This is a genomic window from Pontibacter roseus DSM 17521, from assembly GCF_000373265.1.
Lineage (GTDB): Bacteria > Bacteroidota > Bacteroidia > Cytophagales > Hymenobacteraceae > Pontibacter > Pontibacter roseus.
This window is the reverse complement of record NZ_KB890766.1, coordinates 1-230,686: the sequence shown is the minus strand read 5'-3', so window position 1 is coordinate 230,686 and position 230,686 is coordinate 1. Positions and strand designations below refer to the sequence as shown.

General features: G+C 53.6%; 188 protein-coding genes, 4 tRNA genes and 1 riboswitch (1 of these 193 cut by a window edge). Of the genes, 112 read left to right on the top strand and 80 right to left on the bottom strand.

Features of this window, described 5'->3' with window-relative positions; all coding sequences use genetic code 11:
• The 4 genes from B051_RS0115325 to lysA all read left to right on the top strand — a co-directional run.
• Positions 1-102: the final stretch of a beta-ketoacyl synthase N-terminal-like domain-containing protein gene (locus tag B051_RS0115325; protein WP_018479098.1), read on the top strand. It extends 1,110 nt beyond the left edge of the window; 102 of the gene's 1,212 nt are visible here — the last part of the coding sequence; its start codon lies off the left edge, out of view; the stop codon is at positions 100-102.
• Positions 103-610: 508 nt separating this feature from the next.
• On the top strand, positions 611-5,101 hold the full coding sequence (locus tag B051_RS22855) for a T9SS type A sorting domain-containing protein (protein WP_245539641.1): 4,491 nt from the start codon (positions 611-613) through the stop codon (positions 5,099-5,101).
• Between the two features lie 155 nt (positions 5,102-5,256).
• On the top strand, positions 5,257-6,588 hold the full coding sequence (locus tag B051_RS0115300) for an aspartate kinase (RefSeq protein ID WP_018479093.1): 1,332 nt from the start codon (positions 5,257-5,259) through the stop codon (positions 6,586-6,588).
• Complete coding sequence (lysA, locus tag B051_RS0115295; protein WP_033316941.1) at positions 6,581-7,726, top strand: diaminopimelate decarboxylase; 1,146 nt, start codon at positions 6,581-6,583, stop codon at positions 7,724-7,726. Before B051_RS0115300 ends, lysA begins: the two co-directional genes overlap by 8 nt.
• A 96-nt stretch (positions 7,727-7,822) precedes the next feature.
• On the opposite strand, the gene B051_RS0115290 is transcribed toward lysA, so the two are convergent.
• The 4 genes from B051_RS0115290 to B051_RS0115275 all read right to left on the bottom strand — a co-directional run bounded on the left by B051_RS0115290 (position 7,823) and on the right by B051_RS0115275 (position 12,374).
• Positions 7,823-8,515 carry a hypothetical protein gene (locus tag B051_RS0115290; protein ID WP_157578938.1) on the bottom strand — a complete coding sequence of 231 codons (693 nt, stop codon included), beginning with the start codon at positions 8,513-8,515 and terminating at the stop codon, positions 7,823-7,825.
• A gap of 235 nt (positions 8,516-8,750) precedes the next feature.
• Positions 8,751-10,007: a homoserine dehydrogenase gene (locus tag B051_RS21400; protein ID WP_018479090.1), complete on the bottom strand. Its 1,257-nt coding sequence runs from the start codon at positions 10,005-10,007 to the stop codon at positions 8,751-8,753.
• Positions 9,988-11,046, bottom strand: a complete 1,059-nt coding sequence (gene metX / locus B051_RS0115280) for a homoserine O-acetyltransferase MetX (RefSeq protein WP_018479089.1) — start codon at positions 11,044-11,046, stop codon at positions 9,988-9,990. Before metX ends, B051_RS21400 begins: the two co-directional genes overlap by 20 nt.
• Positions 11,047-11,048: 2 nt before the next feature.
• Entirely contained in the window at positions 11,049-12,374 is a 1,326-nt protein-coding gene (locus tag B051_RS0115275) for an O-acetylhomoserine aminocarboxypropyltransferase/cysteine synthase family protein (protein WP_018479088.1), read from the bottom strand.
• 294 nt (positions 12,375-12,668) lie between these two features.
• A riboswitch (SAM riboswitch) is annotated at positions 12,669-12,771 on the bottom strand.
• 255 nt (positions 12,772-13,026) lie between these two features.
• Between B051_RS0115275 and B051_RS0115270 the strand changes: the two genes are divergently transcribed.
• The 4 genes from B051_RS0115270 (at position 13,027) to B051_RS0115255 (ending at position 16,998) form a co-directional block, all read left to right on the top strand.
• Positions 13,027-14,493 (top strand): SDR family oxidoreductase, encoded by a 1,467-nt coding sequence (locus B051_RS0115270; protein WP_018479087.1) that lies wholly within the window; start codon positions 13,027-13,029, stop codon positions 14,491-14,493.
• 192 nt (positions 14,494-14,685) lie between these two features.
• Positions 14,686-15,633 (top strand): phosphoribosylaminoimidazolesuccinocarboxamide synthase, encoded by a 948-nt coding sequence (locus B051_RS0115265; protein WP_018479086.1) that lies wholly within the window; start codon positions 14,686-14,688, stop codon positions 15,631-15,633.
• A 54-nt stretch (positions 15,634-15,687) separates the two neighbouring features.
• Positions 15,688-16,065 (top strand): STAS domain-containing protein, encoded by a 378-nt coding sequence (locus B051_RS0115260; RefSeq protein WP_007657896.1) that lies wholly within the window; start codon positions 15,688-15,690, stop codon positions 16,063-16,065.
• Between the two features lie 15 nt (positions 16,066-16,080).
• Positions 16,081-16,998 (top strand): ribonuclease Z, encoded by a 918-nt coding sequence (locus B051_RS0115255; RefSeq protein WP_026236439.1) that lies wholly within the window; start codon positions 16,081-16,083, stop codon positions 16,996-16,998.
• A gap of 65 nt (positions 16,999-17,063) precedes the next feature.
• Here B051_RS0115255 and B051_RS0115250 read toward each other — a convergent pair whose 3' ends face one another.
• Together B051_RS0115250 and B051_RS0115245 are read right to left on the bottom strand one after the other, a co-directional pair.
• The gene (locus B051_RS0115250) at positions 17,064-17,663 is read right to left on the bottom strand and encodes a hypothetical protein (RefSeq protein WP_157578936.1); all 600 of its coding nucleotides are present in this window, start codon (positions 17,661-17,663) and stop codon (positions 17,064-17,066) included.
• A gap of 31 nt (positions 17,664-17,694) precedes the next feature.
• Complete coding sequence (locus B051_RS0115245) at positions 17,695-18,408, bottom strand: hypothetical protein (protein ID WP_157578934.1); 714 nt, start codon at positions 18,406-18,408, stop codon at positions 17,695-17,697.
• Positions 18,409-18,788: 380 nt separating this feature from the next.
• On the opposite strand from B051_RS0115245, the gene B051_RS0115240 reads away from it, so the two are divergent.
• The 5 genes from B051_RS0115240 to B051_RS0115220 all read left to right on the top strand — a co-directional run bounded on the left by B051_RS0115240 (position 18,789) and on the right by B051_RS0115220 (position 24,537).
• Entirely contained in the window at positions 18,789-19,577 is a 789-nt protein-coding gene (locus tag B051_RS0115240) for a queuosine precursor transporter (RefSeq protein ID WP_018479082.1), read from the top strand.
• 193 nt (positions 19,578-19,770) lie between these two features.
• Positions 19,771-20,688, top strand: a complete 918-nt coding sequence (locus B051_RS0115235) for an EamA family transporter (protein WP_018479081.1) — start codon at positions 19,771-19,773, stop codon at positions 20,686-20,688.
• 434 nt (positions 20,689-21,122) lie between these two features.
• The gene (locus B051_RS0115230) at positions 21,123-21,704 is read left to right on the top strand and encodes a copper resistance protein NlpE (RefSeq protein WP_033316963.1); all 582 of its coding nucleotides are present in this window, start codon (positions 21,123-21,125) and stop codon (positions 21,702-21,704) included.
• Positions 21,705-21,792: 88 nt separating this feature from the next.
• Positions 21,793-22,767: a tryptophan--tRNA ligase gene (gene trpS / locus B051_RS0115225; RefSeq protein ID WP_026236438.1), complete on the top strand. Its 975-nt coding sequence runs from the start codon at positions 21,793-21,795 to the stop codon at positions 22,765-22,767.
• Between the two features lie 348 nt (positions 22,768-23,115).
• The gene (locus B051_RS0115220; RefSeq protein ID WP_245539640.1) at positions 23,116-24,537 is read left to right on the top strand and encodes a S8 family peptidase; all 1,422 of its coding nucleotides are present in this window, start codon (positions 23,116-23,118) and stop codon (positions 24,535-24,537) included.
• 190 nt (positions 24,538-24,727) lie between these two features.
• On the opposite strand, the gene B051_RS0115215 is transcribed toward B051_RS0115220, so the two are convergent.
• A complete protein-coding gene (locus B051_RS0115215) occupies positions 24,728-25,126 on the bottom strand; it encodes a hypothetical protein (protein WP_026236437.1) in 399 nt (132 codons plus the stop codon).
• Positions 25,127-25,276: 150 nt separating this feature from the next.
• Between B051_RS0115215 and hppD the strand changes: the two genes are divergently transcribed.
• Entirely contained in the window at positions 25,277-26,371 is a 1,095-nt protein-coding gene (gene hppD, locus B051_RS0115210) for a 4-hydroxyphenylpyruvate dioxygenase (RefSeq protein WP_018479076.1), read from the top strand.
• A 341-nt stretch (positions 26,372-26,712) separates the two neighbouring features.
• Positions 26,713-28,446, top strand: coding sequence for a phospho-sugar mutase (locus tag B051_RS0115205; RefSeq protein ID WP_018479075.1), 1,734 nt, complete (start codon positions 26,713-26,715; stop codon positions 28,444-28,446).
• A 57-nt stretch (positions 28,447-28,503) separates the two neighbouring features.
• Here the strand turns inward: B051_RS0115205 and B051_RS0115200 are convergent, their stop codons facing one another.
• Both B051_RS0115200 and B051_RS0115195 read right to left on the bottom strand, forming a co-directional pair.
• A complete protein-coding gene (locus tag B051_RS0115200) occupies positions 28,504-28,857 on the bottom strand; it encodes a CZB domain-containing protein (protein ID WP_018479074.1) in 354 nt (117 codons plus the stop codon).
• A gap of 46 nt (positions 28,858-28,903) precedes the next feature.
• Positions 28,904-30,160 carry a PAS domain-containing protein gene (locus tag B051_RS0115195; protein ID WP_157578932.1) on the bottom strand — a complete coding sequence of 419 codons (1,257 nt, stop codon included), beginning with the start codon at positions 30,158-30,160 and terminating at the stop codon, positions 28,904-28,906.
• Between the two features lie 230 nt (positions 30,161-30,390).
• Between B051_RS0115195 and B051_RS0115190 the strand changes: the two genes are divergently transcribed.
• Positions 30,391-30,975 (top strand): nitroreductase family protein, encoded by a 585-nt coding sequence (locus B051_RS0115190; RefSeq protein WP_018479072.1) that lies wholly within the window; start codon positions 30,391-30,393, stop codon positions 30,973-30,975.
• Positions 30,976-31,058: 83 nt separating this feature from the next.
• Here the strand turns inward: B051_RS0115190 and dnaB are convergent, their stop codons facing one another.
• Positions 31,059-32,633: a replicative DNA helicase gene (gene dnaB, locus B051_RS0115185; RefSeq protein WP_018479071.1), complete on the bottom strand. Its 1,575-nt coding sequence runs from the start codon at positions 32,631-32,633 to the stop codon at positions 31,059-31,061.
• Between the two features lie 133 nt (positions 32,634-32,766).
• On the opposite strand from dnaB, the gene B051_RS0115180 reads away from it, so the two are divergent.
• Both B051_RS0115180 and B051_RS0115175 read left to right on the top strand, forming a co-directional pair.
• On the top strand, positions 32,767-34,149 hold the full coding sequence (locus B051_RS0115180) for a UDP-N-acetylmuramate--L-alanine ligase (protein WP_018479070.1): 1,383 nt from the start codon (positions 32,767-32,769) through the stop codon (positions 34,147-34,149).
• A gap of 10 nt (positions 34,150-34,159) precedes the next feature.
• Positions 34,160-34,972, top strand: a complete 813-nt coding sequence (locus tag B051_RS0115175) for a 3'-5' exonuclease (protein WP_018479069.1) — start codon at positions 34,160-34,162, stop codon at positions 34,970-34,972.
• Positions 34,973-35,433: 461 nt separating this feature from the next.
• Here the strand turns inward: B051_RS0115175 and B051_RS0115170 are convergent, their stop codons facing one another.
• Together B051_RS0115170 and B051_RS0115165 are read right to left on the bottom strand one after the other, a co-directional pair.
• A complete protein-coding gene (locus B051_RS0115170) occupies positions 35,434-36,042 on the bottom strand; it encodes a hypothetical protein (protein ID WP_018479068.1) in 609 nt (202 codons plus the stop codon).
• A 22-nt stretch (positions 36,043-36,064) separates the two neighbouring features.
• Positions 36,065-36,859, bottom strand: coding sequence for a M48 family metallopeptidase (locus tag B051_RS0115165; RefSeq protein WP_018479067.1), 795 nt, complete (start codon positions 36,857-36,859; stop codon positions 36,065-36,067).
• A gap of 380 nt (positions 36,860-37,239) precedes the next feature.
• Between B051_RS0115165 and B051_RS0115160 the strand changes: the two genes are divergently transcribed.
• The 9 genes from B051_RS0115160 to B051_RS0115120 all read left to right on the top strand — a co-directional run bounded on the left by B051_RS0115160 (position 37,240) and on the right by B051_RS0115120 (position 45,312).
• Positions 37,240-37,851 carry a fumarylacetoacetate hydrolase family protein gene (locus tag B051_RS0115160; protein WP_018479066.1) on the top strand — a complete coding sequence of 204 codons (612 nt, stop codon included), beginning with the start codon at positions 37,240-37,242 and terminating at the stop codon, positions 37,849-37,851.
• Positions 37,838-39,736, top strand: coding sequence for a M23 family metallopeptidase (locus tag B051_RS0115155; RefSeq protein WP_033316940.1), 1,899 nt, complete (start codon positions 37,838-37,840; stop codon positions 39,734-39,736). The genes B051_RS0115160 and B051_RS0115155 overlap by 14 nt, the downstream gene beginning before the upstream one ends.
• 107 nt (positions 39,737-39,843) lie before the next feature.
• The gene (gene bcp / locus B051_RS0115150) at positions 39,844-40,296 is read left to right on the top strand and encodes a thioredoxin-dependent thiol peroxidase (RefSeq protein ID WP_018479064.1); all 453 of its coding nucleotides are present in this window, start codon (positions 39,844-39,846) and stop codon (positions 40,294-40,296) included.
• Between the two features lie 92 nt (positions 40,297-40,388).
• Positions 40,389-41,249 carry a transketolase gene (locus B051_RS0115145; RefSeq protein ID WP_033316962.1) on the top strand — a complete coding sequence of 287 codons (861 nt, stop codon included), beginning with the start codon at positions 40,389-40,391 and terminating at the stop codon, positions 41,247-41,249.
• A gap of 37 nt (positions 41,250-41,286) precedes the next feature.
• Positions 41,287-42,681, top strand: coding sequence for a vWA domain-containing protein (locus B051_RS0115140; RefSeq protein ID WP_018479062.1), 1,395 nt, complete (start codon positions 41,287-41,289; stop codon positions 42,679-42,681).
• A gap of 73 nt (positions 42,682-42,754) precedes the next feature.
• Complete coding sequence (locus B051_RS0115135; RefSeq protein WP_018479061.1) at positions 42,755-43,708, top strand: transketolase family protein; 954 nt, start codon at positions 42,755-42,757, stop codon at positions 43,706-43,708.
• Between the two features lie 127 nt (positions 43,709-43,835).
• On the top strand, positions 43,836-44,375 hold the full coding sequence (locus B051_RS0115130; protein WP_026236436.1) for an RNA polymerase sigma factor: 540 nt from the start codon (positions 43,836-43,838) through the stop codon (positions 44,373-44,375).
• Between the two features lie 44 nt (positions 44,376-44,419).
• Positions 44,420-44,854: a hypothetical protein gene (locus B051_RS0115125; RefSeq protein WP_018479059.1), complete on the top strand. Its 435-nt coding sequence runs from the start codon at positions 44,420-44,422 to the stop codon at positions 44,852-44,854.
• A gap of 8 nt (positions 44,855-44,862) precedes the next feature.
• On the top strand, positions 44,863-45,312 hold the full coding sequence (locus tag B051_RS0115120; protein ID WP_018479058.1) for a Spy/CpxP family protein refolding chaperone: 450 nt from the start codon (positions 44,863-44,865) through the stop codon (positions 45,310-45,312).
• Positions 45,313-45,390: 78 nt separating this feature from the next.
• Here the strand turns inward: B051_RS0115120 and B051_RS0115115 are convergent, their stop codons facing one another.
• The 4 genes from B051_RS0115115 to B051_RS0115100 all read right to left on the bottom strand — a co-directional run bounded on the left by B051_RS0115115 (position 45,391) and on the right by B051_RS0115100 (position 48,783).
• A complete protein-coding gene (locus B051_RS0115115) occupies positions 45,391-47,205 on the bottom strand; it encodes a DUF885 domain-containing protein (RefSeq protein ID WP_018479057.1) in 1,815 nt (604 codons plus the stop codon).
• 135 nt (positions 47,206-47,340) lie between these two features.
• Entirely contained in the window at positions 47,341-48,060 is a 720-nt protein-coding gene (pepE, locus tag B051_RS0115110; RefSeq protein ID WP_018479056.1) for a dipeptidase PepE, read from the bottom strand.
• A gap of 130 nt (positions 48,061-48,190) precedes the next feature.
• The gene (locus tag B051_RS0115105; protein WP_018479055.1) at positions 48,191-48,439 is read right to left on the bottom strand and encodes a hypothetical protein; all 249 of its coding nucleotides are present in this window, start codon (positions 48,437-48,439) and stop codon (positions 48,191-48,193) included.
• Between the two features lie 83 nt (positions 48,440-48,522).
• Positions 48,523-48,783 carry a hypothetical protein gene (locus tag B051_RS0115100; RefSeq protein WP_033316939.1) on the bottom strand — a complete coding sequence of 87 codons (261 nt, stop codon included), beginning with the start codon at positions 48,781-48,783 and terminating at the stop codon, positions 48,523-48,525.
• A gap of 308 nt (positions 48,784-49,091) precedes the next feature.
• On the opposite strand from B051_RS0115100, the gene B051_RS0115095 reads away from it, so the two are divergent.
• Complete coding sequence (locus tag B051_RS0115095) at positions 49,092-50,174, top strand: MBL fold metallo-hydrolase (protein ID WP_026236435.1); 1,083 nt, start codon at positions 49,092-49,094, stop codon at positions 50,172-50,174.
• A 55-nt stretch (positions 50,175-50,229) separates the two neighbouring features.
• Here B051_RS0115095 and B051_RS0115090 read toward each other — a convergent pair whose 3' ends face one another.
• On the bottom strand, positions 50,230-50,412 hold the full coding sequence (locus B051_RS0115090; protein ID WP_018479052.1) for a hypothetical protein: 183 nt from the start codon (positions 50,410-50,412) through the stop codon (positions 50,230-50,232).
• Between the two features lie 167 nt (positions 50,413-50,579).
• Between B051_RS0115090 and B051_RS0115085 the strand changes: the two genes are divergently transcribed.
• From B051_RS0115085 to B051_RS0115075, 3 genes are all read left to right on the top strand, one after another.
• Entirely contained in the window at positions 50,580-51,308 is a 729-nt protein-coding gene (locus tag B051_RS0115085) for a Dph6-related ATP pyrophosphatase (protein ID WP_018479051.1), read from the top strand.
• Between the two features lie 91 nt (positions 51,309-51,399).
• Entirely contained in the window at positions 51,400-52,596 is a 1,197-nt protein-coding gene (locus B051_RS0115080; protein WP_033316938.1) for an aspartate aminotransferase family protein, read from the top strand.
• A gap of 250 nt (positions 52,597-52,846) precedes the next feature.
• Positions 52,847-54,607 carry an SLC13 family permease gene (locus B051_RS0115075; protein ID WP_018479049.1) on the top strand — a complete coding sequence of 587 codons (1,761 nt, stop codon included), beginning with the start codon at positions 52,847-52,849 and terminating at the stop codon, positions 54,605-54,607.
• Between the two features lie 23 nt (positions 54,608-54,630).
• Here the strand turns inward: B051_RS0115075 and B051_RS0115070 are convergent, their stop codons facing one another.
• Positions 54,631-54,960: a hypothetical protein gene (locus B051_RS0115070; protein WP_018479048.1), complete on the bottom strand. Its 330-nt coding sequence runs from the start codon at positions 54,958-54,960 to the stop codon at positions 54,631-54,633.
• Positions 54,961-54,984: 24 nt separating this feature from the next.
• Positions 54,985-55,413, bottom strand: a complete 429-nt coding sequence (locus tag B051_RS0115065; RefSeq protein WP_018479047.1) for a tellurite resistance TerB family protein — start codon at positions 55,411-55,413, stop codon at positions 54,985-54,987.
• A gap of 321 nt (positions 55,414-55,734) precedes the next feature.
• On the opposite strand from B051_RS0115065, the gene pfkA reads away from it, so the two are divergent.
• Positions 55,735-56,706, top strand: coding sequence for a 6-phosphofructokinase (gene pfkA, locus B051_RS0115060; protein WP_026236434.1), 972 nt, complete (start codon positions 55,735-55,737; stop codon positions 56,704-56,706).
• A gap of 69 nt (positions 56,707-56,775) precedes the next feature.
• Here the strand turns inward: pfkA and miaA are convergent, their stop codons facing one another.
• Positions 56,776-57,705 carry a tRNA (adenosine(37)-N6)-dimethylallyltransferase MiaA gene (miaA, locus tag B051_RS0115055; protein WP_018479045.1) on the bottom strand — a complete coding sequence of 310 codons (930 nt, stop codon included), beginning with the start codon at positions 57,703-57,705 and terminating at the stop codon, positions 56,776-56,778.
• A 245-nt stretch (positions 57,706-57,950) separates the two neighbouring features.
• On the opposite strand from miaA, the gene B051_RS21395 reads away from it, so the two are divergent.
• The 5 genes from B051_RS21395 (at position 57,951) to B051_RS0115030 (ending at position 66,341) form a co-directional block, all read left to right on the top strand.
• Positions 57,951-63,179 carry a PAS domain S-box protein gene (locus B051_RS21395; protein ID WP_018479043.1) on the top strand — a complete coding sequence of 1,743 codons (5,229 nt, stop codon included), beginning with the start codon at positions 57,951-57,953 and terminating at the stop codon, positions 63,177-63,179.
• A gap of 11 nt (positions 63,180-63,190) precedes the next feature.
• Positions 63,191-63,574, top strand: a complete 384-nt coding sequence (locus tag B051_RS0115045) for a response regulator (RefSeq protein WP_018479042.1) — start codon at positions 63,191-63,193, stop codon at positions 63,572-63,574.
• Complete coding sequence (locus B051_RS0115040) at positions 63,575-63,850, top strand: hypothetical protein (protein WP_018479041.1); 276 nt, start codon at positions 63,575-63,577, stop codon at positions 63,848-63,850.
• Positions 63,847-64,608 carry an MBL fold metallo-hydrolase gene (locus tag B051_RS0115035; RefSeq protein WP_026236433.1) on the top strand — a complete coding sequence of 254 codons (762 nt, stop codon included), beginning with the start codon at positions 63,847-63,849 and terminating at the stop codon, positions 64,606-64,608. Before B051_RS0115040 ends, B051_RS0115035 begins: the two co-directional genes overlap by 4 nt.
• 161 nt (positions 64,609-64,769) lie before the next feature.
• Complete coding sequence (locus tag B051_RS0115030) at positions 64,770-66,341, top strand: NFACT RNA binding domain-containing protein (protein WP_018479039.1); 1,572 nt, start codon at positions 64,770-64,772, stop codon at positions 66,339-66,341.
• A gap of 767 nt (positions 66,342-67,108) precedes the next feature.
• Here B051_RS0115030 and B051_RS0115025 read toward each other — a convergent pair.
• Together B051_RS0115025 and B051_RS0115020 are read right to left on the bottom strand one after the other, a co-directional pair.
• Positions 67,109-67,190, bottom strand: a tRNA-Leu gene (locus B051_RS0115025).
• Between the two features lie 118 nt (positions 67,191-67,308).
• The gene (locus tag B051_RS0115020; protein ID WP_026236432.1) at positions 67,309-69,570 is read right to left on the bottom strand and encodes a TonB-dependent receptor; all 2,262 of its coding nucleotides are present in this window, start codon (positions 69,568-69,570) and stop codon (positions 67,309-67,311) included.
• A 382-nt stretch (positions 69,571-69,952) separates the two neighbouring features.
• Here B051_RS0115020 and B051_RS0115015 point away from each other — a divergent pair, with 382 nt between their 5' ends.
• The 3 genes from B051_RS0115015 (at position 69,953) to B051_RS0115000 (ending at position 72,865) form a co-directional block, all read left to right on the top strand.
• The gene (locus B051_RS0115015) at positions 69,953-70,714 is read left to right on the top strand and encodes an ABC transporter ATP-binding protein (protein ID WP_018479036.1); all 762 of its coding nucleotides are present in this window, start codon (positions 69,953-69,955) and stop codon (positions 70,712-70,714) included.
• A gap of 79 nt (positions 70,715-70,793) precedes the next feature.
• Entirely contained in the window at positions 70,794-72,155 is a 1,362-nt protein-coding gene (locus tag B051_RS0115010; protein WP_018479035.1) for a hypothetical protein, read from the top strand.
• A gap of 359 nt (positions 72,156-72,514) precedes the next feature.
• The gene (locus B051_RS0115000) at positions 72,515-72,865 is read left to right on the top strand and encodes a hypothetical protein (RefSeq protein WP_018479033.1); all 351 of its coding nucleotides are present in this window, start codon (positions 72,515-72,517) and stop codon (positions 72,863-72,865) included.
• Between the two features lie 219 nt (positions 72,866-73,084).
• Here the strand turns inward: B051_RS0115000 and B051_RS0114995 are convergent.
• The 3 genes from B051_RS0114995 to B051_RS0114985 all read right to left on the bottom strand — a co-directional run bounded on the left by B051_RS0114995 (position 73,085) and on the right by B051_RS0114985 (position 74,180).
• Positions 73,085-73,157: transfer RNA gene (locus tag B051_RS0114995), tRNA-Lys, on the bottom strand.
• Between the two features lie 223 nt (positions 73,158-73,380).
• A complete protein-coding gene (locus B051_RS0114990; protein ID WP_018479032.1) occupies positions 73,381-73,995 on the bottom strand; it encodes a DUF4403 family protein in 615 nt (204 codons plus the stop codon).
• A 112-nt stretch (positions 73,996-74,107) separates the two neighbouring features.
• Positions 74,108-74,180: transfer RNA gene (locus B051_RS0114985), tRNA-Lys, on the bottom strand.
• Positions 74,181-74,301: 121 nt separating this feature from the next.
• Between B051_RS0114985 and B051_RS0114980 the strand changes: the two genes are divergently transcribed.
• Positions 74,302-74,988: an SH3 domain-containing protein gene (locus B051_RS0114980; RefSeq protein ID WP_245539639.1), complete on the top strand. Its 687-nt coding sequence runs from the start codon at positions 74,302-74,304 to the stop codon at positions 74,986-74,988.
• A 125-nt stretch (positions 74,989-75,113) separates the two neighbouring features.
• On the opposite strand, the gene B051_RS0114975 is transcribed toward B051_RS0114980, so the two are convergent.
• Positions 75,114-75,923, bottom strand: coding sequence for an SDR family oxidoreductase (locus tag B051_RS0114975; protein ID WP_026236431.1), 810 nt, complete (start codon positions 75,921-75,923; stop codon positions 75,114-75,116).
• A gap of 156 nt (positions 75,924-76,079) precedes the next feature.
• On the opposite strand from B051_RS0114975, the gene thiL reads away from it, so the two are divergent.
• Positions 76,080-77,105 carry a thiamine-phosphate kinase gene (gene thiL / locus B051_RS0114970; RefSeq protein ID WP_018479029.1) on the top strand — a complete coding sequence of 342 codons (1,026 nt, stop codon included), beginning with the start codon at positions 76,080-76,082 and terminating at the stop codon, positions 77,103-77,105.
• Positions 77,106-77,235: 130 nt separating this feature from the next.
• Here thiL and B051_RS0114965 read toward each other — a convergent pair whose 3' ends face one another.
• The 3 genes from B051_RS0114965 to B051_RS0114955 all read right to left on the bottom strand — a co-directional run bounded on the left by B051_RS0114965 (position 77,236) and on the right by B051_RS0114955 (position 81,151).
• Complete coding sequence (locus B051_RS0114965) at positions 77,236-77,607, bottom strand: hypothetical protein (protein WP_018479028.1); 372 nt, start codon at positions 77,605-77,607, stop codon at positions 77,236-77,238.
• Positions 77,608-77,613: 6 nt separating this feature from the next.
• A complete protein-coding gene (gene rlmD / locus B051_RS0114960) occupies positions 77,614-79,026 on the bottom strand; it encodes a 23S rRNA (uracil(1939)-C(5))-methyltransferase RlmD (RefSeq protein WP_018479027.1) in 1,413 nt (470 codons plus the stop codon).
• Positions 79,027-79,501: 475 nt separating this feature from the next.
• Positions 79,502-81,151, bottom strand: coding sequence for a catalase (locus B051_RS0114955; protein WP_018479026.1), 1,650 nt, complete (start codon positions 81,149-81,151; stop codon positions 79,502-79,504).
• Positions 81,152-81,341: 190 nt separating this feature from the next.
• Between B051_RS0114955 and B051_RS0114950 the strand changes: the two genes are divergently transcribed.
• From B051_RS0114950 to B051_RS0114930, 5 genes are all read left to right on the top strand, one after another.
• Positions 81,342-82,028 (top strand): VOC family protein, encoded by a 687-nt coding sequence (locus tag B051_RS0114950; protein WP_018479025.1) that lies wholly within the window; start codon positions 81,342-81,344, stop codon positions 82,026-82,028.
• A 126-nt stretch (positions 82,029-82,154) separates the two neighbouring features.
• A complete protein-coding gene (locus B051_RS0114945) occupies positions 82,155-83,078 on the top strand; it encodes a hypothetical protein (protein ID WP_018479024.1) in 924 nt (307 codons plus the stop codon).
• A gap of 138 nt (positions 83,079-83,216) precedes the next feature.
• The gene (locus tag B051_RS22030) at positions 83,217-83,678 is read left to right on the top strand and encodes an META domain-containing protein (RefSeq protein WP_018479023.1); all 462 of its coding nucleotides are present in this window, start codon (positions 83,217-83,219) and stop codon (positions 83,676-83,678) included.
• A 65-nt stretch (positions 83,679-83,743) separates the two neighbouring features.
• The gene (locus B051_RS0114935) at positions 83,744-84,283 is read left to right on the top strand and encodes a YceI family protein (protein ID WP_018479022.1); all 540 of its coding nucleotides are present in this window, start codon (positions 83,744-83,746) and stop codon (positions 84,281-84,283) included.
• Between the two features lie 190 nt (positions 84,284-84,473).
• A complete protein-coding gene (locus B051_RS0114930; RefSeq protein ID WP_018479021.1) occupies positions 84,474-84,755 on the top strand; it encodes a hypothetical protein in 282 nt (93 codons plus the stop codon).
• Positions 84,756-84,845: 90 nt separating this feature from the next.
• Here the strand turns inward: B051_RS0114930 and B051_RS0114925 are convergent, their stop codons facing one another.
• Both B051_RS0114925 and glgX read right to left on the bottom strand, forming a co-directional pair.
• Complete coding sequence (locus B051_RS0114925; protein WP_033316957.1) at positions 84,846-85,136, bottom strand: GNAT family N-acetyltransferase; 291 nt, start codon at positions 85,134-85,136, stop codon at positions 84,846-84,848.
• Between the two features lie 75 nt (positions 85,137-85,211).
• Positions 85,212-87,353 carry a glycogen debranching protein GlgX gene (gene glgX, locus B051_RS0114920; protein WP_018479019.1) on the bottom strand — a complete coding sequence of 714 codons (2,142 nt, stop codon included), beginning with the start codon at positions 87,351-87,353 and terminating at the stop codon, positions 85,212-85,214.
• A gap of 298 nt (positions 87,354-87,651) precedes the next feature.
• On the opposite strand from glgX, the gene B051_RS0114910 reads away from it, so the two are divergent.
• The gene (locus B051_RS0114910) at positions 87,652-87,894 is read left to right on the top strand and encodes a hypothetical protein (protein ID WP_018479017.1); all 243 of its coding nucleotides are present in this window, start codon (positions 87,652-87,654) and stop codon (positions 87,892-87,894) included.
• A 29-nt stretch (positions 87,895-87,923) separates the two neighbouring features.
• Here the strand turns inward: B051_RS0114910 and B051_RS0114905 are convergent, their stop codons facing one another.
• Complete coding sequence (locus B051_RS0114905) at positions 87,924-89,480, bottom strand: glycerol-3-phosphate dehydrogenase/oxidase (protein ID WP_026236429.1); 1,557 nt, start codon at positions 89,478-89,480, stop codon at positions 87,924-87,926.
• 208 nt (positions 89,481-89,688) lie between these two features.
• On the opposite strand from B051_RS0114905, the gene B051_RS0114900 reads away from it, so the two are divergent.
• From B051_RS0114900 to B051_RS0114885, 4 genes are read left to right on the top strand one after another with little or no spacing between them, the layout of a single operon-like run.
• Complete coding sequence (locus tag B051_RS0114900) at positions 89,689-90,543, top strand: ABC transporter ATP-binding protein (protein ID WP_018479015.1); 855 nt, start codon at positions 89,689-89,691, stop codon at positions 90,541-90,543.
• The gene (locus B051_RS0114895; protein ID WP_018479014.1) at positions 90,527-91,303 is read left to right on the top strand and encodes a hypothetical protein; all 777 of its coding nucleotides are present in this window, start codon (positions 90,527-90,529) and stop codon (positions 91,301-91,303) included. The genes B051_RS0114900 and B051_RS0114895 overlap by 17 nt, the downstream gene beginning before the upstream one ends.
• A gap of 14 nt (positions 91,304-91,317) precedes the next feature.
• Complete coding sequence (locus B051_RS0114890; RefSeq protein WP_018479013.1) at positions 91,318-91,701, top strand: GntR family transcriptional regulator; 384 nt, start codon at positions 91,318-91,320, stop codon at positions 91,699-91,701.
• 5 nt (positions 91,702-91,706) lie between these two features.
• Positions 91,707-92,456, top strand: coding sequence for a hypothetical protein (locus B051_RS0114885; protein ID WP_018479012.1), 750 nt, complete (start codon positions 91,707-91,709; stop codon positions 92,454-92,456).
• 94 nt (positions 92,457-92,550) lie between these two features.
• Here the strand turns inward: B051_RS0114885 and B051_RS0114880 are convergent, their stop codons facing one another.
• The 3 genes from B051_RS0114880 to B051_RS0114870 form a co-directional block, all read right to left on the bottom strand.
• A complete protein-coding gene (locus tag B051_RS0114880) occupies positions 92,551-93,219 on the bottom strand; it encodes a hypothetical protein (protein ID WP_018479011.1) in 669 nt (222 codons plus the stop codon).
• A 72-nt stretch (positions 93,220-93,291) separates the two neighbouring features.
• Entirely contained in the window at positions 93,292-93,558 is a 267-nt protein-coding gene (locus tag B051_RS22850) for a hypothetical protein (RefSeq protein WP_245539638.1), read from the bottom strand.
• Between the two features lie 219 nt (positions 93,559-93,777).
• A complete protein-coding gene (locus B051_RS0114870; RefSeq protein ID WP_018479009.1) occupies positions 93,778-94,233 on the bottom strand; it encodes a GNAT family N-acetyltransferase in 456 nt (151 codons plus the stop codon).
• Between the two features lie 109 nt (positions 94,234-94,342).
• On the opposite strand from B051_RS0114870, the gene B051_RS0114865 reads away from it, so the two are divergent.
• On the top strand, positions 94,343-94,543 hold the full coding sequence (locus B051_RS0114865; protein WP_018479008.1) for a hypothetical protein: 201 nt from the start codon (positions 94,343-94,345) through the stop codon (positions 94,541-94,543).
• 159 nt (positions 94,544-94,702) lie between these two features.
• Here B051_RS0114865 and B051_RS0114860 read toward each other — a convergent pair whose 3' ends face one another.
• The 4 genes from B051_RS0114860 to nuoL form a co-directional block, all read right to left on the bottom strand.
• Positions 94,703-96,595, bottom strand: a complete 1,893-nt coding sequence (locus B051_RS0114860) for an amidophosphoribosyltransferase (protein ID WP_026236428.1) — start codon at positions 96,593-96,595, stop codon at positions 94,703-94,705.
• A gap of 8 nt (positions 96,596-96,603) precedes the next feature.
• Complete coding sequence (locus B051_RS0114855) at positions 96,604-98,118, bottom strand: NADH-quinone oxidoreductase subunit N (RefSeq protein WP_018479006.1); 1,515 nt, start codon at positions 98,116-98,118, stop codon at positions 96,604-96,606.
• 3 nt (positions 98,119-98,121) lie between these two features.
• Positions 98,122-99,861, bottom strand: coding sequence for a complex I subunit 4 family protein (locus B051_RS0114850; RefSeq protein WP_018479005.1), 1,740 nt, complete (start codon positions 99,859-99,861; stop codon positions 98,122-98,124).
• A gap of 219 nt (positions 99,862-100,080) precedes the next feature.
• Positions 100,081-102,312 carry an NADH-quinone oxidoreductase subunit L gene (nuoL, locus tag B051_RS0114845; protein WP_245539637.1) on the bottom strand — a complete coding sequence of 744 codons (2,232 nt, stop codon included), beginning with the start codon at positions 102,310-102,312 and terminating at the stop codon, positions 100,081-100,083.
• Between the two features lie 268 nt (positions 102,313-102,580).
• Here nuoL and B051_RS0114835 point away from each other — a divergent pair, with 268 nt between their 5' ends.
• Together B051_RS0114835 and B051_RS22025 are read left to right on the top strand one after the other, a co-directional pair.
• Positions 102,581-102,853, top strand: coding sequence for a hypothetical protein (locus B051_RS0114835; RefSeq protein ID WP_018479002.1), 273 nt, complete (start codon positions 102,581-102,583; stop codon positions 102,851-102,853).
• Positions 102,854-103,163: 310 nt separating this feature from the next.
• Positions 103,164-103,604: a hypothetical protein gene (locus B051_RS22025; protein ID WP_018479001.1), complete on the top strand. Its 441-nt coding sequence runs from the start codon at positions 103,164-103,166 to the stop codon at positions 103,602-103,604.
• Positions 103,605-103,835: 231 nt separating this feature from the next.
• Here the strand turns inward: B051_RS22025 and B051_RS0114825 are convergent, their stop codons facing one another.
• Both B051_RS0114825 and B051_RS0114820 read right to left on the bottom strand, forming a co-directional pair.
• Positions 103,836-104,105 carry a hypothetical protein gene (locus tag B051_RS0114825; RefSeq protein WP_018479000.1) on the bottom strand — a complete coding sequence of 90 codons (270 nt, stop codon included), beginning with the start codon at positions 104,103-104,105 and terminating at the stop codon, positions 103,836-103,838.
• Between the two features lie 228 nt (positions 104,106-104,333).
• Positions 104,334-105,374: a chemotaxis protein CheB gene (locus B051_RS0114820; protein WP_018478999.1), complete on the bottom strand. Its 1,041-nt coding sequence runs from the start codon at positions 105,372-105,374 to the stop codon at positions 104,334-104,336.
• Between the two features lie 257 nt (positions 105,375-105,631).
• Here B051_RS0114820 and B051_RS22020 point away from each other — a divergent pair, with 257 nt between their 5' ends.
• Positions 105,632-109,690: a CheR family methyltransferase gene (locus B051_RS22020; protein WP_018478998.1), complete on the top strand. Its 4,059-nt coding sequence runs from the start codon at positions 105,632-105,634 to the stop codon at positions 109,688-109,690.
• A 100-nt stretch (positions 109,691-109,790) separates the two neighbouring features.
• Here B051_RS22020 and B051_RS0114810 read toward each other — a convergent pair whose 3' ends face one another.
• Both B051_RS0114810 and B051_RS0114805 read right to left on the bottom strand, forming a co-directional pair.
• Positions 109,791-110,459 carry a response regulator gene (locus tag B051_RS0114810; RefSeq protein WP_018478997.1) on the bottom strand — a complete coding sequence of 223 codons (669 nt, stop codon included), beginning with the start codon at positions 110,457-110,459 and terminating at the stop codon, positions 109,791-109,793.
• A 406-nt stretch (positions 110,460-110,865) separates the two neighbouring features.
• Positions 110,866-113,082 (bottom strand): M3 family metallopeptidase, encoded by a 2,217-nt coding sequence (locus B051_RS0114805; RefSeq protein ID WP_018478996.1) that lies wholly within the window; start codon positions 113,080-113,082, stop codon positions 110,866-110,868.
• Between the two features lie 180 nt (positions 113,083-113,262).
• Here B051_RS0114805 and B051_RS0114800 point away from each other — a divergent pair, with 180 nt between their 5' ends.
• The 5 genes from B051_RS0114800 to B051_RS0114775 all read left to right on the top strand — a co-directional run bounded on the left by B051_RS0114800 (position 113,263) and on the right by B051_RS0114775 (position 115,688).
• Positions 113,263-113,721, top strand: a complete 459-nt coding sequence (locus tag B051_RS0114800; RefSeq protein ID WP_018478995.1) for a hypothetical protein — start codon at positions 113,263-113,265, stop codon at positions 113,719-113,721.
• A 3-nt stretch (positions 113,722-113,724) separates the two neighbouring features.
• A complete protein-coding gene (locus tag B051_RS0114795; RefSeq protein ID WP_018478994.1) occupies positions 113,725-114,480 on the top strand; it encodes a class I SAM-dependent methyltransferase in 756 nt (251 codons plus the stop codon).
• A 215-nt stretch (positions 114,481-114,695) separates the two neighbouring features.
• Positions 114,696-114,950, top strand: a complete 255-nt coding sequence (locus B051_RS0114785; protein ID WP_018478992.1) for a hypothetical protein — start codon at positions 114,696-114,698, stop codon at positions 114,948-114,950.
• A gap of 54 nt (positions 114,951-115,004) precedes the next feature.
• Positions 115,005-115,256 (top strand): hypothetical protein, encoded by a 252-nt coding sequence (locus B051_RS0114780; protein WP_018478991.1) that lies wholly within the window; start codon positions 115,005-115,007, stop codon positions 115,254-115,256.
• Positions 115,257-115,385: 129 nt separating this feature from the next.
• Positions 115,386-115,688 (top strand): hypothetical protein, encoded by a 303-nt coding sequence (locus B051_RS0114775; protein WP_018478990.1) that lies wholly within the window; start codon positions 115,386-115,388, stop codon positions 115,686-115,688.
• Positions 115,689-115,835: 147 nt separating this feature from the next.
• Here B051_RS0114775 and B051_RS0114770 read toward each other — a convergent pair whose 3' ends face one another.
• Together B051_RS0114770 and B051_RS0114760 are read right to left on the bottom strand one after the other, a co-directional pair.
• A complete protein-coding gene (locus B051_RS0114770; RefSeq protein WP_033316937.1) occupies positions 115,836-117,050 on the bottom strand; it encodes a sensor histidine kinase in 1,215 nt (404 codons plus the stop codon).
• Between the two features lie 545 nt (positions 117,051-117,595).
• Positions 117,596-118,297, bottom strand: a complete 702-nt coding sequence (locus B051_RS0114760) for an MgtC/SapB family protein (RefSeq protein ID WP_071594902.1) — start codon at positions 118,295-118,297, stop codon at positions 117,596-117,598.
• A 523-nt stretch (positions 118,298-118,820) separates the two neighbouring features.
• On the opposite strand from B051_RS0114760, the gene B051_RS0114755 reads away from it, so the two are divergent.
• Complete coding sequence (locus B051_RS0114755) at positions 118,821-120,230, top strand: KAP family P-loop NTPase fold protein (protein ID WP_018478986.1); 1,410 nt, start codon at positions 118,821-118,823, stop codon at positions 120,228-120,230.
• 122 nt (positions 120,231-120,352) lie between these two features.
• Here the strand turns inward: B051_RS0114755 and B051_RS0114750 are convergent.
• The 5 genes from B051_RS0114750 to B051_RS0114730 form a co-directional block, all read right to left on the bottom strand.
• Positions 120,353-120,436 (bottom strand) — tRNA-Leu (locus B051_RS0114750).
• 67 nt (positions 120,437-120,503) lie between these two features.
• Positions 120,504-121,034, bottom strand: coding sequence for a Fe-S protein assembly co-chaperone HscB (gene hscB / locus B051_RS0114745; protein ID WP_018478985.1), 531 nt, complete (start codon positions 121,032-121,034; stop codon positions 120,504-120,506).
• A gap of 193 nt (positions 121,035-121,227) precedes the next feature.
• Positions 121,228-121,518 carry a putative quinol monooxygenase gene (locus tag B051_RS0114740; protein WP_018478984.1) on the bottom strand — a complete coding sequence of 97 codons (291 nt, stop codon included), beginning with the start codon at positions 121,516-121,518 and terminating at the stop codon, positions 121,228-121,230.
• Positions 121,519-121,556: 38 nt separating this feature from the next.
• Positions 121,557-121,928, bottom strand: coding sequence for a hypothetical protein (locus B051_RS0114735; RefSeq protein WP_026236423.1), 372 nt, complete (start codon positions 121,926-121,928; stop codon positions 121,557-121,559).
• A 63-nt stretch (positions 121,929-121,991) separates the two neighbouring features.
• On the bottom strand, positions 121,992-122,768 hold the full coding sequence (locus tag B051_RS0114730; RefSeq protein ID WP_018478982.1) for an SAM hydrolase/SAM-dependent halogenase family protein: 777 nt from the start codon (positions 122,766-122,768) through the stop codon (positions 121,992-121,994).
• Between the two features lie 97 nt (positions 122,769-122,865).
• Here B051_RS0114730 and B051_RS0114725 point away from each other — a divergent pair, with 97 nt between their 5' ends.
• Genes B051_RS0114725 through B051_RS0114715 form a run of 3 tightly spaced genes read left to right on the top strand, consistent with a single transcriptional unit; the run spans position 122,866 to position 126,449 of the window.
• Positions 122,866-123,909, top strand: coding sequence for a PhoH family protein (locus tag B051_RS0114725; protein ID WP_018478981.1), 1,044 nt, complete (start codon positions 122,866-122,868; stop codon positions 123,907-123,909).
• Positions 123,910-123,915: 6 nt separating this feature from the next.
• Positions 123,916-124,344 (top strand): GNAT family N-acetyltransferase, encoded by a 429-nt coding sequence (locus B051_RS0114720; RefSeq protein WP_018478980.1) that lies wholly within the window; start codon positions 123,916-123,918, stop codon positions 124,342-124,344.
• Positions 124,344-126,449 (top strand): ComEC/Rec2 family competence protein, encoded by a 2,106-nt coding sequence (locus B051_RS0114715; RefSeq protein ID WP_018478979.1) that lies wholly within the window; start codon positions 124,344-124,346, stop codon positions 126,447-126,449. The genes B051_RS0114720 and B051_RS0114715 overlap by 1 nt, the downstream gene beginning before the upstream one ends.
• 922 nt (positions 126,450-127,371) lie before the next feature.
• Here the strand turns inward: B051_RS0114715 and B051_RS0114710 are convergent.
• Together B051_RS0114710 and B051_RS0114705 are read right to left on the bottom strand one after the other, a co-directional pair.
• The gene (locus B051_RS0114710) at positions 127,372-128,706 is read right to left on the bottom strand and encodes an amidohydrolase family protein (RefSeq protein ID WP_018478978.1); all 1,335 of its coding nucleotides are present in this window, start codon (positions 128,704-128,706) and stop codon (positions 127,372-127,374) included.
• Between the two features lie 90 nt (positions 128,707-128,796).
• A complete protein-coding gene (locus B051_RS0114705) occupies positions 128,797-131,826 on the bottom strand; it encodes an amidohydrolase family protein (protein ID WP_018478977.1) in 3,030 nt (1,009 codons plus the stop codon).
• A gap of 228 nt (positions 131,827-132,054) precedes the next feature.
• On the opposite strand from B051_RS0114705, the gene B051_RS0114700 reads away from it, so the two are divergent.
• From B051_RS0114700 to B051_RS0114635, 13 genes are all read left to right on the top strand, one after another.
• The gene (locus B051_RS0114700) at positions 132,055-133,203 is read left to right on the top strand and encodes a BamA/TamA family outer membrane protein (RefSeq protein ID WP_018478976.1); all 1,149 of its coding nucleotides are present in this window, start codon (positions 132,055-132,057) and stop codon (positions 133,201-133,203) included.
• 488 nt (positions 133,204-133,691) lie between these two features.
• Positions 133,692-134,831, top strand: coding sequence for a BamA/TamA family outer membrane protein (locus B051_RS0114690; RefSeq protein WP_018478974.1), 1,140 nt, complete (start codon positions 133,692-133,694; stop codon positions 134,829-134,831).
• Between the two features lie 122 nt (positions 134,832-134,953).
• Positions 134,954-135,904: a YeiH family protein gene (locus tag B051_RS0114685; protein WP_018478973.1), complete on the top strand. Its 951-nt coding sequence runs from the start codon at positions 134,954-134,956 to the stop codon at positions 135,902-135,904.
• Between the two features lie 118 nt (positions 135,905-136,022).
• Positions 136,023-137,528, top strand: a complete 1,506-nt coding sequence (locus tag B051_RS0114680) for a catalase (RefSeq protein ID WP_018478972.1) — start codon at positions 136,023-136,025, stop codon at positions 137,526-137,528.
• A gap of 231 nt (positions 137,529-137,759) precedes the next feature.
• Positions 137,760-138,068, top strand: a complete 309-nt coding sequence (locus tag B051_RS0114675; protein ID WP_018478971.1) for an ArsR/SmtB family transcription factor — start codon at positions 137,760-137,762, stop codon at positions 138,066-138,068.
• 117 nt (positions 138,069-138,185) lie between these two features.
• On the top strand, positions 138,186-138,575 hold the full coding sequence (locus B051_RS0114670) for a rhodanese-like domain-containing protein (protein ID WP_018478970.1): 390 nt from the start codon (positions 138,186-138,188) through the stop codon (positions 138,573-138,575).
• Positions 138,576-138,593: 18 nt separating this feature from the next.
• Positions 138,594-139,937, top strand: coding sequence for an MBL fold metallo-hydrolase (locus B051_RS0114665; protein ID WP_018478969.1), 1,344 nt, complete (start codon positions 138,594-138,596; stop codon positions 139,935-139,937).
• 180 nt (positions 139,938-140,117) lie between these two features.
• The gene (locus B051_RS0114660; protein ID WP_018478968.1) at positions 140,118-140,525 is read left to right on the top strand and encodes a hypothetical protein; all 408 of its coding nucleotides are present in this window, start codon (positions 140,118-140,120) and stop codon (positions 140,523-140,525) included.
• A gap of 151 nt (positions 140,526-140,676) precedes the next feature.
• Positions 140,677-141,906: an exonuclease SbcCD subunit D C-terminal domain-containing protein gene (locus tag B051_RS0114655; RefSeq protein ID WP_018478967.1), complete on the top strand. Its 1,230-nt coding sequence runs from the start codon at positions 140,677-140,679 to the stop codon at positions 141,904-141,906.
• Positions 141,907-142,059: 153 nt separating this feature from the next.
• Positions 142,060-145,704: an AAA family ATPase gene (locus tag B051_RS0114650; RefSeq protein WP_018478966.1), complete on the top strand. Its 3,645-nt coding sequence runs from the start codon at positions 142,060-142,062 to the stop codon at positions 145,702-145,704.
• A 165-nt stretch (positions 145,705-145,869) separates the two neighbouring features.
• Entirely contained in the window at positions 145,870-147,891 is a 2,022-nt protein-coding gene (locus B051_RS0114645) for a tetratricopeptide repeat-containing sensor histidine kinase (RefSeq protein ID WP_018478965.1), read from the top strand.
• Between the two features lie 199 nt (positions 147,892-148,090).
• Positions 148,091-148,933 (top strand): thermonuclease family protein, encoded by an 843-nt coding sequence (locus tag B051_RS0114640; protein ID WP_033316936.1) that lies wholly within the window; start codon positions 148,091-148,093, stop codon positions 148,931-148,933.
• 16 nt (positions 148,934-148,949) lie between these two features.
• A complete protein-coding gene (locus tag B051_RS0114635) occupies positions 148,950-149,366 on the top strand; it encodes a hypothetical protein (protein ID WP_018478963.1) in 417 nt (138 codons plus the stop codon).
• 77 nt (positions 149,367-149,443) lie between these two features.
• Here the strand turns inward: B051_RS0114635 and B051_RS0114630 are convergent, their stop codons facing one another.
• Positions 149,444-150,295 (bottom strand): universal stress protein, encoded by an 852-nt coding sequence (locus B051_RS0114630; protein ID WP_018478962.1) that lies wholly within the window; start codon positions 150,293-150,295, stop codon positions 149,444-149,446.
• A gap of 148 nt (positions 150,296-150,443) precedes the next feature.
• Positions 150,444-151,508 (bottom strand): DUF6687 family protein, encoded by a 1,065-nt coding sequence (locus B051_RS0114625; RefSeq protein ID WP_026236422.1) that lies wholly within the window; start codon positions 151,506-151,508, stop codon positions 150,444-150,446.
• A 159-nt stretch (positions 151,509-151,667) separates the two neighbouring features.
• On the opposite strand from B051_RS0114625, the gene B051_RS0114620 reads away from it, so the two are divergent.
• Positions 151,668-153,155, top strand: coding sequence for a nicotinate phosphoribosyltransferase (locus B051_RS0114620; protein WP_018478960.1), 1,488 nt, complete (start codon positions 151,668-151,670; stop codon positions 153,153-153,155).
• Between the two features lie 6 nt (positions 153,156-153,161).
• On the opposite strand, the gene B051_RS0114615 is transcribed toward B051_RS0114620, so the two are convergent.
• Positions 153,162-153,455: an HNH endonuclease gene (locus B051_RS0114615; protein WP_018478959.1), complete on the bottom strand. Its 294-nt coding sequence runs from the start codon at positions 153,453-153,455 to the stop codon at positions 153,162-153,164.
• A gap of 167 nt (positions 153,456-153,622) precedes the next feature.
• Between B051_RS0114615 and B051_RS0114610 the strand changes: the two genes are divergently transcribed.
• Positions 153,623-154,879 (top strand): MFS transporter, encoded by a 1,257-nt coding sequence (locus B051_RS0114610; RefSeq protein WP_018478958.1) that lies wholly within the window; start codon positions 153,623-153,625, stop codon positions 154,877-154,879.
• 44 nt (positions 154,880-154,923) lie between these two features.
• Here the strand turns inward: B051_RS0114610 and B051_RS21380 are convergent, their stop codons facing one another.
• The 5 genes from B051_RS21380 to B051_RS0114585 all read right to left on the bottom strand — a co-directional run bounded on the left by B051_RS21380 (position 154,924) and on the right by B051_RS0114585 (position 158,655).
• Positions 154,924-155,376, bottom strand: coding sequence for a response regulator (locus B051_RS21380; protein WP_018478957.1), 453 nt, complete (start codon positions 155,374-155,376; stop codon positions 154,924-154,926).
• A 2-nt stretch (positions 155,377-155,378) separates the two neighbouring features.
• Positions 155,379-156,185, bottom strand: coding sequence for a sensor histidine kinase (locus B051_RS0114600; protein ID WP_018478956.1), 807 nt, complete (start codon positions 156,183-156,185; stop codon positions 155,379-155,381).
• Positions 156,164-156,808, bottom strand: coding sequence for a hypothetical protein (locus tag B051_RS0114595; RefSeq protein ID WP_018478955.1), 645 nt, complete (start codon positions 156,806-156,808; stop codon positions 156,164-156,166). The genes B051_RS0114600 and B051_RS0114595 overlap by 22 nt, the downstream gene beginning before the upstream one ends.
• Before the next feature lie 10 nt (positions 156,809-156,818).
• Positions 156,819-157,133, bottom strand: coding sequence for a hypothetical protein (locus tag B051_RS0114590; RefSeq protein WP_018478954.1), 315 nt, complete (start codon positions 157,131-157,133; stop codon positions 156,819-156,821).
• A gap of 286 nt (positions 157,134-157,419) precedes the next feature.
• On the bottom strand, positions 157,420-158,655 hold the full coding sequence (locus B051_RS0114585; RefSeq protein ID WP_018478953.1) for a lipase family protein: 1,236 nt from the start codon (positions 158,653-158,655) through the stop codon (positions 157,420-157,422).
• Between the two features lie 166 nt (positions 158,656-158,821).
• Between B051_RS0114585 and trxA the strand changes: the two genes are divergently transcribed.
• A complete protein-coding gene (gene trxA, locus B051_RS0114580) occupies positions 158,822-159,130 on the top strand; it encodes a thioredoxin (protein WP_018478952.1) in 309 nt (102 codons plus the stop codon).
• 44 nt (positions 159,131-159,174) lie between these two features.
• Here the strand turns inward: trxA and B051_RS0114575 are convergent, their stop codons facing one another.
• Both B051_RS0114575 and B051_RS0114570 read right to left on the bottom strand, forming a co-directional pair.
• Positions 159,175-160,548, bottom strand: coding sequence for a sensor histidine kinase (locus B051_RS0114575; RefSeq protein ID WP_026236421.1), 1,374 nt, complete (start codon positions 160,546-160,548; stop codon positions 159,175-159,177).
• Positions 160,538-161,917 carry a sigma-54-dependent transcriptional regulator gene (locus tag B051_RS0114570; protein WP_026236420.1) on the bottom strand — a complete coding sequence of 460 codons (1,380 nt, stop codon included), beginning with the start codon at positions 161,915-161,917 and terminating at the stop codon, positions 160,538-160,540. Before B051_RS0114570 ends, B051_RS0114575 begins: the two co-directional genes overlap by 11 nt.
• A 289-nt stretch (positions 161,918-162,206) precedes the next feature.
• Between B051_RS0114570 and B051_RS0114565 the strand changes: the two genes are divergently transcribed.
• The 10 genes from B051_RS0114565 (at position 162,207) to B051_RS0114520 (ending at position 177,137) form a co-directional block, all read left to right on the top strand.
• On the top strand, positions 162,207-163,460 hold the full coding sequence (locus tag B051_RS0114565) for an efflux RND transporter periplasmic adaptor subunit (protein ID WP_018478949.1): 1,254 nt from the start codon (positions 162,207-162,209) through the stop codon (positions 163,458-163,460).
• Positions 163,461-163,553: 93 nt separating this feature from the next.
• Complete coding sequence (locus B051_RS0114560) at positions 163,554-164,273, top strand: ABC transporter ATP-binding protein (protein WP_018478948.1); 720 nt, start codon at positions 163,554-163,556, stop codon at positions 164,271-164,273.
• Positions 164,254-166,683: an ABC transporter permease gene (locus B051_RS0114555; RefSeq protein ID WP_018478947.1), complete on the top strand. Its 2,430-nt coding sequence runs from the start codon at positions 164,254-164,256 to the stop codon at positions 166,681-166,683. Before B051_RS0114560 ends, B051_RS0114555 begins: the two co-directional genes overlap by 20 nt.
• Positions 166,684-166,840: 157 nt before the next feature.
• On the top strand, positions 166,841-169,231 hold the full coding sequence (locus B051_RS0114550) for an ABC transporter permease (protein ID WP_018478946.1): 2,391 nt from the start codon (positions 166,841-166,843) through the stop codon (positions 169,229-169,231).
• Between the two features lie 124 nt (positions 169,232-169,355).
• A complete protein-coding gene (locus tag B051_RS0114545) occupies positions 169,356-170,591 on the top strand; it encodes a hypothetical protein (protein WP_018478945.1) in 1,236 nt (411 codons plus the stop codon).
• 3 nt (positions 170,592-170,594) lie between these two features.
• Positions 170,595-171,044, top strand: a complete 450-nt coding sequence (locus B051_RS0114540; RefSeq protein WP_018478944.1) for a DoxX family protein — start codon at positions 170,595-170,597, stop codon at positions 171,042-171,044.
• A gap of 22 nt (positions 171,045-171,066) precedes the next feature.
• The gene (locus tag B051_RS0114535) at positions 171,067-172,947 is read left to right on the top strand and encodes a M61 family metallopeptidase (protein ID WP_018478943.1); all 1,881 of its coding nucleotides are present in this window, start codon (positions 171,067-171,069) and stop codon (positions 172,945-172,947) included.
• A gap of 176 nt (positions 172,948-173,123) precedes the next feature.
• Positions 173,124-175,436 carry a TonB-dependent receptor gene (locus B051_RS0114530; RefSeq protein ID WP_018478942.1) on the top strand — a complete coding sequence of 771 codons (2,313 nt, stop codon included), beginning with the start codon at positions 173,124-173,126 and terminating at the stop codon, positions 175,434-175,436.
• Positions 175,436-176,242 carry a DUF4249 domain-containing protein gene (locus tag B051_RS0114525; RefSeq protein WP_018478941.1) on the top strand — a complete coding sequence of 269 codons (807 nt, stop codon included), beginning with the start codon at positions 175,436-175,438 and terminating at the stop codon, positions 176,240-176,242. The genes B051_RS0114530 and B051_RS0114525 overlap by 1 nt, the downstream gene beginning before the upstream one ends.
• Before the next feature lie 112 nt (positions 176,243-176,354).
• Positions 176,355-177,137 (top strand): CPBP family intramembrane glutamic endopeptidase, encoded by a 783-nt coding sequence (locus B051_RS0114520; protein WP_018478940.1) that lies wholly within the window; start codon positions 176,355-176,357, stop codon positions 177,135-177,137.
• A 429-nt stretch (positions 177,138-177,566) separates the two neighbouring features.
• On the opposite strand, the gene B051_RS0114515 is transcribed toward B051_RS0114520, so the two are convergent.
• The 5 genes from B051_RS0114515 to B051_RS0114490 form a co-directional block, all read right to left on the bottom strand.
• Positions 177,567-178,385: a purine-nucleoside phosphorylase gene (locus B051_RS0114515; RefSeq protein WP_018478939.1), complete on the bottom strand. Its 819-nt coding sequence runs from the start codon at positions 178,383-178,385 to the stop codon at positions 177,567-177,569.
• A 284-nt stretch (positions 178,386-178,669) separates the two neighbouring features.
• Positions 178,670-180,433 (bottom strand): signal peptide peptidase SppA, encoded by a 1,764-nt coding sequence (gene sppA / locus B051_RS0114505; protein WP_018478937.1) that lies wholly within the window; start codon positions 180,431-180,433, stop codon positions 178,670-178,672.
• A gap of 180 nt (positions 180,434-180,613) precedes the next feature.
• Positions 180,614-180,817, bottom strand: a complete 204-nt coding sequence (locus B051_RS0114500) for a hypothetical protein (RefSeq protein WP_018478936.1) — start codon at positions 180,815-180,817, stop codon at positions 180,614-180,616.
• A 30-nt stretch (positions 180,818-180,847) separates the two neighbouring features.
• Entirely contained in the window at positions 180,848-182,116 is a 1,269-nt protein-coding gene (locus B051_RS0114495; RefSeq protein ID WP_018478935.1) for a replication-associated recombination protein A, read from the bottom strand.
• Between the two features lie 145 nt (positions 182,117-182,261).
• On the bottom strand, positions 182,262-183,443 hold the full coding sequence (locus B051_RS0114490; protein ID WP_033316950.1) for an AI-2E family transporter: 1,182 nt from the start codon (positions 183,441-183,443) through the stop codon (positions 182,262-182,264).
• A 76-nt stretch (positions 183,444-183,519) separates the two neighbouring features.
• On the opposite strand from B051_RS0114490, the gene B051_RS0114485 reads away from it, so the two are divergent.
• Entirely contained in the window at positions 183,520-184,431 is a 912-nt protein-coding gene (locus B051_RS0114485) for a DMT family transporter (RefSeq protein WP_018478933.1), read from the top strand.
• Between the two features lie 64 nt (positions 184,432-184,495).
• Here the strand turns inward: B051_RS0114485 and B051_RS0114480 are convergent, their stop codons facing one another.
• From B051_RS0114480 to B051_RS0114470, 3 genes are all read right to left on the bottom strand, one after another.
• Entirely contained in the window at positions 184,496-186,559 is a 2,064-nt protein-coding gene (locus B051_RS0114480; RefSeq protein ID WP_018478932.1) for a multicopper oxidase domain-containing protein, read from the bottom strand.
• A 261-nt stretch (positions 186,560-186,820) separates the two neighbouring features.
• Complete coding sequence (locus tag B051_RS0114475; RefSeq protein WP_018478931.1) at positions 186,821-187,270, bottom strand: hypothetical protein; 450 nt, start codon at positions 187,268-187,270, stop codon at positions 186,821-186,823.
• A 51-nt stretch (positions 187,271-187,321) separates the two neighbouring features.
• The gene (locus B051_RS0114470) at positions 187,322-187,846 is read right to left on the bottom strand and encodes a GNAT family N-acetyltransferase (protein WP_018478930.1); all 525 of its coding nucleotides are present in this window, start codon (positions 187,844-187,846) and stop codon (positions 187,322-187,324) included.
• A 235-nt stretch (positions 187,847-188,081) separates the two neighbouring features.
• Between B051_RS0114470 and B051_RS21375 the strand changes: the two genes are divergently transcribed.
• Entirely contained in the window at positions 188,082-188,354 is a 273-nt protein-coding gene (locus B051_RS21375) for a glycine zipper domain-containing protein (RefSeq protein ID WP_018478929.1), read from the top strand.
• Between the two features lie 109 nt (positions 188,355-188,463).
• Here the strand turns inward: B051_RS21375 and B051_RS0114460 are convergent, their stop codons facing one another.
• The 4 genes from B051_RS0114460 to lpdA all read right to left on the bottom strand — a co-directional run bounded on the left by B051_RS0114460 (position 188,464) and on the right by lpdA (position 194,068).
• A complete protein-coding gene (locus B051_RS0114460) occupies positions 188,464-189,690 on the bottom strand; it encodes a DEAD/DEAH box helicase (RefSeq protein WP_018478928.1) in 1,227 nt (408 codons plus the stop codon).
• Positions 189,691-189,829: 139 nt separating this feature from the next.
• Positions 189,830-190,948: a fatty acid desaturase family protein gene (locus B051_RS0114455; RefSeq protein WP_018478927.1), complete on the bottom strand. Its 1,119-nt coding sequence runs from the start codon at positions 190,946-190,948 to the stop codon at positions 189,830-189,832.
• A gap of 241 nt (positions 190,949-191,189) precedes the next feature.
• Positions 191,190-192,302, bottom strand: a complete 1,113-nt coding sequence (locus tag B051_RS0114445) for a fatty acid desaturase family protein (RefSeq protein ID WP_018478925.1) — start codon at positions 192,300-192,302, stop codon at positions 191,190-191,192.
• A gap of 371 nt (positions 192,303-192,673) precedes the next feature.
• Complete coding sequence (gene lpdA, locus B051_RS0114440) at positions 192,674-194,068, bottom strand: dihydrolipoyl dehydrogenase (protein ID WP_026236418.1); 1,395 nt, start codon at positions 194,066-194,068, stop codon at positions 192,674-192,676.
• A 264-nt stretch (positions 194,069-194,332) separates the two neighbouring features.
• Here lpdA and B051_RS0114435 point away from each other — a divergent pair, with 264 nt between their 5' ends.
• On the top strand, positions 194,333-194,899 hold the full coding sequence (locus B051_RS0114435) for a tetratricopeptide repeat protein (RefSeq protein ID WP_018478923.1): 567 nt from the start codon (positions 194,333-194,335) through the stop codon (positions 194,897-194,899).
• Positions 194,900-195,609: 710 nt separating this feature from the next.
• On the opposite strand, the gene B051_RS0114425 is transcribed toward B051_RS0114435, so the two are convergent.
• Positions 195,610-196,947 (bottom strand): peptidoglycan DD-metalloendopeptidase family protein, encoded by a 1,338-nt coding sequence (locus tag B051_RS0114425; RefSeq protein ID WP_018478921.1) that lies wholly within the window; start codon positions 196,945-196,947, stop codon positions 195,610-195,612.
• 275 nt (positions 196,948-197,222) lie between these two features.
• On the opposite strand from B051_RS0114425, the gene fabG reads away from it, so the two are divergent.
• The 5 genes from fabG to B051_RS0114400 all read left to right on the top strand — a co-directional run bounded on the left by fabG (position 197,223) and on the right by B051_RS0114400 (position 202,199).
• Positions 197,223-197,969 (top strand): 3-oxoacyl-[acyl-carrier-protein] reductase, encoded by a 747-nt coding sequence (gene fabG / locus B051_RS0114420; protein ID WP_018478920.1) that lies wholly within the window; start codon positions 197,223-197,225, stop codon positions 197,967-197,969.
• A gap of 177 nt (positions 197,970-198,146) precedes the next feature.
• Entirely contained in the window at positions 198,147-198,650 is a 504-nt protein-coding gene (locus B051_RS0114415; protein ID WP_018478919.1) for a hypothetical protein, read from the top strand.
• 40 nt (positions 198,651-198,690) lie between these two features.
• On the top strand, positions 198,691-200,772 hold the full coding sequence (locus tag B051_RS0114410; RefSeq protein ID WP_018478918.1) for a vWA domain-containing protein: 2,082 nt from the start codon (positions 198,691-198,693) through the stop codon (positions 200,770-200,772).
• A 94-nt stretch (positions 200,773-200,866) separates the two neighbouring features.
• A complete protein-coding gene (locus B051_RS0114405; protein WP_018478917.1) occupies positions 200,867-201,472 on the top strand; it encodes a GNAT family N-acetyltransferase in 606 nt (201 codons plus the stop codon).
• A gap of 40 nt (positions 201,473-201,512) precedes the next feature.
• A complete protein-coding gene (locus tag B051_RS0114400; protein WP_018478916.1) occupies positions 201,513-202,199 on the top strand; it encodes a pseudouridine synthase in 687 nt (228 codons plus the stop codon).
• 211 nt (positions 202,200-202,410) lie between these two features.
• Here B051_RS0114400 and B051_RS0114395 read toward each other — a convergent pair whose 3' ends face one another.
• Positions 202,411-203,373 (bottom strand): YpdA family putative bacillithiol disulfide reductase, encoded by a 963-nt coding sequence (locus tag B051_RS0114395; RefSeq protein ID WP_018478915.1) that lies wholly within the window; start codon positions 203,371-203,373, stop codon positions 202,411-202,413.
• 78 nt (positions 203,374-203,451) lie between these two features.
• A complete protein-coding gene (locus B051_RS0114390; protein WP_157578922.1) occupies positions 203,452-204,207 on the bottom strand; it encodes a ThuA domain-containing protein in 756 nt (251 codons plus the stop codon).
• Positions 204,208-204,470: 263 nt separating this feature from the next.
• Between B051_RS0114390 and B051_RS0114385 the strand changes: the two genes are divergently transcribed.
• The 4 genes from B051_RS0114385 (at position 204,471) to B051_RS0114370 (ending at position 211,378) form a co-directional block, all read left to right on the top strand.
• A complete protein-coding gene (locus tag B051_RS0114385; RefSeq protein WP_018478913.1) occupies positions 204,471-207,404 on the top strand; it encodes a VPS10 domain-containing protein in 2,934 nt (977 codons plus the stop codon).
• Positions 207,405-207,548: 144 nt separating this feature from the next.
• Positions 207,549-209,045, top strand: coding sequence for a DUF6056 family protein (locus B051_RS0114380; protein WP_018478912.1), 1,497 nt, complete (start codon positions 207,549-207,551; stop codon positions 209,043-209,045).
• A gap of 251 nt (positions 209,046-209,296) precedes the next feature.
• On the top strand, positions 209,297-209,884 hold the full coding sequence (locus tag B051_RS0114375) for a hypothetical protein (RefSeq protein WP_018478911.1): 588 nt from the start codon (positions 209,297-209,299) through the stop codon (positions 209,882-209,884).
• A 132-nt stretch (positions 209,885-210,016) separates the two neighbouring features.
• On the top strand, positions 210,017-211,378 hold the full coding sequence (locus B051_RS0114370; protein WP_026236417.1) for a M24 family metallopeptidase: 1,362 nt from the start codon (positions 210,017-210,019) through the stop codon (positions 211,376-211,378).
• Between the two features lie 10 nt (positions 211,379-211,388).
• On the opposite strand, the gene B051_RS0114365 is transcribed toward B051_RS0114370, so the two are convergent.
• Positions 211,389-213,800 carry a TonB-dependent receptor gene (locus B051_RS0114365; RefSeq protein WP_018478909.1) on the bottom strand — a complete coding sequence of 804 codons (2,412 nt, stop codon included), beginning with the start codon at positions 213,798-213,800 and terminating at the stop codon, positions 211,389-211,391.
• Positions 213,801-213,808: 8 nt separating this feature from the next.
• On the bottom strand, positions 213,809-214,375 hold the full coding sequence (locus tag B051_RS0114360; protein WP_018478908.1) for a PepSY-associated TM helix domain-containing protein: 567 nt from the start codon (positions 214,373-214,375) through the stop codon (positions 213,809-213,811).
• 146 nt (positions 214,376-214,521) lie between these two features.
• Between B051_RS0114360 and B051_RS0114355 the strand changes: the two genes are divergently transcribed.
• Together B051_RS0114355 and B051_RS0114350 are read left to right on the top strand one after the other, a co-directional pair.
• On the top strand, positions 214,522-214,992 hold the full coding sequence (locus tag B051_RS0114355) for a hypothetical protein (RefSeq protein WP_018478907.1): 471 nt from the start codon (positions 214,522-214,524) through the stop codon (positions 214,990-214,992).
• Positions 214,993-215,048: 56 nt separating this feature from the next.
• A complete protein-coding gene (locus tag B051_RS0114350; RefSeq protein ID WP_018478906.1) occupies positions 215,049-215,504 on the top strand; it encodes a hypothetical protein in 456 nt (151 codons plus the stop codon).
• An 86-nt stretch (positions 215,505-215,590) separates the two neighbouring features.
• On the opposite strand, the gene B051_RS0114345 is transcribed toward B051_RS0114350, so the two are convergent.
• Complete coding sequence (locus B051_RS0114345; protein ID WP_018478905.1) at positions 215,591-218,782, bottom strand: WD40/YVTN/BNR-like repeat-containing protein; 3,192 nt, start codon at positions 218,780-218,782, stop codon at positions 215,591-215,593.
• Positions 218,783-219,048: 266 nt separating this feature from the next.
• Here B051_RS0114345 and B051_RS0114340 point away from each other — a divergent pair, with 266 nt between their 5' ends.
• From B051_RS0114340 to B051_RS22205, 7 genes are all read left to right on the top strand, one after another.
• On the top strand, positions 219,049-219,669 hold the full coding sequence (locus tag B051_RS0114340) for a hypothetical protein (protein WP_018478904.1): 621 nt from the start codon (positions 219,049-219,051) through the stop codon (positions 219,667-219,669).
• Between the two features lie 356 nt (positions 219,670-220,025).
• On the top strand, positions 220,026-221,966 hold the full coding sequence (gene dnaK / locus B051_RS0114335; protein WP_018478903.1) for a molecular chaperone DnaK: 1,941 nt from the start codon (positions 220,026-220,028) through the stop codon (positions 221,964-221,966).
• A gap of 863 nt (positions 221,967-222,829) precedes the next feature.
• Positions 222,830-226,150, top strand: coding sequence for a right-handed parallel beta-helix repeat-containing protein (locus tag B051_RS0114330; RefSeq protein WP_018478902.1), 3,321 nt, complete (start codon positions 222,830-222,832; stop codon positions 226,148-226,150).
• A 297-nt stretch (positions 226,151-226,447) separates the two neighbouring features.
• Positions 226,448-227,302, top strand: coding sequence for an ABC transporter permease (locus B051_RS0114325; RefSeq protein ID WP_033316947.1), 855 nt, complete (start codon positions 226,448-226,450; stop codon positions 227,300-227,302).
• Between the two features lie 12 nt (positions 227,303-227,314).
• A complete protein-coding gene (locus B051_RS0114320) occupies positions 227,315-228,598 on the top strand; it encodes an ABC transporter ATP-binding protein (RefSeq protein ID WP_018478900.1) in 1,284 nt (427 codons plus the stop codon).
• Positions 228,599-228,607: 9 nt separating this feature from the next.
• On the top strand, positions 228,608-230,209 hold the full coding sequence (locus tag B051_RS0114315; protein WP_018478899.1) for a glycosyltransferase: 1,602 nt from the start codon (positions 228,608-228,610) through the stop codon (positions 230,207-230,209).
• A gap of 163 nt (positions 230,210-230,372) precedes the next feature.
• The coding region (locus B051_RS22205; protein ID WP_157578920.1) for a glycosyltransferase family 2 protein at positions 230,373-230,686 on the top strand (314 nt) is incomplete at its 3' end.

Here is a 230,686-nt window from a genome sequence, read left to right as displayed (position 1 = left end):
CCTTTCTCCCGCCCTTCTCATATCAGTCGGGTGATGGTGAACGCTGCAGGATTTGGGGGCAATGCAGCCTGTGTTATTCTTAGGCGTGTTCTGTCATTTTAATTGTAGCGAAGCTATACCTAAACCATAGCACTAAATTTCAATGAAGTCATCGCTTCTCACCAGCTATACCTTTTCCTATCTATACTTCTATATAGAGCGATAAAATAAACTATACAGGATTTTTCTAATTTATAATACACTCTATATATTCCATATTATAAATTTTTTATTGTACTAAATACTATATAACAAAAGATACTTTATATATATATATTTTACAATGCATCATCTTTAGGAGCAATCCTATAATGCACTAGGGGAACAATAATGCATAAATATAAAAATAGACTATCTCTAATAGTCTATTTTTAGCTTGACCCGCCTGTACACTATTGCCTTAGAGCAGTAGCCAAAACCAGAATTGCACACTATAGTTTTGCCTTCACCTACCGTATATAGGAAAACCACAACATCGGAGTAGAGTCAAAATTGAACTTAGCCTATTCTGATGGACACGCAATTTATCAACCAAACAAAATTCACAATTTGCACATTTTTACAACGTACTATGAGAAAATATCTACACAAAAAGCTGCTGCTGCATCATTTCCTGATGCTGTTTGCAGCTTTGATGGTCACATCAGCTTCCTTTGCACAGACTCCCGGTTTAATCGTACGGCCAGCTTCAACTAGCGGCGCAGCGATATTAGACCCCAACAGTGATGGCTATGTATCCACGGCAGCCACTGGCTTTCCGGGTGCTAGCGATGTAGGAGCAGGCATAAGCGAGATTCCATACCGCCCTTTTCCTACCATATCATCTGAGCCCCTGGGTGACCTGCAAAACGGTGCGGCTGGCGGTCATGTGGACTTGGCGCCCCCCTCTCCTGTTCAGGCCTACTTTAATGGCCAAAACCTCATGTTCCGATTCAGGGTTGGGGGAACATCTACGGCCATAAGAGGCTATAGCGTACTGATTGACAACAACAATAGCGCTACAGGCACAGGAGCAAATCCAGGGTTCGAATACGAAGTATTGTTCTCATCAAATTCTGACGTGAAAGTGATTGCCCATAATGGCTCTTCCTCGCAAACTATTTTCACTGGTGCGGCCACACAATATGCCCAGAGAGCTGTGGCAGCGAGCATAGGAAGCGGTGACACGGACTTCTTCTATGATTTCTTCGTGCCACTCACTGTTTTTGGCAATGGAATTTCTGCCTCTACCCCACTGCGCATGGTGGGCAGCACCGTTAACAAAGCTCAAGGTGCTTTGATTGACCCAACTGCTATAGCTGATGTAGGTGGAATAAATTACCAGGCCTACAACGCAGACGCTCCGGCTGCGTGGCGCGCATTATTAGGCATATTCCCACCAACTACCCCGGCACAATTGCAGACGCCAGGCATTGCTCCTGTAGCGTCCACTGCTCCATTCTTGATTAGCCCAATCACCACTACCAGCACTTCCATATCCGGCACATCCATAGAGGCTCCTGGTTCACTGGTGACAGTAATTAGAACTACTACACAGGGTGCTACCCAAACTACTACTCAAATATGTGGTGGAGCAAACCAGCTTACCTGTCCTACAGTAGGTGCTGACGGCACCTGGACACTTACTAATATTCCAGCTGGTACGTTGACTGCTGGAAGTATCATCACAGCCAGAGTGACGGCTCCTGGGGAAACCATTTCACCAGTGTCAAACGCCGTTACGGTTACGACAGTACAGTGCACTCCTCCGGCCGCACCAAGAATCACTGGTACTCAATCAGCACCTAGAGGACCAAATAAAGTATTCACTATAATCCCCAGCATTAATGGCCCCCAAGTACTTACTTTCTATAATACCACTAATCCCACACAACCAACTGTTGTTCACACAAGCGAAGTCCTGAATTTAACTGCAGGAAGCACGTACGTTGTTGCAGGATTTGTACTGGATCAGACAATTACAGGTAATTATCAGGTAACTACGACCCCAACCAGCGCTAACGTAAATGCACCAAATTGCACTTCACTTCTCTCGAATACAATATGTGCTGGTGGTGGTTCTAATACTTTCACTGTAAACCCTAATATTTTGACAATTACAGGTGTAATCTATGGTGCCGTAACACAAACAATCACGTCCAGCCCCACACCGACACAGGTACCAGCCAATCTGGCATCTATTATAGTTAGTATTGATTATGGCGGAGTGACGAGCGGCTCGTTAGTGCTTTATAGAAATGGGATAGCCACCAATGTTAAAGAGGCTATTACGGGCAACGCAACTACACGTACTCTTAATGTAACCGATGTAACGCCAGCAATCACCGCAGGAGATATCCTTACTGTCAGGACAGAGGTAGCATCAACTGGCTGTACAGCGCTCTCCAACGCCTCAGCCAATCCGCTTTCTGTAGTTGGATTTACAACCACACCAACCATCAACCAACCTGACTGCGGCTTGGTAACAACCTTATCAGGCACCTCCACGGAGCCGGCTGGCACAGTAATCCAGTTCTACTTAGGTGGCACGGCAGGAGCAGATAACGGCACCTTGGTGACCCGCAGTGGAACTACAACCCCTATCACTGCTACAGTCACCAGCACAGGTGTTTGGGCAGCAGACTTAACTGCAGCTGCAGGAGGTGGCTTACCAGCAGGTACCGCCATCACAGCAAGGGCGCTAGCTACTGGAAGTATCAGAAGTGTCAACTCCAACGCAGTGACGGCTACTCCTAATCCAACCGGAGTGTTGACGGTCAACAGTCCCATCACCGAAGGGGCTACCACTGTATCAGGAACTGCTCCAGCGTCTGCAAACGGAGCAACTATCACACTTTACATTGAAGGAACTCCATTCCCCACTACGGCCACTGTAAACAATGGAGCCTGGACAGTGAGCGGGATTTCATCCTTAGAATTGTTTGCCGGCGCTTCCGTATCCGCCACATTCACTCCAACAGCAGGTGGCTGTGAAAGCGCACTGGCAAACCCTGTTATAGTAACTTGTAATACCCCAGCCACCACCTTTACTCTGGCACCAGTAACCACAACAGTTTGCGGAGGAACCACCGTAAGTGTTACTTTGTCTGGTTCTGAGTTTGGCATATCATACAGACTGCTACTGCCTGATGGGACCGAATCTGGCACCTCTGTAGTTGGCACCGGTGGACCTATTACCTTGGTTTCAGGTCCTCTTACTAATCTGACAATTTCAGATGTTACCCGAACCCTCCGGTATAGAGCCAGAAGGGTAAGTGGCACAAACTGTGATGCTATTTCCACTAACACTACAACAGTAACTGTGCGCCCGCAGCCTGTCACTACTGGTCTAGTTATCACCAATGCCAATCAGTCTATATGTCCGGGTCAAGCGGTTAGCTTCTCCATCACTGGAACCAACTCGGCTTATAATTATCAGTTTTTGAACGAAGCAACAGGTCTACCAGTAGGTTCTCCGACACCAGGCGCCACTAATGCAATCATTGTGCAAGCAGGACAAGTGAATACGTTCACTACTTTCAGTTTGCGAGTTACACCAAGAACAGGCACAGAACCATGCAGCATCACGCTTCCAGGTCAGGCCACTGCCGCTATTAGAAATCCTTCTATCACCAATATTGTCTTTCCGGAGGCCAGCAATATATGCGTGGGGGGAGCAACAACAATATTTGTTGCTACAGAGCAGGGCACTAATTTCAGATATGTGATACGCAGAAGACTTGGTGCTACAAACAATCCTAGCGTAGACCCTGCACTCATACAAACAGGCGTAACAGATATTAATGGAAACTTTACTGGAACCGGAGGCCTAGTAGGCATTACGACTGGTCCACTGACTACAGGTCCAGCAACCTACTATGTGCAAGTAACCGAGACCGGCACAAATACTTGTGGCACGCTGACTCTGCTCAACACCGCTACAGTTCAGGTAAATAATGGTGTTGAACAAGCTGATGCTGGCCTAGATACCATAGCTTGCGGAAGTACTGTTGTACTACAAGGTAACGACGTAACACCAGGTATTGGCACTTGGGGCCAGGTAAGTGGCCCATCAACTGCCAGATTCATAAATCCAAACAATCCTACATCGTCTGTAGAAGGCCTGATACCGGGAGGTGTGTATGTTTTTGAATGGACAGCACGCATTACTTGCGGAGCTAGCACCAGTACCTCTCAGGACCGAGTAACTATCACTTTAAACTGTCCTGCAACCTATACCATTGCAGTGCCGAATTACAGAAACCTGTATACTAATGGAAATGTTCTGGCGACAGCGTCAGATTCGGACGGTGTTATTACTAGTGCTACGATTACAATGGGAAGCCTTCCTCCAGGCACCGCCCTTTCACAAGAAGCTGGCACGGTTGGTAACATTTTTGTAATGAATGCAGCTGCATTGGAAGAAGGTGTATACCCGCTCTCCATTACGCTAACAGATGAGTTTGGCGTACCTACTAATCTAAGCATCATCATCCGAATCTTAGGCAATGCACCGGTTGTGGTTCCGCTCCCAGTCGAGCTGGTATACTTTACGGCGGTTGTGCGTGACAACCAGGCACACCTGCAGTGGCTCACTGCCTCGGAAGACGACAATGACCGCTTTGAGGTACAGCGCAGCCAAGACGGTAAGTCTTTTGAGATTATAGGCACTGTGAAAGGCCAGGGTACCACTAGCTTGGAGACTAAGTACGAATACACCGACAGAACGCCAGTACAAGGCACGGTGTACTACAGGCTCAAGCAAGTAGACTTTGATGGCGACTTTGCCTTCAGCAATGTCATCGCCGTGAATGCCAAGGGTCTGGCCAACGAGCTGACCACGCAGGTATACCCAAATCCGTTCCAGGATAGAGTGAAGATTTCGTTGACCTCACCAAATGACCAGACGGTGGAGTTAGTACTCTACGACCTGAATGGTAGACGCGTAATGACCCAGTCCTTAGAAGTTGAGGCCGGACTAAACAAGCTGGAACTTGACTTGCAAAAGCTTGGCAAAGGCATGTACATCCTCAAAATCCTTGGACAAGGTATGGACTCCACTACCAAGATTATGAAGAACTAGTCAGCTTTTCCCCCACAAAAAAAGAAGCGGCAACCCGATGAGGCTGCCGCTTCTTTTTTTGTCTTTTTTGTGCGCTTTAGCAGCACAGCTGCCTTAAACTCTACACTTTTCATTAATTTTGCAGGCATTTAATAAAACACTTTTTCAAGTAACGGATGAAAGTTTTAAAGTTCGGCGGAACCTCCGTAGGGTCGGCCGAAAGGATGAAAGCCGTGGCAGACCTCATTCAGGACGGAGAGGCCAAAATAGTGGTGCTTTCGGCTATGTCGGGCACTACCAACCAGCTGGTGCAGATTGCTGAGAAGCTATACCAGAACGACAACAAAGAAGCCAATGCGCTGATTGATGCGCTGCATCATACCTATAAACAGGTGGTAGACTCGCTCTACACCTCTGAAGAAAAGAAAAAACAGGCCCAAGAGCTGCTGCTTCATCATTTCGACTACCTCCGTTCCTTCACACTCGACCTCTTCACCATTCACGAAGAGCGTGCTGTGCTGGCACAGGGCGAGTTACTGTCTACAGCGCTGTTCCAGTTTTTCCTGGAGGAGCAAGGTATACCTTCGGTGCTGCTGCCTGCCCTGAACTTTATGCGGATTGACGAAAACGAGGAGCCGGACACAGACTATATCAGCAAAAATCTGAAGACGGAGCTGGATAAATATCCTAACGCCAAGCTGTTCATCACGCAGGGCTACATCTGCCGCAATGCCTTCGGGGAAGTTGACAACCTGAAACGGGGCGGTTCCGACTACTCCGCCTCGCTTATAGGAGCTGCTGCTGATGCCTCTGAAATCCAAATCTGGACCGACATCAACGGCATGCACAACAACGACCCGCGCGTGGTGAAGAACACTTTCCCAATTGCGGAGCTGTCTTTTGACGAGGCGGCGGAGCTGGCGTATTTTGGGGCCAAAATCCTGCACCCATCCAGCGTGCTGCCGGCCAAGCAGAAGAACATACCGGTGCGCCTGCTCAACACCATGCAGCCCGAGGCGCAAGGCACCACCATCTCCGCGCAGAGCGGCAGAGGCAGCATCAAAGCAGTGGCCGCCAAAGACGGCATTACGGCCATCAAGATAAAGTCGGGGCGCATGTTGCTGGCCTATGGTTTCCTGCGCAGCGTGTTTGAGGTGTTCGAAAGGTATAAGACACCAATCGATATGATTACCACATCAGAAGTTGCCGTTTCCCTGACCATCGATAACCCGAAGTTCCTGAGCGAGATAACGAAGGAGTTGGAAGAGTATGGACAGGTGGAGCTTGACAAGGACCAAACCATCATCTGTGTGGTAGGCGATTTCATAGCCGAGCGCAGCGGGTCCGGGCTCAAGATATTCGAGTCGTTGAAGGACATCCCGCTGCGCATGATTTCCTATGGCGGAAGCAAGAACAACATCAGTTTATTAATTAACACAACCGATAAAGAAAGAGCCCTAGTTCTGCTGAACGAGGGCATCTTTGAAAGGAACACGAACAATGCTTAGTCTTTCCTTGCAGGAGCTGCAGCAACATGCCACTCCATTTTATGTATACGACCTCAACCTGCTGCGCCAGACGTTGCAGCAAGCACAGCAGCAGGCCCAGCGGTATAATTTCCAGGTGCATTATGCGCTGAAGGCCAATACCAACGGACCTATACTGGACGAGATGCGCCAGGTGGGTTTCGGTGCCGACTGCGTGAGCGGAAACGAAGTGAAACGTGCCATCGAGAACGGGTTCAGCCCACAGCATGTGGTGTTCGCCGGGGTTGGCAAGTCTGATGCGGAAATCAACTATGCACTAGACCAGGACATCTTCTGCTTCAACTGCGAATCGAGCCATGAGCTCATTGTGCTCAACGAGCTGGCAACCGCCAAAGGCAAAACAGCCCGTATCGCGCTTCGCATCAACCCGAACGTGAACGCCAATACGCACAAGTACATCACCACTGGGCTGGAGGAGAACAAGTTCGGCATCAATGCCTGGGAACTGCCCGATGTGTTGGCCTTGCTGAAGACGCTTCCGAACCTGGCGCTGATTGGCTTGCACTTCCACATCGGTTCCCAAATCACAGACCTTTCCGCGTTCAGGAACCTATGCACCCGCGTGAACGAGTTTCAGGAGTTCTTTGAGTCGCATAGCGTGCAACTGGAGCACATCAACGTAGGTGGCGGCTTGGGAGTGGACTACTACAACCCGGAGCAGCAGCCTATACCTGACTTTGAGGCATACTTTGCTTTGTTCAACCAGTTCCTGGAGCTGCGCCCCGGCCAGCAGGTGCACTTCGAACTGGGCAGGGCTTTGGTGGCCCAAAGTGGCAGCCTCATCTCCAGAGTGCTCTACATCAAGAAAGGAGTTACAACGAACTTCGCCATTCTGGATGCAGGTATGACAGAACTAATTCGGCCTGCTCTGTACCAGTCGTACCACAAGATTGAGAACCTCAGCAGCACGGCCGAGGAAGAGCGCTACGACGTGGTAGGCCCCATCTGCGAATCGTCCGACTGTTTTGGCAAAGCAGTGGCGCTTCCGGAGACGAACCGTGGCGACCTGATTGCCATCCGCACGGCCGGCGCCTACGGAGAGGTGATGGCCTCGTCCTACAACCTGCGCGACAAAGCGGCAGCCATCTACATCGGATAGGCTATACCTATCGCACCAAACAGAGAAGCCCCTGTTCCGACAAAAGAACAGGGGCTTTTCATTTGAAACCCAAAACAGATAAAACTATGAAAACCGCTACATTTCAGGGGATACCACAAATTTAGGCTCGGCATGCGCCACAATAGCCTGCTCTTTGAAGTGGTTGGCCATCTGCAGGGCGTTGCCACGTGAGTTTTTGTCAGTCTTCAGCAGATAGGTGTCTTCGCTCACAGCGGCCACAATGGTCGTGTTGGTGGCATTGGCCAATCGGGTTAAGAGCATGCCAGCCTCTTTCCCTTCCCCGATTGTTACCCTGAACTCATTTGTAAGCCCCAGTAGTTGAGCGTTGCCATTATCTGTTGCCAGGAAATAAGGCGCGGCATACGCTATACCTGCATCTTTCTCCAGTTCCCGAATCGCCTGCTCCACCTGCTTACAATTCAGCCCGTCCACCAGCTGCACAGGGTATAGCCTGGCTGAATTGGACTCTACCGCCTGCCCCAGCTTTTCAACGAAACCATAACCTCCGGCTGTAGCCAATGCTTGTTCGTGTGTGTACCCTTCTGCAAACGAAACCAAAACCATTTTGCTGTAGACAGCACCCAAGGCTTTTGACTGCGCGTTGGTATAGTAGTTATAGAAGGTGCAAGGGGCATCGGCCGCACGGACCGGGTTTAGAAGGCCCGGGTCAAACCGAACGTTGCGGATAGGGGTTGCGTTGTCGTTCCTGCAGGATGACAATATGATTAAAACAAGTATAGCGCTTAGCCAGGGTATATAGATTTTCATTGCCGTGCGGGTTAGCTGTCGTACATAAATATTCTTTGTACGACAAGAAATATAGAAGAGCCATAAATATTAATCTTATTTATAGCGATATCTGATAGCTCACCTATTCCACCCTGTACAGCAACCTTTTACAAATGACACTTATCTAATAGATACAATTTATAGTTAAAATTATTTTATAATTTAAATATAACTTTTCTAACAAAACTATATTTAACTGCGGTAATATTCTCTACTAAGGTACTAAAGCTACCACAGGTGCATATAGCCGCATAAGAACTTTTTCTAATGGTACTGCATCAGGAATCTGCGCCACGAACACTTGCTTCTCCTTGAACAAAGCCTGGTGCTGTTTCAGATGCTGCAACAAAGTCGTTATAACCGCTTGTCCAGTGACGGCGGGTTGATGCACTTCTGTTGGTCGCAGCGTTGCCACCAATTGCTCCAATCGTGCTGACTCACCCTGCAGCAAGAGCGTGACAGGAGTGGTTGAAAGCGCTGCGCGCGCATCAGTCACACATAGTTTTGGGTAGGTATAGCGATAGCCCCGCACGGCGGACGTGATATCCGCCCACACGGCGGAACCCGTTGGGTGGCTGCCGGCGCCACGCCCCTTCAGCAACTGCCGGCCAGCGAACTGCGCCTCTATCTCCACGCCATTGAATTCATCATGCACGGCATGCAGTTCCTCCTGGGCGGGCACCAAGGTAGGCAGCACGTGCAGGGAAATGTTTCCGGCTTCATCCGTTTGTGTTGTTGCAACCAATTTGACAGAAGCATCCAGTGATGCCGCCAGTTCCACCGCCTCTCGGGTTATATTGCCAATGCCAAAGTGCAGCACCTCATCCGGGTGCACCAGCAGACCGAAGGCATGGGCAGTAATGATGCAGAGTTTATGCAGCGCGTCTATCCCGTCTACATCCAAAGACGGGTCTGCCTCTGCAAAACCGAGCTTCTGCGCCTGCTGCAGGGCATCGGCGTAGGAGCCCACTCCGTTGTGCAGTTTGCTCAAAATGTAGTTAGAGGAGCCGTTCAATATTCCGCGCACCTCCAGCAGGGGCTCGGAGCCATAGTATCCTTCCAGCGTCCGGATGATGGGGATGCTCCCGCAAACAGAGGCCTCATAAAGTAACACTCCCCCATGGCGCTGCTGCAATTGAATCAACTCTGGAAGATTCTCAGCTATCATCTTCTTATTAGCCGACACAATGGTCTGGCCCTGCTGCAGCGCCTGTCGCACAATGTGCAAGGCCTCCTCCGGGTCGCTTATCAATTCCGCCAGAATGTCCAGCGACTTGTCCTGCAACACCTCCTGCACGTCAAAGGTGAAGGCGGCGTGTGGCAGTGTGCGTGGCTTCTCTTTGTCCTTCACACAGATGCGGCCTACTTCCAGACCCAAATGCGGGTTAGCGGCCACAACATCGTAGAGCCCCTGCCCCACACACCCAAACCCAATGATGCCGATGCGTTTCTTAAACTTCTGTATTTTCATAGCGATGCTGTTTTACTTCTTCAGGTTCATAAAAATCCTTGATAATCTGGCTGAGCTGCTCTGTTTCTACCAGGAAGCCATCGTGCCCATAGGTGGAGCGGATGCGCGCAAAGGTGGAGCCGGGCACCTGCTGGTGCAGCGCTTGCTGCTCCTCTACCGGGAAGAGCAAATCAGTGTCAACGCCCACAAAGAGGCAGCTTGCCGTCAGCCGTTCCAGCGCCTTGCGTATACCTCCCCTGCCGCGGCCGATATGGTGCGAGTCCATGGCTTTCGACAGCAGCCAATAGGTATAGGCATTGAAGCGCTGCGCCAGTTTCTCGCCTTGGTATACCTGGTAGGAGGCTGCCCTGAAATTGTCGGTGATGCTGTTGCCGGGCTCCTGCTGCGATGCCTCGTAGCAACGGTAGTGCCGGTAGGAAAGCATGGCGATGGCGCGGGCCGTCTTCAGTCCCTCCTGCCCGGCACTGGCACTATCGCTGGCCCAGGACGGGTCCTGGCGGATGGCCATACGCTGGCTCTCGTTGAAGGCGATGCCCCAGGCGGAGTGACGCGCATTGGAGGCCACCTGCACCAGCCGCTGAAACACCTGTGGTTGCTGCACGGCCCATTCCAGCGCCTGCTGCCCACCCAACGAGCCGCCCAGCAGGGTATGGATTTGCTCCAGCCCCAACTCCTGCCGCAGCAGGTCAAAAGCGCGCACGATGTCCCGGTTGGTCAGTTGTGGGAAGGTATGGTAGAACGGCTTGAGCGTGCGCGGGTTCATAGACAAGGGACCGGTGGAGCCATAGCAACCACCCAGGGTATTGGCGCAGACGATGAACCAGTCGGCCGGGTCGTACAACCTGCCCTCGCCGAACAATTCTCCCCACCAATCAGTGAAGTCGGAGCTGCCGGTCAGGGCATGGCACACCCACACCACATTGCTGCGCTCCCGATTCAGGCGGCCATAGGTGGTATAAGCAAGCTGGAAGCCGGGGAGTGTCTCTCCCGACTCCAGCACGAAATCTGTTTGGTAATGGAAATCTAAGTGCTCTGGCATTTTTATTCAGTCAAAACGGCTTCTGTCTGCTTTACTTTCACAAAGGCCTGCTCCAGGTCGGCTTTGATGTCATCTAGGTGTTCTATACCTGCGGACAGGCGGAGTAGCGTAGGCGCCACGCCCGCGCGGGCCTGCTCCTGCTCCGAGAGCTGCTGGTGGGTGGTGGAGGCCGGATGGATGATGAGGCTCTTGGCATCACCTACGTTGGCCAGGTGGCTCACCAGTTGCAGGCTGTTCACAAACTTCTCGGCTTGCTTTTTATCCCCTTTCAACTGGAAGGATAGCACACCGCCATACCCGCGCTTGAGGTATTTCTTGGCTAGGCCATGGTACTTGCTCGATGGCAGCCCCGGATAGTTGACGCTCTCCACCTGGTCGTGCTGCTCCAGCCACTCGGCCAGCGCCTGCGCGTTCTCTACCGTTCTTTCTACCCGCAGCGATAAGGTCTCGAGACCCTGCAGCAACAGGAAAGAGTTGAACGGACTCAGTGCCGGACCAAAGTCGCGCAGCCCCTCTACCCGTGCCCTTGTGGCGAAGGCGATGTTGCCGAACGCACCGTCTGCCCCGAACACTTCCCAGAAGTTCAAACCATGGTAGCCTTCTGAATGCTCAGAGAACTGCGGAAACTTGCCGTTGCCCCAGTTGAAGTTTCCGCCATCCACAATCACCCCACCTATGCTGGTGCCGTGACCGCCAATCCACTTGGTAGCTGATTCCACCACCACATTAGCGCCATGCTCTAGCGGACGGAAAAGGTAACCACCTGCTCCAAAAGTATTGTCCACAATCAGCGGGATGTCGTGTCGCTGGGCCAGCGCCGCAATCGCTTCGAAATCCGGGATGTTGAAGCGCGGATTGCCAATGGTTTCGACATAGATGGCTTTCGTGTTGGCGTCAATAAGGCGTTCGTAACTCTCCACCTCGTCGCTCTCCGCGAAGCGCACCTCAATGCCCAGGCGCTTGAAAGAAACCTTGAACTGGTTGAAGGTACCGCCATAAAGGAAGCTCGTAGAAACAAAGTTATCACCGGCCTGCAGGATGTTGGTCAAGGCAATGAACTGCGCTGCCTGGCCCGAGGCCACCGCCACGGCCGCCACCCCACCCTCCAGGGCCGCGATGCGCTTCTCAAACACATCGGTCGTAGGGTTCATAATACGGGTATAGATGTTCCCGAATTCCTTCAGCGCGAAGAGGTTAGCGCCGTGTTCGGCATCTTTGAATGCATAGGAAGATGTCTGGTAAATGGGTACAGCGCGTGAGCGGGTGGTAGGGTCTATTTCCTGGCCGGCGTGCAGCTGTAGCGTTTCGAAATGCAATGTATTGGACATAGTTGTTCTGTTTAGAAATGAAAAATATATAGGTAAGATTAGCCTGTGCTAAGACAAGGAATGGGAGAAGATGCAGCAAGAGCCATAGCACAACAGGCATAGCCTGTGGCTCAGCAAAATGCAGCAGAAGGTATAGGGTTTAGACTGCCGCTAACAACAGCAGCAACACATGCACATAGAGTGGCACATGACAGTAGCATGTGCAAAGGCATGGGGATTCTGTGGCAGTTGGGCTGCCGGAGAAAGTAGTAAAGAAAGCTGTGATGGCTTGGTTCCCTTTTTCATAACGCTATCAATTTATATGCTTCCGAATAGCCGGAATCAGGAATTAGCACCTTGCCTGAGGCTGGTTGCTAGCGCTTCACAGAGCCTGTCTCTCCACGCTTCTTTATAAATCAATACCCCTGGGGATATCTGACTTGATGGCACAAACTTAGAAGGCGATTTTTTATAATCCAAATTTATACCTGAAAATATTTTTTACTATTCTTGAACTCCCTAAAGTTTTAGTCTGCCTATCAGTGCGTTACGACACATTAAAGTATCGCCTCCAGGAAGGCATGGCAACACCACCTACAATAAGTATAATTGCGTACGAAAAACATATACTCGGCGCAGCTGTTCCGGTTCTATAACAACTTGTGATTAAGCGATGAAGATTCTCCTGACAGGTGCCAATGGCTACATTGGCAAGCGCCTGCTGCCCGTGCTGGTGGAGCAGCAGCATGAGGTGGTGTGTCTGGTGCGGGACCCGCGTCGCTTCTCTCTAGTAGACAGCCTGAAGGACAAGGTGCAAGTGGTGAAAGGCGACCTGCTCCAGCCTGAATCGCTCCAAAGCCTGCCACAGGATATTGACGCCGCCTACTATCTCGTTCACTCCATGGGTTCCGGAACCAAGGACTTCGGGCAGACGGAGCTTGAGTCGGCACAGAATTTCGTGGCATACCTCAACACAACCACTGCACAGCAGGTAGTATACCTGAGCGGCATCTCCAACGACACGCACCTGTCCAACCACCTAGCCTCCCGCAGGCAGGTGGAGGATGTGCTGGACCAGGCGCAGGCGGCGCTGACGGTGCTGCGGGCTGCCATCATCATCGGCTCGGGCAGCGCCTCCTTCGAAATAATCCGCGACCTAGTGGAGAAACTCCCTGTGATGGTGACGCCCAGGTGGCTCAATTCCAGGTGCCAGCCCATCGCTATTCGGGACGTAGTGTTTTACCTGACGGCAGTGCTCGGCAGGCAGGATTGCTATGAGCGTAGGTTTGAAATAGGCGGACCTGATGTACTGACCTACAGGCAGATGCTCCTGCAGCTGGCAAAGCAACGGCACCTGAAACGGCGCATCTATACCTTGCCCGTCCTCACCCCAAGGCTCTCGTCCTATTGGTTATATTTTGTCACAAGCACCAGTTTTTCTCTGGCCCAAAGCCTGGTGGAGAGCCTCCGCAACGACGCTGTGGTGAAGGACGCCTCCATTGAGCAGCTCATCCCACACAAATGCCTTGGCTATGAGAGTGCCCTCAACCTTGCTTTCACCAAAATTGAGCAGAATCTTGTCGTTTCCAGTTGGAAAGACGCGCTTGTTTCCGGCACCATCAAGCTCGACTTTATGGATTTTGTGCAAATACCAGAACACGGTGTGCTCACGGACAGGCAGCGCGTGAAGTTTGACAGAGACCCGGAGGAAGTGCTGGAGAACGTGCTGAGCATCGGGGGCGATCGCGGTTGGTACAAGACGGATTTTTTGTGGCAGATGCGGGGCCTGCTCGACAAACTGGTGGGTGGCGTAGGGCTGCAGCGAGGCAGGCGGCATCCAACAGACGTGGAGGCTGGCGATTCCATTGATTTCTGGCGTGTATTGGCCGTAGACAGGAAAGGAAGTCGCCTCCTGCTCTACGCCGAGATGAAACTCCCCGGCGAAGCCTGGCTGCAATTCAGGATATGCCATGAAAAGGACGGCAACTACCTGGAGCAGTTGGCGGCCTTCCGACCAGACGGGCTGGCCGGGAGGCTATACTGGTATAGCATGCTGCCTTTCCACTTCATTATTTTCAAGGGCATGATTCGCAACATCATTGACTATGGGTCAAAAGCGCGGGAAGCAGCGGCCATGTAAAATTCACATTCCAGGTAATATCCTATAGTTAGGTTCCATAATATAAAACTTTTGCTATACTTGACAGTATATACCGGTATGTCATGTAGGTTGCCTAGGCTTCTCTGTGTGCCGCTCCGCCGAACCAGCTATTATTTTTTCTCACCCAATAAAATATAGTTACCTTTGCCTCTTTACAACACGACAGACCTAATGGAGGCTATAAAAGAAACCAACTTCTCCTTCACCGGGCAGACCGGTTTTTACAGAGGCAAGGTTCGCGATGTATATTACTTTGAAGACCGACTGGCCATTGTAGCCACCGACCGGATTTCGGCTTTTGACGTGGTGCTTCCCCGTGCTATACCTTACAAGGGGCAGGTGCTCAACCAAATAGCCAGCCTTAACCTGAAGGCCACGTCCGACATTGTGCCTAATTGGGTTTTGGCGACCCCAGACCCAAACCTGACCATCGGGTACCGCTGTGAACCTTACAAGGTCGAAATGGTTATAAGGGGGTATTTGGCGGGCCATGCCTGGCGGGAATACAAAGCCGGCAAGCGTAGCGTCTGCGGTGTGTCGCTCCCGGAGGGTCTGCACGAGAACGACAGGCTTCCGGAGCCCATCATCACTCCAACCACGAAGGCGGATGAAGGGCATGATGAGGACATCTCGCGGGAAGAAATTCTGGCGAAGGGCATTGTATCTGAACAAGATTATGCTAAATTAGAAGCTTATACGCGCCAGCTCTATGCAAAAGGCACCGAACTGGCCCGGCAGCAGGGACTCATCCTGGTTGACACCAAGTATGAGTTCGGCAATTACAAAGGAGAGGTATACCTGATTGACGAAATCCATACCCCTGATTCATCGCGTTATTTTTATAGCCAGGGGTACGAGGAGCGTCAGCAGAAAGGTGAGCCGCAGAAGCAACTGTCTAAGGAGTTTGTACGGCAATGGCTGATTGAGAACGGCTTTCAGGGAAAGGACGGACAGACCATACCTGAGATGACGGACGAAGTAGTGAAAAGCATCTCGGAAAGGTATATAGAACTTTATGAGGTTTTCACAGGCCAGCCCTTCATCCGAGAAGATTACCAAAATGTGCTCTCACGCATTGAAAGTCACATAGAAGAAAACATTTTTAGCACGAAAAATTAGAATTATTAACCCGGATTTTGGTACATTCGCGTTTAAATCCTTACTGGTAGATCTATGAAGTACACGATTGATAAGAAAGAAAACTACACCATTATCACGATAGATGAGAAGAAGCTGGATACTTCTATTGCTCCGGATTTGAAATCCGAGTTCGTGAAGTTGAATGCTGAGGGGATCACCAATCTGATTCTTGACCTGAACAACGTAAAATATACTGACTCCTCGGGACTGAGCTCTATCCTGATAGCGAACAGACTGTGCAACTCTTCCAACGGCCTGCTTATTCTGACAAGCCTGCAGGACCACGTGATGAAGCTCATCACTATCTCCAAACTGGAGTCTGTGCTGAACATTCTTCCTACCGTTGAAGAGGCGATTGACCGTGTGTTCCTGCACGAGATTGAGCAGGACCTGACAAACAAGGAAGACTAACCCCCATTCGGTTTTGTGGATTTCGAACTCAGGATACTTGGCAGTTCGTCGGCCACACCATCGACCAACAGACATCATACAGCACAGCTGTTAACCATTGACAATCAGTACCACCTGATTGACTGCGGTGAGGGTACACAAATGCAGCTGATGCTTTACAAGATAAAGCATCAGCGCATTTCTAACATCTACATCAGCCACATGCATGGCGACCATTACTTTGGTCTGGCGGGTCTGCTCTCGACCATGCACCTACAGGGGCGCCACCTGCCCCTCCACCTCTTCGGCCCTCCTGGCCTTTCCGAAATCCTCAGCCTGCAGTTCAAGTACTCCGGCACCAATCTTTGCTACAAGCTTGTATTCCACGAGTTGGACACCACCACCTACCGCAAGATTTACGAGGACAAGAAAATCACGGTGCATACCTTGCCCATGGAGCACCGCGTGCCTTGCTGCGGCTTCCTGTTCCGGGAGAAGCAGAAACCGCGCCCGCTCATCAAAGAGAACCTACCCGATTTCCTGACCCCGCCGCAGCTCGTTCGCCTAAAATGGGGCGAAGACATACTGGATGAATACGGAAACGTGCTGGTGCGCAACGCTGTGGTAACATTGGAGCCTAAGCGCAGCCGCAGTTATGCCTACTGCTCCGACAGCCGCTATAAACCTGAACTGCTGCCCTACCTGCGCGGCGTTGACCTGCTCTACCACGAAGCCACCTTCACCGATGACCTGCGCGACCGGGCGCACTATACCTTCCACAGCACCGCGCGTCAGGCCGCCGAATTGGCTGCCGCCGCTCAGGTGCGCCACCTGCTGCTGGGCCACTTCTCGGTGCGATACAAAGACCTTACCCCTCTCCTCACCGAGGCGCAAAAAATCTTCCCTAAGGCCGACCTGGCCGTGGAAGGCAGCATCTTCTGCGTACGCGAGTAGGTTCTTCTGTAAAACAAAAAAGAGCCGCTAGGGCTCTTCTTTGAAGGTATGGGATATAGTGACTTTTACTTCGCCATCTGGGCTATCTTTTCAATGGGTAACGCGTTGGCCATTTTCAGGATGTTGTCTTCTTTAGTGTCATCCGCCTTCAGTGTCAGCAGCGTGTTTTGAAGGGGAATTTGCAACTCATACCCTACTGCTGCGTTCTCGCCTTCCACTCGGTTCAACACTGCCTTGTACCCTTGCACCTTCACCACTTTCTGGCTGCCGTCACCTGCGTTCGCAACAAAAGGTATAGCCAGGAGTGCCTGCAGCGAGTTGATTAGCGGAGAGTTGTTGATGATGTCTATTGTGGTGGCTTTGGGTTGAGTACCATAGCTCCGGTGCACATACAGCCCCATACCTACTCCGCCGCCGGTTCCGTTCACATCATCTTCCTTCACATTCGCGTTTCTATCTTCTAACTTGGTGGGGAGCATTTTCAGGATTTCCTTCCCTATTTCCACATCCAGGTTGCGCAGCATCTGCTCCATCGCAAAGCGGGAGTTGTTCAGGTTACCGGCTGCATAAGTGGTTTGCGCCTCGGTCATGCTCTTGTTGAAGTCCTGGCTATACACCACGCTGGAGAACAACATAAGAGCTAATAAAGTGATTGTATGCTTCATCTTTCGTCTGATTTCTTTGTTTTGGATTACGCTATTTCTCTCCCAGCATTTTCTTGATGCCATCTATGTCAACAGTATTGGCGGCGGTCATCACCTCCTGTTCGTTTTTGAAGTTCACGCCTTCATAAATCAGCATCGACGACTGCCCCATTGGCACTGTCAGCTTGTAGCCAGTGTTGTCATCATACTCTATCACGGCGCGGTGGCCTTTCACCTTGGTCTGCTTCCAGTTGGGCTGCTCGCCGCCGGATGTCTGAGCATAGCCGCCGTTGGTCAGGTACATGTTCACTGCCGATAACAGAGCCGCGTTGTTCGCTACCATCACCCGCAGTTCCTTTTCGTTGCCATCGGTATACTGGCGCGTGATGGTCAGTCCGGTCCAGCCCCAGCCGCTGCTGGCTACCTGCTCCACATTGGCATCTTTGTTCAAACCGCTTATCGTTTCAGGCAGCGACTTTAGAATCTGCTGGCCTATTTCCAGTTCTACTCCTAACATAGCCTGGCGCACGGCATACCGGGCTTCTCCGTAGGTACCCGCTTTATAGGCTTTTTCAGCATCTGTCAGGTTCTGCTTCACGTCTGGCGGCGTCGAAATCAGCCCTTCTCCTCCTTTGTTGCGGGCTCTGCCACTACTACTTTTGTCGGCTGTCGGTGCATCGGCACCCACGCCTGCCTTCTCCTGAACTGTTTTGTCCAAGGCTTGCTCAGCCAGGTTATTGGCCTTCTGCTTCAGTTTGTTTAACATACCCCCTTGGGCTGATGCCTCCTGCAGCCCTAGGAAAAGCACTATTGCCAAAACACATGCAAACTTCTTTTTCATAATTATAGGATAAGTGATGGTAAGACGCTTTGAAATAACAAACTTACCTTTTTCATGCATATATTTATAATGATTATAACATTATTTAGCATCAGGAATGTATTCTTTGCTTAACTGCCTTAAATTTAATGTTAACAGAAGCTACAGGATGAGACAGGTATAGCCAATACAAAGCATATAGTTTCAAGCTAAAGTTATAAAGCAGGCAAAAATCATGGGGCGCTCACAACATGAGCGCTAGCTACACCACTTGTTTAAGCAAGGAGCAACCTGTAAACTTGCCTTCTGAAGTATAAGCCCGACCTATGTCCCAAACCGCTCCCTCTGAAAAAAAGCGCACGCACCTTTTCCTCATCCTGAGTGGCGTGTTCCTGGCCAATGCCTTGCTGGCTGAGTTGATTGGCGTCAAGATTTTTTCTGGTGAGGCGCTGTTCGGACTGCCTGGGGCGCAACTGGATATACTGGGCACGAAGCTCGACTTTAACCTGACGGCTGGCGTAATCATCTGGCCAGTGGTGTTTGTGACTACCGACATCATTAACGAGTACTTTGGGAAGGAAGGCGTGAAGAAGGTGAGTGTACTTACGGTCATCCTCATCCTCTACGCCTTCCTTGTGATTACCGCGGTAACCGGTTTGCCGCCCGCTGCCTTTTGGCTGGAGGTGAACAACCAGGACCAACAGGGGAATCCGTTCAACATCGACTACGCCTTCAACGCCATTTACCGGCAGGGGCTTGGTATCATCATTGGCTCAGTAGTGGCCTTTCTTCTCTCGCAGTTCCTCGATGCCACCGTGTTCCATTGGCTGCGCAGCTTCACAGGAAGCAGCAAAATCTGGCTGCGGGCCACCGGTTCCACCCTTGTGTCGCAGCTTATCGATAGTGTGGTGGTGCTGTTTGTGGCTTTCTACGTGTTCGGCAACTGGACATTGACCATGGTGTTCTCGGTGGCCGCCATCAACTATATCTATAAGTTTTTTATTGCCATCGCGCTCACGCCATTGCTATACCTGGCGCACCACCTCATAGACAATTACCTCGGACGCCCTACCGCAGAGGCTATGGTGGAGGAAGCGGCCGTGAAGAGCGAATAGCGGAATATAGTTTTGTTTTTCTGAAGGAGGTGTTACCTTTGCAGTCCTTTAAGAAATGGCTGCACACTTAGCACATACACAAATCTTCATTACCGGGTACGTCCTCCACGACCTGTAAGAGCACTCCTTTTCCTGCATGAGGGGGTGCTCATGCCCCCACATTTCATTCTGTATTTCATTTTAAGGAACAACTATGTTCAAAGGGATTGCTTTGGTTTTCCTGGGAGCGTGCAGCTTCGGGATTCTTTCTACGTTCGTTAAACTTGCCTACCGCGAGGGCTATACCTTGGGTGACGTGACAGGCACACAAGTCTTTTTCGGCTTTGTGTTGCTGTGGTCCATCGTGCTGCTGCGCCGTATGTTCACTAAAAACACCAACCGCTATACCTCTACGCTTACCGACAAACTGAAACTGGTGGCTATGGGTACGAGCACGGGCCTAGTGAGCATATTCTACTACAAGTGCGTGCAGTTGGTGCCCGCTTCTATTGCCATTCTGCTGCTCATGCAGTTCACCTGGGTGAGCCTGCTGCTGGAAGCGGTCATCAAGCGAAAACTGCCCGGACTGTCGCAGGTAGTTATGGTGCTGCTGGTGCTGCTGGGCACAGCACTGGCCGGGCGTCTGTTCTCCGGCTCTATACCTGATTTTGACTGGCGGGGAGTTGGCTATGGTATGCTGGCCGCTGTCTGCTACTCGGTGTTCCTGCTGGTGAGCGGCGCCGCTGGAAACAACATGCATCCTACCACTAAATGCGCTTTGCTATTGACCGGAGCCTGCATCCTGGTGCTGAGCATCTTCCCACCTGTTTTCCTTATCAATGGTTCTCTGTTTGATGGCCTGCTGAAGTGGGGACTGGTGCTGTCGGTGTTCGGCACGGTGATTCCCCCGCTTTTCTTTGCCTACGGTATACCTCGCACGGGGCTGGGGCTCAGCGCCATTCTGAGTGCCGCCGAACTTCCAGTGGCCGTGGTGATGTCATGGGTGGTGCTACAGGAAGAGGTATGGCCGGTACAGTGGCTGGGGGTATTGCTCATACTGGCTGCTATTGCGCTTTCAAATCTGGGTTCCGTCTACCAGAAACGTCGATTGAAAAAGCTTACAACAGCCTGATATATTTTCCAATTCCTAACTTAGATACAGTGCCTATGATGTAATGCCTTTAAAAACATAAGTAAGATTTGATTTTTTTTTGAATGACTGGGTGTGGCCTTCGGGTTTACCGCCTGGTCATTATTTTTTATGGCTGCCCCAACTCTGCCGCCACCAGCTCCACCGAAATCAGTGCAATTCTTAAAACGCCAACAGGCAGCACAACTCCAACAAGGCACTTGCGTAATGTACACCTCAGGCCTTCGAACGGATTGAAATGCAAGAAGCTATACCGTACAATAAATCATACCATACCTCAGTTTAATAGAAAGCACGCCAGTTGTTTCTGAATCCGTATACGGCCATTGTCCTATACCTGCAGCGGACGCAGCATGCCACGGAAGCAGAAAACTGGTACACTTTCTGATAAGATGCTTTCAGACTATCTCCCTTATATGAAGACATTATTCACATTACTCGTCCTATTTTCAGTAACACTGGGATGGCAGCAAGTGCAGGCCCAATCCGGCAGAAGCTACGAAGAATGGCTGCAGTCATCCACGGGCAAGAAGGCGGCCGCCAAGCCAGCCAGAACGGCCAGCAGCACTAGCAGAGCCACCAAGGCAACTTCCAAAACGACAGCTCCTGCAGCAAAGGCTGAGGAGTCAGCCGCAGCGCCTGCCGAGGCCATGGCAGCCCCAATGGGTACGTTCACGGGCACCCTCCCCTGCTCTGATTGCCAGGGCATCAGCACAGAGCTTGTGCTGAACGCAAGCGGCTCTAACCGCACGTTCAACATGAAGCAGGTATACCAGGGCAGGCCAGCAGACAAAAGCATGGTGACCAGTTCCGGAAAATGGTTTCTAGCCAAAGGCAACAAGCAAAATTCGGATGCGGTTATACTGCAGCTCATCCCAACGGCTGGCAACATCGACCCGATGTACTTCCTCCAGGTGAGCGAGGCGGAAGTGAAACTGCTGGACCGGACACAAGCTGAGATACAGAGTAAACAGAACCACTCGCTGCTTAAACACTAGCCCCCCTGCTGCCCATAATTGTATCAGGATTGGTGGGCGTGTTTTCAGCAATTTGCGTTACTTTGCAGACGCAAACATTCTCCTGATTATGGCACGTTATCTTACGGGTATCCAGAGCACAGGCCGTCCGCACTTGGGCAACCTGCTGGGCGCCATCCTACCTGCAATTGAACTTTCGAAAGCCTCGGAGGAGCAGGCGCTCTTCTTCATAGCCGACCTGCACTCGCTCACAACCATACGCGACCGCGAGGTGCTGCGCCATAACACCTACTCAGTGGCCGCAGCCTGGCTGGCCTTCGGTTTTGACACGGACAAGCACATCCTATACCGCCAGTCCGATGTGCCGATGGTGACGGAGCTGACCTGGTACCTCAACTGCTTCGCGCCCTTCCCGATGCTGGCCAACGCCCACTCCTTCAAGGACAAATCGAACCGCAGGGGCCTGGCCGACGTGAACGCCGGTCTTTTCACCTACCCTGTGCTTATGGCCGCAGATATCCTGATGTATGACGCCAACATCGTGCCTGTGGGTAAAGACCAGATACAGCACCTGGAGATAGCACGCGACATCGCCAGCTCCTTCAACCATATTTACGGCGATACCTTTGTGCTGCCGGAGGCGAAGACCGATGAAACGGTGATGACGGTGCCGGGCATAAACGGCGAGAAGATGAGCAAGTCCTACGGCAACATCATCGATATATTTGAGGCTGACAAGCCACTGCGCAAGACCATCATGAGCATTGTGACGGACAGCACGCCACTCGAAGACCCAAAAGACCCCGCTGAGGATACGACCTTCAAGCTATACAGCCTCCTGGCCAGTCCTGAGCAGATAGTGGCCATGCGCAACAACTACGAAAACGGAGGCTATGGTTACGGGCACGCCAAACAGGCGCTCTACGAGCTGATTGTAAGCAAATATGCCAAGGAGCGGGAACTGTTCAACTACTACATGAACAACCTGCCGGAAATTGATAAGAAGCTGCACGAAGGCGCTGAGAAGGCAAAAGCCATCGCGACTCCGGTGCTGCAGCGCGTGCGGGAGAAGCTGGGGTACTAAAACCTAACTTGTATCAAACAGAAATCGGCGGCTGAACAATGTTCAGCCGCCGATTTCTGTTTGGCAGGTTCTCGGTGAGGAATAAATAGCTTTCAATACACGGTAGTATTGTAACTGCGCCGGCATATTTCTTAAATTATCTGAACAGGATATAGCCCAGTAGAAAAACGATGAGACAGACCATTGCATTTCAATGCTACTATAAGCGCCATAGTATGGCAGGTTAAGACCATAAAGTATTCAAAATATCAATTATAAAATTTATAATTTTAAAAAAAATAATTATACAAAATTAGATTAATTATAGATTTCTTTCGTAAACTCATATCTTACTAAAAGCTAGAAGCCATGAAAGAAGGTAATCCCTTAACAAACCGATTGTACAAAAACCTGGACGGCATCAGATTTGGCAGACTATTAGCCATGCTGACAGTGGCGTCTTCCTTGACAATCCTCACTGCCTGCGAAGGAGTAGACACCCCTGTGGAGCCCGCTGCTGAGCTTTCCCAAGCCGCCCTTTCCCAACAAACAAACGGAATGATAGGCATCAACGTGTTGCTCAAGGCTCCCATCACAGCCAGTGCCCTGACAGAGTTGGGCAAGTATGGCACTGTGCTGGAAGTAATTCCGGAAATCAACGCCCTGACCATGCGCGTACCGAAGAGCCAGCTCGCCGTCATCCAAAAACTCCCTCTGGTGGACTCTGCTAATCCGGACGCCGAGAGGAAAGGCGCGCCAGTTGACGCGGTGTCTGTCACCGACTTTTCTGGTGGCCTGAATACCTGGAACTTGGATGCCATCAACGTGACTGATTTCCGTGCAGGACGAACCGTGCAACAGGATGCCACGGGCGTCTATGTAGGAGTGCTTGACACAGGCCTGCTGGACTCATGGCGGCAGTATTTTCCGCAGGAAAGAATTGCCACACAGTATGCCAAATCATTTGGCGGCGGTGGCGGTGAGCATGGAAACGTATCGGAGCAGCCCAACAAGTGGGAGCACGACCAGAACTCCCATGGAACGCACGTGACCAGCACCATCATCGGCTTTAACCTAGGAGGCACCGCCATCAATGGGGTCGCTCCCAAGGCTACCATTATTCCGGTCAAGGTGCTGAATCAAAATGGATCCGGCTGGTCTTCCGTGGTTGCCCGTGGCGTCGTCCACATGGCCAACTTGAAAGCAGGCCCCTTGAATGGTTCTCCGGTCGTGGTGAACATGAGCTTGGGTGGCGGTGTGCTGGACGCTGTGGAGAAAGCCGCAATAGACTATGCCATTGCTCAGGGTGTCATCATTGTGGCATCTGCGGGAAATAGCGGAGCGGCCGGCATGGGCTACCCTGGCGCCTATGCACCGGTCATCAGCGTGGCGAATGCAGGCCTGAAGGAAGAAGGAAGCGTGCCTGCCTGGTGGTATGCCCTGGATGTGCCTGACCCGACTAACCCAAGTAATTTCTACCTTGCGCCTTCCTCCAGCCGAGCCCGGACAGGTCAAGACCTAGATGTTACCGCCCCGGGTTCCAAAGTAGTTGGACCTTATCAATATAACAGTGGCCAACTATCGTACTACTACCTCACCGGCACCTCTATGTCAAGTCCGCATGTGGCGGGCATCGTGGCGCTCATGGCACAGCACAACCCATCACTAAACGCGGCGCTGGCAGAGAGCAAGTTGGAATCTGCCGCCATCCCAATGCCTGGTTTTGCGGAAAGAGAGGTTGGTCATGGCTTTATCACGGCGGATGCAGCTCTAGCAGCGTTGCAGCAATAAGCAGCAGGCGAACCCAAGGACTTGCTTAGTTAAGAAATTTCTTGCTGCTATACCTGTCCCCGAGGTTGTACCGCCTTCAACTCAAAAGAGCCGCACCTGCCCCAGTTACACACGGGGCGGGTGCGGCTCTTTTTACTTTATAGCTTAGGAACGGAGGCTGTATACCTTCTTAGTTATTCCGCTTTCTTAGTTACTCCGCCTTCCAGAGTTCGCGCTCCTGGTTGCCGATGAGCACCACAAAGCGGGCAGGGTTGGCAGCCAGCACCAGGCGCATCTCCACTCCCGGGAACTCATCTGACTCAATCCATACACCTTCGCGCTCGCCGTCCGGTGTCACGTGGTCGCCATTCAGGGAGCTAGGCACGTAGGCCGTGGGCAGCAGGATGTCCGCATCAGAGCGCAGCTTGCCATGCACGTCCTCTAGCACATCTTCCAGGTAGTCGCCATATTCCTCGTTGAAGTCATCTTCCAGGTCGTGCAGTTCTTCTTCAATGTCATCGTAGCGCTCATCGTTGTAGTCGAGCGCGTTTAGCTCTTCTTTCTTTCGGATGATGGCTTCCAACGAACTGTTTAGGGCATTTGCATTCATAGCTTCATTGTGTTTTTTACAAAGTTGAAAACATGACCCAGCAATTGCAAGAAATACAAGGTATTATTTATACCTGCTAGTCCTCGGTTTTGATTAACGTGCAAAAGCTGTATTTTTACAAAAAGTATTTTTTAAACCATACCTATACCTATGGCAACAGATATTCTGCCGCTCAACGGCACCGACCATATCGAGTTCTACGTGGGCAATGCCAAGCAGGCGGCTCACTTCTACCAGACGGCCTTTGGCTTTAAGTTGGTAGCCTATGCAGGCCCCGAGACAGGTGTGAGAGACCGTGCCTCCTACGTGGTACAGCAAGAGAAAATACGCCTGGTGCTCACCACCTCCCTCGACCCTAACTCTGACATAGCGCAGCACGTGCACCTGCACGGTGATGGCGTAAAAGTGCTGGCCCTGTGGGTGGACGATGCCGAGGCCTCGTTTCGTGGCACGGTGGAGCGCGGCGCTAAACCAGCCCTGGAGCCAAAGACACTTACCGATGAGCATGGCGAAGTAAAAGTAGCCTCTATCCATACCTACGGCGATACCATCCATACTTTTGTGGAGCGCCGAAACTACAGCGGCGTGTTTATGCCAGGCTATGAGCCACGCCAGAGCCTGCTGGAAGTGGAGCCGGTTGGCCTCAAGTATGTGGACCACTGTGTAGGCAACGTAGAGCTGGGCCGCATGAACGAGTGGGTGAAGTTCTACGAAGACGTGATGGGCTTCAAACTGCTTCTCACCTTTGACGACAACGACATCAGCACTGAGTATACCGCCCTCATGTCCAAGGTGGTGTCTAACGGAAACGGCTACATCAAATTCCCGATTAATGAGCCGGCCGAAGGCAAGAAAAAGTCTCAGATTGACGAGTACCTGGAGTTCTACCGCGGTGCAGGCGTGCAGCACATTGCCGTCGCCACCAACGATATCCTGCACACCGTATCGGAACTGCGCCGCCGTGGCGTGGAGTTCCTGCGCGTGCCGGAGACGTACTACGAGGACTTGGTTGAGCGCATTGGTCACATCGATGAAGATATGGCGGACTTGCGCAAACTCAACATCCTGGTAGACCGCGACGATGAAGGCTACCTGCTGCAGATTTTCACCAAGCCCGTGGAAGACAGGCCAACGGTTTTCTATGAGATTATCCAGCGTAAGGGTGCCAAGTCATTCGGAAAAGGCAACTTCAAGGCACTCTTCGAAGCCATTGAACGGGAGCAGGCGCTGCGCGGCAACCTTTAGACAAAAACCAAAGTATAGCCGGTTGTAAACCTGCGCTAAATACCTTTATATTGATATTTCTATATCACACCAGTTCTTCAAAGCCGACGGTCGGTCCACAAGGAACTGGTGTGATTTTTTGTGGAAGTGGAGGTATAGCCAACCTGCTTGCTTTACCCACCTTTTGCGAGGGAGGCAACATATAGTTACTAAGTATTTATAGAGCGATAATCCTGCCCCTCCAAAGGAAAACTTTTCTAAATATGTAATTGAATAGACCTATACGCATAAACAGAGTTTCCCTATGGAGGGGACAGAGACAACAGAAGAAAGTCACAAATACTATTATTACCAAAAAGACTATGATTGAACCTACTATACAAAACAAGATTGACTCCTGGCTGAGCGGCAACTACGATGCGGCCACCAAAGCCGAAATAAGCGCGCTGTTGGAGCGCAACGAGCATGAGGCGCTTGCCGATGCCTTTTACAAAGACCTGGAGTTTGGCACAGGTGGTCTGCGCGGCATCATGGGTGCGGGCAGCAACCGCATGAACCGCTATACCTTGGGTATGGCTACGCAGGGACTTTGCAACTACCTCCGTCAGAACTTCCCGAACGAGCAGGTGAAGGTGGCGATTGCCCACGATTGCCGCAACAACTCCGATGTGTTCGCCCGCATCGCCGCTGAGATTTTCTCTGCCAACGACTTCCAGGTATACCTGTTCGAGGCGCTGCGCCCTACGCCTGAGCTGTCCTTCGCCATACGCCACCTGGGCTGCCAGAGCGGCGTGGTCGTGACGGCCTCACACAACCCGAAAGAATACAATGGCTACAAGGTATACTGGAACGACGGCGCGCAGGTGACGGCCCCTCACGACAAAAACATCATCACGGAGGTGAACAGAATCACGTCTATCGATGAGGTGAAGTTCGAGCCAAAGCCGGAGAACATCCAGATGATTGGCCGTGAAGTAGACGAAGCCTACATGGAAAGAGTACTGGGTCTGTCGATTTCACAGGATGCCATCCAGCGTCAGCATGACCTCAAAATCGTGTTCTCCTCCATACACGGCACAGGCATCACCCTGGTGCCGGAGGTGCTGAAGCGATTCGGTCTTACCAACGTGCATGTGGTGGAAGAGCAAGCCACGCCTGATGGCAACTTCCCTACCGTAGTATACCCGAACCCGGAAGAGAAAGAGGCCATGACGCTGGCCCTGAACAAGGCGCGCGAAGTCGATGCGGACCTGGTGCTGGCCACCGACCCAGACTCTGACCGCGTAGGTATAGCCGTGCGGAACCTGAAAGGCGAATTCGTGCTGCTGAACGGCAACCAGACCGGTGCCCTGCTAATGAACTACCTGCTGCTGGCCTGGCTGCAAGCCGGCAAACTCACTGGCAAGGAGTTCATCGTGAAGACCATCGTGACCACCGATTTAATCAAAGACATAGCCGACAGCTACAACGTGAAGATGTACGAGACGCTGACCGGCTTCAAGTACATCGCTGAGAAAATCCGTGAGCTGGAAGGCAAAGAAGATTACATTGGAGGCGGAGAGGAAAGCTACGGCTACATGATTGGGGACTTTGTGCGTGACAAGGATGCCATCTCTGCCTGTGCCCTGATAGCCGAAATGGCCGCTGTGGCGAAAGACAGGGGCCAAAGCCTGTTCGAGATGATGGTGGAGATGTATACCCAGCACGCGTTTTATAAAGAAGAACTGGTGTCTTTTACTAAAAAAGGACAGCGCGGTGCAGAGGAGATACAGCAGATGATGGCCGACATGCGCGCCAACCCACCGCAGTCTGTGGCCGGCTCTAAAATAGTGGAAATAAGCGACTACAAGTTTGGTACGCGCAAGGACCTGCTGACCGGCGAAGAGTCGAAGCTGGACCTGGAGAGCTCCAACGTGCTGCAGTACTTGACGGAGGATGGTAGCAAGATATCGGCCCGCCCATCCGGCACCGAGCCTAAAATCAAGTTCTACATAAGTGTAAACGAGCCCTTGGCCTCCAAGGAAGAGTACGATTCCACAGAGCGGAAGCTGGACCAGAAAATAGAGCAGATTCTGGTGGACCTGAAGCTGAAGTAAACCTCTAAAACACCAAGGCCGGTAACATGCAGTTGCCGGCCTTGGTGTTTTATTCAGTTACTTTTGCTGAAGCTTCTTATCGAGGTTGGAAAGCAGCTCAATGAACTGGTCTGACTTCATTTCAACGCTCTTTAGCCCTTCGTGCGCTTGGTCGATGTTGCCATTGCTGTACAAGGTATACAGTTCCAGGGCCAAGCTGTTCATTTCCCGGTGTAGCCTGGCAAGTGATGAAATGGCGGGCTCACTGGCATAACGCACCCTCCCCACCGTGGTGAACCAGACGTCTATCGGCCCTGCAGAAGAGAAAAATGCAGCATCAAAAGTGCCTCCATACAGGAAAGAGCGCACCTTCGACTTATAAAGGATATGCTTTATCCTGAGCTGCTGAAAATCTATTTGGGCTATATCCATCTACCGCTGAACCTTCCCCTCTCCCAGTGCATGGTTCGTCATGGTGCTACTCCTGTCCAGGGGTTTCCAATTTCCGTTTGTACAATACTTCGTTGGTGATATCATAGCCAAAGGCCAGTATCCCTGTCACATTGCCGGCTTCAAAAATAGGTTGGTACGAGAAATTGAAGAACCGTTCCTCAAGAGGCCCCTTCCCATTCTTAGGCAGCAGAATGGGCACTCCCTCTGCCACGAAAATTTCGCCAGTGTTGTACACGTTGTCAAGCAGTTCTATGAATCCCTGTTGTTTAATTTCAGGCAGCGCCTCTCCCAAGGGCAGGCCCACCAGTTGGCGACCCGGGTATAGCTGCTGGTACTTGTCGTTGAGCAGTTTGAACCTATGCTCAGGCCCTTCCAGAATGACAAACATGGCGGGAGCCTCCATCATCAGCATCTCCAGCATCTTGCGTTCCGACTCCGCCTTCTCGTAAGCCTGTTGCACCTGGTCAGACAACTGCGCCATCTGCTCGTTGGACTCCAGTAGTTCCTGCACCAGTTTGCGTGTGTCGTGTATGTCGGTAGAGCTGCCCACCCACATGGTGATGGCACCGTTGGTGTCCTTCATCGGGATGGAGCGGCAGAGGTGCCAGCGGAAGGTGCCGTCCTTGTCACGCTTGCGCAATTCTATCTGCATGTCGGTGCCGGCCTTAGAGGCGGCTTCCCATTTCGCTCCTGTTTGTTCCAAATCATCGGGATGGATGATGGCTTGCCAACCGTTCTGCATCAACTCGTCCACCGCAATGCCTGTGTACCCCTCCCACCGCTTGTTGAAATAAGTCAAGTTGCCATCCTTGTCCGTGGTGAAAACCAGCTGTGGCAATTCATCTGCCATGAACCTGAATTTCTCTTCGCTAGCATTCATCGCCTTCCTGGCCACTTCCCGCTCCGTCACGTCGTTGGCTTTCTGCACGATGTATTCCACGTTCCCTTCGCTGTCCAGCACAGGCATCTGGCTTACTTCCCAATAGCGTTCCTCATACCCGCCACCTTCTGATTCAGGTCGCTCCACATCGTAGCGCATCACCTCCAGCCGAGCGGTAGCTTTTGTTTTCAACACCTGGTCCAGGCTCTTCTTAACAGGGTTCTCTTCGTAGGGTATTTCCTTCTCTGGAAAAGCTTCTAACAAAAATTGCTTACCAATGATTTGCTCTCTGGTACGCATACTGTTTTTCAGAAAGGCATCGGTTGCAGCAAGTATGGTATACTCCGGAGATATGACAACAATTGAATCGGTAAGGGTATTGAATAATCTGCTATAATCCATTGCGAAAGGCATTCAGTAACGTGGTGAAGACCGGCAAGTTAAAAACTTCCTTCATCAGAAGCTAAAGTGAAATTGCCTTATGAGGCAGTATAATCCATCAGAAATACAATGACGCTGGCAAAGATGTTTCAGCTTACGTAGTTTTAACTTTGTGCCACTTGTGGTTTATGTCGTCCCCACAAATTGATTCAGTATTTTTGCAGCGTTTAGTTCTAAATAAACCCATTCAGATGAATACATCCTTCTCAGAAATAAGCCAAGTTATTCAACACCGCAGAACAACCAAACCCGGCAAGATGAACGGGCAACGCATACCTGACGAGCAGGTGAAACAACTGCTTGAACTGGCTGACTGGGCCCCCACGCACGGGCATACCGAGCCTTGGCGGTTCAAGGTATACGCCGGTGAAAAAGCAACCGAATTCTGCCTGGCCCACGCCAACCTCTACAAACAGCACACAGACCCTGAAAAATACCTGGAGGAGAAATACGAGAAACTGCTACACATGGGCGACAAGGCATCGCACATCATAGTGGCGTATATGCAGCGCGGCAACCTACCCAAGATACCCGTACTGGAAGAAATCGCCGCTACTTCCTGCTCCATCCAGAATATGCTCCTGGGCGCTGCCGCTTTAGGTATAGCCAGCTATTGGGGCTCCGGTGGCATGGCCTACCACCCGGCCATGAAGGAGATGCTCCACTTGCGCGAGGAGGATATGGTGCTGGGCATCCTATACCTGGGCTACTCCGACGCGCCCACCCCGGAAGGCAAAAGGACGGTGCCGCTAGCGGAGAAAGTGGAATGGATGTGACATAGAAAAGCCGCTGGCGTCGAAGCACAGCGGCTAATCATCCTTTGGCTTAGGACCTTTATAAATATAGTATTTATTCTATTTTAGAATGGCGGTTCTTCATCAAAGTTAGAAGCCGGGAATCCGCCGCCGCCCTTTCCGTCGTTCATACGGCTACCCAGCCGAATAGCGCCTGGAGTCTCTGTATCGAAGGTGCTGTTGGGCAAGGCATTGAAGCCGCCCATGCTGTCTCCCCCGAAATCGGAGTCCAAGTTAGTAAACTTTGTGTACTTACCAATAAATTTCAATTGAACATTTTCGAGAGAGCCGTTACGGTGCTTGGCAATAATCACCTCTCCTACCCCGGCGGTCGGGTTGCCCATCTCGTCTTCGGTGATGCCGTAGTACTCCGGACGGTACAGGAAAAGCACCATGTCGGCGTCCTGCTCAATGGAACCCGATTCACGTAAGTCAGAGAGTTGCGGACGCTTATCACCACCCCGCGTCTCCACGGCACGGCTCAACTGCGAAAGTGCGATAACCGGCACGTTCAGCTCCTTGGCCAGCATTTTCATGGCTCGTGAGATAGAGGCGATTTCCTGTTCACGGTTGCCTCCACCCTTGCCTTCGGCGTTACCGCTCATCAGCTGCAGGTAGTCAATGATGACCATCTGGATGTCGTACTGCGCCTTGAGGCGACGGCACTTGGTACGCAGCTCACGTATGGAAAGGCCTGGTGTATCGTCTATGAAAATCGGCGCTTCGGTCAGTTTCGCGATTTTGTGGTTGAGCTGCGCCCACTCGTAATCTTCCAGGCTGCCTTTCTTGATTTTCTCTGAGTCCAATTCCGCCTCCGATGAAATCAGACGATTCACCAGCTGCAGCGAGGACATCTCCAGTGAGAAAATAGCCACACCTTTCTTAAAGTCCACGGCTGCGTTGCGCAGACAGGAGAGCACGAAAGCCGTCTTGCCCATCGCAGGACGGGCCGCCAGGATGATGAGGTCTGATTTCTGCCAGCCGGAGGTCACTCGGTCCAGCGCGGTCATGCCGCTCGGCACGCCGGTGAGTCCATCGGTCTGCTTGCGCTTCTCCTCCAGTTCCTTGATTGCGGCGTGCATCAAAGAGCGCATGTCATCAAAGTTCTTCCGGATGTTAGATTCCGATACTTCGTACAGCTTTGCCTCGGTTCTGTCGAGCAGCTCAAAAACGTCTGTCGTATCTTCAAAGGCACTCGAGAGCACTTCAGAGGAAATAGAAATCAGGTCCCGCTTAATGGAGTTCTCCGTAATGATACGGGCATGGTATTCGATGTTAGCCGCTGAGTTGACGCGTGTGGTGAGCTGCGTCACGTAATAAGCGCCGCCTGCCAGCTCCAGTTCGCCGTTTTCGCGCAGCTCGTGCGTTACCGTCAGAATATCGATTGGTTCCGACTTATCAAACAGCCCGATAATAGCTTTGAAAATACGCTGATGCGCTTCTTTGTAAAAACTACTGGGTCTCAGAATATCAATTACCGTGGTAAGCGCGTCCTTCTCCAGCATCAGAGCGCCTAGCACGGCCTCCTCCAAATCAAGTGCCTGCGGCGGTTTTTTACCCAGTTCTGCTACAGCAGGGGCCTTTTTGTTCCAACTGGTACGATTGCCAGTTGGCCGCACGTTCATTTTCATCTCCTCCATAGCACAAATTTAAAAAGTAAGCCGCCCAAGTAATCCACAAAATACGGAAGATATCCACATATTAGCGTATAGCTATTTTTATTTAGGGAAGGAATTCTAATTTTGTCGGTTCGCTAAATGGATAGCACGGATTATGGAGAGAACGGAATTTAAACGCATACACCTGATAGCCATCGGCGGCAGCATCATGCATAACCTGGCACTGACGCTGCACGACCAGGGCATCACCATCACAGGATCAGACGACGAGATATTTGAGCCGGCCAAGGGCAGATTGGCGACTGCTGGCATATTGCCGGAGCAGGAAGGCTGGTTCCCCGAGAAGCTAGACACCAAGCCAGACGCCGTAATTCTGGGTATGCACGCCCGCCCTGACAACCCGGAGCTGCATCGCGCCCAGGAACTGAGTATACCTGTGTTCTCTTTCCCGGAATTCATCTACGAGCAGAGCAAGCACAAGCAGCGCATCGTGATTGGGGGCAGCCACGGCAAAACGTCCACCACCTCCATCATCATGCACGTGCTGCAGTACTGCGACCGCCTGTTTGACTACGCCGTGGGCGCGCAGCTGGAGGGCTTCGACCGCATGGTGAAGCTGACCGAGGACGCACCCATCATCATCATTGAGGGCGATGAATACCTCTCCGACCCTATCAAGCGCATACCTAAGTTTCACCTGTACCACCACCACATCGGCGTTATCACCGGCATCAGCTGGGACCACATCAACGTGTTCCCAACGCCAGAGGTATACCGTGAGCAGTTCCGCATTTTCGCCGAGATGACCCCGAAGGCAGGCACGCTCATCTACAACCAGGACGACGAGCAGGTGCAATTGGTGGCCGTGCCTCGTAACCCAGCTGACATCGCCTACATCGGCTATACCGTGCATCCGCACAGCATCAAAAATGGCAAGACCATCCTGCATTCCAAAAAGGAAGGCGATGTGGAGATACAGCTGTTTGGGGAGCACAACCTGCGCAACATCAGCGCCGCCCGCGAGGTGTGCAAGAAGCTGGGCGTGAAGGCGCATGATTTCTATGAAGCACTCAAAACCTTTAAAGGGGCCGCCAAGCGACTGGAGAAACTTGGAGAAAACCAGATTTCTGTCATTTACAGAGACTTTGCCCACGCACCCTCCAAGGTGAAAGCCACCACACAGGCGGTGAAAGCGCAGTTCCCACAACGCAAACTGGTAGCCTGCATCGAGCTCCATACCTTCAGTAGCCTCAACAAAAACTTCCTGCCTCAGTATGCCGGCGCCCTGAACACAGCCGATGTACCGGTCGTGTTCTTCAGCCCACGCACGCTGGAGCACAAGCGCATGGAGATGCTCACCGAGGAAGAGCTCAAGGCTGCATTCCAGAACCCGAAGCTCCAGGTGTTCACCGACGCCAAGCAGCTGCAGCAATACCTGACAGGTATGGACTGGCACAACACCAACCTGTTGCTGATGAGCTCAGGCACCTACGACAAAATAGACCTGGAGGCGCTGACGAAGGCGGTTCTGAAATAAGCCCACACCCATGAAACTGAACCTCAAGCGCCCCATCGTTTTCTTTGACCTGGAGACCACCGGCACCGACATCTGCAAAGACCGCATCGTGGAAATCAGTGTGCTGAAAGTGAAGCCTAACGGAGAAGAGATTCTGAAGACGCGACGCATCAACCCGACAGTGCCCATACCTTTGGAGTCAAGCCTGATACACAAGATTTACGACGAAGACGTGAAGGACTGCCCTACCTTTAACCAAGTGGCCCGCGACCTGGACCAGTTCCTGAAAGGCTGCGACTTGGGCGGCTATAATCTGGTGCGCTTCGACATCCCGCTGCTGGCAGAGGAGTTTCTAAGGGTAGGTATAGACTTTGACCTCGACAACCGCAACGTGGTGGATGCATGCCGCATTTTCCACATGATGGAGAAACGCACGCTGTCTGCCGCCTACAAGTTCTACTGCGACAAATCGCTGGAGAACGCCCACAGCGCCGAGGCAGATACGATTGCGACGTACCACATCCTGATGGCGCAGCTGGAGCGCTATGAGAACACGGTGGTGGAAGTGGCCGAAGGTATAGAGGCTGCCCCCATCCAGAACGACATGGCGCAGCTGCACAAGTTCACCTTCGAGAAATCGGCTGATTTGTCAGGCCGCATCGTGTACAACAATGCGGGGCAGGAGGTATTCAACTTCGGCAAATTCAAGAACGTGCCGGTAGAGGATGTGCTCACCAAAGAGCCAAGCTACTACGACTGGATGATGAAAGGTGAGTTCCCGCTGTACACTAAGAAGATACTGACCCGCATCCGCCTGCGAAACTTACAAAGCAGCGTGTCTTAATAGCTATACAGCACTAACCTAGACATATACCTTACAACAAACCGGGCTGCCAATAATTTGGCAGCCCGGTTTGTTTCTCTCCTGCCATTCCGCCGAAAGGGGGAATCTTATACCTTTCTTGCCGCAAACCCAGCATCAGCGTATATGCGGCTTTCTGTGAGCCCCCTTCTGCAACCGGTTCGTACCTTTCACCGCCAGTTCCCGCTGCGCTTGAACCGGCGGTAGTAGCATAACAGATTCCTCCTTTCGTCGGAATGACAAGAATAGGAGCGAATCGTTCTACCGAACTATTTCCTAAGTTTAAGCGTGGAAAGCTATACCTATACGCTGCTGGTTCCGTCTTTTGAGGGATGACAACAATGTCCGGTAGATGTAGGCCACAATTCTATTACCTAACAAAAGAAAAGCCCCTGCTCTTTATAAAAAGCAGGGGCTTTGGCTATACCTGAAAGTGCGGATTACTATTCCCTTGTGCTTTTCAGCCTCACCCCTTTCAGCAGGTTGTTGCCTTGCTGGGTTTTGTGGGTGCAGTTGTAGCCAGCAGCGCGGGTGGAGCATTGACACCCGGTGATTTTGTTATCTTGAAACGTGAAGTAACAGAAATCACAGCCGGCGCTGGCTTCACACAGGTGCTTGGTGCCCTTGCTGCTCAGGTATAGGCTATTGTCAGAGGTCACATCCAGTTCCAGAGCCATGGACCGGAAGGAACCGTTGCGTATACCCATGCCTACCAGATAGAAGGATGGAGCTATCTCCTTATTGTCCTGCACCTTGTGAATCAACACCCGATCCACCACAGTGCCGTTGCCGAACTCCTTGATGAAGGGCTGCATCAGTTCCTGCTTTGGCACGATGTAGTCCACACTATCGAAAACCACTTGCGCCAGTAGCTGCCCATCGTAAACTGGGCCGGTAGCCTCCTCATCCAATGGCCCCTCTTCACTCTCCTCCGGGAAGGCCTCGCGCCGCGTACAGCTGGCCGCAATCAGTAGAATAAGGGTAAGCGCCAGCAAAGGGCGGAGACAGGTCAGCACCAGGTGCCGGCCGCCAGCAAAGGGTTTTCTGGTCATGTGGGTGTATTGGTCAGTAAGGTTATTTCTTGTAGTACTTCAAGGCCTCCGGCATGTACTTCTGCAGGTTGGCTCGGCGCGTACCAGCACTTGGGTGCGTGCTCAGGAATTCAGGTGGTGCCTGTCCGCCTGACTTAGCCTCCATACGCTCCCAGAAAGGTATAGCCTCCTGCGGGTTGTATCCAGCCATCGCCATGAAAATCAGTCCCAGTTGGTCTGCTTCGCTCTCCTGATTGCGGCCATACTTGAGCAGACCCAAGGTAGAGCCGGCGCCATACACCGTCATAATCAGGTTCTGTGCCACACCGGGCTGCGTACCTGCCAGAGCGGAGAGTGTCTGTCCGCCGAACTGCTGCGCCAGCTGCTGGCTCATGCGCTCGTTGCCATGCTTGGCAATGGCGTGGGCAATCTCATGTCCCATGACCACGGCCAGTCCGGTTTCGTTCTGGGCTACGGGCAGTATACCTGAATACACCACCGTCTTACCTCCGGCCATCGCCCAGGCGTTCACTTGCTCATCTTCAATCAGGTTGAACTCCCACTGGAAGCCCTGCAACTGGGCGCTCATGTTGTTGGCCGCCATATACTGCTCCACGGCACGCTGAATGCGCTGCCCGGCACGCTTCACCATGGCAGTGGCCTGGGCATCGCGCGACAATTTATTCTCCTTCAGGAATTGGTCGTAGGCGTCATAGCTCATCTGCTGCATCTGCGCATCAGATACCAGGCTCAGCTGTCTTCTTCCGGTGATAGGCACCGTCGTACAGGCCACCATCATCACGACAGCTATTGAAAAGGCTATTATTTTCTTGTACATAACATTAGATTTTAAAGGTTCTAAATTCTTGTTTTCAAATTTTGAACCAAAATTAAAAACACTTCTTTCCCGAGCATTTTTATATTTTAAAATTACTATACTTTAATCGAATAACAAAACTTCTGTTTCCGCATATCCTATTACAGCACATCGTAATTTGCTCGCTTAGGTATACGGACCCCTTTATATAAAATGTTCTGCTGCCTCTCCGCACAATAAAGCGCACCTTCCCTTGTTAAAGTATAAAAAAGGATTGGACTGAAAAACTTTGGTTGAACACGGAAAAAGACGGGTCTACCCCCGTTCTTTTTGCAGATTTATTCTGCACCGGAACGATAGAAAGCCTAATTTTGAAGAACAGAACACCCTACGCACCCTTTATGAAGATTTTAGCCATTGGCCGCAATTATGCCGAGCACATTGCTGAGCTGGAGAACGAAGTGCCGGACGAACCGGTGATATTTTTCAAACCCGACACGGCCATCCTCCGCCACAACGAGCCCTTCTATTACCCCGACTACAGCCAGGACATCCACCACGAGGTGGAACTGACGCTTCGCATAGGTCGCGAGGGGAAGAACATTGACAGAAAGTTCGCCCACAAGTACTACGATGGTCTTGGTCTAGGTATAGACTTTACGGCCCGCGACCTGCAGGCCAAGGCCAAGGCGAAAGGACTGCCCTGGACGCTGGCTAAGGGTTTCAATGGCTCTGCCCCTGTGTCGGAGTTTCTGCCGCTGGAGCAGTTCCCGGACCTGCAGGACATCAACTTCCGGCTGGACGTGAATGGCGAGACCAAGCAGCAGGGCAACTCCAAGATGATGCTCCATAACTTTGAGGACATCATAGCGTATATCTCGCGCTTCATCACACTCAAGAAAGGTGACATCATCTTTACAGGTACGCCTGCGGGTGTGGGTCCCGTGCAAATCGGTGACAGATTGGAAGGCTATGTTGAAGATAAAAAATTACTTGACTTTGAAATTAAATAAGCGCCTCGCGCTCCTAATAGCTTACGTTTTCACCACACTCGGGCTGGCTGCACAGCCTGCTCCCGAATCTGGTTATTTCATGTTCCCCATCAAGCCAGGGCAACGCAACTACCTATCCGGGTCCATGGGCGAAATCCGGGCCACGCACTTCCATGGCGGGCTCGACATCAAAACCGACCAGCGAGTGGGACTGTCGGTATACGCTGCTGCCGATGGGTATATATCGCGGGTGAAGGCCTCCACCTACGGCTATGGCAACATCATCTACATCACCCACCCCAATGGGCTCACCACCACCTACTCGCACCTGCTGTCGTTCTACGACCCCTTGGCAGATTACGTCCTGCAGAAGCAATACGAGAAGGAGACCTTTGAGCTGGAGCTGTTTCCGGAGAAGAATCTGTTCCCGGTGAAGAAAGGGCAAATCATCGCCTTGTCTGGTAACACCGGCGGTTCAGGCGGACCGCACCTGCACTTTGAGATTCGCGATGCCGAAGACCGTCTGTACAACCCGCTCCGTTGGGGCTTCAAGGAAATCATTGACACCACGCCTCCGGACATCTTTGGTCTGGCCATACGGCCTTTCAATATCCATGCGCGCGTAAACCAGGAGTTCGCCTGGCAGGATTTCAAGCCTGTGAAAACGAACGGAGCCCATATCTATACCTTACCGGACACGGTGTACGCACACGGCCTCATTGGCTTTGAGTTGCAGACCTCTGACCGCTACGACGGTGCTGACAACCGCAACGGTACGCAGGAGGTGACGGTGTATGTGAACAACAGGCAGGTATACAACCACCACATCGACCGGGTGCCTTTCGAAAAGTCGAAGCAGGTGTCGCAGCACATCAACTACAACGCGTTCCGGCGCATGAACCGCAATTTCCAGAAGGCCTACGTGGACTATGGCAACGACCTGCCGCTTTACACAGCAGCTCACAACAGGGGCCGCCTGAATGTGCACGCCGATTCCACCTACCAGATACGCCTGGAAGCGAAGGACTCCCACAACAACATCTCCAACCTCATCTTTTTGGTGAAGGGGCAGAAACCGGTGTTCACGCAGACTCTTGACAAAACCGTGAAGAAGCCGAACCTGAGCTATGAGGTAATGGGGAACATACTCAAAGTGAGTGCCACTGACACGTCGGCTACCCCACGCAACGTGGAACTGGAGGTGGGCAACCAGCGCTTCAGCCTGGTGCCGAGCTATACCAAGAATTCCACCTCCGTCAGCCTCTACGACCTTCGGGGCGGCCTGCCGCAGTCCATCAGCTTCTGTGGCACCACCACTCCGTTCAACTTTCAGGCTGTTGTGCCGCCTGGCCAGGAGTACAACTTCACCAGCCGCGACATGACCATCCTGTTCGACAAAGAGACCCTGTATGACACGCTATACCTGCAGGCGCGGAAAGATGGCGACATATATACCATAGGCGATTACTTCACGCCCCTGCACAAGGCCATGAAAGTGACCATCACCCCAGACACCAAAATCACCGACAAGACCAAGGCCGCCGTTTACTACCTGGGCACCGGCAGAGGCAGAGGACTAGCGGGAGGCGCCTGGGATGGCAACAGCATCACCTTCACCGCCCGCGGCATGGGCAAGTTCAAGGTGATGGAAGATTTGAAACCGCCGGTGGTGAAGCTCCTCAGCAAGAATAAGGACCAGGTAAAATTCAAGATTTCAGATGATTTATCAGGTATAAACTCCTTCCGATGCGAGGTGAACGGCAAGTGGCTCCTCATGAAGTACGAGCATAAAAACGCGACCATTTACTCCGAGAAATTAGATAAAAGCATACCTTTGTCAGGCAAGGTCGTGCTGAAGGTGAAGGACAATGCCGGAAACGAGGCCGTCTACAACACGACCATTTAGCATTCAGTTGAGTTCGGGACGAAAGTCCGGCTGATTCACCTGGAAAAACGGACAACGCCCGCGGAAGAGATAGCTATACCTGGCTGGCGCTACAGGAAACAGAAAACATGGAACTGAAAATCGGAGACAAGGCACCGGAGTTTGAGGCAAAGGACCAGAACGGCAACACTGTCCGGCTGAGTGACTACCGTGGCAAGAAAGTGGTGCTCTACTTTTACCCGAAGGATGACACCTCCGGCTGCACCGCCCAGTCCTGCAACCTGCGCGACAACTACAGCGACCTGCAGCAGGAAGGCTATGAAGTGCTGGGCGTTAGCATCGACGGCGAAAAGTCACACCAGAACTTCATCAGCAAGTATGAGCTGCCTTTCACGCTGCTCGCTGACACCGACAAGCAGCTCGTGGAGCAATACGGGGTATGGCAGGAGAAATCGATGTATGGCCGCAAGTATATGGGCACTATGCGCTATACCTTCGTCATAGACGAGAACGGCACCATCAAGGACATCATCACGAAAGTGAAAACCTCTGACCACGCCAAACAGATACTGAAAAAATAGCAAAAACGCAGCCGTCCTTTGGGCGGCTGCGTTTTTGCTTATATTTGACCATTGGTTCGTAATTTATAAGTCTTAATTCATAATTGAACAACGTGAATCCACACAACAAAAGCATAGACGAGTTGAAGCAGGTTGCGGCACAAGTGCGCCGTGACATCGTGCGCATGGTGCATGCCGTGAACTCCGGCCACCCAGGTGGTTCCCTTGGCTGCACAGACTATTTCGTATCGCTGTACTTCCGCGTGATGAACTACAAAGCGGAGCCATTCAACATGAACGGCGAAGGCGAAGACCTCTTCTTTCTCTCCAACGGACACATTTCTCCGGTATGGTACAGCACACTGGCACGCGCCGGCTTCTTCGAAGTAAGCGAGCTAGCTACGTTCCGCAAGATTGATTCCAGGCTGCAAGGCCACCCGGCTACAGAGGAAGGCCTTCCAGGTATCCGCATAGCCTCCGGTTCATTGGGCCAGGGACTGTCTGTGGCAGTAGGCGCCGCGCAAACCAAGAAACTCAACAAAGATGAGAACCTGGTATACGTGCTGATGGGAGACGGCGAACTGGAAGAAGGACAGGTATGGGAAGCGGCCATGTATGCGGCGCACCACAAAGTGGACAACCTGATAGCCACCGTTGACCGCAACGGCCAGCAGATTGACGGCTCAACAGAGCAGGTAATGTCGCTGGGCGACTTGCGTGCTAAGTTCGAAGCCTTCGGCTGGCATGTGCTGGAAGCGGACGGCAACAATTTCGAGACGCTGCTGCCTGCGCTGCAAGACGCCAAAGAGGCCACTAGAAAAGGCAAGCCGGTCATGATACTCATGGATACTGAGATGGGCTTTGGCGTGGACTACATGATGGGCTCCCACAAATGGCACGGTGTGGCTCCAAACGATGAGCAGTTGGAGAAAGCACTGCAGCAGCTGGCTGTTGAGCAGGCTTCTGACTACTAACATCTACTCGCTTCGTTGCGCTTAACCTAAAGCAGCCATGGCCTACTGGCGCATACTCTACTGCCTCATGAGCCTATTGCTGGTGCTGTCAGCAAGTGGGGCTGCTTTGGGCCAGGACAAGAAGCCACCGCCCAAAACACGCATCCTCTTTTTGCTGGATGCATCGGGCAGTATGCTGGCTAAGTGGGAGAACAGTGACCGCATGTCGGTTGCCAAGAACCTGCTCACCCACCTGGTGGACTCGCTGGACCGCTACGATAACCTGGAGGTAGCCCTGCGGGCCTACGGGCACCAGTCAGGCAGGGAGCGCAATGATTGCAAAGACACCAAACTGGAGGTGCCTTTTGCCGCCAAAAACGCTGCCGCAGTGAAAAAGAAACTGCAGCAGATTGTTCCGCAGGGCAACACCCCCATTACGTATTCGCTACTGCAGTCGGCAGGCGATTTTCCGGAGGAGAAGAACACCCGCAACGTCATCATCCTGATAACGGATGGGCTGGAGTCGTGCGGCGGCGACCCTTGTGCTACATCGGTGGCTTTGCAGAAGAAGCGCATTTTCCTGCGCCCTTTCGTGATAGGCATCGGTATAGAGCCGGAGTATGAGAAGCAGCTGAACTGCATTGGCCAGTACTTCAATGCGGCGGATGTGCGCACGTTCCAGAAGGTGCTCACCGAGATTGTGACCCAGACGCTCAGCCAGACCACAGTCGCTGTGGATTTGAAAGACGCCCAGGGCAAATCCGTGGAAAGCAACGTGAACCTGACGTTCGTGAATGCGCTCACCGGCGTGCCGGAATACAACTACGTGCACTACCGGGAAAGCAACGGGAAGCCAGACAAGCTGGAGGTAGACGCGCTGCTGACCTACGACCTGGTGGTGAACACAGTGCCGCCGGTGGTAGAGCGCAAGCTCGATATCCAACCAGGCAAGCACAACGTGTTTGCGGTGAAGGCGCCACAAGGCGAACTATACCTGCGGCAGGATGGCCCCTCCCCTTACGGACAACTATCGGCCATCGTGCGCCAACAGGGTTCCGGGAAGACGCTGCTGGCACAGTCCTTCGGGAGCAGGCAGAAGTATCTGGCCGGCAGGTATGACCTGGAGCTGCTCACCCTGCCCCGCATTTACCTGAAGGATGTGGAGGTAAAGCAGGGGCAGACCAGCACCATCACGTACCCGGTGCCGGGGCAGCTGAACATCCCAACAGACCTGCAAGGCTACGGCAGCCTGTACCAAGTGGAGGAAGACGGTAGCCAGCAGTGGCTGCATGACCTGCCCGAGAAGAGCAGCAAGGTAGTACTGGCGATGCAGCCAGGGAAGTACAGACTGGTATACCGCATGAAATCGGCACAAGGAAGCAAGTTCACCGACGTGCAGGAATTCACCATCCGGTCTGGCGCCACGACAACGGTAAAGATTTTTAATAGATAACAGAGTTCGCTAGAGCCATCGCCAAAACGGTAAGGTTCAGGCACTCCAAAGACCAAAAGGAAATATTATACAGATGAAAGAGTATACTTATACAGAGAAAAAAGACACGCGTTCCGGCTTTGGCGCAGGCCTGCTGGAGCTGGGTCGCACCAACCCGAATGTGGTAGCCCTTTGCGCTGACCTGACCGGCTCCCTTAAAATGGATGCCTTCCAGAAAGAGTTTCCCGAGCGCTTCTACCAGGTAGGTATAGCCGAGGCCAACATGATGGGCCTGGCAGCCGGTATGACCATCGGTGGCAAGATTCCATTCACGGGCACCTTCGCCAACTTCTCTACCGGCCGCGTGTACGACCAGATTCGTCAGTCCATCGCCTACTCTGGCAAGAACGTGAAGATATGCGCTTCGCACGCCGGCCTAACCCTAGGCGAGGACGGTGCCACGCACCAGATTCTGGAGGATGTGGGTATGATGAAGATGCTGCCACACATGACCGTCATCAACCCATGCGACTTCAACCAGACCAAGGCGGCTACTATCGCCATCGCGGAGTTCGAAGGCCCGGTATACCTGCGCTTCGGCCGCCCAACGGTGCCTAACTTCACCCCGGCCGACCAGAAGTTTGAGATTGGCAAAGCCGTGATGCTAAACGAAGGCACAGACGTGACCATTCTGGCTACAGGCCACTTGGTATGGAAAGCCATCGAGGCGGGTCATGCGTTGGCGGAGAAAGGCATCGATGCCGAAATCATCAACATCCACACCATCAAGCCGCTTGACAACGAAGCTATTCTGAATTCTGTTCGCAAGACAAAATGCGTGGTGACGGCCGAGGAGCACCAACTCAACGGTGGCCTGGGTGACGCCGTGGCACAGCTGCTGGGCCGTAACCTGCCTACGCCGCTTGAGATGGTGGGCGTGAACGACTCCTTCGGCGAGTCTGGCACTCCGGACCAACTCATGGAGAAGTATGGCTTGAACGTGGAGAGCATCGTGGCCGCCGCCGAGCGCGCCATCAGCAGAAAATAAGAAGTTTAAACTTCAATATTTTTTAAATATAGGAGGCTGTACTGGCAAAGTGCAGCCTCTTTTATTTTTATGCTCTATATTGCAAAGTAAAGCAGCCGAAGCAGCGCTGCCCCTGCTACCTGATTCAGTGGAAGATAAAGAGCTACTCGAGAAATTTGCCAACCCCGAAAGCCGTAACCTGGCCTTTAACCAGCTCATCCGAAAGTACCAGCAGAAAATCTACTGGCACATCCGGAAAATGGTAATTGACCACGACGACGCCGACGACCTTACCCAAGAGGTCTTCATCAAGGTATGGAAGAACCTCGAAAACTTTCGGCAGGATGCGCAGCTTTATACCTGGCTTTACCGTATCGCCACGAATGAGTGCCTCACGTTCCTCTCCAGCAAGCGCAGGAAGTTCTTTTTGCCCATCAACGACGTGGCCGCCGAGCTCACCGAAAAGATTGACTCCTCGCCCGACATCAGCGGCGACGAGATTCAGCTCAAACTACAGAAAGCCCTGCTGCGCCTGCCTGATAAGCAGCGCCTGGTCTTTAACATGAAATACTATGACGAGCTGAAATACGAGGAGATATCGGCCATATTGGGCACTTCCGTGGGTGCCTTGAAAGCCTCGTACCACCTGGCCGTGAAAAAAATTGAAGAATTTCTGAAGCAGGATTAAACTTTGGCATCCGAAAGGTATCTAACCCATAAGTGCGACACAAAATGAAAAAAGACTTGAAGCTGAACGATATACCCAAGCACAACATCTACGAGGTGCCCGACAAATATTTTGACCGGCTTCCAACGCAGATAATGGAGCGCACTGCAGCAGCCGGCCCTTCACCTGCTCCTTGGTTCGCCAACCTGCAGCGGCCTTTGCGCCTGGCGCTTGCCCCGCTTATGGTGGTGCTGGTGTTGGGTGTTCTATACCTGGTAAACTTTAATAAGGAACCCAAGCAGCCGGAGTTGCAGCTGTCCGCTGTGGCTGATGCAGAGATTGTGGATTACCTCAGCACCTACGCCGTACTCGAAAGCGCTGACTTTGCCGAGCTGAACTCCATCAAGCAGCAGGAGATGACGGCCGAGTTCCTCAACGTGAGCCCCAAGGCTGCCGCTGAAGAGCTTGAGTACTACGAACTGAATACACTGGATTACTAAAATCACCCATGAAAAGAATTGCCGTAGTGTTGTTTCTCTTCTGTGCCATCACCCTTGGCAGCATGGACGCATTCGCCCAGAATGGCCGCCCTCAGGACAGAAGAGAAAACGTGGAAGCAGCTAAAATCGCTTTCCTGACCGATAAGATGGGGCTGACCACCGAGCAGTCGCAGAAGTTCTGGCCCATCTACAACGAGTATGAGGCCAAGCGCCGCGAGCTCATGAAATCGTACCGCAGCGGCTACCGCGAAGATGTGGACCAGCTGAGCGAGCAGGAGGCGAAAGCCAGGCTGGACGGTATGTTCAGCACCCGGGAGAAGGAACTGGAACTGGAGAGGGATTACGTAGCCCGCTACCAGCGTGTCATCTCCTCCAACCAAATCATCAAGCTATACCGCAGCGAGCGCGAATTCACGAAGCTGCTGCTCAAGAAGCTGGATAACAACAAAATACAATAGAGTTTTTTTAGATTTTAATTATAGTGAGAACAAGAAAAAGGCACTGCATTTTGCGGTGCCTTTTCTGTTAATCCTCTTTTAGTTTTTCTGCTGCAGCTTAATCCAGTCATCCATCTTGCGCTCCAGCACAGCCAGTGGCATACCTCCTTCTCGTAGCACCTCATCATGGAAAGCGCTTACGCTGAATTTGTCGCCCAGCGCCTGCTCTGCCCGCTGCCGCAATTCCTTTATCTTCAGCTCCCCTATTTTATACGACAGCGCCTGCCCCGGCACGGCCATGTAACGCTCTATCTCGGCCACGGCGGCCTCCCGACTGGTCAGCTCATTGTCTAGTGAGTACTGGATGGCCTGCTCCCGCGTCCAGCCTTTGGCATGCATTCCAACGTCTACCACCAAGCGTATGGCCCGGTGCATCTCGTCGCTTAACTTCCCAAAGTACTGGTAAGGGTCCGTGTATAGTCCCAGTTCCCTTCCCAGGCTCTCAGAGTAGAGGGCCCAGCCTTCGCCATAGGCGCCATACCAGCCATACTGCCGGAAACGCGGCAATCCCTCCTTCTCCTGCTGGATGGAAATTTGGTAGTGGTGCCCAGGTATAGCCTCATGCAGAAACAGCGACTCCATACCTACTGCGTTGTACTTGGTGGCATCAAGAATAGGGACGTAGAAGATGCCCGGCCGGGAACCATCCGGCGCTGGCGGGTTATACTCGGCACTGGCCGATGCGGCCCGGAACGCCTCTGTCTGCCGTACCTCAAAAGCAGATTTCGGCTTCAAGCTGAACAGCTTGTCCAGTTGGGGCTGCATGCGCTCCTCAATACTGCTGTAAGCGGTGAGCACGTCTTCCGGCGTTTTGAAAGGCATGAACTTGGTGTTGGTATTGACATGCTGGAAAAAGGCCTGTAGGTTCCCCTTGAAACCCACCTGCTCCTTCACCTTCTCCATCTCGCTCCGGATGCGCGCCACCTCCTCCTGACCCGTCTCAAAAATCTGGTCAGGGGTCATGTCAGTGGTGGTCCAGAAGCGCACCAGGTAACGGTATAATTCTTCGCCCCGAGGAGTAGCGTTTATGCCAGAACTGGCGCGGCTCCTGGGCAGATATTCTTGCTGCATGAAATTGTGGAGTTCCTGGTAGGAGGGTATCACCTGCTCCTTTATGGCCTGTTCGTAGGCCTGCTGCAACCGCTGCCGGTCCTCTTTTGCCATACCTTCCGGGAAGTTCTGAATGGGCTGCCAAAAGATGCTTTTAGTATGGTCTTGTACCACCATGGCCTGCAATTGCGGCAGTACTTTGTTAGTCAGCGCCCTGGGCAGCACTACTCCGGCCGCCATACCGCGGCGCATATTGGCGACGGCTGTATCGGCCCATACCTCAAATCCTGCCATACGCCCCAGGAAATCCTCATAGTCCTTTACCGTTTTGAAAGGTTGGTTGCCAGAGCCGGAGCCAAGCTGCGCCATAGTGATAGGCAGACTCCAGAACTGGTTGATGGGCATCAGGTGCGCGTCAAACCGGAAACCCTCCAATGCGGTCTCCATCTCATATTTAAAGATGTCGTAACTCGTTTGCTCCTCCTCTGACAATTGATTCCTGTCAATGGCTCTGATTCGGTCCAGGTACTTCTGGTAAAGCGCCTTCACCTGCTCCCGGTGCTCCAGCGAAATATCATTTGGCAGGAGGTTGTTGTAGCGGTCATCGGCAATGGTTGTGGCCTCCAGCGGGAAGAGCTTCAGCCGTTCCTCAAAATAACTGTCCAGCAACTGGCCCAGGTTCTGTTCCGAGGCCACGGTGGCAGTGGATTCCTGTTGGGGATTGTCAGAAGGCCTGGAACAGCCCGTAAAACCAAGCGCCGCCAACGAGAGCGCTGCAGCCAGGACTAAGTGATGTTTTTCCATAGTGTGTAGGATTAGGTATAGGAAATATACTACGTGTGCCGCTAGAAAACAATGGCTGCCCCAACAACCAGTTCTTGGGTTAGGTATGGACAAACAAAAAGCCCCTGCTACCGGGGCAGCAGGGGCTCTTGTGGTTTAGTAGGCTTCCATCAGGAAGTTGATGTCATCGGCAGGCTTGAACTCCATCGGTTTCTGCCCCTGCAGGAAGATGCGGGCGGAGTGAGGTCCTTTCAGTTCCAGTCGCTCTCCGGTCACGCGCAGCATGCTGCCCTCGCGCAGACCCACTACAGGCTGCCGGTTGTGCACATGGAACTCCTGTATACGGGTCTCGCGCGTCTCCCCCATGTGGGTGGAATCCGGAAGCGGGTCCAGGTAATGCGGGTTCAGGTTGAAAGGCACCAGCTGCAAGGCATCAAATGACTTGGGGAATACGATGGGCATGTCGTTGGTGGTGCCGATGGTCTTGCCGGCAATGTTGGTGCCCGCGCTTGTGCCGATGTAGGGCATCCCTTTTTGCACCCGTTGCTGCAGCGGCTCAATCAGTTTGTTTTGGTACAGCTGCCGCAGAAGCAGGAAGGTATTGCCCCCGCCTGTGAATATGGCCTCTGCCTGCTGCACCGCCTCTATGGGATTTGATGCCTCGTGTATACCTGTCAGCGATACGCCCATTCGCTCGAAGGCCTCGCGTGCCTTGGCTGTGTAGTCGGTGTGGGAGATGCCGCTGGGGCGGGCATAAGGTATGAACAGTATGCTCTTGCGGTCCTGTAAAATTGATTTTATCTCTTCTTCGCAGTGCTCCAGGTAACCGGTACCGTGGGTAGTGGAGGTGCTGATTAGCAGTAGGCTTTTGCTCATTCCTGTCTATTGTTTTCTTGTATACTACCTGCTCTTGTAGGCGCACAAAAGTAGGAACAATCATCCAATTACGCCTAATCGGCGGCTGTTTAGTTACAATTCACAGCCCCAGCCGGCAGAGCGCCTGCAATCATACGTTCACTTTGAGCTTGATTGTCTCAAGATAAGGCTCCAGCGAGGCCTTGTTGGTGAGCGCACGCACCAGGCCTATCGTTTTGAGGTCGTAGAGGAACCAGAGCTCCACGTAGAAATCGTGGAACCAGTAGAGGTCGATTTTGCACCAGCCCCTGATGATGTGGTGCAGGTAGCGCCCCTGCTCCAGTACCAGCCTAGCCTGGTGGCGTGGCGGCAGGTTGTTGAAATCGGCTGCAGTTAACATAATGAACAAGCTAAAAACCTTTGGCAATGAAAAAGGCTGCCGGGGCAGCCTTTGGTTAAACGCAAATATCAGTCAAATTGATATCAATTCAGGTGCAGGGTGTACAGCTCAAATCGGTTGGAGGCGAAGCTCCAGTGTGAGGAAGAAGGATGAATCTCCACACCGTCTTCATCCATGATGGTCACAGCAAAGCCATCACCCTGGTTGAGGGGCTCCGTGAAGTGCTTCACGGGGTATACCTTGCCTTCCTCTATCCACTCTTCCGGTTCGAAAGCTGGCATGGACGCATCCACGCACTTCGCGTAGACCGTCATATAGCTTGGGGGAACAAATAAGTTTACCATGTGTACGTAACATTTTCTGAAAGATAAAAAATTCCTGCTAACCAGGAAACACCGCTTTAATAAATTTATGGAGTGGCTCTATGAGTCAAACACAAAAAGTATGCCTTTGTTCGCGGCCTAGCCATACCTGCCGTTTCGTCTGCTTGGCGTACTGTTACAATCTGCGCCCTCTTCTCTTTTTTATTCAGGTATAGCGGTCCAGAGCGGGGCTAGCCCGCGAAGATGGCCTGCAGTTGCAGCCACATTTGGGCATCAGACGTAGTATAGTATCCGGTCTGTCACATTTCAAAAACCTAATGCATACGCCTATGGAGCCATCAAACGCAAGAGCACAACAAAAGAGCAAACATACTTTCCCGGTGGCACCGGGGGTATGGGGGATGAAAACGATTTTTGTCAACCTTTTCTTCATCAGCGAACCCGATGGGTCGTGGGCGCTGCTGGACACGGGTGTGTATGGCTCAGCCGAAAAAATCAGGGGCGCCGCTGAGGAGCTATTCGGCAACATACGGCCGCGGGCCATCCTGCTCACCCACGGCCACTTTGACCATGTGGGTGCCGTGAAAGAGCTGGCACAGGAATGGAGCGTGCCGGTATACGCCCACCCGCTCGAGCTGCCCTACCTGACCGGGAAGTCAAGCTACCCGCCACCAGACCCTAGCGTAGGAGGCGGCGGCATGGCCTATATGTCTTTCCTGTACCCCAAAAAGCCGATTGACATCACCAACTCGGTGGAGCTGCTGCCCCCCGATGGCTCTGTGCCTGGTCTTCCGAGCTGGCGCTGGCTGCACACACCAGGCCATACGGCAGGGCACGTATCGTTTTTCCGGGAGCATGACCGCGTGCTGCTGGCCGGCGACGCCTTCGTGACACGGCATGGGGAATCGGTGATGGCCGTAATCACACAGAAACGCGAAGTACATGGGCCGCCTGCCTACTATACCTCTGACTGGGGGTCCGCTCACCACTCCGTAGAGAAACTGCTGGAGCTGAACCCGCGCGTGGCTGCCACCGGACACGGCATGCCGATGCAAGGCGATGAGCTGCTCTGGCAACTCGACAACCTGGTAAAGGATTTCTGGACAAAGGCTGTCCCCTCGCATGGCCGTTATGTGCATGAGCCAGCCCTTACAGATGAGCAAGGCGTCATCTCGGTGCCTCCTGCCACTGACAATACCGTACCCAAAGTGCTGGCAGCTGCTGGCTTGGTGGCTTTGGCTGGAGTGGCGCTGGTTGCCTACTCCAAACGAGGTAGTAACCAACGGAAGCATCAACGTGAGATGCGCAACCGCCCATTCTCCCATAACCGTCCGGCGCAGGGCATGCCTCCTACCGTGTCATCTACCCTGGATGAAGACGACCCCTATGCGCATACCAACAACTATCCGTAAAACAGCAAAGCCGGGAGCGCTAACTCCCGGCTTTGTCTTTTCTGACTGGTGATGGCTACTTGCTGCCGGCCCTGCCGGAGCCGCTCTTCTTGCCGCCCCCATCCTGTTTGTTCACGGTAGCCCAGGCGCGCTTTTCCGCCTCTTCTTGGCTCACGCCTTTTTTCTCATAGCCTTCTTCAATGTGCTGCGCCTTGCGCTTCTGCTTGTCCGTATAGGCTGATTTATCTCCTTGTGGCATAATCAGTAAAGTTATAGTTCAACATCATTCACAGGACCATTGCATTGGCCCCTCCTCCTTTTACGCTCCCTGGCAAGGAATGGCTCAAAGGTGGTCCTTCACGGATTTTCTATCTTTGCCGGTCAACAGCTTAAGTTCTGTGTTCCCCTTTACTAAAGTTAAGCAGCATGATACCTAGCGTTTTCAACTGGAGCGGCGGCAAGGATTCCGCGCTCTGCCTATACCAGGTGCTTCAGGAAGGCAGGTATAGCGTGGAGGCACTGCTGACAACGCTTTCAAGTAACACCCGGCGTGTCACCATGCATGGAGTGCGGCAGGAACTCCTGGAGCGACAGGCGCTGAGTCTTGGTCTGCCCCTGCAACAGGTCCTGCTGCCTGAGGAGACCGGCATGGAGGCTTATAATGAACGCATGCAGGAAACGTTGCTCGGCCTGAAAGCACAAGGTATAACCCACGCCATATACGGAGACATCAACCTGGAAGACCTGCGACAGTATCGGGAACAGCAACTGGCGCAGGCAGATATAGCTGCCGTGTTCCCGCTGTGGGGCCAGCCTACGACTGAGTTGGTGCGGGAGTTCCTGTCACTGGGTTTCAAGGCGGTGGTGGTGTGCGTGAACGCCCGCCTCCTGGACAGTTCCTTTGCAGGCAGGCTGTTGGACGAAAGCTTTTTGAAAGAATTGCCCGCCGGAGTAGACCCAGCCGGAGAGAACGGCGAGTTCCATACCTTCGCCTTTGATGGCCCCATCTTCCGGGAGCCGGTCAGGTATAGCCTGGTCGGTAAAGTGCTCAGAACCTATGGCACCACCACCGAACCGGACAGTAATGGATTAACCCAATACGATAAACCGGCTTACGACACGGGCTTCTGGTTCTGTGACCTTTTGCCTACTTAAGGCATAGGACATCATGCAGATGACAAGGTATAGAAAAGGCTTCTTTAGGTAATTCCCGCCACATGTTTGCGCAATTGCCTACCTTTGCAACATGGTATCATTGAGGCAACTTTTCTTACAGCACCAGGCGCAGACATCGGATTTCCCACTTATGATTGAGGTGGAGAAGGCAGAAGGGATATACATGTATGGCAGTGGCGGGCAGCGCTACTTGGACCTGATTTCAGGTATAGGCGTGAGCAATGTCGGTCACCGGCACCCCCGGGTGCTGCGCGCCATTCACGACCAGTTGGATAAGTACCTGCACCTGATGGTGTACGGCGAGTTTGTGCAGGGCCCTCAGGCGCTGTTGGCACAGGCGCTGACCAGCACGCTGCCCAAGCGCCTGAACAACGTGTATTTCCTGAATTCTGGCACGGAGGCTGTTGAAGGAGCCTTGAAACTGGCCAAGCGCTATACCGGCCGCACCGAACTTGTCTCCTGCCGAAACGCCTACCATGGCTCCACCCAAGGCGCGCTTTCCGTGAACGGCAGCGAAAGCTTCAAAAACGCGTTCCGGCCATTGCTGCCCGATGTGCGCATCATCACCCATGGCTCCGTGCCCGACCTGGAGCAAATCACCACACGCACGGCCGCCATCATCATCGAAACGGTGCAGGGCGAGGCGGGTGTACGCGTGCCGGAGAAAACCTACCTGCAACTGCTGCGGCAGCGCTGCACCGAGGTGGGCGCGCTACTTATCCTGGACGAGATACAGACGGGTTTTGGGCGCACCGGTACTTTCTGGGCATTCGAGCAATTCGGTATTGAGCCGGATATTCTGCTCTGTGCTAAAGGTATGGGTGGCGGCATGCCCATCGGGGCCTTCATCGCACCGCAGGAAATCATGGCTGCCTTCAAAACCGACCCGATTCTGGGCCACTGCACCACCTTTGGGGGACACCCTGTGAGTTGTGCGGCATCGCTGGCCACCCTACAGACCATATTGGAGGAAAACCTGCTGCAGGAGGTGGAGCGAAAGGCCAGCCTGTTCAAAGAGCTGCTCGTGCACCCTGCCATCAAGGGTATCCGCAACCAGGGCCTCATGATGGCCGCCGAGTTCGAATCGTTTGAGGTGCTGAAAGCCGTGATAGACCGCGCCATCCTCAACGGGGTTCTCACCGACTGGTTCCTGTTCTGCGACAACTCCATGCGCATCGCCCCTCCCCTCATCATTACTGAGGAGCAGATTCGTGAAGCTTGCGACATCATCCTCACCTCGATTGAGGAAGTGGTAGGCCAGGTATAGGTATAGGTATAGCTACAGGTCAGTACAGAAACTTCTGTACCAATATTGCCAGTCATAATGTCGGTTCTGGAGCCAGAGACAATACCTTGACCGGTTGCCTGATGGCCTGAATGAAGTGGGACAATCGGCGCTTATTTTATCCTTTCGCACAAATAATCCCTGAAAAGCGATATCCACGGCAGCTTCAGCACGTACAAGCCGAAGCCACTACTGTATTGGTAGTGCGAACTTTCGAACCTGCTTTGCTTTTATGGAAATAGCCATCGTGCTGACGTTGCTGTTGATAGCGGTGATACTTTTCGCTACTGAGAAAGTCTCTATCGAGATTGTGACGCTGCTCATGCTCATCATCCTAGCTAGTTTGCGCATTATCACGCCGGAAGAGGCCTTCGCCGGCTTCAGCAGCGACTTCATCATCATCATCGCTTCCATCTTCATCCTCAGCGCCGCGCTCGAGGAGACGGGTATTCTAGACTTTGCCGTAGTTCGCCTGGTGCGCCTGGCCAAACGGAGCACCAATCTGATGCTGCTGATGGTTATGCTTGTGACAGGCATCGTGTCAGCCTTCATGAACAACACCACCGTGACGGCCATGTTTGTAACACCGCTCGTGGGTTTGTCCAAGCGCATCAACAAGAGTGCCTCCAAAATACTCATGCCACTGGCCTATGCCGCCATCCTGGGAGGAACCTGCACCCTGATTGGCACTTCCACCAACGTGGCTGTGAGCGGCTACATCGCCAAGGTGGGCCTGGAGCCCATTGGGCTTTTCGAAATATCAGGCATTGGGCTGATTATCTTCCTGGTGGGTGTGGCCTACATGATGACTATCGGACAGCGCATGCTCCCCGACCACACCGACCAGCAACTAGCCGAGGAGTACAAGCTGCAGAAGTATGTGACGGAGGTCGTTGTCATGCCGGATTCCATGCTCATCGGGCAATTGGTGTTCGCCTCTGATCTGACCTCGCTCAACCTGCGTATGCTCAACATCATACGGGGCAAAGAGAACTTCCTACCCGACTTTCGGACACGCATACGGGAAGGTGACGTGCTGCTGGTGGAAGGGGACTTGGACAACCTGATGAAGGTGAAGGAGACTAAGGGAATACAGATTATGGCCGATGTGCTGGCGGCTCAGGACCTGGAGACCGAGAACATCCGGCTGGCGGAGGTGATGATAACCCGGCAGTCGAACCTGATAAACCGCACGGTGAAGGAATCGGAGTTTCTCAGGCGCTTCGGGCTGGTGGTACTGGCCGTGTCACGCCACGGGGAGACGCTCCGCAGCAAAATCGGGAGTATGGAGCTTCGGATGGGGGACGTGCTGCTGGTGCAGGGCGCGCCGCAGCGCTTTGACCAACTGCGCAGCTCCAACCACCTGGCCGTGCTGGACGAGTTTGAGCCACTGCTCTTCAAGAAGCGGAAAGGCATCATCGCCATCAGCTGTTTCCTGCTCGCCATTGTGGCCGGCACCATGGACCTGCTCCCGCTTTCCATCGCCTTTCTCATGGCGGCCGTCATCAGCATCCTATTGCGTTGCATCAGCAGCGAAAAGGCCTACAGCGCCATCGACTGGCGCCTGCTCATTTTGATTGGAGGTATGACGGCCTTTGGCACGGCCATGGAAAACTCGGGGGCGGCTGATTTCCTGGCACACGGCATCGTGGACCTGATGGGACCTGTTGGCGGCAAGATGGGGATACTGGCCGGTTTCGTGTTGCTTACTGTTATCCTCACGCAACCCATGTCCAATGCGGCTGCAGCCCTTGTTATCATACCAGTGGCCTTGCGGGCGGCCATAGAGGTAGGCGCCGACCCGCGGGCCTTCGCCATAGCTATCATGCTGTCTGCCTCGGTGTCTCTGGTGACGCCTTTTGAACCCTCCTGTATTCTGGTCTACAGCCCGGGCAAGTACCGCTTTTGGGATTTCATCAAGATAGGTTCTCCCCTCACCTTGCTGCTCATCACGGTTATTTTACTTTTGGTGCCAGTGTTCTGGCCCATGTAGAGTTAACCCGTATAGGTGGATTGTCAGGAAAGAAAGGAAAACAGGACCATCACCACTACGGCTCCGAACAGGCCAGCACCGAAAATCAGCTTTCCGGCCAACATGGCGACATCTTTTTCGGCGCGGGGGAGCCGCAGGTAGTTCAGGCTCAGGTTGAGCAGGTACACCAGTATGGTGAGCAGAAAGCTGATGAACCAGAAGGCTGAAAAGCGAAAGATGAAGTCGTTGGAAAGGTAGCCCTGCTGGTAGGGGCTGTAGCGCAACTCGTGCGCAAAGAAAAGGTACGCGAGCAGAACCAGCGAAAATCCGAAAGCACCCAACACCACACTATTCAACACACGCAGGTTTCTCATCGTATACGCTGCCCCTTCCTTGAATCAATAATTGAGATAATCCTGTGCATCCTGCTTGATGGCCTCCCTTGGCAAGCCGTCCTTCACGCCCATGGAGATTTTACGGACCAGTACCCCCACAATGGCTTTCTTGAAACCGAGCTTGGAGGCCATGTGGATACAGAACTCCATCTCGTTCTCATCCACGATGCCGTCGGCTAGCATCATCTCCACCAGGTCGTATATCTGGTCGAAGCGCTCTGAGTCGTTGGAGGGCAGTTGGGGCTTGGCATCATTCACCTGGGAGAGCAGGTTGCGTACCTCGCTCGCCTTCATCCCATGCTTCTTTCCGATGCCAATGATGAAATCCATTTCGGAAGGGTCCACGTGCCCATCTATTTTGGCCAAGGCGCCGAGGTTGGTGATGTGGCTCTTAAGCTTTTTTACTTCTTCACTTTCGAAAAAACCAAACATACAACTCCCTTTTAATGGTGTAGGTAAATCTTAACAGTATCATAACGACACAGCAGCCCAAAGCCTTGTCTGATGCACTTATTTTTGCATAAGATTTTTCAGAACATCCGTTTGTTCCCCTGTCCGTATGCATGGCACAGGATAGTGCTCCTACATACGGTTTCTGCTATCTTGTTAGTTATAGTTTTGTATTCTTTTTTTATTTCCGCTTACTTTAGCATTTACGCGCCCACAGGCGGTTTGATATAAGTGTACAGGAAAGTCAGATGCGCAGAAGCCCGTGGTGCGTAACCAGTGATACATTAAAAAATACTCACACCTATGAAAAAAATCGGTGTTTTTACATCAGGAGGCGACTCTCCGGGAATGAATGCGTGCATACGCGCCATCGTGCGAACGGCTGTTTACCATGGCATAGAGATATACGGCATCAGAAGAGGCTACAACGGCATGATTAAAGGCGACATCTTCAAAATGGAGTCGCAGACGGTGAGCAATATCATACAGAAGGGCGGGACCATCCTCAAATCGGCCAGAAGCAAGGAGTTCACGACCAGGGAAGGGCGGCAGGCCGCCTATGAGCAGTTGAAGCAGCACGGCATCGAGGGATTGGTGGCCATTGGTGGCGACGGCACCTTCACGGGCGCCAACATCTTTTTCGAGGAGTATGGCATACCCACCGTTGGTGCGCCGGGCACCATCGACAACGACCTCTACGGCACCGACTATACCATTGGCTACGATACGGCCGTGAACACGGCGCTGGATGCCATTGACAAGATACGGGACACGGCCGACAGCCACGAACGGGTGTTCTTTGTAGAGGTGATGGGCCGCGACTCCGGTTACATCGCCATACCTTGCGCCATAGGCGGCGGCGCTGAAATCGTGATGATTCCGGAGACGGATACTTCCATCGACTATGTGATAGATACGCTGAAAGCTGGCTGGAACCGCTCCAAGACCTCTTTCATTGTGATTGTGGCCGAAGGCGACGAAGAAGGAAGCGCAACCGATATAGCTGCTAAGGTATCGAGCCTGATACCCAACATGGATGCCCGCGTTACCATACTGGGGCACGTGCAGCGTGGGGGCGCCCCAACGGCAGCCGACCGCATGCTGGCCAGCCAACTGGGCATCGCCTGCGTGGAGGGACTGATGGCTGGCCATAAGAATGAGATGGCTGGCATTATCAACAGCCAGCTTGTATACACACCTTTCATCGAGACCATCACAAAGCAGAAGCTCATTAACCCGAACTTCACCCGGATGGTGGATATCCTGTCGGTATAGCATCTAAATGCACAAAGCAGCGCAGGCTGGCAGTTCCAAACTGCCAGCCTGCGCTGCTTTGTGCCAAGCTCATTGTTTCGCCTCGTTCATGCTGCTGTCGATGAAAGAGACTATCTCCTCCCACTGCTGGGGGTGGAACCAGGTATAGTCAGGGAATTTGTGAAACCAGGTGAGCTGCCGTTTGGCGTAGCGGCGGCTGTTGCGCTTGAGCAGCCGCACGGCTTCTTCCCAATCGTACTTCCCTTCCAGGTAATCGAAAATCTCTTTGTAGCCTACCGTTTGGAGGGCATTGTGGTGCCGGTGCGGGTATAGCGCCTCGGCTTCCTGCAGGAGCCCCTGCGCCAGCATCAGGTCCATGCGCTGGTCAATGCGGCGGTAAAGCTCCTCCCGGTCCCGGTTCAGGCCAATCTTGATGATGCGGAATGGCCGCTCGCGCTGCTCCTGCTTCCGAAACGAAGAATACGGCTGCCCGCTGGAGTGGCAGACCTCCAGCGCCCGAATGATGCGTTGCGGATTGGCCTGGTCCACGCGAGCATAGTACTGCGGGTCGGCCTGCTGCAGCTGCTCCAGTAACGGGGCCAGCCCCTGCTGCCGGTAAGTGTCCTCCAGTTGCTGCCGTATGGTCGGGTCAGTCTCGGGCATCTCGTCCATCCCTTCGCTCACGGCGCGCACGTACAGGCCCGAGCCGCCCGTCAGAATGACCGCATCCTTCCCTTTGAACAATTCTTGCAGCAGGTTGAGGGCGTTCTGCTCGTAGGCGCCTGCGTTGTAGGGCTCGGTGATATGGTGGGAATCGATGAAGTAGTGCCGCACTCCCTGTTGCTCCTCCTCCGTGGGCTTGGCTGTGCCGATACTCATCTCCTTGAAGAACTGCCGTGAGTCGGCTGAGAGAATGTCGGTCTGGTAATGCTGGGCCAGGCGCACGCACAAGTCCGTCTTGCCTACGGCCGTCGGCCCTACCACCACTATCAAGAATTTGCATGCATCAGGGGGAGCCATAGGTATAGCGTTTGGGTTGGTTCTACAGAAAAAGGCCTCTGACGCCACACGAAGAGCCTTTTTAGAGGAGCTGGTGCAAAATACCGCCAGAAAACAGCACAAATTAAAAGCCTTTCTTGTTAATCGGGAAGTAAAGTGCGTCCAGCATTCATTTTTTTACTAAATTATCGGTTTCAACCTGCGCCTGAGGTAAGAGCAACAGGCCGATTCGTCTGATAGTCCAGACACTAAACCAAGACATTCAAATGCCTATTATACCAAGTCGTCCTACTACCGAAAACCTTACGACACAGGCTAACAGCCTTTTGCAGGTGCTGACGCAGCTGTTCCCTGCCAATACAGGTATACTGGTGGCTTCGCAGAGCGGCGAACTTTTGGCTGCCAACGGGGAAGCGTCAGGTTTGCTCCGCTTGTCGCTAGAGGAGACAGAGCTGAGCATACGTCCGCTGCTCAGCCTGGAGGAAGAGGAGGATTTCATCGCTTTCCGCCACGAACTGCTCCAGAACAACAAGCTGGACGGCAAGCTGAGGGGCCCGTCCATGCGGCCGTATACCTACAGCTGCCAGCAAGTGCTGTTTCAGGACTATACCTTCCTGTGCCTCGAAGTGCCCGGCATGGTGTTGCACACCGCAGAAGACGCCTCCTCCAGCGACGACAGTTACCACAACGTGTTCGACGACAGCACGGAGCCGCTCTTCATCCTGGACCAGGAGGGCAACTTCATTGACATCAACCGCAGCGGCCTGGAACTGATAGACCAGCAGAAGCACAACCTGATAGGCAAATCCATTTTCCGCAACTTCGACCTGAACCTGTTTGAGCGCGTGGCCCTGCGCAACCAGCTGAAGAACACCCTGCATGGCGAGCCCCAGAAGTTTGAGTGGTGGCTCCATGAGCGGGACCAGGAGTTGTTGCCGGTAGAGATATCGCTGCGCCGCGGCACGTTCCATGGCGAGGTGGTGATTTTCGGCTCTGCCAAGAACCTGTATGAGGCGGTGGGAGCCGAGCGCAATGTGCGCTTCCGAAACCACCAGCTCGAGTTTGTGAACCACCTCATCACCAACCTTTCGGCCACCGGCAGCCGGGAAGATGTGCTGCGCTATACCTTGGACGAGCTGCTGGAGAAAAGCGACGTGGTGGGCGGAGCCGTGTACAGTTTTGATGCTTCGCACCAGAAGGTATACCTCTCCCACTCGGCAGGCAGCCGGCTCGGGGGTACGCTCCCTATGTTCGCGGAATTCTCGCAGGCGCAGGCTGAGCAGCTGCTCCAAGGCGAGCGGCGCAAGGTGCTGCAGGATGTCACTCTGCAGTTGGAGCAGTCGCTAGGCCATCACCTCACCGTGGTTCCCATCACCACTGACTCCAACCTCATCGCGCTGTTGCTGGTTTGGCCGGGGCATGAGTCCAAAATCACCCAATCCTTCGTGGCGCTGCTCGACTTCATAGGCTCAGCCATAGGTAACTACATATCCAAGCACGAGCTGTTGCAGCAACTGTCGCATACCGAAGACAAGTACAAGCTGGTGTTCGAGGCTTCTTATGATGCCATCCTGCTTTTCCGCGATGGCGTGGTGGTGGAGTGCAACGAGAAGGCGCTGCAGTTCTTCCGCTGCAACCGCGAGGATTTGGTAGGCAAGAGCCCGGTAGATTACTCCCCGGAGTTCCAGCCGGACGGCATGCTCTCCACTGAGAAGACGGCCCAGCTTATGGACAAGCTACTGAGAACCGGGAAGCACATCACCGTGGAGTGGAAAAACATCCGCAAAGACGGCACCCCAGTGGATGCGGAGCTGAACCTGAACCGTATCATGATTGACGGGCAGTACCATGTGCTGGCCCTGAAACGCGACATCACGGAGCAGAAGCAGATACAGGTAGCCCGGCGACGGGAAGAAGTGGCGCGTGAGTCCATGGCGCATTTCCGCAGCTTCCTGGAGAAGGTGAACCTCATTTACTACAGCCTTGATACGGAAGGCAACGTGGCCTACGCCAACGATTACTTCCTTAAGTATGTAGAATACACCCGCGAGGAGCTTATCGGGCAGAGTTTCTACGAAATGCTGGTGCCGGAGGAAGACCGCGATAACCGCTTCCGTGATTTTAAGAAGTCGCTGGAGACGAGGCAGCTCAACTCCTATTACGAGCGCGATGTGGTCACGAAGTCTGGCCAGGTGAAGACCATGCGCTGGAATTGCATGTTTGAGTATGGCCCCGAGGGAGAGCTGATAGGTCTGACCAGCGTGGGCAAGGACATGACGGACAAGCGTATCGCCATGGAGGCCCTGAAGGACAACAAGATACGCCTGCAGGACCTGTTCGACAATGCGCACGACCTTATACAGAACATCTCGGTAGACAACAAATTCATCTTCGTGAACCGGGCCTGGAAAGAGCGCCTGGGCTATACCGACCATGACATTGAGTCGCTCACGCTGAACGACATCGTGCACCCCTATTACAAGGCCAAGCTCATCTACCAGCTGCGCAACCTGTACAAGGGCGAGAATGTGAACAAGATGGAGACGGTGTTCCTGACCAAGGCTGGCAAGCCTGTGCACCTGATTGGCTCCATCACCTGCAGCTGGCAGGACGGACGCCCTGTCGCTACCCGTGCTATCCTGCACGACATCACCGACCGCATCAAGGCGGAGCGCCTGCAGAAGGTATACTACAGCATCGCCAACCTGGCCATCAGCAGCAAGGACCTCAACTCGTTGTACAGCGCCATCCACCGCGAGCTGAGCAAAATCATAGAGACGCGCAACATCTACATTGCCCTGTGCGACAATGACCACCGCCACCTGCACTTTGTGTACCTGGTCGACCAGTTCGTGGACAAGGCCGCCAAGGCGCAGGTGCGCCGGCCTTTTTCGGTGGGGCTGTCAGAATACATCATCGAGACGGGCAAGCCGCTCTACATGCAGAAGTCAGAGCTGATGGAGCTGGCCCGGGAGCAGAACTTCACCATACACGGGGCGATGCCGGAGGTAATTCTCTGTTCGCCGCTCGCCATAGGTGACCGCATCATCGGGGTCATCACACTGCAGGACTACCAGGACCCGAACGCCTATGTGCATACCGACATCGAAATCCTGCACTTCATCTCCAACCAGGTGGCCCTGGCCATTGAGCGGAAGCGCAACGAGGAGCAGATAAACATCCAGAACGCGCGCCTAAACGCCATTTTCGAATCAGGCACACACCACATGTGGTCGCTGAACCGCGATTTTGAGCTCACGTCGTTCAACCGCAACTTTGCCCAGGCCTTTGCCGAGCGCAACGGGCGTGAGTTGGAACCCTATGTGCGCATCGATGACGTGTCGATGGTGCATGAGAACTCCTATGATTTCTGGGAGGAGAAGTACCGGAAGGCCTTCACCGGCGTTCCTCAGCACTTTGAGATACACCTAAACAGCCCAGAGAGCTGGCGAGAGGTATACCTGAACCCGATATACCTGGAGGACGGCACCTTCGAGGAGATTTCAGGTATAGCCCTGGACATTACTGACAAGAAGCGCTCGCAGCTGGCACTGGCACAGAGCGAGGTGAAGTTCCGCAGCATTTTCGAGTCGTTTCAGGACGTGTACTACCGCACGACTTTGGACGGAACCATCCAACTGGTCAGCCCATCGGTGCAGAGCCTGCTCGGCTTCCGGGAGGAAGAAATTCTCGGCACATCCTCTGAGCTGTTGTATGCCAACAAGGCTGACCGTGAGGTGCTCAAGCAGCGGGTGCTGGAGTTTGAGAGCACACGTGATTTCGAAGTGGAGATGGTGTGCAAAGACGGTAGCACCAAAACCGTGTTACTCGACGCACGGCTCACCTACAATGACGAAGGCAACCCGGTAGGTTTGGAAGGGGTGCTGCGCGACGTGTCAGAGCTGAAGCGCACGCAGGTGGCCCTACTCAAAGCCAAGGAAGAGGCCGAGAACTCCCTGAAGGTGAAGACCCAGTTCCTGGCTAACATGAGCCACGAACTGCGTACGCCTATGAACGGCATCATCGGCATGATTGAGCTGCTGAGCCAGATTAGCACAGACGAGGAGCAACGCGAGTACATTGACACGCTACGCAAATCCTCGGACGCCCTGCTGGCCATCCTCAACGACATCCTGGACCTCTCCAAGATGCAGGCAGGCAAGCTGGTGCTGCACGAAAACGGCATGGACCTGCACGACACGCTGAACAAGATACACTCCCTGTTCGCAAACCGGGCCCAGCAGAAAGACCTGTACTTCACCTATACCATCACTCCGGAAACGCCACGTTATATACTCACAGATGAGACGCGCTTCCTGCAGGTGCTTTCCAACCTGACCTCCAACGCCATCAAGTTCACAAACGAGGGCGAGGTGAGTATACACGTGGATGCCAAACCGCTGAAGAAGAACGGCGAGTACCAACTCATGATTCGGGTGAAGGACTCAGGTATAGGTATATCAGCCGATGACCAGAAACTTCTGTTCACGGACTTCACGCAGCTGGACAACTCCTCTACCAAGACCTTTGGTGGAACAGGCCTGGGTCTGGCCATCTCCAAACAGCTCACCCACCTGCTGGGCGGCGACATCGGGGTGGAGTCCACACCGGGCAATGGCAGTACCTTCTGGTTCACCATCCGGGTCAGGAAGGCCGACGGCGCAGAGGTAGAGGCTGAGTTGCAGCGCCTGCAGCTGCAGAACGCCGAAGTAGAGGCGCTGGAGTTCGAGCCCTACGTGCTGCTGGTAGACGACAACCAAATAAACCAGAAAGTGGCTTTCAAGCTGCTCGAGCGCCTGGGCTGCCGCACCGAAATCGCCTCCAACGGCTATGAGGCCATCGAACTGGCCCTCAACAACAGCTACGACATGGTGTTCATGGACATACAGATGCCGGAGATGGATGGCGTGACAGCCACCTCCATCATCAAGGAAAAGCTGGGCATAGCCTGCCCGCCGGTGGTGGCCATGACGGCCTATTCCATGCGCGAGGACGCTGAGAAGTTCATGAGCCAGGGTATGGACGACTACATCTCCAAGCCCGTGAAAAGCTCAGACCTCCACAAAGTGATAACCCGCTGGCAACAGAACGGCTGGAAACGGCAGGAAACCGCCCAGGTAGACACCGTTGAGGCAGACGACACGGCCGCAGCCTCGCAACCCATCATTGATGAGCAGATTGTGGAACAGCTCAACCAGATAGGCGGAAGCGACTTTACGAAGCAGCTATACCTGGAATTTGAGGAGGAAGCGGGCGAACTCCTGCAGGAAGCCAAAAAAGACATGGAGGCACAACAATACAAAAGTATTTTAAGTACATTGCATCAGCTTAAGGGAACCGGCTTCACGCTGGGCATAAACCTGATGGCCGAACTGGCCAAGCAGCTGGAGCATGATATCAAACACGACCGTTTCGAGGACGTGGAAGAGAACTTCAGCAGGCTGCTGGAACAATTTGAAAACTACCGTAAAGCTTACAAAGAAATTATTCTATAGTTTATATTCTTATGGCCGATAACAAAACCATACTGATTGCAGAGGACAGCTCTGTGATTCTAAACCTGACGAAGAAGATTCTGGAGCTGCAGAACTACAAGATTCTGACTGCCAAGAACGGCAGCGAAGTAATCAAGCAGGTAGAGAATAACAAGATAGACGCCATCCTGATGGACCTCAACATCCCTATCAAGAACGGCATGGAGTGCTCCAAGGAGATACGCGCGCACAAAGACAAAGCCATCGCTAACATTCCAATCATAGCGGTAACCGGCAACGCCAACAACTACACCATGGAAGACTTCCAGGAAGTGGGCATCAACGAGTACCTGCCTAAGCCATTGGACTTTGACATGCTGGTACAGACAGTAAAGAAGCACACCGGAGAGGCGTAAATGGAACTGAAGTACACGCGGCCTTTTCTAAACAAGCTGGAGGATATTTTTGCGGAGTCGGATTTTGTGCTGCGCTACGAGAAGGGCAATTTCAAAGCGGGCTACTGTGTACTGAAAGACATGAAGGTAGCCGTTGTGAACAAGTACTTCAGCCTGGAAGGGAAAATCAACTGCCTTTACGACATTCTGAGAACCATTTCTGTGGATGAAAGCCTGCTGAGCGACAAGAACAGGCAGCTCTATCTGGACATCCGAAACCAGGAAAAAACCAATTGAGAGTAACGCTTTTAGGCACGGGCACTTCCCAAGGCGTCCCCGTCATCGGGTGCTCCTGTGAAGTGTGCCGTTCTGTTGACTATAGAGACAAGCGGCTACGGGTATCGGTGCATATGCAGGTAGGCGGCAAGAGCATCATCATCGATTCTGGCCCTGATTTTCGCCAGCAGGTGCTGCGCGAGCGGATTCGCACGCTCGATGCCATCGTGTTCACGCACGAGCACAAAGACCACACTGCCGGCCTCGACGACATACGCGCCTACAACTTCTCGCAACACAAGGACATGCCCCTGTATGGGGAAGAGCGGGTGCTGGAGCAGCTCAAGCGGGAGTTTGCCTACATCTTCTCCGGTATACAGTACCCCGGAATCCCCCGCGTGGAACTCCACCCCATCACCGAAGAACCTTTCGAGGTGGAAGGCGTGCCATTTATCCCTATCCGGGTGAAGCACTACAAGCTGCCTGTGCTGGGTTTCCGCGTGGGCGACTTCACCTACATCACCGATGCCAACCATATATCGGAGGAGGAAAAAGAAAAAGTGCGCGGCTCCAAGGTGGTCGTGCTGAACGCGCTGCGCCGGGAGCCGCACATCTCCCACTTCTCACTGCAGGAAGCCGTTGACCTGCTGGAGGACCTCCAGCCCGAAAAGGCCTACCTGACACACATCAGCCACCTGCTGGGCCAGCACCGCGAGGTAGAGCTTACCCTCCCCGACTTCATCCGCTTGGGCTACGACGGCCTGCAGTTTGAGGTATAGCCCTGCTGCTTCCTTGACTTCTTGACAAGTGACGTATTGACAAAAATTCTACCGCATCGTGTGCTCTTATCGGGTTAGTAAAGACGAATCTGGTTGTGACTCTTGATACGATGTGAGCATCTATTGTCCTTCATCACCCAGTCCCTTGCCTATTCAAAACCATGCACCAAAACTATTACTTCCTCCGGCAACTTACTGAGCATCTACGGCCTCGGCTGGTAGGTTCTGAGCTAATCACATGTTTCAGCCAAAACAAAGATGAGCTTATCTTGGGCTTTGCCGCAGCGGAGCAGGAGTTCTACATACGGGCCTTACTCACCTCCCATTTCTCCGCCCTCTCCTTCCCATCAGAATTCAAGCGGGCGCGGGCCAATACCATCAACCTGTTCAACGAACTGCAAGGCCAGGTGGTGCAGGAGGTGGTGCAGCACCTGAATGAGCGTAGCTTCTACCTGAAGTTCAGCAATGATTTTCTGTTGCTTTTCAAGTTGTTTGGTAACCGCTCCAACATCGTGCTGTTCGAGGGCGAGGAGCCGCTGAAAGTGTTTCATAAGAAGTTCGGTGCTGACCTGGAACTGGACCCGCTGCAGATGGACCGACCGCTGCGGCAGAATTTTGAAGCCTTTGCGGCGGCCGAAGGAAACCTCCGGAAGGTATACCCTACCTTCGGCGACCTGCCGGCACTATACCTGGAGAACAAGAGCTACAGCAGCCAACCTTTAGCGCAGAAGTGGGAACTGGTGCAGGACATGCTGGAGATTCTGGAGAACCCCGAGGCTTACTACCTCGTCAAGCTGGCGGGCAAGAAGCGCCTGTCGCTGCTAGAGATGAGCGAAGTGGAGCAGGTATACCCGGACCCGCTGGAGGCTCTGAATGCCTTCACGCGCCTCTACCTCACCGAGACCGGCTTTGAGCGGCAGTACGAACAGACAAAGCAGCAGCTCCTCAAAAGACAAACCGCCACACAGGCTATACTAGAGCAGACGGAAGTGCGGCTACAGGAGCTCCGTCACAACCGCTCCTACTCCCAGGCCGCCGACATCCTGATGGCGAACCTCACCAATATTCCGCCGCGCGCCACGGAGGTGGAGCTCTACGATTTCTACACCGACCATACCCGCACCTTCAAGCTTAAAGCAAATGAAACGCCTCAGAAGCAGGCCGAACGGCTTTACCGCAAAGCCAAAAACCAGCACGTGGAGGTACGACAGCTGGATGAGCGACTAGAACGGAAGTTGGAAGAGGCCATCGTGTTGGAGGATGCCCTGCAGGCGCTGGAAGAGGTGAAAGGTTATAAGCAACTCAAGGCATACCTGAAAGACCACGCTCAGCTGTTAACCACCAGGCAGCAGGCCCAGCAGGAAATCCCTTTCCGCCTGTTCGAGACAGAGGGCTTCAAGATACTGGTGGGCAAAAGCGCTCAGAACAACGACCTGCTTACCCAACGCCATACCTACAAAGACGACCTTTGGCTACACGCTAAGGATGTGTCGGGCTCCCACGTGGTCATCAAGCACCAGGCAGGCAAAACTATACCTAATACCGTACTGGAAAAAGCTGCCCAGCTGGCTGCCTACTACAGCAAGCGCAAAAGCGACTCCCTCTGCCCCGTTCTCTACACCCCTAAGAAGTGGGTGCGGAAACCAAAAGGAGCCCCAGCCGGCGCTGTGGTGGTGGAGCGAGAACAAGTATTACTTGTGAAGCCGGAAAACCCCTTTGAGCGGAAAAATTGAGGTAGGTTACATTATCGGGCCAAGTGACTTGACTAGGTCCAGCCCACACCTTTTCGTCTATCGGAGATAGCCCCTTTCCCCAGGCAGGGAGTTCGCCATTACTGTTGGCTTAGGAATAGAAGCTGTGCTAATTCTTGGCATGGTAGTAAGTGCTGCAAGCTCACACTACCTGGGAGTGACAACCACCTGCACATACTGAAAGCGGCTTTTCCACTGCTGTCATTTCGACGAAAGGAGAAATCTGTTACGCTTCCCACCGCCGGTGCGAGCGCAGCGGGAAACGGCGGTGAAACAGGTGAGTCGGCAACAGTAGGGACTGGCAGAAAGGCGGGTTTGAGCTTACGCTGAACCTGCGGCAAGTAGGGCATGAGATTCCTCCTTTCGTCGGAATGACAGGAGGAGCGGCAAGACGGGAGTAGCATAGGTATGGGAATCAGGAGCTGTCTGTCCAGCAGTCGATATTTAGTAGGTATAGGCTTAACCCCCCTCTTACTCCCCTCAAGGGGAGAGCCTCCACTATAGCAACGGAGCGAAGACACTAGCCAGGTGCACCGATGACGTTTTTTTGTTCGAGCGTTCAGCGAGTTCAAAAGCGTCTTGATTATTTTGCTTACTTTTCTCATCAAGGAGAAAAGTAAGGCCCCGCCGGCTAGGCGAAGCTATGAAACATCACAGCGAGCAAACCGCAGAGACAGCAGCTACAAGTGAAGGGCAAAAGCCCCTAAAAACAAAAAAGCCCCATTCAGTTAAGAACAGAGCTTTTAGAGTGCGCGCGGGGAGATTCGAACTCCCACACCCGAAGGCACCACCCCCTCAAGATGGCGTGTCTACCAATTTCACCACGTGCGCAGGTAATTAGGTCTGCAAAAGTATAGAGCAGTTTCGAGAATTGCAACACTCTAGCGGCCTACAGCCTATTTTTTACAGCAATCGTGTCATCGCCTTTACACACATTGCACGCTTTCAACTATTTAGCCTGCTGCGGCAAGGTATAGCGGAGGCCTAAAAATAACCGTCTCCCCTGCAGTGGCGCATAGTTGTACTCCGTGTCAAAGCTATACCCGTTTGGGTTATCCACCTCCACCTGCTTGTCAAATGGGTCAAAAGGTCGCATGAGCGGGTGCTCTGGCATAAAATTGAAGAGGTTCTTCACGCCGCCGTATACCTCCAGCCCTTCCTGCAGGACTTTGGTGAGCTGTAGGTTTTGCAGCGTGAACCAAGGCGATTTTTCCGGCCTGAAATCGTTTTCCTGCACGGGCAGGAACATAGGCCCTTTCACGCTGCCGGTGTAGTCCAGGCTCAAGCCCTTATTCCTGAACTGGTAGGAGGCGGTGAAGGTCCCCGAAAACCGGGGTGCGTGCAGTTGTGGCTCCCGTTCCTGCCGCCCTTCCTCGTCTGCCTGAACCTGGTACACATCCATTAGCGTGGCACCGGCCAGCAGCCGCAGCGGGAAAGTGAAAGCTAGCTCACCGTTCAATGCCACTCCCTTAGAAATGGCATGGCCGCTCAGGTTGTCATAGATTATGAGATTGTCATCCGTCAGAAAATCAGCCACTATCTTGTTGGTGAAGTAGGTATAGAAAGCCGATGCCTCCAGGTTCAGGAAGCCGCTGCTCAACGGCACGTAGCGTTGGTAGTTCAGGCTGGCGTTGTAAGATTGCTCCGGCTTCAGCTCGTTCTGAATCACCACCTCACGGGCTCCAGTCAGGGCGGCATGGTCCTCGGTGAAGAGGTTTACTACCCGATAGCCGTTGCCCAGGCTTAGCCGAAAGGTGTTATCCGCGTTGGGCGACCACTTGGCGTTGAAGCGCGGCGAGAGAATTCCCCTGTGCTCCGAATTGTAGTCATAGCGCAACCCGGTGAGCAAGATGATTTTACCGGATGCCTTAAACTCGTGCTGGGCAAAGGCTCCAGGAAGAGAGGTATGCACCGGCAGGTTCTCTTCTGACTGGCTTTGCTGCGTAGCCGGCGTATTGTCGTCGTACCAGGTATAGCGGTAGGCGGCCCCTAGCAGCAGCCTGTGCTTTGCCCCCACCTCCCTGTCCCACACTAGTTGTCCGAATCCCACGCGCTGCCGCCCTTTGTACAGCGTGGTGCCGTAGGCGGCGTTCTGGCTGTGGTCGTTGTAGGAGTAGCTGAGCAAGATGTTTTCGCGCAGGGGCAACTGATAGGCACCCAGTACCTCATAACGCCTGGTATAGACCGATTCCCCGTAGAGGCTGTCACCGCCCCGAAAGGCTGGCGTCCACTGCAGCTCGCCCCCAAACCGGTCTTCATAGTAATAGCGGGCTGCCAGGTTGGCTATCCTGTTGTGTTTCCGGGCAAGGCTCCACTTGTTGAAGAGCGATACCCGGTGCTGCAACGGCACATCCGTAAAATTGTCGTGGTTCACATCCCGGCTGTCGGTGAAGCGGAAGTAGTTGGCGCTGAGCAGGGAGCTCAACTTCTCCCACTGCCTGCTATACGCTACATCGGCGTTGAGTTCACGATGAGAGGTATAAAACACGTCTGCAGAGAAGCGGGGCGCAGTGGCCGGACTCTTAGTGATGATGTTGATGAGGCCCGCTACGGCCTCCGAGCCGTAGAGCGTCGAGGCTGGGCCCTTCACCACCTCCACCCGTTCCACCAGGCTATTGGGTATACCGCTCAGGCCATATACTGTGGAAAGGGCGCTCACAATCGGCATTCCGTCCAGCAGCACCATGGTATAGGCGCCTTCCATACCATTGATGTGGATGTCGCCGGTGCCGCATACATTGCAGTTGATTTGGGGCTGTACGCCATTCACCCGCTCCAGCGCTTCAAAGATAGCCGGCGTCGGGTTCTTCAGAAAGTACTTCGGGGTGTAGACCTCTACCGGAACCGGCGACTCCAGCAGGTAGGTTTCACGCATGGTGCCTGTTACTACCACCTCCCCCAGGCGAGCGTCTTGCTGCTGCAATTCCACTCTCAGCGCCGTTACCTCGCCCGCCCGCACCTCCACACGTTTTTCAGTCATCCTATACCCTACCGCAGACACCCTGATTTGGTAAGTGCCTTCCGGCACCTGCTGGAGCTCAAATCTGCCTGCTGCGTCGGCCGTCCCTCCCAAGGTGGTGCCGACAAGCCCGATACTCGCGTAGCCCGCTGGTGCTTGGCCGGCCATTACTTCTCCCTTTATAGCACCCGATTGGGCTACAAGGAGTTGGGGCAGGGAAAAGAGCAAAAAGAGGAGATACAGCTGTTTCATAGTCTTGTCGGGTATGCTGCTGTTAGTTACGAGACAAACTTAAATACAGTATTAGATATTTCGTAATTATTTTTTAGAATAGCCTAAATCAAACAACTTTTATATTATCCGGTTAAAAAGGGAGAGCAGGTAAGTATAAGAAAAATAGCCGCTTAGGAGATGGCATAAAAAAATGGAACAACAAATAAGGAGGTGTAGAAACCTTATGCATACCTACAAATGTTGCCTAATTCACTAGAGGTAACATGAGTATTTTTGGAGAATGGGGGCAATCTGCCTGAAAACAGGGCTTTTTGCTTGGACTATTTCGGGCATATGTTTACTTTTATACCTGTGAAACAAGTAGTTACGTTTCACTTATTACTTAGCCGAACTACCTTATATGAGCATTGAGATAAAGGGATTGTCAAAAGCGTATGGCAGAAAGCATGTGTTGCAGGCGCTTGATTTAACAATAGAGCAAGGGCAATGCTACTGCCTTTTAGGAAAAAACGGAGTTGGCAAGAGCACTTTTCTCAACAGCATCCTCGATTTGGTTAAGCCAGATGAAGGCACTATCAGCCTTTTCGGGAAGGACTACCTCACCAGCAGCCTGGACGTGAAGCAAGACCTGGGGGCGCTGTGCGAAGACAATCCACTCATAGAAGAGTTCACCGGTCTAGAGTATCTCCATTTCATCGCCAAGCTCTACAAGCTGCCACAGCAGGAGGCCGACCAGCGCATCAATAGTCTGACCAATTACTTCTTTACGGAACGGGAGTCGCTGCACAAGAACATTGCGGGTTACTCCACAGGTATGAAGAAGAAAGTGGGTATCGTGGCCGCCATCCTGCACAAGCCCCGCGTGCTTATCCTGGATGAGCCGTTCACTGGCCTTGACCCGATTGCAGCGCAACTGCTGGTTCAGCTCATCCGCAACTACAGTAACCCAAACCGGGTGGTGCTCATCTCTTCGCATGACCTCAACTACGTGGAGCGGGTGGCGACACACATTGGTGTGCTAAACGATGGCCAACTAATGTACAACGGCACGGTGCACCAGTTCACCATGAACGGCGAGAGCCTCATCGACCAAGCACTGTTCCAGCTCCTGCTGCCACACCACTCCGCTGCTGACGCCAACATAGACTGGATGTTGAATTAGTGAAGGGTTCTAAGTTATGGGTTAAAAGTTATTGCTCTAAGACTCATAACTCTCAACTCATAACTCTTAACTCATTTAAATGGATTTGATTTTATACTCGTGCAAGGCGAGGCTCAACAGTTATTTCAGGCAGAAAAAGGTACAGCGCGTACTGCTGCTGATGCTGGGCATCGTGCTTTCAGGATTTTACGCCTGGCTGTTCACTTTCCTGCTGCAGCAGTCGCAGGAAGGCAGCTTTGAATTCGGCATAGAGAAGATGCTCGGCTATACCAACCTGCTGTTGCTCGCTCTGACCATATTGCGGGGCTTCTTCCCCGCCTACATACCCAAGGCAGATTTCATCAACCGCATATACCCTGTCAAGCCGCTCAAGCGCTTCTGGACGGAACTGGTGGTGGAGTTGGTGTCGCCGTTCTATTTCGTGCTGCTCAACTTCCTGGTGCTGCTGTTCCTGATGTCGCCTGACTATACCTTCCTGCACCTGGTGCAAAGCTTTCTAGTGTTCCTGACCGCACACGTTACCCGGCGCACGCTGCAGCTGTTCATTGAGCGCAAAATCAACTGGCGCAGCAGCATGTTCGTGGGAGCAGTGGTGATGGCGGGTGCCTTTATAGCGCTGCAGGCGCGTGCGCCCATGTTTGAGCCAAGCTATACCTTTCTGATGCTGGTGGTGCACCTGGCCTCGCTTGGTTCCTTCCTCACCTCCAATTACTTTCTGGAGCAGGCGGCCCATGAGCCGAAGCGCCGCACGGTCAACTACAGCAGTGATGCCCGCCGCAGCCTAGGCTGGCGCCTCTTCAAGAACCACAAAATGGGAAAACAACTGCTGCTGTTCGGCCTCGGTTTCAAAGTGCTCATGCTCGGTATAGACGCCACCGTGTACATGGCCAAAGGCATACACATGCTGGACAAGAACATGTCGCTGTGGCTGTTTGTGGGTCCGTTGGTCATCTATACCTATGTGTTCAACAACGTGTGGGGCTTTTACAAGAGCCTCTGGCTGACGACGGAGCGCGCGACCGGGGATTACAAGGAGTTTCTAAAAGCGAGCCTCATGCCGCTCCGCATGCCCCTGCTGCTGGATGCCGCCATCGTGCTGCTGTATGTGGCGCTGTTCAACCACGAGCAGGCTACTTTCATTCTGCTCATGTACAGCGCTGCCGTACTCGTGCTGACGCCCATCGGCATCATCTCCTCTTTCACGAGCCCGAAGATGGTGAAGGGCGGCATCCTGAGCTTCAGCGCCAAGACCTCCTACCTGTATAGCTTCATCTCCATTTTCCTGTTAGGGCTGCTCTTCCTGCCCTTGCTTCACCCGCTACTGTACCTGGTGTACCCCGTGGTGATTGCCATGACGCTCTTCGCTATGGTAGCTGTGCTCAGGGAGTACAAGCAGTACAAATACAAGCTCTTCGAGACGCTGTACAAGACAGAGGCATAAGAACTCAAACACAAATCCCCGGTTGCGTCTACAGCCGGGGATTTGTGTTTAAGACGTATGGGCCACCAATCCTATTTGATACTTATAGTCAGACAGGGCACAAATGAATGTGCTGAACACGGTTGCTCTCTTAGAAAAATCTGCTTCGGTTGTCTGCCCATATTTTGGCATTTGCACCTATGCAGCTCAGTGACAAGGTTCACGAACAGCTACTCGTCCAGGTATACCTAGTAAACCTCCTGATTATGATTAAATTAAGAAAATCATCTTCTAACGTGCCGCTTAGGCAGGAAAATTCGTACAAGTTAGTATTTATACAAAATCAGCTGTGTATTTATACGGACTGAGGGGAGGATATCATGCAGTTTAACATAGATAAGTTTTTTGACAGGATACAGGAGCAAGGGCTTTCAAGACAGCAAGTAAGCTTAGAAGTAGATAGGGAAATTAAGGAGTCGGAAAGCCAGAAGGTGGTTTTCTTGGACCAGGCGTTTGAGAACCCCGAATATTACAAATTCATCTGCAGCCAGATTGATAGCTACATCGTCTGCCTGAAGGCACTTCGAAACAGGATTGCTCCACAAGAGCAGGAGTCCGAAGAAGTGGCACTTGATAATGACAATATAGTGGTTTACCACACCATGCGCCTCCTACTGCTAGTCCAGCAGTACGAATCTAAGAAACGGAGCGCCGCATCCAATAACCTATAGTGATGCAAACCGGCTAGCTTGGCCCTTTTACTACAAGCGTCGACTGAGAGCAGTATTAGCCTTGATTGAAAAGTGATAAGCCCAATGTTCTGCATGCCATACTTTCTTTGCCGACAGCGTGAATATTCGTCTACTTACAGATATAGGGATTAGGAAGGTATACATGATAAAACAACAGAGCCGCCTGCATCAGTGATGCAGGCGGCTCTGTTGTTTTTGTGATCCCGCTGGGATTCGAACCCAGGACCCATACATTAAAAGTGTATTGCTCTACCAGCTGAGCTACAGAATCAGTAAATTTCCCCGTGTTGGGAGTGCAAAATTAGGAGTTTTTCCGACGTGCGCAAACTCTCGCTCCCTTTAAACCACGATTAGTGGTTCCTGTGTAAAACGCTGCGAACCGATTTTGGTTTGAATTTTCTGAGCAACAGCATATTAGCAACAGGTATAGATTAGCACAAATCACCTGAATAAAATGTCAGAAAATAAGGTACAGCTCCCTCGGGCAGGTATAGCTATGCGGGGAGCAGCTCGCTCAAATCAAACACGTCCACTTCCACTTTTGCCTGCACTTCGAGGTTCAGGAACATTCTGTTGGGTCTGGGTGTGATATCCTGCACACGCACCTCCTCTACCATTCCGGTAAGCTTCAGGCCTTTCAGCTCCAGCCCGTTCTCAAGAGAGCCGTTTGCCTTTTTCAGCTCCCCCGCCACAAGCTGCCCCAGGTTGACTCTGGCCTTCTGGATGATTTGGCTGTAAGCCACTTTGTTCACCAGCACCTCCAAGGCAGAATTGAAAAAGCGGCTCGATGTCTGCGACTCCATCCGGAACTGCTGGACGTATACCTCTTGCGCTGCGTTGTCATAACCGAGCGTCGCCAGCACATACAGGTCCACGTTGTCTCGTTTCAGGAGAGTGCGCAGGATGCGTATCCTGACCTTCATAAAAATATCGCCGGCACCCGTACTGCTCCCCGCAAGCCCTACATCCAGAATCTGGGCGTAGGGTGCCGGCTCCATACCTTCAGTGGGTTTGGGAATGTACTCCCCCACCAGTTCCTTTTTGAGGATGTTTTCCAGCACAGGATAGGAGATGGAGACCGGCACCTGAATCTTGACGAAGTTTTCCATAGAGCGACGTTAGGTAAGCATGGCCATATACAGCAGAAACCGCCCAAAGGGTTTGCTTTGCCATGAGTGGAAACAAAAAAAGCCTCGAACGTATGTTCNAGGNNTTTAGAAGTGATCCCGCTGGGATTCGAACCCAGGACCCATACATTAAAAGTGTATTGCTCTACCAGCTGAGCTACAGAATCTTTTTACTAACTTGCAAACACAAGGGCGTTACCCTCAATTGCGATGCAAAAGTAATAGCAATCTGTTTAAATGCAAAATCTTTGTTTCAAAATATCTGGTTTTTTGCTTCTTTTTTTGGCCTTGAACACTGAACCGGTTTACAGTCAGACAGATACTAAAAGCCTTTCCAGAGCAGATTCCCTTTTCGACAGCCAGGAGTACGTGGAGGCCTTTACGCTCTACGATTCGCTGCTGCAACACCAGCAGGTATACACCCCCCAGATGCTGCTCAAGATGGCCTACATCAAGGAGGGCCTCCGCGACTATACCGGTGCCATGTACTACCTGCACCTGTTCTACAAGAAACAACCCAGCCGCTCTGTCCTGAAGAAAATGGAAGAGCTAGGCCAGGCGCATCGGCTGAGCGGGTATGAGTACAACGACCTGCAGTTCTTCAAAACACAGTTCAGCAAATACTACATGCGCATATTGGAGCTGTTGCTGCTGGCCGCGGTGGTCACGGTCACAGTTATGTTTGTGAGTTGGCGAAAGGGGCACAGATTCTCCAATACCTTCAAAGTAGGATTCGTGCTATACCTGTTCTTCATCCTGTACTACATCAACTTCCTTGACTTGGGTGACGAAGGCATCATCCGCAACGACCAGGTAGCCATCATGTCGGCCCCTTCGGCGGGCGCCACCTGGCTGGCCACGGCCACACAGGGCCACAAAGTGCCCATCACCGGCCAACAAGACATCTGGTACGAAATAAAGTGGAAAGGCCAAACGGCCTATGTGCGCAAGCACAACCTGCTGGAACTGCCGTAGGCGACCTGTCACGACATGCGTATTGTGTAACACGAGTCACTTCGCGTGATTTTGCAGGTATAGCGAGCAACAAAAAAGGAAAGCTTAACGGCTTTCCTTTTTTGCTTGTGTCATGCTACTCAAATCTACTTCTTCAAGGGTGAGTCTTTTTCCTTCGCCATCACGTTGTAGACCAGCTTATCGGCTAAACTTGGGAAAAGTTTGTTCACCCAAACGGCCATCTTCCCCTGCGTCGTCATCACCAGGTCGCGTTTGCGTTTGATAGTGGCTTGCAGGATGCGGTCGGCTACTTCCTCGGCGCTCATCATCTTCTGCTCATCGCGCGGGGTCTCCCCTTGCTGTTGACCGTCGGCGGCTAACGCCGTGTTACGTATGTTGGAGGCCGTGAAGCCCGGGCAGGCGATGAGCACATGCACACCGGAGTGCAGCAGTTCCGTGCGCAGTGTCTCCAGAAAACCGTGCATGGCGAACTTGGAAGCCGAGTAGCCAGTGCGGGCCGGCAGTCCGCGGTAACCGGCGATGGAGGAGATACCGATGATAGACCCTTTGGTGGCTTGGATGTGTGGCAACGCGAACTTGGTGCTGTACACCGTGCCCCAGAAGTTAACGTCCATCACCTTGCGCAGCACATCCAAATCCAGGTCCTGGAACAAGGCGCGCATAGAGATACCAGCATTGTTGATGAGCACATCCAGCCTGCCATACCTGGCTACCGTCTCAGCTACCATACGCTCGCAATGCGCCTCTACGCTCACGTCGGCGTTGATAGCCAGGTTGTCTATACCTGCCGCTGCCAGTTCTTGTGCCGTCTGATCCAGGTTCTGCTGGTTACGACCCGAGAAAGCCACTTTCGCCCCTGCTCTGCCGAACGAGAAAGCCAGCGCCTTGCCTATACCTGATGTGCCGCCTGTGATGAGCACTACTTTGTTCTTCATCTGTGTCATGTCCGTATCGCGACCCGCTTTTGTTTGAAGCGGCCGTTGCAAAACTACACTTTCTGCATTAAAAGTCGGACATGAATGCGCTGCGCCGCCGTACTATTCCTATACCTCATAATTTGCGTACCTTTGCAGCCATAAAGCAGAAACAACATGAGCAACTATACCCCTTTGAGCGAACTGGGCGAGTTTGGCCTGATTAAGCTCATCAAAGATAAAGTGGAGCTGCGCCAGGAGTCCACCATCAAAGGCATTGGCGATGATGCGGCCGTCCTGGAGCCCGGCGAAAAACAGATTGTGGTGTCCAGCGACATGCTGCTGGAGGGCGTGCACTTCGACCTGACCTTCTGTCCGCTGAAGCACCTGGGCTACAAGGCCGTGGCCGTGAACGTGTCTGACATCGCGGCCATGTTCGCCAAGCCCACGCAAATCACGGTGAACATCGCCCTGGGCGCGAAGTATACTGTGGAGGCCGTGGAGGAACTGTATGAAGGTATACGCCTCGCCTGCGAGAACTACAACGTGGACCTGGTAGGCGGCGACACGACCTCTTCCCGCACCGGGCTGGTCATCAGCATCACGGCCATCGGGGAAGTAGCCAAGGGAGAGGCCGTGCTACGCAACGGGGCTAAAGAGAATGACCTGATTTGCGTGACAGGTGATTTGGGCGCGGCATACCTGGGGCTTCAGATTCTGGAGCGCGAGAAGCAGGCGTTTATGGCTGACCCGGAGATGCAGCCGGACCTGGAGGACAAGCAATACATCATCGGCCGCCAGCTGCGCCCCGAGGCACGTATGGACGTGATACACGACATGAAGGAGCGCGGCATCAAGCCTACCGCCATGATTGACGTGTCAGACGGACTGGCTTCGGAACTGTTCCACATCTGTGCCCAGTCAGGTGTGGGGGCCACCATCTACAAAGACAACCTGCCCGCCGACGAGCAGATGCTGGAGACGGCTATGGAGTTCAATCTGGACCCCATCACCTGCATCCTCAACGGCGGCGAAGATTACGAGTTGCTGTTCACCGTGCCCCTATCGGACTACGACAAAGTGAAGAACCACCCGGATATCAGCATCATCGGAAAAATAACCGACAAGAGCGAGGGCATCAACTTGGCTAACAAACACGGGCAATCATTCCCGCTGCAGGCCCAGGGCTGGAAGCATTTTTAATTTCTCTGTTAAAGACAAAGGAATCATACCTTGAAAACGAAAAGAGAAGCCATGCCAGCTTCTCTTTTCGTTTAAATCAAATTGGTTTCTAGGCTTTTGTCCTTTGTCAGATAGTTTTTTATCAAAAAATTCAGTCCTCTGGGTAGGGGATAAATACGAAGTTGGTGAAGCTCTCGCCATCTACCACGAAGAGGCAACAGAACTCATCCGGGTCTTTGTAGGCCGCTTTGAAGTCCTCTACCTTCTCCTCATCCACCAGGCGGTGTTTGATGAAGTCTTCCATGTACGAGGCATAAATATGCCATTCCAGCGCCAGTTCTTCCTTGGCCAGGAACAGCGACCCCACCGGAACTTCGGTGCGGGAGAAAACAAAAATTGGATACTTGGAAATGTCGCGCTTGCGCACCTGGTACGATGCCTCGCGCAGCGTCTCAGCTACCACCACAAAGTCTTTGGAGATGGTGCCGAGGTATTTGCCGTTCAATTCCGGGTCGTTTTGCATGTGCTTCTATTTAGCCGTTAACAGAACAATATTTTCGACATGGTGCGTCTGCGGGAACATGTCTACAGGGCGCACACGGGTAACATCGTACTTCTCAGATAGCAGCTCCAAATCACGGGCCTGCGTGGCCGGGTTGCAGCTCACGTACACGATGCGGTTTGGGTGCACCTGCAGCAGCTTGGCCACCACCTTCTCATCCATACCGGCGCGTGGCGGGTCAGTGATGACCACATCCGGCCGCCCGTGGCGGGCAATCAGTTCATCTGACAGAATGTCCTTCATGTCGCCAGCGTAGAAGGTAGTATTGGTGATGCCGTTTATCTGCGAGTTGATCTTGGCATCTTCAATGGCGCTCGGCACATACTCGATTCCGATTACCTCGCGGCACTGATGCGCCACAAAGTTGGCGATGGTGCCGGCACCGGTATACAGGTCGTACACGAGCTCGTTTCCTGTCAAGCCTGCAAATTCGCGGGTCAGTTTGTAAAGCTCGTAGGCTTGGTCAGCGTTAGTCTGGTAAAAGGACTTCGGCCCCACGCGGAAGCGGATGCCTTCCATCTCCTCGTGTATGTACGGCAATCCTTTGTAGCACACCACCTCCAGGTCGTGGAAAGTCTCGTTGCCTTTGCCGTTCACCACGTACTGCAGCGAGGTGATATCCGGGAACTGAGCCGCCAGGTGCTCCAGTAAACCGGTGAGGGCCTCCTGGTCTTCGTGGTATACCTGCACAACCACCATCAGTTCGCCCGTATTCGCGGTCCGGACGATGAGGTTGCGCAGCCAGCCGGTCATGCGGAGCTTGTCAAAGAACACCAGGTTGTTTGCCCTGGCATAGTCCCGCACCGCCAGCCGGATGCTGTTGGATGGCTCCGGTTGCAGGTAGCAGTTCTGGATGTCAAGTATCTTGTCGAAGCGGCCCGGCATGTGGAAGCCCAGCGCCCGTCGTTCATGCTCCTCCCCTGACTTCACCTGCTCGTTGGTGAGCCAGCCGTAGTTGGAGAAGGTGAACTCTAATTTGTTGCGGTAAAACTTATCTTTGGCAGAACCCAGAATCGGCTCAAAGGCCGGAAGAGCCACCTTGCCGATGCGCTCCAGGTTGTCCTGCACCTGTTTCTGCTTGTAGTACAGCTGTGTGTCGTAACCAATGTGCTGCCACTTGCAACCGCCGCATGTCCCGAAATGCTCACAGAAAGGCTGCACCCGCAGCTCGGAGTAGGCATGGAACCGAACGGCCTCCGCCTCCATAAAGCTTTTCTTTTTGCGGGTGATACGCAGGTCCACGACGTCGCCAGGAGCCACGCCGCCCACGAATACCACCATGTTGTCGTGGCGCGCCAGGCATTTGCCCTCCGCCACCATCTCCTCTATCCTTACGTTTTCGAGTATCTCGAATTGAATCTTCTTCTTAGTCTTTCTCACGATGCTGCAAAATTAGCTAAAAATCGGGAGATGTGGGAAAGTGGCCACTTCTATACCTGGAGATTAACCCAGCCTTCCTCTCCCAAGAAGTGATTCTGGGAACGATTGACATCCCCCTGCCCCCTTCGAAGGAGGACCTCTCAAACTAGCAGTTATTTCTTATTATCTGTCATTCCGACGAAAGGAGGAAACTTTTACCATGGCAACCGCCGGTGTGAGCGCAGCGGGAACCGATAGTGATACATGAGAGTCGGTCTGAATCTGGCGCTTTCCTCTGTTTCCTTCCTAAGCCGCATCTGCGCTGGCGCTGGATGTGCTGCCCGGAAGGTATGAGATTCCTCCTTTCGTCGGAATGACAGCAGAGACAAGAATTCCCCCTCGCTGGATGTTCAGGGGGTAGGGTCTCTGGCAGAAGCAAGAAAAAAGCCGCTCCCTTGGCGGGAGCGGCTTTCTATATCTAAAAAAAATCAAATCATCAATAAGGTCTGGCTTCGTGTGACCTGCTTTGCGCGTCTTCCACGCCTTCCTCGCCGGTCACATTGCCCATAGGGCCATCCATACCTTTGGCCATCTTCTGAATCTCCTGCGTGACCTGATGTATGCGCTCGCGTACAAGCCTACCATAGTCTTCGTCAGCCTGAGTGAAATGCTCCAGCATTTTCTCCTGAATACGCGGGTCGCACTTGGCCAGGTCATTGCCCAGGTTGTTAATCAGCTCTTCTCGCTCCCAGTCCTCAAAGTTGCGGAACGTCTCACCGGCCTGCTTGAACGGGTTGGCTCGCTCAATCGGCTGCCGTACCAGGTTGGCCTCGTAGCGTGGTGTGTATTCCTTGGTAGGTTTCGGCGCTTCGCTCAGACCTCCCAGTATAGATGGCTCGTAGTTCACGTGGATGTTCTGCCCTTCTGCAAAGTCGGTGTCAAAGGCCATCTGACCGCCGCGCTGGTTGGTGGCCACGTGCACTTTCGGTGCGTTAATAGGCAGTTGCAGGTAGTTGGCGCCTACGCGGTAACGCTGCGTGTCGGAGTAGGAGAACGTACGACCCTGGAGCATCTTGTCATCCGAGAAATCAAGCCCGTCCACCAGCACACCCGTACCGAAAGCCGACAGCTCCACCTCGTTGAAATAGTCCACGGGGTTACGGTTCAAGGTCATCTTCCCTACCGGGTGCCACGGAATCTGGTCCTTTGGCCAAAGCTTGGTATCGTCCAGCGGGTCGAAGTCGAGTTCCGGGTGGTCATCATCACTGAGTATCTGCACGTTCAGCTCCCACTCCGGAAAATCGCCACGCTCAATGGCCTCATATAAGTCTTGAGTGGCGTGGTTGAAGTTCTTACCTTGTACCTCCTGCGCCTCTTTCTGGGTCAGGTTACGGATACCCTGCAACGGTTCCCAATGGTACTTCACCAGCACGGCCTCCCCATCGGCATTCACCCATTTGTAGGTGTTCACACCAGAGCCCTGCATCTGGCGGTAGTTGGCCGGTATACCCCAAGGCGAGTACAGGAAGGTCACCATGTGCGTTGCCTCAGGAGTGCCTGAGAAGAAGTCGAAAATGCGCTCGGCGCTCTGGATATTGGTCACCGGGTCGGGCTTCTGCGAGTGTATCAGGTCCGGAAACTTCATGGCATCCCGAATGAAGAAAATCTTCAGGTTATTGCCCACCAGGTCCCAGTTCCCTTCTTCGGTGTAGAACTTCACAGCGAAGCCACGCGGGTCACGAAGAGTCTCCGGAGAGTGCGTGCCGTGGCCCACCGTGGAGAAACGCACGAAAGTGGGTGTCTCCTTGCCTTTCTGAAACACTTTGGCACGCGTAAACTTCTCAATCGGGTCGTTGCCCACCATGCCATAGGACACAAACACGCCATGTGCGCCCGCGCCTCTGGCGTGCACCACGCGCTCCGGCACACGCTCTCGGTCGAAATGCGATATCTTTTCAATGAAGTGGTAGTTCTCCATGGTGGCTGGCCCACGGCTGCCTACCGTTCTGATGTTCTGGTTATCGGTGACAGGATGCCCCTGCCGGGTAGTAAGGGTGTTGCCTTGGCTGGCGTTTCTGGATTTCTGTGCTTTGGCGTATTTAGACTTGTCTTGTCCGTTGCCTTTCGTGCTTCCGTTTTTTTTCATGGCCTGCTGCTTTTGATAGATTTTCAGATATTATTTAACGATGCTAATACCAAAGGGGTTGTTAGTTGCTTCTCCTGACACCCAGGCTATACCTAAAGCTAACCAACTAATTGCCCGAATGTTCCTCCCGACGATACGCCCGCCGCTGCCTACGTATCATGCGTATTGACAAAGTCTTATAAGTAGCCTTATGAAAATACTTTCGCTAGAGATTCTGAGTACCCAGCTGCAAAAGCAGCAAAGGTTTTATACTGAGGTGCTTGGGTTGCCCCTGTTGTCTGAGGATGACCAGCAGTTCGCGGTGCAGGCAGGGCATAGCACCATCACCTTCCGGAAGGCGAGTGCAGGCTTGGACGGTCCCTACCACTTCGCTTTCAGCATACCTGGCGACAAAATCGAGGAGGCGAGGGCGTGGCTGCACCAGCGGGTGGCTTTTCTGTATGCGCCTGGCGCCACTTCTCCCATCGTGCACCACGAGCTGTGGGATGCCCAAGCCCTGTATTTTTACGATGCCGAATTCAATATTCTGGAGTTCATCGCGCACCGGTCCGCCGCGCCAGCGGATACTCCCTTCGGGCCGGAGCAGCTAAGGGGCATTGCAGAAGTGGGTATGACCGCGACTGACGTGCCGCTCTTCGCGCAGCAACTCAAGGGCGGCCTCCACCTGACGCGCTGGAAATCAGCCTCCCCCCTGTTTGAGGCAGTAGGGGATGAAACGGGCATGTTCGTGGTTTCGAAGGAGCAGCGCCCCTGGTTCCCCACCCAGAATCCGGCTCTGCCGCTTCCGGCGCGCGTGCAAATTGAGGCCGCCGGAGCCATTCCGCTGCATCTCGGGCCCTACCACATCCTGCCAACTGGCTCCACCGCAGCATCTTGAGGGAGCAGGTATAGCAGAACAGGCGCCCTGTCAGCACCAGGGGCCATTTTGCAGGCTCAAGCAAACACTGCCGGCTTGGGGCCGTTTATAAGCATATCTTATTTCAGAACCTAAACCAAAGAAACTATGAGACATAACGAAAGAAACTACGACAGCGGCTACCAGAATCAGCACTCGCGTGGCAACCAGAACCCTGACCATGACCTGTCCAATTACCTGACGCGCTACGAGAGCCGTGGCAACTATTACGGTATGCCTGACCAGCAACATGAGTACCGCGACGTGAGAAGCCAGGGGCGCAACTACGGTGACTCAGCATCAGGGCCCGGGGGCGGCTACGGAGCCAGCAGCTGGCGCAGCAACTACGACCAGGACAACCGCCATACCCAAGGCCAGATGCACCAGAACGAATGGGGCGGCAACAGCGACAGAGACAACTACAACTATGGCTCGGGCAGCCGGTCCCAGAGCAGCGACCACTACCGCTACGGCGACCCCAACCCCTACATGAACTACCAGCGCCAGGGAGGCTATGAGAAAACCCGTGGCACAGGCTGGCGCAGCGAGAGTGATGTGGACCACAGCAACCGTCGCTACTCCCGTCAGGACAACAGCTACCAGCAGACCGGCCATGGCAGAAGGTTCGACCAGTATGGACAGGATGAGCGTTACAACTATGCCCACGGCCAGCAGGACGGCAGACGCAGCGTAGACAACCCCGAAAGCCTGGATGACCGCTACTACGACCGCGGCGAGCATTCGAGCAGCAGCAGCGACAATGACTACGGCAACCGCTACGGCACCAATTACGACCACCGCAACCGTGACCGCCAGGGCCGCGACGACAACTACGCCACCGGCAGCTACAGCTCCAACAGAGCTTACCTAGCCGACCATGGCCAGGACCGGGACGAGGGCACGTTCGACCGCACCAGCGATGACTACCCGAGCCGCAGCCCCAGAGGCTATGGCCAAAGCTCCGGACCTGACTACTCCGCCAGCTCTCCCATAACCAACTATGGACCAAGCGTACGCGGGTACCAAAAATAAAAAGACAGCGGGAGGCGTAACCACACGGGCGTCTCCCGCTCCTTTTTCCCCTACCCATACCTTATTGTGCACCACTGCGTAAGCAGGGGGAATAGCCAGCGCCTGCCGGTTATACACAACAACTACAAGATTGACTTTATGAAACAGTTGCTACGCTATACCTTCCTTTCTATGTTCCTGATTGCCCTCTGCTCCTGCACCGTCACGGAGAAGAACAGGCAGTTCTCAGAAGGGGTGTCCGGCATACAGGGCTCTTATTGGATGCTGGTTTCACTCAAAGGACAGGATGTGCCAGACGTGCCGAGTACCAGCACGGCCTACATCCGCTTTGAGGAGGCGAGTGATGAGGTGAAGGGCTATGGCGGCTGCAACCGACTGACTGGCCGCTACGAGCTCAACAACAGCTCGCTGCGCCTGACTAACCTCGCCACCACCCGTATGATGTGTCCCGATATCGAACAGGAGAATTTTCTGATAGCCATACTCGAGCATGTGGACTCTTTCCGGATTGCAGGAGACGTGCTCACCCTTTTCAACAACAAAGAGGCGGTTGCTACTTTCCAGGCGGGCAATGACCCTGACCGGTTGGACGGGCGCTAACCAGGGCAACCCAATACCAATGTGTACAGTAATATAATCTCTTATACCTAAAAAAACGAAACGCTATGGCGACAACCAAATGGGTGATAGACCCCACACACAGCGAAATCCAGTTTAAGGTGCGCCACCTGATGATTACGACCGTCACAGGCTACTTCAGCAAGTTCAACCTGGAGGTGGAAACGGAAGGAGACGACTTCCACAAAACCAAGAGCATCGTGTTCACGGCCGACATCGACTCCATCAGCACCAACAACGAACAGCGCGACACGCACCTGAAGTCACCTGACTTTTTTGACGCCGCCAGCCACGAGCAGCTCCGGTTTGAAGGCAGAAACTACGAGGAGATGAGCGCAGGATTTGAGAAACTGACAGGTGACCTTACCATACGCGGCACCACCAAGCCCATCACTTTAGATGTAGAATACCACGGCACAGTGGTTGACCCCTACGGTCAGACGAAAGCCGGCTTCAGCGTGGACGGCAAAGTGAATCGTAAGGAGTTCGGCCTCACATGGGATGCCGTGACCGAGGCAGGAAGCGTGGTGGTAAGCGACGAAATAAGGATACACTGCGAAATACAGCTGGTGAGGCAGGAAGGCTAAATTTGCTTCTCTGGGACAGAGCCCAGCGCCAGGCATCAACAGGCGCGGCTTGCTTCCTGCTGCTAATGAATCAATGCTGGAGAAGCCGGTAACTGACCCTTCGTCATTTTTTATGGGTATATAGACAAACCCTATCGGCTGTCGTCGTATTACAACAGTTGTATCTGTAGAACTAACGCCTCTTACTACTATGCAGAAGAAAAGTGCCAAGAAAGCAATCAAAGACACCTTGCAAGTGGAGCTCAGGGCAAAGGAGGCTCAGGAGCTATACCTCAACATCTGTAATTACCTGCTCAACAACGATGACAAATGCTACATTGGGGTCATCAGGTATAAGTACCTGCTGCTGTGCGATGAAATCAGCACCAGCGTGAGCGATTACCTGGTGATGGAGCAACTGCTGGAGAAAATGAAGGAGAAACACCCGCTCATCCTTTCCGCGCTCACCTACATCGCCCTCCATAAGTCCTGATACCCTACAGGCACCCTTCACTTCCCTATTGCCGCATACACTATTACCATTACCTAATTCCTATACCTATACCTGAAACGGGGTCCTGCCTTAGCTGTCGCTTTTCAGGAGCCGGTGGTAGTCCGGGTTTTTTTGTATGAACTTTTGCACCACCGGACATGTGGCCACCACCTGCAGGCCGTTCTGCTCGGCATAGCACAGGCCCTCTTCTATCAGTTTATTGGCAATGCCTTTGCCCCGCGCCGACTCCGGCACGAAGGTATGGGTGAAGTTCAGCACATCCGGCTCAGGCGTGGCATAGGCCAGTTTCGCCTCTTCGTCATTGCCTAAGGAAGCGGTGAATTGCTGGTATTTCTTATCGTGTGTGATGTTGATTTCCATAATAATCATTTTTTGGGTTGGATATAAAACAGGTATGGGAGGCGACTCTTCTGCGTTGCCTCCCATACCTGAAATCTACTCCACTAATTTTGAAGTGGGGTGATGCAGCATGATGATAGAGCGCCCCTCTACCTGTATGGTTTTACCGGCCTCTATGCCCTCTTTCTTATCACTGATGTCGTAGCAACAGGTATCCAGTATCCGGGTCCAATGCGTGCCATACCGCGCGGCAGGAACGGTGAAATCCAGCGCCTCGTGGTGTGCGTTGAAGATGATGTAGAAGCTGTCGTCTATTATCTGCTCGCCTTTTGGGCCCACCGAGTGCAGGCCCCTGCCGTTCAGGAACACGCCGAGCGACTTGGCATGGTCCTGGTTCCATTGCTCCTCATCCATCTCCGACCCGTCGGCCTGGAACCAGGCGATGTCCTCCACGCCTACCCCTTTGATGGGCTGCCCCTGGAACCAGCGGCGGCGGCAGAACACCGGGTGGTTTTTGCGCAGGCTGATGACCTTGCGGGTGAACTCCAGCAGTTCTTTGTCAGCGGTCAGCCAGTTGAGCCAAGATATCTCATTGTCCTGGCAGTAGGCGTTGTTGTTGCCCTGCTGGGTGCGGCTCAGTTCATCCCCGGCCACCAGCATCGGCACCCCCTGCGACAAGAAGAGCGTGGCCAGGAAATTGCGTTTCTGGCGCTGCCGCAACTCGTTCACCTTGTTGTCTTTCGTGGGGCCTTCCGCCCCGCAGTTCCAGGAGCGGTTGTGGCTCTCGCCGTCGTTGTTGTCTTCGCCGTTGGCCTCGTTGTGCTTCTCGTTGTACGACACCAGGTCGTTCAGCGTAAAACCGTCATGCGCTGTCACAAAGTTGATGCTGGCGGTCGGGCGTCGAAAGTCGTCGCGGTACAAATCGGAGCTGCCCGTGAAGCGCTCGGCGAACTCACCCAAGGTGCCTCCCTCGCCGCGCCAGTAGTCCCGGATGCAGTCGCGGTACTTGCCGTTCCATTCGGCCCAGCCCGGCGGGAACTTGCCCACCAGGTAGCCGCCTTCGCCAATGTCCCAAGGCTCGGCGATGAGCTTGACCTGCGAGATGACCGGGTCCTGGTGGATGATGTCGAAGAAGGAACCGAGGCGGTCCACCTCGTGCAGCTCACGCGCCAGGGTGGCGGCCAGGTCAAAGCGGAAGCCATCGACGTGCATCTCCAGAATCCAGTAGCGCAGGCTGTCCATGATGAGGCGCAGCACCGGCGGCATCATGGCGTTGAGGGTGTTGCCCGTGCCGGTATAGTCCATGTAGAAGCGCTTGTCGTCTTCCACCAGCCGGTAGTAAGAGGAGTTGTCCACGCCCCGGAACGACAGCGTGGGGCCCATCTGGTTGCCCTCGCCGGTGTGGTTGTACACCACATCCAGAATCACCTCTATACCTGCCTTGTGCAGTTCCTTGACCATGTTCTTGAACTCGACCACCTGCTCACCTAGCGTGCCGCTGCTGGAGTAGCGCACATCCGGCGCAAAGAAGCCGATGGAGTTGTAGCCCCAGTAGTTGGTGAGTCCCTTTTCGGTCAGGTGGCGGTCTGTGATGAAGTGGTGCACCGGCATCAGCTCGATGGCCGTGATGCCGAGCTCTTTGAGGTAGTTGATGGTGACCGGGTGCCCAATGGCAGCGTAAGTTCCTCTAATCTCCTCCGGAATATCGGGGTGCAGCTTGGTAAGGCCCTTGACATGCGCCTCATAGATGATGGACTTGTGGTAAGGAACCTTCGGTGGCTTATCGCCTTGCCAGTCGAAGGTCGGGTCCACTACCACGCTGCATGGTATGAAAGGGGCACTGTCGAGTTCGCTGAAGCTCAGGTCCTCTTTCGGGTCTCCCACTTTGTAAGCGAACAGGGAATCGTGCCAGTTGATGGTGCCAGAGATAGCCTTGGCATAGGGGTCTATGAGCAGTTTGTTCGGGTTGAAGCGGTGACCGTTCTCCGGTTCAAAGGGCCCATAGACGCGGTAGCCGTACAGTTGGCCCGGCTTTATCTCGGGCAGGTATACGTGCCATACCTGGTGGGTGCGCTCCGATATCTTTATCTTGACGGCTTCCGTCTCGTCTTCGGTGGTGTTGAACAGGCAGAGCTCTACTCCGGTCGCGTTGTCAGCGTAAAGGGCGAAGTTCACCCCCTCTCCATCCCAGGTAGCGCCCAGTGGGTAAGGGCTGCCAGGGTATACAGTAATGTTCATATGACTATAGGTGAAAAGCTTATGGAAACTTATTTTTTTGTTGTTGCATGTACGGATTATACCTTCAAAGAGTCAAAAAAGCACTTCAAAATACCCTATACCGCGCATAACCTATAGTGAAAGACGCTAGTGCACTTCCCATACCTATCGCCCGAACCAGCTTGAAAAGCCTGGACCTGCGCTTTTATGCTATCGCATGCGCAGGCGGGTCAGTCTAATACGAGCACGAAGGTTTCGGAACGAACGGAGCCGCGTATACTATAGGAGGAAAATCTCCCTACACCAACGCAGGTATACCATGGAAGCCACTAACTTCATCAGCATAGAAATCGGGAGCGGCGACGCGCGTGCCGTATTGGCTATGGATTTGAACAAACTCTGCTTCCTGACCTATAAACCAGAGACCGCTGCCCAGACAGCCAAGCTGGTGCTGGACTTCGGCAGTTCCCAGAAGATTCTCGAGAAGAAAGAGGCGGAGCAGGTATACGCGGAGCTGGCCAGGCATTCCTCCTTCAGGAAAGCAGCAGCATCCGACTTTTAGGCGGGTGAGTCAGGTATAGCCACAGGGTTTTAGATCCGGTATTGCGCCGCCAGGTCTGTGAATGCTGTCACCTGCTGTTCCTGCCAATAAACGCTCTTGCCCAATTCCCTGGCCAACAGTTCGGCCACCGCCGGGGCAGCGGCCACCGCGGCCTGCGCATCCAGGAAAAGCAGCCGCACCCGCCTGGCCAGTACATCCTCTACGGTACGGGCCATTTCCTGCCGGACTGCCCACACCACTTCAGCCAGGGTATAGGTATAATCCGGGTGGAGCCTGGTAGCCAGCTCGGGTTGCTGCTCCAAAAGCTGTTGAATGGCGGCTGCGTCTGAGCCGTATATTCCCAGACGCCCCGCCGTAATGGCCGAACTGCCATGGATGCGGAGACTGACTGTCTTACAAGGTACAGCAGGCAGCCGGCCCACCCGTGCTGCCATATCCACGGTGCCCTCAGCCATCAGCCTATAGATGGTCCACTTGCCGCCCGTGACGGTGATGAGCCCTGAATCCGATACCATGATTTTGTAGTTGCGGGAGATTTCCTTCGTGGACTGTTGGTTGCCTTCCTGCGCGGCCAGAGGCCGCAGCCCCGCAAACACCGAGAGCACGTCGGCACGGGTGGAAGGGCGCGACAGGTACCGGCCTGCCGTCTCCAATATGAAACGCACCTCCTCCTCCAGCGCCTGTGGCTCCAGTTCTATCTTCTCGCGCAGGGTGTCGGTGGTGCCCACCACCACCTTGCCTTCCCAGGGAACGGCAAACAGCACCCGCCCGTCGTCCGTCTTCGGAATAAGCAGGGCATTGGCACCAGGCAGAAAGGAAGCATCCAGCACCAGGTGCACACCCTGGCTGGGGCGCACAAGCGGGCTGGCAGCGGGCCTGTCCATGTGCAGGATGTCGTCCACGAACACCCCGGTCGCGTTGATGACTACTTTGGAATAAAGTTGGTATACCTGCCCGTCTTCCTGGTCCACCGCCTCCACCCCTGCCACCTTCCCACCCTCCTCGTGCAGCAACCTGGTGACACGCAAGTAATTCAGCACGGTGGCACCACGCCCAACCGCTGTCTGCGCCAGGTTGATGGCCAGGCGGGCATCGTCAAACTGGGCGTCCTGGTAAATCGTCCCACTTTTCAAACCACCCGGTTTCACCGTTGGGATAGCCCTCAGAGTCTCTTCCCTGCTCAGCCATTTGCTCGTTCCCAGGCTCAGGCGGCCGGCCAGCAGGTCGTAAAGCTTCAGCCCGGTGGTATAGAAAATGCCTTCCCACCAGGTATAGTGCGGGATGACGAAAGCCTGTTTCCGGACCAGGTGCGGCGCGTTTTGGAGCAGCCGGCCACGTTCTTTCAGGGCCTCCAGTACCAGCCGTACCTTCCCCTGCGCCAGGTAGCGCACCCCACCGTGTATGAGCTTGGTGCTGCGGCTCGATGTCCCCTTGGCGAAGTCGGCCTGCTCCAGCAGCAACACCTTGTACCCACGTGTGGCCGCATCCACGGCAATGCCCAAACCAGTGGCCCCACCACCTATCACCAAGATGTCCCAGCGAGGGCAGGTATTGAGTTGTTGAAGGGCAAGTGGGCGGTTAAGCATGCGGATGGTGCCTGAATTTCTCTGTCTGGAAGCAGTACGCCTGTCGCGCGATGGGTCTGCTGCTTTTGGCTTTAAACGGTATCTCCCCGGAATGTAAGCACGCTTTCAATATTAATTTTCTAAAATATTTCACAGAATATTTGGATTTGTCCTAACCATACTTACATTTGTAGTGTACTATGCAACTAATACACTAGACAAGCATCACATGATACATATCCAGAACCTTAGCTTCGGGTATAGCAGAAGATTACCTCTTTTCCGGAACCTGAACCTCACGCTCCGGCAGGGGCACATCTACGGGCTGTTCGGGAAGAACGGGGCCGGTAAGTCCACGCTGCTCAAGAACATGGTCGGGTTGGTGTTCCCGCAGGAAGGCAGCTGCCAGGTGAACGGCTATGAGGCCAGCAAGCGCTACCCGGCCATGCTGGAGGACCTGTTCTTCATACCTGAAGAAATCTACCTGCCGGCGCTCACTGCAAGGCAGTTCGTGGCCAGCACCGCTCTCTTCTACCCCCGGTTCAGCGAAGCGGATTTCTACCGCTGCCTCAGCGAGTTTGATGTGCCGCAGGATGCCGTGCTGGACAAACTCTCGTACGGGCAGCAGAAAAAGGCCATCATCGCCTTCGGGCTAGCCACCAACGCCAGCCTGCTCCTGCTGGATGAGCCAACCAACGGACTCGACATACCTTCCAAGGTGCAGTTCCGCCGCGTGATAGCCTCCGCCCTCACCGAGGACCGCTGCATCGTCATCTCCACGCACCAAGTGCGCGACCTGGATAGCCTCATTGATACCCTGCTCGTGCTGCATGACCGCAACATCGTGCTGAATCAGTCGCTTGACGCTATCTCCGAGAAAATCACCTTCACAACGCTGGCTGAGAGTGAAGGGATGGACGTGCTGTACCAGGAGGAGTCGCTGCGTGGCCGGCATGTGATACAGCCCAACCTGACCGGCTCCTACAGCAAAGTGGACCTGGAACTGCTCTTCAACGCCATCACAAGCGGCGACAAATCCATCATTCAAACCCTTCATACACCGGTATATGAAAAATCAGTTTAGCTTCCGGCGCTTCGGCCTGTTGTTCCGGAAACACGCATCGGAGCAGTACAAATCTTACCTGATGGCGCTGGCCGTTTTGGCGGGTGTCCTGACCTTGATATTGGGTATGCTGACGTATGTATGGGGCGTCAAGCTCGATGCCAAGCTGCAATCTTTGTTCTTCATGCTGTTCCTGCTGGGGGCAGGCACGGTGTTCACCAGCACCGTCTTCTCCAACCTGGGCAACCCCAAAAAAGCCATTGCCTTCCTGACGCTCCCTGCTTCGTCGCTGGAGAAATTCCTGGTTGGGTGGGTTTTCTCATTCCCTGCTTTCCTGTTGGCCTACATTCCAACTTTCTACCTGATAGCCGCTGTGGTTATTGGTGCGGTTGGAGATGGCAGTGGAGAGGCAGAAATGTTCAGTCTTTTTGGGGAGAACAGCAACCTGCCTCAGATGCTCCTAATGTATGCGTTTCTGAACGCGGTGGCCCTGGTTGGTGGCATCTTCTTCCAAAAGGGGCAGTTCATCAAAACCGCCTTTCTGCTGTTCGTTTTCTTCTTTGTGCTGCTCTTGCTGAACAAACTGCTGCTCCAGGCGCTGCTGGGCCATGACATACAGTCCGCTATACCTTTCGGGGGTGTGAAGCTCCTGGAAGACAGGCAACTGTTCACGATTGGCCTGCAGGGTGAGGACTCGCCCTTGCAATGGGTCGCTTCAATAGGATTGGTGGTGATGCTTTGGGCGGCGGCCTATTTCAAGTTAAAAGAGAAGCAGGTATAGAAGGGAGGGAAACCATGGAATTCAAAGACAACGAGCCGATATACCTGCAGATAGCCGCCTATGTGAGCGAGCAGATTCTGCTGGGCAAGTGGACCGCAGACGACAAAGTTCCTTCGGTCAGGGAACTGGCGGTGGCGCTGCAGGTGAACCCCAACACGGTGATGCGCACATACGAGCAGCTACAGAACCAGGAGGTGATTTACAACAAGCGCGGCATCGGCTTCTTTGTGGCGCCCGATGCGGTCAAAAAAGTGAAGGCCTTGAAAAAGGAGCGCTTCCTGCAACAGGACCTGCCGGAGTTCTTCCGCAACCTCTTCCTGCTGGACATAAACCTGGACGAGATACAGCAGCGCTACGAAGCTTACATAGCACAAAACCTTGAATCAGAAACGAGATAGAAAAAATGAAGACTAGTAACAAGCTTTTGCTAGCCGCGCTGGTGGTGCTCCTGTGCTCCCTAGCGGCGTATAACATGGCCCTGAAATCAGAATATGACACAGGCGCTTACAAAGACCCATTGGGCAACCACAGCCTCTTGTCCTTCCAAGACTTCGATGAGATTGTTGTATACCCTGCTGATATGCTGAAGGTAAGGATTGAGAAGGGAGACAGGCATGAGGTATACCTGAAAAATGGGATGGAAGACAGGGTGCAGGTGTCACAGGCAGGCAAGCGCCTGCACATCCGTCTTGCCCTGACGGAGCAGACCAAAGTCATCAGCGGGAACCAGGGGGAGCACCACCTCGTCATCCGAACGCCGCATGTGAAGCTGGTTCGCGCAGACGCTATCCATACCATGAATGGTAAGGAAGAGACATGGCAGAAAGATAAAATGCGTTACATGGACTATTATGGTGTGACACTGGCGGGACTCGAGCTCGATAGCCTTTCGCTTGAACTGGACAATGGAAGCCTGGTGAAGCTGGAGAATAATGCCCTGAAAAGCCTTCAGGTTACATCTGGCAGCAGCTACGGAAGCGAGCCTACCCTACAGATTTCCCCAAACAACAAACTGCAGCAGGCTAGCCTGGACATCCGAAACGGGAGCATACTCGTGCTGGAGAATGTAGCCATTCCGCAGCTCAGCTATACCTTCTCCGACAGTGCCCAGCTACGTATATCCGGCGCATCCATAGCCGCCTTGAAAAAGTAGTCGGTGCTTTACTTATCACGCGGCAACCAGCAAGTAGCGCCTGAAACGGCCTGCTCGCAGGTTGCCTCTTTTTCGTCTTCCCAAACCCACAGCTCTAAAGGCTATAATACACCCCGAAGCTTGCGTTGATGGTGCGCATCGTCTGCCGGTAGCGCATGCTCACATCTTTGGCATCGGACACCTCCAGGGAAGGTTTGGTGAGGAGACTGCCGATTTCTATCCCCAACCCGATGCGCTGTGCCTCCACACCCAAGCCGAAAGCCAACCCGCCCGCCAGAGAGAAGGCGGAATCGGAGGTGCGGGTCACGGGGCCGTAAACCGTCTCGATATGTACGCGCGGCGATTCGTTGAAAGCACCGCCCAGCGAACCCTTGACATACCCGAAGAAGCTGCTCCCCCGCATCTGCAGGTAGGCGTCCGCCAGCGCAAAGGCCGTCTGCCACGCCGTCGCTTCTTTGCTCCGCACCAGGGCGTCGTCTTCCGCCACAAACCTGTCCATGTAGAAGGGGTTGCGTCGCCAGCCTGCCGTGCCGCCCAAGGCTATACCTGGCTTGATGTCACGGGCATAGTTCACCGAGAGCTGGAAACCGCTGTTAGCGAAGGGAGGGTAGTCATCCTCAAAGCGTATTTTCTCAAACTCCCCTATCGGTGCAGCACTGCTCAGCTGCAGCCCGACGCGCTGGCCCAATGGCCTGCTTTGCTGGGCCTGCACAACAGTCGTCACAAAAAGAAAAATCAGAGCCGCTTGTAGTTGTTTGATCATAGGGTTTGAAGGCTGAAGGGAATACTGAGTATAGCACACACCTGGTGGCAGACTTTTGAGTCCTGTTATACCTTAGGGCAACTCGATGTTATAGGTATAGGTGGTGTCCCGCTTCAACTCATCCCAATACAGGGTATAGGCGTAGCATTCCGGGTTCGGGCAGTTTGTCACTTGAGGGTTGATAACGACATAACCGTCTTCCATTTCATCATCCCGAAGTAGAAAACGCAGGGTGTAATTCCCTTGTGCGTCGGTATAGGTTACCGCTTTTTTTCGGGTAGCTCCGCCCATCCCTTCATAAAAAGTCCGAAGGTTCTTCCAGGTGGCTGTGAGCTGCATACCTTTAACAGGTTGGCCGTTTGCGCGCACTACCCTTCCGCTTACCTCTGTGCAGGACCCGGGGCAGTATTTGCTGATGAAGTCTTCCTGATTTTCTACACAGCCGGTAAGACAATACAAGGCTGCTATAAGGAAACCAAACTGACAGAGGAATCTTGTTTTCATGCCATGGAGGAACTTTCAAACAAGATATAAAAAAACACTATACTTCCAAGTTCCCTACGCCTGCATCTCCATCTTGATGTGGTCGATGCCGTCTTCGTCGTATACCTCGCTCGACTGCACAAACCCAAAGCTCTCGTAGAACTTCTTCGCGTACAACTGCGCCCCAATCCGGATGGGACCTTTCCCAAACAGGCGGTAGCACTCATCAATCGACATCTGAACCAACTGCTTGCCCACGCCCGTTCCCCGCACCAGTTGGCTCGTCACAATGCGCCCGATGGACATCATATCTGGGTACGCTATTTCTGCCGGCACGAGTCTGGAGACCGCCACCAGCACGTTCTCCTCGTTGTAGAACAGGATGTGGTGGCATTGCTGGTCCTTATCGTCCATGTCAGGGAAGACACAATTCTGCTCCACCACGAACACCTCGCTCCGCAGCCGCAGCATGTCGTACAGTTCGTAAGGCGTGAGTTCCTGAAAGGCTTTGCAGATTTTGGTGAGTGCCATGGCGGTGTGTAGGTATAGTGATTTGTGACCAGTCTTCGCGGCAAAGATACGGCAGCGCGCTTTTATTCCTACCTTTGCGCCATACCTGGGTTCACCTTCTTTTACTCCTATGTGGCAAGATATTCTGGAAGTGCTGTTCAACCTGATACCACTGGCCCTGTTCCTATACCTGTCGCTCAGCATGATGGGCCTTATACCCTTGAACAGACACACCGCGTTCCTGGCCGAAGCCTCTACCACCACCAAAGTCGCCATTTACGGCGGCACCATCGCCTTTGCCGTCATGGCCGTGTTGGATTTGAGCAAGTAACTCAACGGCCTTCACTTTTCTTTTTTGCCGGATGTGCTATACCTGGCAGGAGCTACAATAGAGCATTTCACGCTGGAAACCTGCAATCGCAGTAAACCCTGAACAAAAAAAGCCCGCCCCTTTGAAAGGGCAGGCTTTTGCTATCGTGGACGGTATAGCCTAGTAGGCTCTTACCGCTTTGTTCTCGATGAAGTTCATGAAGGCTCTGTTCACCACGCGCGTACCGCCCGGCGTCGGGTAATTGCCCGTGAAGTACCAATCGCCTTTGTGGTTCGGGCAGGCCAGGTGCAGGTCCTCTATACGCTGGTATATCACCTGTACCTCCGCATGCACATCCGGTGCCTTCACTATCTCCGACACCTTTTCCGAAATCTCATCGGCCGTGAACAGGTCATATAGCTCCTTCACGAAGTTGGTCTCCATGAATTCCGGCGTATGCTGCGCGGCCACACACTTGTCGTATACCTCGTCCACCTTATGGTACAGGTTGCGGTCTTTGAGCAGGGCCAGCATGGCGCGGAAAGCCACAAACTCCTTCACGCGTGACATGTCAATGCCGTAGCAGTCGGGGTAGCGGATTTGCGGGGCGCAGGAAACGATGATGATTTTCTTCGGCTCCAGTTTGTCCAGCATCTTGATGATACTCTTCTCCAGTGTTGTGCCCCGCACGATGGAATCGTCCAGCACCACCAGCGTATCGATGCCCTTCTTCACCACCTCATAGGTTGTGTCGTACACGTGCGTCACCAGGTCATCGCGGCTGTCGTTGTCAGTGATGAAGGTGCGCAGTTTCACGTCCTTGATAACCAGCTTCTCGGCGCGCGGCTTGAACTGCAGGATATCGTCGAGCTGCTCTTCGGTCAGTTCCTGGTTCAGGATGGCCTGTTTGCGGTAGGTGCGCAGGTAGTCTTCAATGCCCTTCATCATACCCAGCCAGGAGGTTTCGGCGGTATTCGGGATGTAGGAAAAAACCGTGTTCTTCAAATCGAAGTCAACGGCCTCCAATATCTGCGGGCACAGGCGGCGGCCCATGTTCTTGCGTTCCTCATAAATCTCCGGGTCGTTGCCACGCGAGAAATAGATGCGCTCAAAGCTACAGGAGGTTTTCTCCAGCTGCGGCAGTACCTCTTTCAGCTGCGGATTACCGGCCTTGTCCACTATCAGGGCGTGGCCCGGCGTAATCTCCTTGATGGCGCTGTAGTCCACATCAAAAGCCGTCTTGATGGCAGGCTTCTCAGAGGCGATGACCACCACCTCGTCATCTACATAATAGTAGGCGGGACGGATGCCGTTCGGGTCGCGCACCACAAACGAGGCGCCGTAACCGGTCAGGCCTGCCATGGCATAACCGCCGTCAAAGTCCTTGCAGGCACGCTTGAGCACACGCTGCAGGTCCAGGTTCTCCTCAATAAGGGTGGTGATTTCTTTGTTGGTGAAGTCTTCTTTGTAGGTCTCGAACAGTGTCTGGTTCTCCTCGTCCAGGAAATGGCCGATTTTCTCCAATACCGTGATAGTGTCGGTCTTGTGCTTGGGGTGCTGCCCTAACTCCACCAGCTTACGGAACTGCTCGTCCACGTTGGTCATGTTGAAGTTACCGGCTACGGCCAGGCTGCGGCTGCGCCAGTTGTTCTCGCGCACCATGGGGTGGCAGTTGTCCACGCTGTTGATGCCGTGGGTGCCGTAGCGCAGGTGGCCCAGGTATACATCACCCAGGAACGGCAGGTTCTGCCATACCCAGTTGGTGTCCTCTGCCTGCTCTGGATGGTTCTCCTTCAGCTTCTTGAACTCCTTGCCGATTTTGCCGAAGATGCTGTCGATGGCGCGGGTCTTGACGGAGCGGAACCGGTTGATGTACTCCATGCCCGGACCGGCGTTTATCTTGATGCTGGCCACTCCTGCCCCATCCTGGCCCCGGTTGTGCTGCTTCTGCATGAGCAGGTACAACTTGTTGACACCATACATGGGAGTGCCGTATTTCTCAACGTAGTACTCGATTGGTTTTCGGAGCCTGATTAAGGCTATACCGCATTCGTGCTTAATTGAATCGCTCATGGATGCTGTTAAAGTGTCTGTGCCAGTAATCTCTCAATCCAGTGCAGCAGCAGGTCGGGTTTGAAGAACAGGACCAGCAGCGGCAAAGCGAAAAGCCCCAGCAGCAGCTTATTCGACAGTGAAATAACTAAATTTTCTGCAGTTTGATTCCTTTTGAGGAAAAGGTAATAAGGTATTTTGATATAATAGAATAACGCCACACCCGTGAGCAGAATGCCTACCACCAGCAAGGCTAGCAGCAACTCCTGACCCGACAAGGTATAGGCCTCCCATACGTTGCTGAACACGAGCAGCTTGCCCATGAAGCCGGCCAGCGGCGGCAGCCCCGTAAGCGAAAGCAGGAAAAGCAGCGCCAAAACACCGGCGTAGGGAGATTTGAATCCCAGGCCTCGGAAATCCTCCAGCGTCTGTACCTGCCACTCGTCCTCAGCCAGTTGCAGGTATAGGAACAAGCCAAAGTTCATGAACAGCAGCACCGACATATAGAACAGCACGCTGGTGGTATAGTTGGAGCCGAAGGCCAGCAGCGCCATCAGCAGGAAGCCGGCATGCGACACCGAGGAGAAGGCCATGAGCCGGCGCGGCGTGCGCTGCCACAAAGCCGTCAGGTTGCCGACCGCTAAAGTCGCCAAGGCAGCTATACCCAGGAACAGGAGTATGTCATCAAAAGAACCTGCCAAGGTAGGGTCTGCGAAGGCAGCCACGAAGCGGAGAATAACGATGATGCCCGCCATCTTAGGACCGGTGGAGAAGAGCGCCACCACCGGCATCGGCGCACCCTGGTACACATCGGGCGCCCAGAAGTGAAAAGGAGCGGCGGAAATCTTGAAGAGAAATCCAGCGAAGATGAGAATCGCCGCCAACGTCACCATCAGCGGGCTCGCCTCCAGCAGCGCCTGCCAAAAGCTGGCCAAGGTATAATCCAAGGAGCCGGTGAGGCCGTAGAAAAACGACATCCCGTAGAGCATCACACCGGCCGACAGCGTACCGTACAGCACATACTTCAGGCCAGCCTCCACGGCGCGTTTTTCGTTTTTGAGCGTGAGCGTCAGGATGTAGGAAGCGATGGACACCACCTCGATGGCCAGGAACACCATGAGCAGGTTCACGGACTTGGCCATTAGGTTGAGGCCCAGCACCAGCATCAGCAGCAGGCCGTAGTACTCGCCCCGCCCCTCTTTCAGATTTTCGAGCCGCCTGTTCTGCAACGAGAGCAGCACCGTGAAGATGCCGGCCAGGCTGAACAGGATGCCGGTGTAGCGGGCCAGCCCGTCGGAGCGCAGCAGGTTCAGGAACTGCACGCCGCCGGAGGTATAGCCGCCCAGTATCTGGACGACCAGGGTTGAGAAAAAGCAGGTGAGCGCCAGCCAGGGCAGCAGCCGTTTGAGGGTATGGGATTTGAAGAGGTCCAGCGTGACGAGCACCAGAAAGAAAAAGGCCAGCAGCAGCTCAGGCAAAAGCGACCCGGCACCTGCCAGGATGCGGTCAATGGATTGGGAAAGGTATGCGGCCTGCTCCTCCACGCGTTAAGGTATAATCGAGGATAAAACCAACTGCAACTGCTCCTGCCCGTTGAGGAGCACCAGTTCTGTGAAACCGGTTACGGCCACGCCAATCTTGTCGAGCAGCAGGTGCGGGAAAATGCCGAAGAGCAGCGCCAGTATAGCCAGGGGCACCAGCATGAGGTACTCCCGGAAATCCAAATCAGACAGGTTGGCCTTCTCGCGGAGCTCCGGGAAAATCCAATACTTGCCGAAGAACATGCGCTGCAGCGCCCACAGGTAATAGGCCGCCGCCAGCAGGATACCGAACACCGCCACTACCGCCAGCCAGCGCGGGAGCATGCCTGTCGCTTCCGGCGCCCCGAAGCTACCCAGCAGCACCAGCAACTCCGCGATAAACCCAGAAAAACCCGGCAGGCCGAGCGAAGCGAAGAAAGCAACCACCACAAAGGCCGTATAGGCCGGCATGCGCTTGGCCAGTCCCCGGAAGTTGAGAATCATGCGGTCATGGGCCCGGTCGTAGATGACGCCCACCACCAGGAAGAGCATGGCCGAAATGATGCCGTGGCTGAACATCATGTAGATGGCGCCGTTCACCCCCTCGGCCGTCAGTGAGGCCACGCCCAGCAGCACAAAACCCATGTGTGACACCGAAGAGTAAGCGATGAGTTTCTTGAGGTCGTTCATGGCTAGGGCGCAAAGTGCTCCATAGATGATGGAAAGCACGCCCAACCCGCCGACTAAAATGGAGAAGTAGGCCCCTGCATCCGGAAAAATCGGGTATACAATGCGAATCAGGCCATAGCCACCCACCTTTAGCAGGATGGCCGCCAGCAGCACCGAGATGGGCGTGGGCGCCTCTACGTGCGCATCGGGCAGCCAGGTATGCACCGGCACCGAAGGCACCTTTATCAGGAAGCCGGCGAACACCAGCAGGAAAGCCACAAAGCGAATCGGCAAATCAAACAACGTCACTCCAGACAGCACGTGCAGCAGGCTCCCCGGAATGAAATTGGCGGGTTCCATCATGGCGGGTATGTTGAAGGTACGCACCAAATCAGCACTGCTCAACACGCCTTGCTGCAGCATCTGCTGCACCTGCCGGATGCTGTTCTGGTCTGTGGCCATACCCTGCAGGTTCAGCTGATTGGCAGTAGCCTGCGGGTCTATCACCGAGGTATAGAGGCCAATCATCACAATCAGGATGAAAAGCGAGCCTACCAAGGTATAGATGAAGAATTTGAGCGCCGCGTACTCGCGTTTCGGTCCGCCCCAGATGCCGATGAGGAAATACATGGGCAGGAGCATGAACTCGAAGAAGAGGTAGAACAGGAAGAAATCCAGCGCTAGGAAACAGCCCATCACGCTCGTCATGAGCAGCAGGTAGAGCAGAAAGTAGCCTTTGACGTTCCGGGTGATGGTCCAGGAGGAGATGACGCCGATGACGCCGACTATACCCGTTAAGAGCACCATGCTGATGCTCACCCCATCCACACCCACGAAATACTCTATCTGGAAACGCCCCAGGCTGCCCAGCGAGAAACTTATCCAATCGAGCTTCTGCACGAATTGGTAGCCAGTATGCCCATTGGCCGGAGCCGCCCCATCGAACCGCAGGTATAGCCACACTGCCAGGGCCAGCTGCACCAGCGTGCCCGCCAACGCCACCGCCTTCATCGGCTTCTGCAGACGGATGGGCAGCAGCAGCACAAAGAGCGCTGCCAGCAAAGGGGTGAAAATAAGGCCGGAAAGTATAAAATCCATCAAATTGTTTCGATACCAGTACCGTGTAGCCAAGTTCGGGAACTACCGAATTTGCCTTGTTATGTTATTTTCTTCTTCTCGCAGTTGCAAAGCCCTAGCTGTCTCGGATTTCAAATGCAGGAAATCAAAACTTCCGTTTGCTAGCGAAGACAGCAGCAGCGAGGTCTCGCCTCCCGGTTCCTTTCGCCCCCCCTCTCTATCCGGATTGCGAAATTAACATCAATTCAGGATGATGTATAGCATTATCAAAATAAATCCGAAAAGGGAGTACGCGTAGTAAGACTGTACCTTGCCGTTCTGCAGGCCCCGCCCGATGCCGCCCAGCACTTTCATCAGGGACCCTACCAACCACACGCTGCCATCTACCACCCACGTGTCAAACCACTTCACTATTTTGGAGAACACCACCAGCCATTTGCTGCCATACTCCAGGGTATAGTCAATCACGCGCTTGTCCACGCGGTAGAGCATGCGGGCCATCCAGAGCACCGGCTGCACCAGCGTCCGGCTATACAGGGCATCCAGGTAGAAGTGATTGTAGGATAATCGGGCGAAGCTTCCCTTCGGTTCCTCTGCCAGCAGGGCTTCGCTGCTTCTGTTCCTATACCTGCCCATGGCCAGTACTATACCTGCTACACCTAGCAAGGCTGACAAAACCCCAATCACTAAATGGGCGGTGTGGTTGGCGGCATCCTGCACCGCTACAGCCTGCAGCAGTCGGTTGGCTAGCAAAGCGCCATCCGTCGTGAGGGCGTCCAAACCAATGCCTTGCATGAGCCAGCTGCTGCTGAAGCTAAGCGGGTTGCCAGAGAAGAAAATTCCAAGCGAGAGTACAGCCAGCACGACCACCGGCCACAGCATCACCCGCTCCACTTCCTGCCGCACACTCAGCCTCAGCGCCTGCACATCAAATGGCAGACGGAAACTCCCGAAGAATAGGAACCACAGGTGCCGCCCCATGTAATAGGCCGTGAGCAGTACCACTGCAAACCCGATGACCGGCACCGCAAAATAGAGGCTGTTGCCATTTGCGCTCATCGTCTGTGCCCAGGCCCAACTGCCCGACAGAATAGCGTCTTTGGAAAGAAAACCGGAGAACAGCGGCAATCCGACCAAAGCGGCGGCCGCCAACAGGTAGGTATAGAACGTCAATGGCATAGCCTTGCGTAACCCGCCCATGTTCCGGATATCCTGCGCATCCACGTCGGTCGGCTGGTGCGTATGGTGCAGCCCACGGTGCATGGCGTGAATGAGGATACCCGCGTTGAGGAAAAGCGCCGCCTTGAAGAACGCGTGCGTAGTCAGGTGAAAGAGCGAAGCATCGTGCGCGCCCGTACCCATTCCCATCACCATGTAACCCAGTTGCGAGATGGTCGAGAAGGCGAGCACCGCCTTGATGTCGTATTGCGTGAGCGCCGCCAGGGCCCCCAGCAAAGCCGTGATGGCCCCGATGATGGCGATGACCGTCAGGGCATCAGGGGTGAAAAAGGCGTAGCAACGCGCCAGCAGGTATACCCCGGCGGCCACCATGGTGGCCGCATGTATGAGCGACGAAACAGGTGTCGGGCCCTGCATGGCATCGGGCAACCAGACCTGCAGCGGGAACTGCGCCGACTTGCCCACACAACCCATGAACAGCCCCAAACCCGCCAGCGTCAGGAAAAGCGGACTTAGTTCCACCAGCCAGGGCTGCCCGTTCAAGGTATAGCTTATCACAAAACCGCCGTTCAGCCACTCCCCCGCCCCTACCAGGGTGCGCAGCGCCTCCAGGTCAAACGTCCGGAAATAGGTATAGAAAGAGAAGAGACCGAGCAACAAGCCAATGTCACCGACCCGATTCACCAAAAAGGCTTTTTTGCTCGCCGCAGCGGCGGCAGGGCGCTCGTACCAGAAGCCGATGAGCAGGTAAGACGAAAGGCCAACGAGTTCCCAGAACATGAAGAGCAGCAATAGGTTGTCTACCAGCACGATGCCTAGCATGCTGAAGGTGAACAAGCCTAGGTAGGCGAAGTAGCGGCTGTAGCCCGCGTCGCCGCGCATGTAACCCACCGAAAAGAGCTGCACCAGCAAGGAGATGAACGTGACGATGACCAGCATCAGCACCGTGAGGTTGTCGAGCAGAATGCCTGCCGTGAAGTCGGCCACAGAGCGGGTTGGGAGGCTGAACCAGACTGACCGGCTATGGAAGGTAGTGATGTTCCAGGTCTGCGTAAACAGGTATAGCGAAAGCGCGAAAGCGGCTCCCGTGATGCCGATGCCCAGCCAGTCGCCTTGCCGGGGCAGGAATCTCCCCCAACGATAGAGCACTGCGAAACCCAGCAGCGGCAGCAGCAGCACCAGCCCTGCCAGCGTGGTCTGTGGGGTGCCGGCCAATGGCTCCAGAAGTGCGGATAACTCCAAGGTATAGGCTGTGGTTAAGGTTCGGTCGAAGGTATGGGAACGGCATGCCAAGGCGCCTCTCCCACTCGCGGCCAAAGTTAAGTATATTGCTTTAATTTTATACTTAATAGTTTACAGCGCCTGCGACACACTCCGTAGCATTTGCCTGTGGCTCTACCCTTCATCGGGTATCGGTTCAATACTGCCTCCATTGCCCTGTGGAAGGGTTTTGACGTTGAGTTTGGGGGCCAGCAGAAACAAGAAATTTCATTTTTTGAAAACTTAGAAATGTCTATTTCGTTCTGAAGGGTATTGTACCATTTAAAACAAAAGAAAAACTATGGACGCGAATGAATTAAAAGCGAAAGCAGACCGCGCAAACCCCCAGCACAAAGAAGGGCCAGTTGCCGCAGCCATCGAGAAATATACATCCAAGTTACCATCTGACGTGTTCTTATGGGCAGCATTAGGCTCTATGGCGATTTCAGCCACACTTAAGATAATGAAGAAGGATGAAGAGGCGCTGTTCGTTGGACAGTGGGCACCGTCTTTCCTGCTACTGGGTAACTACAACAAGATGATTAAACTGGCTGGCTACGAAAGCGACAAGTAAGCGAGTCTATTTCACATCTGACCTATAAAAGAAGAGAGGGAGCGGAAGTTTCCTCTCTTCTTGCATTTTACCGGCACCTCTTTCCTCCTAAGCCCTGCCCCCTTTCCCTGCATACTTATATTCTTGGGCTGTCGTGCATTTTTTTGTCTAACCTAACTCTATGGCATTGTGCACCTTACTCCAAAATGAAGCTGCGCAATTACGTATTGAATAGAATAAGGTTGCGGCTTATGCAATTTATTTTTTAAGCTTGGTGTTAGTACAAGAGCCCCCATCACTGCCTGGGGTCGAAAGACACAAGTTTAGAAAGATGATTTTATACGAAGACAGTGTAGTGAGACTAGACTATTCACCTGCCAATGACGTGGTTGAGCTGGTGTGGCCGGACATGCAGCAGGTATATCTTCCTGAGATAAAGCGCGCTCTGGCAAAGACGGTCGAAGTGATTCGGATTTACGATGTGAAGAACCTGCTACTGGATGCTAGTCAGGCGACTATCGCTGCTAGTACAGAGGAGTCGCAGGCCGTGTCGCTGGCGCTGGCCAAAGAATTGATGGGCACACGGCTGCAACGGTTGGCGCGGGTAGAGTCCCTGGATTCAGCAAGGGAGCAGGCAATCAAGAGCCAGTTGGAAGAGCTCAGTAAAGCGCTGCAGCTGACCTATGACATACAATCATTTTCTGACAAAGCGTCAGCCCTGGCGTGGCTGGAGTCAGCCCCCTCTTCCGCCACATTGGCTTGGCAGGCATAAGCAGTAATATCTTCCTCATTCGCCAAGTTTATGAGGCACAGAAAATATAAATTAAGCGCTCGTAACCAGCGGCATACAACCAATTAGGCATACTTTTTGCTGACAGTAGAGCGGCTAAAAGTTGAAGATGTCAGACGGATACCTTCTTCTATAATTAAGTGAGGCTCCCTTCGGGGAGCCTTTTCTTTTTCAGGAAGGGGTATAGGTATAGCCAGGGAAATAGGGTAGGCATTAGCGCTGCCCTAAGGCGCTTTCTATGTTGCTTGCCGGCGCATCGCAATATCTTTTGCGGAGGTTTTGGACGCCATTCCAGTCAATCACATCTTCCTCGCTGCTGAGCCGTGTTAGGGTATCCTTCACAGATTCATCCGAGATAAACATCCTGTCCTGGTAAAGGCCTTTCGAATAGAATCGACAATAGGTTCTGCTTTCGTCAGCCTCAGTCAAAACAATAAAATCGCAAACACTCAGCTTACGGCTAAACAATAAAAACTCATCCATACTCTGTAACTAGGTAAATAGACTTTGCAAACTGCGGCCCAAGGACAATTACTATCCATTTCTGCCTACACTATGCATAATAACCTTGCCTTTACGTAAGCATGAAAATTAGGTTTACTTAGAGAGGTATTATTTTTAGTCTGTCATTCTCTATTACAAGTGTCTATTAATCTATCAGCCGAGATTTCCTAAAGCGAATCAGTACACGCCCCCACTCTAGGCATCTTTCTAACTGGCCTCGCCCATGTGCTCATCATCAGCGAGGGCAGTCTTGGTGAGTAACTCCCGCAGCCGCTCAATGTGCACCTTCATTTCTTCGGCCCGGTCTTCCTGCATGGTAGCCCAGCGCCGGTTGCCTTTGTCCGCTTCGTTCGTCGACATGTGCAGCAAAATATTGCGGCGCTCCTCCAGGGTGCGCATGGCTACCCAAAGCGTCTCCTCCAGCGCATTGGACATGCCCAGCAGGAGGGAGTCCTGGGTATAAGCGTGGCCGGTATGGCATCGGAAGCGGGGCACGGTGCCGGGTTGCGTGAACTCCCAAAGCCCGCCGCCGCATTCGGGGCAGCTGTAAGATGATTTTTTGCCGGTGGCCTCCAAATCTTCAATGCTGGTCATGTTGCTGTTCGTCATAACACGTTCTGCTATCTGAGCTTCCTTCCAAATATCGGCAGGCACTGTGATTGAATCGGAGGCCGGCTGCTGCGAAAGCTCCCTCAGCAACTCCCCCATCTCATCCAGAGAAACGATGTAATCCGTCGTGACCTGCCGCATCACATTCTGGGGCAGGGCGGCATGTTCGGCGTCGTCTGGGTGCTGCACCACGGTGGTGCCGCCACTGCGCTTGATTGATTCCATACCTATCACGCCATCACTCATATAGCCTGTCAGTATCACCCCAATCGTGTTGTGGCCATGGTAGGCCGCAGCCGACCGGAACAGCGGGTCTATGGCTGGCCGGAACTGGTTTTCCCGCGGACCCCGCACTACCAGCAGTTCGCTGCCCTTGATGAGCATCTGCTTATCTGCCGGTGCCATGTATAGGGTGCCTGCCTCTATCGCGTCACCGTTGCCGGCTACTTTACAGGTAAGCCGGGTATGCTGGCCCAGGCGGTCCACTAAAAATTTGACCGATGAGTCGACGCTCAGGTGCTGCACCACCAGAATAGCAGCATTCAGGTCGTCCGAAAGTTTTGCAAGCAGCTTGGTCAGTGCCTGCATTCCCCCTGCCGAGGTGCCAATTACGATTATTTTGAATTCTTTTCCAGCCATACGGTAGCTTCAGTTTGTCTAGGCGGTCAGTAAGTCTACGTGCCGAAGCAGCAGGTGTTGGTTATATGGCGTGAAACAAGAGAATTCCCATGCTGCGCATTCCTTGTCCCTTATCCGGCTTTGTACTTAGGCCATACCTGCTGCTTCTACTGAAAACAGCCCGGATTACGCTATCTTGCCTTCTAAAACTGTAACTTGGTCAAATTACAGCGGACTGTATAAATACTCACGTATAAGTTGTAGTATCTGCACCCAACATGGCAACATCTGATAAACATAAAAAAGCGAAAGCAACTGGCAAGCAGCAGGCACAGCAGCCAGAAGGCGAAGATACCTTTGTGGTAGGTATAGGCGCGTCGGCCGGTGGCCTGCAGGCAATGGACGCCTTGTTCAGCCATGTTCCCGTCGATAGCGTAGCCTATGTCATCGTCCAGCACCTTTCCTCCGAGCACCGGAGCATCCTGACTGAACTCCTGAGGCGGCACTCTGTCCTGGAGGTACTGGAAGCCAAGGATGACATGCTGGTGGAAACGAACAAGGTATACGTGATACCAAGCGACCAGAAGCTCACCATCAAGAAAAACCGTCTGAAGCTATCCAGCAAGTCCGAGAACGGGAGCACCAGAACCATCGACACCTTCTTCAAATCACTGGCAGCCGACAAGGGCTTCAGAGCGGTTGGCGTGATTCTATCAGGCACGGGTACGGATGGCACGGAGGGCGTGGTGGCCATCAAGAAAGCCGGTGGAATGGTGATTGTGCAGGACCCCGGGACGGCCAAGTTCAACGGTATGCCGGCCAATGCCATTAACACAGGGTATTCCGACTTCATACTGCCGCCGGAGCTAATGCCCCAGGAGATTTTCAATTATGTCAAAGTCACGCCCATAGCCGATAAGGTTGCCCTGCTGGCCGATGGTGACGCAGAGTCCACTTATACCATGATTCTGGATATGGTGCACGACCGCATGGGCATTGACTTCGGCAACTACAAGCGGCCTACCATCATCCGCCGCATCAGCCGGCGCATGGCGCTCAACAACCTCGACAATCTGACCGATTACCTTGACTACCTGAACCTGAACCCGACAGAAGTGGAGTCCCTGAGCAAGGAGTTCCTGATTGGGGTCACAAAATTCTTCCGGGACAAAGAGGCCTACGAAATACTGGAAAGCCAGGTCATACCGGACCTAGTCAGTCAGAAAGACAAAAACAGGCAGCTACGGGTTTGGGTGGCTGGCTGCTCTTCCGGCGAGGAGGCCTACTCTATCGCCATTCTGATACGGGAATTCCTGGACAGGGAGCATCAGGACATGGAGGTGAAGATATTTGCCTCCGACATAGACCGTGAAGCCTTGGATTTCGCCGGGAAGGGCATATACCCGGCCAACAGCCTGACAGACGTGCCAGAAGCACGCTTGCGGAAATTTTTTATAAAGGAAGAAGGCAAGTACCGGGTGTCGCAGCGTATTCGCAAGATGGTGATTTTTGCGCCACATAACGTGATTAACGACCCGCCTTTCAGCAAAATGGACCTGGTCAGCTGCCGTAACATGCTCATTTACCTCAACCCGCTGCTGCAGAAGAAGGTGATTGAGAAGTTCCATTACTCGCTGCTGTTGGGAGGTTATATGTTTCTGGGCTCCAGCGAGAGTATCGGCGACCTCAGGAGCTTTACTGAGGTAAGTAAGAAATGGAAAATCTGGCGCAACACGGTACCGGCTCGTTCCCTCAGCATGGACGCTTTTTCGGGCAATGACCTCAACAAGCATAACCTGACCACCAACGTGATGCAATACCGTGACATCAACGCAAAGAAGCAGGTACAGCATAACTTCTCAGAGCTGCTCAACGAGGCCATGCTGGAGGAGCAGGGCTATGCGGCCGTGTTCGTGGACGAGCACTACGACATTCTGCACGGGGTGGGCAAGTTCAAAAACTACATGGACCTGCCGGAACAGAATTTCACATTCAACCTGCTCAAGCTGGTGCCCCCAGATTTGGCCATCAACCTGGGCACGCTGCTGCGCAAAGCCATACGCGACAAAGAGAAAGTAGCCGCTTTCGGGGTGCAGGTACGGCATGGCAACAACCTGCGCTACATCAATGTGGTGGTGAAGCCATACCTGTCTGACCGGAAACTGTACCAGAAGTTCATACTGGTACTCTTCAACGAAGACCAGCCACGCACCATGCTGGAACAGGAAGATGTGGTGATGCTGAGCGAAGACTACTACGAGCACAAGATACAGGAGCTGGAGCTGGAGCTGCAGCACACCAAAGATGACCTGCAGGCCGTGGTGGAAGAGCTCGAAACCTCCAACGAGGAGCTGCAGAGCACCAACGAGGAGCTGCTGTCGTCGAACGAGGAGCTGCAGAGCACCAACGAAGAGCTGCAATCGCTGAACGAGGAGCTACACACCATCAATACGGAGCACCAGTACAAAATCAAGGCGTTTATGGAGCTCGACGACGACTTGAACAACTATTTCCGCAGCACCGACATCGGGCAGATATTTGTAGACCATCAGCTGATTATCCGGAAATACACACCGGCTGCCACCCAGCTCATCAACCTGATTGAAAGTGACATAGGCCGCTCCATTTACCAAATCTCCAACAACCTGCAGTACCAGCACCTGATTGAGGATGTGCGCAGCGTGATAGCGAGCAACACCACCATCCAAAAGGAGATGCAGGATAGGAACGGGGTCTGGTACCAGATGCGCGTTCTGCCCTACATTACGCAGGAGCGGAAGATAGACGGTGCTATCATCATTTTCATCAAGATTCATGAGCTCAAAAACATGCAGCTGCTGCATGCCGGCATCTTCGACAGCTCTCCCAACTCCATACTGACTTTGTCTGCCATCCGTAACCGCAGCCATGCTATTACCGACTTCCGGATAAGCATCCTGAACGTGAATGCGCAGGAGATGCTCGGCAGTACAGGCGATAGCCTGGTCGGTAAATCGCTTTGGGAAAAATGGCCGAGCCTGCTGGACAGCCTGTTCGAGCAGTTTGTGCATGTGGTAGAAACAGGCGAGATGCTGGACCTGGAACATTTGCAGATAAATAAAGGCAAGGAGTGCTGGCTGCACCTGGTGGCTGTAAAGTTTGACGATGGCCTGGTGCTGACGCTGCACAACATCACAGAACGCAAACGCTACGAGCAGCAGTTGCTACAGCAAAAAGAAAAAATCCGGCTTAGCTCTGAGCGGTTCAAGACTCTGTTTGAGGCTATACCGCACATCGCCTGGACACACTTGCCAGATGGCACCGTAGAAACCTACAACCACCTGTGGCTGGAGTATACGGGCAACTCTGCCACCAAATTGCAGGACCTCAGGTGGCTTGACATTATCCACGCTGAAGACCACAAGCGTATAGAGAAAGAATTCAAGAATGCGCTGGATGCAGGCAACATCCTGAGTACCCAGGCCAGGATTCGCCGCTACACAGACGGCAAGCCCAACTGGCATCTGCTCCAGGTCGTTCCTATCCGCAACGACAGCGGCTACATTACGCTATGGATTGGTACTGCCACAGACATTCAGCACCAGAAGGACATGGAAGAAACCAACCTTGACTTGCGCCTGTCTCAGCAGCGCGAAATTCTGACTGCCATTCTGCAAACCCAGGAGACCGAGCGAAGCCGTATATCGGAGGCCCTGCACAATAGCCTGGGGCAGCTGCTATACGCTACCCGGCTGAACCTGGGGCAGCTGAAAATGAAGGAGGATGGCCAGAAGCAGAAACTGAACCAAATCGACAAACTGCTGGAGGAGAGCATCACGGTTACCCGAGAGATTTCCTTTGAGCTCACGCCTTCCGTTCTGAAGAATCACGGCCTCAAGGTGGCCATACAAGAGATGGTTTCTAGACTGAGCGGCCCCGGACTGAGCGGCCCCGGACTGAGCGGCCCCGGACTGAGCGGCCCCGGACTGAGCGGCCCCGGACTGAGCGGCCCCGGACTGAGCGGCCGGGAGCTAACCATCACCTGCAAAATCAGCGGGTTTGACGACCGCAAGGATTACCTCATCGAACTGTCGCTGTACCGCATGGTTCAGGAGTTGCTGAACAACGTCGTCAAGCATGCGCAGGCAACAGAGGCATCTGTGGTACTGACCTGCAAGCAGAAAATCGTCACGCTGACCGTGCAGGACAACGGCGGTGGCATGGCTGAAGAGGATTTACTGAAAATCAAGGGCATGGGCCTGAGCAGCGTGCAGAGCAGGGTAGAGTTGATGGGAGGCACATTGGATCTGGCCTCCTCAACAGAAGGCACGAGAGTCAGTATACGCTTCGGTATTTAAAGCATAACCTTCCCCTGGACGCATAAAAAGAGCGGAGGAGGTTACAGGTGCAGTACGCTGCCGTGTAGCCTCCTCCGCTCTTTTACTTTTGCACACAGCCTCAGCTACTCAACAGCTTATGCTCCATAGCATACTTGATGAGATGGGCAGTGTTTTTGGCTTTGGTTTTCTCCAGTATGTTTTGCCGGTGCGTCTCCACGGTGCGTTTGCTCACGAATAACTTGTCAGCTATCTCTGCATTCGTATACCCTTCGGCTATGAGCAGGAGCACCTCCATTTCACGTTTCGACAGCCCCGAGCTTTCCTCCGCCACTGAGCCATCAGGTATAGCAGCCTGGTTTGAAAACCGCTGCAGCATATCAACAGACATACCAGAGCAGATAAACGGGGTTCCTGCAGCAGCCAGTTTAATGGCTGTGGTCAATTCATCATAGCTTGTGTTCTTGAGCACATAGCCTGTGGCGCCATTTTCTATCATCCGCTGCATAGAAGGCACATCGTTCAGCATGGACAGGGCAACCACCCTTGTCTGAGGGAACCTTTCCTTGACCAACCCAACGGTTGCATAGCCATCCAGCACAGGCATGTTGATGTCCAGCAGCGCTACATCCGCCTCGGTCTGCTCGAGCAGGTCCAGCAGCTCTTTGCCGTTAGCCGCCTCTCCTACTACCTCCAGCTCTTCGTCCTGATCCAACAGCGCGCGCAAGCCTTCCCTTATAATCCGGTGGTCGTCTGTGATGACGACCCTGATAATCTTTTGCTCTCTCATTTCATGTATTTCCTTCTCAAAGATATAAATACCGCGTTCAGCATAAGCCTGCTATACCTCCTGCAAAACCAAATTACGTATTAGCCGAGCATGGTTTCAAATCGAGCCGATTCAGCAGGTTTTATACTGATACCCAGGTTGCTAATACGTATATACGTGTATAATCTACTTGGAATGAATAGGATGGTTGTATGAACAGCGAAGCGTTATCCTCGAGAGGGCTCCCTGCTATACCTTCCTGCGTGCTGTTTCTATCATCGGCTCACCTGTATTAACAGAGATTCTAAAACAAAAAAGCGGCGCAGGAAACCCTGCGCCGCTTTTGTTGCCAGGCGCTATACCTGGTCCTCGTACTTGTTCAACCTACACCGGCGCGTACCGATGTGAGCTATACCTGCCGGCCTGTTTATTTCGTCTGGCCGTTGGTTTTTTTAGTCTGTGCACCCGGTACCGGGAAACCGCGGTCACGCATCAACGCGTCTATCTTCGCATCGCGGCCACGGAACTGGCGGTACGCATCGGCTGGGTCCATGGAGTTGCGCGGAGCGAACAGGTACTTCACCAGTCTTGCTGCCACCTCGGCGTCATAGAACCCGCCTGGCGCCTCCGCGAAAGCCTCAGCGGCATCGGAAGTCAGCACGTCGGCCCACAGGTAACCGTAGTATCCGGTGGCATAGCCCTCACCTGAGAACACGTGCCCGAAGTGCGGCGAACGGTGACGCATCACAATCTCTTTCGGCATACCTAGTTTAGACAGTGTCTCTTTTTCGAATTTGTCCGGGTCCAGCCCGTTCGGGTCTACCAGATGGAAGTGCATGTCCATCAAAGCGGAAGCCAGGAACTCGGTCGTTTCGAAACCTTGATTGAAGGTAGAGGCTTTCTCTATCTTGGCTATCAGCGCTTTCGGCATCGGCTCCCCGGTCTTGTAGTGCTTCAGGAACTGGTTGATTACCTTGTCAGTAGACAGCCAGCGCTCCAGCAGCTGCGACTGGAACTCGGTGTAGTCACGCACGCCGCTGTTCAGCGTAGGGTACTTCACATTGGAAGCCAGGAAGTGCAGCGCGTGGCCAAACTCATGGAAGAAAGTAGTCGCATCGTCCCAAGACACCAACACCGGCTCGCCCGGCGCAGGCTTCACAAAGTTGGAGTTGTTCGATGACAACACGGTCTTCTTGCCGTCAAAAGTGGTGTGGGCGCGGTACGTCGTAGCCCAGGCACCGGAGCGCTTGCCTTGGCGCGCGAACGGGTCGAGATACCACAGGCCGATGTGGTCACCGGTCGTCTTGTCGGTCACTTCCCATACCTTCACATCTTCATGGAATACAGGCACAGAGCCCTCCTGCACTGGCGTGAACTTGAAGTTGAAGAGCTCGCCTGCCGTGAAGAACATGGCTTGCGTCAGGTTGCCCAACTCCAGGTACTGCTTCACCTCATCGGAGTTCAGGTCATACTTCTGCTGGCGCACCTTCTCAGCGTAGTAGCGGTAGTCCCAGGGCTCAATCTTGATTTTGGCCTTGCTGGTTTTGTTCGCCAGTTGCTGCATGTCCGCCACTTCTTCTTTGGCCCGCGCAATGGCAGATGGCCAAACGGCCAGCATCAGGTCCATGGCCGCCTCCGGCGTTTTGGCCATGCGGTTCTGCAGGCGCCACTCGGCGTAGTTGTCGTAGCCCATCAGCTGCACGCGCTCGCGACGCAGTTTCAGTATGTCCACAATGTTCTGCTTGTTGTCGTTCGCATCGTTGTTGTCGGCACGGGAGTAGTAGTTTTTCCATACCTTCTCACGCAGGGCACGCTCTTCGGAGTAGGTCAGGAACTGGTCCATGCTGGAACGGGTGTTAGTCACGGCATACTGTCCTGGCTTGCCGCTGTCAGCGGCCGCTTTGGCCGCTGCTTTCACAAAAGACTCCGGCAGTCCGCCCAGCTGTTCTTTGGTGAAGTACACCACATATTTCTCCTCATCGGCCAGGATGTTGTTGGAGAACTTGGTGTAGAGCGTGGAGAGCTCCTTGTTGATGTCAGCGTAGCGCTTCTTCTTCTCCGGGCTCAGGTCAGCCCCTTCCAAGGCGAAGCCTTCATACACCAGCTGCACCACACGCTGCTGGTCCTCTGGCAGTGGGTTCTTCTGGGAGTTGTCGTACACAGCCTTCACGCGCTGGAACAGCTTCTCGTTCTGCAGGATTTTGGAGTTGAACTCCGAGATTTTCGGGGCAAGTTCCGCCTGCAGGGTTCTGAACTCCGGCGTGGACATGTTGCTGCTCCAGATGCCGTAATAGGTGAACACGCGGTTCAACTCCTCACCGGCACGCTCCATCTCCTCAATGGTGTTCTCGAAGGTGGCAGGCTGTGTGTTATTGGCGATAGTCTCGATTTCGGCCAGGTTCAGGGCCATGGCCTTTTCCATGGCTGGCTTCAGGTCGGTCAGGCTCATCTTATCAAAGGCAGGCACGCCACCATAAGGGCCCGTCCACTCTTTCAGCAGCGGGTTGGTCTCTTCCTGCTTCTGCTCCACGGCAGCCTGGGTCTGCTGCGACTGTTCCTGGGTCTGCACCGAGGTGCAGCTGGCCAGCGCCAGCACCGCCAGTATACCTGACTTCTTGCCGGCTAGTATAATGTCTTTTGTCATTGATTATTGGGTTGTGTGAAAAGAGTAAACGATAAACTCCTGGGTCAATAATTTCAGCACAAGATACGAAAAAACGAACAGAGTGCCTTATTTGCTGTTTAACAGGCAAGAACCATACCTTTGCTGCCATACCTGCCCGCCAGCCGTGCACGTATACGCAACTTATACATACCCCGTCACATGGAAGCACAACCCGTACGCGACAAGCAATCCATCCAGCACCTGTACAACACCATACTGCCGGAACTGGCGAAGCACATCCACCAGAACCTGTCAGCCGTCATCCCCCTGTTCCACGACTTTCACCTGGAGCGCATCATCGACACCTGGACCAAAGACCCGGACGCCAGCTATGGTACCGAGGTAAGCGTGGAAAACGGGAACGTGCAGCAAGTGGGCCTTCGCCTCAGGCTGGAGGGTTTCGAACGCCCCGGCGCCGACAACTTCGATATCAGCAAAGACCTGCTCTTCAAACTGGAGCGCGGCAGCTATACCGTAGGTCCGGACAAGCACAACATCTGGCTCGAAAAAGAGTACCTGCAGCGCTGGGAAAAACCGGAGTACCAGGAGGTAGCCGGCAAATGGATTGAAGAACTGATTGACGCCATCACACAACGCCTCGAAAACTTTACCGGATAAGACATGAGAAAACCTGCCACTACCGCCGCCTGGCTACACCTATTCCTACTGCCGCTCTGCCTGGGCATCAGCTCCTCCTGCCAGGCCCAACAGGAACAACAGACCACGGCCACAGCAGTAGGCTATACCACCAAAACGCCTGCCTCTGGAGGCACGGGCAAGGTATACCTAGGGCGTGAGATAGCCGCCATCATGAGCGCCACTGGCGGCAGCTGGCTCGACCGTGACACGCGGCAGGAAGAGGAGAATTCTTCTAAAGCCATCGAGAACATGCCACTGCAACCCAACAGCACAGTTGCCGATATCGGAGCCGGCACAGGCTACTATACCTTTCAGGTCGCCAAACTGGTGCCGCAAGGCAAGGTATACGCCGTGGAAGTGCAGGACCGGTTTATAGAAGCACTGAAGGAACGGAAACAGGAACTGGGCACCCAAAATGTAGAAGTCGTGAAAGGCGGCAACCAAAGCCTTAACGTGCCTGACAACTCCCTGGACCTGGCCGTGATGGTGGATGTGTACCACGAGCTGGAATACCCAATGGAAATGCTACAGGCCATTCGGAAAGCCTTGAAATCCAACGGCCAACTTCTCCTGATGGAGTACAAAGCCGAGGACCCGGACGTGCGCATCCGGGAGCTGCACAAGATGACGGTAGCTCAGGTGAAGAAAGAGCTCGCCGCCAACGGCTTCCGCCTGAGCCGGCAAGTAGACTCCCTGCCCATCCAGCATTTCCTGTTGTTCCAGAAGGACAGTAAGTAAAGGCTTCTCTCTGAAGGCGCTATACCTTATTCACAGACAAGTTTCACCACCCGCTGCTGGTCACCCGTGCGGATGTGCAGGAAGTATACGTTCATTGCCAGTTTTACCTTTTGTACGGTCTGGGTCTCCTCCACCCATCACATTATCACCCACTTAGGCATACTAAATCGTAACATCTTACGTAGTAGTAGATATACCTGCAAAATTTGGAATTTATGTATACCACCACATTCAAGTTCGAAGAAGGGAGCCCCTACCTGAGTGGCAGGCGACCTGTGGGTGCCGAAATACACGAGCGGCTTATGTGCCAGGTGAGGAGGCTCTGCAAGGACAACGCGTACAAGCCTGGCTGGGAACTGATTGTGTACACGCCCATTCCGGCCTATCTAGACAAACCCACTACGCTGGAGGTATACTGGGACTTTGACAACCCGTCAGAATATGGCCATGAGCCAGAGCAGGATGCGTGACAGCAACGACCTGAAAGGCGAATTCCTTTTTTACCCGATTACGTATAAAGCTACATGAACCTCACCCTTTTCAACACCCATTCCCTGTCTGGAAGGCTGGAGATAATCTGGCAGCACGGCACCTACCTGGCCGAACGTGGCCGAAGGGGCTACCGGATTGAGCTGTATGACATGGGGGAGTTCTTCGCTGAGGTATGGACCAACCCCGAAACAAACTTCATCGGACTGATACGTGGCCTGGCCAGCAAGCGGGCACTGGAGCCCTATACCACCAAAATAAACCTGCTGGACATGATTTACTGGTAGGCACACACAAGCAGCCGGTCTTAAATCGAAACTGATGCAGTTCTTCCTTCCTCTTCACCAGTTATCATCTGCCAAAACTTTTCAAAACCGCCACCGGGTAGGTGCGTGATATTTCTTATTTTTGGCCGGATGAATTCTGTCAGCCTTAGCAACTATCACCGCCTCTACGCCTTCTCGGACTATGGGAGCATGAAAGCCGCCCTTCCTTACATGCGGCGCGTGGTGCTGGCCAAGCGGCTGACCGAAGTAGAGTCCGCTGACGTCAGGGGCTATGTAGGCCGCGTTCCCGGGCAGGGATATGTCAACTACCTGGAACCCATAGGGAAGACCAGCACAACCCGCTCTGCCGACAAATCTTTCATCACGGCGCTCCAACTGCTGTACAAGCGCAACGGCTACTCGGCCAGGTACGTCGTAATAGAGCGCATGTAGGGGTGGCTTCCCCCTTTGAACAGGGAAGCAAAATAATTCACGGGCTACAGTCGGGCCAGGCACCTACGCCTCGTTTGAGACCGGCTTCATATATCCTAAGGCAGGCATGCATCCGGAGCAGAAGGGAAACCGTTCGGAGAATAGGAGCTAGAAAATGATAGTGAAGGTTGTTCCTTGGTTCAGAGTGCTATTCACATGGATTTTCCCTTTCACATTGTCCACCATCCTCTTCACGATGTACAACCCAATGCCGCTTCCTTCTACGTGATCGTGAAAACGCTTGAACATAGTGAATACGCTTTCCTGCTTATCGGAAGGTATACCCAAACCATTGTCCTCAATCAGGAGGTGTGTTTTGTCGGCGACCTTTTCCAGTTTCACGATTACCAGTGGGGGTCTGTCCGGTGAGCGGTATTTGATGGCGTTGCTGAACAGGTTATTCAATATGCTCTTGAAGTTCTTTCTGGAGAATCCCGTGAAAAGCCTCTCTTCAGAAATCACTTTTATCTGGGCATCCGACTCAACCAGCAGGTTGTCCAGGTCCTGTTTCACCGTCTCTACCATCTCATAAATGTCAATCGGCTCAGGTGCTTCGTCTCCACTTGTCTTATCTATCTCCACAATAGTAGTGAGGTCGTTGATAGTGGTGGCGAAACGCTTGAGCGACGACTTCATATAGCCCGCTATTTGATTGATTTCGTCTCTGTCCAACTCTTCTTTGGTGACAGCTTCCGACAATGCCTCAATCAGCCCCTCTATGTTGGACACAGGAGATTTCAAATCGTGGGATGCGGTGTACACAAAGCTATCGAGGTCGAAATTGGCACTGGCCAAGGCTCTGTTCTTATCCTGCAGTTCCAGGTGGGCACTCTGGCTGCGCTCCAGCAACACCAGACTCTGCAGGTGAAAAGAGAGCAGTTCCGCAAACATTTTAAAAGTGCCGATTACCTTGGTATTGTTCACCAGCGCAGGCTTGGAGTCTATGGCGCAAAGTGTACCGAAGAAAGTCCCGTCTTGTAAGATAATCGGTAATGATATATAGCTTTGGAGACCGTAGGTTATAGGCGTATGGTGGTTGTTATAGACAGGGTCTTCCGATACGTTGTCAATGATGATGGGCTGGCGACTGTCCCTGATTTCATTGCACAAGGTAGTCTTTATTTCCAACTCACCCCCTTCTTCAAGCCCGAACTGAACCTCATCCCGAACGCTGCAGGCCAGCCACCGGTCCTCGGTTACCCGCGCGATGGCGGCAAAGCCCATACCTGTAATCTGACAAATTACTTCTAGCATGGTAGGGACAATCGGGATTTGCCGTACTGCTTCCAAGTCTCTGTACAACGTGTCTTGGGTATCAATCATACTGGAACTGTTTCTCTGGAATTGCCAACTTATGGTTTTGGTTGGTCACCAATCACTGATTGTTAAAGTTACTAAAAAAAGTACTAATCGCGAATTTCGAATTTCCTAAGAAACAATTTATTGCTACCTCCAATAGCGAAATGAAACTCTACTGCACCAGGAAAAGGGCGATAGCAAACACTCACATTCTTATAGTCTAAAGCAGCGGCCACAAAGATTCTGTACCGAAAAGGGAAGCACAAAGCATGCAGGAAGGGCTTTGAAGCGAACTCCAGCCTTATCTGCACCCGCTCGGCTAGTAAATCTGTGGCGGGCGCCACGCTGACGCTATCCCCTCGTTTTCCAGAATCTGGACCCAGGTACTGTAGTTATTGTTGTTCTTTATAAAGCGCTTCAGAAAGATAAAGATGGAACCATGCATCTGGAGCCTGCATGCATGTTTATGCTATTGGAGTGAGTTCAAGAATCCCGAAAATATAAGCAGCCAGCCCTGGATTCATATCACGCAAACCCCCTATACCTCCTGTTTATTCTAGAGTAGAGAGCTAAAAGTCCTGCCCCAGCGATATCTGGCCTACATCTTCCAGCTCGTTCAGGCTCTTGTAGAAATGCTTCAGGTTCAGGTTCTCGGGCACTATCACGTACAGCATGATTTTGGTGTTTTTCTTGTTGCGTGACTGCAGCACGTTGATGCTCTTGGTGATGACCTCATATTCCTCCAGAATGGATAACACCTTGCTAGTCTCAATTTTGGCAGATTGGAAACTGATTTTCAAGGTCTTCAGGGCACCTCCGATGAAGACCCTTTTGCCTATCTTGTCCAGGATGGATAGAACGAACAGCAGCAGCAGCGTCACGATGATGGCTGCCTCGTACATACCTGCCCCAGTCGCCAATCCTACAGCAGCCACCGCCCAGATGGTGGCCGCGGTGGTCAGCCCATGCGTGTTCCCGCCCAACCTGAAAATAGCCCCCGCCCCCAGAAATCCTATACCTGATACCACCTGCGCCGCAATACGACCGGGGTCCACGTTCCGGTACTCTGAAAAGGTCTGCGGTATGTAGATGGAGATGAGCATGAGCAGGCAGGAGCCCACCGAGATAATCATGTGGGTACGCAACCCCGCGTTTTGCCGCCGACTCTCCCTCTCCCAACCCAACAGGCCACCCAGCAGGGTACTGAGTAGGAGTCTGACAATGATGCTGCTTGTATTGATTTCTGTTAACGACAAAAAAGATAAGTCCATACGCTTTCATTAGAGCCAGTTGCTAGATGGCTTTACTACAGCCGTTGCTGAAGGTTTATCATTTAAGCGATGAAGGGCTGCAAAATGGATAGAATTGGCAGGTTGGTGGATTTGCTGCTTGCTGTAAGTTCTGTTGAGCGGCAAGTTCCTGTAGCCGCTCTCCGGTTTGCTTGCAGGCAAAAGCATCGGAAAAACTTTGACATCTGCCTAAATGTGAGTTGGCTGAATTGTCGTGTTAGCTAAAATTTTAATGCAATGAGCTATCAAAAGAGGAATAGCAGCTTTGAGGTTCAACTGGAATACAAAATTCAATAGATTTCATTCTCTATTGTCCAAGTTGCGAGGAATACTCAGCTTTACTAAATACAGATGAATTTTAATAGAAGAACCGGGTAACACCGGTTTTTCTGTTTAAAGAAAAATATATTCTTATATATACATTATATATTAAATTTATACTTAGGTTTTACATTGCCTAGATATGTTCATAATTATTAGACCGTACCCATTTAACTAAGTAAAAATGAGTGTAAAACACAGAGAGTTAGTTGTAGAAGACAAAAGTTACCCGTTTGCTCATTGCAAGCTTGGTAGAGAAAAATACGCAAAAGTTCTCACTGAAATCATCAAAGCATATCACACAGGTTTTGTTTTGGCTATCAACAGTAGGTGGGGAACAGGTAAAACTTCATTTATTAAAATGTGGGAACAAGATTTAAAAAACCAATCATTACAAACAATATACTTTAATGCTTGGGAGAATGATTTTGAAGATAATCCTCTTGTTGCCCTAATGGGTGAGTTGAAAACTATAACTCAAGAAACAAATAAAGAACAATTTAAAAAGGCTTTAAAAAGTGCAGCTACTCTGTCAAAACACATTATTCCGTTGGCTGCACAGGCGATTGCAGACAGATATATAAACACTCAGCTACTAAGAGATACCATAGTAAGTATCACAGAAGGCACAACAGACATTTTTGAAAATGAGGTTAATGATTATGCGAATAAAAAAGCGAGCATTAAAGAGTTTAGAAAGAGCCTTTCAGAGTTCATTTCAGAGACAAACTCAGCTAAGCCTCTTATCTTTTTCATCGATGAATTAGACCGATGTCGTCCAAACTACGCAGTGTCAATTCTGGAACAGATTAAACACTTTTTCTCAGTTCCGAATATTGTGTTTATATTATCAATAGATAAGGTCCAATTAGGAAATGCAGTCCGCGGTGTTTATGGAAGCGACAAAATTGATTCTGATGAATATTTAAGAAGATTTATTGATATTGAATATTCACTACCAAGTCCGGAGAAGGGCACCTATTATAACTATCTTTATACATACTTTGAGTTTGATAATTTCTTTAAATCAACCTCGAGGAATGATTATAGAGAACTTAAATCTGATAGCAATGAATTCTTGCAAATGGCGGAAATTTTATTTGACGATACTCCAATAACGCTAAGGCAACAAGAAAAAATATTTGCCCATGCTCGTCTTGCTTTGCGAAGTTTTAAAATAAACGAATATGTTGTACCTATTATCTTTTTGCTTCTAACCTATATCAAGCTAATCAACGAAGAACTATACAACCAAATTAGAAGTAAAACACTTAGTCTAAAAGAATTACAAAAGGAGTTTAAATTAATCGTCGGAAGTAAACTTACACAGGATCAAGAGAGATCTTTTATGTGGGTTGAAGCTCAGCTAGTTTTATACTATAACAACTCCCTTTATAATTCCTATAATCGCAATAATATATATATCAATGATGAGACAGGGAAAAAACTAATCCTAAAATCGGTTATAAGCCCTACAAAGGATATTGATTTTATAGAAACTTTTGAAAGAATTGACAGCAATAAGAGGACTGGTCATTTAGATTTAGGCCACTTTATAAACAAAATAGATTTAACCGCAAATGTTCAGCTTTGATTACTTGATAAGAATTAAAAATTCTACTCTCTAAGGCTAATGTAATCCGTCCCCTCTACCGTCCCCCGAAAACAAAAAAGCCCTGTAAGCAATAAACTTACAGGGCTTTCTACTTGTACTTGTACCTTGGGCCGGAGTCGAACCGGCACGAGTGTAACCTCATTGGTGTTTGAGACCAACGCGTCTACCAATTCCGCCACCAAGGCATTTTGTTCTTCCCGATTTCAGGTATGTACCCTGGGCCGGAGTCGAACTTTTATCCCTAATCATCTATCAGGAACGGGTTGCAAACTTAGATAAAGTTTCCTGAATACGCAACAAATATTTTTTCTTCAGATAGTAGGTTTTCACCTCCTGCAGGGCCTCTTCTTTGGTAACTCCATGAAGCTCAGGATACCGCTGCAACACCGGCAGGATGTCATTTTCGAGCTGGGCCATAATGCCCGTGCTCTTCTCCCCCACTTCGTGCAGTTTGGCCGCGTCAAAATCAAATTCCAGCTCCATCAACTCCTCGTTCAGCTCCATCATCTCCATCAGGAAATCCCCGGGCAATTCGTTCTTGCCTTCCTCCAGCAGGCCGTGCTCCTTCAGGATGTACTGCATGCGCAGGTCAGGGTTACTGAGGGTGCGGTAGGCGTTGGTGTTGAGCGTGGAAAGCTCCAGAATCTTCTGCTGCGTGCCCAGGTCTTCGTTGGCATAGAAGTCAGGGTGGTACTCGCGGCTCAGCTCGTAATAACGTGCCTTTATCGCCTTCTCGTCAGGCAGGAAACTCTCAGGTATATGGTAAAACTCGAAGTAATTCATTTTTTACGGAAATCAGTTAACAGAAATCGGTCATCGGGTATACGCTGAACACTTTACAATAACCAGTAAAATTTATCAGGTATAGGCAACAAAAGTACAGGAAAAGCGGCAGGAATGTTTACACACTACCGAAAAGCCCTGGCTATACAGTACTAGTTACTGCCCGCTAACTGCTCTATTGCTTGATTACCGGCTACATGTCCACTGACTTATTCGACCAGGCCTGCGGCTTGTCAGCGAAGAGGGCCTTGGTGGCTTTCCATACCTGCCCGAACAGCTCAGAGTCGCGGTAGTTGTTGAGGTGCTCCTCGGAGTCCCAGAGGCTGTAGGTGCTGTATACGTTCGGGTGGTTCAGGTCCTGCAGCAGCTCCACGTGCCGGCATCCTTCAAAGGCGAGTATCTTGTCTTTGGATTGGCGGAAAATCTCCAGGAAGTCTTCTGTCTTCTCCGGCTGAAATGTCATGCGTACGATTCGAATCAACATGCGTATTCTGAAAAACTTTTTATAAGCAGCGGTGCTTCCTATACCTGTTGGTTTGGCGAATGAGCAGAGGTTTTATTTTTCCGGGCAGCCACAAGAGCTACTATGAGGTAAGTTATGGCACATGCCCCGAAAACATATGGCAGGTATACCTTGCCCTCCTGGTAGAACACAACCGCCATTATGGCAAGCGCCACCGCCTCAATCAGCAGGCACGCCTGCCGCACAAGGGCATGGGACCAATGGTACCGCTTTTCCAGCACGATAAGGACCAGAATCAGCAGCCCCAGCAGCACAAGCGAGCTACCAGACACCAAGTGGGATTTCGTCAGCTTATCAGCCCCTTTGAGCAAAAGCACAAAAACCGTCAGCAGATGCACCACAAGCCCCAATCTATGGCTGTTTCCTCTCATGTCTCTATACCTAAAACAATAACATTTAAGAATGCCCCACACTGCGGCAGGTATAAGGTGCGTTTAGTTGCCGGGATAGAACCGCACATCCACCTGCGAGTCAAAGCCCAAGCCGAGCAGTTCGGCAGCGTTGCCTTTGTTGATGCCGATGCACAGCTGGCCCAGGCTGTTGTACATGCAGCAGCAGTCGCCATCGTCTACCTGGGTATAGGTAGGGTATACGCGGCCCACGGTCTCCCGCCCGAAATGGATGGTATAGGTACGGCCATGGGCGATGGTGTCCACGCTGTCGCGGGTGATGTTGGTGATGAGGTTGCCGTAGCGGTCCACGTGAATCACATGCCCTGTTATGGAGTGGTCGTTGAGGCGCAGCTGGCGGTTCATGAGCTGCTTGAACTGGGTGGTGCGTTCGCCCAGCACGTCTATGTCGCCGCCTTTCGCCAGGAACAGGGCGGCAGGCGCCAGCAGGTTCTTGGCCGGGAAAGGCAACAGTTCCGGGTCGGCCTGTATCTCGACCACCACGTCCGGTTCACCATCTGTTATCAGGGAGAGCAGCCCGTTGTCGGCCATCAGAAAATAGTGCCCCCTGTACTTTGCCGCATGGTATTTGCCCCGCTTACAGCCGTGGGTGTCCACGGCCACCAGGTGCACCGTGCCTTCGGGAAACTCCCGGAAAGCGGCCCCAATCACGTATTCCGCCTGCGGAATGTTGAAGGGCTCAATCCCATGGGATATGTCTACGATGGTCGCCTGCGGTTGGAGGGACAGGATACTGGCCTTTACAGCGGCTACATAATGGTCGGTGTAGCCAAAGTCAGAAGTGAACGTAATTACAGCCATAGAGCGAACTATAATTTGAGTAGATTTGTAATCTATATGTAACAATTTTAGCTAATTTACAGAATATATTACCAACGTACTATATACAAATAAACATTTGGTAGAGAAAGTAATAACCTTAGAGAATATCTCTCTCATTGATTTTCTGGGGACAGAGAATCAGAATATCAAGCAGCTGGCAGCCGCTTTCCCAAGCAGCAAAATCATATCCAGGGGTAACGAGATAAAGATTCAGGGGCAAACGCCTGAGATAACCAAGATACACGAGATTCTCTCCTCACTAATCGATCACTATCACAAGTTCGGGAAGATTACGCACAACAGCGTAAATAGATACCTTTCAGCCGATTCTTTTACGGATGAGGAGGTTATCGTGACGTCGCCGGACGTGATTGTGTATGGCAGCAAGGGAGGCGTCATCAAAGCCAGGACGCCTAACCAGCAAAAGCTGGTGGACATGGTGGAGAAACACGACCTGGTGTTCGCGCTGGGGCCAGCCGGTACGGGTAAAACCTATATCTCGGTGGCCATGGCCGTGCGCGCGCTTAAAAACAAGGAAGTGAAGAAAATCATCATTTCCCGCCCGGTGGTGGAGGCTGGCGAAAACCTTGGCTTTCTGCCCGGTGACATGAAGGAGAAGGTGGACCCCTATCTGCGCCCGATTTACGACGCCCTGGAGGACATGATTCCGATGGAAAAGCTGAAGTACTACCAGGAAAGCAAGATTATCGAGATAGCACCGCTGGCGTATATGCGAGGCCGCACCCTGAGCAATGCCTTTGTGTTGCTGGATGAGGCGCAGAACACGACACCCGCCCAAATCAAGATGTTCCTGACGCGTATGGGCCCTACTTCCAAGGTGATGATAAACGGAGACCGCTCTCAGATTGACCTACCGCGCCACCAGCGTTCCGGCCTCTTTGACGCCCTGAACACGCTGCGCGATGTGAAAGGCATCGGCTTTATTGAGATGCAGCCCGAGGACGTGGTACGCCACCGCCTGGTGCGCGACATCGTGGAGGCCTACTCCAAAGCGGATGAGGCTCGCCTGGCCGCCAAACTGGAGGCTGAGGCAGCAGAGGAAGGCAAGCCTGTGAAGGTGAATGGCCGTCCAAAAAAGGCTCAAACCCCGGAAGCGTAACACAAGATGATTCAGTTGATTCGTGCGGAGAGTGAGCAGGAGAAGCTGCATACCTTCCGCATTCGTGAACAGGTATTTGTACTGGAACAGCAGGTGCCCCGCGATGCGGAGTACGATGAACATGAGACGACGGCGCGGCATTACCTGGCCACCTGCGAGGGTGTGCCCTGTGGTGCCGCCCGCTGGCGTGTCACGGAGCAGGGCGTGAAACTGGAGCGCTTCGCCGTGCTTCCCGACTACCGTAACAGGCAGGTAGGGGCGCGTCTGTTGGAGGCTGTGTTGGGAGATGTGATTGCTGCTCACCCGGACAGCAAGGTATACCTGCACGCCCAGCTGCCGGCCATCAACTTCTACAAACGCCACGGCTTTGTGGCAGAAGGCGACATGTTCAGCGAGTGTGACATCCAGCACTACAAAATGGTCTACAAGGGCTGATGAAACAGTGGGCGCCTTTCCCATTCGTACGCATTGCCCTTAGCTTTATAGCAGGAATACTCCTGTTCTTATACACAGGCAAAGAGTTCAGGTATAGCCTTGAGCTCTTTGCCTTTTTTGTTGCCCTATACCTGGCGGCCTACTTGGTTGCCCGCAGAGTGAAAACCGTGGAGGCCAACACGGTGGCAGGTATAGCCGGCCTCCTGTGCTTTGCAGCCGGTGGCATGTGGACCACGCAGCAGCAGACGGCTTTGTTCAGTCCTCTCCACCTCAGCCACCTCACCAGCACCCCCTCCTACTATATGGGCACCGTAGATGACTACGTGGTGCAAAAACCGGGGGCACAGAGTACCGTGCTGGAGGTAGAACAGGTGCAGGTAAATGGACAGTGGCAGCCTGCCGAAGGCAGGGTACAGCTCTCGGTGCCGCATGACTCGGAGCGCACCTATGAGCTCGGCTACGGCGACCGTCTGTTGGTGAAAGGAGCGCCTCTGGCAGTGGCTCCATCCGCCAACCCCAAACAGTTCGATTACCGGGCCTTCCTGGCGAACAAGCAGGTATACCACCGCCACTACCTCCAATCGCACCAGTTCCAGATAATCGGTTCTGACCCCGCCAACCCGGTGCTCTATTGGAGCATCCACCTCCGGCGGCGCCTGGATACCCTCCTGAAAGAATCCATTGCGGAACGGCGGGAATATGGTATTTCGTCGGCACTCATACTGGGGGTGAAAGATGAGTTAGACAATGCCATCCGCACCGCCTATGCCAACACAGGCACCATGCATATATTGGCTGTATCGGGACTGCACGTAGGCTTGATTTATGGCGGGCTGATGCTCCTGCTGGTCCGGTTCCAGCGCAGCAATAGACAGCGCCTGGTGGGTGCTCTTCTGGTACTCGCCGTGCTGTGGCTCTATGCCTTCATAACTGGGCTGTCGCCTTCGGTGCTTCGCGCCGTCATCATGTGCAGTATAGTGACGGTGGCCACAGCTACTCGCCGGCAGCGCAATATCTATAATACCTTGGCCTTTGCTGCCTTCGTGTTACTGCTCTACAACCCCTACTACCTGCTGGATGTCGGTTTTCAGCTTTCCTTCCTGGCGGTGCTGGGCATCGTATACCTCCAGCCCCGGTTTTACCGCCTGATTACCTTTGATGGCCGCGCATTGGACTATGTATGGGCACTCTTCACGGTTTCTTTGGCGGCGCAGCTGGTCACTTTCCCGCTGGGGCTGTACTACTTCCATCAGTTCCCGGTTTACTTCTGGCTGGCGAACCTGGTCGTGGTGCCGGCGGCAACGGCTGTGCTCTACACGGGTGTGGCCGCCCTGGCCTTGTCGTTTGTCCCTCTGTTGGGCTCACTGCTGTTCCAACTGCACTTTGGCCTCATCTGGGCTATGAACGAGTTCAACATCTGGGTCAATAACTTGCCGCAGGCGCTCATCAACGGCATAGACATCAGCCCTGCTCAAACCTGGCTCTTGTATAGCCTTATGCTGCTGTTCATCCTGTTCTTCGCGTTGAAGCAACTGCGCTACTTTACGATGGCTACTGGTGTAGTGGCTGTTCTGGTGGTGCTGCAAATCACAGAAAGCAGGCAGCAACTAGTGCAGCGCAGCTTTGCCGTGTACAGCCTGCGCAATGCCACCGCCTTCAGTTTCCTGCAGGGTCAGGAGGCGGCGCTGGTACGCACAGCCTCGCTGACTCCGGAGAACTATACCTTCAACATACAGCCTTACCTGTGGCACAAGGGCGTGCAAAAGCCTGTGCAGTTCCAATTGGCTTCCCCTCCTGCCGAAGCCATCAGCCACGCCCTCCTGCCGGACAGCAACAGCCTGTATGTGTGGCAGGGCCTGCGTGTGTTAGTCCTCTCCCGCCCTATCCGGATACAGCCACGGGAAAGCCTTGAGGTGGACTATGTGCTGCTGACGCAAAACGTACGGGTGAAGCCGGAAGACTTACAGCCTTTCGCTTTCAAACAGCTCATCCTCGACGCCAGCAACGCTCCCTGGCACCTGCAACGCCTTCGGCCACAGCTTGCCGCAGCCGGCATACCAGTTTATGATGTGACAGAGAAGGGAGCATTTGTGGTAGAGATGTGACCTCGACTCTTGTCAAAAAATCGTTAAATTTTTGTTCTCAGTACTTTATCGAGGTTGCGCTGCTGCATAGTCGGGGGAAGGCACGAGCTGCAAGCTCGCGCCTGCGGTGGGGTCTTTCTACTATGTCAGGTTCAGCCACCCCTACCCCTCCGGGGAGGGGAATCACCTGCATTAAGGTAAAATAGACTAGTCAACCATTCTGTCATTCCGACGAAAGGAGGAATCTGTTACGTTGCCCACCGCCGGTTCCCGCTGCGCTCACACCGGCGGTGAGACGTGCGAAGGATGCAGAAGTCCTCACAAAAGCCGCATCTGCGCTGGCGCTGGATGTACGGCCGGAAGGGCGTGAGATTCCTCCTCTCGTCGGAATGACAGTAGGAGAAGGAATGACTGGAGCGTGAGCAGGTATAGGTATAGGATGGAGATAGGATAGACAGATGGGTTCCACCACCCCTCCTAGGAGGGAATCCGGAACGATTACATCCCCCTGCCCCCTTCGAAAGGGGACTTTCTGCTATAGCTTTCTCTAAGGTATAGGCGCTGTAGCATCTGAATTCCTTAACACTGGCAGGTATAGCCTTGACACCCCTCTTACTCCCCTCAAGGGGAGAGCTTCCACAGTAGCCACGGAGCAGCGGCACCGGCTTGGTGCAGCGCTGACGATTTTTTGTTCGAGCGGTCAGCGAGTTCAAAAGCGTCTTGATTCTTTTGCTTACTTTTCTCATCAAGGAGAAAAGTGAGTGCCCGCCGCACAGGCGTAGCGATGGAACAAGTAATCGAACAAGCTGCAAGCACAGTTGCTACCAAGAAAGGTATAGTATACCCTTAGCATGCCTCTCTTCCTGGATACAAGGGCTATAAAACAAAAAGCGCCGCCTCAAGTGGGCAGCGCTCTTTCGTTTAAGGTGAGTAGTAAAATTCTTTATTTCTGGGCTTTGGCACCTTCTACTTTAGGAGCCTCCGCCTGGTATTTCCCGTCGAATTTCTGGTAGAGGTACTTCTGCTTGTCGTTCAGGTCTAGCTTGCGGCCTTGGATGAAGGCATGGGTTACGTTGTTGGTGCGCATGTCCAGCAAGTCACCGCCAGACACCACGAGGGTGGCATCTTTGCCTACTTCCACAGAACCCACCTGCTTGTCTATACCCAGAATCTTAGCAGTGTTGAGCGTGATAGACGCCAGCGCCTGTTCCTTGTCCAGTCCATGCGCAACAGCCGTACCCGCGATGAATGGCAGATTGCGTATGCCGTGCAGACTCAGGTCGTAGTCCAGCGCGAATGGTATACCGGCTTGCTGCAACAGGTATGGCGTCTTGTACGGCATGTCCACATCTTCGTCGGAGCGGGAAGGCAATGCGTGCACGCCAGAATAAATCACCGCGATGTTGTTGGCTTTCAAAAAATCAGCTACCGCTACAGCATCCCCTGCCCCTACAATCACGATGTTGTCCTTAATGCCGTGCTGCTTCACGAAGTTCACACTCTCGATGATTTCCTTGCCGTAGTTGGCATGGATGTACAGCCTCTTGGAGCCATCAAACAGACCTGCCATAGAAGACAGCTTCAGGTTCTCCTTCTCGTTCTTGGCCGACTTGTATACCGACGCATCACGCAGCAGTTGCGCCAGGTCAGAAATTGCCTGCTCCCGCTGCTGTGCGAAGTTAGCCAGGCGCGGGTTTGGAGCACCGCCTGTGTTGATGAGCATGTTAGGCCAGTTCAGGTGTATACCTTCATCGGCTTTCAAAACCGCGTCCTCCCAGTTCCAGGCATCCAGCTGGACGATGGACGATGAACCCGATACTGTGCCGCCCACTGGCGTCACCTGCGACAGCAGCACACCATTGGCGCGTATGGTCGGGATTACATCCGAGTCGGTATTGTAGGCGACCACGGCCCGCACGTTCGGGTTCAACTGTCCAACTTCTCGCATGTCCAGAGTGGCGCGAACGCTGCTGATTTCCTCCAGGCCAAGCTGCGTGTTCGGCTGTATGAGGCCCGGGTAGATATGCTGACCTGCTACATCTATTACCTCGTGCCCGTTGCGGTTGGCGCCGCTCACAGGACCTGCATACGTAATCTTGCCATTGTCGAAACCAACGGCAGCATTTTCTACCACCGTGCCGTTGCCCACGTGCAGGGTAGCGCCTGTCAGCAGCATAGGCTTGCTTTGCTTGGCAGCCGGAGCCGGCACCTGCGCAAAGGCAGGCACGCTGAGCAGCAGGGCCACGAAAGCGGAAATATATCTTTTATGAATCTTCATGATTTAAATCGTTGAATGTCTTTGATTGCTGGTTGCTTATTGTTCAATCTATCAAGAGGTCAACAACTAACAGCCCACAACTAACAATTTTTAGTACGCCAGGTATTCCTCTTCCTCGTTGTGCTCCACATCTTCGCAATGCACCACAGATGCCCTTCGCTGAGCCGGAGCCTGTGTTCTGGCACCGGAAGTTTTGGCCTGCAGCATTTTCTGCACGAGGCGTCCGCGCTCTTTCTCCAGTTCCTGACGCAGCTGCGTGTCGCGCTCCAGGTCATAGTAGGCGATACCGTCTACAAAGGTCTTCTCGGCACGGGCATAGATAGACAATGGGTGGTTGTTCCACAGCACCACATCCGCGTCTTTGCCTGGCTTGATGCTACCCATGCGGTTGTCGAGGTGCAGGAGCTTGGCTGGGTTCAGGGTTACCATTTTCAGGGCGTCCTCTTCGCTCACACCAGCGTACTTCACACTCTTGGCTGCCTCCTGGTTCAGGCGGCGGGCCATCTCTGCGTCATCGGAGTTGATGGCGGTGGTCACACCCAGTTTGTGCATGATGCCGGCGTTCTGCGGAATCGCGTCTTTCACCTCCATTTTGTAAGCCCACCAATCCGAGAAGGTAGAGCCACCTGCTCCGTGGTCACGCATTTTGTCGGCCACTTTATACCCTTCCAGGATGTGCGTGAAGGTGTTCACCTTGAAGCCCATCTGGTCAGCCACTTTCATCATCATGTTGATTTCGGACTGTACGTAAGAGTGGCAGGTGATGAAGCGCTTGTTATTCAGAATCTCTACTAGCGTCTCGAGTTCGATGTCACGGCGTGGTTCGCCTTGTGCGGCTTTCTGTTTCTTGGAGAGTTTGCTGTAGTTCTTCCATGTCTGCTCGTACTCTTTAGCGCGCTGGAAAGCGTCTACGTATACCTGCTCCACGCCCATTCGCGTCTGCGGGAAGCGCACGTTGTGTACCGGGCTGCGGTTGGAGTGCTTTACGTTCTCTCCCAAAGCGAATTTGATGAACTCATCGGCATTTTCCACCAGCATCTCCTGCGGGCTCTTGCCCCAGCGCAGCTTGATGATGGCCGACTGACCACCTATTGGGTTGGCTGAACCGTGCAGCAACTGAGAGGTGGTCACGCCACCTGCCAGTTGACGGTAGATGTTCGGGTCTTCGTGGTTCACCACGTCTTTCATGCGCACCTCAGCGGTCACCGCCTGCGTGCCTTCGTTCACACCATCCAACGCGATGTGGGAGTGTTCGTCAATGATGCCTGGCGTCACATGCTTGCCTGTACCGTCTACAATGCGGGCACCTGACTCGCTCAGGTTTTTGCCTACTTTGGCAATCTTACCGTTTTTCAGCAGCACGTCCGTGTTCTGTAGGATACCATCTTTCTCGTTTGTCCAGACAGTGGCGTTCTTAATCAGCACCGTTTCCTGCTTGGGCAATTCGGCTTGGCCGAATGCCTGGAATGGGTATACCATGTTGCCTAGTTCAAGCGCTTTCTTGGCTTCTTTGGCGGCGTCTTTCTTCGCCTGCTGCGTCATCGCCTCCGAGAATTTGGCTGACCACTTTACGGGTGTCGCGTCCGGCAGTTGGCCGTCGCCTTGCAGGTTTTTGTCAGCGTACCAGCCGCTCAGGCGCACTGTCTCTTTGCTCTTCTTGTCTTTGGTGAACGACAGCGTCACCAGGTTGCCGCTGAAGGAGATTTTGCCCGTCACGGTATCTTGCCCGATTACTTTCAGTTCCGGCTTGTCGGGTGTTCCGGCGATTTGCAGTCGCTTCTCCGGCTGCTGCCCGATTTTCAAGGTATAGATGCCCCGGTAATCCGACGGCACCTCTGTGATTTTGTATTGATTGCCCTGCACCCAGTTCTCCAGTATCACATTGTCCTCGGCGAACAGGTTGCCGCTCGTGATGATGAAGTTGGCCAGTTTGCCTTTGTCCAGGCTGCCCACGTGCTTGTCGGCTTTCAGGAGTTGGGCTGGCGTAGCGGTCAGGGCTTTCAGTGCCTCCTCTTCCGGCAGACCGTATTCAATGGCTTTGCGGAGGTTCGGCAGGAAGTCTTTTTTGTCTTTCAGGTCAGAGACCGTGATGGCGAAAGGTATACCTGCCTTCTGCAACAGCGCCGGGTTGGCAGGCGCCATTTCCCAATGCTTCATGGCGTCCAGCGACACACGGCGTGCGTCGTAGGTATCCTCCACGTTGTAAGCCTCCGGGAAGTTGAGCGACACGATGATAGGGGCGTTGGTCGCCTTGATTTCCTTTATCATCTGGTACTCATCGCCGCCGCCTTTGATGATGTACTGCTTCTTGAACTCGTCGCCTACTTTGTCGGCGCGCAGCACGTTCAGTTTGTTGTCTGCCTCGAAAATCTGCGGGAAATTGTTGGCATCTGAAAAAGCCTTGAGTGAAATGTTCTGCTCCCGACCAGGGTTCATGTTGTTCCACTGCGCATCTAGGTATGTCTGGCGCAACAGGGCGATGGCCCCCATCAGCGAGTTCGGGTAATCCTGCGGAGAGGATCCTCTGTCGAAAGACAGCGCGCCGGCAGCTTTATCAAGCAGCACTACTTCGTTTTCGCGCTTGTCGGCTAGTGTTACGAGGGTAGCCGTGCCACGCGCTATACCATCGCGGTGCACGGAAAGAACTGTGCCGAAGCCCAGTTTGCGCATCTCCTCCGCCTGCTTCTTGTCTACCTTGAACAGCTCCACGGCATTGGTCTCCGGGCGGATGGCCTGGTTCCAGTTGTAGGCGCCCTGCTTCGTAGATTCTTCCTGCGGCGGTGAGCCGTAGTTTCTGCGCTCGCTCTTCACTTCCGGCAAACCGTAGGCGCTGAACATATCCACCAGTCCAGGGTAGATGTGTTTGCCTTTGGCATCGACCACCACGGCTCCGGCAGGTACCTGCACTTTGGTGCCCACGGCCTCTACCTTCCCGTTGCGGATGAGGAGCGTGGCGTTCTCGATGGTGGTTTTGTAGTCGGTGTGGATGGTGGCGTTGGTCAGCGCCACCAGGCCGGTGCGCTCGTCGTACACGCCATTGCGCGGAAAGGTCTCCTGCGCCATCGCACTGCCTGCCGCGCCCAAAGCCAGGCAGGCTGCAATGGTTAAGATTTTTCTCATGTTCAGATTAAGGTGAAAGTATAGATAGTGGAATCGCTTTAATGTCCCAATATAGGTATCTGCCTTCAAAAAGTCTATGCCCGCTGCACGAAAATATCATCCAGGCGGAATGGCATCATCTTTTTTGGTGTACAAACACCGTAAACCAGCCGCATCAGCCACAAATCACTGCATTACGTAAGAACACCAAACCAATTTTGTACTATAAAATCAACCCGATATACCTGCATGCGCCTGAACCTTTACTACCTGCTATACCTACTCTGTCCTTTGCTTGTCGCCTTCACTCCGGCCATGGCCCAGGAACAGACCTCAGAAGCGAAAACCAGCGACCAACCCGTGCAGGAGCGCCGGAGCGTTAGGGGCCTTATACCTGCCCCGGTCATTTACTACACCCCAGACACCAACATAGGTATTGGGGCTTCCCTGTTAGGTTACTTCCGCCTCCGCTCCTATACCGATACCACCTATACCCGCCTATCGCTCGCCCGCCTGGTCGTGGACTATACCTTGAACAAGCAGACCGACCAGTGGCTGTACTGGAACATGTTCACGCGTGAGGAGAAATACCTGCTGCGCGGCGAACTGCGCCACCGCATTTACACCGACCGCTTCTATGGCATCGGCAACGACACGCCCAAAGGAGACCGGGAGCGGTATGAATATGACATGGTGGGAGCCAAAATGGCCGTAATGAAGAACGTGGGTGGCCGGAGTTTCCTGGGGCCTGATTTCCAGATTACCAAGTATTACGACGTGCGCCTCGACTCCATTGACGGCTTCCGCGATAGCCAGTTGCGGTCAAAGGATATTCCAGGTTCCAGAAAAGGGCTCAACAGCGGCCTGGGTGCCATCTTCCTTATGGACCACCGCGACAACACCGCCTTTCCCAGCCGTGGCTTTTACCTCGAAATCTCCGGATACCATTTTGGCAAAGCCTTTGGCAGCGATTTCAGGTATAACAATATCAACTTCGAGTTCAACCGCTACTACAGCCTGAAGCCGGACCATGTGCTGGCCACCAACACCATGCTCAAACTCAACAACGGCGATGTGCCGGTGATGCGCCTGGCCACGGCAGGCGGCGACAAGATACTGCGCGGCTACGCCCGCAACCGCTTCCACGACAACAACTTTGTGGGGTCGCAGGTAGAGTACCGCTTCCCGCTTTTCTGGAAACTGGGCATGGCTACGTTTGCCGGTGTAGGCGATGTGTTTGACAAGCCAAATGATATCAGCTTCTCTACGGTGAAGTACTCAGTAGGCGCCGGTCTCCGCTACGCCATCAAACCCAGCCAGAAACTCAACTCCCGCCTGGACGTCGGGTATGGTCGCGAAGGATTCAACCTGTACATCATGATTGGAGAAGCGTTTTAGAGCCGGAGAGCTACATTCTACTTTCATGCTTTTCTTTTCTGTCATTTCGACGATAGGAGAAATCTTATACCCTATCCACCGCCGGTTCGAGCGCAGCGGGAACCGGCGGTGAAAGATGTGAGTGTTACTGAAGTACCATAAAAGCCGCATCTGCACTGCCGCTGGATGTACGGCCGGAAGGGCGTAAGATTCCTCCTTTCGTCGGAATGACAGCTAGTGCAGAAAAGTCCCTTAGAATGCGACGGGGGATGTTTAATTCTGCACAGGTATACCTGCATTGCCGGTCGCAGTACTGAATTTAATCATCCTGCCACGTCTTAAAGGGAATCCCCGTCCCTCCCTTCTAAACATCATTTCCCCAAGAAAATATTTTGCCTTTACCTGCACCAACCGAAGCAGCATTTTCTTACATTTCGGCTGGTAAAAAACTGCTGTATACCTGTTGTAACACAGGCTTTTCCTGCTTTCCTCACTTCAACCGTACTTTTATGAAACCACGTGTATTCGGTAGCTTGCTGCTGGGACTGTGCCTGCTGCTCGGCACTTTGACTAAAGCGCAGGAACAAACAGCAGATGCCATACCTACTGCTACCCCAGCCAAAGAGAAAACCCGGGGGGTGATTCCAATTCCGGTGCTTTACTATACCCCTGACACGAAGCTGGGATTTGGGGCGGCCTTGCTAGGTTTCTTCAAGCTGCAGAGCCGGGAGGATTCGAGTTATACCCGCCTCTCCACCGCCCGCCTCATCGTGGACTATACCTTGCGCAAACAGACCGACCAGTTATTGGACTGGGCCATCTTTACGCGTGAGGAGAAGTACCTCCTGCGCGGTGAGCTGCGCCACCGGGTATACACCGACCGTTTCTATGGCATCGGCAATGACACGCATCTGGAGGATGAGGAGATTTATGAATACGACTATGTGAGTGCACGGCTGGCCGCGCTGAAGAAAGTGGGCGCACGCACCTTCCTGGGCCCTGATTTCCAGATAGCCAACTACTACGACCTGCAGCTGAACCCCATCAACGAGGACCGCGAGAGCCAGCTGATCGCCCAGCAGATTCCCGGCTACAAAGGCGGGCTCAACAGCGGCCTGGGGCTCGTGTTCCTGCTTGACAGCCGCGACAACGTGGCCTTCGCCAGCGAGGGCATGTACCTGGAGATGTCGGGTTATCGTTTTGGCAGTACCTTTGGCGGGGACTTCGGCTACAACAATTTCAACCTCGATTTCCGTAAATACTTCCAGCTGAAACCGAACCACGTGCTGGCGCACAATACCAGCTTCACCCTGAACAACGGAGCTATACCTGTCATGCGCATGGCCATGGCCGGCGGAGACCGCATCCTGCGCGGCTACGCCAAGAACCGCTTCCTGGAAAACAATTTTGCCGGCACCCAACTGGAGTACCGCTTCCCGCTGTTCTGGCGCTTCGGTATGGCGGCCTTTGCAGGTATAGGCGATGTGTTCGACAAACCGAAAGATGTGCAGTTTTCCACCCTGAAATACTCCGTTGGAACAGGCCTGCGCTACGCTCTCAACCCGGAGCAGAAACTGAACATTAGGGCCGACATCGGCTATGGCCGTGAAGGCATGAACTTCTATGTCATGATTGGGGAAGCATTTTAGGGGCGGCTATACCTGCTTTCTGGCGCAATAAGCTAATCAAGCTTCCTGAAAAACATACAGAAGCAGTAACGAAGCGGAAATTGCCGTAGATTTATACCCTGAAAGCAAACACGCCTCTGAACATGCCCACTCTGTTTCCGCTCTCCTCGCCCCTGCTGCAGAAGAGTGTTTTCATTTTCCTGGTCCTCCTGATTCTGTTCACGTCTTTCCTCAACTCGGCCATGGCCCTGTTCGCGGGTCTGGTGGTGGGGCTGCTGCTCGGCAACCCTTTCAAGACGCATACGGGCAAAACCTCCAAATACCTGCTGCAGGCGGCGGTAGTGGGCTTGGGCTTCGGCATCGACTTGTACCAGGTGGCGGAAACCGGGTTGATGGGCATCGTCTATACCTTTGTGTCGTTGGCGGTAACCATGCTTGTCGGCTTGCTCTTGGGGAAAATCTTCTACACCCCTCCCCGCCTCACGCACTTGGTGTCGTCGGGCACGGCTATCTGCGGGGGGAGCGCCATTGCGGCGGTGGCGCCCGCCATCAAAGCCAACGACCAGGAGATATCGGTGGCATTAGGCATTGTGTTCGTTCTGAATGCTGTGGCGCTTTTTGTTTTCCCATCAATAGGTGAGATGCTACACCTCACGCAGGAGCAGTTCGGTGTTTGGGCCGCCATCGCCATACACGACACCAGTTCGGTGGTAGGGGCTGCCACGCGTTACGGCGACGAAGCCCTGCAGATTGCCACCACCCTCAAACTCACCCGCGCCCTCTGGATTGTGCCGCTGGTGCTGGTTTCCAGCTTCATCTTCAAAAGCGAAGAGAAGAAACTGAGCATCCCTCTGTTCATCGTACTATTTGTGCTAGCCTCCGTCATTAGCACGTTCATACCTGTTGTTGCTACCGTATCCCCGGCCATTGTGGGAACAGCAAAAAAAGGACTCCTGCTGAGCCTCTTCCTTATCGGGGCCAACATCAGCCTGTCCGCCCTCCGCAGCATCAGCCCCAAACCCTTCTGGCAGGGACTCCTTCTCTGGCTATTTGTTTCAGCTGCTTCGCTGGCCATTATCTACGGCCTAGGCTAATCAATTATCATTATAGATGCAACCTATCTGTGTATCATTTTTATTGATTTGAACTATATAGCAGCTAGCAATACTTTTGAGGCATTCAAACTGAACCATACCTCAAAACCACTGCTATATGAGCTCCGAAAATCAACCCACCAGACTGACTACCGCCTCCGGTAAGCCTTACTACGAACACGAAAACAGCATGACGGCCGGTCCGCGCGGCCCTATTCTGTTGGAAGACTTCATCCTGCATGAAAAGCTGGCTCACTTCAACCGCGAGCGCACCCCGGAGCGCGTGGTGCACGCCAAAGGCACCGGCGCCTACGGCACCTTCACCGTCACCCACGACATCACCCGGTATACAAAAGCCAAACTGTTCAGCGAAATCGGCAAAGAGACCCGCGTGTTCCTGCGCTTCTCCACGGTGGGTGGCGAGAAGGGCAGCGCTGACAGCGAGCGCGACCCACGTGGTTTTGCCGTGAAGTTCTACACCGAAGATGGCAACTGGGACTTGGTAGGCAACAACACGCCAGTGTTCTTCATCAAAGACCCGAAGAAATTCCCGGACTTCATCCATACCCAGAAGCGCGACCCGCGCACCAACACCAAAAGCGCTACCATGATGTGGGATTTCTGGTCGCTGAACCCGGAGAGCCTGCACCAGGTGCTGATTGTGATGACCGACCGCGGTACGCCTTTTTCCTACCGCCACATGCATGGTTTCGGCAGCCATACCTTCTCGTTAATCAACCAAGACAACGAGCGCTTCTTCGTGAAATTCCACTTCAAGACACTGCAGGGAATCCAGAACTTAACCGATTCGGAGTCTATCGTCATGAAAGGCATGGACCCTGACCACGCACAGCGCGACCTGGTAGAAGCCATTGACCGCGGCGACTTCCCGCGTTGGACTCTGAAGGTGCAGATTATGCCGGAAGCAGAAGCCGCAACCTACAAGTGGAACCCGTTCGACCTGACCAAGGTATGGTCCCAGAAAGACTATCCGCTGCTAGATGTAGGTATACTGGAGCTGAACGAGGTACCGGACAACTACTTTGCGCACGTAGAGCAAGCCGCCTTCGCGCCCGCGCACCTCGTGGATGGCATCGGCTTCTCGCCGGACCGCATGCTGCAGGGGCGCATCCTATCTTACCCGGACGCGCACCGCTACCGCATCGGCGCCAACTATGAGCAGGTTCCGGTGAATCGTTGTCCGTTTGCGGTGAACAACTACCAACGCGACGGCGCTATGCGTGTAGACGGCAACGGCGGCAGCGCACCCAACTACTTCCCGAACAGTTTCGACGACACCAAGGCAGACGAGACCTACAAAGAGCCGTCGCAGCACTTAGGCAGCAATGTGGTGGCCGACTGGTACGACCGCAACGCCGAAGGTGAGAACGACCACTACACCCAGCCGGGCGACCTCTTCCGCCTGATGACGCCGGAGGAGAAGAAAAACACTATCCGCAACATCGTGGGAGCCATGCAAGGTATAGACGGACCGAAGCGGGCTGAGATTATAAACCGTCAGCTGTGTCACTTCTTCCGTGCCGACATCGGGCTAGGACTTGGCGTAGCACAGGGATTGGGCGTCGACATCAGCGCCTACTCCGGTGCCATCCACGCCAACTAATACGGACACACCTATTACCCTACAGCAAAGCCGGCCCTGCGCCGGCTTTGCTGTTCCTGTGTTAGCCCATACCTATACCTGGGTTTACATACCCATACCTACCACTTCGGGCGCATCCCTAACTCGATTGCCGTGTGCTTTCTGCCGGAACTTCTTAGAGGTTAGGATTGTATTAATCTACATCACATGAATACATGTTCATGTATTAGCATTACCTATTACCATACCTGCATGAGTAACCTGAAAGTAAGGGTTGATAAGAAGCTACTGGAACGTACCGCCTATGTCCTCAAATGCGTCGCTCACCCGGTGCGCATCAGCATCATAGATTTGCTGGAGCAGCGCGAGCAGCTAACCGTGAGCCAGCTGCAGGAGGTGCTCCGGATTGAGCAGTCGCTGCTCTCCCACCACCTCACCAACATGCGCGACAAAGGCATCGTGGAGACCCGCCGCGAGGGCAAGCACGTGTTCTACTTCCTGACCGATACCTCCATCTCCAACATCATTGACTGCATCAAGGGCTGCAAAGCAGTCAGATAGTTTCTATATTTACGCCAGGAAGTATTTGCGTATACCTCCTGAAGGAAAGGCAGTCGCCCATAAGGTATACCAAAATGGGCGCCAGCCCGTTTTTATCATTATAAAAGAGAATCTTCTATGAAAGCACTTGCCTTGAGCATCCTTTCGGCTTTTCTGCTGAGCTGCACCGGCCCCCAGCAGGGCGACGGCCAAGCCAAAACCATGACTGCCACTGAATACAAGAACCAACATGATAAAAACCAAGAAGCTGTGCTGGTTGATGTGCGCACTCCTGCTGAGTTTGAAGCGGGACACGTCGAGCAAGCCCAAAACACCGACTTCCTAAGCGGGGAGTTTGAGAAGAAAATGCAGCATTGGGACAAGGACAAGACCTACTACCTGTACTGTGCCTCCGGCAACCGGAGCGGCAAGGCGGCCAAACTCATGGAGGAGGCCGGTTTCCGGAAGGTATACAACATCGGTGCCTACAAAGACCTGAAAGGTGCAGGGCTGCCGGTTCAGGAGTAAACGACACAAACTAGAACCATGCAGATAGAACAGTTTTACGACAAAGGACTGGCCCATGCCAGCTATGCGATTGTGAGCCAAGGCCAGATGGCGCTGGTGGACCCCGCCCGTGACCCGAAGCCCTACTACGATTTCGCGAAAGCTAACAATGCTGAGATTGTGGCCGTGTTTGAGACGCACCCGCATGCCGACTTCGTGAGCTCGCACGCTGAGATTGCCCGCACCACCGGCGCCATCATCTATGTGAGCAGCCTGCTGGGCGCTGACTACGAGCACAACGCCTTTGATGACGGTGACGAGGTGAAACTCGGCAGCCTGACCCTGAAAGCCCTCTTCACCCCCGGCCACTCTCCTGACAGCATTTCCATCCTACTGCTTGATGCCGATGGTAATCAGCACGCCGTGTTCACCGGCGACTCCCTCTTCATAGGCGATGTCGGTCGCCCTGATTTGCGTGAGAAGGCAGGCAACATGCAAGCCAAGCGCGAGGAACTGGCCAAACAGATGTATGCCACTACCAACCAGGTGTTCAAGAAACTGGAGAAGGAGGTGCTGGTATACCCTGCCCACGGCGCCGGCTCGCTCTGTGGCAAAAACCTGAGTCCTGAGACCTTTTCCACCATCGGCAAACAGTTGAAAGAGAACTATGCGCTGCAGGACATGAGCGAACAACAGTTTGTGGACACCCTGCTCGAAGACCAGCCGTTCATTCCGAAATACTTTGGCTACAACGTGGGCATCAACAAAGCCGGTGCTGCTGATTTTGAGGAAAGCGTACAGGCTGTACCCCGCTTGGACCGCGATACGCAGCTGCAAAATGATGTCTTGGTAGTAGACACGCGTCCGCAGGCGCAGTATAAAATAGGCCATCTGCCCAATAGCATCAACATACAGGAAGGCGGCAAATTCGAGACTTGGCTCGGTTCCATCGTCGGTCCGGAGGAGCAGTTCTATCTGCTTGCCGAGAACCAAGAGGTGCTGGAATCGGTGATTCGCAAGTCGGCTAAAATCGGATATGAGCAGAACATAAAGGGTGCCTTGCTCGCCCCTGCCCTTCTACCCGATACGAGCGAGCAGACGGACCTGGAGGATTTTAAGGCTGATTCGGACAGGTATACCATCGTCGATGTTAGGAACAACGGCGAGGTGAAGGGAGGCAAGATTTTCGATAAGGCCATCCACATCCCGCTGCCGGAGCTGCGCGAGCGCAAAAATGAGGTGCCGCAGGACAAACCGGTGATGGTGCACTGCGCCGCAGGCTACCGCTCCGCCGCTGGACAGAGCATCTTGGAAGCATACCTGGATGTGCCGGTCTATGACCTGAGCGACGCTATTACCTCCTTTGCCCAAGCCGCCCACTAAACTAACACACATATGAGAGGGGCCCGCTGCAAATGCAGCGGGCCCCTCTCTTTTTGTAATCATCTGAAATAATAACAGAATATTAATTAACTGCTCACGAGCCAGTTGTAAGATTTACCGTAGATAAAATAATAATGCTTACTTTTACACAGTCTATCACAGCAATTTGCCACGTACCCGATGTCTTTCAAAATCGCATATGAGTCTGACTTCTACAAGATAGAGGTTGACCAAGACAATAACTTGCTTCGGGCTGAATGGCTGAGAGCGGTGAGCAAAGACGAAATGGTCACCGGGGGCATCAAGCTCTACGAGGCGCTACGGGATTCCAAGGTTACCAGAGCCGTAGCAAACGCCCAAAGGCTGGAGCTTCTCGACGCGGCCACCAAAGATTGGATGTCTACGCAATTCTACACGCTCCTCTCCCAGACACACCTTCAAAAGCTCGCTAGGGTACTACCATCAAGTCTTTTCTCCAAAATCGCACTCGAGGCAGTTGCTACACGCTCAGAGGCGCAAAACAACAACAAATTCATCTACAAGAATTTCACCAGCCAGCACGAAGCGCAGCAGTGGCTGGGCGTATAAGGAAATCGTTCCCCTGTCGCTTCGGATGCCCCCGTTTCCACTAATATAGCACTTTTGCTATACATTTCTCTTCAAAAAGTTATATAACCAACTTGCAGTATAGGTATACATTAATGTAACTTAGGGCTGCAAAGGAGAAAGGAACAGGGACATGCGCGTACTACATACTTCAGACTGGCACCTCGGCCAGCGCCTCGTCAACTTAGAACGGACCGAAGAACACCAGCACTTTCTGGACTGGCTGCTGCAAACCATTGAACAGGAGCAGGTAGAGGTACTCCTCATGTCCGGCGATGTATTCGATACGGGCGCCCCCTCCAACACAGCCCTGCGCCAGTACTACAACTTCCTGACGAAGGTATGCGCCACCTGCTGCCGCCACATCATCATCACCGGCGGCAACCACGACTCCGTCTCCACGCTCAACGCGCCTAAGGAACTGCTCGATTGCTTCAACATCAAGGTGATAGGTGGCGCCTCAGCCGACCCGCTGGATGAGCTCATCGAACTACGCGACAAAAATGGTGAACTGGAGTTGGTGGTCTGTGCCGTTCCTTTCCTCCGCGACCGCGATGTGCGCCTGTCGGTGCCGGGCGAAAGCTATGAAGAGCGCGAGTCGCGTATCAAACAAGGTATAGCCGCCCATTACGCCGCCTTCGTGCCGCATGTTGCGGTATATAAAACACAAGGTATACCGGTAGTGGCCATGGGGCACTTGTTTGCCGCCGGTGGCTCGGCCTCCGACAGCGAGAAGGAGATTCACGTGGGCAACCTCGGACAGATTGGGGCAGACCAGTTCCCGAAGGAGTTCGACTACGTTGCCTTAGGCCACCTGCACCGTCCGCAGTTGGTCAACGGCGCACGTCACATCCGCTACTCCGGTTCCCCCATTCCCCTCAGCTTTAGTGAAGTGTCAGATAAGAAAGTGGTGTATGTGCTGGATTTTGAAGCAGGAAAACTCGCTGACCTGAAAGAGCTGGCTATACCTGTCTGCCGCAAACTGGTGCGCTTCAAAGGCCCGCTGGAAGAGGTGAAACAGAAGTTGGCCGCTTACGATAACACCGCCTATACCATACCGGCCTGGGCCGAGCTTCAGGTAGAACTGGAGGCTCCCCTCCCCGACCTGAACCAGCAACTGGAGGAAATACTCATGCTGAAGAACGACCAACTGCAACTACTCATCCACCGCCCGCCCATCATCAAAGCCGCCCGGCAGACGCTGGAGCAGCAGGTGCGGGAAGAAGTGGACCTGCATTCCCTGCGCGAGCAGGACGTGTTCTTGAAGCGCTGCCAGAGCACCTTTCCCGACTCCGACCACACCGAACTCATCGCTACCTTCTCGGAGCTTCTGGAGCTGATGGGGCAGGGAGAGGAAAGTTAATCACGTGTTGAAGTGAGAGAAGTAAGCGTTGGGAATTTACCTCGCTCCCCGAAACTGACCTCGCAGCCTTAGCAGCTCCAGTAAGCACTTTATGTGCTCCAAAAGGAAGACCCTGCAGACTTTCAATCGATTCCAAAACAGTAACATCACCTCATGAAAATCCTCTCCGTACGCTTCCTGAACCTTAATTCGCTCAAGGGGGAACATGAAATCCGTTTCGACCAAAGCCCACTAGCAGATGCGGGGTTGTTTGCCATCACTGGTCCTACCGGGGCAGGCAAAACGACCATTTTGGATGCCATCACAGTGGGCCTGTACGGGCTTGTGCACCGCCACAGCTCCGACAAGCCCCTGGAGCTGATGACGCGCCATACCGCGGAGAGCTTTTCGGAGGTGGAGTTCGAGGCCAATGGCAAGGTATACCGGTCCAAGTGGCACCTGCGCCGCAGCCGCGGCAAGGTGGAGGGCAAGATTCAGGCCGTGCACATGGAGCTGCATGACTTTGAAGCCGATGCGCTCCTTGACCTCAAACCCAGCCAGGTACCTGACAAAGTTGCCGAAATATGCGGCCTGGACTACAACCAGTTCCTTCGCTCGGTCATGCTCTCCCAAGGTGATTTCGCGCGCTTCCTCAAAGCCAACCCCAACGAGCGCAGCAGCCTGCTGGAAAAAATCACCGACACCGGCATCTACTCCGAGATATCGAAATTCGCCTACGAGAAGGCAAAGACGGAGCGCCAGAAAAAGGAGGACCTGGAGCGCCGCCTGCAGGACAGCAAGTTACTGCCGGAGGAGCAGCGCCAGGGGTATGAGCAAGCTATAGTAGAGCTCTCAGAACAAGAGGCAACACTGGCCCAGGAAACCAAGACCCTGCAGAACCAGCAACAGTGGCTGCAACGGGTACAGCACCTGCAGGCCCGGTCACAACAGCAGCAGGCCACACTACAGGAACAGGAGCAGAAACTGGAGCGCCTACGACCCGACTTCCAGAAACTGCAGCAGCACGAACAGGCCCGTCAGTACGAAGGGCAACTCACCCGAATTGAAGTGGCCAGCGGTCAGCTGGTGCAGGTGCAGTCACAACTGGAGACACTGGTGAATCGCATTCCGGTGCTGGAGGCGGAGCTGGAACTATCCGGCAAGGTGGCTACCGAGGCGGGCAAGGCACACCAGCAACAAGAGGAGGCAGTACAGAAACTCGAGCCTCTCCTGGCCCAAGTCCTGCAGCTGGACCACCAACTGCAGACCGTGCGGGATGCCTACCAGAAAGACAAGAACGCCTATGTGGTGTTTGATGAACTGTTACGGCAGGAACAGGCATTGCTTCAGGAGCAACAAGTGGAGCGGGACAAACTCACCGAGGCAGCCACAGTCTTGAAGGGCTGGCTACAGCAGCATGAGCGCCTGCAGGATTTACGGGAGCACCTGCCAGAGTTCCGGCAGACCCTGCGCGACCTGCAGGAGGTAGAGCAGCACATCAAACGTAACCAGCAAGAGCAACAGGAACTGCAGACCCAACTGCAGCAGGAAGCGAGTCAGCGCGAGCAGCAAGGCATGCTCCTGCAGCAGGCCGAGGCGCAGCTGCAGGCATCTGATACCCTAAAACAGGAGAAGCTGGCGCAGCTGCAATCACTGCTCTCTGATAAAACCATAGACCAACTGGAGCAGTCGGCCCAGCAACAACCCCTCTTACTGTCCCGCTATGAAAAGCTGCTGGAACTAGCCAAGCAACACACACTGCAACAGCAGAAGCTGCAGGAAACGACACAAGCCCTTACCCAGTACGAACAGGAGACACAAGCGCAGCAGGCCCAGTTGGTGGCGACCCAGCACCAGCATACCCAAGCCGCCGCCCACCTCCAGGACCTGCAGAAGCTGGTACACCTGCAACAGCAGATACAAAAGTATGAAGCCGACCGCCATACCTTGCAGGCAGAGCAGCCTTGCCCGCTATGTGGCTCCAAGCACCACCCCTTTCTGGAAACAGGCCATACCTTCAATCTGCCGGAGGAGGTACAGCGGCGCGACGCACAGCAGACACTGGTGGCAGAACTGCAGCACGCCACCACGGCCCTGCAGCTGCAGCTCAACACCCTGCAGCAAAAGTCCCAGATGGCGTCCACTGCCAAAACGGAAACTAATGCAGAGGTGGAGCGACTGCGCCATAACTTCGCTGCTACTGCCCCTGGCACAGGTATAGCCATTGAAGAAATAGAGAAACTGAACGAGCTCTTGCAATCGCAACAGCAGGAGCTCAGTCAGTTGCAGCAGACGCTCTCCCAGGTCCGCGCCCTTAGTCGTGAGTTGGAGGGTATAAACCAGCAGGCCCAGCAACAGCGCGAGTCCCAACTTCGGCTACAGGCCAGCATCAGCCAACTGATGCAATCACACAGGCACCAGCAAATCCAACTGGAAAAACTCCAGCTACAACTCAAAGATGAACAGGAGCAGCAGGTGGCGCATACCCAGATGGCAGCGTCTTTTGCTATTTCCTATGGCCTGCAGTATACCACCGAAACCCGCTCCCAACTGCTGCAGACCCTGGAGCAGCAGGCCGCGGAGTTTCAGCAGAAACAGCAGGCTCTGGACGCCATGCGTGAGCGGTTCATCGAACTGAAGGAACTGGTAAAAAACCAGGAGGCTAAGGTACGGGAGAAACAAAAAGAGCAGGAAGAGCGCCAGGCGGCACTCAAAGAACAGCATACCCAACTCACGAAATGCAAGACTGACCGGCAAGCACTTTTCGGCGATAAGAACCCACAACAGGAGCGCCAGCAGGCCCACCAGGAGCTGAAGACACGCGCTATACAAGCTGAAGAGGCCCGCGCCATACACCAACGCAAGCAGCAGGAGCTACAGGAGAATCGCCAACGCCACCAGGAGTATCAGCATACCCACCAGCAAAACAAGTCGATGCTCGACGACTTGCGCGACGGCCTGCTACGCGTGCTGCAGCAGCAGGGCATCGAGACCATCGAGGTGCTGAGCCAGATGCTGCTCGACAAAGACGAGGCCACCCGGCTGGCCAACCTAAAGGTCCAGACCGAGAAGCACCTGACAGAGCTCCGCCGCACCCTCACCGATGTGCAGCACGAGCTGGAGCAGACTATCTCACAGGAACTGACCACGGCAGGTATGGAGACCATCCAGCAGCTATACCTGGAAAAGACACAGCAACAGCGCGAGCTCATCGCTTCCCGCGCCCGCTACGAGCAGGTACTGGAGCAGGACAGGCAGCAGCGCGAGAAGAACCTGGAACTAGCCGAACAGCTGCGTGTACAGCAACAGGAATGCAACCGCTGGGACCAACTGGCCAACCTGATTGGCTCCGCCGATGGCAACAAGTTCAGCCGCTTCGCCCAGGGCCTCACGCTGGCCCGGCTGGTGGAACTGGCTAACCGACACCTGCACAGGCTCAACGACCGCTACCGCATCCTCAAGTCTTCCGAGGAGGACTTGGAGCTACTCATTGTGGATACTTACCAGGCGGAGGCGGTGCGCCCCATGAACACGTTGTCAGGGGGCGAGAGCTTTCTGGTGAGCCTGGCCCTGGCCTTGGGACTCTCAGACTTGGCCGGGCGACGCACCCAAATCAACTCGCTCTTCATTGACGAGGGCTTCGGAACACTGGATGCAGAGACGTTGGATGCGGCCATTTCCACGCTGGAGAACCTGCAGGCGAGTGGCAAGATGATTGGCATCATTTCGCACGTAGAGGCACTAAAGGAACGCATCAGCACACAAATTGTAGTGAAAAAACGGGCAGGCGGAGTAAGCTCGGTTGAGGTGGTGGCCTAGATTTCTTTTACCGCCTCTCCTATAGGGTTGGTTTACAACCTATAGCATTTTAGCTACTATGGGTATATTTATATTCCCATAGTAGCTAAAATTTAATAAAATAGTATAAATTGCTACACCAAAGTGAAATGAGTCGCCGACTTTCAAACCTTCACTGATGCCTCTATGCTATTGTTACTCCTGACCAGGTGCCTCTTGCTGCTTTCCGTCCTGGCGCCCCAGAACGAGAACGTCATCAAAAACCTGCGAGCGGAGCTAGAGGGAACGGATAAACTGAGCCGCAAGGCGGAAATCTACTGCGAACTCAGCAGCGCCCACCAGGACTCCAACCCCAAGACATCCGTCACCTATGGCACAAAGGCGGTAGAGCTTGCCCGGGAGGTGGGCGACGACAAACTGCTGGCCAAAGCCTATAACGCCACCGGCTCGGGCTATTACCTGCTGGGTGACCTGGACAGCGCCGTGGCCTACTACTACCGGTCTCTCCAGCTCCGCGAGAAAGCAGGCGACCCCAAGGACATCAGCGCCAGTTACAACAACATCGCCAACATCTACTTCAACCAGGGCAACTACAAAGAGGCACTGCCTTTTTACAAGAAATCCCTTTCCCTTGCCACGCTCGCCAAGGATACCGCCTCCATGAGCGCCACCATGACCAACATTGGCAACGTGTTCCTATCCCAGGGCAAGTTTGACCGCGCCTTGCTCTACTACCGCTACGCGCTTCCCATGGAGGAAGGCCTGGAGGATAACCAGGGCGTGTTGATTTCCCTCATCAACATGGGCAATGCCTATAATGGCAAAGGCGACTACAACACGGCTCTGACCTATTTCAACAAGGCGCTCCCGCTGGCCGAGAAACTCAACAGTGCTCACGACAAGGTATACGCCCTACGCGGTAAAGCAGAAGCCTACCTGTTGGCAAAGCGGTATGAGAAAGCAGTCGATAACGCGTTGGAGAGCCTAGAGATAGCGCAGGCTTATGCCGGAAAGGTAGAGGCGAAGCACAACGCCTCGGTGCTCGACAAAATCTACACCGCCATGGGAAACTACGATATGGCGCACCACTACCTCACCTTGCAAATGGCCTACAGCGACAGCATCAACAGCGAACAGGCCGCCACCAAAATGGCACAGGAGCGGGTGAAATACGAGACAGCCCAGAAGGACCAGGAAAACCAGCTGTTGCGGGCAGAGCAGGAACTCAACCTGAAGGAGTTGGAGCAGAAGAACATCATACAGTACTTCACCGTCACGTTGCTGCTCCTGGCATGCATGGTGGCCTACGGATTCTACAAAGGAAGGCAGCACCGAGGGCGCATCAACCAGATGCTCACACAGAAGCATGAGCTGATTATGCAGAAGAACGAGGCACTCAGTCAGCACCAGAAAGTGCTTACGATGCAGGCGGAGCAGCTGGAGAAGCAGAAAGAGGAACTCAAGCGATTAAACGCCATCAAGGATAAGCTGTTCTCTGTCATCGCGCATGACTTGCGGGGGCCGCTGGTGGCGCTGAAAGGCCTGCTGCACGTGATGGCCATGGGCAAAGTGCCCGCCGACAAGCAGGAAGGCCTGTTCAACAGCCTGGAAAAAGGACAGCAGAACGTGTTGTGGATGCTCGACAACCTGTTTGACTGGGCAAAAGCCCAAATGGACGGATTCGAAGTAGACGCCAAGCCCATCGTGCTCCGTGAACTGGCTGATGAAAATATCCGGCTCCTGCTTCCCATGGCCAGCGGCAAGGATATCAGGCTGGAGAACACCATTTCTCCCGATTTGGCCGGATTCGCTGACAAGGACATGATACGGCTGGTGCTTCGTAACCTCATCTCTAACGGCATCAAGTTCTGCAGAGCCGGTGACCATGTCACGCTTTCAGCCTTTGTGCGGCAGGGTATGCTGTTTGTGTCGGTGAAAGATACGGGCGTAGGTATAACACCGGAAGTGCAGCAGAAACTGTTTGGCAAAAGCAACTACTCCAGCCGCGGCACCGCCAACGAAAAGGGCAGCGGTCTTGGCTTGTCCCTGTGCAAGGACTTCGTAGAGCAGAACGGCGGTACCATTTGGGTAGAGAGCGAGCCCGGCAAGGGCAGCAACTTCATGTTCACGCTGCCACACGCGACACCTGAGCCGGCACCGCAAAAAGCCCTTATGCCGGCTGAGCAGGAAGAGCCCGAACTCGTCTAGACTTTGCGCCCTAACCGCCTTCTATACATTACAGAAACAACGGCTTCAGCTATACCTGAAAAGTGGTGAAGGAACGTATGTGAACCATAGGTGAACCCATGGTGGTCGAAGGCTTGGAAGGCGTAGTTTGTTGACGCTTTTCGGGCACTGAGGCGATTACACGTGTGGCTTTACCCGAAGAATTTAGCACCTTTGCCCCATGAACAGAAGCCTTCTATACCTTCTCCTATCCTTGCTCCTGCTTGCCTCCCCTTCCTGTAACCAGGACCGGGAGAAGGCCCGCGAAGAGTTCCGGCAGCGCCAAGGTACGCTGCAAGAGCAGGAACAGCCACAGCCTAGCGCCCCTCCTGCAGCCCAGGAAACCCCTCCTGCTGCGCGTGAGCCAGAAAGCAACCAACCGGCAACAGACTCCCGGCCAGCCCCCACGGTTCCCGGCGATAAAGTGGTGGGCGTGAAGGACGGCGACACCTTTGAGCTGCTGCGCAACGGCCAGACCGTGACGGTACGGCTGTTCGGAGTGGACACGCCTGAAAAAAACCAGGCTTACGGGCAGCGGGCCAAGCAGTTCGCATCCGACCTCGCTTTCGGCAAAAGCGTGCGCCTGATTGAGCACAACAAAGACCGCTACGGCCGCACCGTGGGCACCATCATACTGCCTGACGGCCGCAACCTGAACCAGGAACTGGTGCGTGAAGGCTTCGCCTGGCACTACAAGGCCTACTCCAAAGACAAGACGCTGGAGAACCTGGAGGCGGATGCTCGCCGCTTCAAGCGAGGCCTTTGGCAGGACCCCAACCCTGTGGCTCCCTGGGACTTCCGTAAACAAAAACCGAAGCCCGTTGACAACAGCAAAGCCGCTGTACCTGCCGGCGCCACAACCCGAAAGGTATACCTCTGCGATAGCTCCGGTTCTGCCGTGTACCACTATTCCCAGAACTGCTCCGTCTTGAAACGATGCAAAGAAAAGGTGCTGACCGTGACTGAGGCCGCCGCAATACGGGAACACAACCGCCGCGCCGACAAAACTTGCAGCCCCGGATAAAAGCGCTTATTTTTGAATGAAAGCCATTCTCTACGACGCCATACCTATGATGAAACGCGCCACTGCAGGTCTGTTTTGCCTGCTCATTGCTTTGGCCAGTTGCCAATCACCTGACACCGACCAGCCACAAGCAGCAGCACAACAGCCTACCGCCAAAGCCGACACCGTGCAGCAGCAAAGACGGCCCAAACCTGAGTACTATTCTTTCAAAGGAGTGGAGAAGAAGCGCGTGTACATCTGCCTGGACGAGTCCGCGGACACCTTCCACCAGAAGCACGACTGCCCGGTGCTCATCACCTGCCAAAGTACGTTCCGTAACCTGACGCTGGCCCGCGCTGTGGAGGCATTTGACCGCTACAACTGCGAAATGTGCAGCGCCGACCTCGCCTATATCTTTGATGAAAACGCGGTACAGATGGAAACAGGTCTGTAAGATACGTTATACCCACAAACAGCAGAGGCGGCCCATATAGGCCGCCTCTGCTGTTTGTGGTCAGGATTATACCTGAATTATTTTCTGCCTTTGAGCACCAGGAGCGGCACTTCGGCCTGATAAGTCATCTTCTCGGCCAGGCTCTGGGTGAAGAGGGCACGCAAGAAACCTTTTTCGCGGCGCAGTATCGCCACCATGTCTGCCTGCGTCTCTTTGTAGTAATTCCGGAGGCCTTCATCGCGGTGGCGGCTGATGACTTCCTGAAAACGTATAGGTGCCCCTACGAAGGTCTGCTGGAGTTCCTGCCAGAAACGCTCCGCCTTCTCTCTGCCGCTCTCGCTTGCTTCTTTGGTGACATGCACCACATCCACGCTCGCACCGAAGAGCGAGGCGAACTCCAGCACCTCCCGCAGCGTGGCTATGTCGTCTTTCTCATAGTCAGAGGCGTATATGATTTTGCGGATTTGCGGGCTGGCGGCGGTGGAGGGAACCGATAGCACCGGGCATTTCACCTGCTCTATCACCGCCTCGGCGTTGCTGCCAATCAGCAGTTCTTCCAGTGCATTGCCGCCGCCCGTCGTGCCCATCACTACCAGGTCGTAGCCGCTTGTCTTGGTCAAGTGCTCCGTTATGTCCGTCAGGAGTGCCTCTTTGATGATGTAGTCACAGGTGAAGCCTCCACCCCTGTTGGCGCCGTGGCCCTCTTCCATGCGCAGGCACAGTTCCTTCAGCCGTTGCTCGGCATCCTGCATCTGCTCCCCCAACAGCTCACTGGCCACCAAGGCCGTCTCAGATGTATCTACGATGGGAAGGTGCACGACATGCAGCAGGGTGAGGTGGCCGCCGGCCTGTCGGGCTATGAGTGCGGCATATTCCGCGGCTTTGGTGGCGGTTTTTGAGAAGTCGGTGGGGCAGAGAATCTTTTTCATGTTCAGTGTGAGTTGGGCTTTCGCTGACTTATATCAAGTATTTACTATGTATACGAGCATGAACAAAAATGAGCATTAATAACGATATCAAAAATGACATGCATCATGTTCCTGCCGCCAGAATCTCTCTACTTCTTCTTCCGCTGCCCTACTTATACCGCCTGTTCAGTTCCTTCACTTCTTCCCAGGTCCAGAAACGTTTGGGCTGCACACCGGCATAGGCCTCTTTGTAGAAAGCAATTACAATCTGCTTGAGCTCCTCCACAGGTATGGAGGAGGAGTGGATTTCGCGGGACGTGGGGTTGTCGAACGCCTCCATGCGGGACAGGCCGGTTCCGTCCAGGCGCAGCAGCGGGCCGGTCTCGGTGATGCCGTCGGCCGTCCAGGTATGGCCCGACTGCTCCAGCTCGTTCAGCTTGCGGGCCAGCGGCGCCAAAGAGATGCGCGGTAGGGTGGCCCGGGAGGCGATGTCGACCCAGGTGGTGTACTTGTATTCGAGCTCGTAGCGGTTGTCGTCGTAGCAGCTGAGCACGATGTCAAAACCGATGGTGCGGCTGAACAGGGCATAGTAATGCAAGGGCTTGTGTGTGTGCACCACAATGAGTCCTATACCGGGATGGCGCTCTAGTTTGGTGTCGGGCTTGTACATGTCGCGGTAGCCGAGCAACACATCGGCCACCTCCTCCTCCCATACCGGCTTCTCCCAGTCCGGATCCTGCAGCACGCGGCCAAACTCCCGCAGGAAATAGGTGAACTTCTGCACGCAGAGCTTCGCCTCCGACTCCTCCATGTCATCGGCTGCGAAGGGAGCGTAGAACATGTCGCGTTCCCGGGCGTTCAGCCAGCACACCAGTTTCAGGGCCTCCCCTGCCAGCGGGTGGTTCAGGTCCAGCTCCCGGAAATCGCCGATGAGGGCCATCTGGCGCAGCAGCTCCTCGTTTTCCAGCGCTTTCTCCGGGTTCAGCAGGCTCCATACCCCCACAAACCCATCGATATCGAAATGGTTGGCCGTCACGTAGGAGAGCTCCAGCCCGGGCAGGTCCAAGCGGAGCGCGTTCAGCACGATGGCCGCGCTGGTGTCGTCGCGCACCTCGGCTGGGGTGGCCGCGCCGCGCCAATGCGACAGCACCAGCCCGTTGGGGTGCGCGCTGTCCACAATGAGGGCCCTGTGTGTCTTCGCCTCCGAGAAAGGCATGAATCGTCGCTTTATCATGTCTGAAAGATACGGAAAAGAAGCCCCAGTTCATACCAGGGCTGTTGTGGTTTGCCTGTGGCCCTTCCCTGCCTGGGCAGGTATAGCACGGGGCTAGGAAGGCATAGTTTAACACCCAATCTCGCACTTATTCGTTTTAAGGAGTTAATATTGCATACCATGAGTCTGAAGAAGATATACGAAACATCACTGGCCCTGCTCACCGACCTCTACCAGCTTACCATGGCCTACGGCTACTGGAAGCACGGCATGGCCGAGCGCGAGGCTGTTTTCCACCTGTATTTCCGCAAGAACCCCTTCCAGGGAGGGTATACCATTGCCGCTGGACTGGAGCATGCGGTGGAGTACCTGCAGCAACTGCGGTTCCAAGACGAGGACCTAGCCTACCTGGGCAGCTTGAAGGGGAGCCAGCAAACACCCCTGTTTGAGCAGGGTTTCCTGGATTACCTGCGCGACCTGCGTTTCACCTGTGATGTGGAGGCCATACCGGAGGGGAGCGTCGTGTTCCCGGGCGAGCCGTTGATTCGTGTGCGCGGACCTCTGCTGCAGGCCCAGCTCGTCGAGACGCCGCTGCTCACCATCGTCAACTTCCAGACGCTGATAGCCACAAAGGCCGCCCGCATCAAGGAGGCGGCCAAAGGCGACCAGGTGATTGAATTCGGCATGCGCCGTGCGCAAGGTATAGACGGTGCCCTGGCGGCCACCCGGGCGGCCTATGTGGGCGGAGCGGATGCCACCTCTAACCTGCTGGCCGGCGAGCTGTACGGCATACCTGTGAAGGGCACCCACGCGCACAGCTGGGTGCAGGCTTTCGAGAGTGAAAGCGCCTCCTTTGAGGCCTACGGCCAGGCCTTTCCACACGACTCCGTATTCCTGGTGGATACCTACAACACGGTGGAGGGGGTGAAGAACGCCATCGACGTAGCCCAGAAACTGCAGCTCTCGGGCTTCACCTTCAACGGCATCCGGCTGGATTCCGGCGACCTCACCTACCTAAGCAAAGAGGCGCGCAGGCTGCTGGACGAGGCGGGTTTTCAGGAGACCAGCATCGTAGCCAGCAACGATTTGAACGAACACATCATCACCAGCCTGAAACAGGAAGGGGCGAAAATAACCGTGTGGGGCGTGGGCACGCAAATGGTGACGGCCTACGACCAGCCGGCGCTGGGAGGGGTGTACAAACTGGCGGCGCTGCGGCAGGAGGACGATTCCTGGAGCTACAACATCAAGCTGTCGGAGCAGCTGGCCAAAACCTCGAACCCAGGTATACAACAGGTGCGCCGCTTCTATGACAAGAACGGGTACATCGCGGACATGATTTTCAATGAGGCGGAGCCCCTGCCGGAGCAAACCACCATTGTATCTCCGCTTGACAGCACACTCCGCAAAGCCATACCTGCCGGCACCGCCTACCAGGACCTGCTGGTGGCCATATTTGTAAAAGGCGAGCTGGTATATAAACTTCCGGATATGGAGGCCATCCGCACTCACCGAACGGAGGAGCTGGGAAAACTGCACGAAAGCATCAAGCGCCTGCTCAACCCGCACAGCTACCCGGCCGGCCTGGAGGCGAGTTTCCATCAGTTCAAGACGGAGCTGATACTGGAGCTGCGGGAAAAGGGAGAGGCTGCCGTCACCGGACAGTGACGCCAATTATTTTCCTCGCCTGCCGCGCCTGTTGGAGATGCGCTCCAGCCGCTTGTTGCGCACCCATTTGAGGTACTTCTGCAGGCCCTCCGCCTCCTGCAGGGCGGGTATGGAGTTGTAGAGGGTGGCCAGTTCGCGGTTGCTGAAGGTGAGGTGCAGGGTGCTGTGGCAGGGCTGGCACAGTTCGGCCGTGGCCCCGTAGCGGCCTCCCTCCTCGCGGGGCACCAGGTGGTGGCGCGTCAGGTAGAGCACCTCACGGCCGCACAGCTCACAAACCAGCTCCTCCTGCTTCTTTGCCATAGAAAATATTACGTTCCTCCCTATTACGTGTTTTTACCAGAACATTTTGCAGCCTCCCGTAGTTTACAAGACTTCGGCCAATTGAATTTTTCGTGGTTGAGAGGCGTATGGAAAGGAGCAATTTATGCGTAGATTTGCCGGCTTGTTTTTATTTCGATGTTTAAACTATGAACCAGTACAAAAATAACGATACAGTAGGTATAGCAGCCCAGGCGACGGAAGATGTAGTACCCAAAGAGGTCATACGGGAGGGAATGCTCATCTTCATTTTGGCGGCTATTCAATTCACACACATGATGGACTTTGTCATTATGATGCCGCTAGGGCCGCAGCTGATGCGCGTTTTTGACATCTCGCCGCGTGAGTTCGGTTTGCTGGTATCGGCCTATACCTTCAGCGCGGCCGTGGCCGGTTTCGTGAGCGCGCTGTTCATTGACCGCTTCGACCGCAAATATGCGCTGCTCGCCCTATACCTGGGCTTCATCATCGGCACGCTGGGTTGCGCCATCGCCCCTTCCTTCAGTCTGCTGCTGCTGGCGCGTGTGGTGGCCGGTGGCTTTGGTGGTGTGTTGGGCGCACTGGTGCTGGCCGTAATTGGGGATGCCATACCGGAGCACAGAAGAGGGGCGGCGACGGGACGTGTGATGGCGGCTTTCTCAGTGGCTTCCATAGCCGGTATACCTATCGGGCTATACCTGGCGAGCGAGATGAGCTGGCACGCGCCTTTCTACCTGCTGGTGGGCCTCAGCCTCATCGTCCTGCTGGCGGCCGTTCGCTTTTTGCCCACCATGCGCGGACACCTGACTAACGGCGTTCCGGGCAACCCTCTCCATACGCTCAAGGAGATTCTGAAGAAGCGTAACCTGCAGTGGGCCATGGCCCTGACGGTAACCCTCACGATGGCGGGCTTTTTGGTGGTGCCTTTCATCAGCCCCTACATGGTGGCCAACGTGGGTTTCACGGAGCGGGACCTGAGTTACATCTACCTCTTCGGTGGTCTGGCAACGGTGTTCACGTCGCAATGGGCGGGTCGCCTGGCTGATAAGCACGGCAAGCACCGGGTGTTCAAAATAGCCGCGCTGCTCTCCATCATCCCCATCCTCATCATCACGAACCTGCCGCCTGTGGAGCACGTGACGGCCCTGATGGTGACAACGGTGTTCTTCATCTTCTTCGGGGCGCGCTTTGTGCCGGCCATGTCATTGATGACTTCCAGCGTGGAGCCCAAACTGAGAGGAAGCTTCATGAGCATCAACTCCTCGGTGCAGCAGCTGGGTGCAGGTATAGCGGCTTTTGTCTCCGGCCTCATTGTGCAGGAAGCGGCGAATGGAACCCTAATTCACTACAATTGGGTGGGCGTGATGGCCTGCGTCGTGACCTTAGTAGCCATCTGGGTGGTGCGGTACATCAAAGCAGTGGGATAAGGTTTAGAAACACGAAAGCCGCAACATGTTGCGGCTTTTTTCTTTTATTGCCCCAGGGTGAAGTACTGTTTCGGGACGGAGCAGTAGTGGGAGTTTCCGCTTTTGAGTACCTGCAGCACCTCCCGCAGTTCCTCAGGTTCGGCACACTTCAGCAGGTAACCGTGTACCCCCTCGTCTATGAGCTTCTTGACAAGTTCCTCCTCGCCATACATGGACACCACCAGAATCTTCACCTGCGGGTATTTGCTCAGAATGTAGCGGGCTACGGCTATACCGTCCATGTCGGGCATCTCCAGGTCGAGGAGCACGATGTCGGGCAGGTTGCTCTCTATTTTCTCCAGCAGTTCCACCCCGTTCCCAGCGTCATCGGTAACGGTTATTTCCTCGAAATTCTTCAGAATCTCAATGACTCCTTTCCGGAAGAGGGTATGGTCATCGGCGATGGCCAACGTAAGTGACTGCAGCTCCATAAGCAGGCCTCCAATATAGCAATTCAAATCTACGTAATCGGGATGACAATTTCAGCTTTTATTCCGGCCCCGCGCCGTGAATTGTAGTGAAAGCGCCCATTCAGCAAGGCAACACGGCTCTCCAGGTTCCTCAGCCCCAGGCCGCCTGCCTGCTCGCCTCCCTGCTGAACAGGCTGATAGTCAAAGCCCCTACCGTTATCAGTATACGTCAGACTGGCCTCTGTGGCCGTTTTATGCAGGTCTACTGTGATGAGTGAGGCCCCGGCATGCTTGAGTGAGTTGTTGAGAAGCTCCTGCAAAATCCGGAAAAGCAACAGTTCCTGTCGGGCGTCGAGCCGCTGCTGGTCCAGGTTGTGCGTGAAGCGCATTTCCAGGCCGCCGTCCGGCGGAAAGGAGTGCGCCATACCTTTGATGGCCTGCACCAGGCCCATTTTCTCGAGCACCACAGGCATCAGGTCGTGGGAGATGCGCCGTACGCTGCCAATGGCCTCATCCAGCTGCTGCTTCGCCCGCAGCGCGGTCTCGGTGGCTGTTTGCGCCTCCGCGCTCTGCCGCGCCACCTGCCCGATGTTGAGGCGGATGAGCGCCAGCATGCCCCCCACCTCGTCGTGCAGGTCGCGGGCAACGCGACGGCGCTCCGCCTCCTGGGCCTCCAGCGCCGCCTCCAGCAACTGCCGCTGCCTAACAGCTTCCAGGTGGCGCAGGTGCTCGTGGTGCGCCACCAGCCGCTTGTGGTAGCGCATCACAAACAACACGATGCCCGCCACCAGCAAGAGCATAAGGGGCGTAGAGATGAGGACGGGCAACCAAGGATTCAGCGACTCGGGGCTTTCCATGCAACTAGGGCGAGTATCAGGTTAAAGGCGATGGTGCAGCTGGAGTTGATGGAGCTCCAGAAGTAGCGGGCCATCTGCATGGAATCCCGTATCATGTCTTCCAGAAAGGCGAACAGAAAAACTGTACCCACAAAGTATATCAGGATGCCTATGCTGAGTAGGAAGAAGGGGTCCCGGAGTAGCTTTACGTTCGTCACATCCATAAAGGCCTTGTACAGGTATAGCAGGGCCTGCAGGCTCATGAGCGTGCTGCTCAGGGCCCGCACATGGGAGTTCATCTTGTCCAGGGGCTGCCACAGAACCACGTTCGCAATGGCGAACACCAGCACCAGCGCAATGGACAGGTATATCCCCTGCCGGATGGTTTTGTTCCGAAAACCCAGCGCCATCGCCAGGGACAGCAGCATGTACTCCAACGGAACGTATAAGTGGGAAAGCCAGACGTTATTCTGCCCCAGTTCCCTGGTATAGAGCCCACCGGCCTCTACCAACAGGATGATGAAGGCATAGGTAAAGATAACCCGCACCAGTGTGTCGCTGCTCTTCAGCCGCAGCGAAGAGGTGGCCAGAGGCACCAGTATGGAAAAAGCTGAAAGTAAGGCGAAAATCCTGAAAATGTCCATTCAGACCCTCTTAGTCATTGTCCAGGTCGCCAGAGCCACTGCAATCCGGTGGACAGGTACTTGACTTGTCCATAATCAAACCGTCTTCCATGTTGTTTCCGTCCACGTCGGTAGCCACCAGCAGCAGTTGCTGCTCATCCTGCTCGTTCAGGGCATAGTAGATTTTCACGCCCATGCATCCCTCCTGGTTGAGCAGCTCCAGTATGCGCTCCCTGCCAAATATATGGCAGTTGACTGCTCCGCGCCCTGCACGTCTATACCTGGCTGCCCATCGTTTGGCGATAGCCCGGTCCACCGGTCCGCCCTCTTTGCCTGTGATTTTCATGTGTGTTGTGTTTAGCGGTTGAAATAAGGTTCAAATTTAAATATAGTAAATTTTATATCTACTAAGTATCATTATCTTTCTCTTCCGAAAAACAGTTTATGGGTATAGAGCGGGTATACCCTGGTGCTGACCAATCTTTTCGTGGACTACTTGCATCAACTGATTCCGCTATTATACCTGAAACACCCCAAGGTATAGCCCAGGCTCTTTAGGCGTAAACTGATAAAAAAAAGCCTCGCAGCGCGGTTCGTGCTGCGAGGCTTTCCTGTGCCTGGCTGAGGTGGACTTAGTTTCTTTTCTCGAATGACTGCATCCAAGGCACTAGGTCCACCACCATCGGGATGAAGCTGCTGCCGTGCGTGCCGCCTTTGATGGGCACCAGCGTCATGTTCGGAGCGCCGGCCCCCTTCATGCGGATAAAGGTATGCTCGGAGTTGGCATAAGGCACAATCACATCGGCGGTGCCGTGGTATAGGCGCGTGGGGCTCTGCGGCACCCAGCTGTTGAAGCTGTTGGCCAGCAGCGCTTGCTTCAGGTCCTGCTCTCCGCTGCCTTTCAGGTCAGTCAGGAATTTCTCTGTGAAGAGTTCCCTCGTATTGGTAGTCAGTTGACTGTTGATGTTGCCGCCACTGTGCTGGCCGTTGAACAGTGCTGCCAGGCGCGAGGCATACGGCTCCCGGAAGAAATCGGTGAGCGGTCTGTTCCAGCCGTAGCTTGTGTTGTAGCTCATGAGCACGTAGGCCAGGTAGGCAGGATATTCGTAGGGTTTGCCCGCCACAACATCGGCCAGCATCTCGGTGAGGTCATACCCTCCCGCGCCGGCACCCGAGGCCGTCACCTTGAGCCCGTGCGCCGGATTCATCTCTATCTCCTTCTGCGCAGCCAGCGTCACGAAGCCCCCTTCTGAGTAGCCCGCCAGGAAAAGCTGGTCGTTGACAGCTATGTTCTCACGAGCGTAAAGCGATTGCGCCGCCTTAATCATATCCACTACGGCAAGGCCTGAGTACTGCTGGTGGTAGTACGGGTGCAACACCTGCTTGGAGGCGCCAAAACCCAGATAGTCAGGCATCAGCGTGACGTAGCCGCCCGCTGCGAAAAACTCGAATCCGGTAAGTCCACCGGCTGATGCCGAGGGCGCCTCCTCGTGTTTGAAAATGGTACCGTGCTGTACACTCAGCACCGGTGCAGGTGAGGTTCTGTTCACGGGCAGCGCCACCAGCCCGGATGCCTCCGTTTCCTTTTCCTGGTAGGTGGTGCGGTAGCGTATGGTGTACACGGCTACATCGTATTTGATTTGTTCTTTCAGGCTGCCGCCATACGCATCCGCTAACCGCTGCAAGGCAGAAGCCGGAATAGTGGCTACTTTTTCAGCCGATACCAGCAGTTCGCGCTCCACGGCTGTTTCCGGAACGGCCTCATCCCCTTTGCTGCACGCCGTCATAGGTATACCCACCGTCAGCAGCAATAGTGCCACCACGCAGGTATGCACCCAAATTTTCCATTTATTTACTATCTTCTTCATCTGTCTTTCTCTATTGTATTAGCCTTAATCTATCTGGCCCCGCGATAGTTCCCTGAGCAGCGCAGGCAGGGTTGTACAGGAGAAAACATTGCCAGAAAGCTTGGTTGGAGTGGCGTAATCCTTTGCTCCCGCAGTGCGTAAGAAAGCAGGAAACACGTGTGTACTTATGGCAAAGAAATCATTTTCTGAATTAATCAAGAGCCCGGGCATGCCGGTGCTGGTGGACTTCTATGCGGACTGGTGCGGTCCCTGCAAAACCATGAACCCAGTAGTGGAGAAACTGGCGCAGGACTTCTCGGGCAAGCTGAAGGTTATCAAAATCAACGTGGACAAGAACCAGGCGGCGGCCCAACAGTACCGGGTACAGGGTGTGCCGACCTTCATACTCTTCCGAAACGGGCAGGTAGTCTGGAAGCAGGCCGGCGCCGTGCCGGGACACCAACTCTCCCAAATCATCCAGCAGCACATTGGCTGACAGAATTACGAATTGTGGATGGTGTACACAGAACGAATTCTTAACTATTGATTCTTAAAGATTAGGCTGAAGGTGGTGGGGCTGCCGCTTGCACTGCTGACGCGAATGCCGCCACCGTGTTGGCGCATAATCTGCTGCGAAAGGCTGAGGCCTATACCGGAGCCTTTCTTCTTAGTGGTATAGAAGGGAATGAAAATCTTATCCAGTTCTTCCGCAGGTATACCGGGTCCACTGTCCTGCACATCAATCCGGAAATGGCTTTTATCCTGCTCCTCCTGGTATGCAATCACCTCCACCCAGCGCTCTGCTATACCTTGGCTCGCCTCCATGCCGTTCTTAATCAGGTTGATCAGCACCTGCTCTATCAGTTCCGGGTCCGCCAATAGCTCCACCTTCTCATCGGCCAGGTAGAAGGAGAGACGCGTTTTGTTGGCCTCCATCTCCGGCTGCAGCAGGGTATGCACACTTTTGAGCAGTTCCCGCACCTTTACCGTCCGCACCTCCGGGGTAGGCACACGCATGAGGCGGCGGTAGTTCTTCACGAAATGGAGCATGCCGGCGCTGCGCTTCTCAATCGTCTGCAGCCCCGCCTGTATGTCTTCCAGCGCCTCTTCGTCAGGCGAATCCCCTGCCGCGCACTTCTTGATGACCTCCTCCTCCACCAGGTGCGACACCGTGGAGGTAAGCGAAATGACGGGCGTGACCGTATTCATAATCTCATGAGTAAGCACCCGTATCAGCTTCTGCCAGGTCTGCAGTTCCTGCTCCTCCAGTTCCGACCGGATGTTCTGCAGCGAGACGATTTTTAGTGTCTTGCCCTGCGAGACTAGCCAGGTGGCCTGCAGCGTTAGCAGCAATTTCTCCTCCCGCACCTGCAGCGTGACCAGTCGCTTTTCGTTGTGTCCGATGCCGAAGAGCACCTCCACCAGTTCCTCGCTGAGGCGGTTCAATATCCGGATGTGGTCCAGGTGCGGCGTGTGCAGCAACTCTTTCGTTACATGGTTCACCAGGTGCACATCCCCCTTCTCATCAAAGGAAACGATGCCGATGCCGATGTGCTCCACAATCGCCTGCAGGTAGAGGTAGTGCGCCTGCTTTTCCGTCTTGATGCGCTGGAAGGAGTCTGTGACTTCGTTAAAGGCCTGATACAGCTCCTGGTAAGTAGGCTTGCCGCCCTTTACAGCGAAGCGCTGTGTGAAATCAGAATGCTTGATGGCCTCCAAGAAACCGGAGATGTCGCGGTTGGTGCGCTCCACGTACTGCACCAGGTCATAGAGTTGGAAGCACAGCAGCAGCCCCAGGCATAGGGCCGTCATGTACCAATCGGTGCGGTAGAGCACCAGGATGATTGCCGCGATGGTGACCACGAGAAGCCCCACACGGACCAATAGATTTACTCTGAAACGGTTATAGACCATGTTTCTCTATGCGGCGGTACAGGGCTGTCCGGGTGATGCCCAGTTCTTTGGCTGCATGGGTGATATTGCCGGCATGCTTCACCAGAGCCTTCTGCACCATCATCTTCTCCAGCGCCTCCAGGGTAAAGTCGTTCTCCAGCACCGGGCTGCCTTCGACTCGCTTGCCCGAGACAGCGCCGGGAGCGAAGTAGAAGTCGTCTGCCTGCAGCTGGTCCTGGTCGCAGAGGATGACGGCACGCTCCATGGCGTGGTCGAGCTCGCGGATGTTGCCGGGCCAGTGGTACTCGGTGAGACGCTGGATGGTGGCAGGTGCCATACCCAGGCCGTCGCGCCCATACTTCTGGCTGTAGACGCGCAAGAAGTGCTGCGCCAGCAGCCGGATGTCTTCGCGGCGCTCGCGCAGGGGCGGCAGGTATATCTCCACGGTGTTGATGCGGTAGAGCAGGTCCTGCCGAAAAGTACCCCCCTGCACCATATCATAAAGCGGCATGTTGGTGGCGCAAATCAGGCGGATGTCAATGGGGCGCGGCTTGTTAGTACCCAGCCGTATTACCTGGCGGCTTTGCAGCACCGACAGAAGTTTTGCCTGCAGCGCCAGGGAAAGGTTGCCTATCTCATCGAGGAAAAGGGTGCCGCCGTTCGCCGCCTCTATTCTGCCCATGCGCTCTTCCCGGGCGTCGGTGAAGGCGCCTTTGGCGTGGCCGAACAACTCGCTCTCGAACAGCGTCTCACTCACGGCCCCCAGGTCCACCTTCTCAAAGACCTGGTCGGCCCGTTTGGATTTGCGGTGGAGGGCGCGAGCGGCCACTTCCTTGCCAGTACCGTTGTCGCCTAGTATAAGCACGTTGGCATCCGTCGCGGTCACTTTCTCAATGGTCTGGTATACCCGCTGCATGGCTGGCGACACGCCTATAAAATCGGCGTAGTGGTAGGCGGTCTGGTTCTGCTCTGCAGATTCGGCGCTGCGGGTGTGTTTTTCCTTGCCCTGCTGACAGGCAGTCTGCAGGATGGCGACCAGTTTCTCGTTCTGCCAGGGCTTGAGTACGAAGTCCGTCGCCCCCTCTTTCAAGGCGCGCACGGCCAGTTCGATATCCCCATAGGCGGTCATTAGGATTACCTTCACAGATGGGTCCAGTTGCAGAATCTGTTTCAGCCAGTGCAGTCCTTCTTTGCTGGAGGTCGCTCCGGTGCTGTAGTTCATGTCCAGGAGCACCACCTGGAACCGGTGCTCCTGCAGCAGCGAGGGGATGCTGTAAGGGTCGGAGGTTACCACCACGGTGGCAAAGTGCTGTTTGAGCAGCAGCCTGCTGGCCAGCAGGATGTCCTCCTCGTCGTCGACTACCAGTATTTTGCATTCCGATTTCCGCATGGGCAGCAGGGGCTGATTCACATTTTCCGGAGTAAAGAAATACTTTCCGCTTCAGAATACCAAAAGATATCTTTATGCCTCTGGTAATATTGTATAACGCCAAAACACAAAATAAATTTAACTGCAGCCAGGTGTTCGCATACAGACAGACAGGTGTACGATAGCGAACACTTAACACATAGCGCAACCTATATTTATCTATGTAAATGGCTATTAATCAGTAGTTTAACATTAATGGTACACTTCTTGGTAACCCCTCTTCAACGATAGCAGAAAAATTTCCTTCCGTATGGATCGCGTCATAGAAAAGAAAAAATACACCCCTAAGAAAATAGCTTTGATTGCCGGTGCCGCCCTGGTGTTGGTGGTGATACTCTACAACCTGCTCTTCGCTGAGCATGCCTCCAAATTGAACGTGGACAGCAAACGCATCACAGTGGGCTCCGTGCAGGATGGCGTCTTTCAGGAGTTCATCGCCATCGATGGCGCAGTGGAACCGCTCAAGACCTTTTACCTGGACATCACTGAGGGGGGCCGCGTGGAGAAAATCTATACCGACGACGGCCGCATGGTGGAGAAGGGCGATACCATCCTGAAGCTCTCCAACACCACGCTACAAATTGATTTCATGACACGTGAGACGCAGCTCTATGACCTGATGAACGAGCGCCAGAACTCGGAAATCACCATGAAGCAGGATCAGATTCGGAAGATGAACGAACTGGCCGAGATAGAGTACAATCTGGCCCTGGCCGAGCGCGCCTATACCCGTAACAAGATGCTGATTGCTGAAAAAGTTATTTCGCAGGAGGAATTTGAGGCCTCTAAAGACCAGTACGAGTACCTGAGAAAACGCAAGACGCTGGGCGAACGCTCTGTGAAACAGGACGCCCAGCTCATGGATGAGCGCCTTCGCCAGCTCGATGAGTCTATCCGGCGGATGGATGCCAACATCAACATGGCCCGCAACACCCTGAACAACCTGTATGTGACGGCCCCCATCTCCGGCCAGTTGTCCACCCTGAAGGCGGAAGTCGGGGAATCAAAGGGCGCTGGCGAGAACATTGGCCAGGTGGATGACATGAACGGCTACAAAGTGCGTGCGTCCATTGACGAGCATTACATCTCCCGCATCTACCCCGGGCTGGAAGGCAACTTCGATTTCAATGGGCAGAACTATAAGCTCAAGGTGGCTAAGGTGTTCCCGGAGGTGCAGGCCGGTACTTTTCAGGTGGACATGGAGTTTGACCAGGGCAGCACCCCGGAAGGTATACGCCGCGGCCAGACGCTGCAAATCAGGCTAAATCTCAACGACGGTGGCAAGGCGGTGCTGCTGCCACGCGGCGGCTTCTACCAGAGCACGGGCGGCAGCTGGGTGTTTGTGGTGGATGAGTCAGGGGATTACGCCACCAAGCGCAACATCAAGCTGGGCCGCCAGAACCCCAAGTACTACGAGGTGCTGGACGGTTTAGAGCCAGGGGACAAAGTAGTACTTTCCTCCTACGACAGCTATGGAGACATCGACCGACTGGAATTAAAGTAACGCGTTCTGCTCAGCAGCCTCCTAAAATGAAAGCCATTAGTACAAAATAAAACAGGTATACCAGAAACATCTATAACGAAAAGCCACACTACCATGAGCAAGGAAGATTTCATCATCGAGACACAACAGTTAGAAAAGAAGTACATCACGGATACGGTAGAGACGACTGCGCTGGCAGGTGTGGACCTCCGCATTGCCAAAGGCGAGTTTGTGGCGGTGATGGGGCCGTCAGGCTGCGGTAAATCCACGCTGCTCAACATCCTGGGCTTGCTGGATAGCCCCTCCGGCGGTAGTTTCCGCTTCCTGGGTCAGGACATCAGCCATGCCTCTGAGCGGCAGCGTGCCAAAATCCGCAAGCATAACCTGGGTTTTGTGTTCCAGAGCTTCAACCTGATAGACGAGCTCACGGTAGAAGAGAATATCGGTCTGCCGCTGGCCTACCTGGGTATACCTAGGGCTGAGACAGAGAAACGCGTGAAGGAAGCCATGGAGCGCATGGGTATAGCACACCGTCACGCACACTTCCCGCAGCAGCTCTCCGGTGGTCAGCAGCAGCGTGTGGCCATTGCCCGCGCCACCGTATCCAACCCCAGCCTGATTCTGGCCGACGAACCCACCGGTAACCTGGACTCGGTGCATGGGCGTGAGGTGATGTCGCTGCTCTCCGAGCTCAACGATGCCGGCACCACCGTGGTGATGGTGACGCACTCCCCTTCCGACGCCGAGTATGCCCACCGTATTGTGAACCTGTTTGATGGCCAAATCGTGACCGAGAGCCTCAACGCCAGGAAGCATGCTGCGGAACTACTTTAAGACAGGCTTCCGGAACCTCGTCCGCCAGAAGGTATATTCGGTCATCAACATTGCGGGCCTCGCCGCAGGTATAGCCGCCTGTATCCTCATCTTCCTGTATGTGAAGGATGAGCTCAGCTATGACCGCCATCACGCCAAGGCCGACAAGATTTACCGCGTCACCCGTGACTTTGTGTCCAATGATGGGAGCGTGAGCCTGCACCTGGGCCATGTGGCACCGCCTTTCGGCCCGCTGCTGGAGCAGGACTTCCCGCAGATAGAGTCTATCGCCCGCCTGCTGCAGACGTCGCTTTTGGTGGAGAACGTGGAGAAACAGAAGACCTTCCGCGAGGAAAGGATTATGTTCGCGGAGCCCGCCATCTTTGACATTTTCGACATCCCGATAATAGACGGAAGCCGGGAAAGAGCCCTGAAGGAACCCTTCACCCTACTGCTCAGCAACAAGCTGGCGGACAAGTATTTCCCGGGAGAAGAGCCGGTGGGGCAACTCCTGAAACTCACCAGCACGTCCAGCGCGCGGGTGACGGGCGTGTTCCAGTCACTGCCCGACAATTCCCACTTCCACCCAGACATCCTGGTGGCTTTCAATACGCTCAACGACACGGCCGTGTATGGAGCAGAGCAGTTGCGGACCAACTGGGGCAACAACTCCTTCGGCACCTACATGGTGATTAACTCGGAGCAGGAGGCAGAGAACATGCAGGCGCAACTGCCTGCCTTTATGGACCGTCACCTCGGCGGCACTGACCATGCCGGGGACAGGAAACCCTCTGATTTCTCGCGGCTATACCTGCAGAAGCTAACTGACATCCACCTGCGTTCGCACCTCGATTCGGAGATGGAGGCGAACGGGGACATCAACACCGTGATGATTCTGGCCGCGGTCGCCTTGGTAATCCTGCTTATTGCCTGCATCAACTACATCAACCTGAGCACGGCCCGCTACATGAGCCGGGCCAAGGAGGTAGGCGTACGCAAGGTGGTGGGAGCCGAAAAACACGACCTGGTTTTCCAGTTCCTGTCCGAATCTATCCTGATTGCCCTGATTGCGACTTTGCTGGCCGTAGGTATAACCGAGCTGTGCCTGCCCTGGCTGAACGAGTTCACCGGGAAGAACATCGGCTCCAACATCTTCACCGACAGGTGGCTGCTAGGCCTCACCTTGCTGCTGCCCCTTCTGGTCGGAGGGCTGGCAGGCCTATACCCAGCCTTCTATCTGTCGCGCTTCCTGCCGGCCATGGTGCTGAAGGGCAGCCTGAGCAACAGCTCCAAGAACCCGCTGCTGCGCAAGACGCTGGTGGTGGTGCAATTCTCCATCTCCATCATCCTGATTATCGCCACGGGCATCATGTTCCGGCAGCTCGTCTACATGCAGAACAAGGATTTGGGCTTTGAGGCGGAGAACGTGGTGATTCTGCCCACCTATACCACCCTCACGCCCCAGTTCGAAGCCTTCAAATCGGAGCTGAAGAAGTCGGCCCTGGTGGAGGGGGTCGGGCGGTCGCTGCTCATCCCGTCTGACAGGTTGCTCAACTCGATGGGGGCCTCCGTCATGAAGGGAGACTCTATGGCGCAGACCTCCGTGACTATCAAGTTCGTGAACGTGGACCATGACCTGCTGGACGTGTTCGAGGTGCAGCTGGCCGCAGGCCGGAACTTCGACAGGACCCGTGCAACGGACGACACGGCGGCTTACATCCTCAACAACGCCGCAGCCCGGATGATTGGCTGGCAGAACCCGCAGGAGGCCATTGACCAGGTGTTCGCGTATGGGGGCAGGAAAGGACGCATCATCGGCGTGACGGAGGACTTCCACTTTGAGTCGCTCCACGATGAAATCTCGCCCATGGTATACATGTTGTCGCCCTCCAACAACTACACCAACATCGCCATCCGCATCAACGGCGATACACGACAGGCGCTGGCGCACATTGAGCAGACCTGGCGACAGTTCCTGCCCGGTTACCCCTTTGAGTATTCGTTCCTGGACCAGCTCTATGCGGAGACCTACAAAGCCGAGCGAGACAAGGGCGTTATCTTCCTGATATTCTCCTGCATCGCTATCCTCATCGCCTGCCTCGGCCTGTTTGGGCTTGCCTCCTACACCACCGTACAGCGCACCAAGGAGATAGGCATCCGCAAAGTGTTTGGGGCATCTGTCATGCGTATTGTCACGCTCCTGTCCAAGGACTTCCTGAAGCTGGTGCTGGTGGCCAATCTCCTGGCCTGGCCCATTGCCTGGTACGCCATGCGTACGTGGCTGAACGACTTTGCTTATCGCATTGAGATGGGCACAGGCATCTTTCTACTGGCTGCGCTGCTCGCCTTTATCATCTCGGTGGTGACCATCAGCTACCAGGCTGTCCGGGCTGCGTCGGCCAACCCGGTGAAGTCGCTGCGGACTGAATGATATTTATTTGCTCCCGGTAATCTGGCGGGTATTTTACCCGCCAGATACTATTCCTGGGTACGGCTGCAGCGGACTGCTCAGCATCGGGGTTGGTGGCCTTGGAAGCATAGAGATAACACAGGGAAGTTGATTAAAGCACCTGAAAAGAACCGGTATAATGATTCAAAACTACTTCCTCATCTTCTGGCGCAACATGGCCCGGAACAAGGTATATGCCGCCATCAACATCATCGGGTTGGCCATCGGGCTCGCTTCCTGTATCCTCATCTACCTGTATGTGCAGCACGAACTCAGTTACGATACCTATTTCTCTAAGCATGAGAGGGTATATCGGGTGGTGAACGACCTGATTGTGGAGGACGAGGTGGAGAAAGCGTCCGTTACGCATGCGGCCCTGGCCCCTGCCCTTGCCGCTGACTTTCCAGAGATTGAGGCAGCCGTCCGCATGATTAACCGCGGCAAGCAGGTGCTGCGTCTGGACGACAAAGCCATCACCATCGACTATACCTTCTGGGCCGACAGCAACTACTTCCAGATATTCGACTATAGGCTGCTGGAAGGCGACCCGAAGACGGCCCTATTAGAACCCAACTCCGTGGTGCTCTCCACGGACGTGGCCACCAAGTTTTTTGGCAATTCCTCGGATGCCCTGTTCAGCACCATGCGGGTAGGCAGCCAATCATATAAAGTGACGGGTGTGTTTGAGCCCGTGGATGGGGCCCACATGAAACCAAATGTGCTCACCTCTTTCAGCACCATACCTGCCGACATACGCCAAGGTATGGGCGGGAACTGGGGGAACACCAACAGCTATACCTATGTCCTGCTGCAGCATGCATCGGACGGTGCCGCGCTGCAGGCGAAACTGCCTGATTTTGTGCAAAGCCGGATAGCACCCGCCCGGGGGAACACCACTGAGCGAATGGAGCTGCAATTGCAGGCTCTTACGGACATCCACCTGAACACCGATTACCTGTGGGAGGCGTTCCCCGTGGGCAAGAAATCCTACATCTACATCTTCTCCTTCGTGGGCGTCTTCATCCTACTGATTGCCTCCATCAACTACATGAACCTGGCCACCGCCCGCTCTGCCAAGCGCGCCAAGGAGGTGGGCCTGCGCAAGGTGGTGGGCGCCAACCGTTCGCAGCTGGTGACGCAGTTCCTGAGCGAGTCTGTGATGCTGACGCTGCTGGCTGTGCTGCTGGCGCTGATGCTGGTGGAGCTCATGCTGCCCACGTTCAACAGCCTGGCCGACAAACAGATTTCCTCCACCTATTTCACCGACCCGGACTTCCTGCTGCTCCTCCTGGCTATTGCCCTGTTCATCGGGCTGGTGGCTGGCAGCTACCCGGCGCTGGTGCTGTCGCACTTCAAGCCGGTTGACATCCTGAAGACCGGAAAAACGCAGGCGGGCGGCGGGGCGCTGCTCCGCAAAGGGCTGGTGGTGTTGCAATTCACCATCTCGCTGGTGCTCATCATCGGCACGGCCGTCGTGTACAGCCAGATGCACTACCTCAAGAGCCAGGACCTGGGCTTTACCAAGGAGCAGGTGCTGGTGGTTGACATACCTAGCGGAGACACGACCATTGTGAGCAAGATGCCGGTTATGAAATCGGAGCTGACGAAAAACCCGAATATTACCAGTGCCACCACCTCTGCCATGATACCTGGCCAAAGCACGGGCGTGATTATTTTCAACGTGGAAAGGGACAAACAGATGGTCGAGAAGACCTTCAACACCATTTGGGTGGACTATGAGTTTCTGGACCTGATGAACATCCCGCTACTAGCTGGAAGAAACTTCTCTAAAGACATGAGCACCGACCTGCAGTATGGCATCATCGTGAATGAGTCAGCGGCCAGAGCCATGGGTTGGGAAGAGCCCATCGGCAAGCGTATTGGTGGTTCTGACACAACCCGGGCCAAGGTGATAGGTATGGTCAAAGACTTCAACTATACCTCCTTGCACAACCAGATTGAGCCCCTCGTCATCATGCTTGGCCCGGAAAACAACGGCTACCTGATGGCGCGCATCTCGCCGGGCAACCTGGAGCAGACGCTGGCTCATGTAGAAAGCACCTGGAGGCGCTTGGCTCCCTCCCACCCGATGGATTACTTCTTTTTGGATGACAGCTTTAATGAGCAATATCGCGCCGAGGAAAAGATGCTGACCATCTTTGGGTACTTCACGCTGCTCACCATCCTCATCGCCTGCATGGGTCTGTTCGGACTGGCTGCTTTCACGGCTGAGCAGCGCACCAAGGAAATCGGCATACGCAAGGTGCTGGGTAGCTCCGTCACCGGCATTGTCGTGCTCCTCACCAAGGACTTCGCCCTGCTGGTCTGCCTCGCCATCCTTATCGCCAGCCCGATAGCCTGGTACGGCATGTGGCACTGGCTGCAGGACTTCGCCTACCGCACGCCCATCAGCGCCTGGGTGTTCATCGCCTCCGGTCTGGTGGCCTTAGGTATAGCGATTTTCACGGTCAGCTTCAAGGCGACGCGCGCCGCTATGGAGGACCCGGTACGGGCGCTGCGGACTGAGTAACTGAAAAGAATTTGTGTTTTAGTTTGTGTTTGTAGTTGAGGTGAGTCTTCGGCGGGTCATCAAAAAAGATGCCCGTCGAGGCATCCCTCACACCTGAAAATGCATCATTGAAAATAAAGAAACTATGAGAAGTCCAGCCACTGTATTTTACGCCTCCCTGTTAGCCGGAGCATTGAGCCTGCTCGACCTGCGGCCTGCCGCCTCCACCACTCTGCACATCCTGACCGGCGTGGAAGTCATGCCCCAAGACACGGTGAAGCTAAAGAAGAAAAGCAACCAGAACGTGCGCATGTCCACAGGCGGCAAGCCGGGCCAGCCGGGTAAGGCAAAGGGACAGCATGTGTACATCAACACCGATGACAACAAGCGGGAGGAACTGTACTACGAAGGAAAGGTGGCGCTGACCGAGGATTTGATAGACATCCAGAGCATCACGCCGAACGGTTTCGTGAAGTACATGCGCTCCGTGAACGATGAAACCAAACGCCTGGAAATCACCAGTGATGCCAAGGGAAACCTGACCCGCACCTATACCGAGAATGGCGAAAAAGTGGCCTATGAGCCCGCTGGCCGGGAGTGGCTGCAGCAGGTGATGCCGGACCTAATGGCACACACAGGTATAGGTATAGCCGAACTGGTAAACAGCACCTACCAGAAGTCCGGTGCGAAAGGCGTGTTGGCCGAGGCCGAGAAAGTGGACAGTGAGCATGGCAAGACGCGTTTCGTGCACCACCTGCTGCAACAGCAAAACCTGAAACCAGCCGAGGCGCAGGCTTCGTTGCAGTTCGTGGACAAGCACGTCACCTCTGACTATGAGCGTCGCAAAGCTTTGGGAAACGTGCCGGCCACTCACCTCGACGATAAGGAAGTAGCCAAAAGCTACCTGCAGGTGAGCAACCGGATTAACTCTGATTACGAACGGCGCAAGGCACTGATGCACCTGCTCGAGACGCCCAACCTGAACAAGGAAAACATGGCGCTGGCGCTGGAGCAGACCGGCAAAATCTCATCGGACTACGAGAAAGGCAAAGTGCTGCAGCAACTGGCCAAACAACCGGATTTCATCCAGAACAACTTTAAGCCCGCCTTCTCCATCATCGACAAGTTCTCCTCTGACTACGAGAAGAGCAAGAGCATCCACTCTATCTTGAAAGCACACAAGCTGTCAGAGGCGCAGTACAAGGAACTGCTGCCGGTGGTGAGCCACATCGGCTCCGATTATGAGAAGAGTAAGGTGCTGCGCAACATTGCCGGGGCCGTGCCTGCCCATGCCAATGCGTTGCGCGAAGATGTGGTGAAAGCCGCTAACACAATTGGCTCTGACTATGAGAAAAAGAAAGTGATGAGCGCCTTGCAGTAGCCTATGCGGGACATCTTCGCCTTCTTCCACCGCCACAAGACCTATGGGGTCGTCTTTCTCCGGCTGGCCATGGGTGTTTTCCTTATTTATGGTGTGCAGGATAATATCTTCAACTGGGAGCGCATGCTGGAGTTCCGTGATTTCCTGCAACTGCATGGGGTGCCTTACCCGCTGGTGGCCGCGCACCTGTCGGCCTATACCCAGTTCATCATAGGCCTCATGCTGTTATTGGGCTGGGGTGTCAGGTTAGCAGGTGTGCTGCTCATTATCAACTTCACGGCGGCTCTCCTCATCGTGCACATAGGCGACGCTTTCCCGCAGTACTATCCTGCGGCTGAGCTTCTGTTCGCAGGTTTTTTCTACCTTTTCAACGGTGCCGGTCCCCTCTCCGTCGATAGTTTTCTGGCGCACCGGCAAGAGCAAACCCAAAAACAGCCTGTGTCCGTTAACTAGGTGAGACACCTATACCTGAATCATGAAACTCAAAAACACACTCCTGTTCCTGGGTCTGAGCCTGCACCTGAGTTGCGCCACCGTTGCCACCAAAACACAGTCCGCGGCCGAGGAACGCTATAGTTTCACCATCGATTTGACGCAGGTGAAAGACGATATGGTACAGGTGACCATGCAGGCCCCGGACATAAAGCAGGACGAGGTCATCTACAACATGCCCAAGATAGTGCCGGGCACCTACTCCGTCTCTGATTTTGGCAAGTTCGTAACAGAGTTTCAGGCAGTCGATGACAAGGGAAACCCGCTTCCTGTGGAGAAGCTGGACAACAACCGCTGGCGCATCACCAACGCCACCAACCTCGACCGGGTCACCTACTGGATCAACGACTCCTTTGACGCGGCCAAGCGCGAGGATGTGCTCTTTGAGCCGGGTGGCACCAACATAGAAGAGGGCAAGAACTTCCTGCTTAACACCTTCGGCTTCATCGGCTACTTCGATGGCATGAAGCAGATGCCTTACGAGTTGACCATCACCAAACCGCAGGGCTTCTACGGCTCCACCCCGCTCAAGGCGGTCTCCTCCACCGCCACCTCTGACACCTACCTGGTGCCAAACTACGTGGAGTTGGCCGACTCGCCGCTGATGTACAACAAACCGGACACCACGGTGCTGAACCTGGGTGAGACAGAAGTACTGGTATCGGTATATTCCCCCACGGGCAGAGTCACCTCCAAACCCATAGCCGACAACATCCAGGACATACTGGAGGCGCAGCGCAGCTACCTCGGCGGCACTTTGCCGGTAGATAAATACGCCTTCCTGATTTACGTGCCCGAGAAACCAGGCAAGTCGGGTTCCTACGGCGCGCTGGAGCACTCCAACTCCTCGGTGTACTACCTGCCCGAGATGCCCGAAGACCGTTTCAACAGCACCATGCGCGACGTGGCGGCCCATGAGTTCTTCCACATCGTTACGCCGCTCTCTATCCAGTCAGAGGAAATCCACAACTTCGACTTCATCAACCCAAAAATGTCGAAACACCTGTGGCTGTATGAGGGCGTGACGGAATACTTCGCTTCGCACGTGCAGGTATACGAAGGCCTGATTCCGTTGGAAGAGTACCTGGAGAAGCTGCGTGAGAACATCTATACCTCCCGCGACTATTACAACGACACGGTGGCCTTTACTGAGATGAGCGCCAAGGTACTGGACCAGTACGAGAAGGAATATGGCAACGTGTACCAGAAAGGCGCCCTGATAGGTATGGCGCTCGACATACTGTTGCGGGAACAGTCAGGTGGCAAGCGCGGCCTGCGCGACCTGATGCAGGACCTGTCCAAGACCTACGGCAAGGGCCGTCCGTTCAAAGACGATGAGCTGTTCGATAAAATCGCTGAGCTTACCTACCCCGAGATACGCACCTTCTTCGCCCGCCACGTGGAAGGTCCGGAGCCGCTCCCGCTGCAGAGCCTTTTCCAGAAGGTAGGTATACGCTACGAGCCAGAGTCAGTCCAGATGGTGAATTCCTATGGCGGCTTCGTGCCGGGCTACGACAAGGAGGCGGACAAAATAATCGTGGCGGAGACAGATGAGATGGATGACTTCGGCAAGCAGATGGGCTTCAAGGAAGGCGACCAGTTGCTGTCCTTTAATGACCAGGGAATCACGCCGCTCAACATCCGCGAGATTATAGGAGAAGAGCTGCAGCAGGCCAAGCCGGGCAGCCCCATTACCATCACAGTAGGCCGCAAAGATGCCAAAGGGGTAGTGAAGCCGAAAAAGCTGACTGGCAAGGTGACGCAGATAAAACGCGAGGTGCTGCACGTGCTGGAGCCTATGGAGCAGCCTACAGAGCAGCAGTTGCAGTTGCGGGCCGCCTGGCTCAACAACAACGTGCAGTAAGCCCACGTGCTATACCTGAAAACGGCGGCTTTTCCGGTTAGGAAGGGCCGCCGTTTTTGTGAGCAGCAGAATAAAACTAGTCTAAACATCAAGCTTCCTAGGGGGTTACTAAGTCAGGTCAGGATGATTCCTTATCTTTGCCGTCTAAACACCTGATTTACCATTTGTTAGTATCTATGCGCGTACCAGCCTTCTTGCTATTTCTGCTCCCTCTGCTCTTTCTCCTGTTTCCGGATGCCATGGCGCAGAACGGCTACACCGTCAGTGGCTATGTACGGGCTGCGGAGAGCGATGAGCCGCTGGTTGGCGCCACCGTGGCTGTACCAGACCTGCGACTGGGCACCGTGACAAATGAGAATGGCTTTTACAGTCTGCTACTGCCCAATGGCAATCATACCTTGCAGGCCACCTACATCGGGTATGAGCCTACCACACTCACCTTTACCATCAACGGCGGCAATAAAGTCATACCCATACGCATGGCGCCAGCCAGCAGCCAGCTGCAGGAAGTGGTGATTGAGGCGAACACTCTGCAGCAGAAACTCAACAACAACCAGATGAGCGTGGAGTTGCTCACCACCAAGGAGGCTAAGCTGCTTCCTGCCTTGTTCGGGGAGGTGGACCTGCTGAAAACGCTGCAATTGAAGCCAGGAGTGCAGTCAGGTGGTGAGGGTGCCTCCGGGCTGTACGTACGTGGTGGCGGGCCGGACCAGAACCTGGTGCTGCTCGACAACGCGGTGGTCTACAACGCCTCCCACTTGTTCGGCTTCTTTTCGGTCTTCAATCCTGATGCGGTGGAGAGTGTGGAACTATACAAGGGCGGCTTCCCGGCGCAGTTCGGAGGCAGACTCTCGTCTGTGGTGGATGTGAAGATGAACCAGGGAAACAACGAGCGCATCCGGGCCACGGGTGGGCTGGGCCTGATTGCCTCCCGCCTCACCCTGGATGGCCCCATCGTGAAGGACAAGTCCTCTTTCGTGCTATCTGGCCGCAGGACGTACTTCGACATTTTCACACGCCAGCTAAACCGCCTGCAGGAAGACAAAAAAGACTACAGCCCCATACCTGACTACTACTTCTATGACCTGAACGGCAAGGTGAATTACAAGTTGGGCGAGAAAGATGAACTCTTCCTGAGCGGGTACTACGGCCGTGACTTCTTCGGTTTCACCGATGCGGATTTCAAGTTCGGCTTTGACTGGGGCAACAGAGTAGGCTCCTTGCGCTGGCAGCACCGCTTCAACCCGCGCTTCCAAGTCAACACCACCCTCTCCAGCAGCAGCTACCAATACAACATCAACAACAAGATTGACGTCTTCAGCTTCAACCTCACGTCTGACATCCAGGACATCAGCCTGAAGACGGATTTTGGCTTGGTGCTGGACAAAGGGCACAATCTGCAATTTGGGGCCATGACCACGCGTCACAGCTTCACCATCGGTCGTCTCAACTTCGACTCCGATGACGACCGGCTGACTTTCAACGCAGGGAGTGCCTACGATGCCACGGAGGCAGCCGCCTATGTGGCCGACGACTGGCAGGTGAACTCCAGGCTGTCGCTCAACTACGGGCTGCGTTTCTCTGGCTTCAACAGCAGCGGCAAAACCTATACCGCCTTGGAGCCACGCGCCTCAGCTAAATACTCCATCACCGAAAACACCGCGCTCAAGGCTAGCTACGCCAGCATGATGCAGTACATCCACCTGGTGGCCAACTCCGGCGCCTCGCTGCCCACGGACATCTGGTATCCATCCAACGACTATGTGAAGCCACAGCGTTCGCAGCAGGTGGCGGCAGGTGTCAGCCACCTCTTCGCCGGTGGGCGCTACCTGCTCACCAATGAGGTATACTACAAGTGGATGCACCGGCAGATTGACTTCAGAGACGGGGCCAACCTGTTCGTGAACGACAACCTGGAGGAGGAGTTCCTGTTCGGCAAGGGCGAAAGCTACGGCAACGAGCTATACCTGGAGAAGATAAAGGGCCGCACCACCGGCTGGATTGGCTATACCCTTTCCTGGACCTTCCGCCAGTTTGACGGCATCAACCAGGGGCGCCGCTTCCCCACCCGCTACGACCGCCGCCACGACCTGAGCGTGGTGCTGCTGCACAAGCTGAGCGAACGCATCAACCTCACCGGGGCCTTTGTGTATGGCACCGGAAACGCCTACTCGCTGCCCGTGGCCCGGTTTGCTTTTCAGGATGTAAACGGGAAGAACGCTACCGTGGTACCCGTCTACAGCGACCGCAACAGCTTTAGATTGGCGGCATTCCACCGCCTGGACCTGGGCCTAGTGCTCAAACTGAAGCCGCGGAACGGAGAGGCTGACCTCACGTTCAACGCCTACAATGCCTACAACCGGCGCAACCCGTACTTTGTGTACTTCGAGCAGGTGAAGGATGAGTCAGGAGAAACAACGCGCTTCCAGGCCAAACAGGTCTCGCTCTTCCCGGTAGTACCTTCTGTTACCTATAATTTCAAATTCTGATGAGGCTGAAGAATCTTCTCTATACCTTGCCCCTGCTGTTCCTGCTGGCTTCCTGCGACATGGAGCAGGATGTTTCCGTCAACTTGCCGCCGCATGAGTCGCAACTGGTGGTGGAGTGCTACCTGGAGCCGGGCGAGCCGCTGCGGGCGGTGGTGCTGGAGAGCGTGAGCTACTTCAACGACCCGCAGCTGCCCGTGGTACCGGACGCCGAGGTATACCTCACGCACAACGGCAAAACGGTGAAACTGCCTTTCAGCCCCTTTCAGGACAAGCACAACGGCAAGTACTATACCCACCGCATCAGCGAGAGGTTGAAAGCTGCACCGGGCGATGTGTTCACGTTGGAGGTCAAAGACAGGAAAGGACGCCGCGTGACCGGCTCCACTACCATTCAGGACATAGTCCCGATTGAGGCTGTGGAATGGAAGTTCAACGAGAAGGAGAAAGCCTACCTGCTCACTTCCTTTCAGGACGACCCGGAAGCGGAGAACTACTACCGCTACATGACGCACCAAGACAGCGTCAACCACGGCTCGGAGCGTGATTTTGTCGCTTCTGATGCCCTTACCAACGGCAAGCGCGTTTCCTACGGCTCTGGCTACGACTACGAAAAGGGCGATACGCTCATCGTGTCGCTCTACCACATCGAAAAGCAGTACTACGACTTTTTGGGGTCTGTCTCCGATGCCAAGAGCGCGAACGGCAATCCCTTTGCCCAGCCCTCCCGTATTGTGTCTTCTGTGGAGGGAGGTATCGGCATCTTCACCAACCTGGCCTATACCCGCAAGATGGTCATTTTAGAATAAAATCTGCCTCAGCACGCATACCTTCCGGAGGCTTCTACTGCGTAAGTCAGTTGAGTTGGGGCCAGAGTAAATCTAGGAAAGACCTAAACGTGTAACAGGCAACAAGTATTGAATGGATACAGGATTACAGCCAGCCTTGGAAGAGAAGGAACTCCTGGAACAAGCGAACCAGCCTAAATTGGAGGAGACGGCCGCCGCGTTTTGGCGCTTCCTGAAATCGCCCCGCTGCCTGTCCGATACGCCGACACCGTCCGCTCAGGTATGGCTGCCGTTCCTGCAGCTCTTCGCTATGAATACGGCCACAGCCTTCGGGGCAGCTTTGTTGGTTTTCGGGTTGATGACAGTGCTGGGTATGGACCCCTTGGCGGGCCATAAGCTGGAGTCTTTCCTGCTCGACACCCATTTCGTGCTGGCTTTTCTGCTGGTGGCGGTAGTGGGGCCGGTTGTGGAGGAGTTCTTTTTCCGCTTGCCCTTGCGCTTCACCAAGGCCCGGGCTTTCACTGCCTTCCTGGGTATCTGCCTCTTTTGCCTGCCCCTGGCGCTGGAAGTACTGGGCACCAGCTCGCTTATTAATATTGTGCTGGTGACGCTGCTGATGCTGCTGACCATCGCTTTCCTCCTCTCCGACACCTGGTCCGAAAGGCTGCGGCAGGTATGGCAACGGCATTTCGGAGTGGTTTTCTATACCTTCTCCCTCCTGTTTGCCTTGATGCACTTGGCTAACTTCGAGAACCTGGACGTGCCGCTGGCCCTGATGCCGCTGCTGGTAGTACCGCAGTTCATCGGTGGCCTGTTCTGGGGCTACATCCGGCTCCGCTACAGCCTCACCTGGGCCATCCTCGGCCATGGTCTTTTCAATGCAATCGCCATCGCTTTGTCTTATATCACGATGTAGGTATACCTGTGTACGTTTGACACTCCCCTGCCTCTCTCAAGAGGGGAATCGGGAACGATTGACATCCCCCTGCCCCCTTCGAAGGAAGACTTTTTGCTATAGCTCTTTCTAAGGTATAGGCGCTGTAGCAAAGACCACCGGCAGCTGTAGCCTTAACACCCCTCTTCCTCCCCTCAAGGGGAGAGTTGCCCTGTAGCAACAGGGCGGTGGCATCGGCCAGGTGCACCCTTTGGCGATCCACTGTGGGGTAAGGGCCCTCGATTCTCATCAAGGAGAAAAGTAGGTGCCCGCCGCACAGGCGAAACTATACCACAACCCATCGAGCAAACAGCAAAGCCGCCGCTACAAAGGAAAGCATCTTACCTGATACCCCGAAAACAACAGAGGCAGCCTTTTGGGGCTGCCTCTAAATAATGACTACTCTAGCTACTACTCCTGCTGGCGAATCAGCTCCTTGATAAGCATCGTCATACGCGGCTCGGCAATGGCAGCCGCCTCCAGAATATCAGCCAGGTTCACCTTCTTGATGCGGTCGGGCGTACCCATGTCGGTGATAACGGAGATGCCGAAAATTTTCATGCCCATGTGGCGAGCGGCAATCGCCTCCGGCACCGTGGACATACCCACCGCGTCAGCGCCTATGCGAGCAATGTAGTTGTACTCCGCCTTTGTCTCCAGCATAGGGCCGGGAACGCTGGCGTACACGCCTTCCCGCAAATCAAAGTCAGCGTCCTCTGCGATGACCATCGCCTGCCGCACCATCTGCTCATCGTAAACATCGCTCATGTCCGGGAAACGAGGCCCCAGTTCATCGATGTTCTTGCCGATGAGCGGGTTAGACGGCTGCAGGTTGATGTGGTCGGTTATCACCATCAGGTCCGAGGTGTTGAAGGATGGGTTGAGGCCACCGGAGGCGTTGGAGATGAAGAGTTTCTGCACGCCCATCAGCTTCATGACGCGCACCGGATGCACCACCTGCTCCATGGTATAGCCTTCGTAATAATGGAAACGTCCCTGCATCACTATCACGCGGCGGCCTGCCAACTGCCCTAGTATGAGTCGGCCGGAGTGGCTCTCCACCGTTGACACCGGGAAGTGCGGGATATCGGCGTAGGATAGGCTGTGTTCTATCTGTATTTCGTTCACCAAAGCACCTAGGCCGGTGCCTAGTATGATTCCGAACTCAGGTGCGAAGTCATTGGTCTGTTGCTGTATGTAGGAAGCGGATTCTCGTAATTGCTGCATCATGGGTCTTACGTGTGTCTTTTTGAAAATTGAGGTTGAATCTGTTTGCTGGTGCGAAGAAGCGCATTTTACTTGACCGAATAAATGACTTGCGTCATGTACCGAATATCGGCTTTGATTGAACTTCCCAAGGCACCGGCTGAAGAACTCAGCGCCTGCAAGTTGCAAAAAAAGGAGATGTTCCAAAACAAAAAGCTCGCTGAACTGAGTCCAGCGAGCTTTTCGAAAAAGTTATAGTATTCTATCCTGACCCAGGTGCTATACCTGTGCCGGCAGGCGTTTCAAGTCTATTGGATGTTCAGCTCATACGGGATGCGCGCCTGTATACCCCGCATGTTCTCCACCTTCTTGTACATCTTGTAGAACGGGTATAGCTCACCCAGCTCTGCTTTCACAGCGCTCTCTTTCACCTGCGAGCCAGCGTCTCCGAGCATCTCCTCGAAGAAGGACTTACGGCGTGGCAGTTCCTTGAGTCGGTAATCGTCAGAGATGCCTGCCTTGGCGGCCGCGATTTCGATGGCTGTCTCCAGTCCACCGTGCACGTCTACCAGGTTACGCTCCTTAGCCTCTATACCTGACCACACGCGGCCGGAGGCGAACTTCTTCAGCTCGTCCTGCGACATGCCCCGACCATTGGCTGCTTTCTGTGTGAACACCTCGTATATTTTGTTGATTTCACGCTGCACAATCTCCTGCTCGAACTCCGTCATAGGGCGGGTCACGGTTGGCAAATCAGAGTGTTTTCCTGTGCTCACGCGGTCTACGGTGATGCCCATCTTGTTTTTCAGGAATCCTTCAAAATTAGGCACGATGCCAAACACGCCGATGCTACCTGTGATGGTGTTCGGGTGCGCCACAATGGTATCGCATCCCATAGCCATGTAGTAGCCCCCAGAGGCCGCCATATCCGACATAGACGCAATCACAGGCTTCACTTTGCGGGTCTCCTGTATCTCTCGCCACATCACGTCCGATGCCAGAGCGCTGCCGCCCGGGGAGCTGATGCGCAGCACCACGGCCTTCACGTTCTCGTCCTGGCGAGCGTTGCGCAACGCCTCGGCATAGCGCATGCTGCCGATGTTGTCCTCGTCGCCCTCACCGTCGACGATGTCACCTTCGGCGTAAATCACAGCGATACGGTTCTTAGAGGTGCTTCCTTCTTTTTTATCGGCCACTTTCTTGTACTTGCTCAGACCTACCAGTTGCAGCTTCTTGTCTTTTTCTACACCAGCCTGCTCTTTCATGTAGTCGATTGCCTGGTCGTAGTAGCCAATGTCCGTCACCAGACCATATTTCTTGGCGTCTTCTGCCTCACGCACCAGCACGTTATCCGACACGTTCTTCAGGTCCTCGTAGGTCTTGCCACGCGCCTCTGCAATCTTACGCAACTGATAATCGTTGATGGAGTTGAGGAAGGAAGTCGCCTGCTCACGGTTGGCCTCGCTCATCTTGTCCAGGAAGAAAGGCTCTACGGCGCTCTTGAACTCGCCTACCTTGAAAATAGCAGGCTTGATGTCGAGTTTCTCCAGAGTGCCTTTGAAGAAGAACACCTCAGAGCTGATGCCATTGAACTCCAGCGTTCCCATCGGGTTCAAGTATATCTTGTCTGCCACAGACGCCAGGTAATAGGCCTTCTCGTTGGTCATGTCGCCATAGGAAACTACGAACTTGCCGGACTCTTTGAAGGCAATCAGTTCGTTTCGTATCTCTTCCAGCTTGCCCATGCCTGCGTCTACGAAGCGCATGTTCAGGAAAATGCCTTTCACGTTGTCATCGGTTTTGGCTCTGCGGATGGAAGCCTTTATCTGGTCCAGCCCATCGGTGCTGGACATGCCGAAGAAGTTGATTCCCAACTCGCTGAACGGATTGCTTGGGTCTCTTTCGGTGACGGGTTTATCTAGTTTAAGCTCCAGTACGGAGTTCTCGGCCACAGTCACGTCGCCTTTGGAGGCTGTGGCGGCTACGATGCCGAAAAACAGCAGCATACTGAGGAAGGAGAATATGAACAGGCCCAGTATGGTCGCCAGTACATATTTCAGGAATTGCAACATAAGATTCTCTTAGGGTTTGTGTTTTTATACTCGTCAGGAACCGGGTTCCTTCAATACAATAAGCAAAAATAAGGCTTAAAGTTCAATGCAGCGGCCCCGCCGAAGGCAATCTCGACCAACCCAGCCTTTTCATAGACCAACGTTCTGGGTTAGAAAGTCAGGCAGGTATTAGATAGGAAGTTATTTCCGAGTAAAGTATTTGGGGATGTCGGCGAGGTCGCCGGCCCAATAGGGCTTCATGTTCAGGTAGCGCCGGCGAAAGTAGAGCAGCACAGCAAAACCGATAAACAGGTATACGCCGCCATACCTATACCCTAAGTTTTCCCAAACGAGAAAAATGGCAGTCTGTAATGCGATAAGCAGAATGAAAACTGTTCTGTTCACACCTTTCTAACTTCTAAACTTTCTAACTTCCTAGTACCTGTACTTCTTCCCCCACTGCGCCTGCAGCTGTTTCCGCATCTCTACCTCGCGGCCGTTTTGGCCGGGGTCGTAGAAGGTGGTGTTGTTCAGGCCGTCGGGCATGAACTCCTGCTGCACGAAATTGCCCTCGTAGTCGTGGGCGTATTTGTAGTTGTTGCCGTAGCCTATCTCCTTCATCAGTTTGGTGGGCGCGTTGCGGATGTGGAGCGGCACGGGCAGGTTGCCGGTCTGCTGCACCATCTGGCGGGCCTGTTTGATGGCTTTGTACGAGGCGTTGCTCTTAGGCGAAGTAGCTAGGTATACCGTGCACTGCGAGAGGATAATCTCCGCCTCCGGGTAACCAATCATCTGCACCGCCTGAAAACAGGAAGTGGCCATGAGCAGCGCGTTGGAGTTGGCCAGGCCGATGTCTTCAGAGGAGGCGATGAGCAGACGGCGCGCGATGAATTTCGGGTCCTCGCCGCCTTCAATCATGCGGGCCAGCCAGTACACGGCCGCGTTGGGGTCAGAGCCGCGTATGGACTTGATGAAGGCCGACACCAGGTCGTAGTGCATCTCGCCGGACTTGTCGTACATCACGATGTTCTGCTGGGCCACTTGCTTCACCAGTTCGTTGGTCACCACCACTTCGTCGCCTTTCACGCCTTCGGCCACAATCTCCAGTAGGTTGAGGAGTTTGCGCGCGTCGCCGCCCGATATGGTCAGCAGCGCCTCGTACTCCTCCACGCGCACCTTGCGGTGCTTCATCCACTCGTCCTGCGCCAGCGCCTTGTCCACCAACTCAATCAGTTCGTCTTTGGTGAGGTGCTTGAGGATGTATACCTGGCAGCGCGACAGCAAGGCCGATATCACCTCAAAAGAAGGATTCTCGGTGGTGGCGCCCACCAGCGTCACGGTGCCTTTCTCCACGGCGCCCAGCAGGGCATCCTGCTGCGACTTGTTGAAGCGGTGTATCTCGTCGATGAACAGCACCGTGCCCTGCCGTTTCTTGGCCTGCTCTATGACTTCGCGTATGTCCTTCACGCCGGAATTGATGGCACTCAGGGCCACGAAGGGCACCTTCATTTGGTTGGCGATGATGTTGGCCAGCGTGGTCTTGCCCACGCCCGGAGGCCCCCACAGAATCATGGAAGGAATAACGCCTCCCTCTATATAGCGGCGCAGGATGCCGGTTGGCCCCACTAGGTGCTTCTGCCCATAGTATTGGTCCAGGTTGTGGGGGCGCATGCGCTCGGCAAGCGGTGTGTTCGGATGGTTCATCGGCTCGGTTCTATCTCCTGAAATCAGTCAATAGCAAAGCTACGAATTTGAAGGGAATTGGTACGGCATAAAACCCGGTCGTGCCGGCGCCACACAGCTATTGACCAGACTCCCATACCTGAGACCGACCTGCAGGTATAGGTGACTATACCTTCTTATCTTCTTTCCGATTTTCGGGTTGCCCCTCCCCGTGCGGTGGTTCTATCTCATTTTCCCGCTCCAGCTTTTTGCGTATGGCATCGGTGTTCCAGCGGAGCACGGGTATCTCCATGGGGCTACGGGAAGGGCGCTCGTCACCGAAGAGCACGCCCCATTGCTTGAACTGCTCGCTTCTGTCGAACACCACCTTCAGCACAGCGATGATGGGCAGCGAGAGGAACATACCCGCCACACCCGCTATCTCCCCGCCCACTATAACGCCCACAATGGTGGCCAGCGCGTTGATTTTGACTTTAGAACCTACAATGCGGGGCATCAGGATGTTGTTGTCGAGGAACTGCACCCCGGCAATGGTGCCCAGCACCACGAAAATAGGCCAAAGCTCGGCAGACGAGGCCAGCGTGAGTAGCACCCCGATGATGTTCCCCAGCAGCGCGCCCACATACGGAATGAGGTTGAGGAAAGCGAAGATGATACCAATGAGCAAGGCGTGCTTTATCCCGATAATCATCAGGAGGCCGCCCAGCAAGATGGTCATGTAAGTCACCTGTATGAGCAGGCCGAACAGATAGCTCTTGATGATGGCCTGCATCTCGCGCAGCGTCTCCTCCACTTGCTCATGGTTCTCGCGCGGGAACCACAGGAACACGAAGCGCAGCAGGAGGTTGCGGTAAAAGAGCAGCAGGAAAATGTAGATGGGCAACAGACCCAGGAATACGAGCAAGCCTGTCACGCCGCCAGCCACACCGCCCAGCAGGGTACCCGCGTAAGTGAGCAGGTTGTTGCTCTGCTCCTTCACGAAGTTAATCTGCTCCTGCGACGAAAAAGGCGTCTTGCTGCCTACCCACGCGCTCAGGGAGTTCAGGTGGTTCATCACGTTTTTCTGGATGGTAGGGAAGTCCCGAATCAGGATGCTGATTTGCGAGGAGAAGAACCATACAATTCCCGCCAATACCACCACCAGCGCCAGCAGACTCAAGCCAATGGCCACCGCCTCCGGCATCTTCCTTTTCTTGAAAAAGCGGAAGAGCGGGAGCAGCATGATGCTGATGAAAAATGCCATGAGCAGGGGTGCCAGCAGGCCTTTGCCCAGCACTACTATCCAACCCAGAAAGAACAGACCTGTTAACTCAATGGCCCTTCTCACCGTCAGTGGTATTTGGTTCATATGTCCTTGTGTTTGCTTGAATTTATGTTGCCCCTCCTTATACGGAGCTGAGAAAATAAGCATGTACCTTTGCAGCATGAGTAGACAGGTGCAGGTGCATGCGGCGCTTTTTCTGGTCGCATTGATTTATGGAAGCAATTACAGCATCGCCAAGGAGGTGATGCCGGAATACGTGGGGCCGTTCGGGCTAATCGTGATACGGGTGGTGTCGGCGGCGCTCTTCTTTGGCGTGTTCGCCCGCTTTGTGACAAAGGAGAAAATAGAAGGACGTGCAGACAACATACGGGTGATATTGTGCGGGGTGACCGGCGTGGCAGTGAACCAGCTCTGCTTCTTTGGCGGCCTCAACCTGACGGCTCCCATCAATGCCGCGCTGCTCATGGTGATTGTGCCGGTGGTGGTGCTGGTGTTCTCGGCCCTACTGCTGCGGGAGCGCATCGGCAAACGCAAGGTGTCAGGTATAGCGCTGGCCTGCCTGGGTGCTTTCCTGCTCATCTATACCTCGCGCGGAGAGGCGGCGACCGGCAATATCTGGGGCGATTTGCTCATCATCCTGAACGCCACTTCCTTTGGCCTATACCTGGTGCTGGTGAAGCCGCTGATGCAACGGTACAAGGCCATCACCATCGTGAGCCGCATCTTTACGGTGGGTGCCGTGCTGGTGATTCCGTTCGGCTGGCAACAGCTCATGGCTCCTGATTACAGCGCGTTTCCTGTGACTATCTGGCTGGCCATCGTGTTCATGGTGTTTGCCGTGACCATTATCGCCTACCTGCTCAACACCTGGGCGCTGCGTTACGCCAATCCCTCGCTGGTGGGCGCCTACATCTACCTGCAGCCGGTGATGGCCATACTCATTGCGGTTGGCGTGGGGAAGGATGTATTCACGCTGCAGAAGGCTTTTTACGCCTTGTTGATTTTTGCGGGGGTATACCTGGTGAGCCGAACCAAGCAAAATGTGCTGCAGAAAGAAAAGGCAGAGGTGTAGCTATAGAAAGGTATACAAAAACAGAGGAGCCTGTTACTGCCAGGCTCCTCTGCTTTTTAAATCACTAGCGGGCCAGTACGACCTTGCTTCGGTATAGCTTGTTGTTTACCGCTACCTCGAACACGTACATACCTGTCTGTATAGCTGCGCTGTTTATCTCTAGCTGATGATGCCCGACAGGTAGCCGCTGTGCCGGCACATGGCGTACCAGCCGACCGCTCAGGTCGAATAGGCGCACCGTCACCTCAGTCGGCTCATCCACGCTCAGTCGCAAAGTTGCAGCATCAGAGAACGGATTAGGGTATACACTGAATACCTCATTCCCAGGGTTTATATTAACCACACCCTCCAGAGCATGGTTTTGGCTGGCCAGCATGTGGTCCGGCATGTTGGCCACATAGTATGGCCGCATCATTTCGTGGTCTTCGTGTGACAGGATGTGGCAGTGCCAGACATAGCGCCCTTCCCGGTCAAAGGTGGCTACCAAGCGCGTCACTTCTCCAGGAGCAATCGGATAGGTGTCTTTTTTCCCATCTTGCCCCGGCTCGGGCGTCTCGGGTACCCCCATCAGTTGTATGTTCGTAAGGCGCCCCTCTTCGTCTACATCGCCTGTGAACTTCTGGGAACTCAATACCTTGAAGAACACCAGGTGCAGGTGTACCGGGTGCGAATCGGGTGTGAGGTTATAGATTTCCCAAATCTCTGTGCTGTTCAAGTCCGGATTCTCCGTAATCGGGTCCGTGAACTCCAACGCGCCATCTTTTACGGTTCCCAGCATCGGCTTCAGCCTTCCGTATGCATCCTCCCCTTCAAATAGAATCAGTTTCCGGACTTGGGTGGCGGTGGGAGTTGGAGGAAGTGGCTTGTGGAAGGAAGCAGGCAAGTGGGTGAGCGGATAAGCTCTGTTCAGCGGAACATCTACTTTGAAAGCCATGATTTGTGTCTGGCTGTCACCCGCGTTTACCGGGTCTCCATCGGGAAATGGGGTATTGGCATCATTCGTCATGATGATGGTTTCCCCCCACAGGTTTGCACCTGAGAAATCCACCACCACATCCATGCGCTCACCGGGTGAAATCAGGAGCTCGCTGTGCTCCACCGGGGTGGTCAGAAAGCCTTGGTCAGACCCGATTTGCCAGACTTTCACTCCCTTCGTGAGTTTCAGATTATAAAACCGGGAGTCGGAACCATTCAGCACCCGAAAACGGTATTGCCGGGGCTCCACGTTCAAGATGGGCCAGGCCTTGCCATTCACCAGGATGATGTCCCCGAAAAACTCCGGTAAAATGGAAGGGTCAGGCACACCGTGGGAGTCTGACATGGCATGCGCCCCGCCTTCTTCAGGTTCAGTAGGGTAAAACAGCTGCCCATCGGCGGTAAACATACGGTCCTGTATAGCCAATCCTATGTCGTATTTAGGGTCTGGCAGCCTTTTGCTTTTCCTCAGGCCGTTTTCAAAACCGTCGGTAAGCAAGTAAAAACCAGCGAGGCCTGCGTATACGTTCAGGCGCGTGAGGCCGAGGGTATGGTCGTGGTACCACAGCGTGGCTGCCGTCTGGTCGTTGTCATAATGGTAGGGAATCTGCTCTCCCTTCACAAAATAAGGACCTTTCTCCCTAGCATACGGTGTATACCAGGCGCCTGGCAGACCATCGCTCTCTGACTCCGTATGTCCACCGTGCAGGTGCGTAACAATGGGAACACCGGGACCTTTTGGATTTGCCCAGTGGATGGATTTATCGACCGGAAGCAAATGCGGCAAGGGCTCTCCTCCCTCATCTACCAATCTGTTTAGCCATTTAACCTGTATGGGCTGGTCTTTTTTGGTAAGGATGGTCGGGCCCGGGTATTGCCCGTTATACCCCCAAACGTTGGTCAGCACAGGGGTGCCAGACGCATCTTTCAGCCCTAGGCCAAGGTCCTGTTCAAACTGGGAGATGGTCATGGTAATCTCCCTACCGCCGGCATCGATGGCGTCGATTACCGAGGGAATAGGCAGCTTATTGACAAACTTGGGCACAGAGGCCGGGTGCAGCAGCTCCTGCGCAAGGAGCGGCTGGCCTGTCAGCAACAGTCCCAACAGGAAACCTAACAGCAGATACTTTAAGTAAAATTGGAGGTATCGCATTTCCCATAGACTTAAGGATTTAGGCAAGCTGAAACACAAGCAAGAACAGGATACTGTTACAGGGAGAGGAGCGTATGTAAAATTACACCTATCGCTGTTTCAAGATAATGAATTAAGTCACAAAAAATTATCTTATACATATATTTGTGGTGACTTTTCGAGTTATACCTGCCAACAAACAGATATTGTTAGCCAATAAGTTGGCCATGCAATCCAGATGAAAAACGAGGTAAGGCAGCAGGTCCTCCAAAGCCTTCGCGACTACTCCCCGGGATAAGTGGCGGGGAATCGTTTCAGCACCGAGTATTGGAAACCCAGGCTGTCCTGCTGCTGCCGGTGCGCGTGCCATACCGCTATGCTGTCGCCTTCGGGCAGGGTATAGTAGAAGTCGCCGCTGCCGGCCCACCAGCCACCGCTGGCTGACAAGGCGTGGCGGGGAATATCGAAGGTGCGGTACATCTCCGGGGCAATGACCGAACAGGTATAGACGGTGTCAATCAGGTGGCGGTTGCCGAGCTGCTCCAGGTATACGACGGCCAGTGGGTCGTCTTCGTCTGCGTTGCGTATCTCCTCACAGGCCAGGTCAGCCTTTACCCAAGTGGTCAGGTCGGTGGCGGGCAGGTCGGTGGTAACAGCGTCTGCCTCGGACTGGCTCGCCTCGCAGGCCAGAAGCAGGAAACAGAGCGGGAGCAGGTATAGACCGGATTTCATAAGGGCCAGTTGGTAATACCCCAAAGGTAAAAAGAGAAACGATGCGGTGTATCAGGCAAGCTCCCTTTTCAGCACGTGCATGCCCCGGTACATCTCCTTCATCTTTTCGAAATCGAGTTCATAGGTGCCGCACTTCACGAAGCCGTTCCGCTCATAGAAGTCAACGGACCGGCTGCTGTCCATAGCCTTGAGCCAGACGATGCGCTTACCCTTCTCCAGCGCGTACTGCACCGTGAATTCCACCGCCCATTTGCCAATGCCAATGCCCGCCGCTTCGTGCACCAGGTATAGCCGCTCCAGCTCCAGGCACTCCTGTGCGGTATAGCCATCCAGGGCTTTGTCGATGTTCAGCTTCAGGAAGCCCACTGTCACGTCCTGGTAGCTGATCAGGAAAAAAGCAGCATTTGGGTCTTCCAGCTCCGAGCGCAGGGCCTCCTCTGAGAAACAGCGTTCTTTGTACCAGGCACCAGCATCGTGCCACAAGTAGGTATAGTGGTCGTCGTATGAGCGTATAGCAATACTTTGTAGCTGCTGTATGTCAGTGAGGCTGCAGGGGCTAATGGCAATGTCAGTCATAAGGGGTGATATGTTGTGTTCGGAATGTCTGTGTAGAAGAGGTATACTTTGCCGCGTTGAAATTGTGGGGCCATGCGGCTGATTTTCGTCCACAATTTTTCAAACCCTAAAAAATCCGATTTTATACCCAGCCTGCTGCACACCTCATTTTTGCACTCTTATTAAGGCGTATAAGCCAAGAATAAAACTCAGCAGTGGCTGAGACCGTATACAACTTGCACAAAATCAAAGAACTATGAAAAACATAAGAATATTATCCTTTACTATATTATCAGTGTTTCTACTGGGTGGATGCGCCGGTACAGACGGCTGGAGCAGTAAAAAGAAAGGCGCCGTGATAGGCGGAGCGGCAGGTGCCGCAACAGGTGCCGCCGTGGGTGGCACTTCTGGTGCCGTAATCGGTGGCGCAGCGGGTGCGGTCGGAGGCGGTGCCATCGGACGCAAAAAGGACAAGAAAAAAAGGGAACGCCAACGCGAACGGGAAAACCGAGAACAGAACCAGCGTTAAGAATAGAGGAATCCTTTAAGAGAAACAGGCTGCTGAGAAATCGGCAGCCTGTTTTTTTGTCCCCTACAAGTAAATCGGAGCCCTGCAATGATTATGTAAGCTTCACTTACTACCTCCTTCGCTTCCCTTTCCCGCCTCTTCCGGAGCCCTTGCCTACTTTGCTGTTTTTAGCCGAAGAGGCCGCTGCTTCCATGAAATCCTGCGCGGTGAGCGGGTATGGGTGGTTATCTACGATGGGGATGGATTTGCCGGTGAGTTGTTGTATGCTGATGAGGAGCGGCGTTTCGGTGGCGCCGCAGAAGGAAATGGCCACTCCGCTCGCCCCTGCCCTACCCGTGCGCCCAATGCGGTGCACGTATGTCTCGGGTTCGAAAGGAAGTTCGTAGTTGATGACGTGCGACAACTCCTGCACATCGATACCGCGCGCCGCCACATCAGTGGCCACCAGTACGCGCGTCTGGCTGTTCTTGAAGTTCTCCAAAGCACTTTCCCGTTCCCGTTGCGGCCGGTCGGCATGTATGGCCTGGGCAGGTATAGCCGCCTGGTTCAGTTCTTTGGCTATGGCATCGGCCGCCTCTTTGGTGCGCGTGAACACCAGCGCCCGGTCAATGCCTCCCTCCTGCAGCAGGTGCTGGAGCAGCTTCATCTTATTGGCCCGCCGCACATAGTACAGTTCCTGCCGCACGGTGCCCGCTGCCGAGGATACCGGTGCCACCTCCACCCGCACCGGGTCGTTGAGCAGACGTTTCGTGAGTTTGACGATTTCGGGCGGCATGGTGGCCGAGAAGAACAGAGTCTGGCGCTGTTCCGGTATGACGTCCAGCAGCCGCCGGATGTCCTGCAGAAAGCCCATGTCCAGCATGCGGTCGGCCTCATCGAGCACCAGGAACTGCACGTGTTGCAATCGCACAAAGCCCTGGTCCATCAGGTCCAGCAGCCGGCCTGGTGTAGCCACCAGTATATCCACGCCCGCTTCCAGCGCCTCGGTCTGCACCCGGTAGGACACACCGCCATATACCACCACCTGTTTCAGCTGAGTATACTGCCCGTAGGCTGCCAGGCTCTTGCCTACCTGTGTCGCCAACTCGCGCGTGGGCGCCAGGATGAGTGCCCGGATATGTCGAGGCTCGTCCGCAGAATGCTCGTGCAGCAACTGCAGGAGTGGCAATGAGAAAGCGGCCGTTTTGCCTGTGCCCGTCTGAGCGCAGCCCAAGAGGTCGCGCCGTTGCAGCACGGCAGGTATAGCCTGTGCCTGGATGGGTGTCGGGGAGGTATAGCCCTCTGCCTCCAGCGCCTGCAACAGGGGCGTAATTAGGTGTAGGTCCTGGAACGTCATGGCAGCTAAGTGTATGTTGTTTCGGAAAAAGAATCATGGCAAAGGTATAGCGCAGCAAAACCTGGTGCTATACCTGTGGGAAACAAAAAACGGCGGAAAATATATTCCGCCGTCTCTTTTATGTGTTTTCCTGTTGCCTTTACGCCATCACCTCGTTGAGGTTGGGCAGTTGCAGCCGGCCGAAGCGGTGCAAGGTATTTAAGTGGGAGCGCACGGCCTGCATGAACGTTTTGCTCTCCAGGTAAGGGATGTTGTACTCGGCCGCCGTCTTTTTCACAATGTCAGCAATGGCAGGGTAATGCACATGCGATATACGCGGGAACAAGTGGTGCTCAATCTGGAAGTTCAGCCCACCCACATACCACGACAGCAGCCTGCTCTTGCGCGAGAAATTGGCCGTCGTGTTCAGCTGGTGTATCGCCCAGTCGTTTTCAATAACGCCTGTTTCCGTGGGAAGCGGATGGCTGGTGCCCTCCACCGTATGCGCCAGCTGGAACACCGTGGACAGGATGATGCCCGTCACGAAATGCATCAGCAGGAAACCTAGCAGCACCTCCCAGAAAGGAATGCCGAAGATGAGCGTCGGCGCCACCAGGATAGAGAAGAAATACAGCACCTTGAAGGCCACAATCTTCAGGAACGCCACCCTGTTCTGCGCTTTTGAGTTTGAGTTCACCCCATTCCGGACATACCGGAAGAACTGCACGAAATCCTTTATGGTCACCCAATACAGCGTCAGCAACCCGTAGAAGAACAAGGCATAGGCCCACTGTATCTTATGGAAGAACCTGACGTTCGTATGCGGTGAAAAACGCAGCACGACCATATCATCGATGTCCTCGTCCATCTCGACCACGTTGGTGTAGGTATGGTGCAGGATGTTGTGCTGCAGCTTCCAGTTGAAGGCCGATGCGCCCAGCAGGTTCACCGAGTGCGCCATCAGGTAATTCACCGTCTTGCTCTTGGAGAAGGCGCCGTGGTTGGCGTCGTGCATCACGCTCATGGCAACGCCGGCCACACCCACGCCCATAACGAGCCAAAGCACGAGACTAACCGCCAAACCTGGCGTAAAGGCGAGCAGCAGTGCGAAGGGCACCAGGTAGAGAAGCAGCAGGATGATGCTCTTGATAAGCAGGCCGGTGTCGCCGGACTTGGGAAGGTTGTTGTCTGAGAAGTAAGCGTCTACGCGTTTGCGGAGTGTCGGGAAAAACAGGCTTTTGTCTTTGTTGACGAATTTTACTTTGCCTTTAAGCTTCATTTAGTAGTATTGATAATATTCAAATCGGGCTCGCATACCCAAAGAGGGGTTTACGAAACAGCCCGCCAGGATGTTAACCGAGTCAGCTCCGGTATGTTCGGGCGCTGCTTTGGCTGATGCCTGCAAAAACTGGTCAGCGACACGCTCCATGTCTAAAAAACCGGCTAGTGCACATGTCGGAATCAGGTACAAATATAACAGGGAAATGCAGAATTACCGCCTCCTCCCCGCCTATTGGCTTCTACCCGATGGCCTCGTTCAGGCTGGGCAGCCTGCCAAAACGGTAGAGGGTAGCGATGTGTGAGCGCACAGCCTGCCCGAAGGTTTTGTTTTCCATGTAAGGTATGCCGAATTCCTCAGCGGTTTCTTTCACGATATGGGCTATGGCCGGGTAATGCACATGGCACACGCGTGGGAACAGGTGGTGCTCAATCTGGAAGTTCAGCCCGCCCACATACCACGACAGCCACTTATTATGCCGGGAGAAATTGACAGTGGTGTTCATCTGGTGTATGGCCCAGTCGTTCTCAATATTGCCGTGTTCGTCCGGCCGTGGGTGGCTGGTGCCCTCCACGGTATGCGCCAATTGGAACACCACCGTGAGTATGATACCGGCCACAAAGTGCATCAGCAGGAAGCCCAGCAGCACCTGCACAAAGGGAATACCGAAGAACAGCGACGGCACACCCAGCACCACGAAAAAGTACAGCACCTTCATGCCGATGAGCTTCAGGAGCCAGGTTCTGTTTTCGGCCGCCGTGTTCGTATTCACGCCATTCCGGATGAAAAGCCTGTATTGCACAAAGTCCTTGGCCACCACCCAATAGAGCGTGAGCAGGCCATAGAAGGCAAAGGCGTACATCCACTGCAGCCGGTGGAAGAACTTCACCTTTGAGTGAGGGTTAAAACGCAGCACCAGTCTGTCCTGTATGTCCTCGTCCATCTCGACCACGTTGGTGTAGGTATGGTGCAGGATGTTGTGCTGTAGTTTCCAATTGAAGGCTGAGCCGCCTACCATGTTCAAGGTATGGCCCATGAGGTCGTTTACGCGCTTGCTGTTGGAGAAGGCACCGTGGTTGGCGTCGTGCATCACGCTCATGCCTATACCTGCCACCCCAAGTCCCATCACAAACCAGAGCAGAAGCCCCAGCGGCCAGGCCGGCTGTAAGGCCAGCAGTGCGATGAAAGGCAACACATAAGTCGCTATCAGCACAACGCTCTTGACCAGCATGGCTGTGTTGGCCGTTTTAGGCAGGCTGTTCTCTAAGAAGTAATTGTCTACCCGTTTGCGGAGCGTGGGAAAGAACAGACTTTTGTCTTTGTTGACGAATTTTACTTTGCTTTGCAGCTTCATGGGTTTCTGTTGTAGTGTAGTATAAACAAGTCTCACACTGCAGGGCAGAAAGGCCAAACGGTGAATAGCGGATACTTTATAAAAATGAATTCAGGCGGTTATAAGTTCAGACAACCCGTGAGTTTCCAAGTATTTATACCTACTCCTGTATAAATACTCACAAACTGGCCGACTGAAGTATGCCACAAGTTCTGCAACCTCCTGAACAGCTTGCAATTTAATCAAAAAGGATTGGAATAATTGCTAGCAATCTATATATGGTAAAAATATACGGAGGCAAAAAAATGCTGGTTTCAGGTTGAACCCCTGCAAAACAAAAAGGCCTGGCCGAAATTGCGGCCAGGCCTCTGCTATACCTATGCTGTTGCTTGTTACAAGTGAATCACCTCGCCGTAAGCGGCGGCGGCGGCTTCCATCACGGCCTCGCTCATGGTTGGGTGCGGGTGCACGGCTTTGATGATTTCGTGGCCCGTCGTCTCCAGTTTGCGGGAAACAACAACCTCAGCAATCATCTCGGTCACGTTGGCACCAATCATGTGCGCGCCCAGGAACTCACCGTACTTGGCATCGAAAATCACCTTCACGAAACCGTCTTTGGCTCCGGCGGCGCTTGCTTTGCCTGAGGCTGAGAACGGGAACTTGCCCACCTTCACCTCTATACCTTGCTCACGGGCGGCTTTCTCTGTCAAGCCCACGGAGGCAATTTCCGGGGAGCAGTACGTACAGCCCGGTATGTTGCCGTAGTTCAACGGCTCCGGATGGTGACCAGCGATGGCCTCCACGCAGATGATGCCCTCGGCAGACGCCACGTGCGCCAGTGCCGGACCCGGCACAATGTCACCAATGGCAAAGATGCCGTCCACGTTGGTCTTGTAGTACTCGTCCACCACCACGCGGCCTTTATCCACCTTAATGCCTAGTTCCTCAATGCCAATGTTCTCCAGGTTGGTCTGTATACCTACGGCCGAAAGCACTACCTCGGCTTCCAGTGTCTGCTCGCCTTTGGCCGTTTTCACCTTCACTTTGCAAAGGTCGCCGCTGGTATCCACTGCCTCCACTGAAGATTCGGTCATGATTTCGATGCCCGCCTTCTTGAAAGACTTCGCCAATTGACGCGATACTTCTTCGTCCTCTACCGGCACGATGTTCGGCATATACTCCACGATGGTCACCTTCGTGCCCATGGCATTGTAGAAGTAAGCGAACTCCACCCCGATGGCACCAGAACCCACTACTACCATACTCTCCGGCATTTTGTCCAGCGCCATGGCCTGGCGGTACCCGATGATTTTCTTGCCGTCGATGGGCAGGTTAGGCAGCTCACGGGAGCGGGCGCCTGTCGCCAGGATGATGTTGGTCGCTTCCACGGTGTCTTTCTTGCCTTCGGCGTTAGTCACCTCTATCTTGCCTTTGGCCACCACTTTGCCGGTGCCCATGATGGCGTCAATCTTGTTCTTGCGGAACAGGAACTGAATGCCCTTGCTCATACCATCGGCCACGCCGCGGCTGCGTTTGATAACTGCGTTGAAGTCCACAGAGGCATCTCCGATTGTAATGCCGTAGTCAGCCGCATGGTTGATGTACTCAAACACATTTGCGCTCTTGAGCAATGCTTTGGTCGGGATACAGCCCCAGTTCAGGCAGATGCCACCCAGCGACTCGCGCTCAATCACACCTACTTTCATTCCCAGTTGTGATGCACGGATAGCCGCCACATAACCGCCCGGACCACTACCAAGCACTACTAAATCGTATTTTGATGCCATAGTCTCTATTTTTTAAATGATGAGCAAAATTAAACGATAATCCCAACTTAGCAAAACCACCTGTACCTCCATCCTTGTGACCGATGGTGCGGCAGCTATGGCACTTTGCAAAGGTATATCTATCTCTATATAAAGATGTAGCTATGAACTGGCTCTAAGTGTTTTCTCATTGCGTTGAACTGTTGTACTTTGCGCTTCCAACCCATCGGTTTTACACACTGCATGAAAAAACTTTTACTTTTTCTATTACCCTTATTCCTGTCCTTGAACGCAATCGCCCAGAAATCGACGCTGGATTATTTTACGTCGGGCAACAAGAAATTCAAGTCTGGCAAGTACTCCGAAGCCATCAAGGACTACGACGAGGTACTGAAGCAGGACCCAGAGCACGTGGTCACTATCACCAACCGCGGCGTAGCCAAAGACCGCCTGTTGGATTATCGTGGCGCCATCGAAGATTTCACCAAAGCCATTGCCCTGGACGAGAAGCACGTGGCTGCCTGGACAAGCCGCGGCCTGTCTAAGTACAACCTCCGCGACTACCGAGGCGCCATCAGCGACTACAACAAAGCGGTGGAACTGTCCCCGAAGCAAGCCAAAACCTACAACAACCGCGGCCTTGCCCGCTACGGCCTCAAAGACTACCAAGGAGCCCTGACCGATTACAACCGGGCCGTTACCCTCAATCCCAAGTACGCAGAGGCGCTATATAACAGAGGGGCCCCGAAATACAATCTCGGAGACAAAACCGGCGCCTGCGCTGACTGGGCTAAAGCGAAAGCATTGGGGGTAAGAGAAGCGGAGCAGTATCTAAGGAATTATTGCAAGTAGGTGAACCGGGAACCAAGCTAAGGTATAGCAAGGGAAGGAACTTCATAGCACCTGCGTAGCGGCGGCTATTGCGGCATGCTCGCCGGGTTGTTGTATAGCTTGCCTTGGCAGGGCGGGCCTCGCTTTTTGTCTTGACACAAATCGAGGACCCCTACCCCCAAAGCAAACAAAAAAGTCAAGACGCTCCGAACTCGCTGACCGCTCAAACAGTGGAGCGCCATGTAGTGCACCTGGCCGATGCCACCGCTCTGTTGCTACAGGGCAACTCTCCCCTTGAGGGGAGTCAGAGGGGTGTTAAGGCTATACCTATACCTATACCTGCTCACGCTCCCATCATTCCCATACACATTTCTGTCATTCCGACGAAAGGAGGAATCCCACGCCCTTCCTGCCGTGAATCCAGCGCCAGCGCAGATGCGGCTTTTATGAGTACTTCTGTAACCCTCGCATCTTTTACCGCCCGCTCTCGCTACGCTCGAATCGGCGGTAGGTATGGTAACAGATTCCTCCTTTCGTCGGAATGACAAGCAGGGGCGAGAACTCTCCCTTCGAAGGGGGCAGGGGGATGTCATCCCTTCCAAGTTCTTTAAATCCTAATTCAGAAAAACCTATTGACTGGACTGGAAACGGCTGAAACTACTCCTCCATACCACCAAAAGAAAAAGACGCTTTGCAGCGCCTTCCCCATGTTCACACTATACTAAATCAAATCACACTTCCTCGTCATTTAAGGTAGCATGCTGCTTGTCTGCCGCGAGCAGCTCCTTTGGTTGGGCACCTGTTACTTCTATAGCTACCATTCTGCCTTCTATTTCTTCTTTCAAGGCGGCGAAGGCTTCCTTGTATTTCCGCTCGATAGGGTGGGCGGACGGCAGTTTCACCCGGAGGGCATCCACTTGCCGGCCGTTCTGCCAGAAGCGGTAGCACAGGTGCGGGCCGGTGGCCAGGCCGGTGCTGCCTACATAGCCTATCGTCTGCCCCTGCTGCACGCGGCTGCCCTTCCGGATGCCCCTGGCGAACTTAGACATGTGCAGGTATTGGGTGGTATAGGTCTTATTGTGCTTTATTTTCACGAAGTAGCCGTTGCCTCGGGTATAGGCGGCCTCCAGTACTACACCATCACCCACCGTCCGGATGGGCGTACCGCGCGGAGCGGCGAAATCGGTGCCCAGGTGCGGTTTATAACGCTTCTGCACCGGATGGAAGCGGCTCTTGGAGAACCGGGAGCTGATGCGGCTGAACTCCAGCGGCTCCCTTAGGAAGGCCTTTTTCAGGCTCTTGCCATCCTGGTCGTAGTAGCCGGTCTTTTGCCCGTCCTGCTCAAAGGCGATAGCGTATAGCGGCTTCCCCTCGTGTTCGAAATAGGCCGCTTTTATCTTCCCAAAGCCGATGGTGTTGCCGTTCACAAGCTTTTCCTCATAAATCAGTTTGAACATATCGCCGGGTTGCAGACGGCTCAGGTTGAGGCGCCAGGCGTAGATATCGGCAAAATGGTTTACCAGTTGGGGGGTTCCTCCCGCGGCCAGTATGGACTCAAACAAGGAGCTCTCGATGAAACCGGCTATGGCGCGCTCCACTACTAATACCTCTCGCTTGACGAGGCGCACGTCCAGGTCCCCGTTCAGGTCATAGACCACGTACTCCACCTCGCTGGGCTCATAGATGAAATAGCGGGCCGTTTGGGCAGAGTCCTGCGCGTGCAGGATGATGTAGTTGTGGTTGGCATTGATGCGCCGCACATTGAACACGTCCTTTGCTTTGCGGGCCAGCAGGTCGATGGTGACGGGCGAGATGTTGTAATCACGCAGCAGCTCTGACAGGTTCTCTCCTCTTTCAATGGTGCCTTCTATAATCTCCAGCGTATCGGTAGGTATGCCGTAGACGACGGGCGCTGTTTTTTTGACTATTTCTTCAGGCTGTGCAGGCTCAGGCTTTTTCTCTGTTTTCTGGATGTTAGTTGACTCGAAGCTGAGAGTTTGGGCTGCCGTGATAAAGACAAAAAGCGATACCGCAATCAGGATGGCTAGTCCGATACTACGTTTGAACATGAGGGGTACTTTTGGTTGGAAATCGGCACGAAAATATGGCTTAACACATAGAAATAAAAATCAATTACATTACAATATTCAGATTATAAATATGTTACAATCCTATTTCAGATACATGATATAGCACAAAGCATTCACAGACCTGTTTATATTAAAAATAATATATCTAATATACCTGCACATAAAACCTTGTAAAAGAGAGCTTTATTCACAAAGATGCGCATACCGTGCTGCCGCTCTTCTGAATAAAAAAATCTTTTATAACTTTGGTGCCTATGAAAGCATTAGAAGGAAAAGTAGCCCTGGTAACGGGAGCATCAAAAGGTATAGGCCGAGCCATCGCACAGAAGCTGGTGGAGATGGGCGCAGAGGTAGCATTCACCTACCTGTCAAGTGTAGAAAAAGGCCAGGCCCTGGAGCAGGAACTGACTGCCAACGGCGGCAAGGCCAAGGGCTTCCGCTCCGACGCCTCTGATACGGCCCAAGCCGAGAAGCTGGTGGAGGACGTGGTAGCTGCATTCGGCAAGATTGACATCCTGGTGAACAACGCCGGCATCACGCGCGACGGCCTGCTGATGCGCATGAGCGAGGACCAGTGGGATGCGGTCATCAACACCAACCTGAAATCTGTCTTCAACCTGACCAAAGGCGCCACCAAGCACATGATGCGCGCCAAGAGCGGCTCCATCATCAACATCACCTCGGTGGTAGGTATAAAAGGCAACGCGGGCCAGGCCAACTATTCGGCTTCCAAGGCGGGCATCATCGGCTTCACCAAATCGGTGGCGCTGGAGCTCGGTTCCCGCAACATCCGTTGCAACGCGGTGGCCCCAGGCTTCATAGAAACGGAGATGACAGGCGAGCTGGATCAGAAAGTGGTGGACGAGTGGCGCAAGGCTATACCTTTGAAGCGTGGCGGCACGCCCGAGGATGTGGCCAACTGTGTGGCTTTCCTAGCCTCCGACCAATCGTCGTACATCTCCGGCCAGGTGCTCCAGGTGGACGGCGGTATGCTTACCTAAGTTAGACATGTAAAAAGGTAGAAAGTGTTTTAGGTTGACCCTGAACTCATAACTTTCAACTCTTAACTATATCAAGACCAATGCTGCGGCGTTTACGTTAGTAGCATTGGTCTTTTTCTTTTATCTTTAGAAGGATAAGAAGTTATACCTGATAAAAATTTTGAAAAGAGACTAAAAATGGAGCTCGTTCTGACAAAGCACCGACCGCAGCTGAAGCATTTTGCACTGGTTCTTGCTCTTAGCATGCTGCTTTACGGCTCCCTTATGCTACTTGTATACCTGGTATTCTGGGTTACAGCTTCTGGGGCAACGTTCCATGAGTTCTGGCAAGATTTATCTTCTTCCTCAAGCTTTTGGCTCTTCCCTACGATAGGAGGTATAATGCATGCCTTCTCTTTTCAACGGCATGAGCTGACGATAACAGGTATAGGCGAACCGGGCAAGGTGGCGGACTGGGCGGTGAGCTTCCTGCAGCAAGAAGGCAGGGAAATCATATCAAAGCACGATACAGAAACCGTGCTGGCATCAACAAACAGGTATTACAGACTTTTCAACTATTGGCTGGGTGCAGAATTAGTCCACATCAGGTACAATGCGAAAAATGTTACTGTCATCGGACATTACCGCCACATCGATTTGATTGAGTCGAAAATAAAATTCGGCAAACCCGTTTTTCAATAGAATTTACGTACTTCTAAACGCTATAACTATCTAACTTCGCTTGGACTCCTTCCGCCTCATAACGTCCTTCTCGCCTTGGCTGATACTGGCCTGCCTGGCTGTGGGTGCACTCTACGCCTGGCTGCTGTACAGCAAGCGAACGCCCTGGTCAAAAGGCATCAACTATACCTTGGCGGCAGTGCGTTTTGTGGTGGTGAGCTTTCTGTGCTTCCTGTTGATGGGGCCATTGGTGCGCTACGTCAGCAACAGCACCCAAAAACCCACCATTGTGTTTGCAGTCGACAACTCGCAGTCAGTGGCGCTTTTCTCGGATTCGGTGCAGCTGCGGCAGGCGCAGCAGGGGTTGCAGGAATTACGCAGCCGCCTCCAGGACAAAGGCATCCAGACCGAAGTGCGGGTACTGGGCGCATCAGAGGCACCGCAGGATTTGGGGCAGTTGCAGTACGAGGCCGAAGCCACCAACCTGAGCCAGCTGTTGCAGAACGTGCGAACTGATTTCGAGCAGCAGAACCTGGCGGGTGTGGTGTTGCTTTCCGACGGCATCGTGAACCAGGGCACCTCCCCTACCTACGCGAATTACAACTACACCATCTACCCCGTGGCTGTGGGCGACACCATACCCAAAAAAGACATCATCCTTTCCTCGCTGCGCTACAACAAGGTGAACTACAGCGGCAACCGCTTTCCGCTGGAGGCCGAGCTGCAGCAGCAGGGCTTTGGCGCTACCACCGTGACCGTGCAACTGAAAGAGAACGGCAAGGTGCTGGAGCGCAAAACCGTCAGCTTAAAGCCCAACCAAAACATACAGCAGGTGCCTTTTCAGGTGATGGCGGGTGGCCTGGGCAAGCGCCACTACGAAGTGGAGGTGCTGCCACAGCAGGGTGAGTTCACCACGCTCAATAACACCAAGCATGCCTACATCGATGTGGTAAAGGGCAAAATCAAGATATTGGTGGCCGCCGCCGCCCCGCATCCCGACATCAAAGCCCTGCGGGCGGCCATTGAGTCGAATGAGAACTACGAGACGGAACTGTTCATACCTGGGCTCACCACCCTCAAGCAGGAGGACTACGATGTGGCGGTGTTGCACCAGTTGCCGGGTCGCACTGCTGGTGGCGAAGCTGCGTTGAGCCTGGTTCGCCAGAAGAACCTGCCTGCCCTCTACATCGTGGGTCCACAGAGCGACATCGGGGACTTCAACCGCCTGAATGTGGGCATCCGCATCAACACTCCGGGTCAGTCCGATGAGGTGACCAGCGTCATCAACCCGAACTTCAGCACCTTCAAAGTAGCCGAGGAAGCCACTGAGCGCCTGCAGCAATACCCGCCGGCCACCGTGCCCTACGGCGATTACCAACTCACCCCCAACACCGAGACCGTGCTCTACCAGCAGGTGGGCCGGGTGCGTACCACCAAGCCACTGCTCACCGTGCAGACCGTAGGCGACAAGCGCAACGCAGCCCTCCTCGCCTCCGGCACCTGGCAGTGGCGCATCACCGAAACCGCCAACCACGAGAATGCAGCCGTGTACGACAAGCTCATCACCAACCTGATGCAGCTGCTGACGGCGCCGCGCAACAAGAAGCGCCTGAACGTATACCCGGTGCAGAACGAGTACACCAGTTCCGACGAGATACGCTTTGAGGCCGAGGCCTACAACGAGGCGCTGGAGCCCATCTTCGGGCAGAACATCACCCTTAAGGTGACCGATGCCGAAGGCAAATCAAAATCTTATAATTTCGCCAACGGCGAGAACCAGTCAGGGGCCAACATCGGTTCATTGCCGGGAGGCCGTTATACCTATACCGCCTCGGCGCGCATCAACGGCTCGCTGCAGCAGGACAAGGGCGAGTTTGTGGTGGAGGAACTGCAACTGGAGGCTTTGCATGCGGTGGCCGACCACAACCTGTTGCACCAGCTGGGCAGCAGCACAGGCTCCCGGTTGTACTACCCGGCACAACTGCAGCAGCTGGAAGAGGATATCCTCAAAGCTGACCACAAGGATTTGATTTACAGTTCCGAGTCCCTGAACGATTTGGTGGATATGAAGTGGTTGTTCTTCGTATTACTGGGCTTGGTCTGCGCCGAGTGGTTTGTGCGCAAGTACAACGGCAGTTATTAAGCTGTCTGGTAAATCCCTCCTCTCTTTTGCAAAAAGTAGGAGAATAGATGTTTTTGCAGCGTATACTAATGGCTGGTCCTGTCTGATAATCCCTATGAAAAACACCCCGCAACCCATTGTGCTGGAAACCGAGCGCCTATACCTGAGCGAGTATACTCCAGCGATTTGCAACCACCTTTTCACCGCCTGCACAGACGAGGAAATAAAGGCATATTTGGGCCTGAAGAACGCGGAGGAGCTGGCCGATGAGAAAGACAAGTTCCGGAAAGGCCTGACCACGTATTTCCATTCTTTCAAGAACTTCCGGATACTGGAGAAGGCCACTGGCGCCATGATAGGCCGCTGCGGCTTCCATACCTGGATTGTGAGCCACCGCCGCGCCGAGGTCGGCTATACGCTGCTCGACGACGCCCACAAGCGCAAAGGCTACATGACAGAGGCGCTGGGTCCGGTGCTCGCCTTTGGCTTTGAGCAAATGGACCTTCGACGCATTGAGGCCCTGGCCGCCGACTACAATACGCCCTCCATCAAACTGCTGGAACGGTACGGCTTCAAGCTGGAAGGTGTAATACGGGAGCATTACGTGGTGGACGGCGTTAATGAAGACTCCGTGCTGCTCTCCATCATCCGCCCAGAATACGACCAGCTCAAGAAATCTTGGAACCTGAACTACAAGCAGCGCAACCCAGCCAAGGTATAGCGATGCCTATAATTTCTAATCCATAATTCATTATTTCCCTTTGAAGTACCTCCTACTCAACAAGCCCTACGAAGTGCTGACGCAGTTCACTGACGAAGCAGGCCGCGCCACGCTGAAAGACTTCGTGAAAGTGCCGGACATCTACCCCGTTGGACGCCTCGACTACGACAGTGAAGGCCTGGTGCTCCTGACCGATGACAAAGCGCTGCAGCACCGCCTCTCCGACCCGAAGTTCAAGATTGAGAAAACGTATTGGGTGCAGGTGGAAGGTATACCTACCGAAGAAGCTTTGGAAGAACTGCGCCGCGGCGTGCTAATCAAAAACACAAGAACCTCTCCGGCCAAGGCCCGCCTATTAGAGGAAGAACCGCAGGTATGGGAGCGTTCCAAGCCCATCCGTTTTAGAAAGGAAATCCCGACTACGTGGGTGGAGATTAAAATATCGCAGGGGATGAACCGGCAGGTGCGTCGCATGACGGCCGCCGTTGGCTTCCCCACCCTCCGCCTCATCCGCCCTGCCATCGGACCTCTCAGTCTGGGTGAGCTACAGCCAGGTGCGTACCGGGAACTGACCCCGGAGGAAGTGGCTAAACTCAAGGGCCTGACAGCGGGCGGTAGCTTTGGAAGTGGAAGCAGACCTCAAAAGACTGGCAGCACAGCACCTAAGAAAAACGGCGGCCGCCACTACGACAGCCGCAACAACTCCAGCCGTAAGAAACGGTTTTGAATACTGTTTTGTGAGCCCTGGTACCTCAGCCCACGGCTTCTTCCGCCATACCTGCATACCTGCCCACGCTCCTACCCCCTTCTTAGTCCCTCCACCTCTCTCCTTTGTCATTCCGACGATCGGAGGAATCTTGTACATGCACCTTCTGTAACAGATTTCTCCGATTGTCGGAATGACAGATACAAGATGACAGCGAGGTAAGAATAAACGCTTATTTATCCTGTATGTGACGAATGATTTTCAGCGCATGCTCCCGAGAATTCTCGATGAACCAGACGTGCGTCTCCATACCGCCGCACACCACGCCGGCCAGGTATAGGCGCGGCAAGTTCGTCTCCATGGTCTCCGGGTTGTGGTACGGGTGCCGGTACAGGTCATCTGAAAGTTTTATACCCACCTTCTCCAGGAAAGCAAAGTTGGGCTGGTAGCCCGTCATGGCCATCACGTAGTCATTGGCCAGCGTCACCTTCCCCGCAGGGGTCTGTATATCGACTTCAGCTTCGCGTACCTCAGTAAGTCGTGCGTTGAAGTAGGCTTTAATCGAGCCTTCGGCAATGCGGTTTTCCAAGTCAGGCTTGGTCCAGTACTTGATTCGGCCCAGTTCGCCTTCCCGTACCACCATCGTCACCTCGGCTCCCTTTCGCCAGGTCTCCAGCGCCACGTCTGCCGAGGAGTTGTTGGCGCCCACCACCACAATTTTCTGTTTGTAATAGTAGTGCGGGTCGTAATAGTAGTGTCGCACCTTAAGCAGGTCCTCGCCAGGTATACCCAGCATGTTCGGGATGTCATAGAATCCGGTGGCGATGATGATGTGCCGCGCCCGGTAAGTCGCTTTGCTGGTGCTGACCAGGTATAGCCCATCTTCCGAAGCTATACCTGTCACTTCCTCAAACAGCCGGATATCTAGCTGTTCCACATCCGCCACGCGGCGGTAGTATTCCAGCGCCTCGCTCCGGTTGGGTTTGGCATGAATGGAAGGGAAAGGGAAACCGCCTATCTCCAGCCGGTCGGCGGTGGAGAAGAAGGTCATGTTGAGGGGATAGTTGAAGAGCGAGTTGGTAATGGTGCCTTTCTCCACAATCAGGTAGGAGAGTCCGGCTTTCTTCGCCTCCAGTCCGCAGGCCAGCCCGATGGGGCCCCCGCCTACAATGAGTATGTCTAGTATGCTATGCAATGGCTTCTGTTAATGACGACGGTTGGGGTGTGTTGTAACTGAGAGTCTATAACGTAAATTTCAGCGATTCGGCATACTTTATAGGCCCATCGCATACGTGATGCCTCCCCAGAGGTGCTGCAGAAACAGCGGTTCGCTGTAGCTCTCGGGCGTGTGCCCCAGTGCGGTATAGAACGCCCTGCCCCCGTCATAGGTATGGAACCAGGCAATTGGGTGATTGTTTCCGTTCTTACCGCCTTCATACGTTGTCTCATCCAGCGTGGCCAGCACCTGCACATCGAGGTTCAGGTTCTTGAAGTTGTACCATTCATCCCTGCGCTCCCAACGGTCCGGCAGCATTCGGGTGGCGGGGTGGACCTTGTCAACTACATCGATGGCGGCGTGCTGCACTTTGGGGTGGTTGTCGAACTGCGCGCCTACCAAGTTGGCATACCAGGGCCAGTCGAACTCCGTATCTGAGGCGGCATGTATGCCGGCAAAGCCGCCGCCGCTACGGATATAGTTTTCAAAGGCAGCTTGCTGCTCCGGATTCAGCACATCTTGGGTGGTATTGAGGAACACGACAGCCTGATACTGCCGCAGGGAGTCGGCCACAAAATAAGCGGCATTCTCCGTCGTGTCCACCCGCACCCCATGCTCCTGCCCCAGTCGCAGTAGCGCCGCTTTTCCGTGGGGTATGGATTTGTGCCGGAAACCGGCCGTCTTGGAGAAGACCAGCAGGCGCGGCTTCTCCGCTTCCCTTTTTGGTTGAGAGGCACCGTTTTGCTGGGTGCAGGCAAGTATGCCACTCAATAGCAGCAGCACCAGGAGGTAGGACAGTAAGGGGTTTTTCATGAGCTTTTCAGGTTGCATGTCGGCCGGTGGCAAGGTATAGTGTGTGCTGCTTGCGTTGGCTGGCTATACCTGCAGCCGGTGTTTGGCTGCCTCAATGTAGTCAATCCGGTCCATAGTTCATGCAGCGGGATACCACTTTCAGGCTCAGGAATCGTTACCTCTCCAAGGCTGTACCTGCCTACTCCATCTCGTTCTTTCCAAATCCGATGCAATTCCTTAGCTTTAGGAACTCAATCTAAACGAACCATACCTAATTCCACACAATGCAAAAACGTATACTTTCGGTAGCGCTGCTGGTGGCCCTGAGCGGGGGCGCTGTGCAGGCTCAGAAGAAAGCCAAGCAGCCTAACCACACATCTGCCCAGCAAAGGCTTCAGGGGTTTGAGAAGCGCCAGCAACTGGAGCAGAACTCGCTCGTCAAGAACCTCGCCTTCCGCAACGTAGGCCCCACGGTGCAAAGCGGCCGCATCACCGACCTGGATGTAAATCCAAAAGACCCGACTAACTTTTACGCGGCCTATGCTTCTGGTGGACTCTGGAGAACCACCAACAACGGCATCTCCTTTGAGCCGCTCTTCGACAATGAAGCGGTGATGACCATCGGCGACATTGCCGTGGACTGGAACAACAAGGAGACCATCTGGGTAGGCACCGGCGAGAGCAACTCCAGCCGCTCCTCCTACTCGGGTGTGGGCGTGTACAAAAGCAGCGACGGCGGCAAGACTTGGCAGCACATGGGCCTCGATGACACCCACCACATCGGACGCATCGTCATCCACCCGACAGACCCCAACACCGTGTGGGTAGCGGCCGTGGGGCACTTGTATTCGCCAAATAAAGACCGCGGGGTATACAAGACCACCGACGGGGGCAAGACATGGAAGAAGACCCTCTACATTGACGACAACACCGGCGCCATCGACCTGGAAGTGGACCCGAAAAACCCCAACAACGTGTATGCGGCCATGTGGCACCGCGAGCGCCGCGCCTGGGATTTCGTGGAGGGCGGCAAGACATCCGGCATTCACAAATCCACGGACGGAGGCAACACCTGGACCCGCGTAACCACCGAAGGCAGCGGCTTCCCGACCTCCAATGGCGTGGGACGCATTGGCCTGAGCCTGTTCCCGGGCAACCCAAACACTATCTATGCCTTGCTGGACAACCAAGAGTTGCGCGCTGTAGAGAAGAAGGAGCCGAAGGCGGGTGAGTTGCAGAAAGACCAGTTCAAAGGTATGACCACAGAGGCTTTCCTGGCGTTGAATGATAAGGCTTTGAACGACTTCCTCGACAACAACCGCTTCCCGGCCAGGTATAGCGCCAAGACGGTGAAAGCGGACGTGAAGAGCGGCAAAATCAAACCTTCTGCACTGGCGGATTACCTCGAAGACCCGCTGGCTGTGACGACGGAGGCTCCCGTGAAAGGCGCTGAGGTATACCGCTCCGACGATGGCGGCAAAGCCTGGAAGAAGACGCACGACCAGCCCATCGACGACATGTACTCCAGCTACGGCTACTACTTCGGCGTGGTGCGTGTGGCGCCTTACAACCCCGATAAGATTTACATACTGGGTGTTCCGCTACTGACTTCGGATGACGGCGGCAAGACCTTCCGCAACATCGAGGGCGACAACGTGCACTCCGACCACCAGGCCCTGTGGGTGAGCCCCGACAAGCCCGGCTACGTCATCAACGGAAACGACGGCGGCTTGAACATTACCTACGATGACGGTAAGACCTGGGCTATCGCCAACTCCCCGTCCGTAGGCCAGTTCTACGCCATCGCGGTGGATATGGAGAAGCCGTACAACATCTATGGCGGTTTGCAGGACAACGGCACCTGGTATGGCCCGAGCAACTACCAGTTCAGCTCCGCCTGGACGCAGAACGGACGCTACCCCTACCAGCGCATTGGCGGCGGCGACGGCATGATGGTGCAGGTGGACACCCGCGACAACAATACGGTATACCTGGGTTCGCAGTATGGCAACTATTCCCGCCTGAACAAGCGCACCGGCGAGCGCATCTCTATCCGTCCGGTGCATGAGCTAGGAGAGCGCCCACTGCGCTACAACTGGGAAGCCCCTATCCACCTGAGCCGCCACAACCAGGACATCCTGTACTATGGCTCCAACAAATTTCACCGCTCCATGAAGCGTGGCGAGGACATGCAGACCCTTTCCGGTGACCTGACCAATGGCGGCCTGAAAGGAGACGTGGGCTACGGCACTCTGACCTCCATTGACGAGTCGCCGCTGCGCTTCGGGCTTATCTATACCGGTTCCGATGACGGTGCCATCCATGTATCGAAAGACGGCGGCAACAACTGGGATAAAATTTCGAACAAGCTGCCCAAGAACATGTGGGTGTCCACGGTAGTGGCCTCTAACCACAGCGAGAACCGCGTCTATACCTCGCTCAACGGCTACCGTTGGGATGATTTCACGCCATACCTGTACGTATCGGAAGACAACGGCAAGAAGTGGGAGCGCATCGGCACAGGCCTGCCCGCCGAGGCCATCAACGTAGTGAAGGAGGACCCAAAGAACCCGAACCTGCTGTACGTTGGCACCGACCATGGCCTATACATCTCACTGGACCGCGGCAAAACTTTCATGCAGATGCGCAACAGCATGCCAGCCGTAGCCGTGCACGACCTGGTGGTGCACCCGCGCGAAAACGACTTGGTGGTGGGCACGCACGGCCGCTCCATTTACATTGCCAATGTGGAGCACCTGCAGCAGCTGACGCCTGAGGTCCAGAACCAAAAGCTGCACCTCTTCGCCTTCCAGCCGGTGCAGTACAATCCGCGTTGGGGCCAGAAGTGGGGTGCCTGGAGCGAGGCCATGGAACCTTCCATGGACATCGCGTTCTATACCTCCCAGGCCGGCACTACCACCATCCGCATCAAGACGGATAAAGGGCAGTTGCTGAAAGAGCTGAAGGATGAGAACGAGCGCGGCCTAAACTATGTTCGCTACAACCTATCCGTGGACGAGGCCAACGCCAAAGCCTACGAAACAGCCCTGAACGGCAGCAAGAAAGACGGTGAGGAAACGGTGAAAGTAACTGCCGCCGACAACAAGGTGATTTACCTGCAGCCGGGCAAGTATACCGTTGAGGTAGAGACGGCCGATGGCGGCAAAGCCACATCGGACTTCACCTTGAAAGCACTGGAAAGAAGAAGCAGAAGTTAAGCTTATTTAAGAAGCTATCAGTGACAAAGGCAGCCAAAAGGCTGCCTTTGTTGATTCATGGCTTGCCTCTCAAGTCATTGATTCTAAATGATACTTTAAACTTTTGAATATATTTACTTTTAGCAATCTAATTCACGATTTTTTATGTTACAAGAACGGCAACAAAGTCCATCCCTTTACATTGGTGTTATACTTATTACAATAAGTGTTTATACCTTACTGCCTTTCCTGCTTCTCACCCTTTTCACTCATCCAACCGCCGACGATTTCAGTTTTGCGGTGCGTGACACAACCCTGAGCTTCTTTGAGTCGCAAGTTGAATTCTATCTCAATTGGTCAGGAAGATACTTTGGGACGGCAATTGTAAGAATCAATCCCCTAACGACAGAGTCTTTAAAAGTCTATAAACTCTATGCTTGTTTAACGCTTATCGTTTTCTGCATACAGGTATACTGGCTCATCAACCTTGTAATTAAAGGGGAATTAAGCAAGCTGAAGGCGTTCACTCTAACTGCAATCCTCATCTGTCTATACCTGCTTCTGATTCCAAGCACGGCTGAGGGTTTCTACTTTTTCACTACCTATGCAACCTATCAATTTCCCAACATTCTGATGCTTCTGATGCTCAGCTTACTTTATGCCTTCTTTCAATCAGAAAACACCGCAGCAAAATTATCTTATATAGCCATGGCTAGTATTAGCTGCATCGCCATTGTTGGTTCAAATGAGATGTCACTGATATTGGCTTTCACGACACTCTTGCTGCTTCTTGTTACTAACCTAAAAAACAAAGAGGCCCGGCCATACCTGTTGCTCCTTTTTACTATTTGCGTTGCTTCGTGTTTAATAGCAGTGCTGGCACCTGGCAACTACGCCCGCATGAACGACCATCCCAATGCCTCCAGATTCTGGTGGTCAGCAGTATATTCTGCCCTCCTGACTTTGATTACCTTCTACAGGTGGTCGGCTCCTGTACTGGCAGTCTCTGTTCTGTACATGTTATTCATAGGGATTCCATTGGCTGATAAGACAAGAGAGAGCCGTCTGTTCAACGTCGACCTTAGGTTAGCCGCCATGTATTTTTTGGGAACCATCTTCTTGATGTACTTCGCCTTTGCCTGGTCTACAGGTGAGCGTGCTACGCCTAGAGTCGAGAATGTGATTTGTTTCTTTTTCATTTTCGGTTGGTTTTACCTTCTGCAGTTGGCACTGCATACCTACAGGCATCAACTTAAATATGAGCACCTACTCTCGCCTGCTATACCGACTGCGGCCTTGCTGCTATTCGCTTTGAACATCCTCTCGGTTGACAGCAATGTCACCACAGCCTATATAGATTTACTGTCTGGAAAAGCCGCTGCCTACGATAAAGCATTAACCTCAAGATATGTCTCATTGAAAGCCTCTGATTGTAAAAAATGTGAGGTTCCACCTCTACCGGCTATACCTAAAACGATTTACTTTTCAGATATATTGGAAGGGTCGAAGAATGATGACATGTGGATTAATAGCGGCTTTGCTAGGTATTGGGGGAAAGAAGCTGTACACTTAAGCGCACCTAATCCCCCTATTAAAGAGAATATCACAACTCTACGAGAATCAGGAAAAAACACCTTACGCAACGAGTCAATTATAGAGTGAGCCAAAACACCAATATTTTCTCTACCCTGAAAGCACCGGAAAGAAGAAGCAGAAGTTAAGCTTATTTAAGAAGCTATCAGTGACAAAGGCAGCCTTTTGGCTGCCTTTGTTGTTTGCAACCTGCTCTTGGATGAGAAACGCTACAAAGCTGGCACATATATTGTTATATTTTTTATACCTAATTCTATATATTCAGGTATAGGTTCGGCTTTGCCTTTCTTCATCTCTAACGCTTCCTAATTTTCCAACTTATGAAATTCAAAGTTTTACTGCTTTCCCTTCTCCTGGCTTCTGCCTTCACCGCCTCTGCACAGGATACATGGGCGCCCAAAATCGGTTATGGCGGCGTGATGGCTGGCAATGGGGACCTCCCCGGTCATTGGTTCCTGGCAGGTGTGCAGAAACAGGTGTCCTCCCGCTCCGGCTTTGAGATAGCGGCTACCGGCACCTACATTGAACAAACGCGCGACTGGGGCCAAGGCTACGAGACGTTCGAAAAATCGAATGGTATGGCTTTGGAGGGTACCTACAACTATTTTCTCAGCTGGGGCGCCGTTCGGCTATACCCTGCCGTGGGGCCGGTGCTGCGGTATGCGAGCGAAAGGGATGTCAACCAACTCTCCATCAGCTACAACAGCCAAGGTGAAATCACAGAATTCGCACCGGTGGTACACACCAACAGGCAGCTGCAACCAGGCGTTGTGGTGGCGCTGAACCTGGATGTGCGGGCAACGCAGCACCTTACCCTGGGCTTGCGGGGAGCGGTGCAGAGCTTTCAGAATGGGCAAAGACTGGCATCGGTGGGCATCACACTACAAAACCTGAACTGGGGCTTTTGATGCAGGCAAGTATACCCGTCATTCTTCAGAAAAGGCAGCTGCAATAGCTGCCTTTTCTGTTGTCAATCAGCCTGGTTCTTCCATATCCCGCCAATCCTGTTATATTTGTTAGCAGTGCCACACCAATCCTATATGAGAAAACTATTCCCCCTCCTTCTTTTGTCCTTGCTGTTCCTGGCTGATGCCAGTGCCCAACAGCTTCCGTCTATCCTGCCATTGCGGGAACGCGCCACTCTGGAAGATAAACTGCTGCAGGAACGCCTCGACAACCTGTTGCCCAACTTGATGCGGAGGCACGGGGTGGACATGTGGCTCATCATCGCCAGGGAGTACAACGAGGACCCGGTCATCCGGACCATGTTGCCTGCCACCTGGCTGGCCGCCCGCCGCAGGACCATCCTGCTCTTCCACGACAATGGCAAACAAGTGGAACGCCTGGCGGTGGCGCGCTATGACATCGGCAACCTGTTCAAAGGCGCCTGGAATCCGGAGCAGGAACCGAACCAGTGGAAACGGCTGGCTGCCCTTATCGCGGAGCGCAACCCCAAGAAGCTGGCCTTGAACACCTCCCCCCACTTTGGCCATGCCGATGGCTTGACAAAAACGGAATGGGACAGCCTGATGCACCACATGCCCAAGGCACAACAGCAACGAGTGGTGTCGGCGGAGAAGCTTGCCGTGGATTGGCTGCAGGTGAGGACGCAAACAGAACTGGACCTGTATGAGCAAATCAGCCAGTTAGGCCATCGCATCATAGCCGAGGGATTCTCAGAACAAGTCATCCAACCGGGCGAGACGACGACCGAAGACGTGGTTTGGTGGTTCCGGGAGCGAATATCGGAACTCAAGCTGGAGGCCTGGTTTCACCCGACAGTGGATGTGCAACGGGCAAATCCGGGAGCAGGCGATTCGGAGCCCTTCTTTGCACAGCGCCCGGCCCAGGAAGTCATCCAATCCGGTGACCTGCTCCATGTAGACTTGGGTATCACCTACCTCACACTGAACACCGATGTGCAGCAGCTGGCCTACGTGCTGAAACCCGGTGAAAAGGACGCACCAGCATACCTGAAAAAGGCACTGGCTACCGGCAATCACCTGCAGGACATCCTCACCTCCCACATGAAGCCAGGCAGAACCGGCAACGAAGTATTAAAAGCAACATTAGCTCAGGCGAAAAAGGAGAACATAGAGGCCAGCATCTACTCCCACCCCATCGGCTATCACGGGCATGGAGCCGGACCCGCCATCGGGATGTGGGACATGCAGCGGGGAGTGCCTGGTACTGGGGATTACCCGCTGCAAACCAACACGGTTTACGCCATTGAATTGAACGCGAAAGTCACCTTGCCTGCGTGGAACAACAAAGAAATACGGGTAATGCTGGAGGAGCAGGCGGCCCTCATGCCGCAAGGTATGCGCTACATACATGGCAGACAAAAGGAGTTGCTCCTGATACCACGACAGGTCATATCAGGCAGCTATCTGGGGCAGTAAAAGCCGGTTGCTAGAGCCTTGCCCGCACCGAGAGCACGAGGTTCCGGCCGGGTGCCGCTATACCAGACGAGTAAGGGCGGTAGCGTTTGTCGGTGATGTTCTCCAGTCCGGCGGTGGCCGAGAGGTATGGCGTAAGCTGGTATTGGACTTTGAGGTTGAGCGTAACCCAGGAAGGGCTATAGGGTTTTCCGTTCTCGTCGGCTGCGTACAGGTAGGCCTTTTCCTGCTCTTCCGGCGCCAAATCTTTGTTTCGGATGGCCCCGTTGTACACGGCACTCAAATCGGCTTTTATGCGGTGGCGGGTATAGGTGAGGCGGGTAAGGCCGAAGGCAGGCGAAGCGTGCCGCAAAGGCGCCTGCTCCCCATTGTCCAGTTCCTCGGTGCCCCGCTGCCAGTTGTAGCGCGACGCCAACCCGAAACCAGCCGGCAACTTCAGCTCTATACCTGCCTGCACGCCCCACACCGTGGCAAAGGCCCCATTCTGCAGCGCCTGCACACGGCTCAGCTGCCCTTCATACACCAGACTGTCCTGACCGCCGAGCCTGAAATCGCGCCGTACGAGCGCATCCTGCAAATGGGTATAGAAAACGGTGGCGTCAACCTTCAGCACGTCCCGGTATACCTTGGCTATACCTGCATCCACATTATAGGCGTACTCCGGTCCTAGATTCGGGTTAGGCACGACCACCAATCCGGGCGCAGAATCGAAGATTTTTCCGATGTCATCGATGTTAGGGGAGCGGAAGCCGGTGGAAAGGTTCGTGCTCAGCTGCCAGGTGGCATCCGGGTTGTACACGAGCCCGGCGCTTCCGGTGAAGGCACCCTTGTCTATCTTAGCCGAAGCGAAAGGGAAGCTGTGGAAGTCTGCGTCAAAGTCGGCCTTCAACAGGAAATGGTTATACCTGACTCCGGACAACACCGTGAGCTTCTCCGCCGCCTTGAACCGGTAAGACAAAAAGGCCGCATAAGAGCTCCAGTCAGAACCGTCGGGATAGCGCGGCGGACCCGCCACCTGCTTCCCGGTCTGTACATCCTCGTCTGTCCCTCGGGAGTTCACCTTGTTGTAGATTGCTTCAAGCCCATAATACAGCTGGTGTCTCCTGCCGAATGCTTTCTCCATGTCCAGGTTAGCCGATACCGCGTTGACCTTTTCGAAGCGGTTGTACCGAATCGGCTTGCCTAAATCGCGGTTGTGGCGGCTCTCCTCAAACAATTGATGCGCCACCCCGATGTTGAGCCTGTCGAAGAGCACGTTGTTGGCTGTGTGGGAAGCATTGAAGTGATTCATCCCCCATACCTGCGGCCCATAGTACCATTCAGCGGAGCGGAGGGTTCCGTTCCGGTATAGCGTGAGCCGGTCGTAGCGGGGTACATTGGAAGTAGTGGAGTAATGGAAACCGTATTGCAAATCCCACCTTTCGCTAGGCCTATACCTGACTTTCTGCATCAGGTTGAGCTGTCGGTAGCCGGTGTGCACCTGGCGGCGCTGCTCCGGGTTATGCACCACTTCATCCTGCCCGTTTACGCGCTGCACATATTCAGGCCTCAGGTAGTCATTTGGGCCATGGGAACCTATCAGCAGGTCATCGTAGTCGCTGTAGGTGGCACTTGTCAGCAGTCCCCATTTTTTCCAGCCAATCCCGACATCTATATGACCGGTGCGCTCGTTGTTGGCTGAGGACCAGCGGGCGGCCGCATTACCGGTCACCAGCCTACCTGAGTCGGCTGCCAGTTGCGGAGAGAGGGTATAGAAGTTCATCACGCCGCCAATGGCATCGCTGCCGTATTGCACCGAGCCGGGGCCGAACAATACCTCCGTTTTTTCTATGGCGAATGGGTCCAGGGAGATGACGTTCTGCAGGTTGCCGCTCCGGAAAATGGCTGTGTTCATGCGTACGCCATCCACGGCCAGGAGCACGCGGTTGGTAGCAAAGCCGCGAATCATGGGGCTGCCGCCGCCTCCCTGGCTTTTCTGAATAAACACCTCCCCTGCCTGCCCCAGCAAATCGGCGGCGGTCTGCGGGTTTTGCAGCTCAATGTCTTTTGGGCGGATGGTAATCACCCGCTGCGGCACTTCGCGCGCATCCTGTTGCCAACGCGTAGCCGATACCACCACCGCATCCAGGGTGATGTTGTTCTCTTTCAGGTATAGCTGGAAATTCTGGCGCTGCAGCTGGGCATAGCTTCGTTCTTCCGTGCTGTAACCCACCAGCCTCACCACAATTCTGTTGGAAGCCTTGAAAGCCGCCAGGTCCGCCTGCCCCCTGTTGTCTGTCACAGCCGATTGCCCGGTAACGCCATCAAAAAGCAGCACCATTTCGAGCGGGCGGCGCGTGTCCTGGTCCCGCACGGTGAGCACCTGCGCCAGTACAGACTGGCCGAGCAGGCAGCACATCGTTATCAACAGGTATGGCATGCGCATCACGTCCCTTACTCGCTTTTCATCTGGCGGATTTTCCTAGGATAGAACCACAGGAAGAACCCTGTTATGGTGAGAACCAACAGGCCCAGGCCCAGCACGTTCATGGACACCAGTTTGAACAAATCGCTGATGATGGAGCCATCGTGCACCTTCTCAATCCAGTCGGAGTGGCGGCGGGCGACGGAGAGTACCTTCCCGGTGCTGGCATCGAGCTGCACTTCCCAGCTCCCTTCCACAAAGATGGTTTTCACGATGCCTTTGTCGAGGCGGGCTTCTATGCGGTCAATGGGGTTGTCCTTCACGGCCGCCGCTGAGTCGAGCCCGGCCACGGAAAGCGCGGCCATCTCAGAGAGCGGAATCCATTGCTGCAAATCGATGGTGACGCCTTTCTGGGTGGGCGGTTGCAGCAAATCCACGTCCTTCTTCCAGCCCAGCAGTATACCTGTCAGGCTGCTCACCAACACAAACGCCCCAATCGCCAGGCCCAGGAAGCGGTGGTATACCCTGAAATTCCGCAGCCGCTCGGCAAGGAACTTGACTTTCTTTTTGACAATGCTGATGGCAGGGGTACTCAAAACGAATGCAAGGATTGGTATGAAAGCACAATATGCCACAAATGCAGCAAATTAACAATGTGCAGACATCGGTTTAACAAAATGCGATGCCCATGCAACCATTAGCCGCTGGCTGGGCTCTTCTACTTACATACCTAATAGATTCTATGCTTCGATTCCTCCACCTTCTGCTCGCGCTGGTGTTGTTCAGCCAATGCAAACCCGATGACACTGGACTGAACACCGAGACTGCTCAGGAAGCCGGTGATGCCCGGTTCGGACAGGAAGTGCTACTGCAGCACCTGGAGCAGGTGACGCTTTACGGCGGAAACGTGCCGCGCCGACTCATTGTCTCTGTGGCCAGCATGCAGGATTCCCGCTGCCCGGTCACCGCGGACTGCGCCACCCTCGGGAGAGCCACCGTTACCCTGCGTGCCTCCAACAACCAGGGCACTACCGAGAACATCACGCTCTGCCTGGGCGACTGCTCCTCATCAGCCCCCCGCGACACACATGCTGTTACCGCGCTGGTTGGGGAGGTGAACTACCGCTTCACCCTAAAGGAAGTAATGCAATACCCGGGTCTGGAGAAACCAGGAGAAGCAAAGAAAGCCCGGATAATGGTGGAGAAGCTCTAAGCTCCTGCCAAAATTGCTGCAATTATACAGCCTCTATACCTTTTACTCATTAACCGATGTTGCCCTACCTGCTCCCTTTCACGCTGCTGCTTCAGGCCATGCTGCCTATACCTCCGGCTCAGTCGCCTATACCTAACGCCCTTTTCGGCCAGGCTTTTACGGTCCAACAGTTCAACTACATGGTGCTCTATGACAGCACCCGGCAGGAGGACAGCAAACTGGTATTGAGCCTGGGCAATGTGCTGGATAGCCGCTGCCCAAAAGAGGTGTTGTGCATCCACGCTGGTCAGGCGGACTTGGATTTATCCATCAGCGCGCCCAATGGCCAAACGACTGACCTGAAAATCAGCTATGCTGGCATGAGGCATGTGAACCCTGACTCTGTTCGCGCATTCAAGGTTTCTCTAGATGGGAAAACGTATGGTATCAGAGTATTGGATGTGGCCCCCTACCCCACGGCAGAAGGTCCTCAATTACCGAAGAGAGCGAGGTTGGTCGTAGCAAAGCAGTAGCCGGAGGTATACCTGCTATACCTATCAAAAACAGGAAGCCCCGCCACAAGTGGCGGGGCTTCCTGTCGTTTCAGCACTGGCTAAAGCTATAGCGAGCCGGTTGCCGGAGCCGCCTCCGCTTTTTTCACCGAGATGGCATCTACCCCTTTCTCCTTCACTAACCTGTTCAGCGCCGGCACGTCCTGGGCCTGCACCTGTCGGAACTGGTTCAGCTGTGTATCAATCTGCGCCGTGATTTCCTTCTTGAACTCATAGGCCTGGTTCGTTGGCCGGAAGTCGCCGGTGCTCACTTGTCCCACTAGGTTCGCCAGCTTGTTGTTGAGCCGGATGGGGTAGTTGAGCGGGTCCTGACCGCTGCGATTCTTGGTCTGATACAGCGCCTCTTCTATTTTGGTGATTTTCTTGTCGATGGCCGTAGCAGATTCTACTACATCTTTGTAATTCTCCTGCCCCTTCAGGTTACCTTTCAGCGTGTTGAGTTGCGTACGCATGGTGCGGATGTCCTTGATGGCATCATGTGTTTCGGTCAGCTTGTCGCGCACCTCCATCAGGAAGGCAAACTGCGCGGCCCGGTCTTCCGGCGTGGCTTTGGTACGTGGGTCCGGCAGGATGGTGAAGTCCGTCTCCTGGCTCTCCTTATTCATCGTCAGCTTCGCTTTGTAGGTTCCAGGTATAGCCTTTGGCCCTTGTGTGCCGCCGCCCCACAGAATCAGCCCGTCAAACTTGCTGGCCTCAGCGTAGCGCATGTCCCAAACGAAGCGGTTCAGCCCTTCCTTCACCTCCAGCTTGTCCTTTTTCTCTTTGGCGTTGCTCATGTAGCTGCGAATCAGTTTTCCGTTTTGGTCCATAATTTCCAGTTGCACCACCGTGGTAGAGTCAGGTTTCTGTGGCAGGTAGTAGTGCACCATCACGCCGCCCGGGTGGTTCTCGCCAGCTGTTTTGGAAAGGCCGCGGTTGCCGCCGTCCATTTTGTAGGTGTCGAGCGGCTTGTAGAGGTGGAATTTGCTGTTAGCTATACCTGCGTTGAGCTGGTGCAGCGGCGTCAGGTCATCAATAATCCAGAAGCTGCGGCCTTGTGTGGCGGCAATCAAATTATCGTTCTTGATGGTCAGGTCCGTGATTGGCACCAGCGGCAGGTTCAGTTGGAACGGCTGCCAGCTTTTGCCGTCGTTGAACGATACGTACATGCCATACTCCGTACCGGCGTAGAGCAGGCCCTGGCGTTTCGGGTCAGCGCGCACCACACGGGTGAAGTGATGACCAGGTATACCTGTAGTAATCTTCGTCCAGCTCTTGCCGTAGTCGGTCGTCTTGTACAGGTAAGGGCTGAAATCACCGGACTTGTACATGGTCGCGGCCACGTATGCGGCTCCTTTCAGGGTCGGGTGCGCCTCCAGGCTGTTAATCTGTATCCACTCAGGCATCCCCTTCGGCTGTACCTTCGTCCAGCTCTTGCCATTGTCGCGCGTCACATGGATGAGGCCGTCATCGGAGCCTGTCCAAATCACCCCCGGCTCTACTGGCGACTCGCTGATAGCGAAGATAGTGCCGTAGTACTCCACGCTGGTGTTGTCCTTCGTAATAGGCCCTCCCGACGGACCCAGTTTGGTGGAATCGTTGCGCGTCAGGTCCGGGCTGATGGTCTCCCAGGACTGTCCTTCGTTGTAAGTGACGTGCACGTGGTTGGAGGTGGTATAGAGCTTCTTGGGGTCGTTAGGCGAGAACATGATGGGGAAGTTCCACTGGAAGCGGTACTTCATCCCTTCCGCGCCGTGGCCCATCGGGTTGTCCGGCCACACGTTAATCACCCGCTCCTGCCCGTTGCTATGATTTACCCTTGACAGGAAGCCGCCGTAGTTGCCGCCATACACTATTTCCGGGTTCTCCGGATTCACGGCCAGGTGCGCACTCTCCGAGCCCGCTGTCTCTTCCCAGTCATCCTCGGTGATGCTATACCCTGTAGAGCGGTGGCTGATGCGCACGGTGGAGTTGTCCTGCTGCGCGCCATAGATGCGGTATGGGAAGTGGTTGTCCGTCACCACGCGGTAGAACTGACCGGTGGGCTGGTTGTCCATGGTGCTCCAGTTCATGCCGCCGTCAGACGTCACCTGCGCACCACCGTCGTCGGCTATCACCATGCGCGAAGGATTCTCAGGCGCAATCCAGAGGTCGTGGTGGTCTGAGTGGCCAGCGTAGGCGGAGGAGAAGGTCTTGCCACCGTCTTTGCTGCGGTGGTAGGCCACGTTCAGCACGTAGACCACGTCCTCGTCTTTCGGGTCGGCATACACGCGGGTATAGTACCAGGCACGCTGGCGCAGGTTGCGGTCATCATTCACCTTCTGCCAGGTCAGGCCGCTGTCATCGGAGCGGAACAGGCCGCCCTCCTCCGCTTCCACCATGGCAAACACGCGGTTGGAGTTGACCGGAGAAACGGCTATACCTATGATGCCCAGCGTACCCTTTGGCAGGCCTTCGTTCCGTGAAATCTCCTTCCAAGAATCGCCTTCGTCGGTGCTCTTCCAAATGCCGGAACCGGGTCCGCCTGAAGATAGGCTATAGGGATTACGGCGCACGTTCCAGGTGGTGGCGTATAGGATGCGTGGGTTATTCGGGTCGATAACGAGGTCAACGGCGCCGGCGTCCTTGTTGGCGAAGAGCGTCTTCTTCCAGGTCTTGCCGCCATCCGTGCTCTTGAACACGCCCCGCTCCTCGTGCGACTTGTACAAATCACCCATGGCCGCCACATACACGATATCCGGGTTCTGCGGGTGGATACGGATACGGCCGACGTGCTTGGAATCCTTCAACCCGATGTGCTGCCAGGATTTGCCGGCATCCACCGACTTCCAGACGCCATGGCCGGAGGACACGTTGCCGCGCACCGTTTTCTCCCCTTCTCCCACATACAGCACGTTCGGGTCGGCCTCACTCACAGCGACTGCGCCAATAGAGCCTCCAAAGAATTTATCAGAAATATTCTCCCAGGTAGAGCCGCCATCGGTGGTGCGCCACACGCCTCCGCCAACAGAGCCCATATAGTACAGATTGGGTTTGCCCGGCACACCCGTCACAGTGGCAGAGCGCCCACCCCGGAAGGGGCCGATAGAGCGCCAGGTTATACCGTTGTAGAGCTTGGCGTCAAATGGGGCGGCAGCTTCCTTTTGCTTGCCGCTACTGCTGCGCTGCTTCTGTTTTTGGGCCACCAGCTCTGTAGGTGCCAAGGTCAATGCCAGCAGCAGACAGGCCGCTGTGCCCGTTCTGTAAAGGGTTCTTTTCATGGAATGGTGCGTAAATTTTCGTCAGCTAGTTCAGTTTGGGTCAATGATTTAGGAAAGTTTAAGAAGAAAAGCAAGCGGGAATTTCCTGCTCACGCCTTGTCTGGCAGTATAATCCTCCGCTCCTCCCCCTCTTTTCAAACTGTCCTTGCCGCCTCCAGAAGCACGAAAGAAACAGAATTGGGGAGTCTGGAAATTTTCAGAAGGAGTACATAACATAGTATGTACAAAATATAGTATTTTGCTAGTCCATTGAAACTATACCTTGAATGAAACACCTCTACCGACAAACTAACTCTATTATCGGGCGGCTTCTGCTGTTCTTCACAGTCATCGTGCTCTTTACACAATGCACTCCGCCTCGCATTGCCATGCAACCGGGCAAGCGGGTAGAACAGCTGGGCGTATGCCTCGTTTTTGCGCCACAGGTTCCGCTGGAGTTTCAGGAGGAGTTTGAGAACACGCTGGAGCTTTACATGCAGCGCTACAACCAGGAGCGCCACGCCTTCCAACTCACCTCTTGCCAGGACACCAGCTCCCTTTCCATTTTCATTGACGATGTGCAGTACACCAACTCCAGCCAGCGCACCACGGGCTTTCTGGTAAGCGCGGTGGGTCTGATTGGCGTGCCCGTCGCCATGGTAGCCTCCGGACTTCCTTTCTACGCCTTCTTCTACTATTTCCCGAAGAACGAGACACTGGCCACGCTTGAGCTCAGCCGCGACCTGGGCCACCAGCAGTTCGGCCGCATGGCCCGCACCTATACCAGCGGTGGCATGTTCGGCAGCGACGAAAAGCAGCGCCTACGCCATTCCCAGAAATTCACAGAGCACCTCAACCTGCTCTTCAAAGAGCTGGAGAAATCGTATCAGAAGACCAGCAGAAGGTAACACCGAAACCCATACCTACAAAGGCCACAGCATGCTGATTGCTGTGGCCTTTGCCGTTTTTCATAGGTTCATACCTGATGCTATACCTTGACTATTCCCCCGGCCTCTTTCTCAGCACGCAGATGCAGATTTTAGAAACCAACGCTAAGGCTCCGAGTAAAAGAGAGACATGTGCTGGAAATTTTGTCGTGGCTTGGGCAACGTTCGGTTCCGAATAAAGACAAAAATGGAAAGCTGGAGGGCCCGGGTGACAGAATGACATAGAAAAGCAGCCTAAAACGCCTTGGCACATACCTTGATATAGAGGTATCAACAGTAATAGAATCGTATTAGAAATTATATAATAAAACTATAGAATGGGAAAGATAATTGGTATTGACTTAGGTACAACCAACTCCTGCGTTGCCGTAATGGAAGGTAACGAGCCGGTGGTTATACCCAACAGCGAAGGCCGCAGAACAACACCGTCTATCGTCGCATTTTTGGATGGCGGCAATGGAGAGCGTAAGGTAGGTGACCCTGCCAAGCGCCAGGCAATTACAAACCCTCAAAACACCATCGCTTCCATTAAGCGCTTCATGGGCCACAGCTACAATGAAGTGAGCGAAGAATCGAAGCAGGTTTCTTACAAAGTGGTGCAGGGTGGCAATAACACCGTGCGCGTGGAGATTGGCGACCGCCAGTACACGCCACAGGAAATCTCTGCTATGGTGCTTCAGAAGATGAAGGCCACAGCCGAAGATTATCTGGGCACTACGGTAACGGAAGCCGTAATCACAGTACCTGCTTACTTCAACGACGCACAGCGCCAGGCTACCAAAGAGGCCGGCCAGATTGCAGGCCTTGAGGTGAAGCGTATCATCAACGAGCCAACAGCAGCAGCGCTTGCCTATGGCTTGGACAAGAAGCACAAAGACCAGAAAATAGCGGTATTCGACCTTGGTGGCGGTACCTTCGATATATCCATTCTGGAGCTGGGCGACGGCGTGTTTGAGGTTCTCTCTACCAACGGTGACACGCACTTGGGTGGTGACGACTTTGACCAGGTTATCATCAACTGGCTGGCGGATGAGTTCAAGAAAGACGAAGGCCTGGACCTGCGCAAAGACCCAATGGCGCTTCAGCGCTTGAAGGAAGCCGCTGAGAAAGCCAAAATCGAGCTCTCTTCTTCTAACGAGACTGAAATCAACCTGCCTTACATCATGCCGGTGGATGGTGTTCCGAAACACTTGGTACGCAAACTCACTCGCGCCAAGTTCGAGCAGCTGTCTGATGACTTGATTCGCCGCTCCATGGAGCCTTGCAAGAAGGCCCTGCAGGATGCGGGTTTGTCTACTTCTGACATCGACGAGGTGATTCTGGTAGGTGGTTCTACTCGTATACCGAAGGTGCAGGAAGAAGTAGAGAAGTTCTTCGGCAAGAAGCCTTCTAAAGGTGTGAACCCAGATGAGGTGGTGGCCATCGGTGCTGCGATTCAGGGTGGTGTACTGACAGGTGAAGTAAAAGACGTGCTTCTGCTGGACGTGACCCCGCTTTCATTGGGTATCGAGACAATGGGTGGTGTGATGACCAAGCTCATCGAATCTAACACGACTATACCTACGAAGAAGTCTGAGACTTTCTCAACCGCATCTGACAACCAGCCTTCTGTGGAGATTCACGTGCTACAGGGCGAGCGCCCAATGGCCAAGGACAACCGCACCATCGGACGCTTTCACTTGGACGGTATTCCACCAGCACCGCGTGGTGTTCCGCAAATCGAGGTTATCTTCGATATCGACGCCAACGGTATCCTGCACGTGACTGCCAAGGACAAAGCGACTGGCAAAGAGCAGAAAATCCGCATCGAGGCCTCTTCTGGTCTGAGCGAGCAGGAAATCGAGCGTATGCGTCAGGAAGCCGAAGCCAACGCAGAGGCGGATAAGAAGGCGAAGGAAGAGATTGAGAAGCTGAACGCGGCCGACTCCATGATTTTCCAGACCGAGAAGCAGCTGAAAGAGTATGGCGACAAACTGTCTGCCGGCAACAAGTCTAACATCGAGACCGCGCTGGGCGAGCTCAGAACAGCACACGGTGCGAAAGACGTGGCAGGTATAGACAGAGCCATCGAAAGCCTGAACAACGCTTGGCAGGCCGCCTCTCAGGAGATGTATGCGGCTACGCAGGGTGCCCCAGGCGCTGATGCTGGCGGCAACGGCCAGCAGGCTGGCGGTCCGGGCGCAGGCCCTCAGAACGCAGGCGCTGAAGACGGCGGTGTGACCGACGTGGACTACGAAGAAGTAGACGGTAAGAAATAAGAATAACTCAAACTATAATGGAATCCCCTGTCGAGTTTCGGCAGGGGATTTTTTTGTTTTAGCCAGCAGGTGCTCCTAAACCAAAAAAGCTTGCTCTGCCAATCCAGGCTGTTGGCTACTATTTGATAGCACATTATAAGGACCATCTGGTTCATTTGTCTCTACTTCTACTAAGTTTAACGCCATCCTGTCCAGACTGCTCGAAGACACCTATGCTTCATGAGATTTACCCACATTCCCTCCTATTCAAGGCGATTTCAATGCACTGTAAGGCATACCTGTAAGTAAAATGGTCTTTTTCTGGTTACTATATATTTAATAAGCAATGCATTTATAATCCTATCAACATAATATTAATTAATCTTTTGGTTTTTGAACTTATAGTAGGCAAAAGACCGCAAGTCACTTCATAGATAGCTTCTCTATTTATAATTATTTCAAAGCCAACAATTCATTAGACTAAATAAATATATTAAATTAAATATTGTTAATTTTTTGCTTCACAGCTAGTAATCATATATTATTATATCATAAAATGAAGTGTGAGCGAGCAGTAGCGTAAGGAGCAGCAGATGCCATTTACTAACTTTCTTATTCTACTGAAGCGACAGTATACGCAGAGGTTGTCACTATTCTAAGTAAAATCGCATACATACCAACTTTTCGAGTGCTTACTATTTTCCAATTATAAGTTATCTGGCATCTATGGTCCACTTTTACCCTCTCTTGTTGTCAATCTTCGCAGTAGCGGCCATTTTATTGCTCAGGAGGATTCCTATCCTGTTCTGTTACCCTCGCTTGCTTGTACCTGCACAGGTTGGGCAAGTTGTATTTACGCACCGCAACATCTAGCAGCCCGCGTCATGAGGTTTTTTACTACGACAGCCATCACACTTATTCTGGTTCTGGGCAGCTACTGCGTGCAAGCGGCCACCTATTACATCAGCACCGCCGGTAACGACAACAATATTGGCTCCTCAGCGACAAAGGCTTGGGCCAGCATAGCCAAGGTCAATGCCACCATCTTCTATCCGGGGGACTCCATCCTGTTTGAAGGGGGTTCTACTTTTCCTGGGAGCCTTCTCTTTTATTTGAATGCTAAGGGCACCGCAGAGAAACCCATTGTGGTAGGCTCTTTTGGAAATAACAGAGCGACTATCACTAGTGGTACCGCGGCTGGTATAATCCTTTACAACACAGCTGGCTTCAAAATCGAAGACCTAATATTTATAGGTTCAGGTCAAGAAACAAATACTACAATAGGGGTGAACGTTTATATGGATTTGCCCAAGACACGTCTATCCTACATATACATAGACAATGTAGAAGCTTCTGGTTATCGTGAAGCAGGTATAGGTGTTGGCAGTGGCAACGGTACAAGTGGGTTTGACAACGTTTCTATCACAAACTGTTCTACACACACGAATGGGGACAAGGGCATAAATATATATGCTTCTCCTTTTAAAATAGGGCACAAAAATGTTTATGTAGCTAACTGTAAAGCATTTGACAACTCCGGCATACCGACTAGGACAAACATCCACAGCGGCAGCGGCATCGTCATGAGCGGTGTCGATGGTGGTATAATCGAGTATAGCGAGGCCTATAACAACGGATGGCTGAATGCATGGAAATCCGGAGGGCCTGTTGGTATCTGGGGCTACATGTGCAACAACCTCATCATACAGCGCAACGAATCCCACCACAACAGGACTGGCACCGCAAAAGACGGTGGTGGGTTTGACATTGATGGAGGAAGTACTAACTCCATCATGCAGTACAACTATTCGCATGACAATGAAGGGGCCGGTTATCTTCTTGCGCAATTTGACAATGCTCCGGCCATGGAGAACATCATCATTCGTTACAACATCAGCGAAAACGATGGCAGGAAGAACAACTATGGCGCCATCCATTTATGGTCTACAACTAAGGGCGCGCAACCCATCAAAAATGCCCAAATCTATAACAACACCATCTATCAGTCTAAATCAGCACAGGGCAACCCCAAGGCCGTATGGGTTCAGGCTGGCGGCGCCACTCAGGCTACGTTCCGCAACAACATTTTTGTGACGACTGGTGAGGCCCTGGTGCAGGTGGATGTGCCGGCAAACATTCGGTTCGAAGGGAACAACTATTGGTCTTCTGGAGTAAAACCAAGTTTCAGATGGGGCACCACCACCTACGACTCTCTCCCTAAGTGGCAGATGGCCACTGGCCAGGAGCAGCGTGATGGTGTATCCGTAGGATATTTTCTTGACCCAAAACTTAAATCTCCAGGTAAAGGCGTTACAGTGGCCAACTCCCATGCTCTGTACACCTTGAAGGGATATGAACTCGAAAAAGGTTCTGCTATGGTGGGTAAGGCGCTTGACCTAAAAAGGGATTACAAATTGGAGACCGGTGAATCTGACTTTTGGGGCAACAGCATCACCCAACGTAACGACCTCTGCATAGGCGCAAACCAGTTGACGGACAATAGCAAGGCCTGCCTACAGGGCGGTATGCTGCCTCTCACATTCGGTCAGGCTACCGGCGGAATCTATTCCGGAAGTGGTGTACAAGAGGGAGTTTGGATTAATCCTTTGGCCGCAGGTGTGGGCAACCATCCGCTCAGGTATACCTATACCGATGCTGCCGGGCAAACTCATACGCAACACCATACTGTCACTATTAGCGACGCATCGTCTTCTGAATGGACAGGTGGAGCGGGCTCCTCTGCATGGCTCGAGAGTGACAACTGGAGTACCTGCATACCTACGACCAAAATAGATGTCCATATACCTGGTTCACAGGATGCCTCGACCTCTATCCCCACTATCAAGACCGGAGAACATGCCTATGCTCGTAATCTGTCCGCAGCAGGCCCTGTCTCCATTGAAGATGAAGGCTCCTTGGAAATAAGCGGCAAACTCATGGTAGCCAATCTTCAGGCAGCTCCTCACTCTAACATCATCTTTTACGGAGAGGCATCACAAGCTATACCTCATGGTACTTATGGAAACCTGCTATTAAAAGGAACAGGCAAAAAAACATTGGCAGGCGATGTCACAGTTGTGAACATGCTGGATTTGGACCAGGTAAAGCTGTTCTTAGGTAACCATGACTTGAATCTCACTTCCTCAGGTAGTGTCTCTAACTATACCCAGTCAAGTTATATTGTGACAGATGGCACTGGCCAACTCACCTTCCAAGGTATAGGACCAGGCATTACGAAGGTATTCCCGGTTGGCACTGCAGGGAGCTTTGCCCCTGTCCGGTTGCAAAACGATGGTGTGACAGACAACTTTGGCATCAGAGTAGAAGAAGGGTTCAAGACCTATACCCCTGAGGGAGGCATTGCCGTGGAAGGAGCCGTGAACAAGACCTGGCACATCACTGAGGAAACGGCTGGCGGCTCCAGCGCATCTCTGAACCTGCAGTGGAACATCTCTGACGAACTTCCTAATTTCAAACGCGACGCGAGCTACATCAGCCACTTTGAAGATGGTGAATGGGATGTGGTCGAAAACAGTATCGGAACCGTGTCCAAAGGCATCATTCCCAACACCTATTCTATCAACATCAAAGGCGTAACCTCGTTCTCTCCTTTTGCTGTTGCCAGCATCCAGAGTATGCCTGTTCCCCTGCCTGTGTCACTTGTATCTTTCAAGGCTAAGCAACAGGGCTTTGATGTAGTATTGGAATGGGCTACTGCTTCAGAACAAAACAACATGGGCTTCGAGGTGGAAGTAGCCGAAAACGGGGAACCGTTTCGCAACATCGGCTTCCTGAAAAGCCACTCCCCTAACTCGCAAATGATGCAGCGCTATACATTCAGAGAGGCAGGTATACGAGAGGTAGGCACCAGGCACTACCGCCTGCGCCAGATTGACTTTGACGGGACCATCACCTACTCTGCTGTTCAGACCATAGAGTTCAACAAGTCAGATTTGCTGGCATCAGCATACCCAAACCCTTTCTCAGACATTGTTACACTGGAGCTTGAGGCACTGGACCGACAAGTGATGCTTGTAATAGTGACAGACGCACAGGGAAAGGAAATACTTCGTGAGTCCATACCAGTGCAAAAGGGCCTTTTGAGACTCCCTATCAATCTGAGCAAAGTGCCGAACAAGTCAGTTTGTTTTATGACTGCGATGTACAACAACAAGGCACACCACTACAAACTGCTGAGGAACTGAGGCACCTGAGTGTTCTTATCGAAAGCGAAACTTAACAGGAGGGAAACGGCGAAATGGCCGTTTCCCTCTTTTTTATTTACACGGTATAGGAACGTAGCAACAATTTTAATGAAAGCCTGCCGTTTTAATAAGTTGTTGTGGAAGATGGCGTAGCCGCCGCCTCTGCTACATTTATGTCAAACATTCGTATATTGTACCATTCAATGTAAAAATTGTTTATCCTTCTTGACACACCTGCTTCAAAGGTTTTACAACAAGGGTGACAGATGGATGCATTTATTGATAAGCTACAACTTCATGCCGCAAACAAAGACATCCTGGGATTGGGAGATATCCAGTAAGACCAGCTATTGGGGTGCCAGTCTGGGCGAGATGTGGTCCTTTCGTCACCTGCTGGCCGGGCTGGTCAAAAGAAATTTTCTCCTGAAGTATCAGCAGACCATATTGGGACCATTCTGGATTCTATTTCCACCGCTCCTGACACTGGTCACCTATGTGGTCGTGTTTGGGAAGTTTGTGGGTATACCTACCGGAACGTTGCCTCCTGTGCTGTTTTATTTTGCAGGCATCATCCTATGGAGTTTTTTCAGCGACAGCTTCACGGGCACGGCAACCACCTTCAGGGACAATGTGCACCTCTTCAGCAAAGTCTATTTCCCGCGCCTTGTGGTTCCGCTATCCGTTATAAGCACACAGCTATATAACTTCGGAATTCAACTGATGATGCTTTTGGCACTGGTGCTGTACTACTGGTTATTTCAGGATTTAACCATACCGATAGGTATAGGCATCCTCTGGTTTCCGGTGGCTGTTGTCACAACGGCCGTTCTTGCGTTGGGGATGGGGCTGTTCTTCTCCGTTCTCACGGCTAAGTACAGGGACATGGGCTACCTCATCAGCTTAGGTGTCCGTCTGTTCCTGTATGTGACGCCCGTGATTTACCCTCTGGCTTCTGTCCCAGAGCAGGTACGGTGGGTTGTCCAGCTGAATCCGCTTACGCCGGTATTTGAGTTGTTCCGTCTGTCATTGTTAGGAGAAGGGACGGTGTCTCCCGTTGCCCTGCTGTATAGTATTCTTTTCACGGCGGCCTTTTTTAGTGTCTCCCTGATGTGGTTCAACAAGCAAGGCGACAAATTGATAGACATAGTGTAGACAGGACAAGGTATGGCAGACGACATCATCCGGGTAGAGAACTTATCCAAGCTATACAGGCTCGGGACCATAGGGACAGGGTCCTTTAGGCAAGACCTACAGCATTGGTGGAATCTCTATGTGCTGAGAAAAAAAGACCCCTTCTTTCAACTGGGCAGTGCTTCGGGACATGCCGCCGCCCGCGACCACATATGGGCATTGCAGAACATCAACTTCGACGTGAAACAGGGGGAATCTGTCGGCATTATAGGCAGCAACGGCTCTGGCAAATCCACTTTACTGAAAATAGTGTCTCGTATAGTAAAACCTACCACGGGTACTGTGAAAGGCAAAGGCAAGGTGAGCAGCCTGCTGGAAGTGGGAACTGGTTTTAACAAGGAACTGACCGGGCGCGAGAATATTTTTATCAGCGGCTACATTCTGGGTATGAGTAAAGCAGAGGTAGCAGCCAAATTCGATGAGATAGTGGACTTTTCAGGTATAGAGGAGTTCATCGACACGCCCGTCAAGCGCTACTCTTCTGGCATGTACGTACGCTTGGCCTTTGCCGTGGCCGCCCACCTGGAGCCTGATATCCTGATTGTGGATGAGGTGTTGGCCGTTGGCGATGCTGATTTTCAGAAGAAATGCCTGGGCAAGATGAAGGACGTATCCCGGGGACATGGTAGAACAATCCTTTTCGTCAGCCACAATATGCAGGCGGTCAATACTCTATGTGATAGAGCAATTTGGTTAAACAAAGGTATACTCAAAGAAATAGGACCTTCGACTACTGTGGCTAATAAGTACATTGCCAGCATGCAAAAGTTTAACCTCTCTCAAAGTTGGGAGAACCTTAAAGATGCTCCAGGCAACGATTTGGTACGCTTCAAGCACGTGGAGCTTATACCACACATTGAAGAAACGGATGGCATAATAGATGTTCGCACACCATTGACTGTGAGGTTCCAGTTCTGGAACCTTCTTCATGATGTGAGCCTTAACGTAGGACTCGTGTTGTATTCGTATAGCGGAGATTGCGTTTTTGACTTACTGTCTCCAGCCGCACACTGCCATGAAGGTATCGTCAGTGGTGAGTGCAGCATTCCTGGCAACTTTTTAAATGATGGCTCTTATTATATAACGCTCAACGTTGCCAAGGACGCTGCCATCAAGCTGTACGATTTGGAAGAATGCCTGTCTTTTGATGTAGAGGACTACCGTGGAGGCATTCAGTACTTTGGCAAATGGTGTGGTATTGTAAGACCCAAGTTCCCATTCCTACTAGGGCAAAAAGAACTGATATCAGAATCATAGCTTTACCCCATGGCCCTTAATCCCCTAGTATCAGTTGTTATACCCTGTTACAATCATGGCAGATATCTACAGACGGCAATAAACAGTGTATTAGCTCAGTCTTACCAGAATTTTGAGATTATTGTCATAGATGATGGGTCTGTGGATAATACAAGAGATGTAGCTCAGCAAAACAAAAGGGTACAGTACATATACCAAAATAATCAAGGTCTTTCGGCAGCCAGAAACAAAGGCATAGATAGCTGCAAGGGCGATTATTTGGTGTTTCTGGATGCAGACGATTATTTGTACGAAACTGCCCTTGCAATAAACCTCAGCTACATCCAGAGAAATGAAAGACTTGCCTTCGTATCAGGAAGCCATGATAAGATTTTCACTGCTTCCAACACTGTGCAGCCTGTCATTAAGACAATAAATGCTGACCATTACACGCATCTGCTTAAAGGAAACTACATAGGTATGCATGCAACCGTCATGTACAGAAGATGGGTGTTCAATGAATTTCTATTCGACACTTCTCTTAAAGCCTGTGAGGACTATGATTTATACCTCAAAGTTACCAGAAAGCACCCCGTTTTACATCACGCGAATAAAGTAGCGGCCTATTGCTTTCACGGTTCAAATATGTCTAACAATGCTCCCTTGATGTTGAAGACAGCATTAAAGGTACTGAACCGTCAAAAGGCATGCCTATCAAACCCATCAGAAGTTATGGCTTACTCTGAAGGTGTTAATTTTTGGAAATCGTATTATGCACAGGAACTATACACGAAACTGTGGGAAGAAAAGGGAATATCGTGGAGAGACTATTACACGCTTTTAAGATATACTCAAAACCTAACATTCCATGAGTTTTATAACATCAGCAAAATGAGCGTCATATACAAGATGCTACAGCGTACTAGTTCTAAAAGAATCACAAAAAAACTGAGGTCTTACCTTCCTGATAAAGTCCCCCCCGTACCATTACCTGGAAAAGTAAGACTTGGTGATTTCAATCGCCTTATTCCTTTCAGTAGGAATCCTGAGAGCGACAGAGGCGGTTCCATGGAGAGCTATTATATCGGAAACTTCTTAGGAAATGAATCACTTAACATCAAAGGCAGCGTTCTAGAATTTGATAGTAACCAATACACCTGTAAATATGGCGCTGACAGAGTTGAAAATAGCCACATTCTCCATCTTGATAAACAACTGGAAACTGGTAATGACGGATGCATGGAGGATATCAGGGCTATACCGGATGAAACTTTCGATTGCATCATACTGGCACAGAAATTAAACCTTGTTTATGACTTCCAGGGTATTCTCAGGGCCTGCTACCGAATCTTAAAACCCGAAGGAGTTATGATGATAACTGTCCCAGGAATCATACCAGCAAATAGTGCCGGTTCAGAAAAAGCCCATCTTTGGACGTTCACTGATAAGTCTGTTTTAAAGCTTTTAGAAGAAACATTCCCAGAATGCACAACAGAAGTTTATAGTTATGGAAATGTCTTTACTGCTAGCGCCAGCTTGTATGGCTTAGGTTACCCGGAGATTCCCTATGAGATGCTCGCTTTCAACGACCCTGACTACCAAGTTATAATAACAGCAAAAACAACTAAATAAATTGATAGCCGATTGATTGAATGCTGAACTCAATCCCTAGTGATAACCCACATTACATCGCCAGCCTTAGATTGAATAATTACATGAATTTTAACCAGCACTATGCTTTGAGATTTAGTATACAGGCTTACAGCTAACTCTTTTCAAAAAGTATCTGATTGTCATGGAACGCATTCCTACCTCCCCTCCCATCATCCCTCCCCTAGACCCATCCGAGGAGAGACCACTGTGGTCTGTTATGATTCCGGTGTATAACTGTTCCCAATTTCTGGTATACACCCTAGAAAGTGTNTTGGAGCAGGGTATACCTGTAGAACAGATGCAGATTGAGGTAGTAGACGATGCCAGCACTGATGCTGATGTAGAAAAGATAGTGCAGGAGGTAGGCAAAGGCAGGATAAGCTATTATAGGCAACCCCAGAACGTAGGCAGCCTGCGCAACTTCGAAACCTGCATCAATCACGCGAAAGGCCACCT

What these genes read in the sequence shown, in the direction of transcription:
- B051_RS22855 (WP_245539641.1), top strand. Translation starts at nt 611, where the DNA reads ATGAGAAAATATCTACACAAAAAGCTGCTGCTGCATCATTTCCTGATG.
- B051_RS0115300 (WP_018479093.1), top strand. Translation starts at nt 5,257, where the DNA reads ATGAAAGTTTTAAAGTTCGGCGGAACCTCCGTAGGGTCGGCCGAAAGG.
- lysA (WP_033316941.1), top strand. Translation starts at nt 6,581, where the DNA reads ATGCTTAGTCTTTCCTTGCAGGAGCTGCAGCAACATGCCACTCCATTT.
- B051_RS0115290 (WP_157578938.1), bottom strand. Translation starts at nt 8,515, where the DNA reads ATGAAAATCTATATACCCTGGCTAAGCGCTATACTTGTTTTAATCATA.
- B051_RS21400 (WP_018479090.1), bottom strand. Translation starts at nt 10,007, where the DNA reads ATGAAAATACAGAAGTTTAAGAAACGCATCGGCATCATTGGGTTTGGG.
- metX (WP_018479089.1), bottom strand. Translation starts at nt 11,046, where the DNA reads ATGCCAGAGCACTTAGATTTCCATTACCAAACAGATTTCGTGCTGGAG.
- B051_RS0115275 (WP_018479088.1), bottom strand. Translation starts at nt 12,374, where the DNA reads ATGTCCAATACATTGCATTTCGAAACGCTACAGCTGCACGCCGGCCAG.
- B051_RS0115270 (WP_018479087.1), top strand. Translation starts at nt 13,027, where the DNA reads ATGAAGATTCTCCTGACAGGTGCCAATGGCTACATTGGCAAGCGCCTG.
- B051_RS0115265 (WP_018479086.1), top strand. Translation starts at nt 14,686, where the DNA reads ATGGAGGCTATAAAAGAAACCAACTTCTCCTTCACCGGGCAGACCGGT.
- B051_RS0115260 (WP_007657896.1), top strand. Translation starts at nt 15,688, where the DNA reads ATGAAGTACACGATTGATAAGAAAGAAAACTACACCATTATCACGATA.
- B051_RS0115250 (WP_157578936.1), bottom strand. Translation starts at nt 17,663, where the DNA reads ATGAAGCATACAATCACTTTATTAGCTCTTATGTTGTTCTCCAGCGTG.
- B051_RS0115245 (WP_157578934.1), bottom strand. Translation starts at nt 18,408, where the DNA reads ATGTTAAACAAACTGAAGCAGAAGGCCAATAACCTGGCTGAGCAAGCC.
- B051_RS0115240 (WP_018479082.1), top strand. Translation starts at nt 18,789, where the DNA reads ATGTCCCAAACCGCTCCCTCTGAAAAAAAGCGCACGCACCTTTTCCTC.
- B051_RS0115235 (WP_018479081.1), top strand. Translation starts at nt 19,771, where the DNA reads ATGTTCAAAGGGATTGCTTTGGTTTTCCTGGGAGCGTGCAGCTTCGGG.
- B051_RS0115230 (WP_033316963.1), top strand. Translation starts at nt 21,123, where the DNA reads ATGAAGACATTATTCACATTACTCGTCCTATTTTCAGTAACACTGGGA.
- trpS (WP_026236438.1), top strand. Translation starts at nt 21,793, where the DNA reads ATGGCACGTTATCTTACGGGTATCCAGAGCACAGGCCGTCCGCACTTG.
- B051_RS0115220 (WP_245539640.1), top strand. Translation starts at nt 23,116, where the DNA reads ATGAAAGAAGGTAATCCCTTAACAAACCGATTGTACAAAAACCTGGAC.
- B051_RS0115215 (WP_026236437.1), bottom strand. Translation starts at nt 25,126, where the DNA reads ATGAATGCAAATGCCCTAAACAGTTCGTTGGAAGCCATCATCCGAAAG.
- hppD (WP_018479076.1), top strand. Translation starts at nt 25,277, where the DNA reads ATGGCAACAGATATTCTGCCGCTCAACGGCACCGACCATATCGAGTTC.
- B051_RS0115205 (WP_018479075.1), top strand. Translation starts at nt 26,713, where the DNA reads ATGATTGAACCTACTATACAAAACAAGATTGACTCCTGGCTGAGCGGC.
- B051_RS0115200 (WP_018479074.1), bottom strand. Translation starts at nt 28,857, where the DNA reads ATGGATATAGCCCAAATAGATTTTCAGCAGCTCAGGATAAAGCATATC.
- B051_RS0115195 (WP_157578932.1), bottom strand. Translation starts at nt 30,160, where the DNA reads ATGGATTATAGCAGATTATTCAATACCCTTACCGATTCAATTGTTGTC.
- B051_RS0115190 (WP_018479072.1), top strand. Translation starts at nt 30,391, where the DNA reads ATGAATACATCCTTCTCAGAAATAAGCCAAGTTATTCAACACCGCAGA.
- dnaB (WP_018479071.1), bottom strand. Translation starts at nt 32,633, where the DNA reads ATGGAGGAGATGAAAATGAACGTGCGGCCAACTGGCAATCGTACCAGT.
- B051_RS0115180 (WP_018479070.1), top strand. Translation starts at nt 32,767, where the DNA reads ATGGAGAGAACGGAATTTAAACGCATACACCTGATAGCCATCGGCGGC.
- B051_RS0115175 (WP_018479069.1), top strand. Translation starts at nt 34,160, where the DNA reads ATGAAACTGAACCTCAAGCGCCCCATCGTTTTCTTTGACCTGGAGACC.
- B051_RS0115170 (WP_018479068.1), bottom strand. Translation starts at nt 36,042, where the DNA reads ATGACCAGAAAACCCTTTGCTGGCGGCCGGCACCTGGTGCTGACCTGT.
- B051_RS0115165 (WP_018479067.1), bottom strand. Translation starts at nt 36,859, where the DNA reads ATGTACAAGAAAATAATAGCCTTTTCAATAGCTGTCGTGATGATGGTG.
- B051_RS0115160 (WP_018479066.1), top strand. Translation starts at nt 37,240, where the DNA reads ATGAAGATTTTAGCCATTGGCCGCAATTATGCCGAGCACATTGCTGAG.
- bcp (WP_018479064.1), top strand. Translation starts at nt 39,844, where the DNA reads ATGGAACTGAAAATCGGAGACAAGGCACCGGAGTTTGAGGCAAAGGAC.
- B051_RS0115140 (WP_018479062.1), top strand. Translation starts at nt 41,287, where the DNA reads ATGGCCTACTGGCGCATACTCTACTGCCTCATGAGCCTATTGCTGGTG.
- B051_RS0115135 (WP_018479061.1), top strand. Translation starts at nt 42,755, where the DNA reads ATGAAAGAGTATACTTATACAGAGAAAAAAGACACGCGTTCCGGCTTT.
- B051_RS0115125 (WP_018479059.1), top strand. Translation starts at nt 44,420, where the DNA reads ATGAAAAAAGACTTGAAGCTGAACGATATACCCAAGCACAACATCTAC.
- B051_RS0115120 (WP_018479058.1), top strand. Translation starts at nt 44,863, where the DNA reads ATGAAAAGAATTGCCGTAGTGTTGTTTCTCTTCTGTGCCATCACCCTT.
- B051_RS0115115 (WP_018479057.1), bottom strand. Translation starts at nt 47,205, where the DNA reads ATGGAAAAACATCACTTAGTCCTGGCTGCAGCGCTCTCGTTGGCGGCG.
- pepE (WP_018479056.1), bottom strand. Translation starts at nt 48,060, where the DNA reads ATGAGCAAAAGCCTACTGCTAATCAGCACCTCCACTACCCACGGTACC.
- B051_RS0115105 (WP_018479055.1), bottom strand. Translation starts at nt 48,439, where the DNA reads ATGTTAACTGCAGCCGATTTCAACAACCTGCCGCCACGCCACCAGGCT.
- B051_RS0115100 (WP_033316939.1), bottom strand. Translation starts at nt 48,783, where the DNA reads ATGGTAAACTTATTTGTTCCCCCAAGCTATATGACGGTCTACGCGAAG.
- B051_RS0115095 (WP_026236435.1), top strand. Translation starts at nt 49,092, where the DNA reads ATGGAGCCATCAAACGCAAGAGCACAACAAAAGAGCAAACATACTTTC.
- B051_RS0115090 (WP_018479052.1), bottom strand. Translation starts at nt 50,412, where the DNA reads ATGCCACAAGGAGATAAATCAGCCTATACGGACAAGCAGAAGCGCAAG.
- B051_RS0115085 (WP_018479051.1), top strand. Translation starts at nt 50,580, where the DNA reads ATGATACCTAGCGTTTTCAACTGGAGCGGCGGCAAGGATTCCGCGCTC.
- B051_RS0115080 (WP_033316938.1), top strand. Translation starts at nt 51,400, where the DNA reads ATGGTATCATTGAGGCAACTTTTCTTACAGCACCAGGCGCAGACATCG.
- B051_RS0115075 (WP_018479049.1), top strand. Translation starts at nt 52,847, where the DNA reads ATGGAAATAGCCATCGTGCTGACGTTGCTGTTGATAGCGGTGATACTT.
- B051_RS0115070 (WP_018479048.1), bottom strand. Translation starts at nt 54,960, where the DNA reads ATGAGAAACCTGCGTGTGTTGAATAGTGTGGTGTTGGGTGCTTTCGGA.
- B051_RS0115065 (WP_018479047.1), bottom strand. Translation starts at nt 55,413, where the DNA reads ATGTTTGGTTTTTTCGAAAGTGAAGAAGTAAAAAAGCTTAAGAGCCAC.
- pfkA (WP_026236434.1), top strand. Translation starts at nt 55,735, where the DNA reads ATGAAAAAAATCGGTGTTTTTACATCAGGAGGCGACTCTCCGGGAATG.
- miaA (WP_018479045.1), bottom strand. Translation starts at nt 57,705, where the DNA reads ATGGCTCCCCCTGATGCATGCAAATTCTTGATAGTGGTGGTAGGGCCG.
- B051_RS21395 (WP_018479043.1), top strand. Translation starts at nt 57,951, where the DNA reads ATGCCTATTATACCAAGTCGTCCTACTACCGAAAACCTTACGACACAG.
- B051_RS0115045 (WP_018479042.1), top strand. Translation starts at nt 63,191, where the DNA reads ATGGCCGATAACAAAACCATACTGATTGCAGAGGACAGCTCTGTGATT.
- B051_RS0115040 (WP_018479041.1), top strand. Translation starts at nt 63,575, where the DNA reads ATGGAACTGAAGTACACGCGGCCTTTTCTAAACAAGCTGGAGGATATT.
- B051_RS0115030 (WP_018479039.1), top strand. Translation starts at nt 64,770, where the DNA reads ATGCACCAAAACTATTACTTCCTCCGGCAACTTACTGAGCATCTACGG.
- B051_RS0115020 (WP_026236432.1), bottom strand. Translation starts at nt 69,570, where the DNA reads ATGAAACAGCTGTATCTCCTCTTTTTGCTCTTTTCCCTGCCCCAACTC.
- B051_RS0115015 (WP_018479036.1), top strand. Translation starts at nt 69,953, where the DNA reads ATGAGCATTGAGATAAAGGGATTGTCAAAAGCGTATGGCAGAAAGCAT.
- B051_RS0115010 (WP_018479035.1), top strand. Translation starts at nt 70,794, where the DNA reads ATGGATTTGATTTTATACTCGTGCAAGGCGAGGCTCAACAGTTATTTC.
- B051_RS0115000 (WP_018479033.1), top strand. Translation starts at nt 72,515, where the DNA reads ATGCAGTTTAACATAGATAAGTTTTTTGACAGGATACAGGAGCAAGGG.
- B051_RS0114990 (WP_018479032.1), bottom strand. Translation starts at nt 73,995, where the DNA reads ATGGAAAACTTCGTCAAGATTCAGGTGCCGGTCTCCATCTCCTATCCT.
- B051_RS0114975 (WP_026236431.1), bottom strand. Translation starts at nt 75,923, where the DNA reads ATGAAGAACAAAGTAGTGCTCATCACAGGCGGCACATCAGGTATAGGC.
- thiL (WP_018479029.1), top strand. Translation starts at nt 76,080, where the DNA reads ATGAGCAACTATACCCCTTTGAGCGAACTGGGCGAGTTTGGCCTGATT.
- B051_RS0114965 (WP_018479028.1), bottom strand. Translation starts at nt 77,607, where the DNA reads ATGCAAAACGACCCGGAATTGAACGGCAAATACCTCGGCACCATCTCC.
- B051_RS0114955 (WP_018479026.1), bottom strand. Translation starts at nt 81,151, where the DNA reads ATGAAAAAAAACGGAAGCACGAAAGGCAACGGACAAGACAAGTCTAAA.
- B051_RS0114950 (WP_018479025.1), top strand. Translation starts at nt 81,342, where the DNA reads ATGAAAATACTTTCGCTAGAGATTCTGAGTACCCAGCTGCAAAAGCAG.
- B051_RS0114945 (WP_018479024.1), top strand. Translation starts at nt 82,155, where the DNA reads ATGAGACATAACGAAAGAAACTACGACAGCGGCTACCAGAATCAGCAC.
- B051_RS22030 (WP_018479023.1), top strand. Translation starts at nt 83,217, where the DNA reads ATGAAACAGTTGCTACGCTATACCTTCCTTTCTATGTTCCTGATTGCC.
- B051_RS0114935 (WP_018479022.1), top strand. Translation starts at nt 83,744, where the DNA reads ATGGCGACAACCAAATGGGTGATAGACCCCACACACAGCGAAATCCAG.
- B051_RS0114930 (WP_018479021.1), top strand. Translation starts at nt 84,474, where the DNA reads ATGCAGAAGAAAAGTGCCAAGAAAGCAATCAAAGACACCTTGCAAGTG.
- B051_RS0114925 (WP_033316957.1), bottom strand. Translation starts at nt 85,136, where the DNA reads ATGGAAATCAACATCACACACGATAAGAAATACCAGCAATTCACCGCT.
- glgX (WP_018479019.1), bottom strand. Translation starts at nt 87,353, where the DNA reads ATGAACATTACTGTATACCCTGGCAGCCCTTACCCACTGGGCGCTACC.
- B051_RS0114910 (WP_018479017.1), top strand. Translation starts at nt 87,652, where the DNA reads ATGGAAGCCACTAACTTCATCAGCATAGAAATCGGGAGCGGCGACGCG.
- B051_RS0114905 (WP_026236429.1), bottom strand. Translation starts at nt 89,480, where the DNA reads ATGCTTAACCGCCCACTTGCCCTTCAACAACTCAATACCTGCCCTCGC.
- B051_RS0114900 (WP_018479015.1), top strand. Translation starts at nt 89,689, where the DNA reads ATGATACATATCCAGAACCTTAGCTTCGGGTATAGCAGAAGATTACCT.
- B051_RS0114895 (WP_018479014.1), top strand. Translation starts at nt 90,527, where the DNA reads ATGAAAAATCAGTTTAGCTTCCGGCGCTTCGGCCTGTTGTTCCGGAAA.
- B051_RS0114890 (WP_018479013.1), top strand. Translation starts at nt 91,318, where the DNA reads ATGGAATTCAAAGACAACGAGCCGATATACCTGCAGATAGCCGCCTAT.
- B051_RS0114885 (WP_018479012.1), top strand. Translation starts at nt 91,707, where the DNA reads ATGAAGACTAGTAACAAGCTTTTGCTAGCCGCGCTGGTGGTGCTCCTG.
- B051_RS0114880 (WP_018479011.1), bottom strand. Translation starts at nt 93,219, where the DNA reads ATGATCAAACAACTACAAGCGGCTCTGATTTTTCTTTTTGTGACGACT.
- B051_RS22850 (WP_245539638.1), bottom strand. Translation starts at nt 93,558, where the DNA reads ATGCAGCTCACAGCCACCTGGAAGAACCTTCGGACTTTTTATGAAGGG.
- B051_RS0114870 (WP_018479009.1), bottom strand. Translation starts at nt 94,233, where the DNA reads ATGGCACTCACCAAAATCTGCAAAGCCTTTCAGGAACTCACGCCTTAC.
- B051_RS0114865 (WP_018479008.1), top strand. Translation starts at nt 94,343, where the DNA reads ATGTGGCAAGATATTCTGGAAGTGCTGTTCAACCTGATACCACTGGCC.
- B051_RS0114860 (WP_026236428.1), bottom strand. Translation starts at nt 96,595, where the DNA reads ATGAGCGATTCAATTAAGCACGAATGCGGTATAGCCTTAATCAGGCTC.
- B051_RS0114850 (WP_018479005.1), bottom strand. Translation starts at nt 99,861, where the DNA reads ATGGATTTTATACTTTCCGGCCTTATTTTCACCCCTTTGCTGGCAGCG.
- B051_RS0114835 (WP_018479002.1), top strand. Translation starts at nt 102,581, where the DNA reads ATGGACGCGAATGAATTAAAAGCGAAAGCAGACCGCGCAAACCCCCAG.
- B051_RS22025 (WP_018479001.1), top strand. Translation starts at nt 103,164, where the DNA reads ATGATTTTATACGAAGACAGTGTAGTGAGACTAGACTATTCACCTGCC.
- B051_RS0114825 (WP_018479000.1), bottom strand. Translation starts at nt 104,105, where the DNA reads ATGGATGAGTTTTTATTGTTTAGCCGTAAGCTGAGTGTTTGCGATTTT.
- B051_RS0114820 (WP_018478999.1), bottom strand. Translation starts at nt 105,374, where the DNA reads ATGGCTGGAAAAGAATTCAAAATAATCGTAATTGGCACCTCGGCAGGG.
- B051_RS22020 (WP_018478998.1), top strand. Translation starts at nt 105,632, where the DNA reads ATGGCAACATCTGATAAACATAAAAAAGCGAAAGCAACTGGCAAGCAG.
- B051_RS0114810 (WP_018478997.1), bottom strand. Translation starts at nt 110,459, where the DNA reads ATGAGAGAGCAAAAGATTATCAGGGTCGTCATCACAGACGACCACCGG.
- B051_RS0114805 (WP_018478996.1), bottom strand. Translation starts at nt 113,082, where the DNA reads ATGACAAAAGACATTATACTAGCCGGCAAGAAGTCAGGTATACTGGCG.
- B051_RS0114800 (WP_018478995.1), top strand. Translation starts at nt 113,263, where the DNA reads ATGGAAGCACAACCCGTACGCGACAAGCAATCCATCCAGCACCTGTAC.
- B051_RS0114795 (WP_018478994.1), top strand. Translation starts at nt 113,725, where the DNA reads ATGAGAAAACCTGCCACTACCGCCGCCTGGCTACACCTATTCCTACTG.
- B051_RS0114785 (WP_018478992.1), top strand. Translation starts at nt 114,696, where the DNA reads ATGTATACCACCACATTCAAGTTCGAAGAAGGGAGCCCCTACCTGAGT.
- B051_RS0114780 (WP_018478991.1), top strand. Translation starts at nt 115,005, where the DNA reads ATGAACCTCACCCTTTTCAACACCCATTCCCTGTCTGGAAGGCTGGAG.
- B051_RS0114775 (WP_018478990.1), top strand. Translation starts at nt 115,386, where the DNA reads ATGAATTCTGTCAGCCTTAGCAACTATCACCGCCTCTACGCCTTCTCG.
- B051_RS0114770 (WP_033316937.1), bottom strand. Translation starts at nt 117,050, where the DNA reads ATGATTGATACCCAAGACACGTTGTACAGAGACTTGGAAGCAGTACGG.
- B051_RS0114760 (WP_071594902.1), bottom strand. Translation starts at nt 118,297, where the DNA reads ATGGACTTATCTTTTTTGTCGTTAACAGAAATCAATACAAGCAGCATC.
- B051_RS0114755 (WP_018478986.1), top strand. Translation starts at nt 118,821, where the DNA reads ATGAGTGTAAAACACAGAGAGTTAGTTGTAGAAGACAAAAGTTACCCG.
- hscB (WP_018478985.1), bottom strand. Translation starts at nt 121,034, where the DNA reads ATGAATTACTTCGAGTTTTACCATATACCTGAGAGTTTCCTGCCTGAC.
- B051_RS0114740 (WP_018478984.1), bottom strand. Translation starts at nt 121,518, where the DNA reads ATGTTGATTCGAATCGTACGCATGACATTTCAGCCGGAGAAGACAGAA.
- B051_RS0114735 (WP_026236423.1), bottom strand. Translation starts at nt 121,928, where the DNA reads ATGAGAGGAAACAGCCATAGATTGGGGCTTGTGGTGCATCTGCTGACG.
- B051_RS0114730 (WP_018478982.1), bottom strand. Translation starts at nt 122,768, where the DNA reads ATGGCTGTAATTACGTTCACTTCTGACTTTGGCTACACCGACCATTAT.
- B051_RS0114720 (WP_018478980.1), top strand. Translation starts at nt 123,916, where the DNA reads ATGATTCAGTTGATTCGTGCGGAGAGTGAGCAGGAGAAGCTGCATACC.
- B051_RS0114715 (WP_018478979.1), top strand. Translation starts at nt 124,344, where the DNA reads ATGAAACAGTGGGCGCCTTTCCCATTCGTACGCATTGCCCTTAGCTTT.
- B051_RS0114710 (WP_018478978.1), bottom strand. Translation starts at nt 128,706, where the DNA reads ATGAAGATTCATAAAAGATATATTTCCGCTTTCGTGGCCCTGCTGCTC.
- B051_RS0114705 (WP_018478977.1), bottom strand. Translation starts at nt 131,826, where the DNA reads ATGAGAAAAATCTTAACCATTGCAGCCTGCCTGGCTTTGGGCGCGGCA.
- B051_RS0114700 (WP_018478976.1), top strand. Translation starts at nt 132,055, where the DNA reads ATGCGCCTGAACCTTTACTACCTGCTATACCTACTCTGTCCTTTGCTT.
- B051_RS0114690 (WP_018478974.1), top strand. Translation starts at nt 133,692, where the DNA reads ATGAAACCACGTGTATTCGGTAGCTTGCTGCTGGGACTGTGCCTGCTG.
- B051_RS0114685 (WP_018478973.1), top strand. Translation starts at nt 134,954, where the DNA reads ATGCCCACTCTGTTTCCGCTCTCCTCGCCCCTGCTGCAGAAGAGTGTT.
- B051_RS0114680 (WP_018478972.1), top strand. Translation starts at nt 136,023, where the DNA reads ATGAGCTCCGAAAATCAACCCACCAGACTGACTACCGCCTCCGGTAAG.
- B051_RS0114675 (WP_018478971.1), top strand. Translation starts at nt 137,760, where the DNA reads ATGAGTAACCTGAAAGTAAGGGTTGATAAGAAGCTACTGGAACGTACC.
- B051_RS0114670 (WP_018478970.1), top strand. Translation starts at nt 138,186, where the DNA reads ATGAAAGCACTTGCCTTGAGCATCCTTTCGGCTTTTCTGCTGAGCTGC.
- B051_RS0114665 (WP_018478969.1), top strand. Translation starts at nt 138,594, where the DNA reads ATGCAGATAGAACAGTTTTACGACAAAGGACTGGCCCATGCCAGCTAT.
- B051_RS0114660 (WP_018478968.1), top strand. Translation starts at nt 140,118, where the DNA reads ATGTCTTTCAAAATCGCATATGAGTCTGACTTCTACAAGATAGAGGTT.
- B051_RS0114655 (WP_018478967.1), top strand. Translation starts at nt 140,677, where the DNA reads ATGCGCGTACTACATACTTCAGACTGGCACCTCGGCCAGCGCCTCGTC.
- B051_RS0114650 (WP_018478966.1), top strand. Translation starts at nt 142,060, where the DNA reads ATGAAAATCCTCTCCGTACGCTTCCTGAACCTTAATTCGCTCAAGGGG.
- B051_RS0114645 (WP_018478965.1), top strand. Translation starts at nt 145,870, where the DNA reads ATGCTATTGTTACTCCTGACCAGGTGCCTCTTGCTGCTTTCCGTCCTG.
- B051_RS0114640 (WP_033316936.1), top strand. Translation starts at nt 148,091, where the DNA reads ATGAACAGAAGCCTTCTATACCTTCTCCTATCCTTGCTCCTGCTTGCC.
- B051_RS0114635 (WP_018478963.1), top strand. Translation starts at nt 148,950, where the DNA reads ATGAAAGCCATTCTCTACGACGCCATACCTATGATGAAACGCGCCACT.
- B051_RS0114630 (WP_018478962.1), bottom strand. Translation starts at nt 150,295, where the DNA reads ATGAAAAAGATTCTCTGCCCCACCGACTTCTCAAAAACCGCCACCAAA.
- B051_RS0114625 (WP_026236422.1), bottom strand. Translation starts at nt 151,508, where the DNA reads ATGATAAAGCGACGATTCATGCCTTTCTCGGAGGCGAAGACACACAGG.
- B051_RS0114620 (WP_018478960.1), top strand. Translation starts at nt 151,668, where the DNA reads ATGAGTCTGAAGAAGATATACGAAACATCACTGGCCCTGCTCACCGAC.
- B051_RS0114615 (WP_018478959.1), bottom strand. Translation starts at nt 153,455, where the DNA reads ATGGCAAAGAAGCAGGAGGAGCTGGTTTGTGAGCTGTGCGGCCGTGAG.
- B051_RS0114610 (WP_018478958.1), top strand. Translation starts at nt 153,623, where the DNA reads ATGAACCAGTACAAAAATAACGATACAGTAGGTATAGCAGCCCAGGCG.
- B051_RS0114600 (WP_018478956.1), bottom strand. Translation starts at nt 156,185, where the DNA reads ATGGAAAGCCCCGAGTCGCTGAATCCTTGGTTGCCCGTCCTCATCTCT.
- B051_RS0114595 (WP_018478955.1), bottom strand. Translation starts at nt 156,808, where the DNA reads ATGGACATTTTCAGGATTTTCGCCTTACTTTCAGCTTTTTCCATACTG.
- B051_RS0114590 (WP_018478954.1), bottom strand. Translation starts at nt 157,133, where the DNA reads ATGAAAATCACAGGCAAAGAGGGCGGACCGGTGGACCGGGCTATCGCC.
- B051_RS0114585 (WP_018478953.1), bottom strand. Translation starts at nt 158,655, where the DNA reads ATGAAGAAGATAGTAAATAAATGGAAAATTTGGGTGCATACCTGCGTG.
- trxA (WP_018478952.1), top strand. Translation starts at nt 158,822, where the DNA reads ATGGCAAAGAAATCATTTTCTGAATTAATCAAGAGCCCGGGCATGCCG.
- B051_RS0114575 (WP_026236421.1), bottom strand. Translation starts at nt 160,548, where the DNA reads ATGGTCTATAACCGTTTCAGAGTAAATCTATTGGTCCGTGTGGGGCTT.
- B051_RS0114570 (WP_026236420.1), bottom strand. Translation starts at nt 161,917, where the DNA reads ATGCGGAAATCGGAATGCAAAATACTGGTAGTCGACGACGAGGAGGAC.
- B051_RS0114565 (WP_018478949.1), top strand. Translation starts at nt 162,207, where the DNA reads ATGGATCGCGTCATAGAAAAGAAAAAATACACCCCTAAGAAAATAGCT.
- B051_RS0114560 (WP_018478948.1), top strand. Translation starts at nt 163,554, where the DNA reads ATGAGCAAGGAAGATTTCATCATCGAGACACAACAGTTAGAAAAGAAG.
- B051_RS0114555 (WP_018478947.1), top strand. Translation starts at nt 164,254, where the DNA reads ATGCTGCGGAACTACTTTAAGACAGGCTTCCGGAACCTCGTCCGCCAG.
- B051_RS0114550 (WP_018478946.1), top strand. Translation starts at nt 166,841, where the DNA reads ATGATTCAAAACTACTTCCTCATCTTCTGGCGCAACATGGCCCGGAAC.
- B051_RS0114545 (WP_018478945.1), top strand. Translation starts at nt 169,356, where the DNA reads ATGAGAAGTCCAGCCACTGTATTTTACGCCTCCCTGTTAGCCGGAGCA.
- B051_RS0114540 (WP_018478944.1), top strand. Translation starts at nt 170,595, where the DNA reads ATGCGGGACATCTTCGCCTTCTTCCACCGCCACAAGACCTATGGGGTC.
- B051_RS0114535 (WP_018478943.1), top strand. Translation starts at nt 171,067, where the DNA reads ATGAAACTCAAAAACACACTCCTGTTCCTGGGTCTGAGCCTGCACCTG.
- B051_RS0114530 (WP_018478942.1), top strand. Translation starts at nt 173,124, where the DNA reads ATGCGCGTACCAGCCTTCTTGCTATTTCTGCTCCCTCTGCTCTTTCTC.
- B051_RS0114525 (WP_018478941.1), top strand. Translation starts at nt 175,436, where the DNA reads ATGAGGCTGAAGAATCTTCTCTATACCTTGCCCCTGCTGTTCCTGCTG.
- B051_RS0114520 (WP_018478940.1), top strand. Translation starts at nt 176,355, where the DNA reads ATGGATACAGGATTACAGCCAGCCTTGGAAGAGAAGGAACTCCTGGAA.
- B051_RS0114515 (WP_018478939.1), bottom strand. Translation starts at nt 178,385, where the DNA reads ATGATGCAGCAATTACGAGAATCCGCTTCCTACATACAGCAACAGACC.
- sppA (WP_018478937.1), bottom strand. Translation starts at nt 180,433, where the DNA reads ATGTTGCAATTCCTGAAATATGTACTGGCGACCATACTGGGCCTGTTC.
- B051_RS0114495 (WP_018478935.1), bottom strand. Translation starts at nt 182,116, where the DNA reads ATGAACCATCCGAACACACCGCTTGCCGAGCGCATGCGCCCCCACAAC.
- B051_RS0114490 (WP_033316950.1), bottom strand. Translation starts at nt 183,443, where the DNA reads ATGAACCAAATACCACTGACGGTGAGAAGGGCCATTGAGTTAACAGGT.
- B051_RS0114485 (WP_018478933.1), top strand. Translation starts at nt 183,520, where the DNA reads ATGAGTAGACAGGTGCAGGTGCATGCGGCGCTTTTTCTGGTCGCATTG.
- B051_RS0114480 (WP_018478932.1), bottom strand. Translation starts at nt 186,559, where the DNA reads ATGCGATACCTCCAATTTTACTTAAAGTATCTGCTGTTAGGTTTCCTG.
- B051_RS0114475 (WP_018478931.1), bottom strand. Translation starts at nt 187,270, where the DNA reads ATGAAATCCGGTCTATACCTGCTCCCGCTCTGTTTCCTGCTTCTGGCC.
- B051_RS0114470 (WP_018478930.1), bottom strand. Translation starts at nt 187,846, where the DNA reads ATGACTGACATTGCCATTAGCCCCTGCAGCCTCACTGACATACAGCAG.
- B051_RS21375 (WP_018478929.1), top strand. Translation starts at nt 188,082, where the DNA reads ATGAAAAACATAAGAATATTATCCTTTACTATATTATCAGTGTTTCTA.
- B051_RS0114460 (WP_018478928.1), bottom strand. Translation starts at nt 189,690, where the DNA reads ATGACGTTCCAGGACCTACACCTAATTACGCCCCTGTTGCAGGCGCTG.
- B051_RS0114455 (WP_018478927.1), bottom strand. Translation starts at nt 190,948, where the DNA reads ATGAAGCTTAAAGGCAAAGTAAAATTCGTCAACAAAGACAAAAGCCTG.
- B051_RS0114445 (WP_018478925.1), bottom strand. Translation starts at nt 192,302, where the DNA reads ATGAAGCTGCAAAGCAAAGTAAAATTCGTCAACAAAGACAAAAGTCTG.
- lpdA (WP_026236418.1), bottom strand. Translation starts at nt 194,068, where the DNA reads ATGGCATCAAAATACGATTTAGTAGTGCTTGGTAGTGGTCCGGGCGGT.
- B051_RS0114425 (WP_018478921.1), bottom strand. Translation starts at nt 196,947, where the DNA reads ATGTTCAAACGTAGTATCGGACTAGCCATCCTGATTGCGGTATCGCTT.
- fabG (WP_018478920.1), top strand. Translation starts at nt 197,223, where the DNA reads ATGAAAGCATTAGAAGGAAAAGTAGCCCTGGTAACGGGAGCATCAAAA.
- B051_RS0114415 (WP_018478919.1), top strand. Translation starts at nt 198,147, where the DNA reads ATGGAGCTCGTTCTGACAAAGCACCGACCGCAGCTGAAGCATTTTGCA.
- B051_RS0114405 (WP_018478917.1), top strand. Translation starts at nt 200,867, where the DNA reads ATGAAAAACACCCCGCAACCCATTGTGCTGGAAACCGAGCGCCTATAC.
- B051_RS0114390 (WP_157578922.1), bottom strand. Translation starts at nt 204,207, where the DNA reads ATGAAAAACCCCTTACTGTCCTACCTCCTGGTGCTGCTGCTATTGAGT.
- B051_RS0114385 (WP_018478913.1), top strand. Translation starts at nt 204,471, where the DNA reads ATGCAAAAACGTATACTTTCGGTAGCGCTGCTGGTGGCCCTGAGCGGG.
- B051_RS0114380 (WP_018478912.1), top strand. Translation starts at nt 207,549, where the DNA reads ATGTTACAAGAACGGCAACAAAGTCCATCCCTTTACATTGGTGTTATA.
- B051_RS0114375 (WP_018478911.1), top strand. Translation starts at nt 209,297, where the DNA reads ATGAAATTCAAAGTTTTACTGCTTTCCCTTCTCCTGGCTTCTGCCTTC.
- B051_RS0114370 (WP_026236417.1), top strand. Translation starts at nt 210,017, where the DNA reads ATGAGAAAACTATTCCCCCTCCTTCTTTTGTCCTTGCTGTTCCTGGCT.
- B051_RS0114365 (WP_018478909.1), bottom strand. Translation starts at nt 213,800, where the DNA reads ATGCGCATGCCATACCTGTTGATAACGATGTGCTGCCTGCTCGGCCAG.
- B051_RS0114355 (WP_018478907.1), top strand. Translation starts at nt 214,522, where the DNA reads ATGCTTCGATTCCTCCACCTTCTGCTCGCGCTGGTGTTGTTCAGCCAA.
- B051_RS0114350 (WP_018478906.1), top strand. Translation starts at nt 215,049, where the DNA reads ATGTTGCCCTACCTGCTCCCTTTCACGCTGCTGCTTCAGGCCATGCTG.
- B051_RS0114345 (WP_018478905.1), bottom strand. Translation starts at nt 218,782, where the DNA reads ATGAAAAGAACCCTTTACAGAACGGGCACAGCGGCCTGTCTGCTGCTG.
- B051_RS0114340 (WP_018478904.1), top strand. Translation starts at nt 219,049, where the DNA reads ATGAAACACCTCTACCGACAAACTAACTCTATTATCGGGCGGCTTCTG.
- dnaK (WP_018478903.1), top strand. Translation starts at nt 220,026, where the DNA reads ATGGGAAAGATAATTGGTATTGACTTAGGTACAACCAACTCCTGCGTT.
- B051_RS0114330 (WP_018478902.1), top strand. Translation starts at nt 222,830, where the DNA reads ATGAGGTTTTTTACTACGACAGCCATCACACTTATTCTGGTTCTGGGC.
- B051_RS0114325 (WP_033316947.1), top strand. Translation starts at nt 226,448, where the DNA reads ATGCCGCAAACAAAGACATCCTGGGATTGGGAGATATCCAGTAAGACC.
- B051_RS0114320 (WP_018478900.1), top strand. Translation starts at nt 227,315, where the DNA reads ATGGCAGACGACATCATCCGGGTAGAGAACTTATCCAAGCTATACAGG.
- B051_RS0114315 (WP_018478899.1), top strand. Translation starts at nt 228,608, where the DNA reads ATGGCCCTTAATCCCCTAGTATCAGTTGTTATACCCTGTTACAATCAT.